The following is a 218,076-nucleotide window of genomic DNA, read 5'->3' as shown; positions in this document are numbered from 1 at the left end:
CCGACCCATCAACACCTCCATGATCGAGGTGTTGCGACGACCAGTTGAATCCGCCAACTACACGTCGTTCCGATTCTCGGCCCGCCTCGAGGACCACGGGATTCTTGCGTCGATGGGTTCGGTGGGCGATTCCTACGACAACGCGCTGATGGAGAACTTCTTCTCCACCCTCAAGACCGAGCTCGTCTACCGCCGAACCTGGAGGACCCGCGAGCAGGCCGAGAACGCCCTGTTCGCCTACATCGAGACATCTCACCAACCGAAGCTGTCAACCAGCCGTGGCTGTACTCGTGGTGGCGGTCCTGGGCACCGGCGCGACGGCGGCGCGGTCGGGGTCGTAGAGCTGGCCGGTGACCAGGCAGTGGTGGAGCTTGCCGAGCATGGTGTTGAACAGCTTGCGCAACGCGGTGACGTGCCGGCCGCGCGGCGGGCGCGGTAGCGCTGTTCCCAGTCCGGATCGTGGCGGACCGCGGCCAGCGCCCAGACGTATCCGGCGGCGGCGAGGCGATCGTTCTTGGCGCGGCGGGCGTGGATGAACGTCGAGCGTCCCGAGGCGCGGGTGACCGGCGCGGCGCCGGCGAAGGCCTTGAGCGCTCGACCGTCGTCGAAACGGGCCGGGTCGTCGCCGATCTCGGCGAGCATGCGCGCTCCGAGCACCGATCCGAGACCCGGGAAACTGGCCACGACCGAGGCCTGGCGATGGTCGTTGAAGGCCCGCTCGATGTGGTTCTCGAGCTCGGCGAGCGTCGCAGCGAGGGCATCGAGCTGGCCGATCAAGCCGCGCAGCTGCACACCCAGGGCCTGCTCGACCGCGCCGGGCTGGCGCATGTGCTCGCGGCCCAGCAACTCACGCAGCCGTTCGGCCTCGGCCTCGATGCCGCGTTGCCGGCCGGCTTTGCGCAGCAGCGCGGCCAGCCGCCGCGGACTCAGCGCCCGAGCGTCGGTGGGGGTCGGCGCGACCGCGAGGATCGTGCGAGCACTCGCGGAGTCCAGCCGGTGCTTGCCGCCGCGTTCGAAGGCGGCCAACGCGGCGGGGAAGAACTCCTTGAGCAGCGCCCGGACCCGGTTGGTCAGCGCGGTGCGGTCCTCAACGGCGTCCTGCTGGGCGCGGGTCAGCGCGCGCAGCATCTGGACCTCGAGGCTGTCGGCGGGCAGCGCGCGATGCGCCTCGCGGTCGGTGCGCAGGATGTTGGCCAGCACCATCGCGTCGAACGCGTCGGACTTGCCGCGTGAGGAGCGGTAGCGGTCGCGATACCGCGACACCGCCAATGGGTTGATCGCGAACACCACCCGCCCCGCGGCCCGCAGCCCGGCAACCAGCAGCCCCTTGCTGGTCTCGATGGCCACCTCGAGCCGACCGTCGACCGGGTCGTGCTCGGCGAGCAGTTCCAGAACCCGCGCCAGGCCCGCCGCGGAGTGGTCCACGCGTTCGGCGACAACGACAGTTCCCTGCTCGTCGACGAACGCCACGTCGTGATGGTCATCGGCCCAGTCGATCCCGCAGCTCACCGCCGCCACCCGGTCTCCTTGTGTTATCTGGTCGGCCCGGGGCGTCCGCGCCCTAATGGACGGTGCTCACGGCACAACAACTCACCGGCGATCCACCCCGCGATCGGCAGCGCCCCAGCTCGGATGAGACTCGGTCGGTCTCGCGATGACGATGTCCACCGACCCGATGGGCGTCGGTGTCTCGGCGCAGCCGCCGACAGCCAGCAGCACGATCAAGGACGAGGCCAGGCCCGCGAGCCGTCGCTCCGGACCCTGACCGAGGCTCCATGAACTCCACGTTGCCACCCGCACCCCTCCCGGACATTCAGATCCGACACCCGCGTCGCGCCGCGGCTCGGAGAGGCGGGTTGCCCGACGTCGCCGGTCCCCCGACGCTGTCCCACCTCGGAGGCGGGATGCGGGAGACCGCCGCTGGCGCCTCTCGTCGTGCACGCCTGCCTGGTGCCCGCCTCGGCCGGGCACTGCTGGCCAGGAGCGGCTTTGTCAGGTGATCGTCAGGTATCCGCATCGCGAAGCCAGCTCGGCCGGCGCGCTCGGCACCGGGACGTGCCGCAAGCGGGGAACGCGATCATCGAAGGCGACGGGCCGGCTCTTGGAGCGAGTCTGACGACTACCTGACGAAACGAAAGCTCGCCGGGTAGTGAGCCTCGATGGGGGCCATGCTTGCGGCAGGGAATCGGTGTCCCGTCACGGACGCGAACGGGCGTCCGCGCCGACCGGCCGCCTTCCTGACTTCGTGTGCAGCGGCCATCGCCGGTGTCAGAGAATCGTAAGGAGCCGACGCACGTCATGGTGTGACGATGGCCGGGGTAGCACCGACGAAACCCCGCGACCCCGCTGGAGACGTACGAGACGAATTACCTGCATCGGCGTGTTGCGCGCCGACGCTCGTTGTCGAGACCGACGTGCCGCAGTCGAGCTGAGCCTTCTCGCGAAGACTGCGTGACAGCCGGGGGCGGGCGATCGCCACCGCCGATTTCCTCGACGAAGGTCGTGTCCGACGATGCGGTGACCGACCCTTCGTCCAAGCCCGAGGTAGAAGGAGTCACGATGACCATTGGCAACCATTCCGTGGAGATGACGGGCGTTGATCGTCGCTCGGAGGCTCCGGTCGACCGGGGCACCCCGGGCTCGCCGGACAGGCTTGAGCCGGCCACCGGCTCACCCGAGGCCTCTCCGGACGCCACCTCCCCGGACGCCACCTCCCCCGACCAGCGGGTCGGCGGGAGCGAACCCGTTCGGAGTCGATCTGTCCACTGGGGTGCCGTGTGGGCCGGCGCGCTCGTCGCGCTGCCCGTGTTCTTCGTGCTGCAGATGCTGTTCCTCGCCCTCGGATGGCTCGATCTCGGGGTGAGCGGCCGGGGACAGGCAGCCACGGCCAGCGCCGTGAGCATGGTCCTGGGCGCGGCCGCCTTCTTCGTGGGTGGACTGCTGGCCGGCTCCACCACCCGGGGAGCAGGCTCTGGTGCCGGCCTGTTGCACGGTGTGCTGATGTGGGCGCTGGCGATCGTGGCCCTGTTCGGCCTGGGCCTGTTCGGCGGCGGCGTACTCGTGGGCAACGTCGGGGTCGCGGCGGCACTGGTGACCGCCCCTGAAGCAGCGCTCATCGTCGACGTCGCCCAGAGTGCGACCGGGTGGGCAGCCCTCTGGCTCGGTGTGTCCGTCGCCGCCGCCGCACTCGGCGGACTGCGCGGGGCGAGTGCACGCGGCGGCCCGGTCGTCGAATGATCGCCCGGCACCGCCGTCGAGCAGTGCCGGCTCCCTCGTCGATCCACTCCCGAGCCGCCACGTCCACCAGAACGCACGGCCGTCTGGTCTGCGACCGTCCCCTGGCTCATCGAGCGCCGCGTCGCGGCCGGAGCCTTCCACCCCGACCACACGGCGGGCGGCCAAGGGCTGATGCAGCCGCGGCCGGGCCTCTAGGGCGGCCACCTTCACTGTGGACGGACCGGGTTCCGATGCCCTTGACCACTGCTGCACTGACGCGAGAACGCGTCAAGGCGCGAAAGCTTTGCAAGAGGTGAAGATGCGACGCTTGATGCCGATGATGGTGGCCGTTGCCGTCGCCGTGTTGGTGGGGGGGTGCGCCGACCCCGGCCCCGAAATCCCTGAAGGCATGCAACGCATCTCGGGAACCGTGACGGTCACGGATCAATCATGTGCCGGGAACAGCTCGCAACCTCGGCCGGTGAACGGTGGTACCCCGGTGGTCGTGGAGGACGCCGAGGGTGAGATCGTCGCGCGCTCGACGCTGTCCGTCGGAGAGTCTCCATCCGACGCCGGCCTTCGACAGTGCATCTTCCCGTTCATCGTCGAGGGCGTCCCCGAGGGCTCGACCACTTACACCGTCCGCATCGGGGCGGACGCTCGCCTCGTCGAGCAATATTCGCCGGACGAACTCGCCGCGCCGATTCGGTTCATCGTCTGACGTCCTAGCCCACCAATCCATCAGCCATCTCCGTCATCCTTCGTCCGCCGCGCTGACCACCAGGGCGCCCCACAGGTGAGCGAGCGCATCAGACGAGCATGGCGAGATGAACTTCATGGGCCACCCTCGCCACGCCGTCGACCCAATCCGCGGCCTCGAGGGGCAGGAGGACCACGAGAGGCGGTACCAGCTTTGTCGCCGACAACCCAGTCGAGAACGGCTCACCCCACAGGCAGGGCGACGAGAGCCCGTCCCTGGGGCGGCACCGGCCCGCGCGCGGCTGCGCGACACGTGGGCACCTTGAGTGTGCTGGTCGGGATCGCAGTGCTGCTACTGACGGGGTGCAGCGACAGCAGCGCACCGACGTCAAACCCCGACCCACGGCCCATGGGCCCCGATCCCCGCCCCGGCCTCTCGCCCCCGAGCGCCGAGCAGTGGCTGGACAAGGTGTGCACCGCTCTGCTGCCCGCGACCCGCACCGACACCCCGGCCCCGCCGGTGGACCCGGCCGACCCCGTGGCCACGCGGGCGCAATGGGTGGACTTCCTCGACCAGCGTGCCCGCGCCCTGACCGCGGCCGCGGACGGCATCAACGCCGCCGGCCCGGCTCCGGTGGAGGGCGGGCAACAGGTCACCGAACCGGTGGTGAGCCTGCTGCGCGCTCGCGCCGCCGACGCGTCGGCCGCGGTCGAGACACTGCGTTCGGTGCCCTCCAACGCGGCCAACACGTTGCTGCGCACGGTCAACGAGGTCCGCAACCGGTTCCCGCTCACCGGCCCGGGCTCGAGCCTGCAGGACCTCGCACTGACCCCGGAACTCTCCTCAGTGGCGCCTCGGGTGCCCTCCTGCCGCACGTCCGGAGCGACGCCATGACTGGCTCGGCGCCCGGTCCCCGCAATCGAGCAGCGTGGCGATCTCGGCGCCCACCGTCGGCGAGCGGTCCACCGCGCCGTGCACGAGCCCTGCCCGGCAGGCCGCCGGTGCGCCCACGCGGGAGGTCACTGATGACACTGCGGGTCGCGCCGCTCATTGCGCTGCTGCTCGTGGCGTTGGCGGGCTGCGGCAACCCACCCGCAGCGACCCCCACCACTGCGGGGACCTCACCATCACCGGCACCTCCCGCGCCGAGTACAGAGAGCTCGGGGACGTTGGCCGCGGTCCCGGACCTCGTCGAGCGCGCCAGCCCCTCCGTGGTCACGATCTTCACCGATGGCGGGCTGGGCAGCGGTGTGGTCTACCGGGCCGACGGTGTGCTGGTCACCAATGAACACGTGGTGCGGGGCGCGACCCAGGTCGAGGTCGGCTTCGCCGACGGCACCCGCGTGCCCGGGACCGTGCGCGCCACCGACCGCACCACCGACCTCGCCGTGGTCCAGGTCGCCCGCAACGGGTTGCCGGTGCCCCGCTACGCCGACCAGCTCCCCCGACCCGGCGAGCTCGCGGTCGCCATCGGCAGCCCGCTGGGCCTGGAGAACACCGTCAGCGCCGGCGTGGTTTCCGGAGTCGGCCGCGAGGTGCCGGGCGCCTCAACGCGCGGCGCCCAACAGCTGGTCGATCTGATCCAGACCGACACGGCGATCTCCCCGGGCAACTCCGGAGGAGCGTTGCTCGACGCCACCGGCAGCGTCATCGGCATCAACGAGGCCTACCTGCCCCCGGCGAGTGGGGCAGTGAGCATCGGGTTCGCCATCCCCTCGACACGCGTGGTCGACGTGGTCGACCAGTTGCTGGTCGACGGCACCGCCGACCACCCGTACCTGGGCGTGGCCGTGCAGCCCCTGACCGGCGCACTACGCGATCTGCTGGGGGTCGCCGCGCAGCGCGGTGCGGTCGTGCTCGACGTCGCCCCTGCCGGGCCCGCCGCAGGCGCCGGAATACGCCCCGGAGACGTCATCACCCGCGTCGGCTCCAGCGAGATCGCCACGGTCGGCGAGCTGCTCGGCGCCCTGCGCGGCACCCGACCCGGACAACAGGTACCCGTGGTCGTTCAGCGCGGACCGCAGTCCACCACGCTCACCGTGACCATCGGACAAGCTCCGGGCTGAGCGCCGCTTCCGGGTCGAGGACGGGCTCGGCACTCGAGCTCGCACGGTCGGCGCGCGATGCGGAGTGAGCTGAGCCAGAGTTCCCGGTCATCGGGAGCTCCTCAGCCCGCGGGAGGGAGGGCTCCGTAGCGACGCAACAGGTCGAGCACGTCGGGTAGGTCGTCGAATGCCGCCGCCACGTCCGCTGGGCGGGTGACGGCGTGCGCGTGGCGCGCGATGTGGCCGCGCAGTGCAGCGTCGAAGCGGTCGGGGCCGGCTTGCGCCCGCGCGGCGAGCAGCGCGGCCGCGCCCTGCCGGTACACCCCCTGGTAGTAGGTGCCGAATCCGCGATCGCCCCACTCGGCCATCGGGTCCCCGAGATCGCCGCGCACCCGGTCGGGAATGGCCTCGAGGTCGTAATAGCTTCGATCGGTCGCGCCGCCGAGAGAGGCCTCGGCGTAGGACGCGAACGCTTCGTCGAGCCAAGGGTCGCGGGCTTGGTTGCCGCCGACCAGGCCGTAGAACCACTGGTGGGCGAGCTCGTGGGTCGCGAGCCCCGTGAGGTTCTCGGGCCGGGTGTCGCCGAACTGCAGGGCGCCGGGGAACTCGATGCCCGACGACTGCGCAGGTGCGATCGCTACCCACAGATCGGGGTACGGGAAGCGGCCGAACCGGCCGGTCAATCGCTGCAGGGCCCGGTCGAGCTCGCCCGCCCACTGCTCGGGCTCCACGCGCGTGCCGTCAACCGGGGTGAACAAGTGCAGACGGGTGCCGGTGATGTCACGCTCGAGCACCTCGTAACGCCCCACCGCCACCGCCACGTCACGGACGGCGTCTGCACTGAAGCGGTGGGTCCTCGTCCCGGCGCGAGGCCCAGGGCGCTCGCCCTGAGCCTGACCTGTGCCCGCGACCCGCATGCCATCAGGAACCGAGACCGTGAGGTCGCTGAGACGGAACACTTCGCTGGTGGCTGTCTCCCCCGCGATGTCCACGGCGTCCTCTCGGGCCCACCCCTGTCCGCGGACCCACGCGAGCAGCGGGAACCCCGACCCGAACCACGCGGTACCGGTCTCCGGCGACACGCCCAACCGTTCGTCGGCGTTCTCCCCGAGACGCAGCGCGAAGTCGAGCTCGGCGCGGATCCCCTCGCCGGCGGGCACGCACTGCGGGAGCGGGAGCTCCACGAGCGTCCCCGGCACACCATCGGGAGCGCCCGCTGGAAGCACCCGGGGCTGGACATGACGACCGTCCACGATCGCGCCGGTGACCTCGAGTTGGTTGCCCGCGCGCGCTGCCGACGGCTTGTTGGGCCACGCCCGAAACACCAGCTCACACACCCGCCGGCCGAGCGTGAGCGACACCGTCTCCCTCCCCGCGACCGAACGCAGGTCGGGAGCGACGTCGAAAGCCAGGCGCACCACCGGCCGCTGCGGCCACGCCGCTGCCGGTGCAGAAGGGGTGTCGGCACAGCCGGCCAGGACGAGCAACGAGCTCGCGACGACGACGCCGATCGCTCGAAGCCGGGCGGGAATCATGCCGAGGTCACCCGCCGAGGCCAGGTTGCAGCGAGCTTGCACAGGCCGACGTGGCGGGAACCCGGCAGCTCGCCGACCCTGCATCGCTTTGTCGGACCCGTCGGTGCCGCGGACGGGGGTGCGCCGAGACGCATCGCCTCGTGCTGGGACGACACCGCGCGGGCGGTCGTCAGTGTCGGGCACTCTGGCGTGGGTGGATGCTGCCGTGGATGTGATCGAGGCTCCGGCACGTTGTCGGGCGGGTGACCGGTGACGGCGTGCGTCGTGCTGGGGCACAAGTACCGGTTCACCGCTGAGAACGAGGTGCTGGTCTGGTCGTGCTCGCGTGGGTGCGGAGCGGGTGGCAACAAACGCTATTCCTCGGCCGCGGACGCGCGGCGCTATGCGGCGGCGTTCGATCGCCCCGACTCGGAGGACCTGGGGCGCAACGCTCCCGTGCTCGGGATGTGGCCGCTGCGGGTGTGGCGAGCGATGACACGGTCACGACGACGCCGCCCTTAGGTCTGTCGCCGGTCACGGTCGACGGCACCCGGAGCGCCGTCGGTCGGGCCGTACGTCCGGCGCGACAGCCTCCGGACGCGGCCTTCCTCGACAGCGGCGTCGAGCGCGGCTCCAAAGCGGCCGGGGCCCAGTACCGCGCTCCTACGAGGCGGGACAGGTCGTGCCAATCGATGGCGCCCTGCTCCGACACTGCCCGCGCCACGGTCTCGATCTCGTGGTCGAGGGCGTGCTCGCTGTCGCCCGGTGCGGCATTCAGTCCACCCAACGGAGGACTCAGGGACGGACCGGGACCCGGCTGGAAAGCGCCGCAGCCCGTGCCGTTCGCGCTCGGCCCGATGGGCTGTGCGCCGGCGGACCCGCTCCTCGAGTTGGTCCGCGCGCCGCTCGCGCTCGGCGCGCGCGGCCTGTCGCTTCTCGGCCTGCTCGGCGGCCTCGCGGTGAGCTCGGGTGATCCCAGCGGCGGCGCGGTGCTCGGCCGCCTGGAGGTGCTGCTCCGCGGCCAGGGCCCGTTGCTGCAACCCGCTGGTGCGGTCGCCCGCTGAGCTGCGTCCCTCCGCGAGATCAGTCTCTACGCGAGACCGCTCGTCGTGCACCTCCGCCCACGCGGTGTGCATCGCGCTGCGAGCGCGAGCGACCTCGTCTGGGCCCAGACAACTCAGTTCGTCTCCGCCGTCACGCGTACTCGCGACCTCGCCGGACTCGTCGGACTCCGGCTCCTGTTGGTCGACGAGTACCTGCTCGGCCAGCGCGCGTTGCGCCGCGGCTCGAGACCTCTCGGCGGCCGCGCGGGCCAGCGCACGGTGGCTAGCGGCCGTGCCGTCGTCCTCGGCGACCAGGGCCGCAGCCTCATCGGCGTGAGCCAGTGCCCGGTGCTCCGCGGCTCGGGCTCGATGAGTGGCCGCCCCTGCGGCGTGCCCGTCCGCCTCATCGGCGAAGGCGAGTTCCTCCTGGGCGATGGCCTGCTCGTCGAACTCCAGGGCGCGGAGATCGTCGATCTCGGCGAGGGTCTTCTCGACCCGCTGGCGGTCGACGCCGTCCGTCGACATCGCCGCCTCACTCGAACCAGTCGGGGCGTCACCCCAGGAGGCAATCGCCAGCTCGTGGACCGCGGCGCGATGCTCAGCCGCACGGGCCCGGGCGAGCGCGGCCTCCTCACGGGACCGACGGGCCTGGGCCGGTCGGTCCGAACGCCCCGCCCCCTGCCCTGAGCGCCCGGGCGGCCCCGTGGTGTCGGCGCTCTCGGCCTCGTGGGCCGTCAGAGGCGCGGCAATCGCCTCGAGGTCCGCGCGCTCCGAGCGCACCCCGAACGCGATCTCGGCCAGTCCGCCGAGGGCCATCACGCCCGCACCGACGAGGAATGCCACCGCGACCAGGTCCGGGTCGTTGCTGCCGATCAGTTGACCGAACAGCAGCGGGCCGGTGATCCCGCCGACGGCGGTGCCCACCGCGTAGAAGAACGCGATGGCCAGCGCCCGGGTCTCCATCGGGAAGATCTCGCTGACAGTGAGGTAGGCCGCGCTCGCGCCCGCCGACGCGAGGAAGAACACGGCGATCACCATCGCGATGAAGGTCCAGCGCGTCAGTGCCCCCGTCACGAACCACCAGGCCAGCGGCAGCGTCAACAGGGCTGATCCCAAGTAGGTGAGAGTGATCATCGGTTTGCGCCCGACCGAATCGAACAGGCGCCCGAGGGTGAGCGGCCCGAGGAAGTTGCCCAGCGCGAACAGCACGAAGAACACCGGGGTGATGGCAGCCGCCACCCCGAAGAAAGTGGACATCAGCGTGCCGAGGTTGAACGTGATGCCGTTGTAGAGGAACGCCTGCCCGACAAACAGCGCGATCCCGAGCACAGCCCGCTTCGGGTAGAGCTTGAACGCGGTCCCGGCGATCATCTTGATCGGGATGGTGCGACGCTGCCGAACCCGCAGGGTCTTGCCGGGCTCGTCGAGCTCCTCCCCGGTCTCGGCCTCGACGGTGCGCTCGATGCCGTCGACGACCCGCTCGGCCTCGTCCTCGCGTCCGTGGATGAACAGCCAGCGCGGGCTCTCAGGGACGTGCCGACGCACGAACAGGATGACCAGTCCGAGCACGGCGCCGACGCCGAACGCCAGCCGCCAGCCGACATCGGCCGGAAAGATCGACTCGTTGAGGAAGAGGATCGCGAGACCGGCGCCGCCGGCTGCCCCGAGCCAGTAGGTCCCGCTGATCAGGAGGTCGACCCGGCCTCGGACACGGGCGGGGATCAGCTCGTCGATCGCGGAATGGATGGCCGCGTACTCGCCGCCGATGCCGGCCCCGGTGATGAACCGGCACAGGAAGAAGCACCAGACGCTGAACGAAAACGCGGTGGCGACGGTGGCCGCGATGTAGATCAGCAGCGTGGCGAGGAAGAGCTTCTTGCGACCGAATCGGTCGGTGAGCTGCCCGAACACCAGGGCGCCGAGACACGCCCCGAGGATGTAGATCGCCGCGCTCACGCCGATCTGCCCCGGCGTGAGACCGAGTCCGCTGTCGGCCTCGGTGAGCCGCGAGGCCACCGAGCCCACCATGGTCACCTCGAGACCGTCGAGGGTCCAGACCGTGCCGAGGCCCAGGACGACGCGCCAGTGGAACCGTGACCAAGGGAGGCGGTCGAGGCGCGCCGGCACCTGGGTCTCGATGGTCCGGGTGTGCACCTCGGTCATGGCGTCCTCCCTCAACGAGGTTGTTCCCACCTCGGCGGTGCGCGGCGGCATGAGGTAGCTGTGTCGGCCGTGCGGTGAGGCGATTCTTGGACCGCTCAGCGGGCCGCTGGCTCGTCCTGCTCCAGCTCGGCGTAGGGGGCGGCGAACCCGTCGCGAACGGTGCGCGCCACGCGTCGCCGCAGCCGCAGCATCTGCGCGATCGCCAGCAGGATGTAGACCGCGGACAGGACGAGGATGGTGATCCGGTTGACGGCCGGTCCCGCGGTGACGCTGACCGTGAACTGCACGGCGAACAGGGTGAACAGCGCCGCCGCACCGCGGCGGCTCAACCGCAGGTCCATGAGCAGGGCCACGGCGAACAGGGACTGCGCCGCGGTGATGAGGAGCTCGAGGCGCTGGTTCATGTCGAGCGGCAGTCCGTCGATCGTGGTGGCCGAGACGGCGAACACGAGCGGGATCGTGCCCACCAGCAGCGTCCACTGGTTGACCTTGCTCGACAGCAGGGTGCCCAGCGAATCCGAGGCCTTGAGTCGCATCGCGTAGAGGCAGGCCACGATCAGCTCGGGCGACTCGCTGGCCAGCGGCGCCACCCACTGCACGAGCAGGAACTGGTCGATGCCGAGCTCGGTGCCGGCGTCTACGAGGCTCTGCGCGAAGTGCTCCGCGGTGGCGAGGATGACCAGGCCGGCGACCGCGAACATCCCCAGCACCCAGGCGCGGCGGGCCCGGCGCGGTTTCTCCCCCGCCCAGGCCGAGACGCCGACCAGGTCGGGCTCCTGAGCCGGCGCCTGGGCCAGGCGCCAGGCGTACGCGGCGAAGATGGCGACGAAGACCGCCAAGTCCAGCAGCGTCAGCGAGGTGCGCAGCGGCAGCGTCAGGGAGTACAGGGTGGCCAGCCCCAGGAACACGACCTCCGCTGACATCGCCGGTGCGAGGTCGACCTCGTCGTGGTGCGTGGTCGAGCTCTCCCCGCCGCCGTGGCGTCGTGAGCGCCACACCGCGATCGAAGCCACCAGAATGATCAGCGGCCAGCCGACGCCGACCAGCACCCTGTTCGCGCCGGTCATGTTGGCCAGGGCCAGCGAGCACGGGTTGGCCCCACCGGGCAGCGGCACGCACTGCCCGCCGTTGGCCTCGTAGATCTGGCCGGCCTGCCAGGTGAACACGAAGTCGACCGCGTACTCGGGCAGCACCGCGATGAGGGCCAGCAGCGCGATCGCGAGCCCCGCGCTGATGTCGACCTGGGCGGCCTCGGCTCCCCACGAGAGCGTAAACGCCGCCCCGATGATCGCGACGCCGTACACCACTGCGGCCAGCGGCGGCGGCATCTCCGGGTGCGGCAGACCGAGGTAGGTGGCCGCTCCGAACACGAGACCCGGCATCGCGGCGAGCAGCGCAGCAACGAGCTGGCCCGGCGGCCGCCGCCGCCCCTCGGTCGTCATGGTCACTGCTCCCCTTCCGGGTCGCCGTCATGCTCCCCGCGAACCCGGACCGGTCGCGGCGAGCCTTGGCGTCGAGCGGCGTCGCGCGACGACTCCGCGTGTTCTCAACAAGCTTTCACCAGGCCCCACGCCGAGAAACGGAAGCGCCCGAGGCGACAGGCAATCGTCAGGTAGCAGCCCTTTGGAATCGGCGGTGACAGCGGCACGCGATTGTTGACAGGGCACTCGTCAGCAGCGACATCGCCGTCGGCGCGATCCACGCAGCGCAGGGAGAGGAGATTGGTGACAGAGCCGGGGCGAGATCATTCCAGTACGTCCCGACGCTGATCTGAAGCAGGCCACGCAGCACCCGCCCGAGGCGCGCGGCACCCCTCGCACCTTCCCTCCCGTCGGCTCAGCGGTCGACCCTGTCGCCCTCGGCTGCCCCACCCACGGGGCCGTGGTCGAGCCGTCGAGCCGTTCGCGGAGAGGCCGCTCCGAGTCTCCGACTCAGAGGAGCAGCGCGATCGCGGTGACAGCCGTGATCACGGACAGCACGCCAGCCGCAACCGAGAACGACAGGTCCCGATCGCGTGACGCACGTCGATCGCTGGTCTTCCGCAGCCGCCACATCGACACGACCCACAACGCCATGAAGACATATGCCGCTCCGGCCAACGCGTAAGTCCACATAGTTCGAGGGTGACCGACCGATCGGCACCGCGACCTGACGATCGTCCGACAGCCGTTCCTTCTCGACAAAGAACGTTCCAGATCGTCAGAGATATGTCGCCGCCAACTCTGCTGGCCCTGGACCGACGCGCCTTCGTCCACGGCGAGGCTGACGGTCGGGACCCTCCTAATGAGCTCACGACTCCACAGACGAGGCGGGCCGCAATCTCCGCGAATCTAGGTGTGACCTTCCTCTTCAGGGTGCGGACGAGCCATCCAAAGGCCTTGGAGGCGCCAATGCCGTGCCGTGAAGGCACCTTCGGCCTGAGCGAAGACGTCGCGCGACGCCAGCCCGGGACGACCGGGTGGACCGCCCTGGCGTGTCCCAGAGCTATCGGCCGGGGTGCGCGGGTGGGGCCGGTGGTGACGGTACTGGGCGGCTTCCAGCTCGGCGGGTGAGATGTCGCCGCAGGCAGCTCGCTGAGCACGGTGCCAGTCGACGGAGTCGTCATCGGAGCACCAAAGCCGCCCACCCGAGGTGTGGCTCCTGTCCTCGAGCGGTCTACCAAGACCATGTCAGGAGTCGTGGGCGTCCCCGGACCCGCGCTCGGCCGCGGTCTCGACCTCGTCGACGAGCCGTGCGGCGACGGCCGGTAGTCGCGTGTTGCTCTCCTGCGAGAGCCGCACGAGATGATCGAACGCGGAAGTGGAGTCGATGCCCTGGCGGGTCATGAGCACGCCCTTGGCCTGTCCGATGACATCGCGGGAGGCCAGCGCGCGCTCCAGCGCGGCAGCGCGGTGGGCCGCCGGGAGGGCGACGGCGAGCGGGGCGGCGAACGCCTGCGCGGCTGCGGCACTCGAGGCGTCGAAGATGCCGGGCCGGGGTCCGTAGAGACTGAACAGCTGTGTCCGTCGACGCGCGCCGCACGGCAGGACCACTGTCAACACCGCGCCCACGCCAGCGGTGCGGGCGCGTCTCGCCCAATGCGGCCACCGCCGCGTCGAGGTCTCGTTCAGGTCCGTCACCATCGCCGCCCCCGGCCGCGCCTCCATCGCCTCCACCAGGGGGCCCTCGTCCGTCGCGACGGCGAGGTGAGCGAGCTCCTTGACCAGAGGCAGGGTTGCGGCCCACGACCGCGCGTCGGCGTCGGTGAGTTCAGCGACGCCGCCAGCGTCGGCGGCCGGCACCGCGTGCACGGCGCCCTCGACGAGCCGGTGCACGAGCCCCTCCGCGCTGTGACGGCCCAGACCCCTGAACCCGCACAGGCACGCCAACGCAGGCGTCACTCCTGCCGCCTTCCCGCAAGCTTCGAAGTCCCCGCCGATGTCGATTGGGACCTCGTGCGCCGCGTCTCCGTGACGTGCCATGGCCGCCCTCTCCGTAGTGCGCAGGTCGGGCCGCTGACCGCTCCCGGCCCCGTGTCCACCAGCGTCGCCGCTCGAGGCCGGTCAGACCCGGCCAGCACCTGTCGCTCGTCTGACGTTCGCCGAGTGGGTGCGACGGCGGGCGTCGTGGCTCGCGCCGTCGCTGACGATTTTCTGACGAACCCTCGACACGTCTTGGCGCCGTGACCGTCATCACCTGAGCTGATGTCCATGACCGTCGCAGCCGCCGTACCCGCCGAACTCGACGTCCTCGCTGCGGGCGGCGCCTCCAGTGGAGCACTCACCGCCGTCGAGGACGCCATCGACGCCGTGTTCACGCCGGTCGCCGAGGGGCTGTCGGCCGTCGTCTTCGCCGAGGTACCGCTGCTCGGGGTATCGGCTGATCCTGGCGGCCCTGATCTTCACGGTGTACTTCCGGGGCCCGCAGTTCCGCAACTTCGGCCTCGCCGTGCGCATCGCCCGCGGCCGCTACACCGGCGATGACGAGCCCGGCGAGATCCCGCACTTCCAGGCCTTGACTTCCGCGGTCTCGGGCACGGTCGGGCTCGGCAACATCGCCGGCGTCGCCGTCGCGGTCACGATCGGCGGGGCTGGTGCCACGTTCTGGATGATCGTGGCGGCTGCTGGGGATGTGCACCAAGTTCGTCGAGTGCACCCTCGGCGTGCGCTACCGCGAGCACCACCCCGACGGCACGGTCTCGGGCGGGCCGATGCACTACCTGCGCCGCGGGATCGCGGAACGTTTCCCCTCGGCGTTCGGCCGCAACCTCGGCAAGCTCCTCGCCGGTCTCGCCGCGGTGTTCATCCTGTTCTTCGGGGTGGCCGGCGGGAACATGTTCCAGGCCAACCAGACCTTCGCGCAGCTCAGCGAGGTGACCGGCGGCGAGGCCGGCGTTCTGGGCGGCGACGGCGCGGCGCTGGTCTTCGGCGTCGTCCTGGCCCTCGTGGTCGGCCTGGTGATCTTCGGCGGCATCCGGTCGGTCGGCAGGGTGACCAGCCGGCTGGTCCCGGCGATGGCCCTGGTCTACGTCTCCGCGTGCCTGATCGTGCTCACGGTCAATCTGCCGCTCGTCCCCGCCGCCGTCGGCGCGATCATCAGCGGGGCGTTCACCGGGGCTGGCGTCGCGGGCGGGGTCATCGGCGCCCTCATCGTCGGGTTCCAGCGCGCCGCGTTCTCCAACGAGGCCGGGCTGGGGTCGGCGCCGATCGCGCACTCCGCGGTCAGGACCCGCTACCCCGTCACCGAGGGCTACGTGGCGCTGCTCGAGCCGTTCGTGGACACGGTCGTGATCTGCACGATGACGGCCCTGACGATCGTCGTCGCCGACACGCCTTACTGGCGCGACGCGCAGGCCGCGGCCGTCGCCGGGCAGGACCCGGCTGGGGTCTCCGTGACCTCCTCGGCATTCGAGACCGTGCTCCCCTGGTTCCCTTACGTGCTGACCGTCGCCGTCGCCCTCTTCGCGATCTCGACCATGATCACGTGGGGCTACTACGGCCAGAAGGCCAGGACGTACCGTTTCGGCCGCAGCACGCTCTCGGAGCGGATCTATCAGGTGGTGTTCTGCCTGTTCGTCGTCATCGGCTCGGTGCTCACCCTGGGTGCCGTCCTGGACTTCGCCGATGCGGTCCTGTTCCTGCTCGCCCTGTTCAACATCATCGGGCTGTACCTCCTCGCGCCCGTGGTCAAGGAGGAGGTCGCGGCCTTCCGGGCGGCCCGCCACTCGGGTGACGTGGTCGAGATGGCACCCGCCGAGCGCCGCGCGATCACACGCACCTGACGATCACCTGACGAAGGTGCTCCCGCTGCTCCGCGGGCCCTCTTCGGCTGGCCGAAGGCGGGTAGCGTTTCCCCACCGACGCTGCGGGAGGGGCCACGAGATGGGGACGCGTGTCCTGCTCGTCGAGGACGACGAGCGCATCCGTCAGGCCCTCGGGCTGGCCCTGGCCGATGAGGGTTACGACGTCGTGGAGACCGCCACGGGCGAGGAGGCGCTCGAGGTCGTCGACCCCGACCTCGACGTCGTCCTGCTCGACCTGATGCTGCCCGGCATCGACGGCATCGAGGTGTGCTCGACGCTGCGCTCGCGGGGCGACCTGCCGATCATCATCGCCACCGCGCGCTCCGACACCGCCGATGTCATCGCCGGACTCGAGGCCGGCGCCGACGACTACGTCACCAAGCCGCTGATCGCCGGCGAGCTGGCCGCCCGGATCAAGGCGCTCCTGCGCCGGCGGCGTCCCGCGGGTGCGGAGGAGGCGCCGAGCTCGCCGGAGCTGCGGCTGGGCGACCTGGTCATCAGCCCGGGACGCGAGGCGGTCGAGCGGGCCGGGCAGCCGCTGCACCTGACCCACACCGAGTTCCGGCTGCTGGTCGAGCTGGCCACGGCCCGCGGCGACGTCGTCACCCGCGAGCAGCTCCTGCAGCGGGTCTGGGGCTACGACTACTTCGGCGACACCCGCCTGCTCGACGTCCACGTCCGCCGCCTGCGTCGCAAGATCGAACCCGACCCCGACGACCCCACCCTGGTGCTGACCGTGCGCGGCTCGGGGTACCGCACCGGACCATGACCGACCTGCGGCGGCGCTGGGAGTCGGTGTCCCTGCGCTGGCGGGTCGCGCTCGCGTTCGGCGTGGTCACCACGGCCGTCGCCGCACTGCTGTCGGTCACGACCTGGCAGCTCGCGTCGACCTTCATGCTCGACCAGCGGGAGCGGGGCGCGACCAACCAGGCCGTGGTCGACGCGCGTCTCGTCGCCGACAGCCTGGGACGCGGGTCCGCCGACCTGCCCACGCTGCTCGTCGGGCTCACCGGCGAGCCCCGGACCGCCGTGCTGCTGCGGTCCGACGGGCGCTGGACCACCGCGGGGCGGCAGGTCGACGCCGACGGCGTGTCCCCCGCCCTGCTCGCCGTCGCGGCCTCGGGGACACCGGCCCGTCAGCGGCTGGTCCTCGACGGGACCCCGGTCCTCGCGGTGGCGCTGCCCGTGACCGCCGACGGCGACCTGTTCGTCCGGCTCGTCCCCCTGACCGAGCTCGACCGCACGCTGCGGTTCCTCTCGATCGTCCTGGTCGCCGGCACCCTCCTGGCCGGGCTGCTGGGGGTGCTGCTCGGCTGGTGGACCGCCCGGCGGGCCCTCTCGCCGCTGACCGAGCTCACCGACGCGGCCGGACGCATGGCCGAGGGCGACCTGTCCGCCCGCCTCCCGGTGCGGCGCGAGGCCGACCTCGCGCCGCTCGCGTCGCGGTTCAACGCCACCGCCGAGGCCCTGGAGGAACGGGTGCAGCGCGACGCCCGCTTCGCCGGCGACGTCAGCCACGAGCTCCGCACCCCGCTCACCACGATGATCAACGCGGTCGAGGTGCTGCGCCGCCGTCGCGCCGACCTCCCCGAGACCGCCGGGCGCGCCGTGGACCTGCTCGGCGCCGACGTCCAGCGGTTCCACCGCATGGTGGAGGACCTGCTGGAGATCTCGCGCGGTATCCAGGTGCCCGACGGCCACGACCTCGCGCCGGTCGATCTCGCCGTGGTGGTGGAGAACGTGCCGACGTCGCTCGTCGCCGACGCCGTGCTCGAGGTCGTGGACCCGCCGCCGCTCGTACTGGCCGACCGCCGGCGCCTCGACCAGGTCCTCGCGAACCTGTGCGACAACGCGCGGCACCACGGCGGCGGTGCGGTCCGGCTCGGGGTGGTGCGCCGGGACGCGCAGGCGGCGATCGAGGTCGACGACGCCGGGCCGGGTGTGCCGGCAGACCTGCGCGAGCGCGTCTTCGAGCGCTTCACCCGTGGCGCACGGTCCGGGCTCAACGGGGCCTACAGCGGGGGCACCGGCCTCGGGCTCGCGCTGGTGGCCCAGCACGTCCACAGCCTGGGCGGGCGCGTGTGGGTCGAGGACCGCCCCGGCGGCGGGGCGCGCTTCGTCGTCGCGCTCGAGGAGGTGCCGTCGTGACCCGACGCGGTGCCCGGCTGCTGGCCGTCGCAGCGATCGCTCTCGGCGCGACCGCCGCGTGCGGAGTCCGCGCCGAGAGCGACCCCGAACCCCTTCCCCCGACGATCCCGGCGGTGCTCCCGCCCTCGGTCACCCAACAGCCGGCCCCGCCCACGCCGAGCCCGCCGCCGAGCCCGTCGACTCTCCCGCCGTCGGGTGGCCCAGGGTTCTGAGCGACGCCCTGCACGCCCGAGCGTGCCCGCGGGTCAGGCGCCGACATGGCCATCGCCGGCATCGTCAGGTGATCGGCAGCCGCTCGCGTCCGTGTCGGGCCGCGGACGTGCTCACGTGGAGACATGGGTAGCCGCGATGTCGAGGACTTCGACCATGGAGACCAACGGCACGAGCCCGACGCCGGTCGGGGCCTCCTGCTGCTGCGGGGCGCCGTGGCGACCGCACTCGCGGGCCTGCTGATGGCCGCGCTGCTGGCCCCGGTCGCGATCGGCGCGGGGACCGTGCTTGTGCGGGCCGCCTCGGGAGTCGGGGCCACCACCATCGGCGTCCTCGACCGCGCGCCAGATGCGGCCACGGTGGTGACCGACGCGACCGGGGCACCGATGGCCCTGCTCTACCGCCGCTTCCGCCTTCCCGTCGGGCCGGCGGGGATCGCGGACACGATGAAGGCCGCGATCGTCGCGATCGAGGACCGCCGGTTCTACGCCCACGACGGCGTCGACCCGCAGGGTCTCGTCCGTGCGTTGGTGAGCAACGCGGTGCACAGCACGCCGCTGGAGGGCCAGGGTGCCTCGACGATCACCATGCAGTACGTCAAGAATCAGCGGCTCTACACGCTCGCCGACACCGAGGAGGAGCGCCGGGCCGCGACCGCCGATACCGTCTCGCGCAAGCTCACCGAGGTTCGGCTCGCCCACCGCATCGAGGACCGCCTCGACAAGGACACGATCCTGGCCCGCTACCTGGACCTCGTGTACTTCGGCCGCGGCGCCTACGGAGTCGAGGCCGCGGCCCGCACCTGGTTCGGCACGAGCGCCTCCGACCTCACGGTGCCGCAGGCCGCCCTGCTGGCCGGCATCGTCCGGGCCCCGGCAACATACGATCCGATCGAGAATCCCGGTGCGGCACTGGCCCGGCGCGACCAGGTGCTCACCGCCATGACCGAGGTCGGCTCGCTGACCCCAGCACAGGCCGCAGCGGCCCGCGCCGCGCCGCTCGGTGTCGCGCCCGACCCGGCGCTGCCCGCCGAGGGCTGCCTCGGGGCGCGCGAGGGCACCGGCTTCTTCTGCCGCGAGGTCGTCGACCGCCTCACCGCCGCGGGCCTCGACCTCGCCACCGGCGGCTACACCGTGCGCACCACGCTCGATCCCCGGGTCGCGGCCGAGGCCCGCGCGGCGGCCCGGGACGCCATCGACCCAGACGGGGAGGTCGCCGAGGCGGTCGCGGTGGTCGCCCCGCGCCCCGACCGCCGACCGATCCTCGCGCTCGTCGCGAACCGGCCCTACGGCGATGATGCCGCAGCGGGCGAGACGATGCTGCCGATCACGACCGCTCCACTGCGCGGCGCCGGATCGATCTACAAGATCTTCACCGCGGCCGCCGCCCTCGAACGCGAGCTGGTGGCTCCGGACAGCGAGCTCGAGGTGCCCCAGCGCTACACCTCCACCGCCTTCGACGATGCCGGCGACGACTACACCGTCGAGAACCTCGGCGCGTTCGACGACGACCTGACCCTGACCGAAGCCCTCGCCCGCTCCCCCAACACCACGTTCCTCGCCCTGCTCGACCGGCTGGGCAGCGTCGACCCGGTCGTCGACGTCGCCCGCCGCCTCGGCCTGCGCACCACCCTCTCCGCGCCAGGACCGGACGGCCGCTCCCTGGCCGAGCGGGTGCGCGCCGCCGAACAGGCGTCGTTCACGCTCGGACCAGATCCGACGAGCCCGCTCGACCTCGCGAACGTCGCCGCGACGATCACCGCCGGCGGCACCTGGTGCCCACCGACGCTGGTGGCGCGGGTGACCGACCGAGCCGGCCGGGACGTCACCCCACCGGCGCCGCCCTGCGAGCGGGCCGTAGCGCCGGAGATCGCCGACCAGCTACGCACGGCGCTGTCCCAGGACCACGTCGACGGCACCGCCGCCGACGCCGCCGACGAGGCCGGCTGGCAGCGGCCGATGATCGGCAAGACCGGTACCACCCAGCGCTCGGCTTCGGCGGCGTTCCTCGGGGCCACCGACCGCTACGCCGCCGCCGTCATGGCCTTCGCCCTCGACGACTCCGAGCCGGTCTGCGTCGACCCGGTGCGCACCTGCTCCGACGGCGACCTCACCGGCGGCTCCGTCCCCGCTGACACGTGGTTCGACCTCATGACCCCGCTGCACCGAGGGTCCGACACGGTCACGCCCCCCGACCCGTACGGGGACGAGGACTGAGGCACCGGTCCGGCGGGCACGCGTGAGCGTGGCCCGGATGCGCCGGCGACCGCCCCGCACACGCGTGGGGCGAGTCGTGGTGTCGGCCTCGCGGCACCGGCTCCCCGCCTTGGCGGCGGAGGCGGCGTTCTCGCGGCGCTGGCCGTGTTCCCCGGCCTGCTGACCGTCGGCACCGTGGTCGCGCTGGTGCTGCTGGTTCGAGCCCTGCGCTCGGTGCTGCACGCCCTGGCCACGATCGCGGGACGCCGGCCCCGCACCTGGCGTGCCGCCACCGCGCTCGGGGTCCTGCTGCTCATCGGCGGCGCCACCGTCACCGCCGCAGCGGTGCAGGACCCGCTGCTGGTGCTCGACGTCCCGGGTGGACACCTGCTCTGGCGTCTCCTGCGCTGGCCCGTCGTCGTGCTCGCCCTCGTCGCCTGGGCGGTCCTGGTGCTGCGCCTGGGGATGCGGCTGCGCCGAGGGACCTGGCGGGTCTCGCTCACCGGCGCGGCGATCGCCGTCGCGGGGTGGCTCACGGCCAGCGTCGTCTTCCCGGTCTACGTCTCGATCGTGGCCCGTCTCGCGACCGGGCTCGGCGCTCTCGGGGGCGGGCTGATCCTGCTCGTCTGGCTCTACCTGCTGATGCTGTCGCTCTACCTCGCCGCGGAGACGCTGTGCGAGCTCGGCGACGACGGCGCCGAGGACACCTCGCGGAGCCCGCTGTGACCAGCAGCATCCCGCGACACGGAGGTCGCGGGACGCCGTCTTTCGTGGGTCGTGCTCCGGCCCTCGCAGCGGTCGGCGCCAGAGTCGTCGGGGCGTTCTTCGTCAGGGACCGCCCTGGTCCCGGTGCCGATCACGGCCGCGGCTTCGGCGGTTCGATCAGGCGGGTGACCGGGGCTCGCCCGCCTCCTCGTCGCCCGTCACGCCGTGGCTGCGCAGGGACTCGGTGACGCTGCGGGCGACGGCGACGAGAGGGACCGCGATGACGGCACCCGCCACGCCAAACAGCACCCATCCGGCGGTGACCGCCAACAGGATGACGACCGGGTGCAGCTTGACCGCCCGGCTCTGCACGAACGGCTGGAGGAGGTTGCCCTCCACGTTCTGCACCAGGAGCACGACGCCGAGCACGAGGAGGGCGACGACCGGGCCGCGGGTGACCAGCGCCACCAGGACCGCGACGGCCCCGCTGAGGGTGGCGCCCAGCAGGGGTACGAAGGCTCCGAGGAACACGAGCAGGCTCAGCGTGAGCGCGAGCGGCACACCGAGGACGACCAGACCGATCCCGATCAGAACGGCGTCGGCCACGGCGATGACGACCACGCCACGGATGTACCGGCTCAGCGTCTCCCAGCCACGCAGCCCGGCCTCCTCGAGGCGCTCTCGGTGTGCCGCTGGCCCGACGGCGACCACGGAGCGCCACATCCCCGTCCCGTCCTTGAGGAAGAAGAACAGGACGAACAAGGCGATGAGGAGCCCGGAGAGCACCGATATCACCGTGTTCGCGGCGGTGACACCGCTCGGCGCGGCGCCCCGGAGGGCGTCGACGAGCCGGGCGCGCACCTCGTCGACCTGCTCGGGTCGCAGCGCGAGCGGCCCCGTCACCAGCCAGTCGCGGATGCTGTTGATGCTCGCCGTCAGCGACGACGCCAGGTTCTCGAGCTGCCCGCGAATCCGCTGTTCGAGGAGGTACCCGGTGCTTGCGACGGCCCCGACGAGGAACAGCACGCTGAGGCCGGCGGCGAGCCAGGCCGGCAGCACGCGGTGCAGCAGGCGGGCGAGCGGGGAGAGCAGCGCGGCCAGGAGCAACGCCGTGGCCACCGACAACGTGACCAGGGCCAGCTGTAGGGCGATCCACCCGAGCACCCACACCGTCGCACCGATGACCAGCAGGCCGGCGCAGACGACGACGGCGCGGCGGAACCATCGCGGGACGAGCTCGCGCTCCGCGTCCTCGACGCCGGCGCCGGTCATGTCCGGCTCCCGCGCGCCCACAGGAGCAGCGGGACGGCGGCCAGTACAGCTGGCCCGATGACGAACCACATGGCGTTGTATCCCTGGGTGGCGGGGAAGAGCGGGGCGGCCAGCGATACCGCGGCGCCGACGGCGAGCGGCCCGAGCAGGCAGCCCGCGCCGCGGCTGAGCAGGAAGAGACCGGCGGCGCCGCCGTGGTGCTCGGCGGGCAGCACCTGCATCAGCGCGGAGTAGTTGAGGGTCATGACCACCCCGGCGCCCGCTGCGGGTAGGGGGACGAGCGCGATCATCCACGCGCTGTGGGAGAAGCCGGCGCCGATCAGACCGGCTCCGTACACGGCCGAGGCGACGGCGAGCACGCGCCGGTGCCCGACGGTGTCGGCGACTCGCCCCGCGAGGGGTATCGCAACGACGAGACCGAGCGCGACGAGGGGGAACACCACTCCGGACACGAAGCTGGCGCTGCGCCCGAGCCCGACCGTGAAGAACAGGACGACGAACGCTTTGAGGCCCTGGAGGGCGACGTTCCACAGCAGGGTCGCCCCGAGGACGACCGCGACCTCCCGATCACGTACGAGGCGGACGACCGCCCGTAGCCCGCCCGGCGAGGCTGCCGCATCCGCCAGCGGCTCCCGACGGGAGGACCAGAGGCCTGCGAGGAGCGCGACCGTGCCGATCGCCACGGCGCCGGCCGCCACGAGGAACACCGCCGGCGCCCACAGGTCGAGCAGGAAGCCGCCGCCGACCAGGGCCGCCCCCAGCCCGGCGAAGCGCCAGGAGGAGGCTGCGGTCCGGGAACGGCCGCTGACCTGCTTCGGGACGAGGTCGGGGTAGAGCGCCTCGTAGGGCGTCAGGTACGCGAAGTGCCCGACGAAGTACGCGGCGGCCCCGACGATGAGCACGGTACGGTTGAGGTCGGTCGCCACCAGCAGCAGTCCGGTCAGACACAGCGGCACCGCGACGAGTACGAACCAGAGCCGGTGGGCCACCGAGCGCGCCGCCCGGTCGTTGGCCAAACCCACCAGCAGCGGCAGGACCAGCCCCGCGGCCCCTTCCCCGCCGATGACCAGGCCCGTTACGAGCGGGCTCGACTCCGCTCCCAGCAGGCTCGGCAGGTAAGTGGTCAGCGCCGTGATGGCGAACGTAGTGCCGAACGCCGGGGCCCCGAGCACGATCAGGAACGGCCACCGGACGCGTCGGTCGACCTCGCCCTCGACCGCGCGATTAGGCTCCGCGCCGCGGATTGGCCTCGTCACCAGCACCTCGCTCGACCCGTCGTCGGCCGGACATTCTCCCTTCGGAGACCACCTGCTCCAGCGCGCGGGTTGCCGACCGCCCGGTGGCCGCAACCTTGCGCAGGCCTGACGATGCGGGTCCTTCACCGGTGGTCCTTGCCGCCCGCCGCCGATCGCCGACGCCTCCGCCACGCCCTCGACCTGGCTCACCCTCTGGCCGGGGGTGTTCTCGTCGCGGCCTGCTCTCGGTGGTCGACCTGTGATCGACATCTGTGGCGCCGGTGACGTCAACAGGCGGGATCACGGAGCCGGTCCGACGTTTCGAGGCGCTCAACGGGAGGCCACTGACCTCGCGGGCCGACCGCTGCTGGGGCACCTCCGCGGGAGCCGTTGGCGGTTGCGGAGGACGTTCACGAGTCGCCGCCGCCGTCGTCGCGGCGGGTGTCGGTGGCACTCGGGGTGCGCCACCGGGGTGCCGGCCGCACGCTAGATGACATGGCCGCGGGCACCGAGTCTTCCTCCTCAGCGCCACGATCGTCGGCCCCATGTCCCGAGAGGACGCCCCCCGTCAGTAGGTCATCGCTGATGCGGCGACGTGGAGGTCTGGTCCCCCTTCTCCCGAGCGTCACGGGCCTGCTTCGCGGCCGGCGCGCGCTCCTCGTCGTACTGGTCCTCGGGCGTCTTGGCGTTCTCCTGGGCGTGCTGGGCGGCGCGGGGCGCCTCGGGCTCGGTCATGATCCACCTCGCTGTAGGTCATCGGAGGGCGCAGTCACTCGTGGCGATACCTAGGCAGGCCGCGTCGCTGCGGGAAGGTCGGGCGCGGTAGGTAGGGCACCGCGGTGACGGTGGTCCGGCCGGTGACGGCGGCGTCTCTCGATCCGCCGTCGTCGGGATCGTGCGGCGCATCGGTCTTCGTGCTCCGCTGCTCCTCGTCGAGCGCTGGGTGCCGTCGGCCCGGAACCGCGCCGGTAATGGACGATCCCCGCTCGCCGCGCGGACGAGGGCACCCCCGAGAGCGCGTCGCACCGAACGGCGGTGCACGTGCGGTTCCTTTCTTCGGTGTCGTCCCCGAGTTCACCTGTGCCGCACCCCATCGCGCTAGCGACACCGTCGGACGTCAGGGAATCGCAAGTCGAGCCGTGCTCACCCGGCGCTACCCCGGGCATCCATCCCCGTGGGCAGTGTGCTGTCGCCGAGGGGGTGCCGCTCCGAACCTCCCCGACTAGGAGGAGATCGAGGATGAAGGGGCCGCTCTCGCCACTCGAGCACCAGCGCCGTGGCGTCGTCCTCGAGGTCACCGCCCGCCGCGGGAGCGCAGCTCGGCGACGAGCCAGGAGGGCAGGTCACGGGGTGCGCTGCTGCGCTCGAGCCGGTGGGCAAGCACGTCGACCCCGAAGACGCGGCCGACGGAGTCACGGGCCGCGGCGACGCCGTCGGAGAGCAGCATCAGCACGTCGCCGGGGCGGAGGTCGACGGGGCCGGCGTCGTAGCGCGTGCGGTCGAGCAGGCCGAGGGGCTCGTGGCCGTTGCCGAGGTCGAGCAGCTCCACCTCGTGGTCACGACGACGCAGGGCGATCGGCGAACCGGCGTGGACCGCCGTGGCTGTGCCGGCGACGAGGTCGATCTCGAGCAGGACGACGTCGACGGCTGCGTGTCCGTGGTGGCGGTCCCACAGCGCCTGGTCGGCCAGCGCCGCCTGCTCCGCGATCGACAGGCCGCTGCGCCGGGCGTTGCGGAGGGCGGCGAGGGCCAGGTCCCCGACTTGGGTCGCGACGAGTCCGCGCCCGGCGGCGTCGAGCAACACGACGGTCAACCGGTCGCCGTTGAGCGACCAGTCAAACAGGTCGCTGGTGACGCGCGGCGCAGGCTCGACGAGAGCGCGGAGGGCAAATCGGTCGGTGGCGGTGTCCGCGGGCGGCAGCAGGTCCCACTGCAGCTCCGCGGCGATGCTGTACTCGTAGGTGCGCCGGGCCAGCTCCAGCGCGTCGGTCGTGGTGGCCGCCTGCTGGAACAAGACTGCCAGCGTCCGACCCAGCCGCCGCCAGTCGACCGACCCGAACGCGCCGGCCGCCACGTCAGACGCCAGCGGGGTGGCCGGACGCACGATGGAGAGCACCCCGACCGTGTGCCCGTAGGCCTCGAGCGGGACGTGGTGGACGTCTCGCTCGTTCACCCTGTGACCGAGCACGACACCGGCGTGGAGCGCCTGGGCGGCCGGGCTCGTCCGGGCGTCGAGATGGGGCTCGGCGGGCGCCTGTGTCGCGTCCCGCACCGCGGCAGCTGCGAGGTGGAGGCGCTCCCGCCGCCGGTCGAGCATGTGCACCTCGACGCGGTCGGCGTCCAACACCGAGCACAGCCACGACATCGCGGTGGGCGCAGCACGGTGCCCCGGGACGTCGAGCACCCGGTCGACCAGCTCCGCCGCGACCTCCCGCGGGGTCGGTGTCACCGCCCCGCGTCCTCCGGGTCCTCGTCGGCGCGGGCAATCACCGACTCGTAGGCGCGAGCGAAGCCCTCCGCGCCGAGCAGGAGCGCGTCGCGCTCCGCCGGAGTCATCGCCTCGGTGACACGCTCCAGCGCCTGTGCGCGGGCGTCGGCGAGATCGGACAGGACCGCGCGCCCGGCCGACGTGAGATCGAGCCAGGTCGCCCGCCGGTTGTCGGGCGCGACCTCCCGCGTGATCAAGCCCGCGGCGGTGAGGCGGTCACTGATCCGGCTCGCCGTCGAGGGCGGCACCCCGAGCGCGTCGCCCAGGGCGGTCACCTTGGCGCCCCCCAGGTGATCGAGTGATTGCAACGCGCGCAGGTGGGACGGCGAGACGTTCTCCTCCATGGCGCTCAGGACGCCGACGCTCAGCTCGAGCAGCCCCCGCAGGGCGACCTCCAGGCGACCGGCGAACGTCGCAGCGATGCCCTCGTCGGCCCGCCCCGTCCCGTCCACCGTGGCGCTCCCCGCTGCCTCACCCATGGCTCCATGGTCCCACTGTGTGATCTCCCGCCCGGCGGCCACGCCCGCACTCGATGTCGTGCACCTTGCACGACCGACTGGTGCGGCGACAAGCAGCGCGCACGTCACCCGCCGCGTGCCGCCCACCACGCGGCGAGGGCGAACGCGGCGGCCACCACGGCACTCACGAGCGCACCCCGTCGATGGTCGCGGCCGAGCGCCGCCAGCCCGACCATGCTCGCCGCGTGGACGCCGTCCGCCATCGCGCCGACCCCCGGCGTGACCCACCGCGGCGCGCCGAGCCCGGCCAGTCCATGCAGGACGTGGCGGGCGCCGAGCACCCGGACGACGGTCTCCGTCCGGCCGTCGGCGGCGGCCACGTCGGCCCGGGCCGCGACGGCGGGGCGTAGCAGCAATGCCCCGCCGTGGACGACGTGCCCGGTGTGCAGGAGGTCCGCGCGCACGTCGCGTGTGGTCATGGCGCGGCCCGTCCGCGCCGGCCCAGCAGGGCGCCCACCAGGGCGGCGGCGCCGGAACCGGCGCCGAGGAGCGCGCGGCGGTGCCTCGAGGCCCACGTCTGCGGGTCGTGGCTCCACGCCTCGTCGTCGAACGGCCCGTGGGCGCCGGCGTCGGTCTCGGCGTCACGTGGTGCGTCGAGGTTCGAGCCGCGCCGGGGCAGGTCCTCGCTGGTTTGCTGGCCCGCCACCCCGTAGCGGGCGAGGTAGAGGTCGACGAGCTTGGGCGCGAGGCGCTCGCCCAGGATCGTGTAGAAAGTGGCGAGCCCGACCCACATGGAGCGGCGGGGGTGCTCGGCGAGGAAGCGGATCGCCCGAGCCGCGACCTCCGGCTGCCACACCGGCGCCACCGGCCGGGGGTGGCCCTCGACCCGGGCGAGGTTCCAAGTGAACTGCGGCGTGTTCAGCCCCGGCAGCTGCACCGTGCACACCCGCACGCGGCTCTTCTCGTGCGCCAGCTCGGTGATCACCGACTCGGTGAACCCCTTGATTGCGTGCTTCGCGCCGCAGTAGGCCGCCTGCAGCGGGATCGAGCGGTCGGCCATCGCCGAGCCGACGTTGATGACCACCCCCCGGTCGCGGGGCCGCATCCGGGCCAGGGCGGCCCGGGTGCCGTGGACCTGCCCGTAGTAGGTGACGTCGGTGACGCGGCGGAACTCCTCGGGGGTGGTGTCCCAGAAGAAGGCCAGGGAGCCGACGAAGGCGACGTTGATCCAGAGGTCGATCTCGCCGAGGTCCTCCTCCGCCTGCTGTGCGGCCCGTTCGACGGCGTCCGCGTCGGCGACGTCGCACACGACGGGCAGCGCCCGCTGGCGGGACGCCTTCACGTCGGCGACGGCGCCGTCGAGGCCGGCCTGCCCCCGGGCCAGAACGGCGACGTCGTAGCCCGCCGCGGCGAGCTCGCGAACGGTCGCCCTCCCCACCCCGGCGGTACCCCCGGTGACGACTGCGGTCCTGGTCATCGTTCCTCCATCCGATCGATCGTGGGTCCGGCCTCGAGCGGCGTCAGCACCGTCGCGGCCTCGAGCAACAGGGCGTGGACGAAGGCCTGCGGCAGGTTGCCGCGCAGCTGGCGCTGGGTGACGTCGAACTCCTCGGTCAGCAGGCCCGGTGGCCCGCAGGCCGAGCGGCCCCGTTCGAAGAAGTGCCGGGCGCACAGCGCGTCGCCCTGCTGCTGGCAGGCCAGCGCGGTGATGAAGTTGCAGAGCAGGAAGGCGCCCTCGGCGTCGCCGAGGGGACGGTCGTCGACGCGGAACCGGTAGGCGTAGCCCTCGCTGGTCAGCTCGCGCAGGTAGGCCGCGAGGGTCGCGCCGCTGCGCGGGTCGTTCGCCGGGGTCGCGCCGCGAACCGCGGCGAGCAGCAGGGCCCCGTCGGGGCGGGGATCGTCGGCGGCGCGCTGCCAGCGCCCGCTCGGGTGGGTGGAGGTGCGGGCGGTGCGGGCCAGGATCGCGTCGGCGAGCGCCGACCAGCGTCCGGCCTCGCCACCGCCCACCACGGCGGCGACGGCGCGCAGCCCGGCCACGCAGACCAGCCGGCTGTGGGTCCACTCCCGGTCCTCGAGCTCCCACACCCCCGCGTCGGGCTCGGTCCAGCGCTGCTCGATCGCCGCGACCGCGGTCTCCACGGCGCGCCACCCCTCGGCGTCCAGCCGGTCCCGCTCCGCGGCCGAGGCGAGCAGCAGCAAGAGCTCGCCGAAGGCGTCGAGCTGGAACTGGTGGCCGCCGCGGTTGCCGACCCGGTCGCCCCCGCCGGGGTAGCCGCGCACCCCGAGGTGGACCTCGTCGGGCACCGGGCCGCCGTCGACCGCGTACGCGGGCGCGAGCCGGGGTCCGTCGTCGAGCAGGCGGGCGCCGAGGAAGCACACGGCGTCGTCGAGGAGGTCGTCGAGCCCGGCGACGGCGGCTGCGCGCCCGGCGTAGCACTGGTCGCGCACCCACGTGTAGCGATAGTCGAAGTTGGCCTGGCCGCCGGGCCGCTCGGGCAGGCTCGTCGTCGCCGCGGCCACCATCGCCCCGGAGCCGGTGGTCATGCCGCGCAGCACGGCCGCGGCGTGGGCGGCGTCGCGCGGCGCGGCCCCGATCAGCCGCGATGACGCCGGAACGCTGGCGTGCCAGCGGGTCTCGGTCTCCCGCCAGGCCAGGTCGGAGTCGGGGGCCAGGTCGGGCAGCTGCGGACCGACCTCCAGCACGAGGTCGTGGTGGCGCCCGGGCGGGACGACGAGGTCGAGCTCCAGGCGGGTGCCGCCGCCGGCCGTGACCGGGACCGCGTCGCCGGCGCCCCGCCACCGCAGCCGCAGGTCGCCGACCCGGCCGGTCCAGCAGCCGTCGTCGTCGCGGCGGAGGTCGGTGAGCGGGTGGCGCCCGTACTCGCCGCGCGGGTCGAGCACGACGTGCACCGACGCCGGCACGTCGTCGGCGAGCACCCGGCGCAGCAGCACCAGCCGGGTCGTGTCGGCGGGCAGGGCCAGGGCCTCCCGGCTCTCGACAGGGCCGCCGTCCGTCATCCACCGGCTGCGCCAGATCAGCGATCCGTCCTCGTAGTGCCCACCCCACACGTAGCGCTCGGTCGGCGTCAGGTCGTAGTGCCCGGGCGCGCCGAGGAGCCGACCGAACACGGCCGGCGAGTCCCAGCGCGGGGCGCACATCCAGACGACGTCGCCGCGAGGGCCGAGCAGCGCGCCCCGCTCGCCGTCGGCGAGCAGCGCGTACTCGCGCAGCACCTGCGGCGAGTCGAGGGTGGCCGCGGCACCGTCGGGTGCGCACACGGGCGGGGCCTGTTCCTGGGTGGTCACGTCGATCTCCCGTGGTGTCGAGGTCGTAGCGGCGGAGGGCCGTCAGGCCACCCGGTAGGGCTCAAGGTCGGCGGCGCGCAACGCCAGTCCGTGGCCGAGCCGGGCGCGGTCCGGGCGCAGGGTGCCGTCGTGCTCCGGGCTCAGGACGCCGTCGAAAGCACGGGACTCGATGCGCACGTGGTCGTGGAAGTACTCGAGGTGGCGCAAGTGCCACACGGCGGTGCCGGCGTGCGCGCTGACCTGGGGGGCGCAGTGCAGCGAGAGATCCAGGCTGCGCGCGTCGCACAGGGCGGCCACGCGCGTGAGGGCGGTGTAGCCCCCGCAGCGGGTGACGTCGGCCTGCAGGCAGTCCACCGCGCCCGCGGCGAGCATCCGGTGGAAGTACGGCAGGTCGTAGCCGTACTCCCCCGCCGCGACGTCCAGCCCACCGGGTCCGTGGTCGCGGACGAGGGCCAGCCCCTCGAGGTCGTCGGAGCTGACCGGCTCCTCCAGCCACGTCACACCGCGGTCGGCGAACCGCCCGGCCCACCGGAGAGCCTGCTTGCGGGTGTAGGCGCCGTTGGCGTCGACCAGCAGCTCGACGTCGTCACCCACGGCGTCGCGGGCGACGTCGAGGCGGTGCTCGTCCTCCCCCGGGCGGCGACCCACCTTGATCTTCACCGACGTCATGCCCTCGTCGACCCAGCCCGTCAGCTGGGTGCGTAGCTGGTCGTCGTCGTAGGAGGTGAACCCGCCGCTGCCGTAGACCGGCGTGGCCTCGTGCACCGCGCCCAGCGCCACCGACAGCGGGACCTCCCGGACGCGGGCGTGCAGGTCCCACAGGGCGATGTCCACGGCGGAGATCGCCTCGGCGACCACGCCGGGGCGGCCGAGGTTGCGCACCGCGGCGTGCATCGCCGCCCATGCGGCCGGCACCGCGAGCACGTCGCGCCCCCGCACGACGTCGGCCAGGGCGCTCTCGACGACCGCGGCGACCGGCGAGCCGGCGTAGGTGTAGCCCAGGCCCGTGCACCCGGCCGCCCAGGCCCGGACCACGACGATCGTGGTCGCGTCCCAGGTCAACGTGCCGTCGGACTCCGGCGCGTCCGTGGGCAGCGTGTAGGCCGCCACGTCCAGCCCCTCGAGGGGCACCTCCGTCTCCACGTCCCAAGTCGTACCACGTGCACTTCCTTCTCTAAACACGTCGTGCGTTATGCACGAAACGGTGTCATGCTGGGGTATCGACCGGAGGGAGAGGGACCGATGCTCGTCGCGGACTTCGTTCTCGACCGCCTGCGCCGGTGGGGCGTCCACCGCATCTACGGCTATCCCGGGGACGGGATCAACGCGCTGCTGGGCGCCCTCGACCGCGCCGACGGCGACCCGGAGCTGATCCAGCCACGCCACGAGGAGATGGGCGCGTTCATGGCGAGCGCCCACGCCAAGTTCACCGGCGAGCTGGGGTGCGCGATGGCCACCTCGGGCGGTGGCGCCATCCACCTGCTCAACGGGCTCTACGACGCCAAGCTCGACCACCAGCCGGTGGTGGCGATCGTCGGCCAGCAGAAGCGGATCGGGCTGGGGTCGGCGTTCCAGCAGGAGATCGACCCGAACACGCTGTACAAGGACGTGTCGTCGGACTTCGTGCAGACCTGCATGCACCCCGCGCAGGCCCGGCACCTGGTGGACCGGGCGTGCAAGGTCGCGCTGACGAACCGCACCGTCGCGACGATCATCATCCCGGAGGACGTGGCCGAGGCCGACGCGATCCCGTCGCCCCCGCGCGAGCACGGCGCCGTGTTCTCCGGCGTGGGATGGAGTCGACCGCGGGTCCTGCCCGACCCCGGCGAGCTGCAGCGCGCCGCGGACATCCTCAACGCCGGCGGCAAGGTCGCGATGCTCGTCGGGCAGGGCGCCCAGGCGGCCGGCGACGAGGTGATGGAGGTGGCCGACGTGCTCTGTGCCGGGGTCGCGAAGACCTCGCTGGGCCGCGTCGAGCCGGCCGATCACCTGCCCTACGTCACCGGACCCATCGGCCTGCTCGGCTCCACCGCCAGCGACCACATGATGAAGAACTGCGACACGCTGCTGCTGGTCGGCACGGCCTTCCCCTACGCGGAGTGGCTGCCCGAGGAGGGCCAGGCCCGCGGCGTGGAGATCAACCTCGACGGTCGCATGATCGGCGTGCGCTACCCGATGGAGGCGAACGTCGTCGGGGACGCCCGGGAGACCCTGCGCGCGCTGCTGCCGCTGCTCGGGCGCAAGACCGACCGCTCCTGGCGCGAGGAGCTCGAGCGCGAGGTGGACGAGTGGCACCGGGTGCTCGACGACCGCGCCCACGACGACGCCGACCCGCTCAACCCGGAGCGCGTCGTCCAGGAGGCCTCGCAGCGCCTCCCCGACGGTGCGATCGTCACCACGGACGCCGGGTCGGTGGCCAACTGGTGGGCGCGCCACCTGAAGCTCCGCCGCGGGATGCAGGCCTCCCTGGCCGGCAACCTCGCGACGATGGGGCCGGGCACCCCGTACGCGATCGCGGCGCGGTTCGCCTTCCCCGACCGGCCGATCATCGCGTTCGTCGGCGACGGCGTGTTCCAGATGAACGGGATGCTCGAGCTGATCACCGTCAAGCGCTACCGGGAGCGCTTCGAGGGCGCGCCGCTGGTGTTCTGCGTGTTCAACAACCAGGACCTCAACCAGGTCACCTGGGAGCAGCGGGCCATGGCCGGCGACCCGAAGTACCCCGGGAGTCAGTGGATCCCCGACGTCCCCTACGCCGACTACGCGGAGATGCTGGGGCTGCGCGGCATCCGGTGCGACAGCCCGGACGACATCGGCAAGGCCTGGGACGAGGCGCTGTCGTCGCACGGCCCTTGCGTGCTCGAGGTCATCGTCGACCCCGAGATCCCGCCGGTCCCACCGCACCTCATGGCCGAACAGGCGAAGAAGGCCGTGAAGGCCGTCGCGAAGGGCGACCCGGAGACGCTGGGGATCGCCGAGAAGGGTGCGCAGCAGAAGGTGCACGAGTTCACCGAGTCGATCAAGTCGCACCTCCCGGGGGGTGGCCGGTGATCGTCGACCTGGACGTCCCCCGGGTCCGTCGGCCCGGGCCGGCCGACGACACGGCCCGGCTGGAGGCCGATCTCCGGCGCCGCGTCGACGGCGAGGTGCGCTTCGATGCCGGCAGCCGGGCGGCGTACTCGACCGACGCGTCCAACTACCGCGAGGTCCCGATCGCCGTTCTCGTGCCGCGGACGGTCGACGCCGCCGAGGTCGCGGTGGCGGTCTGCCGCGAGCACGGGGTGCCGATCCTGTCGCGCGGCGGCGGCACCAACCTCGCCGGCAGCACCACGAACACGGCCGTCGTCATCGACTGGACCAAGTACTGCCACCGGCTGGTGTCGCTCGACGTCGAGGAGCGCACCGCCGTGGTCGAGCCGGGCGCGGCGCTCGACCCGCTCAACGGCCAGCTCGCCGAGCACGGCCTCGGGGTCGGGCCCAAGCCGTCCACCCACGCGAGCTGCTCGATCGGCGGGATGATCGGCAACAACTCGTGCGGCTCCACGGCGCAGGCCTACGGCAAGATGGCCGACTCCGTCCGCCGCCTGGAGATCCTCACCTACGACGGGTTGCGGTGCTGGGTCGGCCCCACCTCCGACGAGGAGTACGAGCGGATCCTCGCGGCGGGCGGCCGGCGCGCCGAGCTGTACCGCGGGCTGCGCGACCTGCGGGACCGGTACGCCGAGGAGATCCGGGAGCGCTACCCGGACATCCCGCGGCGGGTCTCGGGCTACAACCTCGACGCGCTGCTGCCCGAGCAGGGGTTCGACGTCGCCAAGGCCCTCGTCGGCAGCGAGAGCACCCTGGTCACGGTGCTGCACGCCGAGATCGCGCTGTTCCCCACCCGGTCGGCCTCCGCCCTGGTGGTCCTCGGCTACCCGGACGTCGTCGCGGCCGCCTCCGACGTCCCCACGGTGGTCGCGCACGGGCCGTCCGCGCTGGAGGGCATCGACCACCGCCTGGTCGAGCTGGAGCGCAACGAGTCACTGGCCGACGAGGCCATCGCCGAGCTCCCGCGGGGCGAGTCCTGGCTCATGGCGCAGTTCTCCGGCGACGACCAGGACGCCGTCGACCGGGCCGCGCAGGGCCTGGTCGACGAGCTGCACCGCCGCGACGATCCCCCGAGCGCGAAGATGCTGGACCAGCCGCTGTCCGAGCAGCAGCTCTGGGAAGCCCGCGAGGCGGGCCTCGGCGCGACGGCCTATCCCCCGCTCGGTGCCCCCACCCACCCGGGTTGGGAGGACGCGGCGGTGGCCCCGGAGCAGCTCGGGGACTACCTGCGCGACTACCTCGACCTGCTCCGGCGCCACGGCCTCGGCGAGACCGCGGTCTACGGGCACTTCGGCCAGGGCTGCGTGCACTGCCGCATCCCCTTCGACCTCGGCACGGCGGGCGGCGTCACGGACTTCCGGGCGTTCCTCGTCGAGGCAGCGCAGCTCGCCGCGTCGTACGGCGGGTCGCTCTCCGGCGAGCACGGCGACGGGCAGGCCCGCGGCGAGCTGCTCCCGATCATGTTCGGCGAACGGATCGTGGAGGCGTTCGGCGAGCTCAAGGCGCTGTTCGACCCGGGCGAGAGGATGAACCCCGGGAAGGTCGTGCACCCGCGGCGGCTCGACGCCGACCTGCGCGAGGGCAGCGACTACCGGCCCTGGGAGCCGGAGACCTTCTTCGACTACCCCGACGACTCGCACCGGTTCTCGGCCGCGGTCTCGCGCTGCGTCGGCATCGGCCACTGCCGAGGGCACGAGAGCGGGGTCATGTGCCCGAGCTACCGGGCCACCCGGGAGGAGGAGCACTCCACCCGCGGCCGCTCCCGGGTGCTGTTCGAGATGATGCGCGGCGAGGTCATCACGGACGGCTGGCGGTCCACTGAGGTGCGTGACGCCCTCGACCTCTGCCTGGCCTGCAAGGGCTGCAGGAGCGACTGCCCGGTGAACGTCGACATGGCCACCTACAAGGCCGAGTTCCTCTCCCACCACTACGCGGGGCGGGCCTGGCGGCGGCCCCTCGGGCACTGGTCGATGGGCTGGCTCCCGCTCTGGGCTCGCCTCGCTACCCGGACGGCGCCCCTGGCTCGCCTGGTCAACCGTGTCACCGCGACGCCGGGCCTGTCACGGCTGGTCAAGAAGGCCGGCGGCGTCGCCCCGCAGCGGGAGATCCCGGCCTTCGCCGAGGAACGCTTCGTCACCTGGTTCGCCCGGCGCACCCCGCAGGTCCCCGCGGAACCGCACCCGCGGGGCCGGGTGCTGCTGTGGCCGGACACCTTCACCGACGCGTTCCACCCGGCGATCGCGCGCGCGGCCGTCACCGTCCTCGAGGCCGCGGGTTTCGAGGTCACCGTGCCCGACACCGAGGTGTGCTGCGGCCTGACCTGGATCTCCACCGGTCAGCTGCCGGTCGCCCGCCGGGTGCTGCGCCGCACGCTCGAGGTGCTGCGGCCCCAGCTACGGGACGGGACGCCGGTCCTGGTGCTCGAGCCCAGCTGCGCCGCGGTGTTCCGGTCCGACCTGCCCGAGCTGCTGCACGACGACGAGGACGCCCACCGCCTGGCCGCGCAGACGTACACGCTGGCCGAACTGCTCCAGGCCAGGGCCCCGGACTGGAGACCCGTGACCCGTCTCGACCGGCGGGCGGTCGCCCAGCCGCACTGCCACCAGCACGCCGTGCTCGGCACCGACGCCGACCAGGCCGTGGCGGCGCGTGCGGGTGTCGACCTCGAGGTGCTCGACGCCGGCTGCTGCGGCCTGGCGGGCAACTTCGGCTTCGAGGACGGCCACTACGACGTGTCGATGGCGTGCGCGGAGGACAAGCTGCTGCCGATCCTGCGCGACACCGCCCCCGACACGCTGGTGATCGCCGACGGCTACAGCTGCCGCACGCAGATCGAGCAGTCCGACGTGGACCGCACGCCGGTGCACCTCGCCGAGGTGCTCGCGGCCGCGGTTCGCGGGTGGCGCCCGCGCGAGGACCATCCCGAGCGGGACCTCACCCGGCGTACCTCGTGAGGCGGAGTCGTCCCTGCGGTGACCCGAGGACGGTCACGACGGTGCTCGTCACCGCGGTCCTGCCCGCGATGCTGGCGACCGCGTGCGCGACCGCCGGGGACGCCGGGCCGGCCCCGATCGTGGTCGTGCGGCATACGGAGGCTGCCCTGCACGAGCCGGTCTGGTCGCCGGGCACCCACGCCCTGCTCGCTCTCACCGACGACGGCCGCGTCGCCCGCGTCGGCCCCGGCGCCCCCGGAACGCTGCTGTCCCCACCGCTGGGCCGCGTGGGGGAGAACGTGGTCACCGACCCCGACGACCCGACGGTGGCCTTCGTGGCCCGGCCGGACGCCGGACAGGTCGTCGCCCTCGACACACGCGACCTGCATCCCGTCGGGACGCTCCCCCTCGGCGCCGCCCCGGACTACCTCGCCACCGACGAGGGCTCCCACGTCCTGCTCGCCCTCTCCGAGGACCGCACGACCGTGTCCGGGATCGACCTGGACGACCGGCGCGCGCTCCCGCCGCAGGAGGTGCACGCGAGCGCGGACGCGGAGCTCGACGGCCCCGCCCGCGGGCGGCCCGTGGCCTACCACGTGCTCGGCTCCGACGGGATCACCCATTACAAGGGCGCCCCCGGAGAGGTCGAGGAGAAGGGCCACATCGACGTGCGGGCGAGCCACGGCGCCGGCGACCGGGTGAAGGTCGACCGGATCTACGTCGCCGAGCGCGACAGCGACCGCCTGCTCGCGGTCGAGACCCCGCCGGACCACGAGGGTCTCTCCGTCGTCGCCACGGCCGACCTCGAATCCCCGGTGCGCGACGTCGGCACCGACGAGACCCGCGTGTACGCCGCCACCGACGACGCCCTGGTGGTCTTCGCGACCGACAGCTTCATCGGCTACCCGGACGGCCACCTGCACCGCATCGCCACCATCCCCTACCGCGACGCCCTGCCCGACGGACCGGCCCGGAGCGCCTCGGTGTCCGGGCTGGCGGTCGGCGCGGACCGCGTCTGGCTGACGTTCGACGGGCAGGACGCCCTCGTGGGCATCGCCCGACCACCGATCCCGGAACCATGAGGACACACCCGTGAGTGAGCAGGCCACCGCGCGCGACGCCGACCCGGTGGAGGGAGTAGCGGCCGACCTCGATCGGGCGTTCGCCGAGGTCGCGGCGCTGCGTGCCCTCGGCGACGCGGAGCAGCGCCGCCACGACGAGGCCCGCGTGTACGACGCCTCGATCAGCTGGGGCGCCCTGGTCGCGGGCCGGCTGCACCGGCTGGCCCTGCTGCAGCGCCGCGATGCGCTCGGTGTGACCGATCGCGCCCGCTACGAGGAGCTGGCCGCCGAGCTGCGCGGGCTCGTCCCGTTGCTCGACCGTCTCGGGCTCCCCTGGCCGCTGGACACCGCCTGACCGTCGCCCAGCAGCCCGCGCGGATCGTGCACCCGCACCGCCGCGCGCGGTGACGGGCAACCGGGCGTCGTGCAGGTCAGCGCCACCATCCACGAGTCCGCCCGCTCGCTGCGGAACAGGAAGCCCACGTAGAGCGCATCGCCGACGGCGAAGGCGGTGCCCCCGCAGGCGCCGCAGGTGACCTCCTCCCGCGCGAGCTGGGCCCGCACCCGGGCGCGCTGCCCGTCGTGGAGAGGGACGAGGTCGGCCGGGCGGGTGTCGGCGGCGTCCGAAGCGCTCATCAGATCGCGACGTCCTTGTCGTAGTAGACGTTGTCCTCGCGCCAGCCGCCGGCGCCGCGCCCGATGACGTCGTAGGCGGAGACGAGCTCGATCCGCTCGATCCACTTGACCATCTTGAAGCCGACCTGGTTCTCGATGCGCAGCCGCAGCGGCGCCCCGTGCTTGATCGGCAGCGCGCCTCCGTTCATCCCGTAAGCGAGCAGCGTGTGCGACTGGCGGGCGAGCTCGAGATCGATGACCTCGTAGAACCGACCGGCGCCGTCGGCGCTCGGCTCGTCACGGGCGTTGTCCTGCAGGGACAGCACGCAGAGGTAGCGCGCCTCGGGCATCGGCCGCACGTGGTCGACCAGCTCGCGCAGCGGCAGGCCCGTCCACTCCCCGATGCTCGACCAGCCCTGGACGCAGTTGTGCAGCACTCGTTGGGTCTGCACCGTGCCCAGGCCGCGCAGCTCATCGAGCGAGAGCCGCACGGGTCGTTCGACGAGCCCCCCGACGTCGAGGCGCCACTCGGCGAAGCCGTGCACGGCGAGGGTCTTGTAGGCGTCGCTGTCCGGTGGCTTCCCGTTGACCCGGTGCTCCGGCGAGAGCTCGGCGCGGGAGTAGTCCTGCCGGGACACGAGCGGGCGCAGCGCGAGCCGCCGCACGCGCTCGAGCACCGCACCCAGCACCCGCTGCACCGAGCGCGGGTGCCGCAGGCTCCACACCGTCGCCGCGACGTGCACGAGCACGATCGCCGCGATGATGCCGAGCGACGCGGCGACCGCCCACCGCGTGTCCCGCACCTCGCCGAAGATCATTAAGGAGTTCAGCTCGCCCCAGCCCCACAGAGCGATCATCGTGACGTGGACGACGATGAACGCCAGGAACGCCACCAGCCCGAGGAAGTGCAGGCTGCGCGCACTCTGCCGCCCGCCGAACAGCCGCACGTACCAGGGGAAGCGGGCCTCCACCGCCGGTGACTGGGCCGCGCCGGTGAGGATCTGGAACGGCGCGAGCAGGAAGATCACCGCGGCGTACGTGAGCTTCTGGATGCCGTCGAGGGGCTCACCGGGCAGCAGGGGCGGCAGGTCGAAGGACAGGTAGGTCAGGAGATCGTTCCAGGCCGTGGGAAAGATCTCCCAGGAGTACGGGATGTAGCGGTGCCACTGCCCGGTCCCGAACAGCAGCGCGATGTAGGCCACCCCGGTCGCGATCCATCCCAGCACGGCGACGAAGTGCCAGTGCCGGCCCATCCCGAGCATCTTCCGGCCGGGCAGGGAGATCACCGGCGAATAGCTCTCCTCCTCGTCGAGGGTGTCGTAGAGCTTGTCGGTCGGCATCGTCTTGCGCGTGAACCGCGCCCACTCGGTGCCGGGACGGCTGTCGTCCCGCCATCACAGCTTGGGGTGGGTGGCGAGGACCTCGTGGCCACTGCGGATGAGCAGGGTCAGGAAGAGCACGTTGAGCCAGTGCTCGACGCGCAGCCACGCCGGGAAGTCCAGGAACGTCACTTCGTCCCGCCCGTCAGTCGTGCCAGTACCGGTGTCCCGGCCGCGCGACGGTGACGCCGAGCAGCAGCGAGACGTGCAGCACGAGGTAGGCGGCCGCGAGGCCCAGCGCGGCCGTGGCGCCGGGGTGGTCCCAGCGACCGACCGTGCCGACCAGACCGGGCAGGCCCACTGTCCGGCTGAGGACCCAGAGCGTGATCGACACGGCGCAGACGGCGCTGCCCCCGAACCAGCCGAGGCCCGCCACCAGGCGGGAGCGCGCCCGCAGCATGGCCGTCACGGCGAGCAGCGCGACCCCGACGGCCAGCACGGCCCACACGCGCACCCAGCCCGGATACCTCCCGCCCAGCAGGGAGAGCTGCGGCACGGTGATCGTGCCGAGGAGGACCACACCCACACCCGTCGTGGTCCGCGGGCCCGCGAGGGCCACCCAGCGGTACGCGGTGAGCAACGCCTGCACCCGTCCGGCCTCGGCCGCCATCCGCATCCCTCCGTCCCTGTCGTCGGACCTCACGCTAGCCGCTTGTCGTGCGTTGTGCACGACGTACAATAGTAGCGATTGCGGGTGTCCCGACCACGGCGCGAGGAGGAACCGACCATGACCCTCGACCCCGACGCGGGTGTCCGCCCCTGGGACAGGCTCGTCATCGACGACGTCGACCTGCCTGCCGACCTCCCCGCTCGGCGTCGCGCCGCGGTCACCGAGGCGCGCGCCCACGTCGAGCCTGTCTCCCCTGATGGTCGGGGCGCGATGGGATTGCGCCGCTACGGCGCCGGGTGCGTCGCCCTCGTCCTGCGTGGGCGCTTCGAGCGGTGCTCCCGCGAGCTCCTGCGGGCCCTCGCCGACGAGCTGCCGAGCGCGGCGTGCCGTGAGCTGGTCGTCGACCTTTCGGGACTCGACGGGTGCGACCCGGTACTCGTGCGCGCGCTCGCCCGGTTGCGCATCCGCTGCCTCACCCGGGAGGCGCGTGTCGAGCTGTACGACCTGCCGCCGGCCCTCGCCGCCGAGCTCGGCCTGCGCCCCTGAGGTCGGGTCGGTCGCGGCGCGCCGTGCGCGGATCGATCCTCGTCATCCGGGCCGCGAGCCCACGGGACGCCACGGCAGAGACGGCGGGCGCCGCCAGCTCTGTCGCAGGAACCCCGTGGTCACGAGGCACCACGACACGAGCGCCACCCAGAAGGCGACGTGACCGGTGTCCCGCAGCACCGAGGGCAATACGCCGGTTGTCTCTCCGACGCTCGCCAGCCCCGAGCTGGCCGCGGAGTACATGCCCAGCGGGAACACCGTCGCCCAACGCGCGCGCTCGTAGTGCCACGCCGCCCGTCGCCGGCGCCGTATCTCCATCGCGACCAGGACCGGGATCCACATCGTGCCGAGCACCCAGAGGCCCACCGGTGCAGGGCCGAGCATCTCGGGCAACCCGGGGAGCGCCCCCGAGGCCCGGGTCGCGGCGACGACACCGCTCCCGGCCAGCGTGGCGATCGCGAGCCCGCCCATGAGCACCCAGAGGTCGGGACCGAGGACCTCGACGCCGCCCCGGGCCGCGACGACGCGCCGGACGACGGGCACGGCGATCACGAGGTAGACGGCCAGGCCCAGCACCCAGCAGGCGAGGGCGACACCGAGCAGGACCGGGACCAGCACCCCCGCCCCGGTGAGCTGCGCGGCGGTGAGCGCGAGCGACTCGGTCGCCACCGCCGCGAGCAACCATCCTCCGCGGGCACCGTCGGCTCGCGCCCCGCGTGGTCGCGACCGCAGTGCCGCCAGTGTCCGCGGGACGAGGACCAGCCACAGCACCACGGCCACCGCCCCGAGCACCACAGACACCACGTCGTCGGACCTGGAGCAGGCCGCCATGACGTCGCAGGCGGCTACGGCACTGAACAGCAGCAACGAGCGGGCCAGCGGGTCCGGGCCGGCGGCGATCGCCCTGCCCGTGGTCGCGACGCTGATCGCCGACCACAGCGCGAGCGCGCCCAGTGCGCCGCTCGCGGTCACCGCGAGGACGGTCGACACCACCGCGTGGTCGGTGTCCCGGGCGGCGATCGAGACGATGCCGGTCGCCATGACGACGGCGAAGGCGTCGGCGGGGAGGCCGGGGCCGCGCACCCGGCCGCGCCACGGCTCGATGATGACTCGCCGGACGACCCCCACTGCTGCGCGGAGCACAGGTCGTCACGCGTCCGCCGTCACCTGCCCGACCCCGCGCGTCGCCCAGACCTCGGCGACCCCGGACGGGAGGGCGGCGGTCGGACAGCTCGCCATGCGGATCACCGTCTGGGTGGTCGCGCCCAGGAGCGATGCCGCGAGCGCACCGTACCCCCGAGAGCAGAGGACGATGAGCCGCGCCTGCGCACGAGCTTCGTGCAGGATCGCCTCGGCGGCGTTGCCCCACACCACGGTCTCGTGCAGCGCGAGGTCGGGATGCTGATCGGGGGTTCCGGCGACGGCGTTCGCCAGCCGCTGTCGGGCGGCCTGCTCGTCGGTCCGGGAGCCGTGACGGACCCCCACGGCGACAGGCTGGAGGGGCGCGCCCCACCGGTCGGCCACGTCCGCGGCGAAGGCCACGGCGCCGATCGACTCGCGCGTGCCGTCGACGTGCACCAGCACGTTGCCGGAGTGTGCCGCGGCGGGATCCCAGATCTGCGGGACCAGCACGACAGGGCACCGGGCGTGGCCGATCGCGTGTCCGACGACGCGCCCGACCGTCAGGTCGAGGTCCCCGGCCGCGGTGCGGGAGCCCAGGACCAGGAGCTCGGCGCGTTCCGCGACGTGGACGAGCGCGGGCCCGCAGACGCCGGTCACCACGGAGAGGCGGACGGGGACGTCGGGGGCAACTGCGGCGGCGACCTGGCGGCCCTGCTCGAGCAGGGCCCGGGCGCGTCCCTGCGGCGCCCGCAGGACATGGTCGTGGTGCGACGGGGGCAGGACCTGCACAGGTCGAGGCCGACGCCACGGCGGCCGGCTTCACGGGCCGCCCACCGGACCGCCCGCAACGTTGCCGGGTTGCCGCCGACACCGGCGACGACACCGGTGGCCCTCTCTGTGCGATCGACCATGTTCCACCGCCTCCTCGTGCGGGACACGACGGTCCGGACACGGTGGCCGCGGCCGCGCCCGCCCCACACGACCTCGGACGTCGTCGACGGGGCATGAGGGACCCGCGCGCGTCGTGCCACCCACCGCTGCGCTCGTCCAGGCTAGCACGTTGTTGCGCTTGCATATCGTTCTTGCCGCACGACATTCATAATGGACGCGACGTGCGACGCTGGTGGGCCAGGGTCTGCGTCTCGGAAGGGAAGGCCCGGACATGGTTCTCGAGCGGCCGGCAGTCACAGGACTGCCACACCTGGACGTCGGCAAGCACACGGATCCCGAGCAGGGCGCGTGCCTGATGGAGTACGTGTCGGTGCTGGCCGGGCTGCGCTTCACCGACCGCCCAGCGTGCACGCCGGGCGCTGTCGCCGTCGTGGCCCGTCGCGTCAACGACGCGGTCAGCGATCGGGCCCGGCCCCGACTCGCCCCGTCGGCGCCGGACCTCATCGACATCCGTCCGCGGCAGGGCGGACTCGACGACGTCGTCGTGCTGTGCTGCACGACGACGGGGCTGGCCGTCGCCCCTGGCGATCGCCACCTGACGGCCTTGCGGCGACGCGCTCGGCGCCGGCTCGGCCACCCCTGGCTCCGGTGGCTGCGCCTGCCTGCCCATGCGGTCGTCCACGAGGCGGTCATCGCCGTCGTGGCCACGCTCGAGCACCTCCCCGCCGAAGACCGCGACGAGCGACTGATCGCGCTGCTCGCGGAGGTCGTGCGCGCCGCCCGCGGCGCGACGGCGGGTCCCCCGAGCGCAGGCCGGACGGACGACGTCCCACCGAGGGCGACCCCGGTCGCGGCGTCGGGCGCAGTCGCGAGTGCTCGAGGAACGGAACGACGATGAGCAGCACGAAGCGCGATGTCGGCGTGCCGCGCCTCCTCGCCGGGCTCGGCGGCGAATGCCTGGCCGAGTTCCTCGGCACCTTCGTCCTGATCGCCTTCGGGTGCGGCTCCGTCGCGGTGGCGGTGGTCGGACTGCCGGGCTCGGGCCGTCAGGCCGACGCCTTCGGCCCCGGCAACTGGCTGATCATCGCCTTCGGCTGGGGCTTCGCCGTCGCCTTCGGCGTCTACATCAGCGGCGGGGTCTCCGGCGCCCACCTCAACCCGGCGGTCACCCTGGCCTTCGCTCTGCGTCGAGGATTCGCCTGGGCCAAGGTCCCCGCGTACTGGCTGGCCCAACTCGTCGGAGCCTTCGTCGCTGCCGCGCTGGTCTACGCGGTGTACCGGCCCGCCATCAACGCCTACGACGTGGCGAACAACGTGCCCACGCGGACCGGCTCCCTCGACACGTTCGCCGTCTTCGCGACCTTCCCCGCCAAGTACTTCGGCGGCGGACTCGCCGGTCCGCTCCTGGACCAGATCGTCGGGACCGCTCTCCTGGTCGCGCTCATCGCCGCGTTGATCGACCGGCGCAACCAGGGCCCGGGCAGCAACCTGGCACCGCTGCTGATCGGTTTCCTCGTCGTGGCGATCGGCCTGACCTACGGCACCAACGCCGGCTACGCCATCAACCCGGCACGTGACCTGGGACCTCGCCTCTGGACCTGGATCGAGGGGTGGGGCCCGCTGGCGTTCCCCGGAGCCGGAACATACTTCGACAACTATTGGTGGGTGCCCATCGTCGGCCCCCTCATCGGCGGGGTGGCCGGCATCCTGATCTACGACGGGCTCATCGCCACGAGCCTGGCCGCACGGGCCCGGGCGGAGCAACGCGACGTCCCCGAACCCGAGGTCGGCCGGACCGGCGACTGATCCGACTCCCCGACATCCCGGCGGCGTTACGGCGGAGGCCGAAGAGACCTGGCCACGGTCAGTTTGAGGTACATCGTCGACGACGTCGTTGCGGCGATCACGTTCTACTGCGGACACCTGGACTTCTACGAGGACATGCGCCCCGCCCCACTCCGATGCTTTCGCGCGGCGACCTCAGCCTCGTGCTGTCCGTTCTCAACGGCCGGGCCGGCGGAAGCCAGGCGATGCCCGACGGGAGAACACCGCGCCCCGGAGGGTGGAACCGGTTCGTCCTCGAGGTGACGTCCCTCGGACGCGTCGTCGAGGAGCTACGCCGGGCGAGCGCCCGGTTCCGCAACGACATCATCGTCGGCGTGGGCGGCGAGCAGATCCTGCTGGACGGCCCATCGAGCGATCCCTTGGAGCTGTTCGAACAGACGCCTCTCGAGGCGAAGCCCTGAGGGACCGCGGAAGTGTCGGTCCGGAGCGTCGTGACAGTAGCGGCAGCGACGCCGCACGAGACTGCGACGCTCGACTCGCGCACGCCCCCGCAAGTCACTGCCCTCATCGGTGTCCCTGATCGACAGCGCGCCGGTGCCGGCTGGGTAGCCGGATCAGCCCAGAGCATTGAACGGACGGGCTGGTGACTCCTCCTCCCCTCCCCCGGGAGTCGCCCTCGCCCTACATGCCGTGGCCATCCGCGAGTAGCCGCCGGGGGCGCATGGCGCCGGACGAGGGACAGAGCATCTGTCGTGACTGGTCCGGCGCAGATCCAAGGGCTTCGCTCGTCCCACTTACTAGAGCCGGACCCCGCCGAACACCCGGATTCAATGTCTGCAACGCGTCGCGGTCGAGCTCGTGGAGCGACAAGGGCGCACTGAACCGGCGGGCCAGCGCGCCTGTGCACGACACTCACCGAATCGAACAAGACCACCTAACGCCACTGTATCGTGATACGATATTTTTGAGTTACAGGCCACCCTGGTCCGACGGCGACAAGTTCGAAGGAGGTACGTCGTGTTCGATCAGAGCAGTCCGGCACGCTCGTACAACGCAGACCCGCCACGACATCGGAGTGCCGGGGGAGAAACAGCCGACACCACCGGTAACACTCGTGTCCGAGTCGAGACACAGATGACACGGATGACGGGGGGCTTGACCCGAACGCGCGAAGAGTGCGAGACGGACGAAGCGGACGCGGCGCGTTCGGAGTCAGCGCTGCTGATCGCCCGACGTGGACCGAACGCCGGGTTCCGCCGTCCGCTCGATCAGGCCGTGATCACAGTGGGCCGGCACCCCGACAGCGACGTCCTCCTCGACGCCGTGACGGTTTCTCGTCGACACGCGGAGTTCCGCCGCCAGGGCGCGGACTTCGTCGTCGTCGACGTCGGCAGTTTCAACGGAACGTACGTCAACGGCGCGCTGAGTGACATGGCGGTACTGACCGACGGCGACGAGGTTCAGATCGCAAGTTCCGGCTCGTTTTCCGTGCCGCGCAGCCGAGGCACGGGACCGACGGCTCATTGACGTCCGGTCCTCCCTCGAGCCCGGAAACTCCTCCAGCAGCACAGCGAGGAAGGTGGAAAGCAATGAGCACTCGACTGCCCCGTGCGCCGGAGACGGGGGGCGATCCGGTGTGTTGGATGCACCTGTTGTGCCCGGAATGCGGGCGGATCGCCGACGAAGAGCCACCGACGCGCTGCGGGGCCTGCGGAGCTGTTATTCCTGGCGATTGACCCCGAGGAGCAGACTCGTCCGGCGGCGCCGCCGCGAGGAGTAGATGCTGCCACTCGACGTATCCCGCCGTTACGCGCGGGAGTACAGCGGCGTCGTGCACCCGACCCCGGACATTCCCGACACAGCGATGAGTTCCGTTCAGGTACTTATCGTAGGCACGCCGCCCGCTTAGCGCGACGCAGAAGTTCATGCTAGCGATCCGACTTGCCGTCGAGATGCGCACTGGCGCGCTCACAGTCAGCCCACTCACGCACCACAGTTTCCGACGGAGGAAACGACTGAGGCCGCAACTCACGAGAATCGTCTGAAGCAACCTCGATGCACCCATTGCATTCACGACACGAACCGCGGAAGTTCGTCGCTTCCCGCGGAGTCCAGACCGGAGTATCTGATGACCGTCACTGAGCCCTCCCCGTCCGCTACCGAGGTCGGTCGAGGCCGGCTGCGCAAGGAAGACCGACGACTGGTCACCGGACGGACACAGTGGACCGACAACATCGCTCTGACCGGGATGCTGCACTGCGCGATGGTGCGCAGCCCCTTCGCCCACGCCACGATCACCGGCATTGATCGCGCCGCCGCCGAACAGGTCCCGGGGGTGGTCGCGGTGTACACCGCCTCCGACCTGGCTGCCGACACGGTCGCGCTGCCGAACGCGTGGTCGGTGACCCCGGACCAGAAGGCCCCGGCGGCGCACCCGCTGGCCCCGACGACGGTCAACTTCGCCGGGGACGCAGTCGCGGTCGTCGTCGCCCGCAACGCTGCGGCCGCCAAGGACGCGGTCGAGAAGGTCGAGGTCGACTACGACCCGCTCGACCCGGTGCTCGACATGGAGGAGGCACTCGCCGCGGGGGCGACGTTGGTCCACCCCCACCTCGGCACCAACCGAAGCGCGGTCTGGAGGTTCGACTCCGGCGCGGCGGGTACCGGTGGCGACGTCGACGAAGCCTTCGAGGCTGCCGAGTCCGACCCGGACCAGATCGTGGTCCGCCGACGCTTCCGCCAGCAGCGCCTGATCCCGGCGTTCATGGAGCCTCGCTCGGTCGTGGTCGATCCGAACCCTGAACAGCTCACGATGTGGTCCGCCACCCAGGTTCCGCACATCCTTAGGACCATGACAGCGATGACCCTGGGCATCCCCGAGCACCGGCTGCGGGTCATTGCGCCGGACGTCGGTGGCGGATTTGGCGGAAAACTGCAGGTCACGCCCGAGGAAATCCTGCTCGTGCTGGTCGCTCAGAAGCTAGGAAAGCCGGTCAAGTGGACGGAGACCCGCTCCGAGTCCCTGCTGTCGGGCCACCACGGGCGCGACCAGATCCAGAAGCTCACGGTGTCCGCACGCACTGACGGCACCATCACCGGGCTCCAAGTCGACCTACTCGCCGACATGGGCGCCTACCTGCGCATCCTGACCTCGGGCGTGCCGATCCTCGGCGGGTTCATGTACCCGGGCATCTACAAGATCCCGGCCTACCGGTTCTCCTGCACCAACGTCTTCACCACCAAGACGCCCACCGACGCCGTCCGCGGCGCCGGTCGACCAGAAGCGACCTTCGGCATCGAACGGCTGATGGACGAGCTCGCTGTCGAGCTCGGCATGGAGCCGATGGAACTGCGCCGCAAGAACTGGATCACCCATGACGAGTTCCCCTACATGATGGCGTCGTCGCTGACGTACGACACCGGCAACTACGAGGCCGCCACCGAGAAGGCGCAGGAGCTCTTCGACTACGAGGGGCTGCGTCGCGAGCAGGCCCAGCGCCGCCGAAGCGGCGACACCATTCAACTGGGCATCGGCATCTCCACCTACACCGAGATGTGCGGGCTCGCGCCCTCGCGGGTGCTCGGCTCGCTGAACTACGGCGCCGGCGGGTGGGAGCACAGCAGCATCCGAATGCTGCCCACCGGAAAGGTCGAGGTCGTCACCGGAATCTCACCGCACGGGCAGGGCCACGTGACATCATGGTGCCAGGTCGCTGCCGATCAGCTCGGCGTGAGCTTCGACGACGTGGAGGTCCTCCACAGCGACACCGCGTCGGCACCTCGCGGGCTGGACACCTACGGGTCCCGGTCGCTCTCGGTCGGGGGCATTGCCGTGGTCAAGGCTGCCGAGAAGGTCATCGTCAAGGCTCTGCCAATCGCCGCGCACATGCTCGAGGCCGCCGTCGAGGACATCGAGTTTCACGGTGGCCGGTTCTCGGTGCGGGGCACCGACCTGGGCGTGACGATCCAGGACGTCGCGCTGGCCGTGTTCACCGCGCACGACCTGCCCGACGGGGTCGAACCGTCAATCGACGCCGAAGCGACCTTCGGCCCGGAGAACTTCTCCTTTCCACACGGGACACATCTGTGCGCGGTCGAAGTCGACACCGAAACGGGTTGGGTCCAGCTACGAGGTTACGTCTGCGTGGACGACGTCGGCACGGTGGTCAACCCGACCCTGGTCGAAGGCCAAGTCTATGGTGGCCTCGCGCACGGCATCGCCCAGGCGCTGTTCGAGGAAGCCGCCTACGACGACTCCGGCACCCTGCTTTCGGGCACTTTCGTCGACTACACGCTCCCGACCGCGGCTGACCTGCCCACCTTCACCACCGACCGCACCACCACCCCCGCCACGACCAATCCTCTCGGGGTCAAGGGCGTCGGCGAGGCCGGCACGATCGCCTCTCCCCCGGCGGTGGTCAACGCGGTACTCGACGCAGTACGTCAGTACGGCGTGACCGACATCGACATGCCCACCACGCCCTACCGCGTGTGGCGCGCGATCCGAGACGCCCGAGCCGGTGGACAGGGCACTGCCGGGCGCGGTGACGAGGTCGACATCGCCTCAGCCGGTGCCGGTCTCGGCTCCACGGCAAGGGACATGCCTGACGGAGGACACCTCTGACGGGCTCTTCCATGCGTCGAACCGCTCAGCCGCCGCCACCCGTGGCAGCGACAGACCGGGGTTGCGAGGCAGCCACCCGACTGAAGCGACGTCGCCCCCGCCAGCGGCGCTGCAGTCCCGCCTCGACTTCAACGGCGTGGACGCTCGTGGCGTACTCCCCACGGCCAGCCGGGAGAGCGGCCCGGTCGCCAGTTACCTCGTGACACGAGGTACCGTCCGGGCTCGCGGGTGTGGGAGGACTTGTAGCCCCGCTTCGGAAGGGGCCAGCGACGATGAGAGACGGCAGACACAGACGAGACACGGTTCCCGAAGGGGCCGGCCAGCCCCACCCTCCAGTGTGGGCCCCGGCCCTGACCCCCGTCCCTCGTACCGGCTCGTCCTCCAACGACGTTGCGTCCACGGTCTCCCTCATCCGTTCGAGTTTCGCCGCGATCACCCCGCGTTCTGACGAAGTGGGAAAGTTGTTCTACGGTCTGCTGTTCTACACGGCACCCGAGACTCGGGACCTGTTTCCCGTTGCCATGGGGGTCCAACGCAGCCGATTCCTCCAGGCGCTCATCCACGTGCTGCAGACAGTGGATCGACCGGACGACGTCGCCATCTTCCTTCGCCAGCTCGGACGCGACCACCGCAAATTCGGCGTGCTCGCCAAGCACTACGAGGTGGTGGGCGACGCGTTGCTCAGAGCCATGGCTGAGGTGTCCGGTCCAAGGTGGACTCCCCAGATTGAACACGCATGGCGGGACGCGTACGATTTCGTGGCCACGATCATGCGCGATGCAGCCGAATCCGAGCGCGGGCCCGCCGTCTGGATGGCTCGGATCACGCATCACCAGCGTCTGCTCGACGATCTCGCCGTCGTTCGGGCACAAACGAGCGTTCCGATTCCCTATGCTCCCGGACAATACCTCAGCATTGAGATACCCCAACGGCCCCGTATGTGGCGGTCGCTGTCGCCGGCGAACGCGCCCGCTAGCGACGGGATCGTCGAGTTCCATGTCCGCGCCGTTCCCGAAGGTTGGGTCAGCCGCGCGATCGTCGCCCACAGCAACGTTGGCGACGTGTGGCGCATCGGCCCTCCGATGGGCCAGCTGACCCTCGCCCCCCAATCGGAGCGCGACCTTCTGATGGTCGTCGGAGGTACAGGACTCTCCCCGGCACTCGCGATACTGGAGGAGCTAGTCAACATCCGCTCCACTCGCAGAGTCGGCCTCTTCTACGGTGGACGCGACGTCGCCGACCTCTATGCCATCGATCGCCTCCGCGCACTCTCCCACCAACACCCCTGGCTCACGGTGATCCCGGTCGTCGAACACGGGGACGAACCCGGAGACGCCGAGGTCGGAACTCTTGCCGACGTCGTCTCCCGCTACGGCGCATGGGCCGATCGCGAAACCATGATCAGCGGATCACCTGACATGGTGCGCGCAACCGTTTCAGCCATGCTCGAGGCTGGAACCCCACTCATCCGCATTCACTACGACCCCTTCACAGCAGGGTAGCTCGACCTCGCTTGCGACTGAGCGGCGCACGAGGTCGCACTGCAGTCGCTTCCTGGGCGGCGCAGGCGATAGGTCCAGCGTCTGCTTCTGGAGCGCCGACCGGTCTGACTCGTGAGTTTCGTGCCGCCCTTCGGGCTGGCCGTGCCGGGATTCTTCGAGCCGGTCGGCGCTCCGGTCGCGGCTCACTCAGCGGAAGTGTGTTTCGGAGCTTCGACGCTGGAGGTCGGCACCTCGTCCGCGGTCGCCCGCCAAGGTCGTCGAGCCAGAGGCCCGCGACGCGGTCGTCATCGGGGTCGACCTTCAGAAGCGCACCCACACCGCCAGCGCGCTCGAGCCAGACACCGACTGAGTCCTCGATAGCGTCCGAGATCGAGCCGACCCCGGTCGGCCAGCAGCAGCTCCTGCGCTGGACCGCGAGGTTCGACGCGCGGCATGGCAGGTGGGTGACGTTCCTGCGCTGCTCGGCAGGCCGTCGTCACCTCTCCGCTGTCCGCAGATCGGGCACCGACATCGCGGGCCTCCATTCGGACTCGTCACGGAGTGCGGCCGGCTCCGTCGAGGGGAACCGAGCGGGGTCTTCCTGACGTTGCGCACCGAAGGCACCGGCGTCCGGCAGCGTCGGAGGCGCAGGTGCCGGCGAGGGTGCGGCTCCCCGGGCAACGGTCGCGGCCGTAGTGGGCGCCGGCGTGCCTTGGTCGGACTCGGCGGGGGTGGCGCGCTCGAGGAAGCGGAGCAGCTCGACGGGGAAGGGCAGGACCAGGGTGGAGTTCTTCTCGGCGGCGACCTCGACGACGGTCTCGAGGAGTCGCAGCTGGAGCGCGGCGGGGTGGTCGGCCATGGTCTCGGCGGCCTCGGACAACGTGGTCGCGGCCTGCTTCTCGCCGTCAGCTGTGATGATGCGGGCACGGCGTTCGCGCTCTGCCTCCGCCTGGCGCGACATCGAGCGCTTCATCGTCTCGGGCAGGGATACGTCCTTGATCTCGACGCGGTCGATGTGCAGCCCCCAGTCCAGGACCGGGCTGTCGATCATGAGTTCCATGCCTTGGTTGAGCTTTTCCCGGTTGCTCAGCAGGTCGTCGAGATCGCTCTTGCCGATGATGGAGCGCAGCGAGGTCTGGGCGAGCTGACCGACGGCGGTGAGATAGTCCTGCACATCGACCGCGACGCGCACGGGGTCCACGACACGGAAGTAGATGACGGCGTCCACTCGGACGGTGACGTTGTCGCGCGTGATGCCGTCCTGGGCCGGGACGGGCAGCGTCACGATCTGCATGTTGATCTTCTGCATCCGGTCGACGAACGGCACCAGCAGCGCGATTCCCGGACCGCGGGTGGTTCCTTCCTCCACCCGGCCGAATCGGAAGACGACCCCGCGCTCGAACTGCTTGACCACCCGGACGCTCGACCCGAGGACCACCACGAGCAGGACCAGGGCCGCAATCAATACGACGATGGGCATCATCATCTCACTTCTCCTGCATCATCTCGTTCCCCACCGCGTGCGTCCGCACCGATGGGCCCCTGAAGATCGACGCGAACACGATCCGATCTCTCGAGAATTCTGTTCGCCACACGGGCCATGCTCCGAGCTCCATGAGGGGCCCGATGAGCGAATTCGGTGCGGATCACCGATGCTGCTCGTGTGCCGGCACTTCGCCCGACGCGTGCAGGGCGAGGGTGGAGTGCGCGTACGCGCCGCCGGCCCGCATCTCGGCCGCCACCCAGATCGCCTCCATGAGCTCTTCCGCGCTCGCCCCTTTCCGGCGGGCGAGCCGCGTGTGGCCGTCGATGCAGTACGGACATTGGGTGACGTGCGCGACGGCGACCGCGATGAGCTGCTTGGTCTTCTCAGCCAGGGCGCCTTCGGCGAACACCGCGCGACTGAACGCCTCGAATGCGGAGTGGATCTCCGGAGCGAGCGCCTTGCGCCGCTCTGAGAGCTCCGGTGTGGGCTGCGGGTAGAACGGTTGGGCCATGGCGGCTACCTCCTATGAAGGGAACGTCTCCGTGGATCAGAAACTCGGCGCACTTGCCTTTGCGGAGAGACATGTCAGCGTCCGCTGTGCGGCCGTCACGCTGCTCGGGCCGGCCCGGCAGTGGCCGCTCGCGGTCGGACCACGGCGATGGGGCAATGAGCCTCGTGCAGGAGCACCTGGCTGACCGACCCGAACAGGACCCCAGCCATGCAGCCGCGTCCTCGGGAACCGACGACGACCAGCGCGGCCCCGGCTGACTCCACGGCCAGCGCGTGCGCCGGGTCGTCGCACGCGAGCTTGGACTTGATGGCCACGGTGGGAAACTGCCCCCGCCGCCCTGCGAGCGCGCCGTCGAGGGCGCGGCACTCCGCGGCTCGGGAGGCGGCCCAGTCATCGGCAAGGCCACCACTGTCGACCGGAGGACGCGGAATCCACGCATGCAGGGCCGTGAGCCCGACCCCGCGCTGAGCGGCGGCCCGCAGTGCGAAGTCGATCGCCCGGCTCGAGAGATACGAGCCGTCGACACCGACCACGACCTGAGCTCGTGACGGGCCGGGAACCACCTCGCGCAACGGGGGGACCACCACCACCGGACACTGGGCCCGTGCGGAGACCGCGACACTGACCGAGCCCGCAAGGGCACGACGCACGCCGCTCCGACCACGACTGCCCACCACGATCAGACTGGCCCGCTGACCGAGGAGCGCTGGCACCGGACCGCCCGAGACCAGGCGAGCGGTCACCTCGACCTCAGGGGCAACCAGCCGGGCTCGTCGCGCCGCCTCTTGGAGTACGTCCGACGTGCCGGTGTACGGCGAGAGCGACGGCACCGGCCCGAGCGGACCTGGATCGATCGGAGGCGGACAGGCGTGCACGATCCACAACGGGCGGAGCCGCGTAGCGGCCTCAGCCACCGCCCAATCCAACGCGTCGCGCCCGGAGACCGAACCATCCACGCCCACGACCACCGGGGCGGGCTCACTCATCATTCCTCCCGACGTCCTTGTGGACGGCACACACCGCGCTCGCGTTGATCGACGATCCCGACTGATTCCATGCGCCTCGCGCATCTCTCACCGACTGCCCGGACGACGAGAAGGGCCGGAGGGACTCGGTCCGCCTCGACCCGGCCGGACCGGGCTCAAGCACCCGGGCTCGAGGATCCCGAGCCCGAGCCCGAACGCGAGCTGCGAGCCTCGCCAGTCCGGCGGAGCCGTCGGAGCCGTCGGATCAACCACAACAACGTCGCGGCCACCGCGGCGAAGAAGAGCGCGGGGCCCGGTGCGTGCACCGCGAGCATGAGCCCGGTCAGTGCGACGCAGACCGTCATCGCCACGACGTGGAAGGCCAGCTCGAACGCCTGCTGGCGTGACACCCGTCGGCTGGCGGCGTCGAACGCCATCGCCCAGGTCGGATCGTCGGCGAGCAGTCGAGCTTCGAGTTCGACCAGCGTCTCGCGTTCGTGGTCACTGAGCATGACGGACCTCCTGGACCGGTGGGGCGGAACGAGGGACTGATCTATTATATCGTACCACGATATTTGATGGCCGTGCGGTAGATTGCCGGGGTGACGGTGGGTCACGAGGTGATGAAGGTCGTGGTGTTGGACGTGGGTGATTCAGGCTCGATGACGAAGCGTGACTTCGAGGCGTTGGCCGACTTCCGCTTCGCGGTCCGCTCCTACCTGCGCTTCAGCGACGAGACCGTGCGCCAGCACGGCCTCACTCCGCAGCACTACCAGCTGCTGCTCGCGCTGAAAGGCTTTCCCGGCCGCGAGTGGGCCACCGTGGGCGAGCTCGCGGAGCGGCTGCAGCTGCGGCACCACAGCACGGTCGAGCTGGTCAACCGCGCTGCGGGCAACGGGCTGGTGCAGCGACACGAGGACCCGGACGACGGTCGCACGGTGCGGGTTCTCTTGACTCCGGAAGGTCAGCGGCTGCTCGCCCTGCTGAGCCCACTGCACCGCGACCAGATGCAACGGATGGCTGCGGCGTTGACCCCACCCGCGTGGGCCGACACACCCCACCCTCCGACATCGTTGGACAGCGCGACGCCGGCCTGAAGACCGCACAGCCAGAGTTCGACCCCTTCGAGAGGTCCGGCCGCCCTCGATGGCTTCCGCCGATCGGCTTCGCGATGGTCGCCGGCCCGGACGCTGCCCACGTTGGAGCTCATCCATTCCGTATGCCCCTTCGGTGCCGCCCACGCTCGACACCTCCCGCTCCGGAGACTCGCCGTCGATCGCTCAGGATGCGCTCCATCCCGCTGAAGTCCATCTACTGAATCCGACAAGGACGACCGCGCGCCTTGTTCGGAGAGGACAACAGCTTCGTCTCGGCCTCTCGGCCTCGCGGGCGGCGACGCGGCGACGCGTGCCTGCGTCGAGGCCCGGCGCAGTGATCAGGGAAAGCGGTGGAACGTGGTCTCGGCGGGGAGCTCGACGGCATCCCGCAGGCTCCGTCCCATGACCCGTCTCGCGACGAAAGGCAGCCCCATCAGTCTGATCGTCGCGTTCCGGGCCACCAGGTGCAGCGAACTCGAGGGCGCGAACGCCAGCCCCAGTCCCCGCGCCGCATCCTGCTTCGAGCGCAGCAACGCCGCCAACCGCGCGTGGTAGCGGGCGAAAGCCCCGACGTGGTCGCCGTCCGACCGGGACAACTCGGCCGCCAGCACGTACGCCTCCACCATCGCGAGCGCGGACCCCTGACCGGCGAGCAATGACGGAGACGCCGCTGCGTCACCGACGAGGCCGACCCGGCCGCGGCTCCACGCCGGCATCCGGATCTGACTCACCCTGTCGAAGTAGAACGTCCGCGCGGACGTCATTGCCTCGAGCACCGCGGAGGTCTCCCAGCCGCCGCGAGACAGTCGCTCCCGCAGCAGACTCTGCTGGGCGGCAGGGTCCTCCGGGGCGGCGCCCCCGTGCCGCGCGGTGACCAGGAACATCGTGACGTCGTCCGGCAACGACAGCCGGACCAGCTGGAACCCGACCTCGGCGTAGAGCACGGTGACCAGATCGTCGCGTGGGCGGTACCCGACAACGTCGAACGCGGAGGCGACGAGACCGAGGTTCACCTCGAAGCGCTCCGGAGTCCCGAACGCCAGCCGGCGCACCCGTGAGTGCAGGCCATCCGCCCCGATCACCAGTTCGAAGACGCGGACGGCCCCGCTCTCGAAGGTGACGTGCACCGCGTCGCCGTCGTCATCGAGCGTCCGCACCGAGTCGCCGAAGATGGTCTCGACACGTCCCTCAAGGGCGGCGTAGATGACGGAGGCGAGGTCGGACCGGGCGATGCTGACGTAGCGGTCGTCCGGACCCACGAAGGTGGACAGCTCGAAGGTCGCGATCCGTCGCCCGCTCGCGCTGACCGCCCGTGCCTCGGCCAGCCTGTGTCCCCGCCGCGTGAGCTCCGGAACGATGCCCATCCGCTCCGCGACGTCGAAGCCCGCACCCCAGAAGTCGACGAGATGGCCGCCACTGCGCGGTCCGTGCGCGTGCTCGACCAGCGTCGGTGTGTGCCCGGCACGCAGCAGCCAATAGGCCAGCGTCGGTCCCGCGATTCCTGCACCGACGACGAGCACCTCCATGACCGACCCAGCTCCGCATCGACGACGGTGACCACGGCCTTCGAGCAACAGTGTCGGCGCCATGTCCGCTCGTTCCCCAAGCACGACGTTGCGTTCGCATATCATTCGACGGGCACGACTTTGCTGTCAGTCGGCGCTGGCTTGCGCATCGAGCAGGTCCGCGAGCACCGCGGCCTGGCTGATCTCGGGCTGCCGAGTTGCTGTCAGCAGGGTCAGCGTTCGTTCGGCCGCGAGCCCGCGCAGATGCTCCAGTGCGGCCGCCCGGCCCGGTTCGTCGAGTTCTGCCCGATAGCGACCCGCGAATTCGTCGAATCGCGACGGGTCGTGGCCGTACCACCTACGCAGGGAGGTCGACGGCGCGACGTCCGCGCACCACGCGTCGAGGTTCGCGGCAGCCTTCGTCAGCCCGCGGGGCCACACCCGATCGACGAGCACGCGGGCGCCGTCCTGAGGCGTGCGCTGCTCGTAGACCCGAGCGACCCGGACGCCGGATCGTGTCGTCATCCCGGGCGCCTTTCACGCCGGCGCCCCCGTGTCCGTCCGTGAGCCGCGGCCCTGAGCAGGCGCCCGCCCTCGTTCTCCCATCTCGCCTCGGCTACCTCCTGTCGGTCCGGACCGACGCGGGTACCGCGCTCGACCTCGTCGGCTGTGGGCAAGGGGCACCCTTGAGGACGAATGACGCTGGGATCGAGCGTCCCGGCTGCCGGGTCAGGGCCACGGCGCGCCTGACCAGTCCGTTTGACGGCCATCACCACCACCTCCATGACGGCGAGGTCACCCGTCGCTCGGAGTGTGACTCTCACGACCGGGAGAGGGTCTGTATGGTCGGACATATTTGCCGCCGCGGCCTGTCCGACTCGACAAGAGGTCGGCGACGCCCAAAAGCCGGCTTCCGCGAGCTCGACCGCGGCCAGGTCCTGGATGGCGACGTCGAGACGTCCCGCGGTGGCGACCCCGGCGACTCACGGAGTCGAGGCGGTCGGGGGTTCGAGGACGAGAGACTGTCGTCGTTGGTGCACCGTGAGGTAGCTCAGCCCCTCCGGGCCGGCGGCGAACCCGCGCCGCGAGCCGCGCGGAAGCCACGCGAGGGTTCCTGATCGGAGCTCGAGCGGATCGGTCTCGGTGAGGACCCTGCCCGTGCCGGCGAGGCAGAGGATCAGGACGTCGAGGTCGGGACCCCGATGTTCGTCGATGCCGCCCCCCGGCCGTAGGCGGACGAAGTTGGCGTCGAGGTCGCGACGGCGCATCGACAGCGACCACACCGCTCCCGCGGCGTCCGGATCGTCCGCGGCGGCGGCCGTCGTGACGTCGCACAGGACGCGCGGTAGCGCAGCGGCGGTGAGCTTGCTGATCCGTATCCGCCACCTCGCGGGCCCGCGATCGAGGTAGTCCCAGCCGTAGCTGCCGGGGTGCTCGGTGTCGAACTCCTCGCGCAGGTGGCGCGGGTCGTGGTTGTTGACCAGGACGAATGACTCGCCGACGGCGAGGGCGTCGAAGGCCTGGAAGATCGCCGGGTGCTTGTCGGGCTTGCGCATGCTCCGGACGTCGAGTTCTGAGGTGGCCATGGGTTCCTCTCGTCGCTCCGCCCTATTGATACTAGAGCGTGTTGTGTAAATTCGAGCTCATGACGTACGTGATCGGCTTGCCGTGTGTCGACGTGCTCGACAGGGCGTGCGTGGACGAGTGCCCCGTCGACTGCATCTACGAGGGCGCGCGCAGCCTGTACATCCATCCCGACGAGTGCGTCGACTGCGGGGCATGCGAGCCGGTGTGCCCGGTGGAGGCCATCTACTACGAGGACGACCTCCCCGCTGAGTTCGCGGAGTACCTGGCCGACAACGCGCGGTTCTTCACCGAGCCCCTCGCCCGGCGGGATGCGCCGTTGGGGTCACCCGGCGGCGCGGCCAAGCTCGGTGCCGTCGGGGCCGACACCCCGATGGTGGCGGCGCTGCCGCACCAGGTCGCGTGATGTCTCGGACCGGCTCGCGGCGGCCCGCGTGAGTGAGGGCGGACAGCGGACGGGACGGGCATGGAGGTCTGCTGACGCCGGCGCTCGCGGCGCGCTCGTCGGACGGAAGCGGGAAGTCGTGATGCTGCTCCGGGATGCGGGATCCGAGCTGACCATCGCCGAGATCGCCGGTCGACTCGACGTACACCCGAACACGGCGCGCTTCCATCTCGAGTCCCTGGTCCGCAACGGCCACGTCGAACAGGTCGACGGCCCGGTGGACGGTCCGGGCCGCCCACCGCTGGCTTTCCGCGCCCGACGCGGCATGCACCCTGATGGCCCCCGCAGCTACCGGCTGCTGGCCGCCATCCTCGCCGGTGAGCTGGGCGCCCGGCCCGATGCCATGGTCCGGGCCGAGCAGGCCGGGCGGGCCTGGGGCGCGGACCTGATCGAGCAGCCGGCCCCGGACCAGGGGCTCACCGACGTGCAGGCGACCGCTCGTCTCGTGGGGTTGCTCGACGATCTGGGGTTCGCGCCCGAGCAGCGGGCCCCGGCCACTGACCGGCAGCTTGCGCTGCGCCATTGTCCGTTCCTGGACCTGGTGGAGACCGGCGACCGGCTCGTCTGCTCCCTGCACCTGGGACTGATGCAGGGCGCCATGTCCACCCTCGGGACACCGCTCACGGTCGAGCGGCTCGACCCGTTCGTCGAGCCCGACCTCTGCGTGGCGCATTTGCGCGCCACCGTTCCCGGGCGAGTCGACGGACCCGTCCACACCTCCGCCGACACGGAGAGGAGCGAGCCATGAATCCGGGGCTGGCGGTGGCCACGGCGGTCACATTCGTGTGGCTCGGGATAGTGCTGGCCATCTCGTTCCTCGAGACGCCGTTGAAGTTCCGCGCGCCCGAGGTGACCCTGCGCGTCGGGCTGGGGATCGGACGGGTGGTCTTCCGCGCCCTGAATGCCGCCGAGGTCGCGCTCGCCGTCGCGCTGGTCGTCGCCGGCGCACTCGGGGGCGCCAGCGGCCGCGTCGCGGCAGGCGGCGCCATCGCCGTGGTGATCTTGGCAGTGCAGGTGGGGGCCGTGCGCCCGGCCTTGGCCCGCCGGACGGACCGGGTCCTCGCCGGCGAGGACCCGCCCCGGTCGCGCGGGCATCACGCCTACATCGGCCTGGAGGTCACGAAGGTCCTCGCCCTCCTGGTCACGGGCGCCCTGCTCCTGGCCTCGTGACGCCGCGGCGACCCCGACGACCAACGGTCACGTCAGCGGTTGCGGGGGTCGCTACCGGGCAGGTGCTCCTGGCCCGTGGCACCGGCCGCGGCCTCGCCCACACTCGGTGCACCGGAGCCGATGTGGGCCTCCCTCCGCATCCGGTCGGCCATGTGCGGGTAGTGCAGCTCGAACGCCGGGCGTTCGGAGCGGATGCGGGGCAGCTCGGTGAAGTTGTGCCGCGGCGGCGGGCACGAGGTGGCCCACTCCAGCGAGTTGCCGTGGCCCCACGGGTCGTCGACCTCCACCGGACGGCCGTACCGGAAGCTGTGGAGCACGTTCCAGATGAACGGCAGCGTCGAGGCCCCGAGGATGAACGCCCCGATCGTCGAGATCGTGTTCAGCGTTGTGAATCCGTCGGTGGCCGCGTAGTCGGCGTAGCGGCGCGGCATGCCCTCGTTGCCCAGCCAGTGCTGCACCAGGAACGTCATGTGGAACCCGATGAACGTCAGCCAGAAGTGCAGCTTGCCGATGCGCTCGTTCATCATCCGGCCGGTCATCTTCGGGAACCAGAAGTAGATGCCGGCGTAGGTGGCGAACACGATCGTGCCGAACAGCACGTAGTGGAAGTGCGCCACCACGAAGTAGGAGTCGGTCACGTGGAAGTCGATCGGTGGACTGGCCAGCAAGACGCCGCTGAGGCCGCCGAACAGGAACGTCACGACGAACCCGATCGCGAACAGCATCGGCGTCTCGAAGGTCAGCTGGCCGCGCCACATGGTGCCGATCCAGTTGAAGAACTTGATGCCGGTCGGGACCGCGATGAGGTAGGAGGTGAAGGCGAAGAACGGCAGCAGCACCGCGCCGGTGGCGTACATATGGTGGGCCCACACCGCGATCGACAGCGCCCCGATGGCGACGGTCGCGTAGATCAGCGTCTTGTAGCCGAAGACCGGCTTGCGGCTGAAGACCGGGAAGATCTCGGTGACGATGCCGAAGAACGGCAGCGCGACGATGTAGACCTCGGGGTGCCCGAAGAACCAGAACAGGTGCTGCCACAGGATCGCCCCGCCGTGCTCGGGTGCGAACAGCTGGGCACCTAGGTGGCGGTCGGCCTCCAGCCCGAGCAGGGCCGAAGTGAGGATCGGGAACGCCATGAGGACGAGGAACATCGTCACCAGGATGTTCCAGGTGAAGATCGGCATCCGGAACATGGTCATGCCCGGGGCGCGCAGGCACACGATGGTCGTCGTGAAGTTGACGGCGCCGAGGATCGTACCGAGGCCGGATACCGCGAGGCCCAGACCCCAGAGGTCCTGACCCAAGCCGGGAGTGTGGGTCATGTCGGAGAGCGGCGTGTAGGCGAACCAGCCCGCCGACGCGGCCCCGCCCGGGGTGAAGAACCCGGAGACGACGATGATGCCGCCGAAGAGGAACAGCCAGTAGGAGAAGGCGTTGAGCCGCGGGAACGCGACGTCGGGCGCCCCGATCTGCAGCGGGACGATGTAGTTGGCGAAGCCGAACAGGATCGGCGTCGCGTAGAGCAGCAGCATGATCGTGCCGTGCATGGTGAACAGCTGGTTGTACTGCTCGACCGACAGGATCTGCAGACCCGGCTGGGCTAGCTCCGCGCGGATGAGCATCGCCATCAGTCCGCCGACCATGAAGAACGCGAACGACGTGACCAGGTAGAGAACGGCGATGTCTTTCGGGTCGGTGGTGTGCAGGTAGCGCACCACCGAACTACCCCGGTGCGAGCGGCGTGGTGGTGCTTGCCCAGTGGCCACCGGTCGTGGGCCGACTCGGGTCATTGGCTCCCTCCAGTCGGCTGCGGTCGTCGCACCACTGGCTGCCGCAGGATGGACATGCGACACCGCGTTCCACCTACTGGGCCGGAGCCCGCCTGCAGTTCACGAGTGCTCGCCGCGCGCGGCGCGGGCACGCTCGGTGGTACGGCCGGTCTGGAAAATCCAGGCAAGGTGGGCTTGGACGAGGTTGGCTCGACGCGGCCGGCGAGGTGGTCCTCGGCGTCAAGTAGGGCGAAGTAGGCGTCACGGTGCTGTCGGGCGTTCAGCGAGGTGAGCGCTCTCCGGATCCCGGCAGCCGCCGACAGCAGGCCGGGACCGACGCCGACTCCCGCGTGGGCGGCGTCGGTGAGTCGCCACCGCAGCGCTTGACGGGTGGCCGCGTCGAGAGTGTCGTAGGGCGGTTGGCCCCGCAGATCGCGCAAGCAGTGCCTAATGGTCCGGTCGAGGACTCGGCGCACCTGTCGATCGTCGCGTTCGAGACCGGGATCGCCGGTCCTTCGCACGCCACTGTCGATGTCGTCGAGCAATGCGAAAGTCCCAATAGCGCCGCTGGTGGAAAGGGTCGCTGTGGACGGTGTGCGCAACCCAGGACACGGCAGCACGAACAGGCAGACCACCCGCCCCGCGGCGCGAACCGCCGTGCCGGAGAGCATGCGCGTCACGAGCGTGGGCTCGAACACCCGCGCCTGGCTGAGGTCGCAGATGATTGCTGCACCCTTCACGCAGAGACACAGACGAGCCAGCAGGAGGCCGCGCAGCTCGTCGACCGCGGAGCGGTCGAGCTCCCCCGCCGCACACACCACCGACACCCCGCTGATGGTCATCGCGACCGCGAAGCACGGCGTTGCCGGATCGCACTCCACGTCTTCGCCGAACGGCTCACCGTCCGGCCTGCCCCGGTGCGTCGATCTCTCTGCCCATCCCGCCGCGGACCCCACCGTCCGTCGGTCAGCTCCTTGCGAAGTCATCGCCGTCACATCTCCTCACCGCGCCACGCCGACCTACGTACGCCGCGATGGGAGCGTCCGATTGGACGACGCGCGTCCCACGTCGACGTTTCCGGTCATGGGGCATGTCCGACCTCCCCGGACCGGCGGCAGGGCGGACGAAGTGCCGATACCTTATATCGTAACACGATATTATTGGAGCGTCTGCGGACCGGAGCCCTCCGTTGATGTAGCTCCCGGCGCCACAGACGCTCTTGTGGGGCGCGCCCGACATCTCCAGTTCCGAGGAGACCGGGACGCTCGGTCCGCTCAGGATGGCTCTTGTCGCGTGCGGTCGGTTAGTCGGATCCGCACGAATACGAGCCAACGGCTTGGTTCTTGAGGACAAGACGATTTCCCCCGAGCCGAGGTTTGTAGGCGACGGATCAAGGGGTCAACAGCAGCACGCGCAAGGTGCACCAGGTGAACTGGCGGCCCCCGGCCGCCGAGGACGGCGCGGCTCCGTGACGCATGTAGGCCAGCATCGTGCAGCGGAGGTCGTCGACCGTCGGCCGGTCGAGAGGACCGACCGAGCACACGACGGGCCTCCGGCTTCCGTCATCGCGACCGCGATCTTGAGCTGGGAGGCAGGGCAGGTCACCGATCTCGCCACCCCGACGCGAGAACCGTTGCGGCGGGTGCGACGGTGCCTCCGTCGGTCTCGTGCGCGGCTATGCGTGATCCCGGATCAGCGAAAGCGCCAGGTGGGACCACGACGACCGGGCAGGAGCAAGCCTGCAGCAGGTCCCAGCCGGTCGCCCCGAGCGGAGGACGCGCCGCACCGTGACGTCTCTGGGTACCCACCGCGACCAGCTGCGCGCGACGTGCCGCACGCAGGAGGGCCTGCCCGGCCCCGACCTCGACGACCCGGAGGCGGATGGTCACACGAGGATGGGCCGCGCGGCACGCGGCGAGCTGCGCGACCAGGGCATCCTCCACGATCTCGGGAACGGCCGCGCGGCCGCTGTTCTCGGCGGTGACCACGAACAGGTCCGCTCCGAGCCGGTCCGCGTGCTCCGCGGCGAAGCGCAGGGCACGTTCCCCGCCGAGCGAGCCGTCGGCGCCTACCACCACCGGGCCCGCAGAAGGCGCCGACCGCGGCAGCGGTACCGCCACCAGCGCAGCTTCCTCGCCCCGGTCACCCGGCGCGCCGACATCCGGGTGAGACCGGCTCCGGGTGCTGGCGTCCACATCTGTGTCGAGCATCTCCACCACCTCCGAGTCCAGCGAGGTACTGCTGACACGCCACCAGCGTGGACCGTCGACCGGGGGCGGGGATGGTGGAGAACCACAAGCTCTGAGAATCGATCTGTCCGCGCGTGACAACCCGACCGATGGATCGGGGATCCTGCGGGCCGGCTCCGAGATCCCTGCGAGAGGCAGGCGCGCATGATCACCCTTGACCGGCTGGTGAACGTGCTGGCGAGCAGCGGGGCGCGGTTGGTCTGCTGTCCGCGTTCGCGGGACGTCCTGCTGCGGAGCCTGATCGTGCACGATCCCACCGACACTCGAGTCGCCACCGGGGACGTGTTCCTGGCGGTGGGTCTGGACACCCCGGACGTAGCGGTGCGGCTCGCCGCGCGCGCTCGGGCGGCGGTCGCCCTGGTACGGGCTCCGGCCCCCCTGGAGCCGACAGTTCAAGCGTCCGCCGAGGAGGCCGGCGTAGCGGTCGTGCTCGCGGAGCCGGAGGTGTCCTGGAGCCACCTGACGGGTCTGGCGTACGGCTTGGTCCTCGAGGGTCGCGAGACCGAGGCGGGTCGCGGCCCCACCGACCTGTTCGCCCTCGCCGACACCCTGGCCGCGACGGTCGGCGGCCCGGTCGTCATCGAGGACCAGCTCTCCCGGGTCCTGGCGTACTCGAGCCTCGACGACGCCGTGGACGCGGTGCGCTCAAAGACCATCCTCGGCCGCCGCCTCCCCGAGACGATTCGCGGCGTCTTCGCCGAGCGCGGCGTGTTCCGCCACCTCGCCTCCTCCGACCTCCCGCTCTTCGTCGCGCCGTCGCCGCAGCACGGTCTCGACGGGCGCATGGTCGTGGCGGTCCGGGCGGGACGGGAGCTGCTCGGCTCACTCTGGGTGGAATCCGATGGCCCGTTCGACGAGCGTCGCTGCCGAATCCTCGAGGACGGCGCCCGTACGGCAGCACTGCACCTCCTGCGGTCGAGGGCGAGCGCCGACCTGGAACGTCAGGTCGAGTCCGACCTCGTCACGCGTCTGCTGGAGGGCACCGGCGACGGCCAGGCGATGATCAGCCAGCTCGGACTGACCAACGCGGCCCTGCGGGTCGTGGCGTTGCAGGCGCACGTCGACGAGGAGCAGCACGCCGGCGTCCTGCTGGTCTTCGAGCACGTCACCACCGGGTTCGGCTGGTCGCGGTGGGGACGGAGCGCGCTGTTCGCCAACACCGTGTACACGGTGCTGCCCATGCGTGACGAGACACCCGACGGCGCGCGCAGTTGGGTGGAGTCGGTGCGTGCTGCCATGCCGTCGCACATCTCGTTGCACGCGGGGATCGGTGGGCCCGCCGACGCCATGGCCTTGCCCGCCAGCCGGCGCGAGGCGGACGAGGGACTGGCGTTGCACGTGGCGCACCCCGGGTCGGCGCCCATCGCCTACGACGAGTCGTGGGACCGGATCCTCCTGCGCAGGTTGCGTGCTATCGCGGCCGACGGCCGCGTCCCCGAACGGGGACCCGTCGTCGAACTCCGACGACACGACGAGCAGCACGGCACCCGGTACATCGACACCCTGCGGGCCTGGCTCGCGGCGCACGGCGACATCGGCGTCACCGCCGCCCAGCTCGACGTCCACCCGAACACCGTGCGCTACCGGCTCCGGAAGATGAACACCGCAACGCACCTCGCAATCGATCGCCCCGAACAGCGAATCGCCATGTTCATCGCTCTGGCGGCGACCGACGACGAGCACGCCTGACCACTGCTTGGCGAGAGCGGCCACATTCGCACGCCAGGTTTGTCCGTGAACGACAACGGCCAGCACCAGTCGTCACCGCATCCTGGCCATCACGGAGGACGAGGTCCGTGATGGCCGGAGTGCGGAAGGGGCGGGGCGGTGGAGACGGAACCAGACACGTGGGCGCTTCCGAGCGACCACGGCGGCATCGCAACCCTCCCGCTACCCCCGCCGGCAACCTCCGCTCCCATCATGCGGTGGGGAGGCGTCCGCGACGCGGTCGTGGTCGGTGTCGACAACTCCCTGGGCGTGCTCACGGCGGTGAGCTGGGCCGCCGTCGAGGCGATGCACCGGGGAGTTGACCTTCACCTGCTGCACGTCGAGCGCGACGATCGGCCGGACTCCGTGGACCCCCGACGGTGGCTGCACCGGGCACTCGGCACGGCCACGGCGGTCGCGCCGGGCCTCGGGATCACGGTCATTCGCGAGCACGGTGCGATCGGACCGGTCCTGGCGAGATACACCCGACGAGCCAGCCTGCTCGTGGTGGGGGGTCGTCGACTGGCGGACGGCGGACCCTCCGCAGGGCGTACGGTCGCCGAGGCGCTCCGTCGGGCCGACTGCCCGGTCGTCGTCGTCCCGCCGCGCCGCACCGGGTCGTGGGCCTCCACACCGTCGAGCCGTCCTGTCGTGGTCGGCCTGATGGCGCACGACGACGGCGGCGTTCTCGACCTGGCCGCAGCCGTGGCCGCACGACGGGCGGCACCTCTCCTCGTGGTGGCCGAGGGTGGGGCAGCCCTTTCCCGAGCAGACGCGGCCGACCGCCGAGAGACCTGGCTCGCGCCGGCACAGGACCTCGTCGCCGCGCTGCGTGTCGCGGGGCGGCGTGCCCAGCTGGTCGTACTCGAGCAGCGGAGGGGCCCGACACGACGACATCCGGACATCGAGGACTTCCTGGCCCGGACTCCTTGCCCGGTGATGGTCGTAACCGAGGGAAGGTCCGCGCGCGAACTGCCCGGCCCCACGCCCCGCCTCGTCACCACCTTTCCCGCCTCACACGGAGGAACGCCGCATGACCACGAACAGGCCGGCCTGGCTGAGCCCGCAGGGATGTGAGCAGGTCCGCGACGAGCTCGAGCGGCTGCTCCTGGAACACCGCGCGGGCTTCCAGCCTGAGCACGACGCAGATGCCGACGCGGACGCGTGGGCCCGGCACCGCTGGCGTGAGCGCCGGATCCGGCACCTCCAGGAGCTCCTGCTGACCGCCGAGATCGGGAGCGCGCCACCGGACGACGGGTTGGTCGAAGCCGGGATGCTCCTCACCGTGCAGTTCGACGGGTCGTCCGAGGAGGAGACCGTCCTGCTCGGCGATGGTGACGTCCCGGCCGCCGCGGACGTCGAGGTGTACTCCACCGCGTCGCCGATCGGCCGCGCGCTGCTCGGGGCGATCGAGGGAGAGACCCGGACCTGCCAACTCCCCGCAGGGCGAACGGTGTCGGTCACGGTGCTCACCGCGAGGCCGTACCGCCATGACGTGCCTGTGCTCGAGTGACGTCGAGGGCTGAAGGAGGCCCGACCATGCTCAGTGATTCCGAACGCCGGACTCTGGCCGACATCGAGGGTCGGTTGTCGGCGGAGGACCCGAGTTGGTTCGAGGGGTTCGCCACATCGCAACGCCGTCTCGCCGCACAGGCCCGGCCGGCGTGGCAACGCGCCGTGCTCGTGGTCGGTGCGTCGGTGGCGGCCGTCCTCGCACTGCTCGCGGCCTTCGCCGGTATCCCGTCGCTGACCACGTTCTTCGTCCTCTGCACCGCGTGGTCGGTGTGGATGGTGGACCGCCCGCTTCGACCCGCGGGTCACCGGGATCGGCCCCGTCCGACGGAGGGCAAGACCTGAACGAAGGGCTCGTGGCGCCCCTGACCCGGTGGCCTTCCCGACGACCGGGTCAGGAGCGCGGCGGCAGGCCGAGCGAACCGTCCGCGAGCAGGGAGGCCACCTCACGCAGCTTGATGTTGGTGTCCTGCGACGACTCCACGAGGAGAGCGAACGCCGCACGGTCGTCCACGGAGAAGCGTTCCTTGAGGATGCCCTTGGCCTGTCCGATGACGTCCCGCGTCTCGAGCGCGCGGGTCAGACCAGTCACGCTGAGGGCGTTGTCCACCGCCAGGGCCGCGGCCCCGGCGACGAGTCGTGCGGCCAGCACGTCCTGCTGGGCGAAGGAATCGGCCCCGTAGAGCGTGACCGCGCCTCGGACGCGTCTGGTCCGGATCGGCAGCGACATGACGGTGAGGTGACCCGTCCCGACAGCCAACGCCGCCCACCGCAACCACCGGGTGCTGTGCGGCAGATCGTTCTCCGACGTGATCGTCGACCCGGTGGCCGCTTCGACGGCAGGTCCTTCCCCGAGCGTCACCTGCGCCTGGTCGAGCCCCGCGGTCGCGGGGTCGGAGGCGGACACCCCGACGGCATGACGTCGTCGATCCAGCAGGAGCGTCGAGGCGCTGCGCGCGCCCGGTACGGCACGCAACGCCGACGCGACCACGACATCGAGGATCGGCTGCGCCCCGATGGCGTCGGGGTGGTCCGCGACGACCCGGGCGATCGCCTCCACGGCCTCGACGATCGCCTCGTCCACCCCGGTCCCCGCGTCGATGCGCGAAGCCATCAGCGGAGGGGGTCGAAGGGGGTGAGCTCGGCCGGCTGCTTCCCAGTGGTGATCTGTTCCGCCAGCAGCCGACCCGTGATCGGGCCGAACGTGACTCCCCACATGCCATGTCCTCCGGCCACGAAGACACCGCGCTGCCGCGTCGCACCGATGATGGGGAGTGCATCGGCAGTGACCGGCCGGGCCCCGACCCACGGGGTGCTGCGCTCGTCCCAGTTGACACCGGCCAGGAAGGGCCGGACCGAGTCGATGATGGCGTCGACCCGCCGGGGGTCCGCCGGTTCGTCGACGTCTCGAAACTCCATCGTCCCCGCCACCCGGAGCTCGCCCCGATACGGGGTACACGCGACGCGGATGCCGGGGAGGTAGATGGGCCCGTCCACCGGGGTGTCGGTGGGCACGCTGAACGAATAACCGCGGCCGGCCCTGACGCGGGTGCGCACACCACGCGTGCGGACGAGGTCATCTAACCGCGCGCCCGTGGCGACCACGGCTACGTCCGCGGTCACCGGTGGCCCCTCGTCAGGGCAGACGAAGACGCGGTCGAGGTCGGCGACGATCCTCCGGGCCGCGAAGCGCGGTCGGATGGAGGCGCCCCGGCGGACCACGGATTGGGCCAGCCGGTCGACGAACCGGCCGGGGTCGAGGTAACGCTGTCCGTCGATCCGCAGCCCGGCCACGACACGTTCCGAGAGTTGCGGCCGTAGCGACGACACCTCGTGACGATCGAGATCGTCGAACTCGACGGGCACGCCGAGACTCCGCAGAACGGTCAGCTCGCGGCGCATCGCCGCAGCCGCGCGTGCCGACTCCATCCCGGCGACCACCGGTGCGTCATGGGTCTCGGCGTCGACCCCGTTGCTCGCGAGGGTGTCGAAGGCCCGGAGGCACTCCTCGAGCAGGGGCAGGTGGTGTCGAACTGCGCGACGCCAGTAAGCGGAGCGGCAGTGGGCGGCGAACCGGAGCAGGAAGCCCCACAGGCGCGGGTCGGCGCGGAGCGGAATGCTCAGGGGCGCTCCCGGGTCGGCCAGACCCCGTAGCCCTTCGCCCAGGACGTGGGGGGAGGTCAGCGGCACCGCGAGCGCCGGTGAGAGGTAGCCGGCGTTGCCCCAAGAGGCTCCGGCTCCGACCTCGTCTCGTTCGACGACCGTCACGTGGACGCCCCGGTCCTGCAGGAACCACGCGGTGCTCAGACCGACGATGCCGGCGCCGACGACCACCGCGCTGCGCGGGGTGATGTCGCCCCTCGACAAGGACATGCCACCTCCAGGGACTGCTGTTCGTCCCTTGACCATGGACGAGGTACGGCCACCTCGGGCTGTCGAGCAGCGACAAACGTCGGGAAGGTAGTTGTGGCCCTGTACAGGTGTCGCGCCCGCCGGGTCAGGACGGCGACACCGCTCCTATGCCGGGCGTGCGGCGCATGTCGGCTCCTGACCGATCCCGCTGCGCGCCTGCTGGAGATCGCCGGGCCGCCTCCCCACGCGGACTGCGACCGAGATGACGTCGGCACGCACCCGGACCGGGATCAACCTCCGTACGTCCCGCCGGGACCGATCGTCACCTCGTCCTCGACGACCTCGCCGTGCCCGCCGAGTAGGAACGACCGCAGCTCGGTCTCGGCGTCCGGGCCGTCGAGCGCGACGATGACGAAGTGCACGTCGGGCTGCAGGCCCATGAAGCGGACGTCCTTGGCCGACGGGTACGCCTCCGACTGCCTCCGGCCCTCGGGCAGCCGGCGGGGCATCCCGGTGTGGGAGTGCACGACAGCCACCACCTCCTCGCCCCGCGACTGCGCGTCCCGGTGGACCCGGAGCTGCTCGTCCGGATCGAAACGGAAGTTGTCGTACTGCTCGTCGGCCTCGTCGGCATTCGTCATCGGCACGTAGCGCATCGCTCGGCCGCCGTCCGCGGCCCCGAACAGCTGCCCGCACGCCTCCCGGGGGTGATCGCGGCGGGCGTGGGCGACGATCTCTTCGACCAGGTCGACCCGGATCACGAGCACGGGGCCTCCTCCTCGGTGTCCCGTGGACGCACCCCCGGGACGTCGATCGTCCTGGACCAGCCACGGCATGTTCTCAGGCTCCCGCCGCCCAGGCAGGTAGGCGTTCAGCACCGGTGGCACCCACGTCCGCCAGGACCGTCCGAGTTCGTCCGAGAGCCGGCGGAGCATCCGCGCTCCGGCGACACCGGGCCGGAGCCGAACCTGAACCGGCCCCGCCCCGAGGTACCGGAGCTCCGTGTGTTCGGAGGGCGGCGAAACGGGCCGGGCCAGGGCGTTTTCGATCAGCTCGGGCAGTCGGCGCCCGAAATGCTCGATGGCATCGAACGTCACCGAGGTCACCGTGCGCTCGGGTCGCTGCGCGCAGAAGGTGTTCAGCCGGGCCTGGAGGGCATCGGAGACGAAGATGATGTCGGAGTCGACGCCCTGGACCTCCGGATCGTCGACGCGATCCTGAATGCCTTCCCTCACCGACGCATCGTCGCCCGCTGTTGGGGCGAGCGCGCGCCGGCGAGAAGGTCGAGCCGGCCGAGACTCAGGTCGGACGGGCTACGACCGAACCGGGCGCGAGCCGCGTGTACGTGGCGACGCACCCATATCCGAGGGCGGCGACGGAGAGGAGAGGAGGTAGACGCCGTCGAAGCGACCGGCGCGAGAACCGCGGAGCCGACGGCGTAGGCGCTCACGACGAGACCGAGCGCGAGTCCCCGACCGGAGGCCACGGTGCCGGCGACCCGCACCGCGGTGGCGTAGTCGAGGCCGCTCGAGGCGCCGACCAGCACCCCGAAGGCCAGGACGACCGCGATCACCGAGCCCGCCACCGCACTCCCGAGGAGGCCCACGATCATCCCGGTCGCCGCCACGACCGCGAGGTGCCGGGGGCCGCGCGGTCGGCGAGGCGGCCGCCGAGCACGACCGCGGCCATGAAGGCGACGAGTCCGACGGAGAACACGCCGGCCAGCGCGGTGTCGGTGGCGCCGAGCTCCCACCTCAGCACGTCGGTGAAGACATCCCAGGCGAACAGGGGGCTGACGGCGAGATCGAGCAGCAGGGCGCCCGTCACCGCCCGCTTCGTGCTGACCGTCATTCCCGTCCCGTTGGACCGACGGGCTCGTGACGCGGGTGGTCCGCGAGGATTGCCACCTCTCCCCCTGACTGGTCGGAGCTTCACGTGGTCGAGGCGTGATGGCAGCCCCCCGGGTCGTCGGCATCGGCCCGCGGGGGAGGCGGACCGGCGGGCTCCGTCACAGCACACGCGTGCAGGGGGCTGCGAGCGTCTGCACGTGCGGCGACGGAGCCGCGCCGATCGGACCGGAGCCGGCGGCCGATCAGGTGGGCAGGATGTCCTTGTCGAAGATGTCGAGCGGCACCTTCAAGGTGACCGCCGCGTTCGGGATGTCGACGATGCCGCCGATGTGCATCTCGCATGGGGCGACCGAGATGATGGTGTACGCCTGCTCCGGGGAGTACCCGAACTTGCCCAGGTAGGCGATCGCCTGTTCGACGGCGTCGACGGCTGCCATCGTCGCGTCGATGTACTTCTGCTCGGTCCCCTTGGCCGACAGGCCGGTGAAGCTGAGGTAGCGAGCGCCCAGGTTCGGGTCCACGGGCGACGGGCGCAGCATCGGGGTCCGGACCCCGTATCGCGCCATGCCGTCCTTGACCACGTTGAAGCGGTACCAGCCGACGCCGTCCATCTCGATCGCGTTCCACGTGATCTCGCCGTCGCCCTCGGCGAAGTGGAAGTCACCGGTCGAGAACATCCCGCCCCCGACGAACACCGGGAAGTACACGCGTGACCCGCGCGAGAGGTTCTTGATGTCGAGGTTGCCGCCGTTCTCCCGCGGGGGCACGGTGCGGGCCGCCGTGGCCGCGACCCGCTCCCACTCCTCACCCTGCAGCGTCCGTAGCACCGCGGTCGACATCGCGTCGGCGCGCGGAGCCGCGTACCCGTCGGCGATGAGCGGGTCCTCCCGGGCGTTCCACGTCTCGAGCAGCTCCATCGAGGGTGCGACACCGATGACGCCGGGGTGGGAGATCGCCGGGATCTCGACACCGGGGATCTGGCGGCTGGTGGCGAACAGGCCGTGCAGGTCCCAGATCGTCTTGTAGCCCTCGGGGAACCAGGAGGCGAGCGGACCACCCATCCCGGGAAGGATGTTGGAGTAGCCGATCCCCGACAACGGCTGCACGTCGAGGACGTCGACCACGAGCAGGTCTCCGGGCTCGACCCCGTCCACCTTGACCGGGCCGGCCATCGGGTGGGTCCGAGTCAGGTCGAAGTCGCGGATGTCCTGGTCGTCGTCGACGTCCTTGAGCTGGTAGTCGTCGTACCCGCCCGCCTCAAGGATGATCTCGTCGCCGGGGCCGAGCTCGTGCAGCGGCGGGATGTCCGGGTGCCACCGGTTGTGCCCGAGCTCCTTCTGACCGGCCAGCGGAACGCCGACCTCGCACCGGTAGCGCGGTACGGCGAGATCACGGTCAGGGAACCGGGACACGCCGGACTTCGTGAAGTCTGTGGGGCCGGTCGACATCGTCGTCCTCCGTCCTGTGGGGTGACGAGGACGCTACTTCCATATGAAAATATGTCAATGAGTGGTTATTGCATCCGAAGCACAGCCTGGAGCGCGCCGACCTGCCACGGCACGAGCCCCTCGAACTGCGCCCCGAGCGCCACCTCGACCTCCTCGGCGAGCGAGGCGGCCAGGGCGCGCCCGCCCGGTGCGAGACGCACGAGCACCCGACGCCGATCCGGTCCGTCCAGACCGCGGTAGACGAGAGCGTTCTCGACCAACTTGTCGATGATCCGCGTCATCGTCGGCGCAGACGCGCGACACGCGCTCACCAGGCCCGACATCGACGCCGCTTCGACCTCCGTCAGGTGGTGCAGGACCCACCACTGTTCGACGGTGAGGCCAACCGGCGACACCACCGCGTGGATGGCCCGCTCGCACACGAATGCCCGGTCCGCGACCAACCGGGCGAGCTCGATCGCACTCGGTCCGTCTGATGCCACCCGTCCCCCTAGCCTTGCCTTCCCTGTCGGTCCTCGCGATACTTCCACATGAAGATATGTCGTTCCACTTCTGCGTGCCGGACGAGGAGGTCGCGTGGAGGAGCCGTTTCGCGTCGGCCTCGCGATACCCCTGCAGGGCCCGGGCGGCATCTTCGGCCCCTCGTGCGAGGCCGTCGCGGAGCTCGCCGCCGCAGAGGTGAACGCGGCAGGTGGAGTGCTGGGGCGCGAGCTGGAGCTCACCGTGATCGATGCGGGCACCTCGTTGCCCGAGATCCGACGCACCGTCCACCACCTGCTCGAACGTCGCGAGCTCGACGCCGTCACCGGTTGGCACATCTCCAGCGTTCGGGAAGCGCTCGCGCCGGTGCTGCGAGACCGGGCGGCCTACGTCTACACCTCGCTCTACGAAGGCGGCCCGATCCCGCGGGGTGTGTTCACCAGCGGAGAGGTGCCCGAACTACAGGTGGCACCCGCGCTGGAGTGGATGCGCGACAACGCCAGGGTTCGTCGATGGGCCCTGGTCGGCGCGGACTACGTCTGGCCGCGCCGCACGGCGGCGCGGGTGCGGGAGTACGCCCGCGCCGCCGGGATCGAGGTCGTGCACGAAGCGTTCGTCTCGTACGGGTGCCGAGACTTCTCGTCCACCCTCGTCGACATCGCGCGCAGCGAGGCGGACGGTGTTCTGATGCTGCTGGTCGGTCAGGACGCCGTGATGTTCAATCGGGAGTTCGCCGAGGTCGGCCTGGACTCGATCATGCCGCGGTTCGCTCCTCTCATGGAGGAGAACATGTTGCTCGCGACGGGTGCGGAGGCGACCGGCAACCTCTATGTCGCGGCCGCCTACTTCAGCTCGCTCGCAACGACGTCAGCGATGGATTTCATGTCGGCCTACGTGCATCGCTACGGCCCCGATGCGCCGGCGCTCAACAACGCTGCCGAGTCCTGCTACGAGGGTCTCCTGGCGTTGACCTCGCTCACGCGGGCAGCCGGGTCCGTCCGCGTCGACGACGTCGCGGCGGTCGCGGCCGGAACACGGGTGACCTACGAAGGCCCGCGAGGCACCGTGGCCCTCAGCGGAGGAGGGCGCGGGGAGAGCCACCAGGCCATCCATCTCGCCCGCGCCGACGGCTACGACTTCGACGTCCTGACGACGCTCTGACCGGTGGCGAGCAGAGGCACCGTACGACCAGTGCCCAACCTTCGGTAAGTATCAGGCAATGTGCCGGCCCGAGATGGTGCGGGCGATGACGAGCTGCTGGATCTGTTCGGCGCCCTCGACGATGGTTCTGCTCTTGCTGACGTCGTCGGCGACTGCGGGGTCGACGGCCTGATCGAGGGAGAATCAGGTGGTCGTGCAAGCTAGCAGCAAAGCGAGGTCGACCGCGGCGCCGCGGTGGACGATGTCGATGAAGGAACGGCTGGACGATCTCCGAGGCCTCCGGGGCTCGCGCGTCGGACTCGGTGCAGTGGCTGCTCAGCGGAGAGGAGTCGTGGTTGTGCGCCGAGGCCGGGCCGCCGCCCTCTCCCCCTCGGCGCCGGGCGAGCTGTCGCCAGGCGGACGGCGTTGACCGGCCCTCACAGAGTCCCGGTCAGCGCCTGCAGCCCGAGGCTGCTCACCGCGACGAGCACCCACAGGACCGCGCCGAGGGCCAAGGGCCAGGCGCCGGCACGCGTCTGACGGACCTGACGAACTACGAGTTTGTTCGGCCCGCGCCTTGCCCAGAGCGACATCTGCCGGAGGTCGAGCCGGCGAAGAAAGAGCTCGGCCTCGGCTCGCGCTCGCGGTCCGCGACACAGGTGGTGGCCACGAGCGACCACCTTGCGATCCCCCCCGGAGGGGTTCGCTCACTCGGCCGTGCGCAGCCGCCACCAGAGGTTGTCGAAACCGGCGATCTGCACCCGGAGTGGCGGCGCCAAGACGTTCGGGGCGGCGGCCTGCTCCCGGGTGGCGCCGAGTTCGGGATGGTCGATCACGCACACGACCAAGGCGTGGGTCGTCGACGACCGAGCCCCTCGCTGGCACTGGTCCTTCGGCGGCGCGGCGGCGACCCACACCTGACGGATCGTGCTTCACCCGATCCCCGGCGACCAGCGCCTTGATCGGCATCCCTTGGCCCGATGAAGGTGGATCTCCGCCCAGACCTCCACCTTCAGCGTCGCTCCCCATCGGCGGGTGGTCCGGTTCACCCGTCGCCCGGGGAGTCGACTTGCGGGTGTCCTCAGCAGGGACGCGCGCCATCGAGGACCTCGGTGTGGTCAGCAGCAGCGTCGGTTGGCTTCAGACCGACAAGAAGTGCGAGCTGCCTTTGGCAAGAAACTCCAACGGAGCCGGCTCGACGCCACCCCATGCTGGGTGCAGCGGAGAGGGAACGCTGCGCGCCACATTCGCGCGGCCGCCCCGGGCGGAGATCGAGCGAAAGGCGCGAGAGTGAGCCGGAGGAGCTGGAGGCCGACCCTAGAACACGAATCACGAGGCGGCCTGATGAACGTAGTGGCGACGCGCGACCGAGTTTTGGGCCGTCGAGGCGACGGTTCGGTGCTGCTCGGTTTCGACGGGTCTCATGCCGCCATGACCGCCGTCTCGATCGCTGCGGAGCTGATGCCGCTTCGTCACGCCCGGGTGGCCCACCTCTGGACCGCGCCCGGCGCCGATTCCACCATGCATCGCCGGCTCGCGCGGCGGGCCTGGAACGGCGATCATCTGTGGAGGCTGGTGCGGCGGGAGGCGGCCTCAACGGCGAACAGCGTGGCCGCGAGGGGAGTCACCCTCGCCGAGGCGGCGGGCTGGACGGCAGAACCATTCGTGCACGAGGTCCACGGGGGCGAAGGCCTGGCACTCGCGGAGCTCGCCGAGCGGTTCCGGCCCGCGGTTGTCGTGGTTGGCTCTCGCGGCGCCTGGGGGCTCCCAGGCTTGTTCAGTAGCGTCTCGCGCACCACGGTCAACTACAGCTCGACGCCAGTGCTGGTCGTACCGCCATTGCTGGCCGAGGAGCGCGCCGCCGCCGTGGGCGGCGCGGTGATGATCGCGCACGACGGGTCCCCCGCCGCCGATCGAGCGCGGGTCGTCGCCGCAGACCTGTTCCGCGACCGACTGCAGCTCGTCCGCTACGTCGGGACCCCAGCGATCTTCGGCGGGCCCAGCCCACGGGTCGCGATCGAGCCAGAGGTGGCGGGCCGAAACAGCGAGGAGGGGCTACCGCCGGAGACGGTCAAACTAGCCACCGAAGAGTTCGGGCCGCGCAGCGTGGCCGACACTCTCGCCGAGGAAGCCGCAGCGCAGGGCGTCGGCGTGATCGTGGTCGCCTCCCGCCGACGATCGACATTGCGAGAGCGTCTGCTCGGCAGCAACGCCAGGGCATTACTCCGCCACGGACACCGAGCGGTGCTGGTCGTGCCTCCGGACACCTGATCGTCTTCGACTCCGACCGAAGGGCACAGCGGTGAGCTGCGCGGCCCGTCACGGCGCGAATGCACCGATGGGGGCGCGCAGCGCGATGGGAGTAGGTGCCCATCCGTTGCAGGGGCTCTGGTCCTGCGGACAGGCAGCCACGGCGAGCAGCGTGTTCATCGTGGCCACCAGCGACAGCCGGTCGCCCGCCCGACTCGTCGGGGCGATCGTCTCGATCACTCCGTCTGCATCGACCGTCGAGTTCTGGAACAGGTTGATCGGGTCCGGAATTCGGTGGACGGGGATGCCGTACGGCAGGAGAACTCGAGAGAGCGCCTCGCGGCAGTTGGGATGTTCGGCTATACCGTAGCCGAGCAGGTAGCGCTGCCTGTCGCACGAGGCAAAGGTCATGTCGTGGACTCCGACGTCATTGTGGACGAGCTTCAGGATCATTCGCCGGAAATTGGTCAGGAGTGGGTCTAGACGACGTAACTTGAGCCGACCCAACGACGACCGGGTGTGGGTGGGTGACAGCCACTCACGGTCGACGTTCGTCAGCGAGAACGCGACCAGGTCGGCGACCTGTTGCCCCTTGACGTCGATGATGTCGACCGATTGCCCTGCGTCCAATTCGAGCGAGCACGCTGTTCCCGGCATGATAGTTCGCTCTTCTTCGGCCACGCCCACCCCTCGTCATCGGAAACCTCTGACTGCGAACTTCTCGTGTTCGACGCTCCTTCGGGTTGTGCCAACAGCACAATCTGGAGGGCTGGTCCCGTGCCGCCACGACAAGAACGCTCTTCCACCACCACCAGCACCTCGCTGCCCGCAGCGGTGGGTGGCGATCGATGACCGTTCGCATCGGAGCAACGACCTTCTCGTTGTGGTCGCCGACAGCTCCCGTGCGACGTCAGGCGCTGTCGGCGTCCTCGGCAGCGGGTTCCGTTTCACGGACGCAGCGGCCCCACCACACGGCGCATCTGGTCTTGGTGCAGCGGGCTCACCACAGCCGGCACCCGCTGCCCCGGTCGGTGTCAGCCCGACCCGCACGGTGGGACGGTCGCCGGGGTCCACCTGCCGTTCGGCGAGGCTGTTGGCCCTGCGCGCGGTCGACGAGCTCGACGGTGCTGCAGTTGAGGACTTCGAGGCGTTGGCCCGTTCCCGGTTCGGCGTGCGACCCTAGTTGCGCTCCAGCGAGGAGACCGGTGCGCGAGCACGGCCTGATTCCCCACAACGAAGTGCGCTCAGCGGACGGCTCGGCGTCGATCTGAGCCCGCGACGGTCCGTTGCCCTGCAACCGCTGATCTCTCACGGGAAGCTACTGTCTGCATCTATATCGTGTTACGATTCTTTATTCCTGGCGGAACCCGTTCGTCGGAGGTGTTCGCGTGGGCGAGCCGGTGGTCGTCGGCGTCGATGGGTCACGCTCGGCGTGGGACGCGCTGGACTGGGCGGCCGCCGAGGCCGCGGCGCGCGGCTGCCCGCTCCTCATCGTGAACGCGTGCTCGCCACCGGTGGCGCCAGGGCCGTTCGTTCCGGTCTCGGGCACAGACGGTGCGAGCGTGGTGCTGCTGCGCCGAGCCCAGGAGCGGGTCCGAGTGACCACTCCGGACATCGAGGTGACCAGTAGGACCATCGTCGGAGGCGCCGCACCGGCCCTCGCATCGCAGCCCGCGCAATTGCTCGTGGTGGGCACCCGCGGCCTGGGGCCGGTCCGTGCCGCACTGGCAGGCTCGGTGAGCATCGCGACGTGCTCCCGGGCGGCGTGTCCCGTCGTCGTGGTCCCCCCGGCCCGCGAGCGTGGACACGGTCCGTCACGCACGCGGGTGGTCGTCGGCATCGACGGCTCCGACCGGTCGAGAACCGCGATCGGCTTCGCGTTCGCCGCAGCGGCCCAGCGCGGCGTTGGGATCACCGCTCTGCACGCCTGGACCCCGAGACCGCCAGCTGACTTCGAGGGTCGCGGGGAGGACTGGACCGCGACCGAGGCCGTCGAACGACACCGGCTCGCGGCCGCCCTCGCGCCGTGGCGGAACCGGTTCCCGCGTGTCGACGTCCGGCCGACCCTCGTGCTCGAGGAACCCGCTCGTGCCCTCGCCCTCGAGTCGATCGGCGCTGCGCTCCTGGTGGTCGGATCTCGCGGACGCGGCTGCGTCACCGGAGCCCTCTTCGGTTCGGTCAGCCACGCCGTCCTGCACCACGCACCCTGTCCGACCGCGGTGGTCAGACCGATGCCGATCATCGAACGATCGTCGGCGGCGTGAACCGCATCTACCCACCCATCCCGCGCTCCTCGCGGGACGACAAAGGAGCGCGACCACGTTGGTCGTCCCTACAAAGCCCATCATCGACTCGCGGATGAAGCTGGGGGCCACGGCATCTGCGGCACGACAGGATGGAGGCGGGCGGACGTGGGGACCTCGGCACACCAGGATCTGCTGACGGGTGGCGGGAACTCGTGAGCGGCCTGCCGTCGCCCGCGGTCGTCGTCGGCACCGACGGGGGTGCTGCCGGACTAGCCGCCGTGGAATGGGCGGCCGCCGAGGCAGCAGCCCGTTCCTGCGACCTCAGCATCGTGCACGCGCAGCCGGCGCTCGTGCGCGCGCACCAACGACGGACAGGCGACGGGCCGCCCGCGCACACCAGCAGTGATCCGCTGCTCGAGGAGGCGGTCGGTCGCGCCCGCGCCATTGCATCCGACACCACGGTCCATGCCCGCTCGGTGGTCGGCGCAGCGGTCCCCGCACTTCTCGGCCAGCGCGCAGACCTACTCGTCGTCGGGAACACAGCCCGCCGGACGGGTTCACGGTCCGGGGGGCCGGTGTGCCTCGGGGTGGCGGCCTACGCGATGTGCCCGGTCGCCGTCGTCCGGCTGAAGTCTCCCGAGTCCGCCGCAGCACCGGGCATCGGTACGCGACGGCGCCGGGAGGCGGGGCGGGTCGTGGTGGGCATCGGCGGCTCGTCACCGTCGGTATCCATGCTCGAGTTCGGGTTCCGCGCCGCCGCGCAACGCCGCGTCGACCTGACGGCGCTCGTCGCGCGGCCACCCGACCTTGTCGACGACGTCCTTCACGAGGTCGCCCCAGCGGTCGGCGTCGAGAGTTTGTCGTGGCCCCGACTTGTGACCGCCATCGCCCGACTGCGCCTGGCCTTCCCCACCGTCAGCGCCACCACCGTCTGCCGACACGGCTCCGCGGCCGACGTCCTGGTCGAGGAGTCCGACGGCGCGGCGCTGCTGGTGGTCGGCCAACGGGACCGCAGCGTGCTCGGGCGGCGACTGTTCGGCTCGGTGACCCACTCGGTGCTCAACCGGGCCGATTGCCCAGTTGCGATCGTCCGCAGGTAGGCCATCTGGCACGGGGGTCGTGGGAGGTTAGCGCCCCGGGGCAGCGGACGAGCGCGCAAACGCCGCGCTGCGGTCATCGTCGTCCCGCAACCCTCGCTCGCCGGCCTCGCGAGACCACGATCAGGCCTTTCTCCGCGAGGAGAGCGACGGCCCGGTGACCCGTGCTGAAGGCGACTTGGTACTGAGCGGAAAGGTCCTTGATGGTCGGGAGCTCATCGCCCGGCTTCAGGACCCCGCAGCGCATTGCCGCCTTCAGGTCGGCTGCAATCTTCCTGTATGGATCGGTCGGCGCCTCCTCCGGCGGCGTCGGGAGCACTGGATTGCCGATCGGGGTGCTGCCGTCTCCCAACACCGGGTTGGGAAGGTCCGGCATGCGGGCCGCCAGCGAGGTGGAGGCTCGCTGGTCTGCCTCGGCGACCCACGCGCTGTAGACACGAAGGGTCGTGACTCCCCCTCCCCCGTGTCCCAGGCGGCCCGCCACCGTGCGGATGTCGACACCGCCACTGATGAGCTCGGTCGCCGAGTAGTGCCGGAGCTGGTGAAGGTGCATGCCGTATCCGAGTCGGGCGCACATGCGGGAGTAGCGCTGGGTCGCCGTGCCGGGCTTCGGCCAGCTCGACCCGTCCGGGCTTGGCGAGAAGACGAACCCGTCCTCTGGCAACGCAAGCTCGAGTGCGGCCGCTTGTTCTGCGGTGTGTACGAGAAAGGCGCGCAGGAGAGCGAGTGTCTGTGCATCAAGGACGATACGGCGCTGCTGGTGGGTTTTCGTGTCCTTCTCCCACGACCGACCCCCGACCTCGGCGATGCTCCCTCGGATCGAGAGCACGCCCGTTCCGAAGTCGATGCGCTTCCAGCGAAGCGCGCACAGCTCGCCACGCCTGGCTCCCGTGGTCATCGCAAGCCAGACGAACAGGCCCCACGCCGGGTCCTTCCACGCCTCGGAGGCGATGCGGGCCGCCTGTGAGGCCGTCGGCGGCTCAGGGTTCGGCGCCGGCATGGTCGGCGCCACGGCCGTCGCGACCGGATTCGTGCCGACCCACTCCCATCGCACGGCCAAGGAGAATGCTCCATTGAGCAGGTTGTGAGCGTGGCGGATCGTACCCTCGCCCAACGGTCGGCACCGATGCGGACGACAGCGCTGATCGCACTGGTGCTCGACCTGCGTGCGGTGATCCACGATTGCTCGACCACGTCGGCAGTGCACACGGCACCGCCGGAGCTCGGCGTAGAAGGAGTCCAAGACCTCTCCACGCACGCGGCCGACCTGCTGGTCGCCGAGCAGCGGAACGATGTGGTTCCGCACGAGACCCTCGTAGCCCTGGCGCGTGGAGGGTTCGACGCGCGCGATCTCCAGGTAGCGCTCCATCAGCTGAGCGACGGTCGCGGACGTCCGCGGCTGACGTCCCGCATCGACCTCAGCGGCCAAGCGGGTCCGGACCTTCTCGGCCTGCGCAGCTGCCTTCGGTCCAGCCGGAACGACCTCTGTGAGGTAGTGCCGTTGCTGCGTGACCGAGTCGTACCCGGCGTACACCCGCACCCTCAGCGACCCGCTGGGCAGCTTCTGAACCGTCCCGCGTCGACGCCGCGTCGAGGCCGAGGAGGACGTCATGGTGCGACCGTAGCGCCTGCTCGCACCACGTTTGATGACACGAGACCCCTAGGTGGGAGGCCGATAAGCCTCTGACCTGCGTGGGCGCGGCAGGATTCGAACCTGCGACCGACGGCTTGTAAGGCCGTTGCTCTTCCGCTGAGCTACGCGCCCGGTCCGGAGCGAACGGGAAGGTCGTCCGCCTAGAGGCAGCGAACAGCAGGTTCGCTCCGGAAGCCAGGGAGTTCGGTCAGGCCAGCTGCTTGAGCGCGTCGCGCCAGCCCTGCTGGTCGCGGGCCTCGCCGGGGCCATTGTGCTCCGCGAAGCGCACGACGCCGTCGGTGTCGATCAGGAACGTGCCGCGGAAGGCGAAGCCCAGGTCGGCGCTGAAGACCCCGTAGGACTCGGACACCGCGCCGTGGGGCCAGAAGTCCGAGAGCAGCGGGAACTCGTAGCCCTCCTGCTGCGCCCAGACCTTGAGCGCCCAGGTGGTGTCGCAGGAAACGCCGACGACCTGGACGTCGTCGTTCTGGAACGAGGGCAGGTCGTCACGCACCGAGCAGAGCTCGCCGGTGCAGATCCCGGAGAACGCGAAGGGGAAGAACACCAGGAGGACGGCCTTGTCGCCGCGGAAGTCGGCGAGCGAGACCTCCTGCCCGTCCTGGTTCTTGAGCGTGAAGTCGGGGGCCTTCGAGCCCACCTCGACGGTCATCTGACCAGTCTCCTGTTCCGTCCGGGTCGAGAACCCGGACAGCCTAGCGAGGAGCGCAGGTCACCGACGTCGCTGGGCCGACGCCTTCGGTGCCACGAGGCGCGTGGCCACCCACGCCTCGGAGAGACTGATGTTCGAGGTCTGCGAGAGCCCCGCGGTGGGGGCCGCCTCCGCGATGTCGGACGGCTCGACGTGCCCGTCGGTGCCGGTCTTGGGAGTGAGCACCCAGACGACGCCGGTGTCGGTCAGCGGGGTGCGTGCGTCGACGAGGGTGTCGACGAGATCCCCGTCCCCGTCGCGCCACCAGAGGAGCACGACGTCGACGACCTCCTGGGCGTCCTCGTCGAGCAGGTCCTCGCCGCAGCGGTCCTCGACTGCGGACCGGACCTCCTCGTCGACGTCCGAGTCCCAGCCCAGCTCCTGCACGATCATCCCCGGCTCGATGCCGAGCTTCCCGGCGAGATCGGACTTGTCCGCATCTCCCGTGGCCGCGACCACGCCTGGTGCCCCCTCCTCGTCCTCGGGTGCCGCTAGGTGCACGTCACCCGTCGAAGCGCTTAGAGAACACGGCCGCCGCACGCAGCGCAACCAGGCACGCGGGGACGGTCGATGTGGGCGCGCCCGTCCTACCGGTCGGTACCCGTGACGGCGGGGGCGCAGCAGGTGACCATGGGACCCACGGAGCACCCGGCGGCGCACCGGACGGGACGGCGCGGGCCCGGACGACCGGGCAGAATCGGTTCCGAAGCACCGGCCAGGCACCCCGTGATCCGGACCCGGCCCGGGCCGTCGACCCACCAGCGACAGGGAGATCGAGCCGTGACCACCCAGAAGGGCACCGCGAACGCGGACACCGGCCGGGTCCACATCATCCGCGACGGCCTCTCGTCGCACCTGCCCGACATCGATCCGGACGAGACCGCGGAGTGGATCGAGTCCTTCGACGCGATACTCGAGGGGCAGGGCGAGCAGCGCGCCCGCTACATCATGTTGCAGCTGCTCCAGCGCGCGCGGGAGCGTCGCGTGTCGGTGCCGTCGCTGTACTCCACGGACTACGTCAACACCATCCCGACCGACCAGGAGCCGTGGTTCCCGGGCGACGAGGAGACCGAGCGGCGCTACCGGGCGTGGATCCGGTGGAACGCGGCGGCGATGGTGCACCGCGCGCAGCGTCCGGGCGTCGGGGTCGGCGGGCACATCTCGACCTACGCGTCGGCGGCGTCGCTGTACGAGGTCGGCTTCAACTGGTTCTTCCGCGGCAAGGACCACCCCGGCGGCGGCGACCACGTCTACATCCAGGGCCACGCCTCCCCCGGCATCTACGCCCGCGCCTTCCTCGAGGGCCGCCTGGGCGCCCAGCACCTCGACGGCTTCCGCCAGGAGCTCTCGCACGCCGGGCAGGGCGGGGGTCTGCCGTCGTACCCGCACCCGCGGCTGATGCCGGGCTTCTGGGAGCACCCGACGGTGTCGATGGGCCTCGGCCCGATCAACGCGATCTTCCAGGCGCGCTTCGACCGCTACCTGCACAACCGCGGGATGAAGGACACCTCGCAGCAGCACACCTGGGCGTTCCTCGGCGACGGCGAGATGGACGAGCCGGAGTCGCGTGGCGCCATCCACGTCGCGGCGGCCGAGGGCCTCGACAACCTGACCTTCGTCATCAACTGCAACCTGCAACGCCTCGACGGGCCGGTGCACGGCAACGGCAAGGTCATCCAGGAGCTCGAGTCGTTCTTCCGCGGCGCCGGCTGGAACGTCGTCAAGGTCATCTGGGGCCGTGAGTGGGACCGGCTGCTGCACGCCGACCGCGACGGCGCGCTGATCAACCTCATGAACACCACGCCGGACGGCGACTTCCAGACCTACAAGGCCAACGACGGCGCCTACGTCCGCGAGCACTTCTTCGGCCGCGACCCGCGGACGAAGGAGCTGGTCAAGGATCTCTCCGACGCCGACGTCTGGAACCTCAAGCGCGGCGCGCACGACTACCGCAAGGTCTACGCCGCCTACCAGGCCGCGATGGAGCACCAGGGCCGCCCGACGGTCATCCTGGCGAAGTCGATCAAGGGCTACACGCTCGGACCGACGTTCGAGGGCCGCAACGCGACCCACCAGATGAAGAAGCTGACGCTCCAGGACCTCAAGACGTTCCGCGACGAGGTCCGCGTGCCGATCACCGACGCCGAGCTCGAGCGCGACCCGTACCTTCCGCCGTACTACCACCCCGGCCCGGACGCCCCCGAGATCGAGTACATGCTCGACCGGCGCCGCCAGCTCGGCGGCCCCCTCCCGGAGCGCCGCACCCACGCGAAGCCGCTGGTGCTGCCCGGCGACAAGGTCTACGACGTCGTGCGGCGCGGCTCGGGCAAGCAGGAGATCGCCACGACGATGGCGTTCGTCCGCCTGGTCAAGGAGCTCACCCGCGACGCCGAGATCGGCAAGCGCGTGGTCCCGATCATCCCGGACGAGGCGCGCACGTTCGGGATGGACTCGTTCTTCTCGAACCTCAAGATCTACAACCCGCAGGGCCAGCTCTACACGTCGGTCGACCACGACCAGCTGCTCGCCTACCGCGAGTCCGAGGCCGGCCAGCTGATGCACGAGGGCATCAACGAGGCCGGCTCGGTGGCCTCGTTCACGGCCGTCGGTACGTCGTACGCCACCCACGGCGAGCCGATGATCCCGATCTACATCTTCTACTCGATGTTCGGGTTCCAGCGCACCGGCGACGGCATCTGGGCGGCCACCGACCAGCTGGCGCGCGGCTTCCTGCTCGGCGCCACCGCGGGCCGCTCGACCCTGGTCGGCGAGGGCCTGCAGCACAACGACGGCCACTCGGTGCTGCTCGCGGCCACCAACCCCGGGATCGTGCACTACGACCCGGCGTACGGCTTCGAGATCGCGCACGTCGTGCGCGACGGCCTGGCCCGCATGTACGGCGAGCCCGACCCGCACCGCGACCCGAACGTCAGCTACTACCTCACGGTCTACAACGAGCCCTACCAGCAGCCGGCGGAGCCCGAGGGCCTCGACGTCGACGGGCTGCTGCGCGGGCTCTACCGCTACGCCCAGGCCCCCGGTGGCCCGGGCCCGCGCGCCCAGATCCTCGCCTCCGGCGTCGCGATGCCATGGGCGCTGAAGGCGCAGGAGATGCTGGCGCAGGAGTGGGGTGTGCAGGCCGACGTGTGGTCGGCGACGTCGTGGACCGAGCTGCGCCGCGACGGCGTCGAGACCGACGACCACAACCACGCGCACCCCGACGCCGACCCGCGCACGGCGTACGTGACGCAGGCGCTCTCGGACGCGGCCGGCCCGGTGCTCGCGGTGTCGGACTGGATGAAGGCCGTGCCGGACCTGATCCGCAAGTGGGTGCCGGGCGACTTCACCGTCCTCGGCACCGACGGGTACGGCCTGTCGGACACCCGCCCGGCGGTGCGGCGACACTTCGGCGTCGACGCCGAGAACATCACCGTCGGCATCCTGGCGGCGCTCGCCCGGCGCGGCGAGGTCGGGCACGACACCGTCGTCCGCGCCGCGGCGCAGTACCGGATCGACGACCCCCAGGCGGCGGGCCCGCAGACCTCCGACTCCGGCGTCGCCTGAGCCGCCCCCACCGGGCCGGCGGTGACACGCCGACCCGGTGGGAGGGGGCGCGTCGGCGCGCCCGGCGTAATCGCCCGATGACCGTTCGTCGCGGGAGTCGATGTCGGGGCTGGTCTCCCACCCCGTCCTTCCGGATAGGCTGTCGCCGTCACGCCGCCCGGACGCCCCCGGACGATCCTGGCGGCGCGGCTCCGACGTTCCGGAGCTCCCGGCTCCGGCGGCGGATCTGAAGGTCGGGGCTGATCGACGCCTCGTGACATCGGTATGAGGAGCAAGAATGGCAGAAGGCACCGTCAAGTGGTTCAACAGCGAGAAGGGCTTCGGCTTCCTCGCTCCCGACGGTGGTGGCGCTGACGTGTTCGTCCACTACTCGGCCATCCAGGCTCGCGGCTTCCGCACCCTGGACGAGGGTCAGCGCGTCTCGTTCGACGTCGAGCAGGGCCAGAAGGGCCTGCAGGCCGTTCAGGTCACGCCGCTGTAAGGACTCGGCGGAGTCACCTCACGAATCGGGGGCGGGGCGTCGGGAGACGCGCCGCCCCCGTCGTGTGTCCGGGGTCGGGCGCCGGCTACGTGGAGCGAGGGTCGCCCCGACTGCGTTCAGCGCCCCCAGGGACGCCCTCGCTGCGCGATCCCGCGCGCTTGCGGGTGGAGCGAGGGTCACCTTCACTGCGTCCCACGCACCCAGGGACCCCCTCGCTGCGCGACCCCGCGCACTCAGGCCGTGGTGACGACGGCCAGCTCGGCGCCGTCGGGGCCCGCGCGGAGCTCGACCACCCCGGTGCCGGTGATCTCGAGGCTGTCGTCGGCGGCGGCGCCGGTCGGGTCGGTGAGGGCGCCCCGGGCCACGTGCACGTGCCGGAACTCCCCGTCGGCCGGGGACCACGCGTCGCCGGCGGCGAGCCGCGCGACCGTCACCGTCACGCCGGGACGGCGCAGCCCGAGTACGAACGGTCCGGTGGCGAGGTCCGGCCGGTGGTGGGTCAGCGACGGCTCCCCCGCCGGCGGGTCGTCCATCCCCGGCGCGATCCAGATCTGGACGAGGTGCGCGGTCGCCTCCGGGGCGGCGCGCTCGTCGTGGTGCCAGCCGGTGCCGGCGACGAGGTGCTGCAGGGTGCCGGCGGGCGCGGGCGTGTCGACGCCGTCGGGGCCCGTGTGGATCATCGTCCCGTCGACGACCCAGGCCAGGATCTCGACGTCGCGGTGTTCGTGGGCCCCGTACGCGACGCCCGCGGCGAGCTCGTCGTCGTTGTGCGCGACGAGGGCGCCGAACGAGGTGCGCTCCGGGTCGTAGTGCGCCCCGAAGGACAGCCCGTGGCGCGAGCGCACCCCGTCGCCCCCGCTGACCGGGCGCTCGTCGCGCGGACGGATCCGGACGGTCGCCATCCGTGCCATGCTCCCCGTCCATGACCAGCGCCGCGGTCCCGGGGCTGCCCGGCCGCGCCGCGGGGGGTCGCAGCCCCGTCCGGGCCACGACGCTGCGCCGCCTCGAGCGCTCCTCCGGGGAGGTCGCGAACGCCGGTGTCGCCGCGATGGCGGCCCGCCTGCCCTGGTTCACGCGCCTGACCGCCGAGCAGCGTTCCGGGGTCCTGCTGGTCACGCAGACGGGCACCGCGAACTTCGTCGCCTGGCTGCGCGATCCCGACGCCACCCCTCGGCTCACCGCCGAGGCCTTCCGCAGCGCCCCGCTCGACCTCGCCCGCCGCGTGACGCTGCGCCAGACCGTGGAGCTGGTGCGCATCGCGATCGCGGTGTTCGAGGAGCGCATCCCCCGGCTGGGCGTCGACGAGGCCGAGCAGGCCGCGCTGGAGCACGCGGTGCTGCGCTTCGGGCGCGAGGTCGCGTTCTCCGCCGCGACGGTCTACGCGAGCGCCGCCGAGGCCCGCGGCGCGTGGGACGCCCGGCTCGAGGCGCTGGTGGTCGACGCCGTCGTGCGTGGCGAGGCGGCGGAGACGCTGCTCTCGCGCGCGTCGGCGCTGGGCTGGGACCCGGCCACCGAGACCACCGCGCTGGTGGGCGAGCCGCCCGCCGAGGAGCCGCCCGAGCCGCTGCACGCGGTGCGGCGCGCCGCCCACCGCGCCGGGGCGACGGTGCTGCTCGGGACGCACGGCGCGAAGCTCGTCATGATCGCCGGGCCGGGGGCGCCGCTGGACGAGCTGTCGGCGTCGTTCGGGCCGGGCGCGGTCGTCGCCGGGCCCACGGTCGCCGGGCTCACCGAGGCCCACCTCAGCGCGACGCGCGCGCTGGCCGGGCACCGCGCGGTCCGGGCATGGCCGGGTGCCCCGCGCCCCGTCGCGGCCGACGACCTGCTCCCCGAGCGGGTGCTCGACGGCGACGCCGGGGCCGTCGAGCAGCTGCGTCGCGAGGTCGCGGCGCCGCTGCGCGAGGCGGGCGGCGAGCTCGCGGCCACCGTCGAGTGCTACCTCGACGTCTCCGGCGTGCTCGAGGCCGCGGCCCGGGCGCTCTACGTGCACCCCAACACCGTCCGCTACCGGCTGCGGCGGGTGTCCGAGGTCACGGGCCGTCACCCCGGCGAGGCGCGCGGCGCGCTGGTGCTGCGGCTCGCACTCGTCCTCGATCGGTTGCACTCCGGAGCATCACCGGGATGAGGCCCTGACCTGCATCGTCGTGGTCCGCGTCGCCCCTGGCGGGGTGTGTGTGATCCGGGGCATTGTGGGAACTCCACAACCACGGCGGACGCGAGTTCGTCGCCCCGACGCCTTCGGCCCGACGTGGGGTCGTGATGAGGTGGCTACGTGATCGCGATCCTCGCCCCCGGTCAGGGCGCCCAGAAGCCCGGCATGCTCGCCCCGTGGCTCGACCGCCCCGAGGCCCGTGGGCGGCTCGAGGCGTTCTCCGACGCGGCCGGGCTCGACCTCGTGCACCTCGGTGTCGAGGCGGACGCCGCCGCCATCGAGGACACCGCGGTGACGCAGCCGCTGCTCGTGGCGTCCGCGCTGCTCGCCTGGGACCAGCTCCGGCTCGAGGTGACCGTCCCCGACGACGCGGTGGTGGCCGGGCACTCCGTGGGCGAGCTCGCCGCCGCCGCGATCGCCGAGGTCATCGATGCCGAGCAGGCCGTCGCCCTCGCGGCCGTGCGCGGGCGGGAGATGGCCGCCGCGTGCGCCGAGGAGCCGACGTCGATGGCCGCCGTGCTCGGCGGCGACGCCGACGCCGTGCTCGCGCGTCTCGCCGAGCTCGACCTCGAGCCGGCCAACCGCAACGGGTCCGGTCAGATCGTCGCCGCCGGCCGCAAGGACGCCATCGACGCGCTCGTCGAGGCCCCGCCCGAGGGCGCCCGGGTTCGCGCGCTGTCGGTCGCCGGCGCGTTCCACACCCGCTTCATGGAGCCGGCCGAGAAGGCGCTGGGCGCCTGGGTCGGCGAGCACCGCGACCAGCTCGCCCCGGCGGCCCCCTCGCACCCGCTGCTGCAGAACGCCGACGGCGCGGTGGTCACCGACGGCGGCGAGTTCCTCGACCGCCTCGTGGCCCAGGTGACGCGCTCGGTGCGCTGGGACTCCTGCATGGACACCCTCGCCGAGCGCGGCGTCGGCGCGGTCATCGAGCTGACGCCTGCGGGCACGCTCACCGGGATGGTCAAGCGCGCGATCAAGGGAACGGCCGTCGTCAACGTGAACGCACCGGACGACCTGGAGAAGGCCGCGCAGACGGTCGGGGAGCACGCGTGAAGATCCAGTTGACCCCGCCCGTCGCCGGCGCCCGCATCCTCGGGCTCGGCAGCATGCAGCCCGACACCGTCGTCACCAACCACGACCTCGAGAAGCGCGTCGAGACCAACGACGCGTGGATCCAGAGCCGTGTCGGGATCATCGAGCGGCGCTTCGGCACCGAGAAGGATTCGGTGGTGTCGATGGGCGTCGACGCCGGGTCGAAGGCCCTGGCCGACGCCGGCCTCTCCCCCACCGACCTCGACGCCGTCATCGTCGCGACCTGCACGATGGCCAAGCCGATCCCGAACGCCGCGGCGCAGACCGCCGACCGCATCGGGGTGAACGGCATCGGGGCGTTCGACGTCAACACCGCCTGCGCCGGCTTCTGCTACGGCGTCGGCATGGCCGGCGACATGATCCGCTCGGGCACCGCGCGCCACGTGCTGGTCATCGGCTCGGAGAAGCTCTCCGACTGGCTGGACATGGACGACCGCTCGACCTGCATCATCTTCGCCGACGGGGCGGGCGCCGCGGTGCTCGGACCGGCGACCACCGAGGACGAGGTCGGCGTCGGCCCGGTCGTCTGGGGGGCGGCGGGCGACCTCGTCTCCACGATCCACATCGACGAGACCGACGCCCTGCGCCAGGAGGGTCAGGCGGTCTTCCGCTGGGCCACCACGAAGATCGCGCCGGTCGCGCTGCGCGCCGTCGAGGCCGCAGGCCTGACCCCCGCCGACATCGACGTGCTCGTCCCCCACCAGGCCAACCTGCGCATCGTCGAGGCGATCGCGAAGCGCCTGCGCCAGGCCGGGGCCCGCGACGACCTGCGCGTCGCCGACGACATCCAGTACTCCGGCAACACGTCGTCGGCCTCGATCCCGATGGCCATCGACCACATGCGCGGCGCCGGGCGTGCCCGTTCCGGTGACGTGGCGCTGCTCGTCGGCTTCGGCGCCGGCCTGTCGTACGCGGGGCAGGTCGTCGTCCTGCCCTGAGACGTCCTACGGTGCGCACCGCACGGCGCGCACCGAACGAAGAGAAGCACGAGAAAGGGAGCCAGTGGCGACCAACGAAGAGATCCTGCCCGACCTCGCGAGCATCGTGGAGGAGGTCGCCGGCGTCGACGCCGCGGAGGTCACCTCCGAGAAGTCGTTCGTCGACGACCTCGACATCGACTCGCTCTCCATGGTGGAGATCGCTGTGCAGGCCGAGGACAAGTTCGGCGTCAAGATCCCGGACGACGAGCTGGCCAAGCTGACCACGGTTCAGGACGCCGTCGACTACATCTCCTCGCACTCGTGAGCGCCACCGGCCAGGGGGTCGTCGTCACCGGCATGGGAGCGACGACCCCGCTCGGCGGCGACGTGGCGACCACGTGGGACGGCCTCCTGGCCGGTCGCAGCGGCGTCTCCACCATCGACGAGGAGTGGGTCGACACGTTCGAGCTGCCGGTGAAGATCGCCGCGCAGCTCGCGACGGAGCCGACCGAGACCATCAAGCGTGTCGAGGCCCGGCGCCTCGACCGCAGCGAGCAGACCGCGATCGTCGCGGCCCGCGAGGCCTGGGCGCACGCGGACCTCGGCGACTACCCGTCCACCGAGGACGGCTCGCCGAAGGTCGAGGGTCTGCGGCTCGCCGTCATCATCGGCACCGGTATCGGCGGCGCGCTGACCCTGCTCGGACAGGACGACATCCTCGAGCAGCAGGGCCTGCGCAAGGTCTCGGTGCTCACCATCCCGATGCTCATGCCGAACGGCCCGGCCGCGCACGTCGGGCTGGAGTTCGGCGCCGCGGCGGGCGTGCACGCGCCCGTCTCGGCCTGCGCGTCGGGCGCCGAGGCCATCGCGTGGGCGTGGCGGATGCTCAAGGCCGACGAGGTCGACGTCGTCGTCGCCGGCGGAACCGAGGCGTGCATCGCCCCGATCACGATCGGCGGCTTCAGCCAGGCGCGCACCATGGCGCTGCGCAACGACGAGCCCGAGCGCGCCTCGCGGCCCTTCGACACCGGCCGCAACGGCTTCGTCCTCGGCGAGGGCGCCGGCATGGTCGTGCTCGAGCGCGAGGAGTTCGCGCAGGCCCGCGGGGCCACGGTGCACGGGCGCATCGCCGGCATCGGCACCAGCGCCGACGCGTACCACATCACCGCGCCCGACCCCGAGGGAACGGGCCAGTCCCGCGCCATCGCGGCCGCGCTGCGCACCGCGGGTATCGACCCGTCCGACGTGGGTCACGTGAACTGCCACGCCACCGCCACCTCGGTGGGCGACGTGGCCGAGACCGTGGCCGTCAAGAAGGCGATCGGCGAGCACCCCGTGCTCACCGCTCCCAAGGGCTCGCTGGGTCACCTGCTCGGTGCCGCCGGCGCCGTCGAGGCGATCACGACGATCCTGTCGGTGCGCGAGGGCCTCGTGCCGCCCACCGCGAACCTCGAGGAGCTCGACCCCGACGTCACCCTCGATGTCGTCGCGGGCGACGCGCGCAAGGTGTCGCTCGACGCCGCGATCAGCGACTCGTTCGGCTTCGGCGGGCACAACGTGTGCCTGGCGATCACGCCTGCCTGAGTCCTCTAGCAGGGCGTCCGCAGCTGGCTGCCGGGTCGGGGGTCGACGAGACGGGGCTCGCCCTGCTCGGTCTCGACGACCGCCCCGACCTGCCAGCACAGCCGCGGGACCCGGACGTCCGCGGGAGCGTCGGCCGGGTCCTGGGTGGTGACGTAGCCCAGCGGCACGACCAGCTCGCCGCCGGCCACGGGGTCGATGCGGCGGACCACGACCGACCCCACGCGCTGGGTGCGCGCGACCGCGGCGAAGGCGGCTGCGTCCACGCGCGCGTCCGCCACGAGCGTCGCCCGGTAGGCGGACAGGTCGCCGCTGTTGCGGGCGTCGGTCCAGCGCTGGAGGAGGTCGCGGACCGCGCCCGATTGCGGGTGCGCGGCCGCCGACGCGGAGAGCACGACGGTCGGCGGGCCGGCGGAGCCGTCGGCGGGCAGCTCCGCGCCCACGAGCACGGGCCCGGTGTCGCCCACCGCGGCCCGGGCGACGGTGGCGGCGCGGGCGCCAAGCACGGCCCCGGCCACGACGACCAGCATCAGGGCGAGGGCGAGCGCGACGGGCACCACGATGCCGGGACGCAGGCGGTCGGCGAGGGCGCCGTCCCGCAACCGACCGAGCATGGCTCCCAGCCTGCCAGTACCCCCCGACACGCTCCCGACGGTAGGTGGGGAGGCCAGGACTAGCCGACCTGGTGCAGGCGGGCGGACGCGGCGCCGTCGCCGGCGTAGCGGAACTCCTCGAGCGCGGCGTCCCACCGGGTGCCGAGCATGTCGTCGAGGCGGCGGGTGAGCGCCTCGCGGGTGCCGGCGCCTGCCAGGGCGGTCCGGACCTGGTCCTCCCCGAGGACGATGTCGCCGTTCGCGCTCGTACGGCCGTGCCAGAGGCCCAGGCCCGGGACGTGGCTGAAGCGCTCGCCGTCCGTGCCCGGGGAGGGGTCCTCGGTGATCTCGAAGCGCACCATCCCCCAGGCGCGCAGAGCGGTCGCCAAACGGGCCGCGGTGCCCGTGGGACCCACCCACGTGCACTCGGCACGCACCGTCCCTGGTGCCGCGTCCTGCGCGGACCAGTTCAGCACGACCCGAGCGTCGAGGACGCTCGAGAGCGCCCACTCGACGTGCGGTCCGACCGCAGACGGCGACGAGTGGACGTAGACAACGCCACGGGTGCTCACTGCTGACCTCCGGCTCGACGAGAAGCGCCTTCCCCAACGTCCTCGTCCGAACTTCGGCCCTCTGGATCACCCAGCGCTGCAGTGTGCACCGTGGGACGGGTGTGGCGCCAGTGCCCCCCGGATCTCGGGCGTGTCGACCCCGCGGCCCGTAGAGTCGTCGTACCGTGACCGACGATCACCGTCCGAACACGGGCGGTGCGCGGTTCGGGGACGTCTTCGCCGACGCCCAGTTCCGGGCCCTCTGGGCGGCCCAGCTGCTCTCGGTCCTCGGCGACCAGGTCGCCCGCGTCGCCCTCGCCGTCCTCGTGTTCACCGAGACGGGGTCGGCGGGGCTGACCGCGCTGACCTACGCCCTGACCTTCCTGCCCGACCTCGTCGCCGGTCCCCTGCTCTCCGGCATCGCCGACCGCGCTCCGCGCCGGCTGACGATGGTCGTGAGCGATCTCCTGCGCGCCGGGGTGCTCGTCCTCATGGCCGTGCCCGGGATGCCGTTCGCGGTGCTGTGCGCGCTGGTCGTGGCGGGCCAGTTGATCGCCGCGCCGTTCGCCGCGGCGCGGGCGGCGATCCTGCCCCACGTGCTCAGCGGGGAGCGCTACGTCGTGGCCTCGGCGGTGTCCGGCACGACGTACCAGAGCGGGCAGGTCCTCGGCTTCGCGCTCGGCGGGCCGCTGGTGGCCCTCGTCGGGGTGCCGGTCGCCCTGCTCGCCGACGCCGCGACGTTCGTCGTCTCGGCGCTGATCCTGCAGGTCGGGGTGGCGGAGCAACGGGCGACGGGCGGGGTCCCCGACGACGCCGGCGTCCGCCTGCGCGACGGCGCCCGGATCGTCGCGGGCGACCGGCGCCTGCGCTCGCTGGTCGCGCTCGCCTGCGTGTCGGCGTTCGTCGTGACCGTGGAGGGCCTGGCCGCGCCGTACGCGGCGTCGCTGGGCGGCGGGCCGGTGACCGTGGGCCTGCTGCTCGCCGCGAACCCGCTCGGAGCGGCGCTCGGCATCGTCCTGCTCGCCCGCCTCGTCCCGCCGGCGCGGCGCGACCGGCTGCTCGGGCCGCTCGCGGTGCTGTCCTGCGTCCCGCTCGTGGCGTCCGCGCTCGATCCGCCGCTGGGCGGGGTGATCGCGCTGTGGGTCGTCTCGGGGCTCGCGTGCGCCTACCAGGTGCCGGCGAACGCCGCCTTCGTCGCCGCGGTGCCCGACGCGCACCGCGGCCAGGCCTTCGGGCTCGCCGTGACCGCCCTGCGCGTCACGCAGGGCGTCGGGGTGCTCGTCGCGGGCCTGCTCGCCGAGCGGACCGGGCCGGCGACGGCCGTGGCCCTCGCCGGTGCCCTCGGCGTCGTCGTGGCGCTCCTCTGTGCCGTCGCCTGGAACCGCGCCCGCGGATCCTGATCGGGCCCGGGCGTCGTCACTGGCTGGTATCGCTCGCCTGGCGAGCGATACCAGCCAGTAGCACGACGGCCGGGGTCCGGGACTAGTGCCAGTTCGAGTCCCGGTGCCAGTTGGAGTCGGCGAAGTGCCAGTTGGAGTCCGCGAAGTGCCAGTTCGAGTCCCGGTGCCAGTTCGAGTCGGCGAAGTGCCAGTTGGAGTCGCGGTGCCAGTTCGAGTCGGCCACGGGGGTTCCCTTCGGATCTCTGGGGCGTCGGTCGGACGGGTCGGGCCCGCCGCCACGGACGTGGCCCAACGCACACGCTGTGTGGTGAGCCGGCCGCGACGTCGGTGCGATCACCGACCTCTCTCCGCGTTGACGGAGAGCGACCGGACTGTCACATCCAGCGGTGCATCGCGGCGCATCCGCCCCTCGATGCTCGCCAAGGGTGCTGTGCGTGACCAGACGGCGACTGGGCGTCAACCATCGGAGTGATTACTGCCCAACGGGTGATGCGGGATGACGAGATCCACAATCCGTCGGTACCGTGTTCCGCACGCGGAGACCGCCCCTGCGGCGCTCCGTCAGCTCGGAGGAGGTCACTCATCGTGACGGCGCGTGAACCTGTGAGGGGTCCTGGCGACCCCGGGTCCGCGCTCTCTCCCGCGTCCGGAGCAGCACAGCCCGAACATTCGGTACGTCCTGTGACGGAGGGGTCCATTCAGACCGGGGAGGGCGACGGGGTGCGGCCGGTACGTCCGGCCCGCCCGACCGCCGACGGCCCGGTGGACGGTCCGGACGTCGACGTGTCCGACGTCACGGCCTCCGCAGCCGCCACGGGGCCCGGACGCGCCGCCCTCCCCCGGGTCGACCTCCGTCGTCTCGACCCGCGCCGCTGGAGCCTGTGGCAGGCGCCGCGCCGGGTCGTCGTCGCCGTCCTGCTCGTCGACCTCGTCGCCGTGGGCCTGTCCCTCGGCGTCGCCGGGACGGAGGCGATCGGGCCGGCCGACTGGCGTGCGCTCGCGCTCCTCGTGCTCGGCCTCGTCATCCACGTCGAGACCGCCCGCGGGATCGAACGACGGCGAGAGGTCGTCGCCGACGGCCAGCCCTACATCGAGCTGAAGTCCGTCTGGAGCTTCGCGGGGCTGCTCCTGCTCCCCATCGGCCTGGCCCTGGCCCTCGTGGTCGTCACGTTCGCGTACTGGTGGCTCCGGGTCAGTCAACGCCCCGTGCCGCACCGGTGGACGTACTCCGCCGCGACCGTGCTCATCGCCTCCGTCGCGGCGTGGCAGGTCCTCGAGCTCGTGCCCGGCGGGGTCCTGGTCAAGGTCGCAGGCCCGCTCGGGCTCCTCGTCCTCGTGGCGGCGGGCGTCACCCGCTGGGTGGTCAACCACGGGCTCGTCGTCTTCATGATCTGCCTCAGCGCGCCCGGGACGCCCTGGTGGAAGCGGCTCGGGTCGCCCACCGACACGCTCATCGGCATCGGCGCGCTCGCGCTCGGTGCCGCGCTGGCCGTCGTCGCCGTGACGACGCCGTGGCTGCTGCCCGTGCTGCTCATTCCCGTGATGGGCATGCACCGCGGCTTCCTGATCCAGCAGTTCGCCCGCGCCGCGCGCACCGACCCCAAGACGGGTCTCGCGAACGCCACGGCGTGGCGCGACCAGGCCGACCGCGAGCTCGCCCGTCTCCGCCGCCGGGGCGGCGAGCTCGGCGTGATCATGGTCGACATCGACGCGTTCAAGGCGATCAACGACCGGCACGGCCACCTCGTCGGCGACGCGGTCCTGCGCGCCGTCGCCGACACCCTCCGGGCCGAGGTCCGCCCCTACGACGCCGTCGGGCGGTTCGGGGGCGAGGAGTTCATCGTGCTGCTCGCCGAGGCGAACCCCGAGCAGGTCGTGCGCACCGCCGAGCGCCTGCGGCGCAGCATCGCCGAGTGCGAGGTGGTCGTGGCCCCGACCCTCGGCGGCGGCACGGTGCGGGGCCTGACGGCCTCGATCGGCACCGCCTCGTTCCCGCAGGCCTCCCACGACCTCGACGGCCTCATGGTCAGCGCCGACGCCGCGCTCTACGCCGCCAAGCACGGGGGCCGCAACCGGGTGGAGTGCGCGCCCCCGCGCTAGGGGACGTCAGCGGAACGCGGCGATGCCGGTGACCGCCTGGCCGATCGAGAGGGCGTGCATCTCCTCGGTGCCCTCGTAGGTCAGGACGGTCTCGAGGTTGGTCATGTGGCGGAACACGGGGTACTCGAGCGTGATCCCGTTGCCGCCGAGCACGGTGCGCGCCGTGCGGGCGACGTCGAGCGCGGCCCGGACGTTCGCCATCTTCCCGAAGCTGACCTGCGCCGGGTGCAGCTGCTCGGCGTCCTTGAGCCGCCCGATGCGCGAGGCCGTCAGCCCGGCCTGGTTCACCGCGACCACCATGTCGGCGAGCTTGCGCTGCGTCAGCTGGAACCCGGCGATCGGCTGTCCGAACTGCTCGCGGTCGATCGAGTAGGCGCGCGCCGACTCGTAGCAGGCCCGCGCCGCGCCCACGGCACCCCAGAGGATCCCGTAGCGCGCCTCGTTGAGGCACGACAGCGGGCCCTTGAGCCCGCGCACCTCGGGGAAGGCGGCGTCGGCGGGCAGCCGCACGCCCTCGAGGACGAGCTCGGCGGTGAGCGACGCCCGCAGCGAGAGCTTGTGCTTGACCTCGTTGGCGGTGAAGCCGGGGGTGTCGGTGGGGACGACGAACCCGCGTATGCCCTTGCTGCCCTGCTCCGGGTCGGTCTGCGCCCAGACGACGGCGACGTCGGCGAGCGTCCCGTTGGTGATCCACATCTTGGAGCCGTCGAGCACCCAGTCATCACCGTCACGGCGGGCGCGCGTGCGCATCGAGCCCGGGTCGGAGCCGGCGTCGGCCTCGGTGAGCCCGAAGCAGCCCAGCGCCTCGCCGGTGGCCATCGACGGCAGCCACCGCTGCTTGTGCTCCTCGGAGCCCCACCGGTGGATCGCGAACATCGCGAGCGACCCCTGCACGCTGACGAAGCTGCGCAGCCCCGAGTCGACGGCCTCGAGCTCGCGGCAGGCCAGCCCGTAGGAGGTGGCGTTGGTGCCCGCGCAGCCGTAGCCCTCGAGGTGCATGCCGAGCAGGCCGAGCGAGCCCAGGCCCTTGGCGATGTCGCGGGGCAGGGTGTTCGACTCGTACCACTCGGCGATGCGGGGGCTGAGCTCCGCGGCGGCGTAGTCGCGCACCGCGTCGCGGATGTCGCGTTCCTCGGCGCTCAGGTCGGCGTCGACGCCGAGGAAGTCGCTGGGGTCGGGAGGAGCGGTCGCCATGGGTTCACGGTAGGGGTTCCAGCGCGTCCGGACCCGCCCAGAACTGCGCGAATCCCGGGTGCAGTGGCAGGTCCGACACCTGCTCGACGGGCGTCCAGCGCAGCTCGGTGGCCTCGCCGTCGGTGGGCTCGAGCGCCGGCGGGACGTCGGTCTCCAGCCGGGCGTGGACGGTGACGTAGGACCATCCGCCGTGGTCGTCGACGGTGTCGCCGGTCAGCCGCACGCGGGCGGGGTCGATGCCGGTCTCCTCGACGGCCTCCCGCAGCGCCGCGTCCCGCGCCGTCTCGCCGCTGTCGCGCGCGCCGCCGGGGATGCCCCACGTGCCGCCGTGATGGCTCCACCACACCCGGTGCGCGAGCAGCACGCAGTCGGCGTGTCCGCGGTGGCCCGCGTGCCGCAGCAGCAGCCCCGCGGCACCGAACCGGCCCCAGTGCCGGTGCCCGGCGTCGCAGACCACCCAGCCGTCACCGTCACCGCCCACGCAATCACGGTAGGCCGCCGACGGTTCCCGCGCCGGGCAGGTGGGAAGCTCGCAGCATGAGCGAGGTGCCCCCGTTCGGGGCGGAGGAGGAACTGCTCCTGGTCGACCCCGGGAGCGGCGCGCCACGGGGCTGGTCGGGCGCGGTACGTGATGCGGCCGACGGCTCGCTCGACGGCGAGATGCGCACCGAGCAGGTCGAGACCGCGACCGCACCCCACACCAAGACCGACGACCTCGCCGCGGACCTGCACCGACGGCGGATCGAGGCCCGCGAGGCCGCCGCGGCGCAGGGCGTCGACGTGGCCGGCCTCGCGACCTCGCCGTTGGCGGCCGAGGACGGGGGCGGGTCGGGACCGAACCAGGAGGGCCGCTACGGGCGCATCGCCCAGCGCTTCGGCGCGATCGCCACGTCGCAGCTCACGAGCGGGCAGCACGTGCACGTCGAGGTCGGCTCGCCGGAGGAGGGCGTCGGCGTCCTGGACCGGATCGGTCCGTGGCTGCCGGTGATGCGCGCGCTCGCGGCGAACTCGCCCTGCTGGCGGGGCCGGGACACCGACTACGCCAGCTACCGGTCGGTCGTCTGGTCGCGGTGGCCCTCGGCGGGCCCGACGCGGGTGTTCGGCTCGCTCGCGGCCTACGACGAGGCCGTCGCGGCGATGCTCGCGACCGACACGGTGCTCGACGACGCGATGGTCTACTTCGACGCCCGGCTCTCGCGCGAGCTCGGCACCGTCGAGGTGCGGGTGACCGACGTGGCGCTCGAGGTCGAGGACGCGGTGCTCGTGGCCGTCCTCGCCCGGGGGCTCGTCGCCACCGCCGCGCGGGACCACCGTCGCGGGACGCCGGTGCCGAGCACGCCCGTCGAGGCGCTGCGGCTGGCGCACTGGCGTGCCGCGCGGTGGGGCCTGACCGACGCCCTCGTCGACCCGCGCGACGGCCGGACCGCCGCCGCGGGCACGGTGCTCGACGCCCTGCGCGAGCACGTGGCGGACGCCCTGACCGACGCCGGCGACGCCGACCGGGCCGCCGACGGCTGCGCCCGCCTGCTCGCCGACGGCACGGGCTCCGAGCGCCAGCGCGCCGCGGCCCGGCGCGCCGACGGCGACCTCGCTGCCGTGGTCCGGGACGCCCGCGAGCGCTTCCTGCCCTGACTCTCGTGCGTGATCTTCTCACCTATCACCGGGAAGGTCACGCACGTGCGGCGATGCCCCGGGCCATGGCGCCGAAGATCGCGGGTGCGCCCGCCTGGATCGCGCGGCCGTAGAGCACGCCGGGCAGGCCCGAGGCGGCGAAGCGCACCGCCAGGCGCAGGTGCGAGCCGTGGCCGGAGACGTCGGGGTCGACGGCGAGCTCGAGCCACATGCGCCCGGGCTGGCGCAGCTCCGAGCGCAGGAGCAGCGAGGAGCCCGGCTCGACGGCCGCGACGCACCAGCCGTCGACGACGTCGCCGGCCCGCAACGGGCGTCCGTGCGGGCGTCCCCGGTAGGCCCCGACGCCCCCGAGCAGCTGGTCGGTCCAGCCGCGCACCGTCCACGCGCCCAGCGGGACGTACCAGCCGGCGTCTCCCCCGATCCCGTCGACCACCGCCCACAGGGCGTCCGCGTCCGCGGCGCACGGCTCGGTGGTGCTCCAGCGGTACACCGCTCCCCCGGAGCCCTCCGGGTCGGTCGGGCCCGCGAGCGCCGGGTCGTCGACGGGGACGGGCTCGGTGCGGTCGCCGTCGCGCGGGCGACCCAGCGCCGCCCGCACCGCGGCGTCGTAGGTCGTGCGCCCGCCGGGCGGAGCCCCGATCACCACGAGCACGTCGTCCTCGGCGCACACGAGCTCCTGGGCCAGCGACTCGATCAGCGGGGTGACGAGCTGCCGCGAGAGCGGGGTGAGCGCCTCCACCACCCAGCTGGCCAGCGCGGGCGCCCCGGGCGGCACCGGTACGGGGAGCGGGACCGCGGCGCTCTGGGGCAGCCCGGCGAGGCGCAGGTAGCGACGGATGAGCTCGAGGTAGCTCAGGACGTCGGGCCCGCCGACGTCGAAGCGGCGGTTCACCTCCGGCGGCAGGTCCAGGGCCCCGACGAGGTAGTGCAGGACGTCGGCGATCGCGATCGGCTGGGTGCGGTGCGCCAGCCACGGGACGGCCGGCAGGACGGGGACGCGCTCGGCGAGGTAGCGGATCATCTCGAAGCTCGCCGAGCCCGAGCCGACCACGATCGACGCCTCGAGCGCGACGGTCGGGACCGGGCCGGCGAGGAACACGTCGGCCACCTCGGCCCGCGACGTGAGGTGTCGCGACGACGGGCCCGACGGACGCAGCCCGCCCAGGTAGACGATGCGCCGCACGCCCGCGTCCGACGCCGCGGCGACCACCGCCCGGGCTGCGTCACGGTCCTTCTCGGGGAAGTCGGGCTGGTCGAGGGCGTGCGCGAGGTACACGACCGCGTCGGCACCCGCCACGAGGGCGGCGATCGCGGACGGGTCGGCGAGGTCGCCGGGGACGACGTCCACACGGGCGGCCCATCCCGTCGCCGCGAGCTTGTGCGGGCTCCGGACCAGGGCGGCGACCTCGTGGCCGCCGTCGAGCAGCCGGGCCACCAGCCGGACCCCGACGTAGCCCGTGCCCCCGATCACCGCGCAGCGCATGCAGCCCATGATCTCGGCGCGCGCACCCCGGGGGCACCCCCGGGTCGGGTCAGCTGACGGTGGGCTTGCCCGGGCGGTCGGCGCGGCGCTGGTCGACGAACAGGCCGCCGCCGCGGCGGGCCACGAGCACCAGCTGCCACAGCGCGAACGCGAGCAGGACCGCGCCGATGATCGACGCCCCGAGCACCAGGGCGACGATGCCCGCCGTGGCCGCGATCCAGATGACGGTGTCGCGCGCCGTGCGCCGTGCGCGCATGACGTCCTCCTCTGATCCGGGACCGGACCCCCACGATCGTGCGTCGCCCGATCGTGGCCGGCGACGCGGCCAGTGTGGCCCGTCCGGGCCCGGATCGCAGCCGAGCGTGCCCGGCGGGAGGCCCGGCCACCCGATCGTCCGAACACCATCGGCGCAGCGTGAGCAGCACCTGTGACGAGTAACACACGGTTGCGACCGGGTGGTGTGGATCCAATGCGTTTGCCCGACGCGCTGTACGGCTAGATCATGGTGTTCGGCTGACGCGGTGCCCCCGCACGCCCGGGGACCCGCTCCGCGACGACACGTCGTCGCGGGTCGAGGGAACCGGTACGGGGACCCCGACGTCATACCGAGTACATCGAGTGCTCCGGTCCCCGGAGACGTCGGCCCCCCGCGGGTCGCCGTCGAGGACCGTCACGCAGGACCTCCGGATACGTACCGACGCCCGGCGCACGACCGTGCCGCAGGGTCCGTCGCCGGGTGCGCATGCGCCCGGTGCCGGACCGCGGCGCCTGGCCGCCCGGCGCGGACAGCACCGACCGACAGCTTCGACCACCACGAGCGAGATTGGATGAGCAGGATCATGGACTGGGAGCTCGCGGCTTGCCGCGACCACGACCCCGAACTCTTCTTCCCCCTGACCGCCCACGGTCCCGGCTCGGCCCAGCTGGCCGAGGCGAAGGCCGTGTGCGGCGGTTGCCCGCTCCAGCGGGGCTGCCTCCAGTGGGCGATGGACACCGGCCAGGAGGCCGGCGTCTGGGGCGGCACCTCCGAGGACGAGCGCCGCGCGATGCGTCGCGGGGCCCGGATCGGCAGCTCCGCCCGCGCCGCCTGAGGCGGGCACACCACACACACGAAAGGGCCCGTCCCCCGAGGGGGACGGGCCCTTCGTCGTGCGTGGGGTCGCCCGTCAGCGCCCGGTGACCTTGCGGGCCGCGAACTGCAGCACCTGACCCCCGGTGGAGATCACGGCGCCGGCCACACTGAAGCCGGTCTTGACGGCGATCGCGGCGGCGTTGCCGACGATGCGCACCGGGTTGTAGCCCGGCGCGTTGTCGCGCACCTGGTCCGCGGCCTGGCGGACGTTGCGGTCCACCTGCTGGGCCGCGGCCTCGCTCGCGCGCCCGACGCGCTGCGCGGCGGCGTCGCCGGCCCCGTCGAGCTCCGAGGCGATGCCCGAGGAGACGGTGTCGGCGCGGTCGCCGGCCTTCGCCACCTTCTCGCCCGCCTCGTCGGCGCGGACCTTGGCCTCCGAGCCGGCGTGCTGCGCGACCCGGGTGGCGTCCTTCGCGACGCGCTCGCCGGCGCGCGAGGTCGTGGTGGCGACCTGGTCGCCGGTGACCTGCGCGACGGTGGCGGCGTCCTTGGCGGCCGCGGACACCGACTTGTCGCCGTCCGCGGCCTTCTTGGCCTCGTCCGCCAAGCCCGACGCGCCGGCCTCGGCCTGAGCCGCGGCCTTCTTGCCCGAGGCCTGGACGCGGTCGGCGTCCTTCTGCGCGGTCGCCTTCGCGTCCGCGCCGACCTTCTTGGCGCTGCTGGAAGCCTTGTCCGAGGCGGACTCGGCCTTGGCGCGCGCGCCCTCGGCGGTGGCCTTGGTGGTGGCCTTGGCGGCCTCGGCGGTGGTGTTGTCCTCGCCGGAGGCGACGTTGTGGGTGTCGCGCACCTTGCCGTCCGTGCCGTGCACGACGACCTTGCCGCCGCCGTCCTTCGACACGATCTCGGTGGCGCGGTCGACGGCCTCGGCCTGCGTGGCCGCCTTGGCGCTGGCTCGCTGGGCGCCCTTCTTCTGCACCTGCCAGCCGTCCTCGGTGGGAACGACGTACCGGTCGGCCATGACGGTCTCAACTCCTGTCTGACGGCTTCTTCAAGCGTCTTGTTTCCCAGGCCGCGACCTGCACAAACGCGCCGGAAGCCGAGCTTGTTATCACCCGTTCAGCGCAGCCGCCGCACGGTCCTGCAGCTCGACGTACCGCCGGGTGGCCTCGTCCCGGACCTCCTCGAGGCGGGCGATCCACGACTCCTGGGGCGATCCCTCGGGTACGAGCACCGGACCGTACCGGCGCACCAGCCCGGGTCCCACCACCGAGGCCGCGGTGGCGACCGTGGCCGATCCGGCGGCCTGCGCCCAGGCGACCGGGCCGAGCGGCGTGCACCCGAAGAACTGGCTGATGCCGGGGGTCTGGACGACCGCGAACAGGGCGCCCGCCGAGACGACGCCGGCGCCGATCACCAGCGGGCTGCGACCGCCGCCGGCGACGACGGTCTGGCCGAGCTGGGTGCCGACGAGCGCCGTGAGCGCCACGGTGCGCGAGCGGGCCGGGCTGCCGTACGGGGTGGTCTGGGCCGCCAGCCACCCGAGGCTCGCGCCGCCCGCGGTGGCCATGGCCCGCAGCCCGATCTCGCGGTTGAGGGCCTCGCCCAGCGACGCGTCCGGGCCCTCGGCCAGCAGCGCGGCCGCCGACCCGGGCTCGGGCGCGCGCACCGCGAGCGCCAGCGAGGGCACCAGGTCGGTGAGCAGGTTGACCAGCAGCAGCTGGCGGGCGTTGAGCGGCGACGTGCCCGTCGTGCTCGCCCCGAGCACCGTGAACGCGATCTCGCCGAGATTGCCGCCGACGAGCACGCCCAGCGCCTCGCGCACCGACGCCCACATGGCCCGGCCCTCGACCAGCGCCGCGAGGATCGTCTCCAGCCGGTCGTCGGTGATGACGAGGTCCGCCGCGGCGCGGGCGGCGGGCGTGCCGCGACGACCCAGCGCGATGCCCACGTCGGCCAGCCGGATCGCCGGCGCGTCGTTGGCGCCGTCGCCCGTCATCGCCACCGTGCGCCCGAGGCGCTGGAACGCCTGCACCGCGCGCACCTTGTGCGACGGCGTGCCGCGCGCGATGACACGGACACGCGGGATGAGCGCGTCGAGCGCGTCGTCGTCGAGGGCGTCGAGCTCGGTGCCGGTGACGACGATGCCGCCGTTGTCGTTCCCCGTCGCTCCGCTCGCCCGGCCGAGGACGTCGAGCTCCTCCGCGACGGCCTCGGCGGTGCTCGGGTGGTCCCCGGTGATCATGACGACCTGGACACCGGCGTCGCGCAGGTCGCGCACGGTGGCCTGCGAGCCGGCGCGCACCGGGTCGGTGAAGCCGACGAACCCGGTGAACTCGAGGTCGGCGACGTCGGCGTCGTCGAGGGTGTTGTCGTCGGCGCCGTCGGTGTCGCGGTCCGCCGCACGGGCCGCGTGCTGCTCGGCGGTGAGCACCCGCTCCGCCACCGCGAGCACACGCATGCCCTGCCCCGCGAGCAGCTCGGTGTGCTCGAGGAGGCGCTGGCGGGCCTCGTCGTCGAGCGGGGTGCCCGCCCAGCTGGTGGCGCGGGCGATGACCACCTCGGGCGCGCCCTTGACCGAGATCAGGCGGAACGGACCCCCGTCCTCCTGCGGGTCGTCGACCTCACCGAGCGTCGCGTGGTACCCGCGGGAGGGGTCGAAGTCGAGGGAGGCCACCGGCCACCAGCCCGGCCGCTTGTGGGCCGGGTCGACGTCGAACTGCTGGCCGCCGTAGACCACCGCGCGGTCGGTGAGGTGGGCGAGGCGCTCCCCCGGCGCCGGGCGCGGGGTGGCGCGTAGCGCGGCCGCGAGTACCCGGCGCTGGCGCTTGCGCAGGCGGTCGGTGGGTCGCAGCTTGACGCCGTCCGAGATCGCCGAGAGCGCGAGGCGTCCCTCGGTGAGGGTGCCGGTCTTGTCGAAGCACAGGACGTCGGTGCGCCCGACGGCCTCGATCGTCTTGGGGTTGCGCACCAGGGCGCCCTCGGCCGAGAGGCGCCGGGCCGACGCGAGCTGGGCCGCCGAGACGACGAACGGGAGGCCCTCGGGGACGCTGGCGACGGCCAGACCGACCCCGGAGTGCAGGTTCTGCTGGAACGGCAGGCCGCGCACCGCGCCCGCGAGGACCACGGCGCCGGCCGATGCGATCGCCAGCGGCGTGGTGACGCTCGTGAGGCCGGCGAGACGCTCGTCGACGCCGGCGACCGGGGCGGCCGCCCTCGCCGCGGCGGTGGACCGGCCGACCTCGGTGCTCGACCCGGTGGCGACGACGACCGCGCGCCCGCGGCCGGTGGCCACGGTCGAGCCTTCGTAGAGCATCGAGCGGCGGTCGGCGACGGTGCGGGCGATGACCGGCAGGGGCGACTTCGGCACCGGCAGGGACTCGCCGGTCAACGACGACTCGTCGATCTCGAGCCCGTCGGAGTCGAGCACGCGGCAGTCGGCGGGCACGACGTCGTCGGGCCCGAGGTCGATGATGTCGCCGACGACGACCTCGTCGGCGCCGACGCCGCGCGAGGTCCCGTCGCGGACGACCCGGGCGCGGATCGACGACCGCTCGAGCAGCCCGGCCACGGCGCGGTCGGTGGCGACGCGCTGCACGCCGCCGATCAGCGCGGAGAACGCGGTGACGCCGACGACGATGGCGGCGTCGACCACGGCGCCGATGGCCGCCGAGAGCACCGCGCCGCCGGCGAGCACCGGGGTGAGCGGGTTGTTGAGCTCGTCGAGGAACGCGCGGCCCAGCGAGGTCTCGGTCTCGGCCGCGGCGGGGTCGTCGCGCTGGCGGCGGTGCGCCTCGGCGGAGGTCAGGCCGCTCCCGGTGACGTCGAGGCGGGCGAGCACGGTGCTCGTCGGCATGACGTGCCAGGGCGTGCGGCTCACGCCCGGCACGACGACGCGGCGCCCCAGCTCCGTCGCCGACCAGGCGCCGTTGCCGAGCGACACCGCGGCGGCGCCGTTGACGGCGAGCCCCGCCAGCCCCGGGCCGCGCGGGGCGGTGCCGGCCGTCGCCATGATCGTGCCGAGCACCGTGCCGGCGCGGGCGAGGTTGACCGAGCGCGAGGACACGCCGCGCGCGACCTTGACGCCCTCGATGAGCAGCGCGGCGGTGCCGAGGTCGTCGCCGACGAGCACGTGGGCGCCCCAGGGGGCGACGCCGTCGGCACGCGAGACGCCGATACCGAGGTCGGCCGCGGCGAGGGCCTGGCGGTCGCGGGAGACGACGAGGACGCCCGACCCGGCGGCCTGCAGCGCGCGCACGGAGCTCCGGAGGGCCTCGCCCCCGGGCACCGCGCGGTCGGCGACGCCGGGGCCGGTGCCCTCGCTGTCGCCGAGCACGAGGGTCAGCCCGGCGCGGCGCGCGGAGGCGGCGAGCGCCTCGGCGGCGGACGCCGGCTCGGGCAGCACGCCGACGACGGCGGTCAGCCGGTCGTTGCGGCGCAGGCCCAGGACGTGGGTGGCGCCGTCGGCACGCAGGGCCTCGCCCGCCTCGACCGCCCGCGGGTCGTCGCCGCCGGGGATGTCGTCGAGGCCGGTGAGCAGCCAGTGCTCGCCGTCCGCGCTCAGACGGCGCGGCGCGGCGGCGTCCTCGGGGTCGAACAGCTCGTGCACGCGCGGCACGAGCTCGTCGAGGGCGTCAGCCGTGCCGTCGGCTCCCGGCAGGGCGAGCAGGTCGCCGAGCATGAGCACACCGGTGGTCAGTGCCTCGGCGTCGAGCACGACGGTGTCGAGGCGGTCCATGCGGCGCAGCGCGCTCGGCTCCACCACGACGGCGCCGCGGCGGGCGAGCACCCGGCCGAACGTGGTGGCGAAGCCCTCGCGGCCGAGACGCCCGGCCTTCGGCAGCGTCGAGAGCGCGACGCCGGCGCCCTTGCGCAGGGTGGCGGTGACCGCGGAGGCCCCCGCGAACCCGGCGAGGGCGGCGGCGCCGACCACGTCGCCGTGGCGCTCGATCGGACCGAGGGGCAGCGGGACGGGGCGGGGCTCGGCGAGGGCGTCGTCGGCGGGGGCCGCCGCGCACTCGGCGCTGGAGAGCAGCCGCGGCTCGGCGTCGGTCCAGGTCTGCTGACGTGCGCGGGCCTCGGCCACCTGCATCGCCCGGTAGGCGGCGTCGACCAGCAGGCCGGCGTGGCCCTGGCCGAGGGCCTGCGCGGCGGCGTTGGACAGCGCGAGCAGGACGTCGGCGCGCTCCTGACCCAGCGCGCGCTCCACGGCCTCGCGCAGGCGGGGCTGGTGGTCGACGAAGGTGGCCGCGGAGGCGAGCTCGGTGGGCAGCGGGGTGCGCCGCAGGATGCTGCCGAGGGCGGCGACGCCCAGGCCGGCGATGTCGGCGGCCAGGATCGTGAACGCCTGCTGCGCGGCGTTCATCAGCGGCGCGGTCGCGACGTCGACCGCGTCCCCGCCCTCGCGCTCCTCGAGGATCTCGACGAGGTCGATCAGGTCGTCGACGGTCTCGTCGTCGGGCAGACCGACGGGGCCCTCACCCTCGTCGGCGAGGCCGACCACGACCGCACCGAGCGCGGCGTTCACGGCCGCCCAGGCCACCTGCGGGTGCGCCGCGAGCGCCTTCTCGACCGCGCGCGCCAGCTCCTCCCCCGACTCGCGCACGACGGCGGGCACACCGATCTGCACGCGACCGGCTCCGCGCCACACACGGCGTCCGCGGTGGCGGAACGGGTCGACGCGGTCGAGCACGCCGCCGGCGACCCCGAACGGGTCGACCACGCGGGCCAGCAGGCCGCGGGACGGACGGGGCGCGGGGAGGGAAGCCATGAGGGTGGCTGACGTCCTCTCGTCGAGGGGGCGAGCGGGTCGGCGCCCGTGGTGTCGAGGGCCTCGCGACGTCTCCGCCGGGGCACACGCTCGGCCCAGCGCCGACACCGGCGGCGACCAGCTTACGGGCGACCCAGAGCAGGAGGCCCCATCGCACGCGTCCCGGACGTGGCGGTCGGGTGAACGTCGCCCCGATCGGGTGCCCGTCCCCTGCCGACGGGGGCGCCGATCCCGGTGTCGTCGCCTGCGCCACCCGGTCGACCGGGGCCGCCCGGTCCCGTCGCCCGGGACGCCAGGGCGTGCAGCACCCGGCCGGCCGGCGGCCACGACGCGACGCGCAGCGCGCCGCGGCGCACGCCGGCCACGAGGCGGTTGCCGGGCAGGAAGAAGTGGCGTGACCGGCGGGCCGCGCTGCCCGCCGCGAGCGCCGCGGGCCGGTGGGCCTGCTCCCACTCGGCGAGCCCGGCCTCCGGGTCGTCGGGGTGCGCGGCGAGGTGCGTGCCCAGCGTCTCGCCGCCCACGAGCGCGAGCGCCGAGCCCTGGCCGGAGTAGAGCGTCGGGCACCACGCGGCGTCGCCGACGAGCACGACGCGGCCGCGCCGCCACGACCCGATGCGGATCTGGGCGACGGTGTCGACGTGGGTGGTGCCGGCCTCCTCGACGCCGTCGAGGATCTCCGGCATGAGGCCCGCGAAGTCGCCGTAGACCCGGCGCAGCGCGCCCACCGGGTCGTGGGCCGCGCGGGACGCGGCGTCGGCGCCGTCGACCCCGAGCAGGTCCGCCCGGAAGGTGAAGAAGACGACGGGGTCGTGCTCCGCGACGGCCATGAGGTGCGCGGTGCGACCGACCTCGGCGGGGACGACGTAGTCGCCCTCGCGCAGCTCGCCGGGCAGCCGCGGCAGGATCGCGGAGATCACGACCTGGTCGAACTCGTGGCGGAAGTGCTCGTCGGGGCCGAAGACCATCCCGCGGACCGCCGAACGCACGCCGTCGGCCCCGACGACGAGGTCGAAGCGCTCGCGCGTCGAGCCCTCGGATCCGTCGAGCACGACGTCGACGGTGTCCCGGCGCGGGTCGAGCCGGCGGGGCGCGGTGGCGAAGCGCACCGTCACGTCGTCGGGACGCGCCGCCCAGAGCGCGGCCTCGAGGTCGCCGCGCACCAGCGCCAGCGCGCGCGGGTCGTCCGCCAGCGACGCCTCGACCCGGGAGACGGTGCGCCCGCGGCCGTCGACCCCGGTGATGATCCCGTCGGCGGGCAGCCGGGTGCGCAGCCCGCCGGAGACACCGAGGCGGTCCGCGGCGGCGAGACCCTCGGGCGCGAGCCGCACGAAGTACCCGCCGGTGCGCCGGGCGGGAGCGCGCTCGCAGACGTCGACGGTCCAGCCGGCGCGGTCCAGCGAGGCGGCGGCGGCGAGCCCCGCGACGCCGGCGCCGACCACGAGCGCCCGTGGCGGTCCGTCACGCCCGGTGCGCTCCACGATCTCCACAGTAGGCGTCGCCGGACGGCCGGACCCGTCGGCGGTCGCGTGGCCCCGCTCTCACCACGGCCGGACAGCACGCGGCCCCGCCACCCGCGGGGGGTGACGGGGCCGGGAGGAGCTCAGCTGCGTGCCGGCTCGCTGCGCCGGAAGTGCGCGCACTCGCACTGGGCGCAGTGGTCGCCGAGGTAGTAGTGCTCGTGCGACTCGCGCGGGTGCCGACAGCTGCAGAGGTCCACGAGCGGGACCCGGGCCAGGGACGGCGGGATGGGGGCGCGGAGGAAGGGACGGTGTGACCGACGGTGGTCGATGAGCTTCATGTGGAGGAGGTCCGTTGAGGTGGAGGGGTCGGCAGGGGCGGTCGAAGAGCGGTCGTGGGCACTTCGGGCCCGCGCGCACGGTGGGTACGCGCGGACGGCACGGGGCGGGCCGTGATCCCGCCCCGGGCCGCGACGAGCTCAGCCCGGACCCGTGACAGTTCGCGTCGGGCCCGATCGAGCTCGTCGTGGGCCTGATCCCGCTCGCGCGTGACCAGGGCCACCTCGTCCTGCAGCGACACGACCATCGCAGCCGCGGTGAGGGTCAGCCCCTCGTCGAAGAGCTCGCGGATCCGGGCGGCGAGGGCCAGCTGCCGACGCGACCAGCGCCGGTGTCCGCCGGCGGAACGATCCGGGCGGACCATGCGACCCGCGTCCAGACTCCGGAGGAACGCCTGCCTCACACCCAGGAGCTCCGCTGCCTGACCGGTGGTCAGAGCGGGGGTCTCCTCGTCGTCGAGGCTCTCGGCGCCCACGGCTTCCGTCGCGTCCTCAAGGTCGTGCACTACGTCCGTCCGCACCGCAGTACGCAGGGCGGACGTCCCGAAGTTCTACTCGGCACTGCAATTTCTGTCAACGCTCCGGGACGCGCGAGCAGGGCATGTCACCCGGAGGGAGTGGTCCGCCGGCGACGGTCGGACGACGGGGTGCCCACGATCACCCGAATTCGTGGAGTCGGTATGTCGATGTGGCCCGATCCGGGTATGCGTGGTGGAAGGATGGGACTCGGTGTCGAGTAGGGGGGGTGGAGGATGGACCAGTCGGATCCGTCCATGCCTCCGCCCGTGCCGACGTCGGCTCCGGGCCCGCTGCCCGAGCGTCTCGGGCAACGCTTCACCCTCGGTGAGCTGATCGGCCGGGGCACCTGCTCCGAGGTCTACCGAGCCCACGATCTCCTCCTCGACCGAGACGCCGCCGTCAAGATCTTTCCGGTGGCCGACGACCCGCGCATCGAGCGCGAGGTCTCGCTCACCGCGTCGATGGACCACCCGAACCTCGTGCCCGTCTACGACGTCGGCGGCGTCAACGGCCGGGCGTTCGTGGTGATGGCGCTGCTCGAGGGCGGCAACCTGGCCGACCGGCTCGCCGACGGCCCGCTCCCGGTCGCCGAGACGCTGCTGGCGGTGGCAGCGGTGGCCGACGCGCTCGGTCACGTGCACCGGGCGGGCGTCCTGCATCGCGACGTGACCCCCCGCAACGTCCTCTTCGACAGCGACGGGCGGGCGCACCTGTCCGACTTCGGTGTCGCCTTCGTCGCCGACGCCCCGCGCATCACCGACACCGGCATCGTCGTCGGCTCGGCGCCCTACCTCGCCCCCGAGCAGGTCCGCGGGGAGACCGTCGGCCCGCCCGCCGACGTCTACGCCCTGGGCCTCGTGATGATCGAGGCGCTCACGGGACGCCCGGCGTACGAGGGCGCTCCCCTGGCCGCCGCCCGCGAGCGCCTGGAGCGCCGTCCCGAGGTCCCCGAGGGCCTCGACTTCGAGATCGTGACGCTCCTCGAGGCGATGACCGCGGACGATCCGGCCCACCGCCCGCCCGCCGAGAACGTGTGCATCGGCCTGCGCCGGGCCGCGCTCGCCGCGGAGACGCTCCCCGCCAACGGCGCGCCCCTGCCGTTCGCCGGGCTCGGTCTGTCCGGCCTCGTCCCCGCCACGACCGACACGTCCGCCACCACGGACACCTTCGCGACGGCGGGCGCCGCGGCCCCGCACGAAACCCCGGGCCGCGAGCCCCGCCCCGTGCTCGCCCGGTCCGGTGGTCTTGTCGTCGCCGCCTCGGTGGCCGCGGCCGTCCTGCTCGCCGGCGGCGTCGTCGTGGCCTCGGCCTGGACCGTCGACGGCGTCGCCGCGTCCGGCGCGCCGGCGGCCACCCTGGCCCCGCCGACCGCGGAGATCGTGGCCGACCCCGGCCCTGGGTCGCTGGTCGGCCGCGGGTCGGGTGGGTCCGAGGTGCGTGACGAGAGCCGGGGCTCCCGCGGCGAGGACGAGCCGGTGACGGTGCGCCGCGGCTCGAGCGCGTCGCAGCGCGCCGCCGCGACCACCTCGACCGACGGAGGCGCGGAGTCCTCCGCGCCCCGCCGGTCCACGTCGGCCGCGCCCACCACGGAGACCTCCCCCGAGCCGACCCGGGAGACGACCCCGGAGACGCCGTCGTCGGAGCCGAGCGAGAGCACCGAGCCGTCGCCGCCGTCGCTCGCTCCCGGTCTGCCGCTGCCGTCGGTGTCGCTCGCCCTCCCCACAGGGACGTCGTCGACCACCGGCCCGGCGCCCTCGTCGAGCAGCACGTCGAGCAGCACCTCGTCGAACAGCACCACGTCGAACAGCACCACGTCGAATGCAGCGCCGTCGTCGACCACCGGCGTCGACGCGACGAGCAGCAACCTGGCGTCCGGCAACCTGGCGTCCGGCAACCTGGGGTCTGGCAACCGGGCGCCCGGCAACCCGACGTCCCGAACCGGGGCGAGCAGCGACGGGCCGTCGAGCACCACCACGAGCCCGACGGCGCCCAAGCGCGCGGCCGCCCGCACCGACCCGGCGGTCGAGGCACTCGGCGGGGTGCTCGGCAGCCGCTGACTGACCCCCTCCGACCGACCTTCAACGCAGCGAGGCCAGCGACCGGAACTCGAGGCGTCGCAGCACCCGGTCGGCCACCTCGGGGTTGACGCCCGGCTCGCGGCGGGCGGCGAGCACCTGGCGGCGAGCGCAGCAGGTCATGCGGCCGGACCCTGCCAGAGCGCCGGCGGACCGACGCGGCATGCTGATCCCCATGGCGGGATTCCGGGACCTCGTGGGGCGGGCGCTGCAGGCCGGGCTGGACCTGCTGAACAAGCAGACGGACGGCCAGAACCGGCAGCAGGGCCGGGAGCAGGGCCGGGAGCAGGGCCGGCCGGGACCGTCGCCCGCGAGCGGTGTGCGGACCGCACCGGCGAACGAGCAGGCCGGTGCGATCGCGTACCAGCCCGACCTCGACGGTGCCGCCGATCCGGGCGAGGTCGTGTGGACCTGGGTGCCCTACGAGGAGGACGCCTCGCAGGGCAAGGACCGTCCCGTGCTCGTCGTCGCCCGCGCTCAGGGCGGCGACCTGCTCGGCCTGATGCTCTCGAGCCAGGACCACCGCCGCGACGACGCGCACTGGCTGAGCGTCGGGTCGGGACCGTGGGACCGCGAGGGCCGCGAGTCCTTCGTCCGCCTCGACCGCGTCCTGGAGATCCCGGAGGACGGCATCCGGCGCGAGGGCGCGATCATGCCCGCCCGGGCGTTCGAGCACGTGGCGGACGAGCTGCGCAGCGGCTACGGCTGGCGCTGACTCCGCGACGAACAGCTACCCTCCAGCCACCGACCCGGCGACCTCTCCGGGTTTCGTTCGTCCTCCGTCACCGCGTCGCGGCTGCTCGGCCGGGCCCGAGGGTGTAAGGAGTGCCCGTGCCGATCGAGCCCGCGTCCGTCTCGCCCTCCGTGTCCTGCGGAGCCTGCGGCGAGCCCACCACCGGAGAGGACGCGCGCTGCGAGGCCTGCGGGCGCCGTCCCGCCGGCGTCGAGCACGCCGAGGACGTCCTCGAGAGCCCCGAGGCGGGGACCGCCGCCCTGATCGTGCTGGGGGCCGGCGTCACCGACCGCGGACACCGCCGCCGGCGCAACGAGGACGCGTTCGACCTGGTCCGCGTGGCCACCGACGCCGGCGACGTGGTCGTCGCCGTGGTGTGCGACGGGGTCGCCTCCGTGCCCGGCGGGGCCACGGCCTCGCGCGCGGCCTGCGACGTGGCCGTGGCTGCCGGCCGGGAGGCGCTGGCCGGCGGGCAGGACCTCGACGAGGCCGCCGCGACCACGGCCGACGCCGCGCGCCGGGCCGTCGCGGCGCTCGCGCCGGGCGCCGGGCAGGCCCCGGCGTGCACCTACGTCGCGGCCGTGCTCGACACCGAACGCGCGGTGGTGAGCTGGGTCGGCGACAGCCGTGCCTACTGGCTCTGCCCCGCGACGCCCGAGGACTCGGCGGTGCTCACCGAGGACGACTCGTGGGCCGCCGAGATGGTGGCCGCCGGCGTCGTCGGCGCCCAGGACGCCCTGTCGGACCCGCGCGCGCACGTCATCACCCGCTGGCTCGCCGCCGACGCCCCGGACGTTGTCGCCCGCCACCGCAGCTGGGTGCTCGACGACACCGGTGTCCTGCTGCTGTGCAGCGACGGGGTGTGGAACCACCTGCCCGACCCCGCCGTCCTCGCCGCGGCCCTGCCGTCGGCGTCGACGCCCACCGACGCGGACGGCGTGCACGCGGGCGCGCTGGCCCTCGTCGACGCGGCCCTCGACGACGGTGGGCACGACAACGCCACCGCCGTCCTGCTCACGGTCGGCCCGGCCCCCGGCACCTGAGCGGTTACAGCGGGGTGCGCGACGCCAGGTGGGTCGGCGTCATCGACAGGGCGATCATGACCTCGCCGGCGTCGACGTAGGGCCGGTCGGGGATCTGCTCGAGCTTCGTGCGCGTCCGCGGGTCGACGCCGTAGTCGTCGGCGACGGCGAGCACCTGCCACCGCCGCAGCGGGAAGCGCTCGGCGTCGAGGACGGCGCGGAATCCGGGCACCCCTCCACGGGTACCGGGGCCCGCCGCGATCGACAACGTGAGCGTTCCGACAGCTCGCGTTCACGCCACGGGTAACGCCCGTGTCCCGTGCAGCAACGCCCCCGTCAGCCGGGCCCGGGGGTCGGCGGCCACGTCCAGGGGGTCGGGCTCGACGTCGGCGCGCACCAGCAGGTCACCGAGGGCGGCGATCATCGCGCCGTTGTCCGTGCACAGCCGGATCGGCGGGACCCGCAGGGTGAGGCCGGCGGCGGCGCACCGCTGTTCCATCAGCGCGCGCACGCGGGAGTTCGCCGCGACCCCGCCGACCATGAGCAGGATGTCGGCGCCCTGGTCGGCGCAGGCGGCGACGGCCTTGCGGGCGAGGGTGTCCGCCACCGCCTCCTGGAACGACGCCGCGACGTCGGGCACGGGCACGGTCCCGTCGTGCGCCTCGACCCACCGGGCGACGGCGGTCTTGAGCCCCGAGAACGAGAACGTCCACGGCGGGTCGGACGGGCCGGTGAGCGGGCGCGGGAACGCGATCGCGTGCGGGTCGCCGTCGCGGGCGGCGCGGTCGATCGCCGGACCGCCCGGGTAGGGCAGGCCGATCAGGCGCGCGACCTTGTCGAACGCCTCGCCCGCGGCGTCGTCGACGGTGTCGCCGAGGTGCACGATCTCGTCGCGCGCCAGGTCGCCGACGCTGAGCAGCGACGTGTGCCCGCCGGACACGATGAGCGCGACGCAGCGCTCGGGCAGCGGGCCGTGGTCGAGCACGTCGACCGCCGCGTGCCCCGCGAGGTGGTGCACGGCGTAGAGCGGCACCCCGGCGGCCAGCGCGTACGCCTTCCCCGCCGCCAGCCCGACCTGCAGCGCCGGGCTCAGACCGGGCCCCGCGGTGACGGCGACCGCGGTGACGTCGGCGAGGTCGACCTGGGCGCGCTGCAGGGCCGTGCGCACCATCGGCGCCATCGCCTCGAGGTGCGCCCGCGCCGCGACCTCCGGCACGACGCCGCCGAAGCGCGCGTGCTCCTCCATGCTCGACGCCAGCGCGTCGCCGAGGAGCACCCCGCCCGAGACCAGGCCCACCCCGGTCTCGTCGCAGGACGTCTCGATGCCGAGGACCAGGGGCGTGCTCACCGGAGACATTCTCCCCCCTCCCCGGCTGGTGACTCAGCCCGGGGAACTCAGGCCGGCACCAGCCGCCGGCGGGTGCGGTCGGGGTCGGCGCGGTACCAGGCGAGGGTCGCGGCGATGCCGTCGTCCCAGTCGGTCGCGCGAGTGGTGAACGAGGCGCGGAACGCGGAGTCGTCGACGAGGAACGGCTGCTCGAACTGGTAGAGCAGCTCCGCGCCCTCGCGCGCGAGCGGGGAGACGAGGCGCATCACCGCGACCATCGCCGGGGTGATCCGGCCGACCCGGGGCTCGTGGCCCGCGGCCACGAAGACGCGCTCGACGAACTGGCGGCCGGTGATCGCCGGCGGGACCGGCGTGTGCCAGACGCGTCCGGTGGCGCTCGCCGGGGCGAGAGACAGCTCGACGAGCGCGGCCCCGACGTCGGGGGTGTAGCCGGCGGTCATCGGGAGGTCGGGATCGCCCGGCCAGCGGACCGTCCGGCCCTGCGCGGCCTCGCCGAAGACCCCGCCGGCCAGGAGCGAGCGCACGCCCGGCCCCCAGAGTTCCGGCGCACGCCCGATCACGGTCTCGACCTCGCCGCGGGCGTGCGCGGCCAGCACCATCTCGGCGAGCCAGGCCCGCAGGACCCCCTTCGACGACACCGGCGCGACGGTCGTGTCCTCCCGCATCGGGGCGTCGACCCGGCCGTACATCCAGGTGTCGTCGGCGAACACCAGCCGCGCCCCCGCCGCGCCCGCGGCCGCGAGCAGCGCCCGGGTGGCCGCCGGGAACGCGGCCCGCCAGGTGGCGAACGGCGGGTTCACGCAGTGGTGGACGACGGCCGCGTCGCGGCAGACGTCCCGCATCGCGGCGGCGTCTCCGGCGTCGGCGGCGACCGCCTCGGCGCCCTCGACCGGGGTGCCGGACCGCGTCACGGCCCGGACGGGCAGCCCGCGGCGGACGAGGTCGGCGCACACCGCCCGCCCGATCCCGCCGGTGGCGCCGACGACGACGTGCGTGCTCATGAGCTCATCTCCTCCTGGTGCGGGGTGGGGGTGCCGAGCATGCGGTCGAGGCCGGCGGCCGCGACCTCCGCCGGGAGGGCCGCGACGAGCGCGTTCCGCGCGGCGACCGCGAGCGGCGAGCGCCAGAGGGCCACCACGCCCGCGCGGCGGGAGCGTCGCGCCACCGCTTCCGCGCCGGGGCGCCGGCGGGCCTCGTAGGCCGCGAGGGACGCCGGGTGGTCGGTGGCCTCCTCGGCGAGGGCCACCGCGTCGAGGAACGCCTGGGCCGCGCCCTGGCCGAGGTTCGGGGTCATGGCGTGGGCGGCGTCGCCCAGCAGGGCGATGCGCCCGTGGTGCCAGGAGCGCGGCGGGCGCAGGTCCTCGAGCGCGTGCACGAGCACCGGCCCCTCGACGGCGTCGAGCACGGACGGGATCGGGGAGTGCCAGCCTGCGAGGCGCGCGCGCAGCCAGGGCAGGTGGTCGTCGCCGGCCGGGACCTCGGCGGTGGGCACGACGGCGTAGAGGTAGGTGCGGGCGCCGGGCAGCGGGCCGAGACCGACGAGGGCACCGTCCCCCCAGCTCTCGCCGCCTTCGGCCAGGTCGTGCGCGGCGACGAGCCGGAACGCGGTCTGCCCCGTGGGTCGCGGCACGGCCTCGGGCCACACGGCGGCCCGGATCGTGCTGCGCAGGCCGTCCGCGGCGACGACGAGCTCGGCGGGGTGCTCCCGCCCGGCGTCGTCGTGGACCACCGCGGGCCGGGTGGCGTCGCCGGGGTCGACCCGGCGCACCCCCACGCCCGTCGCGACCTCGGGGGCCGCGGCGCGCAGCATCGCGTGCAGGTCGGGGCGCCGCAGCACGACGACGCCGTCGCCGTGGCGCCGGCGCAGGTCGGCCGTGTCGGTACGGGCGAGCCACCGGCCCGACATCGTGCGGATGCCGCCCCCGACCTCGACCGTGCCCGCGGCCCGGGCCTGCGCACCGATCCCCGTCGGACCGGGCCCGAGCACGTCCAGTGCCCGCAGCGCGTTCGGCCACACCGCGATCCCCGCGCCGACCTCGTCAGGCGCGAACCTGCGCTCCAGGACCGTGACGTCCCATCCGTGCCGGGTCAGCGCGATCGCGCCCGCCAGCCCGCCCAGCCCCGCGCCCACGACCACCGCTCGCGCCACGACCCTCGCTCCTCTACGTCTGTAGTAGCGGGTACTCTACGGCTGTAGAGGAAGCCGGGGAAGGGGGACGACGGGTGGAACGCCGGGACGTCCTCGCCGACGCCGCGATCGCGGTGCTCGCCCGGGCCGGCAGCCGCGGTCTGACGCACCGCGCGGTCGACGGCGCCGCCGGCCTGCCCGAGGGCACGAGCTCGTACTACTTCCGCACCCGCTCCGCGCTCCTGCAGGCCTGCGTCGACCGGATGGCGGCGCGGACGTTGTCCGAGATGGCGAGCGGGGCATCCGCGGGACCGACCACGGTCGACGGTCTCGTCGCGGCCGCCGTGGCGACGGTCGGCCGATGGCTGGCCGACGACCGGGAACGCCTGCTGGCCCGCTGGGAGCTCGCGCTCGAGTCGACGCGGCGCCCCGAGCTGGGCGCGGCCCTGCGGGCGGCAGGCGCCCGGGTGCGCGAGCGCGTGGCCGCGACGCTCGCCGCCCTGGACATCGCCGAGCCCGAGCGCCGGGCCCACGACCTCGTCGCCTGCCTCGACGGCCTCGCGTTCGACCAGCTCGCCGGCGCCGGACGGGCCCCGCGCGACACCGCGGCGCTCCGGGCCGCGATCACCGACGTCGTGCGGGGGTTCACGGGGTCGTCGTGAGGGCTCGCCGATCCCGGGCGAGGAGCACCAGGACCGCGACGGCCAGGACGATCTCGACGAGGAACGCCGACTGCTGGAGCACCGCGTCGACCAGCGGGAAGTGCTCGAGGTGCAGAGAGTGGTACACCGTGTGCGGCACGACGAACGTCAGGAGGGCCGCGATCGCCGTGATCACCACCCGGCGGTCGAGCCACCACGCCGCCAGGGCCAGGGCGACGCCGAGGGCCAGGGTGCCGGCCCCGTGGTCGCGCACGAGGTGCTCGTTGTACGGCGGGAGCAGCGCGACCCACGGAGTGCCGCCGTACGGGAACACGTCGTAGAACGACTGCGGCAGGAACAACGACCAACCGCCGATCACGAACTGGAGCGCCGCGAGGGCGCCGAGCAGGAGCCTCATCGTGCGACCCCCGCCCGGGCGGCGAGGAACTGCTCGAAGGTGACGACGCCGTCGGCGTGTTCCGGCGTGAGGTGGGCACCGTCCCGGTAGCCGCGGGCGATCGCCCCGGGCAGCCGCAGGGGGACGACGACGCGGCGCCGTCCGGAGGCGGCGAGCCAGGCACGGGCGAGGTCGGCCATCGGGCGGACCTCGGGGCCGCCCAGGTCGGTCGCGCGGCCCTGCGCGGGGCCGTCGACGAGGTCGGCGAGGCGGGCGGCGACGTCGTCGACCGCTACCGGCTGGAACGAGGTCCCGGCGAGCACGGGCAGGAGTCCGGTGCGGGCGGCCGAGGCGAACATCTGGGCCACGAGGTCGTGGAACTGCGTCGCGCGCAGGATCGTCCATGGCAGCCCCGAGTCCTCGACGACCCGCTCCACGCGGACCTTCTCCCGGTAGTAGCCGAGCGGGATGCGGTCGACGCCGACGATCGAGACGGCGACGAGGTGCGGAGTGCCGGCGCGGCGCGCGGCCGCGACGAGGTGCTCCGTCGCGGCGGCGTCGCCCCTCGGGGACGTCGCGCAGTGCACGATCGTCGACACGCCCGCGACGGCCTCGTCGAGGCCCTCGCCGGTGGCGAGGTCGCCGGCGACGCGGCCGGGTCCCGGCCGGCGGCTGAGCACCCGCGGCTGATCGAGCCGGGCGACGAGCGCGCCGCCGAGCCTCCCCGTCCCCCCGGTCACGAGCACGGTCACGATGGCCTCCCCAGGTCCGTGGGCGTCCGGTGCGGCGCCCGTCAGGGAGTTCGACCGGACAGCTCCGCGGAACGTGACAGCTGGTCGGCGAGGAAGGCGAGCTTGTCGGGGTTGCGCAGGATGCGGACGGCGCGCACCTCGTCGCCAACGGCCTCGACGGTCATCACCCCCGCCAGCTGGTCGTCGAGGAACGCCAGGACGGCCGGTGCCCCGTTGATCTCGGCGGCCGCGCCGCGCCCGTGCCACCGCGAGGGCCCGAGGATGCCGACGAGGAACCGCGCGACGGCGTCCCGGCCGTGCACGGGGCGCCGGGCCGCGCTGACCTTCCCGCCGCCGTCGGACCAGACGGTGACGTCGGCGGCGAGCAGCGACTCCAGCCCCGCGACGTCGCCGTGGCGGGCCGCCGCGACGAAGCGCGCGAGCAGGGGCCCGACGTCGGTGCGGGCCGGGGCGGCGGGAGCGGTGGCGAGATGGCGCCGGGCGCGGGTGTGCAGCTGGCGGGACCCGGCCTCGGTGACGTCGAGGACCGAAGCGACCTCGGCGTGGCTGTGCCCGAACGCCTCTCGCAGCACGTAGACCGCGCGCTCCGGGGGCGTGAGCCGCTCCAGCGTCGTCAGCAGCGCCAGGGACACCGACTCGCGCTCCTCGACCGTCGCGGCCGGCCCGGTCGCCGGGTCCGTGGTGAGGATCGGCTCGGGCAGCCACGGTCCGACGTAGGTCTCGCGGCGCACCCGGGCCGAGTCGAGGCGAGTGAGGCACAGGCGGGTGACGACGGTGGTGAGCCAGGCGGCGGGGTTATCGACCGCGTCGCCGTGGCCCGACCACCGCAACCAGGCGTCCTGCACGACGTCCTCGGCGTCGTGCGCGGACCCGAGCATGCGGTAGGCGAGCCCGAACAGCCGCGGGCGCTGCGCCGTGAACGTCTCGGTGGCGTCCCTCACGACGACCATCCTGCCCGGGAAGGCTTGCCTTCGACCGCACTCGAAGTCCTACGGTCGAGAGCGTGAGCGTGACGACCGAACGTCTGCGGGACCTCATCGAGACGACGCCGGGCGAGCTGCCGCCGCTCACCGTCGAGCTGGTGCGCGATCTCGACATCGCCGAGCACCTGGCGATCGCGGACGTCGCGGCGCTGACCGGCCTGTCGGCGCACACCCTGCGCTACTACGAGCGGATCGGGCTGGTCGACGTCGCACGGGACGCGAGTGGGCGTCGTGTCTACGACCGGGATGCGGTCGGCCGCGTCGTGTTCATCACGCGGCTGCGCGACTCGGACATGCCGATCGCGTCGATCGCGCGCTACGTCGAACTGGTCAAACAGGGCCCGGACACCGAGGCGGAACGCCTCGCGCTGCTCGAGGCGCACCGCGCCGACATGCTCGTCCGCCTCCGTGACCTGCAGGCGGCCCTGGCCGTCGTCGACTACAAGATCACCACCTACGGCGGGGCCTGCGGCGGCTAGAAACGGACACGACGCTCTCCCAAGAATTGTTCAAGAGCTGCCGTGAATCGTGGAAAGAATGGGCGTCGTGGTGGCGCGACGGGAATCGTCGGCTAATCTCCTGACATCACGGCCCGGTCACGCTCCCCCGCTCCCCGACCGGCCGTCGACGGAGGTGTCCCCGCGCCATGACTGCTGCCGTCCCGCTCCCCGCCCTCCCCCGCCCCTCGCCGATGACGTCCGTCCTCGGGATCGCGGTCGGGGCCGTCGGCGCCGCCGTGCTCGGTGCCCACGGCGGCCACGTCGCCCTGCCCGACACCGGGTCGACGACGGCGGAGCTCCGCCTGGCCGCCGGCCACACGACGACGCCCGTCGCGGCGTCGGTGCATCCCGAGGCGACGTCCGCGTCGGCGACCGTCCCGGAACTGACGAAGGCCGCGCACCGCCACCAGCACGACCAGAAGATCGAGAGCGCGATTCAGCGGTTCGAGTCGCGGATCGGCACCACGCGCTACGAGGGCTACTGCGAGCGCGCCGTCGAGAATGCCTTCGGGACGCAGGGCCACTACGGCAGCGCGATCCAGGACTGGCGCTCGCAGGACCAGCACAGCGACTGGCGGCACGCCCCGCGCGGCGCGATGGTCTTCTACGACACGTCCTCGAACGGCCACGTCGCGCTGAGCCTGGGCGACGGGCGGGTCGTGTCGTCGAGCGCGCACGGCCACGTCGGGGTCGTTCCGGTCGACCACTTCCACCGGCCCCTGGGCTGGGCGTACGCGCCCTACTGATCCTTGCCGTCGCGGCGGTCGCCTGTTCTGATCACGGATCATGGGCGTCGGAGCCGACCGTCGTCCGACGCGCACCGCGTCCGGCCTCGCGATCGCGCTGCTCTCCGCGTTCTCCTTCGGGCTCGCCGGGCCGTTCGCCGCCTCCTTGCTCGCGGTCGGCTGGTCGCCGCTCGCGGTGGCGCTGGGCCGGCTGGCCGGCACCGCGGTCCTGCTCGGGGTGCCGCTGGCGCTCGTCCTGGCCCGCGGATGGCGTCCGCGCGCCGGCCATCTGCGCGCCGTCGTCGTCTACGGGATCGTTCCCCTGGCCGGCGCGCAGGTCTGCTACTTCAACGCCGTCGACCACCTCTCGGTCGGCGTCGCGCTGCTCATCGAGTACACCGCGCCGGTGCTGTTGCTCGGCTGGATGTGGGCGCAGGGCGGCGCGCGCCCGACGCCGGCGACCCTGGTGGGCGCGGCGCTCGCCGTGGCGGGTCTCGTGCTCGTCCTCGACGTCGGCCGCGGCGCGGAGTTCGACGTCGTCGGCGTGCTGTGGGGCCTGGCCGCCGCGGTGTGCCTCGCGGCCTACTTCCGCCTGTCCGCCGACGCCGCCGACGAGAACGGGCCGCCCGCGCTCGTGCTCACCGCGGGGGGCGCGATCGTCGGCAGCGCCGTCGTCGTGCTCGTCGGGGCCGTCGGTCTGCTGCCGCTCACGGCGACGACGACCCCGATCGCCCTGGCCGGGTGGACCGCGCCGTGGTGGGTGGGCGTCGTGCTCGTGGCCGCCCTGTCGACGACGCTCGCCTACCTCACGGGGATCGCCGCCGTCGGGCGTCTGGGGTCGCGCCTGGCGTCCTTCGTCGGGCTCAGCGAGGTGCTCTTCGCCGTGCTGGGCGCGTGGTGGCTGGTGTCCCAGCGCCCCACGCTCACCCAGGTCGCGGGCGGCGTCCTCGTCGTCGCCGCCATCGCCCTCATCCGCTGGGCCGAGCCGCCTGCCGTACGTGAGTGATCTTCGGGCGTATACGCCCGAAGATCGCTCACATGGGGTCAGGCGCCCTCCGCGTCGCCCTCGGCCTCGAGGAAGGCCTCGCGGAGCTGCTCGACCATGGCGGGATCGGGCTCGGTCCAGAGCCCGCGGTCGACGGCCTCCAGCAGGCGCTCGGCCATCCCGTGCAGCGCCCAGGGGTTGGCGTCGCGCAGGAACGCGCGGTTCTCCGGGTCGAGCACGTAGTTCTCGGTCAGCGAGCCGTACATCCAGTCGCTCACCGTCCCCGCCGTCGCGTCCCAGCCGAAGAGGTAGTCGACGGTCGCGGCCATCTCGAACGCGCCCTTGTAGCCGTGGCGTCGCATCGCGGCCATCCACCGCGGGTTGACGACGCGGCTCCGGAAGACCCGCGCCGTCTCCTCGATCAGCGACCGGGTCTTCACGTTCTCCGGCCGCGTCGAGTCCCCGACGTACGCGGCGGGCGCGGCCCCGGTCAGCGCGCGGACCGTGGCGATCATGCCGCCGTGGTACTGGTAGTAGTCGTCGGAGTCGGCGATGTCGTGCTCGCGGGTGTCGATGTTCTTGGCCGCCACCGCGATCCGCCGGTACGCCGCGCGCATCTCGTCGACCGCCGACTCGCCCTGGCGCCCACGGCCGTACGCGTGCCCGCCCCAGGTCGTGTAGATCTCGGCGAGGTCCGCGTCGCCGCGCCACTCGCGGGAGTCCATCGCCTGCAGCAGACCCGCGCCGTAGGCGCCGGGGGGCGAGCCGAAGATGCGCGTCGTCGCGGCCTGCCAGTCCGACCCGCCCGCGACGTCGGCCCGCGCGTGCGCCGCGACGAAGTTGTCCTCGTCGGCCTCGTCGGAAAGACCCGCCACGAGCTGCACCGCGTCGTCCATCGTCGCCACCACGTGCGGGAACGCGTCGCGGAAGAACCCGGAGATGCGCAGCACCACGTCGACGCGGGGCCGGCCGAGCTCCTCGGCCGGCGTCACCTCGAGGCCCGTGACCCGGCGCGACGCCTCGTCCCACACCGGCCGGACGCCCATGAGCGCGAGCGCCTCGGCGATGTCGTCGCCGCTGGTGCGCATCGCCGCGGTGCCCCACAGCGACAGGCCGACGCTCGTGGGCCACTCGCCCTCGTGGTCCTCGCGGTAGCGCTCCAGCAGGGAGTCGGCGAGCATCTGCCCGGTCTCCCAGGCCAGCCGCGACGGGATCGCGCGCGGGTCGATCGAGTAGAAGTTCCGCCCGGTCGGCAGGACGTTGACCAGCCCGCGCAGCGGCGACCCGCTCGGCCCGGCCTTCACGTGCCCGCCGTCGAGGGCGTGCAGGACGCCGGTGATCTCCTCGGTGGTCCGGTCCAGGCGCGGGACGACCTCGGTGGCGGCGAAGGTCAGGATGTCGGTGACGACGGGGTTCTCGGCCCCCAGCACCTCGAGCGTGACGTCGGCGGCGTCGGGGATCGCCCAGGCCCGCTTCTCCATGCCGAGCACCAGCGAGTGCGCGGTCTCCTCGAAGCGGTCGGTGTCGGTGCGCGACGTGGTCCCGTCCTCGGCCATGCCCAGGGCCTCGCGCAGCCCGGGCAGGGAGTTCGTGCCCGACCACAGCTGCCGGGCGCGCAGGATCGCGAGCACCATGTCCACGCGCTCCTGCCCGCCCGGTGCCTGGCCGAGCACGTGCAGGCCGTCGCGGATCTGCGCGTCCTTGATCTCGCAGAGCCAGCCGTCGAGGTGCATGACGAAGTCGTCGAAGCGCTCGTCCTCGGGCTGGTCGGAGACGCCGAGGTCGCTGTCGAGCTTCGCCGCCTGGATGAGCTGCCAAATCTGGCCGCGGATCGCGGTGATCTTGCCGGGGTCCATCGCCTGGATCGACGCGTACTCGTCGAGCAGCTGCTCGAGGCGGGCGAGGTCGCCGTACGACTCGGCGCGCGCCATCGGCGGGACGAGGTGGTCGACGAGCGTCGCGTGCGCGCGGCGCTTGGCCTGCGTGCCCTCGCCCGGGTCGTTGACCAGGAACGGGTAGACGAGCGGCAGGTTCCCGAGGATGGGGTCGGGCGCGCAGGACGCCGAGAGCGCCGCGGTCTTGCCGGGCAGCCACTCGAGGTTGCCGTGCTTGCCGACGTGCACCACGGCATCGGCGCCGAACCCGTGATGATCTTCTTTGGCTTGCAGCCAGCGGTAGGCCGCGAGGTAGTGGTGCGAGGGCGGCAGGTCCGGGTCGTGGTAGATCGCGATCGGGTTCTCCCCGAACCCGCGCGGCGGCTGCATCATCACGACGACGTTGTCGCGCTGGAGGGCGGCGACGGTGATGGCGTCGTCGTGCACGAACATGCTTCCCGGCGCGGCGCCCCAGTGCTCCTCGACGCCGGCGCGGAAGTCCTCCGGCAGCGTCGCGAACCACGCCGTGTACTCGTCGACGGGCACGCGCGCGGGGTTCGCGGCGAGCTGCTCCTCGGTGAGCCAGTCCTGGTCGTAGCCGCCGGCGTCGATGAGGGCGCGGATCAGGAGGTCGCCGTCCTGGACGTCGAGGCCCGGGACGTCGCCGATCGTGTAGCCGGACTCCCGCATCGCGGCGAGCAGCCGCACCACCGAGGCCGGGGTGTCGAGGCCGACCGCGTTCCCGATGCGTGCGTGCTTCGTCGGGTAGGCGCTGAGCACCAGCGCGATGCGCTTCTCGGCGTTCGGGACGTGCCGCAGGCGGGCGTGGCCCACCGCCAACCCCGCGACGCGCGCCGCCCGCTCGGGGTCGGCGACGTAGACGGGCAGGCCGTCGGCGTCGGTCTCCTTGAAGGAGAACGGGACGGTGATGACGCGCCCGTCGAACTCCGGCACGGCGACCTGGTTCGCGGCGTCGAGCGGGCTCACGCCGTCGTCGTCGCCGAGCCAGTCCTCGCGGGAGCGCGTCAGGCACAGGGCCTGCAGGATCGGGACGTCGAGCGCCGCGAGCGCGCCGGTGTCCCAGCTCTCGTCGTCCTCGCCCGCACCGGCCGTTGCGGGCTTCGACCCGCCCGCGGCGAGCACGGTGGTGACCAGGACGTCGGCCTGCCGCAGCACCGCGACGAGCTCGTCCTCCGGCGCGCGCAGCGACGAGCAGAAGACCGGCTCGGGCACCCCACCGGCGTCGACCACCGCGCGGCACAGGGCGTCGACGAACGCGGTGTTCCCGGCCATGTGGTGCGCGCGGTAGTAGACGATCGCGACGCGGGGGCCGGCGGGTGTCGCGCGAAGGGCACCATCAGCCGGCTCCGGCGCGCGACGGTGCCCTTCGCTCGGCTCCCAGCCCTCGAGCCGGCCCCAGTTCGGCATCTCGGCCGGCGGGTCGAAGCCGTGGCCGGTGAGCAGGACGGTGTCGGAGAGGAAGTGGTGCAGCTGGGTGAGGTTCTCCGAGCCCCCCTGGGCGAGGTAGAGGTGCGCCTGGGTGGCGACGCCGACGGGGACGGTCGACGACTCCATGAGCTGCGCGTCCGGGCTCTGCTCGCCGCCGAGGACGACGACCGGCCGCGGCTGCGACGGCGCGAGCAGGGCGTCGAGGCCCGCCTCCCACGCCTGGCGCCCGCCGAGCAGGCGCACGACGACGAGGTCGACACCCTCGAGCAGGGCGTCGAGGTCCTCCACCGCGACCCGGGCGGGGTTCGCCCAGCGCCAGGTCCCCTCCTGCCCCGGGGTGCTGGCCCGCGCCGAGCGCAGGTCGGTGTCGGACGTCGACAGCAGCAGCAGCACCGGCGCTCCCGGGGGTCGGTGGCGGGCGCCCGGGAGTCCGGACACCTCATCATCTGATCAGACATCGTGACACGGGCACCGGGGTGCAGGTCCGTGTCGCCGGGCACTCTCATCTGAGCATCTGACTAGATACTGTGTCGACGATGCCCGACTCCCGACGACGTGACGGCGCCGAGACTACGGACCCGCGCACGACCCCGCGGACCGTGCCGGACGCCTGTCCGGGCGCCTGGCGACGCCACGACGCCGCCGACGGCGCCCTGGCGCGCTTCCGCCCCGTCGGCGGAGCCGTCACCGGTGCGGAGCTCCGGGTGCTCGCCGACGCCGCCGCGACCGGCGGCTCGCCGCTGGAGCTGACCTCGCGGGGATCGCTGCAGGTCCGGGGCCTGACCGCCGAGGGCGCCGACCGGCTCGCGGCGACGCTGCGCGCGCTCGGCGGGGACGGCGCGCTGCTCGACGCGCAGGGTCGCGACGTGCCCTGCAGCGTCGTGGCCTCGCCCTCGGGGGTGCTCGACGACGCGGCCCGCGCCGTCGCCGGCGCCCTGCGCGGACGTACCGACGTGCCCGGCCGGCTGCTCGTCGCCCTCGACGACGGCGCCCGCGACGTGGCCGCCCTCGACGGGGACGTCACGGTCGCCGACGGGACGCTCCTGCTCGCCGGCACCCCGACCGACCTCACCGGCGACCCCGCCGCCCTCGCCCTCGCCGCGGTCGAGGCGTTCCTCGAGGTCCGGGGCAGCGCCTGGCGCGTCGCCGAGGTGGGGGCCGAGCGGGTCGCGGGTGCGCTGCGCGCATGTGAGCACTTCGGAATGCCGGAGCACTCCGAAGTGCTCACATGGCCGGAGGCCACATCGCTCGACGTCACCCCTCGCCTCGGGGAGATCGACGCACCGACCGCCGCGGTGCTGGTCGACCTCGCCGACGAGGGCGCGACACTGCGCGTCACGCCCTGGCGCACCGTGGTGCTCCGCGACCTCGCCGACCCCGACGACGCCCTGCACCGGCTCGCCGGCCTCGTCGAGACCGGGCCGTCGCCGTGGTCGAGCCTGTCGGCCTGCGTCGGCGCGCCGCGCTGCGCCCGCTCGCACACCGACGTCCGCGGGGACCTCGCCCGCGCCGTGGCCGCCGGCCGCGCCGGCGGCCTCCTGCACGCGCACTGGGTCGGGTGCGCGCGGGCGTGCGGCACGCCGGCCGGTCCGGTCGCCGTGGTCGAGGGCACGCCCGGCGGCACCTACCGCACGATCGTCCGAGCAGGGAGGGTGACCCCGTGAGCGCCGGCCACACCACATCGGCACCGACCGAGAGGTCCGCAGTCCCCTCCTACATCGCCGACGGACCCGAGATCTATCGCCGGTCGTTCGCGATCATCCGCGCGGAGGCGGATCTCGCGCACCTCCCCGAGGACGCCCACGACGTCGTCATCCGCATGATCCACTCGTGCGGGATGGTCGACCTCGCCGCCGACACCGAGGTCTCCGCCGGCGCGATCGCCGCCGGTCAGGCCGCCCTCAAGGCCGGCGCGCCGGTGCTCTGCGACGCGATGATGGTGGCCAGCGGCATCACCCGGCGCTTCCTGCCCGCCGGCAACGAGGTCGTCTGCACGCTCCACGCCCCCGAGGTCCCGGCCCGCGCCGCGGCGATGGGCACCACCCGCAGCGCGGCCGCCCTCGAGATGTGGCGCCCCCTGCTCGACGGTGCCGTCGTCGCGATCGGCAACGCGCCGACCGCGCTGTTCCGGCTGCTCGAGATGATCGAAGAGGGCGCCCCGCGCCCCGCGGTCGTCCTCGGCCTGCCCGTCGGGTTCGTCGGGGCGATGGAGTCGAAGGCGGCGCTGGTGGGGCACCCGGCATCGTTGGAGCACGTCGTCGTCCACGGCCGCCGCGGCGGTTCGGCGATGACCGTGGGCGCCGTCAACGCGCTCGCGCTGGGATGCACCCCGTGACCGGACGGCTCTACGGCGTCGGCGTGGGCCCCGGCGACCCGTCGCTGATGACGGTGCGCGCGGTGGACCTCGTGCGCGGCGCCGACGTCGTCGCCTACCACTGCGCGCGGCACGGGCGCTCGCATGCGCGCTCGATCGTCGCGCAGTACCTCGGCACGCAGACCGAGGAGCAGCTGACCTACCCGGTCACCACGGAGCAGACCGACGACTACCAGGGCCGCCTCGACGCCTTCTACGCCGAGGCCGCCGCCCGGCTGGCCGCCCACCTCGACGCCGGCCGCGACGTCGTGGTGATCGCCGAGGGCGACCCGTTCTTCTACGGCTCGTACATGCACCTCCACAAGCGCCTCGCCGACCGCTTCCCCACCGAGGTCGTGCCCGGCGTGACCTCGGTGTCCGCGGCCGCCGCGTCACTGGGACGCCCGCTCGTCGAGCGCAACGAGGTCCTCACCGTCGTGCCCGGCACGCTGCCGCCCGACGAGCTCGCGGCCCGCCTCGCCGACACCGACGCCGCCGCGGTGATGAAGCTCGGCCGCACGTTCACCGGGGTCCGCGCGGCCCTCGCGACCTCGGGACGCCTCGACGAGGCGTTCTACGTCGAGCGCGCCTCCACCGAGACCGAGCGCACCGCGGCCCTCGCCGACGTCGACCCGGGAACGGTGCCCTACTTCTCCGTCGGCATCGTGCCCTCGCGGGTGCACGCCGACAGCACGCCGGCCGCGCGGGCGGAGACCGCCGAGGTGATCGCCGGCCGGACGCCCGGCGAGGTCGTCGTCGTGGGGCTGGGGCCGGGGGCACGCGATCGTCTGACCCCCGAGGCGGCGGCCGCCCTGGCGTGGGCGGACGACGTCGTCGGCTACGCGACCTACACCGCGCGCGTCCCCCCGAACCCCCGCCAGCGCGTGCACGCCTCGGACAACAAGGTCGAGTCCGAGCGCGCCGCGTTCGCCCTCGACCTGGCCCGCTCCGGACACCGCGTGGCCGTCGTGTCGTCCGGCGACCCCGGGGTGTTCGCCATGGCGTCGGCGGTGGTCGAGGTCGCCGCCGACGACTACCCCGACGTCCCGGTGCGCGTCGTGCCCGGCGTGTCCGCGGCCCAGGCGGTGGCTGCCCGGGTCGGTGCCCCGCTGGGCCACGACTACGCGATGATCTCGCTGTCCGACCGGCTCAAGCCCTGGGAGGTCGTCGAACGCCGGCTGGCCGCCGTCGCGGACGCCGACATGGCGATGGCCCTCTACAACCCGGGCTCGCGGTCACGGACCTGGCAGGTCGAGGCGGCCCGCGACCTCCTGCTGAAGTACCGCGACCCGTCCACGCCGGTGATCGTCGGCCGTGACGTCGACGGGCCGGAGGAGTCGGTGCGCGTCGTGCGCCTCGCCGACCTGGTGCCGAGCGAGGTCGACATGCGGACCCTGCTCATCGTCGGGTCGTCGAGCACGCGGTGGCCCGCCGTGGGCACCGTCTACACGCCGCGACGGCACGGGTAGTCCTCAGTCGCCCTCGAGCGGGACCCACATCCAGTCCTGGTCGGTCCGGTCGCGCCCGACCAGACGCCCGCACGTCGGGCAGAACAGCTCGTCGGCACCCATGGCCTCGTCGGCGACGGCCCACCCGGTCACCACCCAGGAGTGCTGGAGGCCGCCCAGGCACAGCCACCGCTCGTCGCCGTTGCTCACGGTCCCGATCGTGTCAGGCGACCTGGGTCAGCGTCGCGGATTCGAAGGGGCGGGTCTCCCACCGGTCGAGCGGGAGCTCGCCGACGGTGGCGAACAGCTCGCCCATGCCGGCCTGCATCGCCTCGGGCGACGCCCAGATCGAGACGGCGACGATGCGCGAGCCGTCGGGCTCCTCGAAGGCCCCGATCTCCTCGAGGCCCTCGATGCCGCGGGACGTCGAGCGGATGACGTCCATCGCGGCGAGCATGTCGTCGCGGTGCTCGGGCTTCGGAAAGTGGACGACCTGGAACAGGACACGGCTCACGGCGAGCTCCTCTCGGGCTGTGCGGCGGCGGCCAGGGCGGCGAGGATCGCGGCCCAGCCTGCGGGGTAACCGCCGCCTGCGGTGGTGGCGGCGGCGAACTGCTCGGCGGAGAGCTGCTCCCAGCCGCGGTGCTCGACGTCGACCTTGGTCAACGCGGGTCCCAGGGCGCGGAAGGTCAGCTCGACCTCGGTGGTGACCGGGGTGGCCTCCCAGGTCATGACGAAGCGCTCGGGCGGCTGCCAGGCCAGCAGATGACCCCACGTGACCTCGGTGCCGTCGGCCCAGGTCTCGTGGACCCGGCCGCCCTCGCGGCGGTCGAACGCGACCGCGCGGACACGCTCGCCGCCCAGCGAGTAGGGCTGCAGCGGCCACCAGTCGCCGATGGTGTCGACGAAGACGCCGAACGTGTGCTCGCGGCTCGAGCGCACGAGCGTCGACTGCCGGATCGGCGGCCGGCGCAGGGGGGTGACGGTGCTGTCGCTGCGTTCCGGCGAGCTCATCCGGTGTCCTCCTCGTGGTGGTCGTCGGCGACGCCCCGGTCGGCCTCGACGGTCCGGCGCGCGCGGTCGAGCGCCGAGGCCCACAGGTCGTCGAGCATCTCCCGCAGCTCGGCGAGACCCTCCGGACGCGCACCGTAGAGCCGGCGCGTGCCCTCGCGGCGCTCGGTGAGCAGTCCGGCCTCCTTGAGCACGGTGAGGTGCTGGCTCACGGCCGGGCGGGTCACGTCGAACGCGGCCGCGATCTCCCCCGCGGCCAGCTCGTCGTGGGCCACGAGCTGCAGGATCGCCCGTCGACGCGGCTCGGCGAGCGCCCGCAGCGCGCGGTCGCGAGGATCCTCGCCAGGGCTCACGCCCACAGCCCGACGGGGTTGCCGTCGGGGTCGGACACGACGGCGATGCGCCCGTAGCCACCGGGGAGATCCATCGGCGGGGCGAGGGTGTCGGCGCCGAGCTCGGAGGCGCGGGCGAGGCCGGCCTCGAGGTCGTCGACCCGGACGTAGAGCTTGACCCCCGTGTCGCCCGGCGCCTGGGACGGCCCGATGCCCCCGCCGATGGCCTCCGGCCCGGCGCCGGTGTCGACCATCGCGTAGCCGTCCATCTCGGGGTCGGGCTCGGCCGACCACCCGAACAGCTCGGTGTAGAACCCGCGGACCTTCTCGGGTGCGGTGCTGGTGATCTCGAAGAACGCGACCGGCCGACCCATGGTGACCTCCTGCTCGTGCTGCGTTGGACGTCGCTAACGTTAGTCTTTGCTTTCGTTAGCGTCAACGCACAGATGAGGTTTCGGGACGGGCATACTCGACGCGTGCGGCGCTTCCGCCGGTCCCCTCCCCGCCGGCCCCTCGACGCGGTCGAGCTCGCGGAGGCGGCCGCCCTCGGTGATCTCGTCGCCGTGGTCTGCGTGCTCACCCGACTGTTCCCGGTCGGCCCGATCGGCGTGGTCGTCGCGGCCTTCCCGCTGGCCGTGCTGTCGTCACGGCGGCCGGGGCGGGCGGGGCCGGTCGGGGCGCTCGTCGCCGTGGTCGTCGCGTTCCTCGTGGCCGGCGTCGGGCCGGCGGGCACGGCGGCGTCCGCGGCGTCGCTGGGCTGGCTCGTCGGCGTCGGGGCGCGTCGCAGTTGGCCGACGGTGCGCACCGCGCTCACCGGCGTCGTCGTCCTCGCCGTACCCACCTCGATGGTCGGCATCGCGCTGCTCGCCGCGTTCCCCGCCTACCGGGAGCTGGTGCTCGACCAGCTGCGCACCTCGTGGAGCGGCCTGGCCCGCCTGCTGCGCGGCGCGCTGCCCGAGTTCGTCGCGGCCGGGGACCGCGCGGTGCGGGCGATCACCGAGTACTGGTGGGTGACGCTGCCCGCGATCGCGGTGGTCAGCACCCTGCTCGGTGTGGCGGTCGCGGCCTGGATCCTCGCGCGGCCGCTGCGCTCGGTGCAGCGCCTGCTGCCGACCGACCTCGCCGGCCGCCTGCCCACCGCCCGCCCCGGCGCGCCGGTGGCGCCGCTGCCGCTCCGGCTGCGCGGGGTCGCGCTGCCGTCGGGGCCGCCGGTGGACCTCGACCTCGACGCCGGCCGGTTCGTCGTGGTCACCGGGCCGAACGGGGCCGGCAAGTCGACGCTCGGGCGCGTCGTCGCGGGGCGTCCGCCCGCCGAGGGCACGGTGATGCGTCCCGGCGAGGCCGGGCTCGGCGTGGTCGGCGGCACCGGGATGGTGTTCCAGCGTCCCGACAGCCAGGTGCTGGGCGTGCGCGTCGCCGACGACCTGCGCTGGGGCCTCCCGCCCGGTCACCCCGTGCCGGTCGACGAGCTGCTGGCCCGGGTCGGCCTCGAGGGCACCGGCGACCGCGAGACGGCGACGCTGTCGGGCGGCGAGCTGCAGCGTCTCGCGGTCGCGGCCCTGCTGGCTCGCGCGCCTTCCGTCGTCGTCAGCGACGAGAGCACGGCGATGCTCGACCCCGAGGGCCGCACCGAGGTCACCGACCTGCTGCGCAGCCTGACGCGGACCGAGGGGGTCGGGGTCCTGCACATCACCCATCACGACCCCGGCGAGGCCGACGCCGTGCTCGCCCTCCCGGGCGCACCCACGCCGCCGGGGGCGGGCGGGGGGCCGTGGGGACCTCCGCGCCCACCCGCGGGCGGGTCGCTGCGCCTGCGGGGCGTCGACGTCGTCCACGACGCCGGCACGCCGTGGCGTCGACCCGTGCTCTCCGGGGTGGACCTCGACGTCCCGGCCGGGCGCATGGTGCTGCTCACCGGCCCGAACGGGGCGGGCAAGACGAGCCTCGCGTGGGTGCTCGCCGGCCTCGCCACCCCGGCGCGCGGCACCGCGACGCTCGACGGCGCGCCGCTGCGCAACGGGCGTGACGGCGCGCTGCTGGCCGTGCAGCACGCCCGCCCGGCACTGCTGCGCCCCACCGTGGGCGAGGAGGTCGAGGACGCCGCCGGCGTCGGCCCGCGCACCGCCGACACGACCCTCGCCGCCCTGGGCCTCGACCCGGCGACCTACCGCGACCGTCCCGTCGACGAGCTCTCGGGCGGCGAGCAACGCCGGGTCCTGCTCGCGGGGCTGCTCGGTGCCGGGCCGCGGGTGCTCGTGCTCGACGAGCCGCTGGCGGGTCTCGACACGGACGCCGCGACGGCGGTGCGCGAGGCCCTGCGGGCGGCGCGGGCGGCGGGCACCACGCTGGTGGTGGTCACCCACGACATCGCGCCGCTGGCCGACCTCGGCGACGCGGTCCTGCGCGTCGAGGACGGGGCGGTGCACGGGCCGCCGGAGCTCGTGCGGCCGTCGAGCACCCCGTCCTCGATCGAGCGGGAGCGCCGACCCCGCGCCGTCGGCGCGGTGCGCACGCTGCCGGGGCCCTCGGTGCTGCACCGGACCTGGGTGGGCACGAAGATCGCGGCGCTGGCCGCGACGGCGCTGGCGCTGTTCCTCGACCCGACCTGGCCGACCCTCGGCGCCGCCACCCTGCTCCTGGTCGTCGGGGCGATGGCGGCGCGGCTGCCGCGCGGGGCCGTGCCGCGCCCGCCCCGCTGGCTGCTCCTCTGGCTGCCGGCGATCGTGCTGTCGACGATCGGCACGCGCCCGCCGTTGGTCGACGTCCTGGGTACCGAGCTGAGCCTCGGCGGGCTCGAGCGCGTGGTGCTCTTCCTCGGCACGACGCTCGTCTCGCTGCTCGGCGCGGCCCTGCTGATCGCGACGACCCCGCTCGGCGCGTTCCCGCCGCTGCTCGAGCGCCTGGCGCGGCTCGGACGGCGGGTGCGCATCCCGCTGCGGACGCCGACGACGGCGATCGCGCTCGGGCTGCGCCTGGTCCCGCTGCTGCTCGCCGAGGGCCGCACGGCGTGGCTGCTGATCGCCCAGCGCCAGCCGGTCGGGCGCGCGGTCACGCCGCTGCGCGAGCAGGTGCGCACGGCCGTGCGGGCGGCGATGCAGGCGTGCGCGATGGCCACCCGGCGGGCGGCCGAGACGGGCGAGGCGATCACCGCCCGCGGGGGCCTGGGCGCCGTCGCCGGGCCCGACCAGCGCCCGGGGCGGCGGGACCTCGCCGTCCTCCTCGTCGTCGCCGCCGTCCTCGTGGTGGGGTTGTGGATCTAGGGCCGGGATGTCAGCGAAGTGCCGTCGCAGACGTTGAGTGTCCGTATTCTTCCGTCGATCACAGGCGCTCGAGCACCTCGTCGACGGAGCTCACCGCCGTCACGCCCTCCGGCAGGGGCGGGCGGTCGACGAGCACCACGGGCAACGACCGCTCGCGGGCCGCGACCAGCTTGGCCTCCGTGGCACCGCCGGAGTCCTTGGCCACGACGACCGTGATCGCGTGCCGGTCGAGCAGGGCGCGCTCGTCGTCGAGGGCGAAGGGGCCGCGGGCCAGCAGGAGCTCGGCGTGTGGCGGCAGCACCGTCGGCGCCTCGATCGCGCGGACGAGGAACCACGCGTCGACGTCGACGAACTCCGCAACGCCCTGGCGCCCGGTCGCGAGCAGCACCCGGGCGCCGGCAGGGATGGCCGCAGCCGCCGACGACAAGGACGGCACCCGTGTCCAGCGGTCCCCCGGGCCCTCGGTCCAGCCCGGCCGGCGCAGCACGATCAGCGGCGTCCCGGCGAGCGACGCGGCCGCCGCGGCGTGCTCGGTCATCGTCGCCGCGAAGGGATGGGTCGCGTCGACGAGCACGTCGACGTCGGCCAACGCCTCGGCCAGCCCGGCGACCCCGCCGAAGCCCCCGGTGCGCACCTCGCCGGCGGGCAGTCGTGGGTGACGCGTCCGGCCGGCGAGGGACGTGGTGACGTCGAGCCCTCGCGCGCCCAGCTCCGCCGCCAGCGACCGCGCCTCCGCCGTCCCCCCGAGCACGAGGACCCGGCGCGTCATCGGCAGCCCGCGACGTTCCGGCGAAGGGCGCCCCTCGCCGCTCTATCCGGCTCACGGTGCCCTTCGCGCGGAAACCGGCGGCCCGCGACGTTCCGGCGAAGGGCGCCCCTCGCCGCTCTATCCGGCCCATGGTGCCCTTCGCGCGGTTCCGGAGCCGGAGCCCGCCGCCTCACGGCCGGGCGCGGGTCGCCGAGTAGAGGTGCGACTCGTCGCCGTCGGAGGTCCCGACCACCGCCCCCACGACGATCACCGCGGTCCGGCGGACGTCCGCGGCCTCGACCTGCTCGGCGATGTCGGCCAGCGTGCCGCGCAGGACCACCTCGTCGTCACGGGACGCCCGCGCCACGACCGCGACCGGCTCGGACGCCGACCGATGCCTCAGGAGCGTCTCCACCACCGACGCGCAGCGCTGCACGGCCAGGTGCAGCACGAGCGTCCCGCCGGCGGCGGCCCACACGTCGAGCGACTCCCCCGGCGGCATCGGAGTGGCGTTGGCGGCGTCGCGGGTGAGCACCACGGACTGCCCGACGCCGGGCACGGTCAGCTCGGTGCGCAGCGCGGCCGCCGCCGCCGCGAAGGCCGGGACACCGGGCACGATCTCCCACGGCACGCCGGCGGCGTCGAGACGACGGGTCTGCTCGGCGACCGCGGAGAACACCGACGGGTCCCCGGAGCACAGGCGCGCGACGTCGTGCCCGGCCTCGTGGGCCTCCACCAGCGACGCGGTGATCTCGTCGAGCGTCATGCGGGCGGTGTCCACCCGGCGCGCCCCCGGCGGGCACTGCCCGAGCAGCTCCTCGGGCACCAGCGAGCCGGCGTAGAGGCAGACCGGGCTGGTGGCCAGGGCGCGCAGGCCGCGCACGGTGATGAGGTCGGGCGCGCCCGGCCCGGCGCCGACGAAGCGGACGGTCACGCGGAGGGGTCCTTCCGGTGGATCAGTTGGGTCACGCCGGCCAGGGCCCGCCACGCCGAGAAGCGGCCGACGGGCTCGGCGCGCTGGATCCCGATCCGCCGCAGCGCCCCGCCGTGCACGGCGCGGAACGCGGCGAGCCCGGCCTCGCCCTCGACGGTGACGGCGTTGGCCACCAGCCGCCCGCCGGGACGCAGCGACCCGTGGGCGGTCTCCAGCATCCCGGGCACCGACACCCCACCGCCGACGAACACCGCGTCCGGCGTGTCCAGCCCCGCCAGCACCTCCGGCGCCCGCCCCACCACCACCCGCAGCCCCGGCACCCCGAGTGCGACGGCGTTGGCGCTGATGCGGGCCGCGCGGTCCTCCCGCACCTCGAGCGTCAGCGCCCGGCACGCCGGGTGGTGGCGCATCCACTCGATGCCGACGCTGCCCGCCCCGCCGCCGACGTCCCAGAGCAGCGCGCCGGGCACCGGACGCAGCGCGGCGACGGACAGGGCCCGGACCTCGGCCTTGGTGAGCTGACCGTCGTGGGAGTAGGCGTCGTCGGGCAGGCCCGGCGCGCGCCCGAGCAGCGGGTCCTCGGGGAGGTCCGGACAGGTCACGGCCACGACGGCGAGCGGGTCACCGGGCGGGTGCACCCAGCCCGCGGCGTGGCCGTCGACACGGCTCTCCCCCGGCCCGCCGAGGGACCCGAGCACCGTCATCGTCGCGGCGCCGTAGCCCCACGACGTGAGCGACTCGGCCAGCGTCTTCGGGGCGTCGCCGTCCGGTACGAGCACGAGCAGACGCCGGCGGGGGGCCAGCGCGGCGCGCACGGCCTCCGGCGGCCGGCCGACCGTCGAGAGCACCTCGACGTCCTGCGCGGCCCAACCCAGGCGTGCGCACGCCATTGCGAGCGACGACGGCGCCGGGTGGACGGTCGCCGTCGGGTCGTGGGCGAGCACCGCGGACCCGATCCCGTAGAACGTCGGGTCGCCGCTGGCGAGCACGACGAGCGCCCGGCCGGCGTGCTCGGCGAGCAGCCCGGGCAGCGCGCGCATCAGCGGCGAGGGCCAGGTGGCGTGCGACGCCGACAGCGGGGGCAGCAGGGCGAGCTGGCGGGGCGCGCCGAGCACCACCTCCGCGGCCTCGAGCGCGGCCCGGGCGGGCTCTCCCAGCCCCGGCCACCCCTCGGCTCCGATGCCGACCACGGTCACGGTCACCGCGACACCTCATCACGGACCGGGGCCCTCCCGTGCTGGGAGCCTCGTCACCCCACCTCGTCACCCCACCTCGTCACCCCCGGCGGCTCAGCCCGGGGTATAGCGCAGGCCCGTCATCGTCAGGACGGTGCGGTCGCGGTCGTCGCGCAGCAGCGCGCGCCCGCTGCGCAGGCGCCGCCCGTCGTGCTCGACCTCGACCTCGGTGCGCACGGTGCGTCCGTCGGCGGGGACGGCGCGCAGGAACGTCGCCGTCGCCTCGTCGGGCGGCCCGCCGAGCACGTCGGCGAGGGCGCGGGCGGGCAGCGACGCCAGCGCGCCGCCCTGCACCACGGCGGCGTGGTTCACGGCCTCCGGGTCGGGGGCGGCGCCGTCGCCCACCAGCGTGTGGGGCGCCCGCGCGGTGCGCGACCACTCCGGGGTGGCCGTCCGGTACTCGGCGGCCTGCTCGTCGCGGAGCATCGCGTTGCGGCCGTGGGCACGCGCCAGCGTCCGGCCGTCGTCGTCGGTGATCACCGCGGTGCTCAGCGCCACCTCGGGACTGCGCTCGTCGAGGCACCCGACGGCGTGCAGGGTCCCGTGCACGTCGTCCCGCGCGACGACGTGCAGCGTCAGCCGCAGCGTGGTGATCCGCTCGCCGGCGGCGAGCGTGCTGGTGACCGCCAGGCCGGAGACGAAGTCGCCGAGCAGCCAGAGGGCCCCGTCGACGTCCCCGTCCGGGGCCGGCATGTCGGCCTCGGCCCGTCCCGGCTCGATCGCGCGGAGCCGCGCCCCGACGGCGGCGTGGACGGGCGCGAGCGGGATGTCGTCCGCCACGCAGCGCCGCAGGACCGACAGCGGCGTCTCGTCGGCGGTGGGCGTGCTCAGGAGCGTGCCCCGGTCCGGATGTGGGGCGTGACGCCCGTCAGCTCCGCCGCGAGGTCCCACAGACGCGCCTGGACCTCGCGGTCGTGCGACGCCACCGTCGAGCCCACCGGCACCGGCGGGCCGGCGATCTCCTGGAACCCGCTCGGGCCGATGAAGGTGCCGCCGGGCAGATCGGGCATCGTCGCGGCGTAGAGGGTGGGCTGGGCGCCCGACTCCGGGCCCTGCGCGATCACCTTGTTCATCAGGCCCATCGCGGCGTCCTGCACCGACTCGGTGCGGCTCTGCAGGTTGGTCGCGCTGTAGCCGGGGTGCGCGGCCATCGACCGCAGCGGCGAGCCGGCCGCGACGAACCGGTGCTCGAGCTCGTAGGCGAACATCAGGTCGGCGAGCTTCGACTGCCCGTAGGCGAACCAGCGCTGGTATCGGCGGCGGCGCCAGTTCAGGTCGGACAGGTCGATGCTGCCGAGCCGGTGCGCGACGCTCGAGAGCGTCACCACGCGGTCGGTGATCACGTCGAGCAGCAGGCCCGTCAGCGCGAAGTGCCCGAGGAAGTTCGTCCCCACCTGCATCTCGAACCCGTCGGCGGTGCGCCGCTCGGGGATCGCCATGAGGCCGGCGTTGTTGACGAGCACGTCGACGGGGCCGTCCAGCTCGGCGACGAAGGCGCGCACCGAGGACAGGTCGGCGAGGTCGAGCCTGCGCACCTCGGTGGTGCCGGGGGCGTCCGCGCCGATCTCCGTGGCGGCCTGGGCACCCTTGTCGGTGTCCCGGACCGCGAGCACCACGTGGGCGCCGGCCCGGACGAGCGCGCGGGACGCCTCGAGACCGATGCCCGAATTGGCACCGGTGACGACGAATGTCCGTCCGGTCTGGTTTCCGATGTCAGCAGGAGTCCACGCGGCCATGTGGCTCCCGTGCCCGGCGTACGGGTGGCCGAAACGGTGGTCACGGTCGCACGAGGACCTCGGCGAGGTGCCGGTAGACCTCGACGTTGACGCCCAGCCCGACGTGGCTGCCGCGGACCTCGAGCGCCTCGGCGTCCTCCGGGCGGCACGCCGAGGGACGCACGATCCCGTCCTGCCCGCTCCAGATGGCGACGACGGGCGGGGCGGCGGGCGCGACGAGGTCGGCTCCGAACGGGCACGGGCAGCGCACGGTGAGGCAGAGCGGGCGGTGCGGGCGCACCACGTTCTGCGCAACCCGGGCCCCGCTCACCGCGGCCAGGGTCAGCACCGAGGCGTCGAGCTGCGAGGCCAGCGGGCTGCCGAGCGCGACCACCCGGCGGACCAGCGACGGGCTCCGGGACGCGAGCGCGCGGGCGAGCAGGCCGCCCCGGCTGTGCCCGATGATCGTCACGGGCGCCCCGGCGCGGTCGGCGACCTCGGCGAGGCGCCGGTCGAGGCGGCGCACCGCGGCCTCCGAGCAGTCGACGTTCCAGGCGATGCCCGAGCGGTAGGAGCGGTGGCCGATGCGCCGCAGCCAGTCGTGCAGGACGGTGAGCGTGACGTCCCCGGCGAGGAACCCCGGCACGAGCAGCACCGGCGCGCCGTCGCCGTGCGGCACGTCGTGACCGCGCCAGGTGTCGCTGACCAGCAGCCGCGCCATCTCGAGGTGCACCCGCGCCTCACCGAACGGACGGCCCCACCAGCGCATCGGGGGCGGGAGCTCGGCCACGCCCCCGACCCTACGGGCGTGATCTTCCGAGCTATAGCTCGGAAGATCACGCACGAGTGGAGCCGGGTCAGCCGCGGGCGTAGGTCTCGGCGGTCTTGGTGTCGAACTCGAGACCGATCACCGGCTCGTCGCCGACGACCCAGGCGTCGTGGCCGGGCTGGAGACGATAGGTCTCACCGGCCACCAGGTCGGCCTCCGTGCCGTCGTCCGCGACGACGTGCATCCGTCCGGAGACGAGGTAGCCGAGGTGCGCGGCCTGGCAGCTCTCGCCGCCGACGACCGGCTTGATGCACTCCGACCAGCGCCACCCCGGCTGCAGGGTCAGACGGGCCACGGAGGCGCTGCCCAGCTGGACGACCTCGAGGGTGGTCCTGTCCGGGGTGCGCGTCTCGTCGGGGGTGCTCATGCTCCGGTGCTCGATCGCGGTCATCGTGGTCTCCTCTGCGGTCTCCTCTTCTCCGCGCGGCCCGGCACACCGCGACGGGGCCGCTCAGTGTGAGCGCGCCGCGGGGAGACCGCGCCGATCTCCACTCGTCCGGCCCAGCGCCGTCGACCCTGTGTCGGACACCTATGACGGTGCGTGCCCGTAGGTGGCCCGGCGGACGAGCAGCTCGGCCGGTCCACGGTGCCCGGCGCGGGCGAGGAGGCCGGCGACGAGGACGCCGACGAGCCAGACCAGCAGCCCGGTCACCGTGGCCGTCGTGAGCGACGCGGACGACCCCAGCCCGCCCGCCACGGTCGCGAACACCGCCACGAACACCACCGACTGCGACAGGTAGAGCGTCATCGACCACGTGCCCGCAGCCGCGATCAGGTCGCGCCCCGGCCAGGACACGCTCGCGAGCAGGCCCATGACACCGAGCAGGCCGAGCGCGCCGGCGTAGCCGCCCGCGGTGTGCGCGGCGCCGGCGAGACCTGCGGCGACCCCCGCGGGCACCCACGTCCCGACGACCGCCAGGGCCAGCGGCAGCCCGAGCATCACCGAGGCCGCGAGCCCCCCGACCGCCCAGAGGGCGAGCCGCCGCCGGTGGGCCACCGGGTCGTCGAGCGTGCCGGAGCGGGCGATGACGACGCCCACGAGCACCGCCGGCGCGGTGAGCAGCGCCGAGAACAGGGTGGTCGCGAACCACTCCCCGGGGTGCGCGGCCAGGAAGGCGCCGACGGTGGGCGCCCCGATCGACGGCACGGTCGGGACACCCTGCGGCGTGCCCTGGCCGGTGCTCAGCAGGACCCCGAACGCGGCGATCGCCCCCGCCGCCGCGAGGAGCCCGCGGGACGACCCCGCTGACGGTCCCGCGGCGGGCCCCGTCGCCACGACCGGCGCGATCAGCAGGACGACCAGCCCGTACGCGCCGATGATGTCGCCCGGGAAGAGCAGCACGCCGTGCAGCGCGCCGACGCCGATCAGCACCACGCCACGCCGTCGCAGCACCCCCTCGGGCGCGCGGTCGGCCAGCCGCGCCAGCCCGTAGCCGACGAGGGCGGCGAACAGCGGGTAGACGCGGCCGTCGACGAGCACCATCTGCACGACGGCCACGACGCGGTCGCCGCCGACGAGCCCCGCCGGGTAGCCGCGGTAGCCGATCGGGCGGTCGACGAGGTAGAGGTGCGCGTTGGCCACCGCGATGAGGACGAGCATCAGACCCCGGGCCAGATCGGGGGCGGTGCGCCGCGCGGAGAGTCCCGTCGGTCCCGTCACCGCGCGCGTCCCCCCGTCCCGTCATGGCCGTCTCCGGGCACGGCCGTCTCCGGGCACGGCCGTCTCCCGGCGCCGCCACCCGGCGGCCGGGCGAGGATGACACGATGTGTCGGTGCACCTCACCGAGCCCCCGGACGGCACCGACGAGGACGCCGCACGGGCCGAGCAGCGCCAGCGCGCGCTCGACGAGGACCACCGGATCTGCGACGCCGTCGAGGCGCTGCCCGACGCCGACACGATGCACGCCTGGGTCACCCGGTTCGCCCTCCTCGCCGACCCGACGCGCCTGACGCTGCTGCTGTGCATCCACGCGGCCGGCGAGATCTGCGTGTCCGACCTCGCGCTGGCCGCCGGGCTGAAGGACACCACCACCTCGCAGGCGCTGCGCCTGCTGCGCGCGCAGGGTCTCGTCGCCACCCAGCGCAGCGGCCGCGTGGTGCGCTACCGCCTCGACGACGAGACCGTGCACGCGCTGCTCCACGAGGTGGCGGGGCAGCCCGCACGGCTCTGAGGAGCTCTAGACCCGGAAGAGCTCGCCCAGGATCTGCTCGAGCCTGCGCGCCTCGATGAGGAACGCGTCGTGCCCGTACGGCGACTCGATCCGGTGCACCTCGTCCGCGCCGGGAATGAGCTCGGCCAGCTCCTCCTGCTGGTGCAGCGGGTAGAGCCGGTCCGATACGGAGCCCGCGACGACGGTGTGCGCCGTGATCCGGCCCAGCGCCTCGCGCAGCGAGCCCCGACCGCGGGCCACGTCGTGACCGTTCATCGCCAGCGTCAGCGCGACGTAGCTGCCGGCGTCGAAGCGGTGCACGAGCTTCTCGGCGTGGTGGTCGAGGTAGCTCTCGATCGCGAAGCGCCCGCCGTCCTCCGGATCCTCACCCGGCTGGGGCCGACGTCCGAAGCGCGTGTCGTACTCCTCGCCCGTCCGGTAGGTGTTGTGCGCGATCCGCCGGGCGACGCCGAGCCCGACGTGCGGGCCCTGCCCGCGCGGGCGGTCGTGGTAGTCGCCGCCGTGCCAGCCCGGGTCCTGGCGGATCGCCGCGATCTGGGGAGCCGCCCAGGCGATCTGGTCGGCCGACGCCGCCGCCGGCGAGCACAGCAGCAGCAGCCGCTCCACCCGCTCGGGCGCCATCACGGCCCACTCGACCGCCCGCATCCCGCCCATCGAGCCGCCGAGCACGGCGGCCCAGCGGTCGATCCCCACGGCGTCCGCGAAGCGTTCCTCGACCGCGACCTGGTCGCGCACCGTCGTCCGCGGGAACCGGGAGCCCCACGGGCGCCCGTCGGGACCCGGGCTCGCCGGTCCCGTCGTCCCCTGGCAACCGCCGAGGACGTTCGGCGCGACGACGAACCAGCGGTCGGTGTCGATCGCCCGCCCCGGCCCGATGATCGCCGACCACCAGCCGGGCGTGGGGTGCCCGAGGCCGGGATCCCCGGTGACGTGGCTGTCGCCGGTGAGCGCGTGCAGCACGAGGACGGCGTTGGTCCCGTCGAAGCGTCCCCACGTCTCGTAGGCGACGCGCACGTCGGGCAGGGTCGCGCCGCTCTCGAGCGTCACGGCGCCGAGGTCGACGAAGCGACGGCCGCCGACCGGGTCCCCCTCCCGCCACGCACCGGTGGCGGGAGGGAGGACCTGGACGGACGCGTCGCCGTCGACGCGCTGGAGCGAATCCGTCACGCAGCCAGATCTCTCACTGGGCTGCCTTGGCCGCCGTGAAGCCCGCCTCGAGGTCGGCCTTCAGGTCCTCGACGTTCTCGATGCCGACGGCCAGGCGCACGAGGCCCGGTGTCACGCCCGCGGACTCCTGCTCGTTCTCGGAGAGCTGGCTGTGGGTCGTCGACGCCGGGTGGGCGATGAGGCTGCGGACGTCGCCGATGTTCACCAGCTGCGAGTGCAGGCTGGTGCCGTCGACGAACGCGCGCCCGGCGTCCACCCCGCCGCGCAGGTCGAACGACACGATCGCGCCGACGCCGCGGGGCAGGTACTTCTTGCCGGCCTCGTACCAGGGGCTCGAGGGCAGGCCCGCGTAGTAGACGCATCCGACCTCGTCGCGCTGCTCGAGCCACTCGGCCAGGGCCTGCGCGTTCTGCACGTGGCGCTCGAGGCGCAGCGACAGCGTCTCGATGCCCTGGATGATGAGGAAGGCGTTGAACGGGGCGATCGCCGCGCCGGTGTCGCGCAGCAGCTGGACGCGCAGCTTGGCCGCATACGCGCCCGGGCCGAGGGCCTCCCAGTACTTGAGGCCGTTGTAGCTCGGGTCGGGCTCGGTGAAGCCGGGGAAGCGGTCGCCGTGGGCGCCGAAGTCGAACGTGCCGCCGTCGACGACCACGCCCGCGATCGTCGTGCCGTGTCCGCCGAGGTACTTGGTCGCCGAGTGGATGACGATGTCGGCGCCGTGCTCGATCGGGCGCAGCAGGAAGGGCGTCGGCACGGTGTTGTCGACGACCAGCGGGACGCCGGCCTCGTGCGCCACGCCCGCGACGCCCGCGACGTCGAGGACGTTCGAGCCGGGGTTCGCGATCGTCTCGGCGAAGAACAGCTTGGTGTTCGGCCGCACGGCGTTGCGCCACTGCTCGAGGTCGTCCTGGTCCTCGACGAACGAGACCTCGATGCCCATCTTGGGCAGCGTGTAGTGGAACAGGTTGTACGTGCCGCCGTAGAGGCTCGGGCTCGACACGAAGTGGTCGCCCGCGTGGGCGATGTTGAGGATCGCGGCCGTCGTGGCCGCGCTGCCGCTCGCGAACGCCAGGGCCGCGACCCCGCCCTCGAGGGCGGCCACGCGCTGCTCGAGCACGTCCTGGGTCGGGTTCATGATCCGCGTGTAGATGTTGCCCGGCTCGGCGAGGCTGAAGAGGTCCGCGCCGTGCTGCGTGTCGCGGAAGACGTAGGACGTCGTCTGGTAGATCGGCGTGGCCCGGGCGTTCGTCGCCGGGTCCGGGCTCGCGCCCGCGTGGACCTGCTGGGTCTCGAAGGACCAGCCGGTGCTCGCGTCCGTCATGGGGTACTCACTCCATCGTGGGGATCGGGGATTCTCGGTCGTACACGTCGCCGGCGGGGTGCTGCCCCTCAGCGACACCACTCGTCGAACGCGTCGCCGCGCCTGCTCGGCCAGAAGCCTTCGAGATCAACCCGCACCACGTCGGCGATCCTCCCGCCGCCGGGCACGGGGCACAACCGAGACCCCCGGTCGCGGGTGTCACGTCGCGCGCACGGCGGGCGGCGGACAGTGTTGGCATCCTGCCAATCATGTCGCTCCCGACCGTCGACCTCGGTGACCGCGAGTTCTGGGCCGCGCCCTGGGCGCGCCGGTTCGAGGCGTTCGACGCCCTGCGCGCCGACCCCGGGCTGCCGTGGTTCGCCGAGCCCGAGTTCCCCGGGTTCGAGCGGGGCCCCGGCTTCCGCGCCGTCACCCGGCACGCGGACGTCGAGTACGTCAGCAAGAACCCCGACCTGTTCTGCTCGGGCCGGGGGGCGGTCTCGATCCTCGACCTGCCGTCGGAGGCCCACGAGTTCTTCGGCTCGCTGATCAGCATGGACGCCCCGCGCCACACCAAGATCCGGCGCATCGCCGCCCAGGCGTTCACGCCGCGGCGCACGGAGGCCCTGCTGGCCGACGTGACGCGGGTGGCCCGGTCGGTGATCGCGGCGGCGCGCGAGAAGGCGCTGGCCGGTGACGGCTCGTTCGACCTGGTCACCGAGGTCTCCGCCCGGATGCCCCTGCTGATCATCTGCGACATGATGGGCGTGCCGGAGTCCCGGCGCGACGAGGTGTTCGCCCACTCCAACGTCATCCTCGCCGGCGACGACCCGGAGTACGTCACCTCGGACAACCCGCTCGGCGACTATCTGACCGCCGGCGCCGGGCTCTCGGGCCTGATGACCGAGCTCGCCGCCGCCCGCGAGGCCGCCCCGACCGACGACATCACCTCGGCGCTCGTGCACGGAACGGTCGACGGCGAGCGGCTGACCCACCAGGAGATCGCGTCGTTCTTCATCCTGCTCTGCGTCGCGGGCAACGAGACCACCCGCAACGCGATCACCCACGGCGTCTGGGGCATGCATCTCGACCCCTCCCAGTGGGAGGCGTGGTCCTCGGAGGTCGACGGGGTCACGCCCACCGCGGTCGACGAGATCGTCCGCTGGGCCTCGCCGATCAACTGGATGCGGCGCACGGCGGTGGCGGACACGACGGTCGGCGACGTCGCCGTCTCGGCGGGCGAGAAGCTGCTGCTCGTGTACGGCGCGGCGAACCGGGACCCCGCCGTCTTCGCCGACCCGGATCGCCTCGACCTGCGCCGCTCCCCCAACCCGCACCAGGGCTTCGGCGCCCACGGCCCGCACTTCTGCCTCGGCGCGCACCTCGCCCGTCGCGAGGTCGCGGTGCTCTTCCGCGAGCTCTTCGCCGGCATGCCCGACCTGCGCGTCGTCGGCGAGCCCGACCGCCTGCGCAGCATCTTCGTGAACGGGATCAAGCACCTCCCCGTCGCGCTCGCGGGGACCGACGCGGCGCGGTGATCGCCGTGGTGCGCGCGGGCGGCGTCCGCGCGAAGGGCACCTTCGGCCGACTTGAGCGGTGAGGGGCACCCTTCGCCGGAACGGTCGGGGGCGAGATCTCGGTTCGTGGAGCCGCGCGTTCCGCTCAGCGGGGCATTCGCTCCACGAACCCGGGATCTTGCGACCTGGCGCCGCGCTGATCGCTGTTCGGGTGACGGAAACACGCATGTCTGCCGTTGTCCGTCACCGCTGGCGCGATCCTCGGTGACGAAAGCCGCGCTGAGCGCGGGATTCGCCACCGAGGTCTCAGGTCGCCGGCTCGGACTTCGGTGCGGCGGCGAGCCGGACCCGACGCAGCACCCGGTGGCGCAGGGCGAAGCCCGCGAGCGTGGAGAGGATCAGCACGCCCAGCACCGCAGGCGTCCCCAGCCCGCTCGGGAGGCCGTCGAGCGCCATCGCCTGGACGTCGCTCGACGTCGTGACCGGCGAGCCGGGGGTGACGCCGGTGAGGGTCCGCAGGGGGCTGCCCGCGGGCACCCGCAGCAGGCTCGGGTCGAACGAGCCGAAGCGCAGCGCGGGCACACCCGCCATCAGCCCGCCCGGCGCGAACCCGGTCAGGGCGACGGCACCGCGCACATCCGGGGCGGGCAGGGCCGCCGGCGGGAGGAGCGCCGGCGGCTCCGCGGGCCCGGCCGCCTGCGGCCCGACTGCCGGAACGGTCCTTGTCTCTGAGTCAGGTGCCGTGTTCGAGGGGGCCGTGGTCGTCGCCGGAGTCGGGACCGGCGACTCCGGAGCCTCGGGGGCCTGGCTCGGCATGATCGAACCTCCGTCGGTCGACCCAACGGAGCCGGCGCCCTCGGCTGGGTTGTTCCCCGGTGCGCCCGAATCCGCAAGCTGGACGGCCACATAGGCAGTGAGCTCGGTGACCGAAGGCGTCGTGCTGTTCAGCAGGCACTCGTCAGCCGTGCCCTTGGTCATAGCTCCGACGATCGTGAAGGTCTGTCCCTCGAGGAGGCAGGTCTCTGCCGCCCCCGCCACCCCCGCCCCCAGGGCCAGGGCGCCGGTGACGAGGGCACCGACGATCACGCTCGGCAGCAGACGACCGGATCGAACGACCATGTGCGGACCCCTTCGGCCGGACGGTGGACCACCAGGTGCGTCCGGGTGATCTGCGCGGACATCGGCGTCCGGGGACCGTCGTTACTCGCGAGTCGCACATCCTGAGGAAGTGACGCGCTTCGGCCCAGTGACACTCGGCGACCGGCCGCTGACGTTGCGCCGTCCGCGACGCTTGGTCGGCCCAACCCGAGCACCTCCCGCAGGCCAACGGGCACGACCGACCGGGCGCGAGAGGACTGCTCCGCGCACCGCGCCGGTTGCGGTGAGTGACACTGACGGGATGAGCGGCGAGTCGTTGCGCCTGGAGTTCCGGCGACAGGTGCGCGAACGGGTCCTCGAGACGGCCCACCAGCACACCGTCGAGCGGGGCTGGGAGCGGGTGCGCGTCGGCGAGGTCGCGGTCGACTCCGGGGTCTCGCGCCCGACGCTCTACCGGGAGTTCGGCAACAAGGACGGCCTGGGCGAGGCGCTCATGACCCGCGAGGCCGAGCGGTTCTTCGCCGCGATCGCCGACGCCCTCGATCAGCACGACGACGTCGCCCTCGCCGTCGCTGCCGCCACGCGCCTGACCCTGCAGGAGGCGGCGGACAACCCCCTCCTCCGCGCGGTCCTCACGGGCAGCCGGTCCGGCGACGCCGGGCTGCTGCCGTTCCTCACCTCGCGGTCGGAGTCGATCCGCGAGTCCGCCCGCGCCCTCCTCGCGGCGTGGCTCGCACGGCGGCAGCCCGAGCTCCTGCCGTCCCGGGTCGAGGAGACCGTCGACGCGGTCGTCCGTCTCGTCATCTCTCATGTGGTCGCGCCGGCCCTCGACCCGGTCGACGTCGGCGAGCGCATGGCCCATCTGGTCGCCGCGCTGTTAGCCCATCCGCGAGACTGAGACAAAAATTAGGTATTGTCTCGGAGCGCATCACCGCGCACACTTCGTCACGAGCCGTCGTGTCGAGGGAGACAGGCCCATGAGCACCGAGTACGTGTCGGACACCGCGCCCGACGAAGACACCCCGCAGCGCCCCTGGCGAGACCGCAAGCGTTACCTGTGGCCCCTGGCCACCGTGATGCCGGCGATGCCGTTCGCCGGCGCGGGGCTGTCCACCGCCACCGGCTGGGCCGGCTGGTGGTGGATCGGCCCGATGATCCTCTTCGTGATCCTGCCGGCGCTGGACATGATCTTCGGCGCCACCGACGACAACCCGCCGGAGTCCGAGCGCGAGCGCCTCGAGGCCGACCGCTACTACCGCTGGGTGACCTACCTGTTCATCCCCATCCAGTACGCGAGCCTGGTGTTCTCGTGCTGGGTGTGGGCGAGCTGGGACCTGCCCTGGCACGCCGACCTCGGTCTCGCGCTGACCATGGGCGTCGTCAGCGGCGTCGCCATCAACACCGCCCACGAGCTGGGCCACAAGCGCGAGGACGTCGAGCGCTGGCTGTCGAAGATCGCGCTCGCGAGCTCGGCCTACGGGCACTTCTACGTCGAGCACAACCGCGGGCACCACGTCCGCGTCGCGACCCCGGAGGACCCGGCGAGCTCACGGCTCGGCGAGGGCTTCTGGATGTTCCTGCCGCGCACGGTCTGGGGCAGCCTGCGCTCGTCGTGGCACCTGGAGTCGAAGCGCCGGTCCAAGGGCAGCCACACGCCGTTCGACCACGAGATCGGCGTCGCCTGGGCGATGACCCTGGTGCTGTTCGTCGCCCTCGTCGTCGCGTTCGGGCCGGTGGTCCTGCCCTGGCTGATCCTGCAGGCGTTCGTGGGCTTCTCGCTGCTGGAGGTCGTCAACTACCTCGAGCACTACGGGCTCAAGCGCCAGCGACGCGAGGACGGCCGCTACGAGCGCACCGACCCCCGGCACAGTTGGAACGCCGACCACACGGTGTCGAACCTGCTGCTCTACCAGCTGCAGCGGCACTCCGACCATCACGCGAACCCGCTGCGCCGCTACCAGACGCTGCGGCACTTCGAGGAGTCGCCGCAGCTGCCCAGCGGCTACGGCTCGATGATCGTCGTCGCGCTCTTCCCGCCGGTGTGGCGGGCGATGATGGACCGCAAGGTGCTCGCGCACTACGGCGGCGACGTCACCCTGGCCAACATCCACCCGCGCAAGCGTGAGCAGTACCTCTCCCGCTACGCCCGGACATAGAACCGACGACGCGGGTGTTGCGCCGTGGGTGACGGCACCCGCTGACAGCCTCGACCCCGTCCGCCGCGGCCGGCTCTTCGCCGCGGTGGCCGGGGTCGTCGTGCTCTTCCTGGCCGCTTCGAGCGTCCCGAGCCCGCTCTACGTCGTCTACCAGGCGCAGTGGGGCTTCTCGGCGGCGACGCTGACGGCGATCTTCGCGGTCTACGTGGTCTTCCTGCTCGCCTCACTCCTGGTGGTCGGTGGCCTGTCCGACCACGTCGGGCGACGGCCGGTGCTGGCGGTCGCGCTGGGCGTCCAGACCGTCGCCGTGGTGCTGTTCCTGCTCGCGGCGAACGTGACGATGCTGCTCGTCGCGCGCGCCGTGCAGGGGGCGGCCACCGGCGCGGCGATCACCGCGATGGCCGCGACGCTGGTGGATCTCAGCCCTCGTCGCGCCGGGCTCGCGAATGCGACGACGCCGCTGATCGGCCTGGCGCTCGGTGCGCTGGGCTGTGGGCTGCTCGTCGAGTACGCCCCGGCGCCCACCCGCCTCGTCTACGGCGTCCTGCTCCTGGGCTTCGCGGTCGTCGGCGTCGTCCTGGCGCTGCTGCCCGAGACGGCGCCGCGACGCACCGGTGCGCTCGCCTCGCTGCGCCCCCGGGTCCGGATCCCGACGGGCCTGCGCGCCGAGGTGCTCGCGATCGTGCCGACGCTGGCGGCGAGCTGGGCGCTCGGCGGGCTCTACCTCTCGCTCGGCCCGTCGGTGGCCGCCGAGATCCTCGGGCTGCGCAGCCACCTCGTCGGCGGCGTCGTCGTCACCCTGCTGTGCGGGGTGGGTGCGGTCACCGCCGTCGCGGTCCTGCGCCGCTCCCCCGCGACGCTGCTCGCCCCGGCCGGCGGGCTGCTCGCCGTCGGCACCCTCGTCACGCTGGGTGGGCTCGTGCTCGGTGTCCCGCTCGGCGCCGCCGCGGGCACCGTCGTCGCCGGCGTCGGGTTCGGGATGGCCTCGCTGGGCTGCTTCGGCACCCTCGCCCGGATCGCCGCCCCGGAGACCCGCGGCGAGCTCATGGCCGTCGCCTACGTCGTCGCCTACCTCGCCTTCAGCCTCCCGGCGGTGGCCGCCGGCATCGCGACCGTGCACCTCGGGCTACGGCCCGTCGCCGAGGTCTACGGCCTCGTCGTCGTGGCCCTCGGCCTGACGGCGGTCGTCGCGCGCGCCCTGGTGGTGCGGGGCCGACGTTCCGCGGAGGCCGGGCGCGTGTGAGATCGGGGCTCACAGAGCACTCCTGCCCGAGACCGCGCACCACCCCCGACGAGAGGACGACATGCCCAAGCCCCCGCTGCCCGACGAGGTCCAGGAACTCCTGCGCAAGCCGAACCCCAGTGTGATCGTCTCGGTGCGCCCCGACGGCCAGCCGGTCTCGGTGCCGACCTGGTACCTCTGGGAGGACGGCCGGGTCCTGGTCAACATGGACAGGGCGCGCAAGCGCGTCGAGTACCTGCGCAAGGACCCGCGGGTGTCGATCTCGATCCTGTCCGAGGACGACTGGTACACCCACGTCAGCATCCAGGGCCACATCGTCGAGTGGGCCGACGACGACGATCTGACGATCATCGACCGGTGCTCGCAGCACTACACCGGCAAGCCCTACCCGATCCGTGACCGCGGCCGTGTGGCCGCGTGGATCGAGGTGGACCGCTGGCACGGCTGGGGCGCGGTCAAGGCCTCGGACGTCCCGGACAACGCGGGCTGACCGACCCTCATCCGGATCATCGCCGATCACCCGATCGGCACGCCCTCCGCCGTGGTTAGGGTTGCCTGGGTTCGGGGCGGGAGCCGTCCACGAGGATCTCCCGCCCCGGCCCGGACACGTCGCGACGGAGGTGTGAGTGACCCTCGCCCGTGGGCCCCGACCGGGCCCCGCCGGTGATCTGGCCTGGTTCGATCGGGGTCCCCTCGATCCGGGTCCCGAGGCCGTCCACGCCTCGGTGCTCGACACGATCGGGGCGACACCCCTGGTGGAGCTCGGACGGCTGTTCGACCGGCCGGGGGTGCAGGTCCTCGCCAAGCTCGAGCTGATGAACCCGGGCGGCAGCATGAAGGACCGCTCCGCCCGCTACATCGTGGCGAGCGGGATGGCCGACGGGTCGATCCCGCCCGGGAGCCGGCTGGTCGAGTCGAGCTCGGGCAACTTCGGGGTCGCCGTCGCGATGGCGGCGCAGCTGCACGGCCTGTCGTTCACCTGCGTCGTCGACCGCAACGCCAGCGCCGCCAACGTGACGATCATGCGAGGGCTCGGAGCGGACGTCGAGGTCGTCGACGAGCCCGACGAGGCCGGCGGGTACCTGCACACGCGCCTGGCACGGGTGCACGAGATCCTCGCGACCACCGCCGACACGGTCTGGATCAACCAGTACGCCAACGAGCGGAACTGGCTCGCGCACTACCACGGCACCGGCGCCGAGCTGGTCGACCAGCTCCTCGTCCCGCCGACCCACCTCGTCGGGGCGGTGTCGACGACGGGCAGCCTGCTGGGCTGCGCGCGCCGGCTGCGGGAGGTGTGCGACCCGCTGCAGGTCGTCGCCGCCGACGCCGTCGGCTCGGTGATCTTCGGGGGCCGGGGCGGGTGCCGGGAGCTGCCGGGCCTCGGGTCCAGCCGCGTGCCCGAGCTGCACTCCCCCGACGAGATCGACCGCGTCGAGCACGTCGACGACGCGACGGCGGCCGAGGCGTGCCGCGAGCTGCTGGCCACCGAGGCGATCTTCGCCGGAGGCTCCACCGGGGCCGTCGTCACCGCGGTGGCGCGCCTGCTGGACGACGTCGTGCCGCCCGCGCGCGTCGTCGCGATCTTCCCCGACCGCGGCGACCGGTACCTGGACCGCGTCTACGACGACGCCTGGCTCGACCGGGCGCGGGCGAGGCGGGTCGCCCTGTCACGGTGAGCGCGCGCCTCGTGATGCGCGACCTGCTCGACGCCGCGGTCGCCGAGGGCCTCGTGTCCGCCCCCCTGGTCTCGGGCCGGGTGCGTGTGCCGCTCTCGGACGGCCGGGAGCTCAGCTGGCCGGCCCGGCCGGGCGGGGTCCTGCAGGCCTCGCGGTCCGTCGACGGCCCGGTGCTGCTCGACGGCGTCCCGGTCGCGACGCCGTCCGCGGTCCTCCGGCTCCTGGCCCCCGACGCCCCGTACGTCGAGGCGGTGGCGCGGGACCTCGACACGGCCGTCGACCACGCCCTCGACCCGCCGTCCGGGGACCTCACCGAGAACGTGGGCGAGGTGCTCGCCGCCGTGCGCGGACGGCCCTTCCACCCCACGGCGCGGGCGGTGTCCGGGTGGGGTGCGGACGACCTCGCGCGCTGGGGACCGGGGCACACCGTCGCCGTCGACGCGGTCGCGGTCCGGTCGGACCACCTGCGACTCGGTTCCGGCGGCTTCCCGGACCTGCTCGACGCCCCGGACGGCTACCGGGCCCTCCCCGTGCACCCCTTCGACCGCGAGCACGTGCTGCCGGTCGCGTTCGCCGCCGAGATCGCCGACGGCATCGTCGTTCCGTTGGACCGCGGGGCCGGTGAGGGACGGGTGACATCGTCGCTGCGGACGCTCGACCTCGGCGGCGGCCGGCACCTCAAGCTGCCCCTCGGGGTGACGACGCTCGGGTCGGCCCGGCTGCTCGGGGCCCGCTCGCTGGACTTCGCGCAGCGTGGCGAGCGGGTGCTGCGCGACGTGCTGGCCGCGGACCCGGACCTCGCCGCCCGCGTCGCCGTCGCCGACGAGACCGCCTGGGCCGGCTTCGCCCGTCCCGACGGCTCCGACGAGCTCGACGACCGTCCCGGGCACCTCGCCGCGGCGCTGCGCGTGCTGCCGCCCGCGACCGGCTCCCGCCGGATGCCGCTCGCCGCGCTGGCCGCGTCCGCGTGGGACGGGCCGCTGGCGGCGCTCGGGGATCCGGAGGCGGTGTTCGGGGCGGTCGTGGACGCCGTCGTCGAGGTCGGGATCGGGTTCCTGCGTCACGGCGTGCTGCCCGAGATGCACGGGCAGAACGTGCTGCTGGACCTGAACGGCCGCTCGACGAGCCTCGTCCTGCGCGACCACGACGCCGTGCGCGTCCACCCCGGCCGGCTCACGGTGGCCGCGCCGGGCTACCGGTTCACGCCCGGCGGCACCCAGTCGCTGGTGCTCGACACCCCGGAGGAGCTGATCGGCTTCTTCGCGACCCTCGCCGTCGAGGTCGGGCTGGGCGGGGTGGTCGACGCGCTCGTCCGGCACACGGGCACGCCCGAGCCGCGCTGGTGGGCGACGATCCGACGCGCCATCGAGGGCGCCGTCGCCCGGACCGCCGACGCGGGAGTCCGGGGCACCCTGCAGGCGGTCCTGCTCGACGCCGACACCTGGCCCTACCGCACGGTGCTGCGCCCGCTGCTCGAGCGCGGGCCCTCGCCCGGCACGAGCATGCCCGCCGGCGTCACGCACGTCCCGAACCCGCTGCGCACGTGAGCGAAGTTCGGGGCTATAGCCCCGAACTTCGCTCACGGGTGGGTCAGCGCAGGCCGATCGTACGGAACATGGCGCTCGGGTCGTACTGCTCGCGAACCGCGGTGAGGCGCGCCAGGGTCTCCTCGTCCCACAGCGCCCCGAGCCGCCCTCCGGACGCGGGGCCCTGGAAGTTCGGCAGCCCGCCGATCGCCCAGGGCCGCAGGGCATCGACCACACCGCGGGCCGCGGCCGGGGCGATCCCCGCGATCGGCGGGAACATCGGCGCGAGCGCGTAGAGGGTGAACGCCGCATCGCGGCCGGCGACGGCGTCGAACGCCCGCTCGGGACCGCGCGCGATCGCCCCGCCGAGCTGCCGCAGCTCGGCCATGACCAGCGGCGTCCCGACCCCCGGCCCCGCGACGGCCAGCAGCGCGTCGACGGCCTCGGCGGGCAGCGCCGACAGCGTCGCCGACTCGTCCCAGATCGGCATCGGGTCGGTGGGGTCGGCGTGGATCGCGTCGATCGCCGCGAACGGCATCTCGTCGACCATGTCGGCGATCGGCTCCGCGACCGCCCGCATGGGTGCCAACAGCGCGGCCCCCTCCTCGGCCGACCCCAGGTGCGCGAACCGCAGGTGCACCACGAACCGGCCCTGCAGCGGCGGCGGCAGCGACGGGTCCGGAGGCAGGCGCAGAAGCGCGACCGAGCTCGAGGTGTCGGTGGGCAGCGTCGTGACCCACTCCCGCCACGCGTGCAGGAGCTCCGGGGACGCGGCGCCGGGGAAGAAGATCCCACCGCCGTAGAGCCGTGCCACGGGGTGCAGCGCGATCTCGATCTCGGTGACGACCCCGAAGCCGGTCTTGCCGCCGCACAGCGCGGCGAACAGCTCGGGCTCGCGCTCGGTGTCGACGTCGCGCTCCACGCCGTCGGCGGTGACGAGGCGGACACGGCGCACCTGGTCGGCGCCCGTCCCGAACGCCCGCGACAGCGGGCCGTGCCCGCCACCGAGGCTGAAGCCGACGACGCCGACCTTCGACGACGAGCCACAGATCGGGGCGAGGCCGTGCGGGGCGGCGGCCGCGATCACCTGGTGCCACTGCGCGCCGCCGCCGACGACGGCCGTGCGCGCCTCCGGGTCGACGCGGACGGTGTCGAGGTGGCGCGTCGAGACCAGCATCGAGCCGGCGAGGTCGGAGAGCAGCTGGTGACCGGTGGCCTGGACGGTGACCGGACGACCCGCGGCGCCCGCCCACCGGACGGCCTCGACGACGTCACTCGGACTGCGGGCCGCCACGACCAGATCGGGGCGTGGGGTCAGGGTCGTGACGAACGGGGCGACGGCCGCGGCGAAGGCGGGGTCATCGGGGAGCAGGGCCGACGTGGAGGAGGTGGGGGTGGAGGTGGAGGCGGTCACGGGATGTCCTTCCGGGGTGGGGTGTGGGGAGAGGGAGTCAGCGGCCGGCGGTGGCGTCGATCTCGACCGCCATGCCGGGCAGGGCGAGGCGCGCGACCTCGACGAGGGTCGCGGGCGGGGTGGCGTCGAGGGCCTCGAGCCGCTCGGTGATCGCGCCGTAGGCCGCGAGGGCGGCGTCCATGTCGGTCACGTGGACGACGAGGCGGCTGACGTCGCGCAGGTCCATGCCGCCGGCGGCGAGGAGGTCCTCCACGTTGGCCATGGCGAGCGCCATCTGCGACGTCATGTCCCCGACGTGCAGGAGCGTTCCGTCCACGTCGAGCGAGCCCTGACCAGCAACGGTGAGTAACTGCTGCGGTGCCGGGCGGAGTTGGGCCTGGTCGTAGCGGAAGGGTGCGTTCCAGGTCGTCGGGTTGATCCGCTGCGGGGCGAGGAGCTGGGGGTTCGGCATGACCAGGAGCGTGCGCCGGCGGGACACGCCCACCCATCCCAGCCTCCTGGTGTCCTGCCCTCCCAGGAATCTGGGATACCTCGTCCGGCCCAGCCGCTACTACGCTGGGTGATGTGGCTGTCATGAGGGCCGAGCGGGTGCGTGATCAGATCGACGGGCTGGCCGCGGCGGGCCTGGACTGGACGACCTTCGGCGCGGCCGCGATCGAGACGCTGCGGCGGGCGCTCCCGTTCTCGGCGGCGTGCCTCGCGACGCTCGACCCTGCCAACGAGCTCGTCACCGCGACGGTCAAGTGGGGCGACGTCGACGACGACCACGATCTGCAGTGGTCGTACTACGAGTACGAGGTCGACGACGTCTACGACTTCCGGGCGGTGACGCGGCGGCCCGGCGCCGTGACGGCGCTCGGCACCGAGACCGGCGGCGACCTCGCGCGCTCGCGTCGGTGGGCGGAGATGTTCTCCCCGCTCTGGGACTACTCCGACGAGCTGCGCGCCGGCCTGGCGGCCGACGGGGCGACGTGGGGCGGGATCGCGCTCTTCCACCAGGGCGGGCGCACCTTCACCCCCGCCGAGCAGGAGTTCGTCAGCTCCGTGGCGGGCGGGTTCGCCCGGGGCCTGCGGGCCGGGCTCGTCGCCGGCGCGGTCGACCTCGCGGCCGCCGGGGACGGCGACGGTCCGGCGGTGCTCGTGGTCGGTGCCGACGACGAGGTCGTGTCGGCGAACGCCGGCGCCGAGGCCCGGATCTCCGAGCTCGGCGGCGGGACGCTCGGGGAGGCGCCGCTGCCGCAGATCGTGTGCGCCATCGTCGGCGCCGCCCGGAGGCGCGCGCTCGACCCGACGGCGCCGCCGCCGCGGGCGCGCCTGCGGTCGCGGTCCGGGCGCTGGCTGGTCGCGCACGCCTCCCCGTTGGTCGGACGGGGTGACCGCGGCACCGACGTCGTCGTCACCCTCGAGGACGCGCGTCCGCCCGAGGTGATCCCCCTGATCGTCGCGTCCTACGGCCTCACCGACCGCGAGCGCGACGTCGTCGGCCTCGTCCTCGCGGGCGTCGACACCGCCGACGTCGCGCAGCGGCTGCACCTGTCGGCCTACACCGTCCAGGACCACCTCAAGAAGATCTTCGCGAAGGTCGGCGTCCGCAGCAGGCGGGAGCTCGTCGCGCGCATCTACACCGATCACTACGTCCCGCGGCTGGTCGGGGGCGGCGGGCTCGCCCCCTCGGGATGGTTCGCGGGCTGATCCCGGCGTTCGGTGTCCCGGAGGGCGCCCGCGCGGTAGATTCGAGCTGACCACCCGGTGCGCAGCGCCGGAAGTCGCATCCGGGAACGACGATCGGCGCGTGTACCCCCTCGGATTCGATCCACCGTGATCCGAACCGCCGGGAGCTCCCGATGTCCGACAAGTCCCCTCGCCAGTCCTCCTCGAAGAAGTCCGACAAGAGCCTCAAGGAGAAGCGGGCGATCAAGAAGGCGAAGAAGTCCGACGACGAGGGCTCGGCCTTCCCGACGCGTTAGTTCGCCTGCCGCTGCCCGTCGATCTTCCAGATGCCGTCGGCGAAGGCCAGCCGGAACACCGTGCGCTCGTCGACCTCCCGGCCGTCGGCGTAGCGGTAGGTCACGGTGGCGTCGACCTCGTCGCCGCCCGCGGGCGACACCCCGCGGACCGTGACCTGTTGGATGGTCGCCCAGAAGCTGCGGTAGTTCTCGAACCCACCCGCGGTCGAGGACTGGAACGAGGGCGTCAGGCGCTGCCAGCCCTCGTCCAGCCGGTTGGGCAGCAGGCCGTAGTAGTCGATGATCGCCTGCTGGCGCGCCTGGTCCTCCGGCCCGCCGGCGAGCGCACCGTCGCTCCCCGCTCCTGCCTCCGAGGTCGTCGCGTTGCCGTCGCCGGCCTCCGGCGACGCCGTGCTCCCCGGGACCGAGGCCCCCGGTCGGCTGCCCGGCGTCCCGAGCAGGGCGGCGAGCACGACGGCGACGAGCACCACGAGGACCGCCGCCACCGCGACGACCCACGGCCAGCGCCGGCGCCGTCCGCCGTCCTCCGGGGGGCCGTCCTCGCGGTCCTGCGTCGCGACCGGTGCCGTGGTCGCGGGCCGCGTCGAGGGCCGCGTCGAGGGCGGGATGTCGGCGGGCTCCGTCGCCACGACCCCGTCCGGCACCACCCCCGCGGTCGCACGCCCACCGGGGCCGGACGGCTGGGGGACCCCCGTCGACGGGGCAGGCGGGACGGGCGGGGGCGCGGGCGGCCCGGACCCCGGCCCCGGACCCGGCCCCGGGGGCGGCGGAGCCTCGGGACGGACGAAGAACGGCGTGACCGGCCCCTCCTCGGTGCCGGCCTCGGCGGCGACGAGCCGGGCGAGGTCGCCGCGCACGCGGTGCATTCCCGGGCGGCTCGCGGGGTCGGGCTGCAGCAGGTGCTCGAGCAGCGGGGTGATCGGGCCCCGCGGGGACGGCGGGGCGTACTCGCCGGAGGCGACGCGGTGCAGGACGGCGAGGGGATTGTCCCCCGTGCCGAAGGGCGGCACGCCCTCGAGCGCGGTGTAGAGCGTCGAGCCCAGCGAGTAGACGTCCGAGCGGAAGTCGGCCGTCCCGCCCCGCGCGACCTCCGGGGCGAGGTAGGCCGGGGTGCCCGCCATCATCCCGGTCGAGGTGATGGTGACGTCGTCGACGGCGCGGGCGATGCCGAAGTCGGTGACCTTGGCCAGGCCGTCGTCGCCGAGCAGGACGTTGCCGGGCTTGATGTCGCGGTGCACCATCCCGGCCTCGTGGGCCGCGGCGAGGGCGTCGGCCACCTGGCGCCCGATGTGCGCGACGTGCTCGGGGTCCAGCGGCCCGTCGGCGACCAGGACCTCGGCGAGGCTGCGCGAGGCCAGGTACTCCATGACCAGCCACGGCTGCCCGTCGTGCTCGACGACGTCGTAGACCGCGATCGCGTGCGGATGGTGCAGGCGGGCGATCATCCGGGCCTCGCGGAACACCCGGCGGTGAGCCTGGTCGCGGGCCTGCTCGTCGGCCCCCGCGGGCAGCGACACCTGTTTGAGGGCCACCTCCCGCTGCAGGCGCTCGTCCTCGGCCCGCCACACGACGCCCATGGCGCCCTGCCCGACGCGCGTCCGGACGCGGTAGCGCTCGGCGATCAGCTCGCCCTCGTCCGCCACCCGCCACCCCTCGCGTCGGTCCACCGTCGGTGCGAGGAGTCTGCCCGAGACCGGCCGGGATCATGTGGGGGACGTCGGTTCAGAGCACGGGGAGCCGGAAACCACCGGTCATGAGCTCGTAGCTCATCTCGTGGACGTCCTGGGTGGTGACGAGCTCGATGCCCCGGCGCGCGGCCTCCGCGCGCGCGGCACCGAAGGTCTTCTCGGAGTCCTCGTGGGAGCGGCCCCGCGTCCAGTAACGGATGGCGTGGCAGTGGCTGCGTCCCAGTCCCCGGCCGAGGCGCAGGGTCTCGCGGATGGCCTTGACGACGTGCCCCTCCCCCGCGACCCACGCGGCGGCGCCGTCCGGGACGGGCCGGGCGCGCACGACATCGACGAGCGTCTCGCCCCGCGCGCGGTGCACCCAGCGCACCGGGCGGGCGAGCTCCTGCTCGTCGAGGGCGTCCTCCACCTCGATCGCCGTGTGCACGAGCGCGTGCTTCGGCAGCCACTCGAGCAGGGCGGCGATCGCGGGCAGGGCCGCCTCGTCGCCCGCCAGCAGGACCTCCGTGGCGTCGGCGGGCGGGGTCCACCCGCCTCCGGGCCCGACGATGCCGGCGGGGTCGCCGGGACGGGCGGCGGTGGCCCAGCGGCCGGCGGCGGAGTCGCCGTGCAGCGCGATGTCGATCGTCATCTCACCCCGGACCCCGTCGAGCGAGCGCACGGTCATGCTGCGGGCGTAGGGACGGTCGTGGTCGTCGGGCCAGCTCAGGCCGTGCGGTCCGGGGGTCGGCAGGACCACCGGCGCGCCGGGCTCGGCGAACAGCAGGCGGACGTGCGCGGCGGGCGGGACGGCGTCGAGCGCGCGGAGGCCAGGGCTGCCGGAACCACCGAGCGTCACGCGCTGCATGCGCGGAGTGAGTCGTTCGGAGGCCACGACCTCCAGGAGCGGCAGCACCGCCATCCGCGCCACGCGACTCCCCTCCCTCACCCGAATGCGAGGAAGGCTAGCCTCACTTCATCCCTGCGTGCCACCCCGCCCCGCGATCGGGGCGCCGAGCGGGAAAACCCCCGCGCCGGGCGGGACCGGTCGCATGATCGAGGTGGATTTCCTGACGTTGAACGTCAGCGTGGCCCCTGGGCTGACAACCCCCGCCGACGTCAGAGCCCGAACACCTTCCGGGCCGTCTCGCCGAGGATGTTGCGCTTGGCGTGGTCGTCGAGGAACGGCAGGGACGCGATGCGCCCGGGCACGTCGAAGTCCCAGTGCGGCCAGTCCGAGGAGTACATCAGCGAGTTCGGCGCGTCGATCGCCCGCAGCGTGGACTCGAGCAGGGCGTCGTCGGTCCACTCCATGGGCTGCGAGGTGTAGAACATCTCGCGCATGTAGTGCGACGGCGGCTTCGTCAGCAGCGGGGCGTCGGACTGGCGCATGTAGTACTCGTGGTCGAGCCGCTGCATCATGAACGGCACCCACGCGAGGCCGCTCTCGATCCAGATCGTCTTGAGCCCCGGGAACCGCTCGGGGATCCCGTTGATGACCCAGTTGGTCATGTGGGTCATGTTGCAGGTCACGAAGCTCATGGCGTGCGCCGAGAGGAACTTGTTCATCGTCGACGTCATCGAGTCGGCCTGGTTCGGCCCGGCGTGGAACCCGATCGGCAGGCCGCGCTCCTCGAGCATCCGGTAGAGCGGCATGTAGGCGTTGCGGTGCACGCCCGCGTGGCGCTGGCTCGTGACGAGGAAGCCGATGACGCCCGGATGATCGGCGAACTCCTCGACCGTGGCCAGGCACGCGTCGGGGTCCTCGAACGGGAGGCCCAGCATGGTCTTGATGCGAGGCTCGCGCGGGAGGACCTCCGCGGTGAACCAGCGGTTGTAGGCCTGCAGCAGCGCGGTGGCGATCTGCGGCTGCGGGTGCAGGCCGGTCTCGAGCATCGGCTGCGGGAACACGATCTGGACGTCGATCGACATCGCGTCCATCGCCCGGCGCACGAGGGTCACGTCGCGGTGTGCGCCGTTGTCGGTGCCGGGGGTCTCCTCGCCCAGCGCGGCCTGGTGCGGGATGCGCCCGGAGACGTCCTGCATCGTCAGGCCCGGCGAGTGGTTGTGGAGGGCCAGCCGCGCCGCGTTCGGCCAGTTCTTCATCATCTGCTCGGCCGTGTCCCGCAGGACGGGGCTGTCGAGGTACTTCAGGATCTCCGGCCACGAGTCCAGCTCCACGTGGTGGGAGTCGACGTCGACGATGAAGTACTCGTCGAGCGCGTAGCGCTCGGTGTCCCGGGCGGCGTTCGCGAGGATCTCGCGGCTGTCGGTGTGGGTGGTGATCTCCTGCGTGGGCAGGCGACGCACCTCGTCGTCGATGGTCATGACGTGCTCCTCGAGAACCACAGGGCGAGGTCGAAGGGGTTGAGGTCGTGCGCCCGCAGGGCCGCGGTGGCGAGCACGACGGACTCGGTGGGCGTCAGGTCCGTCCCGGTCGGCGGGAGCGCGCCCTCCTCGGCCGCGACGGCGTAGAGGCGTCCCGCGACCGCGACCAGGCGGCGGGCGACGTCGGGGTCCAGCGCGGCGATCGCCCCGTCACCGAGCCCGGCGTCGACCTCCGTGCCGAGCTCGTCGACGAGGCCGGCGATGCGGGCGGCCCGCTCAGACGGTGACACGGATCCGCCCGCCCTCCTCGTCGACCGACACCCCGCGCAGCGCGTAGTCCGGCCGGCCGGGATGGCGCCCGGTGGTGACGTCGTACTCGAAGCCGTGCCAGGGGCAGACGATGTGCATCGTCGTCTCGTCGAACACCGTGCCGAGGCTGCGCTGCTGGTCGTCGAGCCGCTCGCGCACCCGGGAGACGATGCGGCCCTGGCAGGCGGGACCGCCCTGGTGGGCACACCGGTTCTCGTAGGCGTAGAGCGTGCCGCCGAAGCGGAAGACGCCGATGGTCACCGCGTCGGGTCCCCCGCCGAGCGTGACGACGAGGCGGCCGCGCTCGGCGACCTCGTCGGACGCCCCGACGTCGTAGGTGCGGGCCGGCGGGGCCGGATCGCCTCCGGGGCCGGCCGCCGAGCCGTCGAGCGTGGTGGTCATGGGACCACGGTGCGCCGCGCCACATCCCTTGTAAAGTTCAGGTATGTGGGCTGATACATGAGTAATCCTGCGTATTCGCTCCGGCAGCTCGCGTACTTCGTCGCGGTCGCCGAGGCGGGCACGCTGGCCGGGGCGTCGGCGACGCTGCACGTCTCCGCCTCGGCCCTCTCGCTCGCCCTCGACGAGCTCGAGCGGGCCCTCGACGCCCAGCTCACCGTGCGCCGCCGCGCCCACGGCATCCGCCTCACCCCGGCCGGCCAGGAGACGCTGCGTCGGGCGCGGCGCCTGCTGCGCGAGGCCGACGAGCTCGCCGACGCCGCCGGCGGCGATCCGGGCGAGGTGGCCGGCACCGTGCGCGTCGGCTGCTACACCACGCTCGCCCCGGGAATCCTCCCGGCGACGATCGGTCGGTTCACCGCGCGGCATCCGCGGGCGCGCGTCGAGTTCGTCGAGGGGTCGCAGGACGTCCTGCAGCGGGGCCTGCTCGACGGCGAGCTCGACGTCGCCGTGCTCTACGACCACCGTCTCGACCCCGTCCTCGAGCTCACCCCCCTGTCGTCCAACACGCCCCACCTCGTGCTCCCGCGGGACCACCGGCTGGTGCACGGGTCGGCGCCCGTCGCCCTCGCCGACCTCGTCGACGAGCCGATGGTGCTGCTGGACCTGCCGCCGAGCTCCGAGCACGCGCTCGGCGTGTGTCTGGCCGCCGGGCTGTCGCCGCGCATCCGCTACCGCACCTCGAACGCCGAGACCGCCCGGGCGCTCGTCGGGCAGGGGCTGGGGTTCACGGTGCTGGCCCAGGCCGAGCCGGGCGGTCGCGACGAGGTGGCCGCGGTCCCGATCGCCGAGGACCCTTCGCCGCTGCCGATCGTGATGGGGTGGTCGGGGCACGTGGCACCGACAGCGACCGCCCGGGCGTTCGCGGACGCGGCGCGATCGGCGTGAGGGTTGCCCGAGGGTTTCGGAGGCCCCCTCGCGGCGGAACAGACAGCGTGGGACGGGCAGCGTGGAACAGCAGGGCGAAGAGCACGGCGTGCGACGAGACTGGAGGGCCACCGGTGGCGGAGCTGTGGGACGACGACTACATCCCGGCACACCTGCGTGACGACCTGACCGACGAGCCGCCGCCCTGGCCGCCGCACGAGATCGTGCCGGGCATCTGGCAGTCGGGCAGCCCGGAGCCGGGCGAGCGCTGGGACGCCGTCTTCGACCTGCACGGCAGCGCCCCGCCGCTCGAGGACGTCGAGTTCTACGTGCACTGGCTGATCGAGGACGGGCCGGCGCCGGACTTCACGACGCTGCGGAGCCTCGCCGACCTCGTCGACGACCTGCGCCAGGACGGCAAGCGTGTCCTCGTCCACTGCGCGGCCGGCATCAACCGGTCCGGGCTGCTCTCGGCCGCCGCGCTCATCCGGGGCGGCTACGACGCCGAGGAGGCCATCGCCCTGGTCCGCGAGGCCCGCACCGGCGCGCTGAACAACGTCAATTTCGTGGATCTGCTCCACGACTCGCGATGGGAGCCGCGCTCGTCGGGCTGAGGGCGGTGAGCTCGTCGAACAGCGCCAGGAGCTCGCCGACGTCGGTGGGGCCGAGGCGCTGCTGGTGGCCGATGAGCACGGCGAGGGTGAGGTCGGCGAGCCGCTCCGCGCGCTCGGCTTCGACCTCCGCCCCGACCAGCGCCTCCGCGACGACGCGCCGGCGCTGCTCGTCGACGCGCGCCTGCACGACGGCCACCCGCTCGTCGCCGTGCGCCCAGGCGCGGATCGCGGTCTCGGCCTCGTGCGGGAACGTCAGCGCGAGGTGCTTGAGGACGTCCAGGCGTCCCTCGGGGTCGGGCTCGCGCGCGGCCAGCTCGGCGAGTCGTCGGGTGTCGACGGTCTCCCAGTGCTCGAGCAGGGCGTCGACGAAGCCGTCCCAGCCGCCGAAGTGGTGGTAGAAGGACCCGCTGGTCACCCCCACGTCGCGGCACAGCGTCGCGAGCCGCAGACCCGAGCGACCGTCCCGTGCCAGCAGCGTCATCGCCGCGGCGAAGAAGCCGTCGCGGTTGGTCACCGTCACGTCCCCACCCCCTTGCCGCCGGAACGTAGCAGCTTCTATGTTCTCCGGCAGTCGAAGATAATCGCCCTTACGTTCCTGGGGGACGCGCCGTGGACCGCTTCGCCTGGCTGCGCCACATCGCCGCGCTCGACCCCGCGCACCCCGTCGAGGCCGAGGAGATCCACAAGATCACCGCGGCGATCGAGTTCCCGTGGGACGTGCGGCAGGCGCTCGGGCTCGCGCTGTTCCGCACCTACGCGGTGCCGTCGGTGGGCGAGCTCCTGGCGCGCACCGGCGAGTTCACCGCGCACACGCAGAAGCGCTACGACGACACGGTCCTGTTGCTCGGCGCCACCGTCGACCGCGGCTTCGACGACCCCGACTCCCGTACCGCGATCCGGCGGATGAACCAGATGCACCGCCGCTACGGGATCAGCAACGACGACATGCTCTACGTGCTGTCGACCTTCGTCGTCACCCCGTTGCGCTGGCTCGACGAGTTCGGTTGGCGGCGCCTGCACCCGCACGAGCGCCAGGCCGCCGTGACCCACTACCGCGCGCTCGGCCGGCGCATGGGCATCCGCGACATGCCGCAGGACGAGGCGGGCTTCGCGGCGCTCATGGACGACGTCGAGGCCGCGCGGTTCGCCCACACCGCCGGCGGGCGGGAGGTGGCCGACGCGACGCTCGCGCTGCTCGCGACGTTTCCCCCCTTCTCGGCGCTCCCGGCCGCGCTCGTCCGTCGGTCCACCACCTGCCTCATGGACCCGCACCTGCTGCGCGCGCTGCACTACCCGGTGCCGACGCGGGCGGAGCGGGCCGCGACCCGGGCCGGCATGCGGGTGCGGGCCGCGGTCGAGCGCCGCATGGCTCCGCGCACGACCCCGATCACCGTCGACGACCTGCCGGAGGTGCGCTCCTATCCGGACGGCTTCGACCTCGCCCGCCTCGGCACCTTCGCGTCGACGGTCAGACCGTCGTCCGCCGCGGCAGATCCATCCCGTCGGTGAAGTGCTCGGCCGCCGCGCGCAGCCACATCTCGCGGCGCTCGTCGCCGTCGGGCACCGGGAAGCGCTCGCACGTGCGTGCCCGGCCGGCCGCCGGCGTCTCGGCCGGCCCCCAGACCTCGGCGAACTCGTAGGCGTGCGCCGTCGTCACGGCCTGCGCGACGACGACGGCGTCGTCGTGCGTCGCGCTCCACGCCAGGCTGTGCCAGCCCTCGACGTCGCGCCGGCGCCCCGGCGGCTCGGCCCACCCCCGGACCTCCCAGGCCAGGGCATCGTGCTCGTGGGGACGACGATCGGACAGGGGACGCTCGCTCACGGCGATCACGCTCCTCGCACGGACTCGGGCGGCAAGGGCGGCCCGGTCGGGTCCGACGGACCGGGTCGTCGTGGTCCGGAATACACCTCCCGGCCACCGCCGTCGAGTACGACGAACCGCACCCGCGGGGACACCCCGGGACGCCCGGGCACAACGTGATCAGGTCGCGCCACCCAGGTGGGTCCGGGCGTCGGCCAGGTCGACGACGTCGGCGTACTTCGCGTCGAGATCGGCGAGGTTCTGCTCGTGGAGCGCCGCGCTCCGGTCGGCGCAGGCGCCGGCGACGACGATCGGACGGAAGCCCGCGGCCGACGCGTCGGTGGCCGTGGCGCGCACGCAGCCCGACGTCGACACCCCGGCCACGACGACGGTGTCGACACCACGGGCCCGCAGGCTGGCGGCCAGCGACGTGCCCGCGAACGACGAGGCGTGCTGCTTGGCGACGACCGTCTCCCCCGGCCCGGGCGCGAGGGCGAGCTCGCCCCACCCGCCGGGCGCGCCGTCGGCGAAGCACGCGAGTGCGGGCACCTTCGCGGCGAAGAAGCCCGCGTCGCCCATGTCGGCGGCGAACCGCACGATCGTCCACAGCACCGGGTGGCCGCCGGCCCGGGCGGCGCCGACCAGCTCCGCGCAGCCGTCGACGACCGAGGGCGCGTCGAGCCAGAACGGGCCGTCGGGCTCGGTGTAGGCGCGGACGAGGTCCACGACGACCACCGCGGGCCGGGCGCCCCAGCCGACGCGGCCGGCGAAGCTCGATCCGTGCGGGTTGCTCACCGCTTGTTCCCTCCCCACCCCACCACCATCACCGCGCGGGCGTTGCCGATGTGGCTCGCCATCACCGCGGCCGCCCAGTCGCCGTCGCGGGCGCGCAGGGCCGCGACGATCTCGGCGTGGTGCGCGAGGCTCCGCGCGAGCGAGGCGGGGTCGTAGGTGTGGAAGGTCCGCGTCACCACCGGCGTGTGGACGACGCCGGCGAGCGCGGCGGCCAGCGCGGGCGCCTGCGCGAGGTCGAGCAGCCGCGCGTGGAACGCCCGGTTCAGCCCGACGAGCGCGTCGAGGTCCTGGTCCGGGCCCGGGGCGCCGATCCCGAGCATGCGCTCGGCCAGCGCGGCGAGATCGTCGAGGTCCTCGGGGGTGGCGTGGTCCGCGGCCCGAGCGGTGGCGCGCGGCTCGAGGGCGCGACGGACGTCGAAGATGGCGTCGAGGTCGTCGTGGGAGAACGACGTCACCCGGGCCCCGCGGTGCGCCGTCGTCTCGACGAGCCCCTCGGCGGCGAGCCGGGTCAGCGCCTCCCGGACGGGGGTGCGCGAGAGACCCAGACGCTCGGCGAGCTCGACCTCGCCGAGGTGGGCGCCGGCCGCGAGGTCGCCGGTCAGGATCGCCTCGCGCAGGTCGGCGAGCGCGCGCTCGGACGCGCGTCCCGCCCCTCGTTCCACCACCCTCGCCATGACCCTCCCCCTCGAAGTTGTACGCAACGTAGGGTGCGCAGCCGTCCGCGACAAGGCACGATCGCCACGCCCCGTCCCGTCGTTGTGCACAAGGAGCCGTGCCGTGGGAGATCTGCTCAGCCACCCCGGGAACCGCCGCGCCCTCCTGCGGGAGCTGCTCGGTTCCGGTCGCCCCGTCCTCGCCCCCGGCGCCTTCGACGCCCACTCGGCGCGCCTGGTCGAGCAGGCCGGCTTCGACGTCGTCTACATGACGGGCTTCGGCACCACCGCCTCGTTGCTCGGCCGGCCCGACGTCGGGCTGCTCGGCCAGGCCGAGATGGTCGACAACGCCCGCCGTCTCGCCGGGGCCGTCGACGTGCCGCTGGTGGCCGACGCCGACACCGGCTACGGCAACCCGATCAACGTCGTCCGCACCGTCCGCGAGTACGAGCAGGCGGGCGTCGCGGGCCTGCACCTCGAGGACCAGGTGATGCCCAAGCGCTGCGGGCACCTGGCGGGCAAGGTCGTCGTGCCCAGCGAGGACATGGAGGCGAAGATCCGGGCGGCCGTCGCGGCGCGCACCGACCCGGACCTCGTGATCATCGCGCGCACCGACGTCGCCGCCGTCGAGGGCCTCGACGCCGCGATCGACCGCGCCCGTCGCTTCGCCGACGCCGGCGCCGACGTGCTCTTCGTCGAGGCCCCGACGTCGGAGCAGGACATCGAGAAGGTCGCTACGGCGCTCGCCGGCCACCAGCTCGTCTTCAACTGGGCCGAGGGCGGGCGCACCCCGCCGCTGTCGTTGGAGCGGCTGACCGAGATGGGCTTCGCGCTCGTCCTGTTCCCCGTCTCGACGCTGCTGGCGGCGGACACGGCGATGCGCTCGGTGCTCGCGCGGCTGCGCGCCGACGGCACCCCCGCGGGCGTGCTCGACGAGATCGGCGGCCTCGACGGCTTCGCCGACCGCGAGGGCCTCGCCGAGATCCGGGAGATGGAGACGCGCTTCTCGAGCTGAGCGCGCGGCGACGGTGGGGAGCGAGGGACGCCCCGGCTGCGTCCTGCGCACCCGGGGTGACCCTCGCCCGGTCAGTCGGGCGCCGCTCCGCGGGTCGTCACGCCCCCGTCGCGACGCCAGACGTCGCCCTCGACGTGGTCGAGATCGAGGTCCGCGGCGGCCTGCAGGGCCGCGGGCGAGCGCGCCACCAGCAGCGCCATCCAGATCGGGTAGTGCTCCTGCTGGCGCAGCGCGACCTCGTGCTGGCCCGCGATGAGCATCCCGGGCTTCGGCGGGCGGCACCAGCAGCGCGCCTGGTCCGGCATGGTCGCGTCGGGGTGGTGGGTGCAGAGCACGACGTGGTCGAGGAGGTTGGCGACGCGTTCGCGCACCGTCCAGAGAGTGCGCACCGCGGTCTGCTCGTCGGTCTCGCCGAGCGCGACCCCACCCTGGTGGCTGAACCCGACGATCCGGCCGCCCGCGCCCTTCCACAGCCGCAGGCGCTCGACGGCGTCCGGGAAGACCTCGATGTCGAAGGGCCCCCGCCACGGCCGTCCGAGGTCCTCGGGCGTCTTGCGCAGCACGCCCTCGACCTCGACGAAGAGCATCGGCACCGCAGGCCGCGACGGCGGAGGGCTCATGGCCCGGCGATGCTAGTCCTCATCGCGCGCATTGCCTCGATCTCGCCGGACTGGGCGACGACGAGCGTCCGGGCGTACCGGCGCAGCGTGTCGTCGGTGCCGGTGGCGAGGTAGTCGCGGGCCATCATCAGGGCGCCGTCGTGGTGGCTGATCATGGTGTCGAGCCAGAGGCGCTCGAAGGCCGGGCCCCGCGACGACCGCAACGTCGCGAGCGTCGCCGGGTCGGCCATCCCGTGCATCATTCCGGGCATCATCCCGGCCGCCACCGGCGCGAGCCCCCGGGCGCGCATCAGCCCCTGCATCTGGCCGATCTCCTCGACCTGCTCGCGATCGATGCGCAGCGCGATCGCGTCGAGCCCCGGCGAGCCGTCCCGTCCCCCGACCATCGCCGTGAGCTCGAGGGCCTGCTCGTGGTGCGGGATCATCCCCGACAGGAACGCCGCGTCGGGATTCGGCGCGGGCGTGGCCACCGGCGCGTCGGCACACCCCGCCAGGACGAGGGCGAGCAGCACGGCGGCGAGCACACGGAGCATCGCGAGCGATCGTCGCGGACTCCGTGTGACGCCGCCGTGCGGGGTCAGGACCGCAGGGCGCGCCTCAGCAGCTTGCCGGTGACGGTCTTGGGGATCTCGTCCATGAGCTCGACCTGGCGCGGGTACTTGTAGGCCGACATCCGCTCCTTGCAGAACGCGATGAGCTCGTCCGGGTCGACCTCCTGCCCCGGGCGCACCGAGACGAACGCCTTCACGGTCTCGCCGCGGTACTCGTCGGGCACGCCGACGACCGCCGCCTCGCGGACCGCCGGGTGCTCGTAGAGCACGTCCTCGACCTCGCGGGGCCAGACCTTGTAGCCGCCCGCGTTGATCTGGTCCTTCTTGCGGTCGACGACGTAGAACCAGCCCTGGTCGTCCATGTAGCCCACGTCGCCGGTCTTGAGCTCGACCGAGCCGTCGGGAGCGCGCAGGGCGTTCTGCGTCTCCTCGGGCTTGTTCCAGTAGCCCGGCACCACCTGCGGGCCGCGGGTGACGATCTCGCCCACCTCGCCGACGTCGGCGTCGGTGCCGTCGTCGCGCACGATGCGCACGACGGTCGAGAACACCGGCACGCCGACCGAGAGCGCGCCCGACGCGGTGTCGACGGGTGCGTCGGCCTCGCGCGGCACGCCGTGCGAGGGCGAGCTCGTCTCGGTGAGCCCGTAGAAGTTGTGGATGTAGAGCCCGAACTGGTCGGAGAACGCCTTGATCGTCGACGGTGGGATCGGCGCGCCGCCGGAGTACAGCCGGGTCATCGACGCGAGGTCGTCGCGCTGGGCGCCAGGGGCGTTCATCAGCGCGATGAACACCGTGATCGAGCCGATCGAGAAGGTCGGCTTGTGCTCACGGATCGCGTCGAGCACCACCTGCGGCTCGAAACGGTAGGCGAGCACGAGCGGGATCGGGACGAGCAGGGCGATCGCGAGGTGGCCGATGACGCCCGTGATGTGGAACAGCGGGGCGACGCCGAGCACGGAGTCCTCCGGGCCGAGCTGGATCCAGTCCCGGTAGGTACGCGCGTTGAACACCACGTTGCGGTGGGTGTTCATCGCGCCCTTCGGAGGGCCGGTCGTCCCCGACGTGTAGCCCAGGAACGCGACGTCGTCGAGGCCGAGCTCCACCGGCTCGGGCCTGCGGTCCCCGACGGCGGCGAGCACCTCGGTGAGGTCCTCGGTGCCCTCGTGGCGCACGCGTTCGACCGACGCGAACAGCCGGGGGTCGTGGCGCGTCTGGTACTCCAGCGGCGAGGTCGTCCACGCGATGCGCAGCGACGGGATCGTCGGGACGACCTCGGCGGCGACCTGGCCGAAGAGGTCCTCCTCGGCGAGCAGCGCGGTGGCCTCGCAGTCGCCGAGCAGCGTCGTCAGCTCGCGGGTCCGGCTCATCGGGTTGATGGAGACGACGATGCCGCCGGCCTTCCACGTCCCGATCACGGCGATCAGCACCTGCGGGATGTTCTGCAGGTAGGTCGCGAGACGGTGGCCCTTCTCGAAGCCGCGGTCGGCGAGCGCGACCGCGAACTGGTCGGAGAGCCGGTCGAGCTCGCGCAGGGTCAGCGTGCCGTCGAAGTACCGGACGATCTCGGTGTCCGGCGAGCGCTCGAGCGCCGCCGAGAACATCGCCAGCGCGTTCGGGTACTCCGGCTCCACGTCGTGCGGGTAGTCGTCCCGGTAGCGCGGCAGCCAGGGTCGTTCATCGTAGATCCCCATCAGCGGATCACCACCGGATTGACCGGGGAGCCCGTCGCCTCGTGGATCTTCAGCGGGGCCGCGGTGTAGAGGAAGTCCCAGCGTCCGTCGGCGGCGCAGGCGTCGGCGAGGTCGTCCAGCCAGATGATCTCGGCGAGGCTGACGCCGAGGTTGCGCAGCAGCGACGCGTGCAGCGGCAGCAGCACCCCGGTCTCGGGGTTCGCCGTCACCTCGTTGGCGATGGTGTCGGTGACGAGGTTCGGGATCTCCTTGTTCTGGAACCACTCCACGAGCTCGCGCGAGTAGGTCAGCCCCGGCTCGATGAAGCCCTCGTAGAACTCCTCGGCGGGCGTCGCGTAGAAGTACTTCAGGAAGCCGGTGCGCACGAGCAGGATGTCGCGGTCCTCGATCGTCGTGCCCTGCTTCGCGGCGGCGTCCTCGAGGTCGGTATGGGTGAACGTCTCGCCCTTGTCCAGCCAGTCCTTGCCGCGGTGGCGCGCCATGTCGATCAGCACGCCGCGTCCGGCGACGCCCCGCTCCGCGATCGGGAGGATCGACGCCCAGCTCATGCCGCCGCCGTTGGTGGTGTCGGCCGAGCGCCCGTTCCAGAGCGTGTCGTCGTACCAGGCGTGGCCGAGCGCGTCGTACTGCGACGACCCCTGGAGGAAGATCTCCGCCTTGTCGTCGGTCGCGCGGATGCCGCCCGGGAAGCTCGGGCCGTTGCCCGACTCGAAGAGCTCCTGGTCCCACACCATCTCGCGCTTGATGCCCTCGCGGCCCGGGAAGACGGGGTCGCCGTGCGGGTGGCCCATGGGGCACTGGAGCGTGAAGACCTGACCGTCGCGCACGCTCGCCACGCCCCGGAGCACCTGGGCGGGGTCGAGGTAGTTCAGCGAGCCGACCTCGTCGTCCGAACCCCATTTCCCCCAGTTCTGAGGGGGGTTGTCGCCCAGCAGTTCCCGCATCGACGGGACGTCGGCCATATGTCTTCTCCTCTTCGAGAACGTGGTCACCACGCAGGTGATCCGGACCACCGTGCCCCCTCGGGCGAGGCCGGGACAAGGGGCCGGCACATCGGCCGTCGAGATCGACGAGGGGGCCGGGCGGGTCCCCCGTCCGTGATCGGCTCGTACGGTCCCCGGCGCTTCGACGAGGTTGCTGTGACGCACCACCTGGGGGACCGATGACGAACTCGCTGCTGCTGCCGGAGGAGACCGCCACCGCCGCCGGACGCGGCGTCTGCCCGCTGCGCTGCCCGGACTGCCGGGCCACGCCGACGTTCACCCCCACCCCCACCCAGCCCCTGCCCGGCGGGTGGTTCGGGGTCCTGCGCTGCGACTGCCACGTCGATCCCGTGCTCGACTCGATCCCGATCCTGCGGCGCGGTCACGTCGACGTGCAGGACCACGTCACCGGACGCACCGAGATCGAGGGCCCCGACCACGACACGCTCGTGGCGATGCTGGAGGCCGACCGCGGGCTCGACGCGCTGGTCGAGATGCTGACGTTCCCGCCGGCCGTGCCGTTCGGCCTCGCGCGGCACCGGGGTCTGCGCGTGCCGTTCACGCGCGGGCCGTGGCCGCGCCTGGCCCGCGAGGCCCGCCGCGGCGAGGTCGCGGAGATGCTGGCCGACGTCGGGGCGCTCACCGCCCAGGACTGGATGGAGCTGTGCTACGCGCGCTCGTCCGAGCAGATCGCCGGCGACATCTTCCCGTACTTCTTCGCCCGCTTCGGCCAGCCGCGCTACGTCGCCTCGATCGCGATGGCCCGCCACCTGCCGGTCGGCCGCGGCCCCGTGCTCGATCTGGCCTGCGGCTTCGGGCACCTCATGTACCACCTGGGCGCCCGCGACGAGGCCGTCGAGACGGTCGGGGTCGACCGCAACTTCTTCCAGCTCTGGGTGGGCCGCCGTTACATCGCCCCCGACCAGCGGTTCGTGTGCGCCGACCGCGTCGACGCCCTGCCCTTCGCCGACGACGCGTTCGCGGCGTCCCTGTGCTCCGACGCCTTCCATCTCTTCGACGCCCAGCAGGGCGCCGCGGACGAGATGCGCCGGGTCGCGGCCGACGACACGATCATCCTCGACCGGCTCGGCAACCGGCTCCTCGAGCCGTACGACAGCACCTTCGAGCGCTCCCCCGAGGGCTACGCCGACCTCGTCGGCGACGCCCCGGTGCGCCTCACCTCCGAGGACGAGCTGATCAGGGCCTACCGCGCCGGCCGGGGGCTGGACCTGACCGCGGAGTGCGACACCGCCGGGCTCGCCGAGCAGAAGTGGCTCTACCTCGTCAGCTCGCGCGACGACCGGGTCTTCGCCGACACCGACGAGATCGCCGGCACGCCGCACGGCGCCGGGTCGCTGCGGGTCAACCCGATCTTCCGCGTCGACCGCGAGGAGGGCGACGACGGGGCCGTGCACCTCGTCTTCGACTACCCCTCGGCCTGGTACGCCTTCGAGAACGCGGTCATGCGCACCTACACCTCGGCGGGCGAGCGCCTCGATCCCGACGCCTTCGAGGAGGTCGCGGCCGGGCGCCCCGTCCCGGAGACCCCGCGCCTGCTGCGCCGGTGGGTGGTGCTCGGCATGCCGCCGCGCTACGCCCGTCCGCCGGGCGAGGCACCGGCGATCGGGTCGGTCGTCCATGGCCTGTGGCGGGGTGCCATGGGCCGTCTGCGTCGGCGCCGGAGTTCCGATCGGGTGCGCTGATCGTCAGGAACGCTAAGGTTCGACGATGCGGCCGACGGTCGAGGAGATCGGACAGATCGAGTGGTTCCGTCGCCTGGAACCCGGTCACCTCGCCGCGGTCGCCCGCCTCTGCACGGTGGAGACGCTGAGCCGGGAGGCGGTGCTCTACACGTCCGGCCACGCCCCGGACGCGTTCTTCGTGCTCCTGCACGGGCGGGTCGGGGCGTGGCGGGGTCAGCCGACGGATCCCGAGTCGATGCTCTACTTCGTCAGCGACCGCCGGTGCGAGAGCCTGTGCCTGGAGAACGTCGTCGCGGACATCCCGTACTACGCGACGATGCGCGCCCTGGTCGACGGCACGCGGGTGCTGCGCGTCCCGGCGTCCGTGCTGCCCGGGCTCCTCGAGGCCGACCGCGAGCTGGGGATCGCGATCGCCCGCCACATCGCCGAGCGTCTGCAGGCCTTCACCGAGCAGATGGCCGACCTCGGCTCGTTGCCCGTGACCCGCCGGGTGGCCAAGTTCCTGCTCGCCTCGCAGCAGGCCGGCTCCGACCTCGTCGTCATCCCGCTGCGGCAGGCGGAGCTGGCCAGCCGGCTCGGGGCCGCGCGACAGTCGGTGAACCAGGCGCTGGCGGCGATCGCGGCGCGCGACATCGTCGAGCCGGTGGGGCGCGGCGTCTACCACCTGCGTGACCGCCCCGCGCTCGTCGCGCTGGCCCGCGGCGAGCCCGCGCCCGGGCCTGGCTCCCGGGCGCGCGGCGTGGTCGGATCATCCCGTGCCCGCGACGCATGAGATCTCGAACCAGGTGCCCGATCTCGTCGGCCACGACGTCGCGGCCGACCCGCCGCTGCTCGAGGGCCTCGAGCGCGAGGGCGCCGGGTGGGCCCGCGAGGACCTGCACGTCGTCGGCCGGCTCGCGGGCTCGGCCCTCGCGGCGGAGTGGGCCGACGCCGCGCACCGGAACGAGCCCCGGCTGCGCACCCACGACCGCGTCGGGCACCGCGTCGACGAGGTCGACTACGACCCGGCGTACGAGGAGCTGACGCGCGTCGCCGTCGAGCACGGCTTCGCCGGCGCGCCCTGGGCCGACGAGCGCCCGGGGGCCCACGTCGCGCGGGCGGCGGGCTTCCTGACCTGGTCGCAGCTCGAGGCCGGTCACGGCTGCCCGATCTCGATGACCTACGCCGTGCTGCCCGCCCTGCGCGCTGCTCCCGAGCTGCTCGCGACCTACGGACCGGGGCTGACGAGCCGGACCCACGACCCCGGCCTGCGGGTGCCGTCCACCAAGCGGGGCCTGCTCGCCGGCATGGGCATGACCGAGAAGCAGGGCGGCTCGGACGTCCGGGCGAACACGACGAGCGCCGCGCCCTCCGCCGACGGGACCTACCTCCTCACCGGGCACAAGTGGTTCACCAGCGCCCCGATGTGCGATCTCTTCCTGGTGCTGGCGCAGGCGCCCCACGGGCTGACCTGCTTCCTCGTGCCCCGCGTGCTGCCCGACGGCACGCGCAACACGTTCCGCATCCAGCGCCTGAAGGACAAGCTCGGCAACCGGTCGAACGCGTCGAGCGAGCCCGAGTTCGAGGACACCGTCGCCTGGCGGGTCGGCGACGAGGGCCGGGGCGTGCGCACGATCATCGAGATGGTCGCCTGCACGCGGCTGGACAACGCGCTCGGCTCCGCCGCCGGCATGAGGGCGGCGGTGTCGCGCGCGGCGCACCACGCCCGGTACCGGTCGGCGTTCGGACGGACCCTGCTCGAGCAACCGCTGATGCGCGAGGTGCTCGCCGACCTGACCCTCGAGTCCGAGGCCGCGGTGTCGCTGGCGCTGCGGCTGGCCGGGGCGCAGGACCGGGCACCGCGCGACGAGCACGAGGCCGCGTTCCGGCGGATCGGCGTGACGCTCGGGAAGTACTGGATCTGCAAGCGCCAGACCGCCGTGGTCGGCGAGGCCCTCGAGTGCCTCGGCGGCAACGGCTACGTCGAGGACTCGGGGATGCCGCGGCTGTTCCGCGAGTCGCCGCTGAACTCGATCTGGGAGGGCTCGGGGAACGTGAACGCCCTCGACCTGCTGCGTATCCTCGCCCGCGAGCCGGCCTCGCTGGAGGCGTGGCGCGCCGAGGTGTCCGGCGTCGACGACCGGATCGACGCCGGCCGCAAGGAGGTCGAGGCCGACCTCGCCCACGCCGACGAGCGCGACGCCCGGCGCCTCACCGAGCGGATGGCGGTGCTGCTCTCGGGTGCGCTGCTCGTGCGCCACGCGCCGACGGCCGTCGCCGACGCCTACGTGTCCTCCCGCGTCGCCGGCGACCACGGCCAGGCGTTCGGCACGCTCCCCCGCGGTGTCGACGTCGACGCCCTGCTCGCCCGGCTGCCCGACACCTCCAGGAGCGCCTGATGGATCTCATGCCCGGCGTGCGCGCCGCCGAGGTCGACGGACGCATCCGCACCCACTACCTCGAGTCGGGCCCCTCCGACGGCGAGCCCGTGGTGCTCGTGCACGGCAACCTCTCGACCGGTCGGTTCTTCGAGCACCTCATGCCCGGCGCGCCCGAGCGCTACCGGCTGCTGGCCCCGGACATGCGGTGCTTCGGGCGCAGCGAGCCCGCGCCGATCGACGCCACCCGCGGGCTCGGCGACTGGGCCGACGACCTCGAGGGCTTCCTCGACGCGCTCGGCATCGACCGCCCCGTGCACCTCGTCGGGTGGTCCACCGCGGGCGCCGCGATCGCCCTGGTCGCCCGGGCCCGGCGGGTCGCGTCGCTGACGTTCCTCGACCCCGTCTCGCCGTTCGGGTTCGGGGGCGTGTTCCGCGACGGCCGTCCCTGCTGGCCCGACGTCGCGGGCTCCGGCGCGGGCGTGGCCAACCCGGAGTTCGTGCAGCGCCTGCGCGACGCCGACCGCTCCGAGGACAGCCCCCTCTCGCCGCGCAACGTCATGAACGCGACGTACTGGCGCGCCGGGCACCGCGAGCCGCCCGCACGCGAGGACGTGCTCCTCGACGAGATCCTGCTGACCACCATCTCCGACGACGGCTACCCGGGCGACGCCGTGCCCTCGGAGAACTGGCCGGGCGCCGCGCCGGGGACCCGGGGCCTGCTCAACGCCCTGTCGCCGAAGTACTGCGACTGGTCGTGGCTGCCCACGCTCGCCGAGAAGCCGCCGGTGCTCTGGACCCACGGCGGCGCCGACATCGTCGTCGCCGACCACTCGGCGCTGGAGCTCGGCACCCTCGGAGCGGGCGGCGTCGTGCCCGGCTGGCCCGGCGCCGACGTCTTCCCGCCGCAGCCGATGGTCACCCAGATCCGCGATGTCCTCGAGGCCTACCGCGCCGCCGGCGGCCGCGCCGAGATCGAGATCTTCGAGGAATCGGGCCACGGCCCGCACGTCGACGACGCGCAGCGGTGGTCGGCGACGTTCTTCAGCTTCCTGGACTCGGTGCGCTGACGCGCATGTGAGCACTTCGGGGTGCTGGAGCACTCCGAAGTGCTCACATGCGCGAAGCGCACCCGAGGAAGACCTCGACGGCGTGGTCGGCGGTGGCGCCGATCTCGGCGTCCGACGGGGCGGTCGCCGGGACGTGGAACATGCCGTGGTCCAGCGGGCGCCCGAGCACCAGGAAGGCGAAGTCGTCGGCGGCCCGCCGGGGGTCGTCGACGGTGATCAGCCCGACGTCGGCGAGCCGGCCGAACCCGTCGGCGAGGGCCGCCAGGACCCTCGCCGGCGAGCGGTCGTAGTACGCGGCCGCGACCTCGGGGAAGCGGGCGGCCTCGCCGATCACCAGCCGGCGCAGGGCCAGGACCTGCGGGTCCATCACCGCGGCGAGGTAGCGCCGCGCCAAGGCACGCAGCACCGGCGCCACCTCCTGCTTCTCGGAGACGTCGGCGAGGGACGACGTGAGGTCGGCGGCGAAGGCCTCCGCGGTGGCGGCGACGCCGAGCACGATCTCGCGGAACAGGCTCTCCTTGTCCCCGAACCGGCTGTAGACGGTCTGCTTCGACACCGCGGCCGCCGCGGCGATCTGCTCGGTGCTCGTTGCCTGGTAGCCCTGACGGAGGAAGAGCTCCGTCGCGGCGCGGACGATCACCTCTCGCTTCCCCGCAGTCATGTCACCCTCCCGACGAAACTGGACGGTACGGTACCAGGACCACTATCGTGCGCCGGCATGACCGGACCCTCGGGAAGCCCACTGGTCGGGCGCGGTGACGCGGATCGTCACGCCGCGGTGACTCGCTCGCTGCTCGGCTACGGGGTGCTGGCCGGACCGTTCTACCTGGTCGTGGGCCTCGCCCAGGCCCTCACCCGCGACGGCTACGACCTCGCCCGCCACGACCTCAGCCTGCTGGCGAACGGACCGTGGGGCTGGATCCAGATCGTCGACCTCGTCGTCACCGGTCTGATGACGATCGGTGCGGCGGTCGGGATGGGCCGGGCGCTCCGCACCCTGGGCGGCGGTCCCGGCACGGTGTGGGGCCCACGCCTCGTCGCCGGCTACGGGCTGGGGCTCGTCGGCGCCGGCGTGTTCGTCGCCGACCCGATGAACGGCTTCCCGCCCGGCACCCCCGACGGGCCGCCGGCCGTGGTCACCGTCGGCGGGATCGGCCATCTCGTCGTCGGCGGCCTCGGCTTCCTCTGCCTCGTCGCCGGCACGCTGCTCCTCGGACGCCACTTCGGCGGGCAGGGCCGGCCGGGGATGGCGTGGTTCTCCCGCGCCACCGGCGTCCTGTTCCTCGTCGCCTTCGCCGGCATCGCGAGCGGTTCGTCGTCGCCCGTCGTCGTGCTCGGGTTCTGGGCCGGCGTCGTCCTCGTGTGGGTCTGGCTCGCCGTGACCTCGGTCGACCTCTACCGGCGCACGCCGCTGCTGACCCCGGCGCCCTAGCCGAAGACCTGGTCCAGGCCCGTGAGCTTCAGCGCGCGGGCGGGCTGGCCCTGCGCGCCCTGCAGGACGAAGGTGGCGCCGACGTCGCGGGCGCGGGCCTGGGCGCCGAGCAGCACCCGCAGTCCGCAGGAGTCGCAGTAGGTGACGTCGGCGAGGTCGACGACCAGCCCGGACGGCGGTCCCCCGTCGAGCGCGGCGTCGAGCGCCTGCTCGAGGCGGCCGTGGGAGTCGTAGTCGAGGTCGCCGCCGACGGACACGATGGCGTCACTGTCGGTCCGCTCGGTGCGGATGGTCAGGTCGGCCATCACGCCACCGGCGTCGGCAGTCCGCCGTGGGCACCACGCAGCAGCGCCGCGGTGCGGGGCGAGTCGGCCAGCGCGGCGGCGAGCGCGTCGAGCACCGGGCCGACCTCGCCGAGCCGCAGGCCCGTCGGGATCGCCACCGACCCGACCCAGCGCACGAACCCGTCGAACAGGGCCGGGTCGTCGACGAACACGGCGGCGGCCAGGAAGTCGACGAGGTGCCCGAGGTCGTCGGCGAGCTCGTCGGGCACAGCGTCGGCATCGGGACGGACCGCCGCGGCGGCGAGCCGGACGAGCTCGGCGCGACGGGCGTGCAGCACGGCCTGCTCCTCGCGGGCGGTGCGGTCGACGGGGGTCCCCTCGGTCGACTCCTCGCCGAACCAGGGCCCCTCCGGGTCGGCCGCGAGCATCGCGGCGGCGGCGCGGGCGTCGGGCGCCCACCCGTCGGCGCCGACGGCGCGGGCCCAGCGGCCGTCCTCGCCGAACGCCGGCCCGCCGGCGAGCACGGGCGTGCCGGTGGCCCGGCACGCCTCGACCATCCGGCGCGCCGCGGGCAGCCGTGAGGCCAGCGAGCTGGAGATGGCCACGACGTCCGGGCCCGCGCGGTGGACGTGGGTGGCGAGCTGCGCGGCGGGCACCGAGGCGCCGAGGAACTCCACCCGCCAGCCGTGGCGGGTGAGCACCTCGGCGAGCAGCCGCGCCGGCAGGCCGTGCCACTCGCCGTCGAGGCAGGCGACGGCGACGGTGTCCGCCCCGGCGGGCGGGGCCGGGGCGTGCCGCGCGACGGCGGCGACCACGCGTTCGCTGATATGGGTCGCCACGTGCTCCTGGACGACCGTCCACTCCCCCGCGGCCCAGCGCTCGCCGACCTCGCGCTGCGCCGCGGCGACGACGTCGAGCAGCACGACCTCGGGATCGACGCCGGCGTCGAGCGCACCGACGGCCACCGCGACCGCGCCGGCCTCGTCGGAGACGGCGACGCGCTCGAGGTAGGCGATGCGCAGGTCGTCGGCGGTGGTCACGCGGGCGCCTGGATCGCCAGGAGGGCGACGTCGTCGTGGTCGTGGCCGTCGAGCCACTCCACGACGGTCTGCTCGAGGTACTCGCACACCACCGCGGCCGGCGCGCCGGCGCAGGCGGGCAGGGCCGCGGCCAGGCGCTCCTCGCCGAAGAAGTCGCCGGGGCCGCGTGCCTCGACCACGCCGTCGCTGTAGAGCAGGCAGGTGTCGCCGGGGCCGAGCAGCACCTCGGCCTCGCCGAACCGGGCCTCGCGCAGGCCACCCACGAGCATCCCGGCCACCGGCACCGTCTCGACACCCCCGTCGGCGCGCAGCACCAGCGGCGGCGGGTGCCCGCCCGTGGCGAGCCGCAGCGCGACCGAGCCGTCATCCTGCGGCCGGGCGTCGCCGAGCACCATCGTCGCGAAGCGCGGCCCCTCGTCGCGGGTGGCGACGGCGTCGAGCAGCGCGGTGTTGAGCAGCGGCAGCAGGCGGGCCGGGCGGTCCTCGAGCAGGCGCAGCGCGTGCCACGACTGGCGTACCCGGCCGGAGAGCACCGCAGCCTCGATCCCCTTGCCGCACACGTCGCCGAGCAGGAAGGCCGACCGACCCTCCTCGCCCCGCGGCCCCACGACCTCGTAGAAGTCGCCGCCGACCCGCATCGTCTCGCGGGCCGGCCGGTAGGCGGCGCCCCACACGACGCCGTCGGTCTCGGGCAGGCGCGGGGCGGCCAGGCTCTCCTGGAGGACCGCGCCGAGGTGGGCCTGCTCCTCGTGCAGCGCCGCGGCCGCGAGGGCGGCACCGGCGCGAGCGACGTAGGAGGAGAGCAGGTCCTCCTCGGGGTCGGTCACGTCGCCGCCGGCCGCACGCGGGCCGGCGAGGACCACGAGCGCGTCGACGACCCCGGTGACCGGCACCGGGCAGGCGCGCAGAGGGGCCCCCGAGCCCGGGGCGTCGAGGCCGGTCAGCGTCGCGAGCTCCTCGGCGAGCCACGGGTCGACGTCGACGCCGCCGCCCTCGTCGGCCAGCGCCGCGGCGACGCGCGGGACCCGGGTCAGCGCGGACGCGGCGGCGTGCCCCAGGCGCGGGCGGCCACCGCCGAGCTCCGTGGCCGCCCAGATGACCTGGTCGTCGTGGCGCATCACGAGCACGGCCCCCGCGGCCAGGCGCGGCACGGCCAGGGCGACGACGCGGCGGGCCGTCCGGTCGAGGTGCAGGACGCCGTGCAGCGCGCGCCCGGCCTCGGCGAGGAACGCGGCGCGCTCCTGGGCGGCGAGCAGGGTGTCGGTGCGGGCGTGCTCGCCGGTGACGTCGCGCAGGAACCAGGTGGAGTCGCCCTCGCCGGGCTCCGGCGGCGGGGGCGGCGTGGGCCCGAGCACCGGGCCACGGCGGCCGCGCACGTGGCGCTCGCCCTCGGGGTGCTCGACGACGGCCTCGAAGCTGCCCGTCCCCGGGCCCTCGCCGTGAACGGCGCGGGCGAGGACCTCGCAGCGGGCGACGTCGACGACCTCGCCGACGCGCAGGTCGGGCAGCAGGTCACGGGCGGCGGCGTTGGCCGCGCGCACGACGCCGGCGCGGTCGCAGACGACGACGCCCTCGTCGAGCCCGTCGATCAGACCCGGGCCGACGGCGGTCGGCGGAACGGGGGCCGGGGCCGTTGAGGGGGTGTCGTCCGCGGTGGTGCCCACGTCGGCGACGCAGGTGGGGACGCCGTGACGTCCGTCCATCGCCGTCGCCTCCCTCCGTGACGGTCCCGAAGACCCTAATGGACGCCGATCACCCCCGGCCTGACTCACGCGCGACGGCACGACGAACCGTCGGCGAGGAGAGGACGAGCGGCGGGCAGACGGAGATCGTCGGGGACCGCCACCCGATCGCGCAGGGCGACCGACCGGTGACGCGACGTCGCCGCGCGGCGTCCGGTGTGACACGCGGGCTCGGCGTGGGTACCGGCCCGCCATGAGCATCCACCTCGAGCAGGCCCAGAGCATCGTGTCCGCCGCGCTCGCCCACGCCCGGGCGCAGGGCTTCAAGCCGCTCACCGTCGTCGTGCTCGACCCCGGGGGCGCGCCGGTGGCACTCGGTCGCGAGGACGGGTCGGGCTTCCTGCGCCCCGACGTGGCGACCGCCAAGGCCTACGGGGTGCTCGGCCTGGGCATGGACAGCCGGGCCATCGCGGCGCGGGCGGCGGACTCGGCGGAGTTCTTCACCTCGGTCGCCTCGCTGACCGGCGGCAAGGTGTTCTCGGTGCCCGGCGGGGTGTTCATCCACGACGAGGCGGGCGAGCTGCTCGGCGCGGCCGGGGCCAGCGGCGACGCGTCCCTGGCCGACGAGGAGGCCGTGGTCGCGGGCATCCGCGCCGCGGGCCTGGTCCCGCGCACGGGCGCGGAGTAGCCCCCAGGTGCGTGATCTTCTGAGCTCTCGGAAGATCACGCACGTCAGGGCTCGAGCACCGTGCCGAGGTCGCGGGCCAGGGCGGCGTCGTGCACGTCGGCGGCGAGGGCGACGTCGAGGACGCCCATGCCGAAGGGGTTGCTCAGGACGACGTCGGTCGCCTCCGCGCGCCCCGGGTGCCGGCCCGCGACCACGTCGGCGAGCGTCGCGTCCACGGCGCGCGCCCCCGGCCGCGACTCCCCCGGCCCGCACAGCGTGCCCTCGCGCAGCATCCGGCCGAACAGCCGGCGGTCGTCGGCGGCGATGAGGGGCCAGTCGTCGACGACGACCAGGTCGGCGCCGGTCACGACCTCGGGCAGCACGTCGTCGAGGGACACGTGCGCCACGAGCGCACCGGGCGCGAGCCAGTCGAGCGCGATGTAGCCGGTGGTGGTCGTGGTCGTGCAGACGACGAGCCCCGCCCCCTCGACGGCGGTGCGCGGGTCGTCGCTCACCTCCGCCCGCCGCAGCGCGGCCAGCGAGCGCGCCCGGGCGGGGTCCTGGTCGTACACCACCACCGAGGCGTCCGGGTACTCGCCGCGCAGCAGGTCGAGGTGGGACTCGGCGAGCGCGCCGCAGCCGAGCACCGCGATCCGGTCGAGCCCGGGCGCGGCGAGCCGGCGGGCCGAGAGCACCGTGTAGGCCGCGGTCCGGGTCGCCGAGATCCACGCGGCCGACAGCATGGCCACCGGGCGGGCGGTGTCCGGGTCGAACAGGAACGTCCAGCCCTGCGCGCGGGGCAGCCCCCGCGACGGGTTGTCGAGGCTCGAGTTGATCACCTTGAGGCCCACGGCCGGTCGGTCGCCCCACACCGCGCCGGGCAGCGCGAGGCTGCGGGCGAAGGCACCGGACGCCGTGTGCCACGGGAGGTAGGCCTCGTCGGGGAGGGTCGTCGCGCCGCGGGCGTGCAGGAGCAGCGTCGCCTCCACGCTCGCGACGGGGTCGACGTCCACCGCCGCGGCCAGCACGTCGTCGCGGCGCAGGACGCGCAGGGCCGGTTCGGAGCTCGGGGTCGCCACGACCGTCGATCCTCCCCGCCCGCGCCGGCCCCGTCACGCACCAGCCCGTCACGCACCAGCCCCGTCACGCACCAGCCCCGTCACGCATCAGCCCCGTGAGCGAAGTTCGGGGCTATAGCCCCGAACTTCGCTCACGTGCGCCGTTCGGCCCAACCGCAGGAGCGCCGTCCGGCCTCTTTCCGTCCGGACCCGGGCGAGTCGGGCATCGGACCGGGCACAGTGCGTCACGACCTGTGGAGGAGGTGGCGAGGTCCGGTGACGGGCGGAGGCGGCGGGCTGCATCGTGGACGCGTCACGGGCGGGCCCGGCACGGGCGCGCACTGGTGGGGCGGCCGGGGCCCGGCAGGCGGCGGCACCCACGCGGCGCGGGTCGGCGGCCGGCGGGGCGTGCTGCTGATCGCCCTGCTCGCGGTGCTGCTCCTGGGCGGGGTGGCCGTCGCCGTGGCACTGACGCGGACGTCGAGCACGCCCTCCCCGGCCGCGGCGACGCCCGGCGCGCCGCCCCCCGGGACGTCCACCACCTCCCGCGCCGCGGGCGCCCCCGACGTCGCCGTGCTCCAGGCGACGATCGACGAGGTCCTCGTCGCGACGCCCCTGCGCTTCCCCGCCGACAGCGCCACGCCGAACGCCGCGGCGACGGAGGCGGTCGACCGGATCGCCGCCGTGCTGAAGGCGAGTCCCGGGCCGGCGGTGACCGTCGAGGGCCACACCGCGCCCACCGGCGACGACACCGGGGACGCGCAGACGCTCTCGCAGCAACGCGCGGAGGACATCGTGCGCCGGTTGGAGGCCGCCGGGGTGCCCGCCGGGAGCCTCACGGCCGTCGGCGTCGGCCCGCGGGACCCGCTCGGGTCGCTCGAGGCCAGCCGGCGGGTGGAGCTGCGCGTGGGATAGGTGGCCGGTCACGTCGGTGATCCCGGCCGCTGCGAGACCCGGAGTGACCATCAAGCCCCGCCGGACAGAGCCCGCAAACCCACCGACGGGGTTTGTCGATCCCTCGGATCACCCACCTCTGAGGCCGACACGTGGGGGACACCCCGCCGGACACAGCGGAGGCAGGCCGATGAGCCAGGACACGAGCGACCAGGCCGAGGACCAGCAGGACCAGCAGGACCCGGACGCCGGCCACGAGGGTCAGCCCATCACCCTGACGCTCGGGAACCAGGAGCTCGTGCTGAGGCAGCGCTTCGAGCTGCTCAGCATCATCAACGACATCGGGATCTTCATCTTCTTCACCGTCGGCAGCGTCGCCTTCTACTGGCACGAGCTCTTCAACGTCGGCGTCACGCTGTTCGTCATCGGCAGCGTCCAGCTCGGCATCCGGCCGCTGATCCGGCTCACCCGGCGTGTCCAGCTCCGCAGCCTCACCAGGGGCACGCCGAACGAGGTGGCACGGGACTTCTGACGGGCGCGACCGGAGTGCCCGTGAACGGGGACGTCGGAGCCCCGGGTCGAGCGAGCAGCCCGGAGCACCACTGCCACCGGTTCCTCGTCCAGCTCACCTCGGAGGGCTCGAGCTGACCGACGACGTGCGTGGTCGTCCCGGGCACGACCGGGACGACCACGCACGTGGTCAGCGGCGCAGGATCTCGTCGTCGATCTCGTGGTGGTAGACGGCGGCGCTGCGGTCGAGCGTGGTCACCAGGCGCTGCCACCAGGGCTGCTCGGGAAGCATGTGACCCGGCTCGGGCGGCGCATCCCCCGGCGTCGGCAGCAGGCGGTCGAGCAGGGCGAGCGCTTCCCCGACGTGGCTACCGACACCGCGACGGCGGTTTGCGCCGCTGCTCACCGGATAGCCCTCACGCAACGGGTTGAGCAGCTCAGCCCCGTCCAGCGGTCCGTCCGCCACCCCCGTCACGACATCGGCGGTGATCCCGCGGCGCTCTGACGTGTCCTGACTCGAGGGAGCCCCCATGAGCACACGCAACACCGTCCTGCACGCCATGCACGACGTCGGCCTCGCCGCCTGGTTCGGTGGCTCGTTGTTCGGCCTCGCCGGCCTCAACGCCGCGGCCGAGGAGTCGGGCGACCGCCGCACGGCCGACCGCGTCTCGAGCATCGGCTGGGCCAAGTGGAGCCCGGTGAACGCCCTCGCCATCGGCGCGCACGTCATCGGCGGCGCCGGCCTGCTCGCGGCGAACCGCAAGCGGGCGGTGGCCCAGAAGGGTCACGCGGGCACCGTCAACGCCAAGCTGGCGCTGACCGTGGCCGCCCTCGCCGCGTCGGGCTACACGCGCCTCGTCGGCAAGAAGGTCGAGGACGCCGTGGTCCACCAGGCGAACGACGTCTCGTCGTCGACCACCTCGCCGGTGCCGTCGGGCACCGCCAAGCAGGGCGGGGCGAGCGACGCGACCGAAGCCGTCCGCGAGGCCGACAAGCGCATCGGGCAGTCCGTCAGCGCCGCGGCCGAGTCGCTGCCCGTCGACGTCGCCCGCGCCAACCGGCAGCTGCACGCCCTGCAGTACGCGATCCCGGCGCTCACCGGTGCGATCGTCGTGCTCTCCGCGCAGGCCAGCGAGCAGCAGCGTCCCGGCGACCAGCTCCGCGGCATCGCCCGCCGGGCCTCCGAGGCCGTCAGCGGCATCGGCGCGGCCGTCGCCGCCTGACCCACTCCAGCACTCAGCAACCCAGCAACCCACCTCCGGCCGGGACCGCCTCGCGCGGTCCGGCCGGTGGTGTGTCTCAGCCCGGCCGCACGACCGCCTTGATGGCCTCGGGGTCGTGGCGGGCCGCGAGCAGCGCGTCGACCGCGCCGTCGAGGTCGTGGTGCGAGGTCACCATGTCGTCGAGCCGCACGGCTCCGGACGCGGCGAGGGCGATCGCGGCCGGGTAGACGTGGGCGTACCGGAACACGCCCTTGAGCACGAGCTCGCGGGACTGGACGACATCGAGGGGCAGCGTGACCTGCGCGCCCGTGCCGACCAGCACGACGGTCGCGGCCGGGGCGGTCGCGGCGACCGCGAGGTCCACGGCCGGCTGCACCCCGCTGCACTCGAGCACGACGTCGACCGGCGGCACGTCCTCCGCGGCCTGCACGGACGGGTCGAGCACGGCGTCGGCCCCGAAGTCGGGCGCGACCGCCCGCCGGCGCTCCACCGGGTCGGACACCGTCACGTGCCCCGCGCCGCGGGCCCGCGCCACCTGCAGGCACAGCAGGCCCACCGGTCCGCCGCCGGTGACGAGCACCCGCGTCCCCGGCCCGATGTCGGCCTTGCCCGCCGCGTGCACGGCGACGGCGAGCGGCTCGATCATCGCGGCGGCGTCGTCGGAGAGCGCGTCGGGCACCGGGTGTGCCCTGGTGGCGGGCACCACGACGTACTGCGCGAACGACCCGTCGACCGGGGGCGTCGCGAAGAACGCGATGTGCGGGCAGAGGTGGTAGCGCCCGCGGACGCACTGCTCGCAGCGACCGCAGTTGCGCTGCGGCTCGACGGCCACCCGCGTCCCGACGACCGGCTCCTCGACGCCATCGCCGACGGCGCTCACGACGCCCGACGTCTCGTGACCCAGCACCAGCGGGGCGTGCATGACGAACCCGCCGATGCGCCCGTGGTCGTAGTAGTGCACGTCCGAGCCGCACACGCTCACGGCGCGGACGGCGACCTGCACCTCGCCCGGGCCCGGCGTCGGCACCGGCCGGGTCTCGACGGTCATGTGCTCGGGCTCCTGGAGCACGGCCACGCGCTGCTGGTCGCTCATGGGCCCCGTCCTACACGGCCGTCGGGGCTCAGTCGACGGCCGCGCGGACCTTCCGGGCCGGCGTGAAGATCCGGAGGTCGAGCAGACCCGGCGGGTCGGCCACCCCGGGCCCGCCGGCCTCCACCCACGCGACGACCTCCGCCTCGGTCTCGTCGTCGAGCACGCCGAAGAGCCACACCGGGCGCGCGCCGGCGGCGCGACCGGCCGCCGAGGGCGACACCACGACGACGTTGGAGTAGGCGCAGGCGTCGAGGCAGTCGCTGACCCGGACGCGGCCGGGGGCGCCGCGGAAGCGCTCGAGCTGGGCGCGGTGATCGACTCCGGGGTGCTTGCGCGAGGTGCCGCAACAGCAGTCGCGGCAGACGGTCAGGGTCGGTCCGGCGCTCATCGAGCGGGAACGCTAGCCGCTGGGGCGGTCAGCGCCAGGTCGATGTGAGGCACGCCAGGCGCCCGCCTGCGGTGCCGGCCTGGCCCGGGGCGGTCGCCGTCATCTCCTTCTCGTGCACGACGACCGAGGCCGGGGCGCGGTCGGGGAACGCGAACGGCACGGTGGCCGTCGCCGTCCCGGCACCCTCGGCGTCGGTGCTCAGGTCCAACCAGACCTCGTTCTGCGGGTTGGCGTAGGCGGGGTCGGACGACGGGGCCTGCGGGGTCGCGGCCGGGTCGACGCGGTTCTGGAAGTGCGGGCCTGCGTCGTTGCCGGTCGGCCCGCACGGGCGGACGTGCGCGTGCACGGCGTAGCCGCGGTCCGGGAGCATTCCCGTGACGCGGAAGGTCGCCGTCGTCGACCCGTCGCCGGGGACCACCTCGAGGGCAACCTGCGCCCCTTCGGGCGCGGTGGCCGGCGCGTAGGTCATCGCGGGGCCGCCCTGGGCCGGCGTGGCGAGGACGCCCTCGGTGACGAGCGGGCCCGCCGCGTCCGCGGATCCGGAACAGGCGGCGACGAGGGAGGCTCCGCCGACGAGCAGGGCGAGACGGGCGAGACGGGCGATCGGGCGCGACACGGGACGATCCTGGCACGCTGTGTGTCCGCGCTCTCACTCGGTGTGTCCGGTCGCGTCCCGTCGACCTCTCCGACGGACGCCCGACGGCGGTTACCGTGGGCCGACCGACCCGACGAAGGGGCGCGCCATGAGCACCACCGCCGTACCTCCGGCCGCGACACCGGCTCCCGTCGTGGGGGCGCTCCTGGCGGCGCTGCCCGCCGGTCGCGTGCTCGACGACCCCGACGTGCTGGCGAGCTACGCCCACGACGACGCGGAGTGGGCGCCGCACGCGGTGCCCGCGGCGGTCGCGCGCCCGCGCACCGCCGAGGAGGCCCAGGCCGTCGTGCGCGCCTGTCTGGAGCACCGCGCACCGCTGGTGCCGCGCGGCGCCGGCACCGGCCTGTCGGGCGGGGCGAACGCGAGCGAGGGCGCCGTGGTGCTCTCCACCGAGCACATGACCGACATCGTGGAGATCGACGGCTCCGAGCGCCTCGCGGTCGTGCAGCCCGGTGTCGTCAACGACGACCTCCGCGCCGCCTGCGCCGAGAGCGGGCTCTGGTACCCGCCGGACCCCGCGAGCTCGCCCTGGTCGACGATCGGCGGCAACGTCGCCACGAACGCCGGCGGGGTGTGCTGCGTCAAGTACGGCGTCACCCGCGACTACGTGCTCGGCATGCAGATCGTCAACGGGCTCGGCGAGCTGGTGCGCCTGGGCCGGCGTACCGCCAAGGGCGTCGCGGGGCTCGACCTCGCCGGGCTGATGGTCGGGTCCGAGGGCACGCTCGGGGTGATCACCGAGGTCACCGTCAAGCTGCGCCCGGCCCGCGCCCCCGAGCACACGGTCGCGGGCTACTTCGACTCCGTCGTCGACGCCGGCCGCGCCGTCGCCGCGATCACCGCGGCCGGGCTCACGCCGTCGGCGCTCGAGCTGGTCGACCGCACCTGCCTCGAGGCCGTCGACGCCTGGAAGAACATGGGTCTGGCCGCCGAGGCCGACGTCGTGCTGCTCGGGCGTTCCGACGCCCCCGGGGCGGCGGGCGACGCCGAGGCGGCCGAGATGCTGGCGCACTTCGAGGCGGCGGGCGCGACGTTCGCCGCGCAGGCCGCCGACCCCGAGGAGGCCGACGCGCTCTTCGCCGCCCGCCGGCTGGCGTACCCGGCCCTCGAGCGCCTCGGCCCGGTGCTCACCGAGGACGTCTGCGTGCCCCGGGCCGCGGTGCCCGAGATGCTCGGTCGCATCCAGGACATCGGGCGGCGCTACGAGACCACGATCGCCAACATCGCCCACGCCGGCGACGGGAACCTGCACCCGCTGCTGATCACCCCGGTCGGCGACGAGCCGGCGCGGCGGCGCGCCCAGGCCGCGTTCGAGGAGATCCTCGCGGACGCGTTGTCGCTCGGGGGCACGGTCACCGGCGAGCACGGCGTCGGGCTGCTCAAGCGCGAGGGGCTCCAGCGCGAGCAGAGCCCCGAGGTGCTGGCGATGCAGGGCGCGGTCAAGGCCGCCCTCGACCCGCACGGCATCCTCAACCCGGGCAAGGTCCTGTGAGCGTGGGTGCACGGGTCCGATGCGGCAGGGGCGACGGCACCGGGCGCTGAGTACCCACGGCGTGTCGCGCTCGCGACCATGTGGCGATCCTGACGTTGAGTGCCAGCGTGGACGCAGGGCTGGCACCGGGGGTGTCAGGAACCGGGCGCGCTGCTCGTGGTCGTGCTCGTCGCGGTGGCCGACGACCCCGCGGGCGAGGGCGTCTCGGCACCACGGCACGGCTCGCCCCAGACGCCGCGCTCGGCCAGCCTCGCGCGGTCCTGGGCCGCGCGGACGGCGGTCATGGCCTCCGGCCGGGCGTCGGCGGCGTAGGCGCGCGCGATGCCGGCCTCGGACGCGAGCACCGCGTAGTCGGAGCCACCGACGAGGGACACGGCCGCGAGCCGGCGGTCGAAGCGGTCCGTCGCGGGGCCCGCCCCGGCGCCCAGGATCACTGCGCGGCCGTCGAGCACCTGCGCCGCGAACGCCCGGGCCTGCGCGCCGTAGCAGGCGCCGGGCGGCTGCACGCCCAGGGCGCGCACCCGCACGACGGGCCCGCCGTCGGGCAGGCGCGCGTCGAAGGTGACCGCGTCGACCACGGTCTGCACGACCACCCGCTCGCCCACCGGCGCGTCCGCCGCGCCGGTCAGCACGGCGGCCGGATCGGGTGCCGGCACGGTGGCCATCACCGGCCCGCGCAGGGTCACCAGGGTGAACACGGCGGCCGAGGCGCACACAGCGACGGCGACCCCGAGGACGAAGCGCGCGAGCGCGGCACGGGACACGCCGTCATAGTGACTGATCGTGATCAGTAATCGACGTTCGGTCACCGGGGCCGGCGGTCACCCGATCAGGTCGCGACCACCGGCAGTCGCCGCGTCCCGAGCACACGACCCGTGTACGGGCGTTGCTCCCCCTCGCCCACGGACACCCCAGCCCACCGGGAGGTCATCTCCTCGAGCGCGACGCGCGCCTCGAGACGGGCCAGCGGGGCGCCGAGGCAGAAGTGGATGCCGTGCCCGAACGCGAGCTGCGAGCCGCCGCCGATGCCGGCGCGCGTCGGGTCGAAGCGCTCCGGGTCGGGGTGGGCGTCGGGGTCGTGGTTCGCCGAGAGCAGCCACGGCATGACGATCGAGCGCGCCGGCACCGTCGTCCCCGCGATCTCGACGTCGCGGGTCGTCGCGCGGGCGGTCATCGGGAAGGGCGGGCGCAGCCGCAGCACCTCCTCGATCACCGACGGGATCGCCGAGGGCTCGGCGCGCAGGCCTGCCCAGGTGCCCGGGTTCTCGTCGATCACCCGGACCGCGTTGCCCAGCAGCAGCGTCGTGGTGATGTGCCCGGCGAGCAGCAGGAGCATCGAGAAGTTGGCGGCCTCCTCGTCGTCCAGACGCCGCCCGTCGACCTCGGCGGTGACCAGCGCGGAGATCAGGTCGTCGGTGGGGTCGGCGCGTCGTGCCCGGCACCAGTCGCCGAGGTAGGAGGTGATCTCGCCCATCGCGTCGCGGACCGCCGGGTCGGCGACCGCCTCCTTCGGGTCGTCGACCTGCATCGAGAACAGGCCCTCGGCCCACCCGCGGAAGCGTGGACGGTCCGAGGCGGGCAGCCCGAGCATCTCGGCGATCACCGTGACCGGCAGCGGGAAGGCGAGCGTGTCGACCAGGTCGAACGACGCGCCCGCCCCGTCGAGCATCGACCGCGTCAGCTCCCGGATCCGCGGCTCCAGGGCCGCGACGCGACGGGGCGTGAACGCGGCGCTGACCAGGTGCCGCAGGGCCTTGTGCTCCGGCGGGTCGAGCCGCGTCAGCATCCCCTTGCTCATCGCCTCGGAGCCCGGCATGACCGCCGAGAAGTCGGAGCTGAAGGTGGCGACGTCGCGCAGGACGACCTCGACGTCCGCGTGCCGGAAGACGTGGTGCAGGCCGTAGCGGTCACGCCAGACGGGGGCGTCGGCGCGGCGTGCCGCGAGCCAGTCCAGCAGGACGGGCAGGTCGGCGGTGTCGGGAGGCAGGTCGGGTGGCAGGTCGACAACGGCGTTCGTGCTCATGGCTCCTCCGGGAGGGCCGCGGTGAGGTGGTGGATGGTGCGCTCGTAGAGCGCGGCGAGCTCGGGCGCAGCCGCGGCGAGCGCGGCCGCGTCGGGCTCGCCCGGCGGGGCGAAACCCGCACGGACGAGGGTGGCCAGGGCGTCGGCCCGGGCCGCGAGACCCATGCCGTCGGTGGGCACGAGGTCGTCGAGGAAGAAGCCGATCACCGCGGCGCGCAGCCGGTAGGTCAGGTCCGGCGTCGTCGCGGGGTCGTCGGCGAGCAGGCCGTGGCGGTGGAGCATCGCGAAGTGCTCGGCGGCGAACTCCGTCTTGTCGGTGACGACCTCCAGGCCCGCCTTGGTGTCCGTCACGACCGCGCCGAGGATCTCGACATCACCCGTGTGCAGCGCCCGGCTCAGGGGCCGGCGATGCACGGCGAGGAACGTCGAGCGCAGGGTCGTGTCGAGAGCGGCCTCGCGCGGGTCGGCGTGCAGCGCGGCCAGCAGGTCGCGCGTCGTGCCGATCGAGTCGCGGACGAGGACCCCCGCGAAGAGGTCGAGCTTGCTCGCGAAGTGCAGGTACACGGTGCCCTTGCCGACGCCGGCCCGGCGGGCGACGTCCTCGATCGTCACCCGGCGGTAGCCGTGGGCGAGCAGCAGCTCCCCCGCCGCGTCCAGCATCCGTGCCACCCGGCTCACCCGGGACCTCCTCGTGACTCGTGACTGGAATTCATTTCCGGTCACGGGTCACGTTAGACCTCCGGCGAGCGCGGCGACAGACCGTGCGTCGTGATCGTCGAGGCGGCAAGCTCTGCGGTCATGACGAGGACGGTGCGGTTCTCCGAGCTCGGCGACCCCGACGTGCTGCGGATCGAGGAGGAACCCGACCCGACCCCGGGGCCGGGCGAGGTGGCCGTCGACGTCGCCGCGATCGGCCTCAACCGGGCCGAGTCGATGTTCCGGCGCGGCGAGTACATCGAAGCCACGCAGCTGCCGGCCCGCCTCGGCTACGAGTGCTCGGGCACGGTCGCGGCGCTGGGCGAGGGCGTCACGCGCTGGTCGGTCGGCGACCGGGTCAGCGTCGTCCCGGCGTTCTCGATGAACGACTACGGCGTCTACGCCGACCGCGCCGTCGTCCCCGCCCGCGCGCTCGTGCCGCTGCCGGACGCGACGAGCTGGGTCGACGGCGCCGCGGTGTGGATGCCGTTCCTCGTCGGGTACGGCGGGCTGGTCGAGACGGGCGGGCTCCGGGCCGGCGACCACGTCCTGATCACCGCCGCCACGTCGAGCGTGGGGCTCGCGGCGATCGCGGTCGCGAACCGCGTCGGCGCGGTCCCGATCGCCACCAGCCGATCGAGCTCGAAGGCGCCGCAGCTGCGCGACGCCGGCGCCGCGCACGTCGTCGCCACCGGCGAGGAGGACCTCGTCGACCGCGTCCTGGAGATCACCGACGGACGGGGCTGCGAGCACGTCTTCGACGCCGTCGCCGGTCCCGCCGTCGCCGATCTGGCCCGGGCGACCGCGGCGGGCGGCATCCTCACGATCCACGGCCTGCTCTCGGGGCAGCCGACACCGTTCCCGGCCGAGACGCTGCCCGATCTGTGGATGCGGACCTATACGTTGTTCGCGATGACCCACGATCCCGAGCGGCTCCGCCGCGCCGGCGCCTTCGTCGGCGCCGGCCTGCGTGACGGCTCCTTCTCCCCGCAGGTGGACCGCGTGTTCGACGGCCTCGACCAGGTGGTCGACGCGCACCGGCACCTCGAGTCCAACACCCAGGTCGGCAAGATCGTGCTGCGCCCGGGCGGTGCGTCATGAGCGCCGAGGAGGTCCCCGACGTCGTCGTGCGCTGGTTCCGCGACCACATCGACGAGATCGAGGGCGCGCTCGAGTTCACCCGGATCACCGGCGGGCGCTCCAACCTGACCTACCGCGTCACCGACGAGGCCGGGCACGCGTGGGCGCTGCGGCGCCCGCCACTGGGCGGGGTGCTCGAGACGGCCCACGACATGAGCCGGGAGTGGCGGTTCCTCTCCGCGCTCAACCCGACCGACGTCCCCGTCCCGACGCCGCGCGCGTTCTGCGACGACCACGACGTCTGGGGCGCCGACCTCTACGTCATGGACTTCGCGCCCGGGAAGGTCCTCAACGACACCGAGTCCGGCGAGAAGGTGCCGCAGGAGGCGCGCGCGGTCGTCGGCACCTCGACGATCGACGTCCTCGCCGCCCTGCACGCGGTGGAGCCCGGCGAGGTGGGGCTCGACGACCTCGCCCGGCCCGGCAACTTCGTCGCGCGCCAGCTCAAGCGCTGGCACCGGCAGGCCCACTCGTCGGCGATGGAGGACCTCTCCGCCCTCGACGCGGCCCACGACGCCCTCGCCGCGCGCGTCCCCGAGGGCGCGGTCGGGATCGTCCACGGCGACTACCGGCCCGGCAACATCGCCTACTCCCCCGACGGGCAGGCGGTCGCCGTCTTCGACTGGGAGCTGGCGACGATCGGCGACCCGCTCTGCGACCTCGGGCACCTGCTCGTGTCGTGGAGCGAGCCGGGCGACACGGTGCCCGAGGCCCTCCCGAGCCCGACCCCGGCCGGCGGATACCCCACCCGCGGCGAGCTCATCGAGCGCTACACCGCGGCGACGGGCACCGCGGACGTCGACATCGCCTACTACCTGGCCTTCGCACGCTGGCGGGCCGCGTGCATCCACGCCGGCGTCTGGACCCGCTACCGCGCGGGCGACATGGGTGCCGACGCCGACCCGGACGAGGTCACGGGCCCCGAGGCGATCATCGTGCAGGCCGAGACCGCGCTGGCGGAGCTGGACGGCTGACCCCTCGTGCGTGATCTTCCGAGTGATAGCTCAGAAGATCACGCACGTAGGGGTGGGCGCGCGTCACACCGTGGGCGCGGTCACGGAACGGGGTCGCAGGAGCACGGCCGGGAACCACACTGGCAGCGTCCCCGCGCTCGGCGTCGACGCGCGGGGCCGTTCCCTCTGAGGTCGCCGACGTGCCCGGAGTTCCCCGATGATCACTGGCGAGTGCCACTACTGCGAGTCCGTGCGGGTCTGGAAGCTCTACCCGCTCCGCCACGAGGACGGTTGCCCCACCGGCGGGCGCCGACCGCAGCGGCTGAGCCCCGACGAGTCCCTGCTCTTCCGGCACCCCGACCTGGCCGAGCTCGACCTCACGGTCAGTGCCTGGTACCCGGAGCTGGCGTCGGCGCTCTGAGCGCCTCGTCGGGCAGCGCCGCGGGCGTCGATCGTGACCCGCCGGCCCGCCGGCAGCGTCGTCCTCCGCAGGAGGTCATGGGCGCCGAGCAGGAGCTCGTCGGCCGCGACGGGGTCGTCGGCCTCGTCGCCGCGCTCTGACCCCGTCGCGCACGCCGCGAGCAACTCTCCGTACTGCTACTACCGTGGCATTCGAGTGGGGACCGAACGTTCGAGGGTTTTCCCTGATGCAGAGAGCGACCGACCCTCTCTACCGTCCGGCGACGACGACCCCGGTGTGGGCCGTTCGGGCGAGGGGGGATCGATGGGGGACGACGAGCACGCGGTCCAGCACCGGGAGGCGGCGCCGCACCCGCGGCCCCCCGCCGACGACGCGGCGGCCGGCACCTCTGCGCCACCCGGTACGCGTTGCGAGTGGGTCCGGGCGCTCGGGCAGGTCTCGGGCCTGATGCTCGCCCTGCGCGAGGCGGAGGCCGACGGCGCGACCCCACCCGACCCCCTTGCAGGCGGCCTGGCGCTGCGGGCCTGGAGCGGGCTCACCCGGCCGGTGCTCCGCGACCCCGACCGCATCACGCTCCCCGACGCGCGACCCGAGGAGCTCGCCCTCGTGGCGCGCTCGGCCCGTGTGCTCGCGACGTCGCTGTGCCGCTGGCGGGTGAGTGGCGTCGTCGACCTCGTCACGGCGGTCCTGCGCGAGGAGGCGTCCGTGCACGAGTGCGAACCGGAGCGGCTCGTCGCGCAGGTCGCCCGCCTGCACGGCGTCCTGTCGGCGCCGGACGCCGTCTCGGCCGGGGTCGTGTGGCACGCCCTCGACGACGAACCCGAGGAGACCCCGTGGACTACGTGACGATGCGTGGCCTGTTCTTCGCCCCGCCGGACCGTCCCCGCCCCGCCGACCCGCCCGCCGGCCGCGAGCCGTCGCCGGCCCGGGCGCTGCGCGACGCGATGGAGCCGCTGGCGTGCCTGTCGATCTGGTCGCCCGAGGCCGCCGAGGGCTACGCCCGGCTGGGACTGGACGACTACTTCGCCGCCTATGTCCGCGAGCGCACCGCGCCGCTCGGCACACCGCCGACCGCCGTCGCGGTGGCGGCGCTCGGTGTCTTCGCGCCGGACCTCGTCGGGCCCGAGTACGAGGCGGGCGTCGCCGCGGTCCCGCTCGCCGACCTCGTCCGGGTGCGCATCGACGCCCCGGGCGCCACGTTGCGTCGCCTGCTCGGGGACGTCGACGCCGAGGCGGCGTCCGTGGTGGAGGGGCTGCGCCGAGGCATCGACGCCGCCGACTCCACCGCCCGCCTTCTGTTCACCGGCCTGACCACCGAGCCGTGGCCGACCGACCCGCTCGCGGGCGTCGTCCACGCGTGTCACGTGCTGCGCGAGCACCGTGGCGACTCGCACCTCGCGGTCTGTGCGGTGGACGGGCTCGACGCGGTGCAGATGAACGTGCTCACCGAGCTCTGGTGCGGCTATCCGCTCGGCGCCTACACCGCGTCGCGGGGCTGGGGCCCCGAGCAGATCGACGCCGCCGTCGCCCGCCTGCGGGACCGCGGCCTGGTCGAGGAGGACCGGCTCAGCGCGGCCGGCCTGCGGCACCGCGCGGACCTCGAGGGGCGCACCGACGCGATGCAGCAGTCCGTGGTCGAGGCGATCGGCCCCGACCTGCCGGGGATCACCAAGCAGCTCGACGACTGGTCGGACGCCCTCATCGCCCTCGACGCGGCGCCGTCCGACCCCGCGAAGCGGCTGGCCGGCTGATCAGCTCTCCGGCTCGGGCTCCGGGCCGTCGATCGGTTCCTCGTGGTCGGAGCCCTGCACCGCGCCCGGGACGTCGCCGCCCGGCTCGATCGTCGGGCGGTAGGCGGGCTCGCCCTCGGTCGGCGGCTGGTCGGCCGTCGCGAGCGGGTCGGTCCGGTCGCTGCGGTCGCCGGCCATCTAGAGCGCCGCCTGCAGGGCGCGGCCCTCGCCGACACGTGCGGAGGCGAGCTCGCGCAGCCGGAAGCGCTGGACCTTGCCGGTCGCGGTGCGCGGGACCTCGTCGATGGCGATGACGTGGCGCGGGCGCTTGAACGACGCCAGACCCTCGCGGCACCAGGCCACGAGCGCCTCGGGGTCGACGGTGTGGCCCTCACGCGGGACGACGCACGCCACCGGGACGTCGAGGCCGTCGTCGTCCGACACCGCGACCACCACGACCTCGGCCACGCTCGGGTGCGCGACCAGGCGCTCCTCGACCTCGGCCGGCGTCACCCAGATGCCGCCGACCTTGAGCACGTCGTCGGTGCGCCCGAGGCAGGTGTAGGTGCCGTCGGCGTTGCGGATGTAGGTGTCGCCGGTGCGCAGCCACTCCCCCTCGAACACGAGGCGGTTGGTGGCGGTGCGGCACCAGTAGCCCGTGCAGATCGAGTCGCCTCGGACGTAGAGCGTCCCGGTCTCGCCGTCGGGGACGGGCCGGCCGTCCGTGCCGCGGATCTCGACGTCGTAGCCGGGGACGGGCACGCCCGACGTCCCGGGCACGACCTCGCCGGGCCGGTTCGACAGGTAGATGTGCAGCGCCTCGGTGGACCCGATGCCGTCGAGCACCTCGACGCCGAACACCGAGCGCATCCCGTTCACCATCCGGGCGGGCAGCGCCTCGCCCGCGGACGCGCCCTGGCGCACGGTGGCGAAGGCCGCGGCGTCGATCTGCCCGGACTCGGCGGCGGCCAGCAGCGGGCCGTAGGAGCTCGGGGTGCCGAAGAACATCGTCACCCGGTGGCGGGCGGCGAGCTCGGCGAGCAGCGCCGGGGTCGGCCGGGACGGCTCCAGGACGACCGCCGCGCCCACCGACAGCGGGAAGAACATCGAGTTCCCGATGCCGTAGGCGAAGAACAGCTTGGCCACCGAGAGGCACAGGTCTCCCGCGCGGATGCCGAGGACCTGCTGGCCGTAGGTCTCGCACACCGTGCGGATGTCGGCGTGCCGGTGCATCGCGGCCTTGGGCTTGCCGGTGGTGCCCGAGGTGTAGAGCCACAGCGCCTGGGACTCGTCCCACGTGTCGTACGCCGGCGGGATGCCGCCCAGCGCCTCGCCGGCGGCGAGCATCTCGGCCCACGTGCGCGCGCCCACCTCGGGGCCGAAGCCGGAGGGGTCGTCGCCGGTGACGACGACCTCGCCGACGTCGCCGCCCCGCTGGCGTGTCGCGAGCACCGCGGCGCGGGTGACGTCGGCGAAGGTCGCGGAGCACAGCACGAGCCGGCTGCGCGAGTCGGCCACGAGCACCGAGAGCTCGGGGCCGCGCAGCATCGTCGACACCGGCACGGCCACCGCGCCGAGCCGCATCGTCGCGAGGATGCCGGTGAACAGCTCGACCTCGTCGACCATGCACATGACGACCCGCTGCTCGGGCTGGACGCCCAGCGCCGCGAGCCCCGCGGCCACGCGGCCGACCTCGGCGTCCAGCTCGGCGTAGGTCAGCGTGCGCGAGGGCGCCCGCACCGCCACCCGGTCGCCCTCACCGGCCGCCAGCCGACGACCGACGAGGTAGTCCGTGGCGTTGAACGACTCCGACATGGGCGCCAGCTCCGTGGTGGTCGGCGTGACGGGTGGTGACGGCGAGGATGTGGCTTTCCTGGCACTGAGTGCAAGCGTGGACGCAGGGCTTGCACTCAACGTCAGAAAAGCCCCCGGCTCGCCCCGGGCGGGGTGACGCTCAGTTGAAGTGCACGTACTCGAAGTCCATGGGCTTGTCGTTGATCCCGTTGGACGGCGGGGCGATCCAGCCGGCGATCTTGCCCGGCTCGAGGACGGGGTGCATGAGCCCGCGCACGTGGGTCTTGTCGACCTCGGTGGGCAGCCACTTCGACTCCTGGGCCTTCCAGTCCTCCGCCGAGATCATCTTGCCCTCGGGGGTGATGTGGCTGCCGGCGAACGCGCCCACCTGCCGGTTGAAGCCGACGTGCGGCAGGGACAGGCGCGCGTCGATCCCGTGCTTCTCGAGGATGCGGTTCCAGCGCTTGAGCCCGCCGCGGCAGTCGCTCATGTACTCGCTGCGCAGGTCCTGGTTCAGGGCCAGCAGCGCCGGCACCTCGGTGGTCGTGATCTGCCCGTCGCGCACGGCGTCCACGGCGCCGGCGTCGTCGGTGAGCAGGTGGTCGTCCTTGCGGCGCTCCTCCTGCCAGCGACCCTTGATGCCGGCGGTGAAGTAGTTCGCGGCGTTGGTGGACGACTCGTTGCCGAAGAGGTCCAGCGAGACCGTGTAGTGGAAGTTGATGTACTTCTGGATCATCTCCAGCGGGATGCCGCCGGCCCCGGCGACCTCGTCGGAGTCGTGCTCGTTCATCAGCTGCGCGGTGCGGGTCACGACGCGGTCGATGCCGGTGGTGCCCACGAACATGTGGTGGGCCTCCTCCTTGAGCATGAACTCGCAGGTGCGCGAGAGCGGGTCGAAGCCCGACTCCTTCAGCGTGCCGAGCTGGTACTTGCCGTCCCGGTCGGTGAAGTACGTGAACATGTAGAACGACAGCCAGTCCGGGGTCTCCTCGTTGAAGGCCCCGAGGATGCGTGGCGAGTCGTCCGAGCCGGAGTTGCGCGCCAGCAGCTGGTCGGCCTCCTCGCGCCCGGCGCGGCCGAAGTAGGCGTGCAGCAGGTAGACCATCGCCCACAGGTGACGGCCCTCCTCGACGTTGACCTGGAACAGGTTGCGCATGTCGTAGAGCGACGGGGCGGTGGCGCCGAGGAAGCGCTGCTGCTCGACCGACGCGGGCTCGGTGTCGCCCTGGATGACGATCAGGCGCTGCAGGTCGGCGCGGTACTCGCCGGGCACCTCCTGCCAGACCGGCTCGCCCTTGTGCTCGCCGAAGGCGATCTTGCGGTCCGGGTCGTGCTCGGAGAGGAAGACGCCCCAGCGGTACTCGTTCATCGGGACGTGGTCGAAGTGCGCCCAGCCCTCGCGGCCGACGTCGACCGCCGTGCGCAGGTAGACGTCCTTGGTGTCGACGGCCGGGCCCATGTCGCCCCACCAGTCGAGGAAGTTCGGCTGCCAGCGCTCCAGGGCGCGCTGGAGCTTGCGGTCGGACGCGAGGTCGACGTTGTTCGGGATCTTCGCGTCGAAGTCGATCTTCGGGCGTGCGGAGGTCATGGTGGGGTCACACTCGCTTCTGGTCGAAGTCGGCCTTGCGTCCCGTGCCGTAGCGGCGCAGCGCGCCCTCCGGTCCCGAGGCGTTCGGGCGGATGAAGATCCAGTTCTGCCAGGCGGTCAGGCGGCCGAAGATCCGCGTCTCCATGGTCTCCGGGCCGACGAAACGGTGGTTCGCCTCCATGCCCGTGAGGGCGTCCGGGCTCAGCGAGGCGCGCTCCTCGAGAAGGATGCGGATCTCGTCCTCGTAGTCGATGTCGTCGGGGGCGTCGGTGACCAGGCCGGCCTCCTCGGCCTGCGCGCCGGTGAAGCGCGAGCCGGCCTCGAGCGCCGCGAGCGTCTCGTCGTCGCCGTAGAAGCGGGACTGCAGGCGGGTGAGCCCGTTGCCCATCGGGAACGTGCCGAAGTTCGACGCGGTGAGCACGATCTGCGCCGGGTCCTGCTCCTCGTCGTGGTCCTCGAAGGTGCCCTCGAGCATGTACTGGCGGTCGCACGCGAGGGCCAGCTCGAGCAGGGCGCCGGCGAAGCAGCTGCCGGGCTCGATCAGTGCGATCAGCGTGCGGCTGGTGACGTCGAGGCGCTTGAGGGTCCGCTTGAAGTAGTGGCGGATCTCGTTGACGAGCCAGTCGGACGACGAGTGCTCGGCGATGACCCGCTCGAAGGCCAGCGCGCCCTCGATCGAGCCCTGCGTCTTGATCAGCCAGGTGCCGATCTCGAGCTCGTTGGTGCGCAGCCGCAGGATGAGGTCGTCGAGCTCGCGGGTCATCGCCAGCGGCCAGAAGTCGGCGCCGAGGGCGTGGATGCGCTCGAGCGACTCGGGCACGGCGTGCGGCTCGGGGCCGAGCACCGTGATCGTCGCGGTGCGCGCGCCGCGGTCGATGTCGCAGCGCACGTTGGGGTAGCGGATCGAAGCCAGAGAATCAGACTCAGCGGTGACCTCGCGGGCCAACGGCGGCAGGCTGATTCCGTGACCGTCGACGGGCCGGTGCGACCCGGCCGCGGCCTCCGCCGCGCGCTCGCGCACCGTGGCGTCCCACTGCTTGCGCGAGACCGTCTCGTCGACGAGCTTCCAGTCGACGGCCTTGGGCCCCTGGAAGCCCTCGGACTTGGTGGCGAAGATGTCGGCGCGGTCCTTGCGGACATGGCGCTTGTCGGTGACGCGGGTGAGCCCGCCGGTGCCGGGCAGCACGCCGAGCAGTGGTACCTCGGGCAGCGCGACGGCGCTGGACCGATCGTTGACCAGCAGGATCGTCTCGCACGCGAGGGCCATCTCGTAGCCGCCGCCCGCCGCGGTGCCGTTGAGCGCGGCCAGCCAGGTCTGACCCGAGTTCGCGGTCATGTCCTCGATGCCGTTGCGGGTCTCGTTGGTGAACTTGCAGAAGTTCACCTTCCACGAGTGGCTCGACTGGGCGAGCATCCGGATGTTCGCCCCGGCGCAGAAGTTGGACTCCTTGCCGCTGGTGAGCACCACGCTGCGCACCTCGGGGTGGGAGAAGCGCAGGCGCTGGGTGAGGTCGTAGAGCTCGATGTCGACGCCCAGGTCGTAGGAGTTGAGCTTGAGCTCGTAGCCGGGAACCAGCCCGCCGTCCTCGGCGACGTCGAGGTAGACCCAGGCGGTCTCACCCTCGACCTCGTACCGCCAGTGGCGGTAGCGCGTGGGGTCGGTGTCGAAGTCGACCTGCGGCGGGGCGTCGGCACCGGCAGCCTGCGGGGCGGCCGGAGCGTCCTCGAGAACGGTCACGGTGGTGGTCCTCCCTTGTCGTGCGGGCCACAGTCTACGAGAATTCGACGCCGATGCATAGAGCTGTAGAACGTTGGAGGACCGGATGACGTGGCAGTGGATCGCCGAGCAGGAACCCCGCTGGGACCAGGGCAAGGCCGCCGCACTGGGCGACCTGCCGCCGACGCTCTTCGGGCTGGGCTACCCCGAGGTGGGCCAGCACCTCGGTGACACGTGGTGGCGCGTCGAGGACGACGCCGGTGCGGCGGTCGGCTACGGGCGCCTCGACGACACCTGGGGCGACGCCGAGATCCTGATCGTGGCCGCGCCCGAGGCCCGCGGCACCGGTGTCGGGGCGTTCGTCCTGGAGAACCTCGAGCGCGAGGCCGCGTCGCGGCAGCTCAACTACGTCTACAACGTCGTCCCCACCCGTCACCCCGACGGCGAGACCGTGCGGGAGTGGCTCGGCGCGCACGGCTTCACGGCCACCGAGGTCGGCGAGCTGCGCAAGAAGGTCGCGTCCGGAGCGGCGCCGGGCCGGGCGTGACCCGGAGGCCGCGCGCGGGAGATCAGGTGGACCTTGTCTGCTCGGCACGGACCTCCCTACGTTGTGATCTGCGTCGCACGAGCGGCGCACGACGAGGGGACAGCGGATGAGTGACCAGCTCGCCGGCCGGAGAGTGCTGATCACGGGCGGCGCCCGGGGGCTCGGCGCCGGGATGGCATCGGCGATGGCCGCCGCCGGCGCCTCGGTGATGCTCGCCGACGTGCTCAAGGACGTCGGCGAGCAGGCCGCGGCCGAGATCCCGGGCGCACGCTTCGTCGAGCTCGACGTCACCGACGACGCGCAGTGGGAGGCGGCCGTCGCGCACACCGTCACCGCGCTCGGCGGGCTCGACGTCCTGGTCAACAACGCCGGCATCGAGGTCACCTCGCTGCTCGTCGACACCGAGCCCGACGACGTCCGTCGCATGCTCGAGATCAACGTCCTGGGCACGATGCTCGGGCTCAAGCACGCCTTCCGCGCCATGCGCCCCGGTGGCGCGGCCGGACACGGCGGGTCGGTCATCAACATCTCGTCGGTGGCCGCGACCATCGCCTTCCCGGCGATCGCGGGCTACTCGGCCACCAAGTCCGGCGTCGACCGGCTCACCCGCGTCGCCGCGATGGAGTCGGGCAAGCTCGGCTACGGCGTCCGGGTCAACTGCCTCTACCCCGGCCTGGTGCCCACCGACATGGGCGTGAAGCTCGCGGTCGAGACCTCCGCCCTCGGCCTCTTCGAGAGCCCCGACGCCGCCGTCGGCGCGGTCGTCGAGCTCACCCCGTCCGGGCGCCTCGCCGAGGTGTCCGACATCGCCGACGCCGCGGTGTTCCTCGCCTCGGACGCGTCCCGCTTCGTCAACGGCGTCGGCCTGCCGGTCGACGGCGGGATGGGCATGTAGACGTGGCCCTGACGTCCTGGTTGGACAAGGGGGCGTCGCTCGGGTCGGACGCCCCCTGCCTGACCCTCGACGGCACGTCACTGTCCTACGGCGACGTCGTCGACCTGAGCCACCGGGTCGCCCGGGCGCTGCGACGCTCGGGCGTCCGGCCCGGGGACAAGGTCGGCATCCTCTCGGCCAACGATCCCGTCGCGTTCGCCTGCGTCTTCGGCATCGCCCGTGCCGGCGCCGTCTGGTGCCCGATCAACCCGCGCAACGCGGGCGACGAGAACCGCGAGCTGCTGGACCTGTTCGACTGCGCCGCGCTGATCTTCCAGAGCGGGTTCGGCGAGCTCGTCGCCTCCATCGCCCCGGCGCTCCCCCAGCTGCACACCGTGGTGTGCCTGGACGGGCCGCGCGGCGACGCCCCGGGGTTCGCCGACTGGCTGGCGGCCGCCGACGGCGACCCGCCCGCCGAGGCGGAGCCGCCCGACGACGTCGTCGCCCTCGTCGGCACCGGGGGCACCACCGGGCGACCGAAGGGCGTGATGCTGACCGACCGCAACCTCGAGGCGATGTCGGCGATCACGCTGATGAGCTATCCGTTCGAGGGGCGGCCGGTCTACCTCGCGCTCGCCCCGCTCACCCACGCCGCGGGTGTGCTCTGCTTCCCGGTGATGGCCCTCGGCGGCGAGATCGTCGTGATGGCGACGCCCGACGTGGGACGGTTCCTCGCCCTCGTCGAGCACCACCACGTCACGCACACCTTCCTGCCGCCGACGCTGATCTACATGGTGCTGGGGCACCCCGACCTGGACCGGACGGACCTGAGCTCGCTGCAGTGCTTCTGGTACGGCGCCGCACCGATGTCGGTGGCGCGCCTGGAGGAGGCGCTCGAGCGGATCGGGCCGATGGCGCAGCTCTTCGGGCAGTCCGAGGCGCCGATGATGGTCTCGACGATGTCGCCCGCCCAGCACCGCCTGCGGGACGGGTCGGTGGCCCGGTCCCGCCTCGCGTCCGCGGGCCGGCCGTCGCCGCTGGTGACGGTGGCGATCATGTCGGACGCCGGTGCTCTGCTGCCGGCCGGTGAGCGTGGCGAGATCGTCGTGCGCGGGTCGCTGGTGATGGCCGGCTACTACAAGAACCCCGAGGCCACCGCGGAGGTGTCCGCGCACGGCTGGCACCACACCGGCGACATCGGCTACCTCGACGACGACGGCTACCTGTTCATCGTCGACCGGGCCAAGGACATGGTCATCACCGGCGGCTTCAACGTGTACTCCGCCGAGGTCGAGCAGGCCCTCATGGCGCACGAGGCCGTCCGCGACTGCGCGGTGGTCGGGCTCCCGGACGAGAAGTGGGGCGAGCGGGTGACGGCGGTGGTCGAGCTCGTGCCGGAGCGCGCGGTGTCCGGCGACGACCTCGTCGCGTTCGTCAAGGCGCGGATCGGCAGCGTGAAGGCGCCCAAGCAGATCGAGTTCTGGGACGCCCTGCCGCGGTCCACCGTCGGGAAGATCCTGAAGACCGACGTGCGGGCGACCCTGACCGGGAGCCGATCGCCGGCCCGGTGACCTAGCGGTGCCCGGCGACCCCGCGGGGCTCGTAGCGCTCCTCGAGCGCACGGATCTCGTCGTCGTCGAGACGCAGGTCGACGGCGGCGACGGCGTCGGCCAGGTGGTGCTCCTTCGTCGCGCCGATGATCGGGGCGTCGACGACGGGGTTGTTCAGCACCCAGGCGAGCGCCACCTGGGCCCGGGAGACGCCGCGCTTCTCGGCGATCTCGGCGACGGCCTCGACGATGTGCCGGTCGGTGTCGCGGTAGAGCGACTTGCCGACCTCGTCGGTCTCCTGCCGGCCGGTCGAGTCGTCCCAGTCGCGGGTGAGCCGGCCGCGCGCGAGGGGGCTCCACGGGATGGCGCCGACGCCCTCGTCGCCGCACAGCGGCAGCATCTCCCGCTCCTCCTCGCGGTAGAGCAGGTTGTAGTGGTCCTGCATCGTGACGAAGCGGGTCCAGCCGTTGACGTCCTGCAGGTGCAGCGCCTTCGCGAACTGCCAGGCCCACATCGAGGACGCCCCGATGTAGCGGACCTTGCCCGCCTTGACGACGTCGTGCAGCGCCTCGAGCGTCTCCTCGACCGGCGTGCCGTAGTCCCAGCGGTGGATCTGGTAGAGGTCGACGTAATCCATGCCGAGGCGCCGCAGCGAGGCGTCGATCCCGGTCATGATCGCCTTGCGCGAGAGGCCGCCGCCGTTCGGGCCCTGGCGCATCGGCATGAAGACCTTGGTGGCGACGACGACCTCGTCGCGATCGGCCATCTCGCGCAGCGCGCGGCCGGTGATCTCCTCGCTCGTGCCGTCGGAGTAGGCGTCCGCGGTGTCGAAGAAGTTGATGCCGGCGTCGAGGGCCTGGCGGAAGAAGGGTTTCGAGGCGTCCTCGTCGAGGGACCACGGGTGGGTGCCCCGGTCGGGGACGCCGTAGCTCATGCACCCCAGGCAGATCCTCGACACGTCGACACCGGTCATGCCGAGCTTCGTGAACTCCATGCCGTCAGCCTGCCCCACGAACCGCCGATCGATTCACACGTCCACGCGGGAATCGACGGGACCCCGTCCGCGCTCGACTCCACAGCGTCGGCAGCCAGGGACATCGCCGTTCCCGACTCGGTCGAACCCCCCAAGAATCGCCCCAGAACGGTCGTACGCCACGTGAGCACCCCCGAAGCACCACCCGTCCGGCGACGCTGGCTGATCCTCGCCGTGATCGGGATCGCCCAGCTGATGGTCATCCTCGACAACTCGATCGTGAACATCGCGCTGCCGTCGGCGCAGGCCGACCTCGGCTTCGACGACGCGCAGCGCCAGTGGATCATCACCGCCTACGCGCTGGCGTTCGGCAGCCTGCTCCTGCTGGGCGGCCGCCTCTCCGACCTCTTCGGACGCAAGCGCGCCTTCCTCGTCGGCCTGGTCGGCTTCGCCGTAGCGTCGATCCTCGGCGGTCTCGCCCCCGGCTTCGAGCTGCTGGTGGCGGCGCGCGCCCTGCAGGGCGTGTTCGGCGCGCTGCTCGCCCCGGCCGCCCTGTCGCTGCTGACGACGACGTTCACCGAGGGACGGGAACGGGCGCGCGCCTTCGGGGTGTTCGCCGCCCTCGCCGGCTCCGGCGCCGCGATCGGGCTCCTGCTCGGCGGAGCGCTCACCCAGTACGTCGACTGGCGCTGGTGCATGTACGTCAACGCGGTCTTCGCGGCGGTCGCCTTCGTCGGCGCCTCGCTGCTGCTCCCGGCGCAGCCGGTCGAGCACCGGCCGCACCTCGACGTCGTGGGCACGGTGCTGGCGTCGGCCGGGTTGTTCAGCGTGGTCTACGGCTTCGCGAGCGCGGAGACCGACAGCTGGACCTCGCCGCTGGTCTACGCCTTCCTCGCCGCCGGCCTCGTGCTGCTCGTCGCGTTCGTGCTCGTCCAGCGCCGGGTCAAGGCCCCGCTGCTGCCGCTGCGGGTCGTGCTCGACCGCTTCCGCGGCGGGTCGTTCCTGACGATCCTCGTGCTCACCACGGGCATGTTCGGCGTGACGCTGTTCCTCGCCTACGTCATGCAGCAGGTCTTCGGCTTCTCGCCGCTGATGACCGGGGTCGCGTTCCTGCCCATGGTCGCCTGCATCGTGCTGGCGGCGAACACCGTGCCGGCGATCCTGCTCCCGCGGACCGGGCCCAAGCCTCTCGTGGTCGTCGGAATGCTGCTCGGCGCGGGCGGGCTGTTCTGGTTCTCGTTCCTCACCCCGGAGTCGGGCTACGCGGCCCACGTCCTCGGCCCGCTGCTGATGATCGGTCTCGGCATGGGCACGGCGATGTCGACGTCGATCAACACGGCCACCTACGGCGTCGAGCCCGGCGACGCGGGCGTCGCGTCGGCGTCGGTGAACACGATGCAGCAGGTCGGCGGGTCGGTCGGCACCGCGCTGCTCTCGAGCATCGCGGGCACCGCGGCCGCCGGCTTCGCGGTGCCGCCGCTCGCCGCCGCGCTGCACGGCTACACGACCGCGTTCACGGTCGCCGCGGGCATCTTCGTCGTCGGCGCCGTCGTCGTCGGGTTCCTCATCCCCGCCGGCCGGACCACCGCGCGGTCCGCCGTCACCACCCGGACGGCCTCCACCGAGGCCGGTGAGCCCGCGGAGCCTGCGGAGCCCGTCGGCACGGGGCTGGTGGGAGCGGTGCGCGACGGTGGCGGGCGCGCGGTGGCCGGGGCGACGCTGACCCTCGTCGACACGGCGGGCCACGAGGCGGGCCGTGCGGTCACCGACGACGCCGGCGACTACACGCTGCGCGCGAGGCCCGGCGACCACCTGCTCGTCGCCGGGGCCGCGGGACGGGCCCCGACCGCGCAGCAGATCGTGCTCACCGACGGGCTGACCACCCGCGGCGACGTGGTCCTCGACCCGACCCCGGAGCCCGCCCGCACCTGACCGGGCGAACCTGGCCCTCCGTCTGCGCGCGCCCTGAACGAACGGCGCTTTCGCTGCTTCGGAAGCAGCGAAAGCGCCGTTCGTTCGTCGGGCGAGGCTCGCTCACGAGGTGTGGTGCGACTCCTGGAGCTTGTGCACCGGGGTCGGGATGCCGACCGAACGGGCCTTGAGCTGCAGCGCGAGGTAGAGCGAGTAGAAGCGCGACTGGTGCAGGTTGCCGCCGTGGAACCAGAGGTTCTCCTGCTGGGTCGGCTTCCACATGTTGCGCTGCTCGCCCTCCCAGGGACCGGGGTCCTTGGTGGTGTCCGAGCCCAGGCCCCACACCTTGCCGACCTTGTCGGCCACCTCCTGGCCGACGATGTCGGCGGCCAGCCCGTTCATCGACCGGTAGCCGGTGGCCCAGACGAGGAGGTCGGCCTCGAGACGGGTGCCGTCGTCGAGCACGACCTCCTTCTCGGTCAGCTCGGTGATCTGGCCCTTGGCGAGCTTGACCTTGCCGTCGGCCACGAGCTCGGCGGCGCCCACGTCGATGTAGTAGCCCGAGCCGCGGCGCAGGTACTTCATGAACAGGCCGGAGTCGTCGTCGCCGAAGTCGAGGTCGAAACCCGCCTCCTCGAGGCGCCGGTAGAAGTCGGCGTCGACCTCGCGGGCCTTGTCGTACGCCGGCTTCTGGAAGTTGTGCATGATCCGGTACGGCAGCGACGCGAAGATCATGTCCGCCGTGTAGGTGTCGACGCCGTTGCGCACGGCCTCCTCGGAGTACAGGTCCCCGAGGGCGTAGGTCATCAGCGTCTCGGACCGGATGATGTGCGTCGAGCTGCGCTGCACCATCGTGACGTCCGCGCCGACCTCCCAGAGCGAGCCGCAGATGTCGAAGGCCGAGTTGTTCGACCCGATGACCACGACCTTCTTGCCCTTGTAGGCGTCCGGGCCGGGGTGCTGCGACGAGTGCTGGATCTCGCCCTGGAAGACGTCCTCGCCGGGGACGGACGGGATGTTCGGCTTGCCCGAGACGCCGAGGGCGAAGACGAGCTGGCGCGGCTTGAGCGTCACCTGCTCGCCGGCACGGTCGACGACGACGCTCCACTGCCCGGACGCCTCGTCGTACGTGGCGCTCTGCGCCGTCGTGGAGCCCCAGTAGTTGAGCTCCATGACCTTGGCGTACATCTCGAGCCAGTCGCCGATCTTGTCCTTCGGCGAGAAGACCGGCCAGTTGTCCGGGAACTTCAGGTAGGGCAGGTGGTCGTACCAGACCGGGTCGTGCAGGGCGAGGCTCTTGTAGCGCTTGCGCCAGGAGTCGCCGGGCTTCTCGTTGCGCTCGACGATGATCGTCTCGACGCCGAGCTGGCGCAGCCGCGCACCGAGGGCGATGCCGCCCTGGCCGCCGCCGATGACGACGACCTCGGGCTGGCGGGTGTAGCCCAGCTCGGCGGCCTCGGCCTCGCGCTGCTCGGCCCAGGTGACGCGGTCGGGGTTGGCGCCGTGCTCGGTGCCGAAGGGCCGGTCGGCGTTCGGGCTCGCCGGCTCCTCGTGGCCCTTGATCTCGTCGAGGGTGGTGAGGAACGTCCAGGCCTTGTCGTCGGCGTTCAGCCGCAGGTGCCCGGTGCCGCGGCCGATCGCGGTCTCGAACTTCAGCCAGGCCTCGGTGACGCCGTCCGCCTCGGTCGGCTCGCCGCTGACCTCGAAGGACACCGGGGTGGCCTGCCGGGCGGCGTCCGAGGACACCAGCTCGGACACCCCGCCGGGGCCCTCGACCGTGATCAGGTTCCAGGTGAACGACACGAGGTCGCGCCAGTAGGACTCGTCGGCGAACAGCGACGCGGCGCGGTCGGCGTCCCCGGCGTTGAGAGCCTCGGTGAACTGCGTCAGCCAGGCATCGACGCGGGTGCCGGCCTGGGTGCGGCCACTCTCGACCGTCTGGGTCACTGCTACCTCCACGCGGGCGACGTACGGCCGACCGCGGGCACTCGCCCACACCCGCCCGCGGTCGTGTGGCGTGAGGGACAGTGAAGCCGCTCACGCGCGCTCGCGGCAGGGGTTGCAGCCAGGTTGCAGCGGCGTTCAGGCGCGCCGGCTCCCCCGGACCACCAGCGCGACCCCGCCCAGCAGCACCACGAGGCCGACGAGGGTGCCCGGCGCGAGCCGCTCCCCCAGCCAGAGCGCCGCGACCAGCGCCGCGCCGGGCACCTCGAGCAGCGAGACGACGGCGACCACCGGCGCGCCCACGGTCCGTAGGGCGCGGTTGAGCAGCGAGTGCCCGAGGAACTGCCCGCAGAGCGTGATCGCGACGAGGGACAGCCAGCCCGCCGCGGGCCACCCCGCGAGCGGCACCCCCGCGACGACGACGACGGCGAGCAGGACCAGCGCCGCAGTGGCGTAGCAGAGCAGCGTGTAGGTCGAGGTCGCCAGACGTTCCCGCGCCGCCGCGCCGACCAGGAGGTAGCCCGCCATCGCGAGCCCGCCGACCAGGGCGAGCGCATCGCCGAGCAGGGCACGGGGCGAGCCGGCGAGGTCGACCCCGGCAACCAGCAGCACGCCCGCCAGCGCCACCGCCACGCCCGCCCACTCGGCACCCGCGACCGGCCCGCCGCGCACCCGGGTCAGCACCGCGGTCCACAGCGGGGCGGTGCAGACCAGGGCCGTGGAGGTGGCCACCGAGGTGAGCACGAGGCTCGGCACCCACGTCCCGAAGTGCACCGCGAGCAGCACCCCCGCAAGGGCGCAGGTGCGCGTGTCCCGGGCGCCGACCCGGCGACGGTCCGGACGCGCCCCGACCACCGGCGCGAGCACCACCGACGCCATCGCCGTGCGCCAGAACGCGATGGCCAGCGAGGGGACGGCGGCCGCGGCCGCGAGCGGCGCGGAGAACGAGATGCCGACGACCGCGAGGAGCAGCAGCCCCGCCTCGGCGAGCACCTCTAGAAGATCGAGTACGCGCCGTCGACGACGATCTCGTCGCCGGTGTGGAACCCGCCGACGCCGCCGGCGAGGTACACGGCGAGACGCGCGAAGTCGTCGGGCTCGCCCCAGCGCCGCTGCGGCATCCGCGCCATCACCGCCCGCTCGAAGCGCTCGTCGTGCAGCCGCGGCGAGGCCAGCGGGGTCTCGGTCCAGCCCGCGACGATCGAGTGCGCGTGGATGCCGTGCCGCGCCAGCTCGACCGCGCAGCCCTTGATCAGCGCGGTCAGCCCCGCCTTGCTCGCCGCGTAGGCCTCCGCGCGCGGGGCCCCGTGGACGGTCGAGACGCTCGAGGTGCCGACGAGCACGCCGCCTCCCCCGCGCTCGACCATGTGCCGGGCGGCGGCCCGCAGCGTCAGGAACGCGCCGTCGAGGTTCACGCGGGTCACCGCGCGGAAGTCCTCGAGGGTGGTGTCGACGAAGCGCGCGCCGGAGCCGGTCACCCCGGCGTTGGCGAAGCAGGAGTCGATGCGGCCGAAGTGCTCCAGTGTCGCGGCGAAGGCCTCCGCGACGGCTGCCTCGTCGCCGACGTCGCAGCGCAGGGCCCGGACGCGCGTGCCGTACCCGGCGAGCTCGTGGGCGGCCGCCGCGTTGCGCTCGGCATTGGTGCCCCAGACGCAGACGTCGGCGCCGCAGCGCGCGAGCCCGCGCGCCATCCCGAGCCCGATGCCGGAGTTGCCGCCGGTGACGAGGGCGACGTGGCCGGTGAGGTCGAAGAGCCCCGTCACCGGATCGACCACTCCCCGGTGAAGTCCGGCTCGCGCTTCTCGGTGAAGGCCGCGAACGCCTCGGGCGCGTCCGCGGTGGCGAAGTTGACGGCCTGGGTACGCGCCTCGCTCGCGAGGGCCTCGCGCAGCGTGCGGTCGGCGTTCTCGTGCAGCAGGGCCTTCGACTGCGCCGCCGCCACGGGCGCGACGGACGCGAGCCGGGCGGTGAGGTCGGCGACGAATGCGTCGATCTCCTCGGGCGGCGTCACCCAGGTCACCAGCCCGAGCCGTTCGGCCTCGGTCGCGTCGATCATCTCGGCGAGCAGCGCGAGCCGCTTGGCCTGCTGCATCCCCACGAGGCGGGGCAACAGCCACGACCCGCCGAAGTCCAGCGAGAGCCCGCGCCTGGCGAAGATCTGCGAGAAGCGCGACGTCGGGGTGGCGACGACGAGGTCGCAGCCGAGGGCGAGATTCCAGCCGGCCCCGACGGCGACGCCGTCGACGCGCGCGACGGTGGGCTTCGGGAGCTCGTGCAGCAGGAGCGCGATCTCGTTGATCGAGCGCATCCGGTCGAGCGGGTGGCCCTCCCGTTTCACGGAGAGATCGGCGCCCGCGCAGAACGCCCCGCCCGCGCCCGTGATCACCACGACCCGCGTCTCGGGGTCGTCACGCGCGCGCTCGAACCCCGCGCGCAGCGCGTCCCACGTCGGGCCGTCGATCGCGTTGCGGCGCTCCGGCCGGTTCAGCGTGAGGGTCAGGACACCGCTCTCGCGGTGGGCGAGCAGGACCTCGTCGGCCATGGTGCGGAACCTATCGATCGATCGTTCAGGATGCCAGGCGATCGCCTTATGCTGACCCGATGAGCAGCGCCGCGCCCGTCCCGCGCGGGGGCGGCCGGGACGCGATCACGCGCGCGGCGCGCGAGAGCTTCGCCGAGCAGGGGTACCACGGCACCTCGATCCGCGACATCGCCCGCCGGGCCGGGCTGTCCCTCTCGGCGCTCTACCACTGGCACTCCGGCAAGCAGGACCTGCTGGTGCTGCTCATCGAGGAGAGCACCGCCGAGTACTTCCGCCGCTGCGAGGGCGCGCTGGACGAGGTCGGCAGCCACACCGCCGACCCCGCCGAGCGCCTGCTCGCGCTCGTGCGCGCCACCGTCGAGTACCGCGTGAGCCGCCGGGTGGAGAGCACCATCGCGGCCGCCGAGTGGGGCAACCTCGCCCCGGAGCACCGGGCGCGGCTCGACGGGCTGCGGGAGTCGGCGGGCCGGCTCTGGACCGAGATCGTCGACGACGGCGTCGCGCGCGGGCACTTCCGCTGCGCCCACCCCGAGGACGCCCGCCGCGCGATCGTCGCCGCCTGCAACGCCATCGCGCAGTGGTACGACCCGGCGGGCGACCTCGCCGTGCCCGACCTCGTCGAGCGCTACGGCGAGATCGCCCTGCGGATCGTCGACCACCGGCCTTAGCCGCTGACGGCCGCCGCGTCCAGCAGGTGCGCGAACTTCCGCCGCGCCGCCTCGCGACGGGTCGGCACGTGCTCCGTGGGCACCTCGCGGGGCTCGTAGTCGCGCAGCACCCGGCGCGCGACGGTGACCTTGTGGACCTCGTCGGGGCCGTCGTAGATCCGCGCCGCCCGGGCGTGGCGGTACATCGACTCCAGCGGCAGGTCGGTGGTGTAGCCGAGCGAGCCGTGCACCTGGATCGCGCGGTCGATGACGTTGTAGAGCACCGAGGCGCCGTAGAACTTGATCATCGCGATGTCGGTGAGCGCCGCCTCCGTGCCGCCCTGGTCCATCTTCCAGGCGGCCTGGAGCGTCATCAGGCGCGCCGCGGTCATCTCCGCGGTCGACGTCGCGATCCAGTCCTGCACCATCTGCTTCTCCGAGAGCAGCGACCCGTGGGTGTGCCGCGAGACCGCGCGCTCGCAGAGCATGTCGAAGGCGCGGCGCGACTGTCCGAGCCAGCGCATGCAGTGGTGGATGCGGCCGGGACCCAGCCGCTTCTGGGCGAGGAGGAAGCCGTCGCCCTCGGCCCCGATGAGGTTCTCCCCCGGCACGCGGACGTCGCGGTAGAGCACCTCGGAGTGCCCGCCGGCGTAGCCCGTGCCCTCCTCGGGGTGCTCCATGGTCGGGATGTCGCGCACGACCTCCACCCCGGGCGTGCCGACCGGCACGACGAACATCGACGCGCGCCGCCGCGGCGCCGCGTCCGGGTCGGTGACGGCCATGACGATGAGGAAGTCGGCCACCGAGCCGTTCGACGTGAACCACTTGTGCCCGTTGATCACGTACTCGTCGCCGACGCGCTCGGCCCGGGTGGTGAGCAGGGTCGGGTCGGCGCCGGCGTTGGGCTCGGTCATGGAGAACGCGCTGCGCAGGCGGCCGTCGAGCAGCGGCTCCATCCACTGCTTCTTCTGTGCCTCGTTCGCCCCGAGCGCCAGCAGCTCGGCGTTCCCCGAGTCGGGGGCGTTGTTGCCGAACACCGACGGCGCGTACACGCACTGCCCGAGGATCTCGTGCATCAGACCCAGCTTGACCTGCCCGAACCCGCCCCCGCCCAGCTCCGGGGGCAGGTGCGCGGCCCAGAGCCCGCGGGCCTTCACCTCCTCCTGCATCGGCGCCGTCGCCGCCCGGAGGGCGGGTCCGTCGAGGTCGAGGGTCTCGAGCGGGAGGATCTCCTCGCGGACGAACGTCCGCATCCACGCGAGCTGCTGCTCGAACTCCGGCTCGGTCGAGAAGTCCCAGGCCATGTGTCGCTCCTTCAGGCCCTGAAGGCCAGGTCGAGCCCCGGGGTGTCCCACTCCAGGGCGTAGAGGACGCCGCGTCCCGACGAGGTGACCCAGGCTGAGTGCGAGTCCGCGCCGGCGAAGCAGATGTTGGTGACGTAGGGGTCCGGGTCGGGCACGGGCACCTGCCGCAGCAGCGTGCCGTCGGGCGAGACGACGCTGATCGCGCCGGTCATCAGCGTCGCGACGCAGACGTTGCCCTCGCCGTCGACGGCCAGCGAGTCGAGCGGCTGGTGACCCTCGAACCCGTGCAGGAGCCGCCGGGCCCGTCGAGGCGTCCGGGGCCGACGACGTCCCAGGCCCACAGCCGGCCCGGCCCCGTCTCGGCGACGTAGAGCCGCGACATCGGTCACCGCGCCGGCGTCCGGTCCGTCGAGGACGACGCGTTGGATGCGCCCGCCGAGGTAGTCGGGCGGCTGGTGGCCGGGCGCGGTGATCCCGCCGTCGCGGTCGTGCCACACGAAGCCGCCGTTGTTGCAGACGTAGACCGCGCCGTCCGGGCCGATCGCGGCGCCGTTGGGACCGCCGCCGAGGTCGGCGACCACCGTGGTCGTCCCGTCGGGCGCGACGCGCGTCAGCGTGCCGCGGCGGATCTCGACGACCAGGACGTCGCCGTTCGCCAGCGCGATCGGTCCCTCCGGGAACCGCAGGCCGGTCGTCACCGCGCGCATGTCCGGAGCCTCCTTCGCGACGGCCTCGCCGCGCAACGTCGCGTCATCCGGGCCGGTCATCCGGGCTGGGCCAGGTAGCGCGGATTGGTGACGGCGAGCCGGTCGGTCGTCGCCGCGCGCACGGCCGCGAGCAGCGCGGGGTCGGTGTCGTCGATCTCCCCGGCGCGGATGGCCGCGGCCAGGGCGGCCTGGTCGGCGTACCCCAGCGCGGCGAGCCGCTCGCGGTGGCGACGCTCGTGCTCGGGGCCCAGCCGCAGTTCCCGCCCGACGCCGCCGAGGACGTTCGCGGCGACGCGGGCGAGGAACGCCACCCGCTCGTCGTCGCCGGTCACGACGTCCTCGCGCAGGAAGGACGTCACGGCGTCGACGAGGTCGACCGCGCTCGGGCGTCCGTAGAGGTCGGAGGGCCCCGCCTCGACCGCCTCCCCGACGGCCTCCTCCTGCGCCGGGAGGCCCAGCAGGAGCAGGAGGTCGTGCTCGTTCTCGGCGACGCGCCGGCCGATCGCGGCGAGCTCGACCGACGGCGTCGTCCCGTCGAGGTGCCGCTGCGCCATCTCCCGGCACCCCAGCGCCCACCACGTCGTGCGGTGGAGCTGCCACCAGCGCACGGCCTCCGGGTCGGGCCGGTACCCGGCGACCTCGGCGTAGCCGTCGAGCAGCTGGTCGACGGTGCCGAGACCCGCGACGGGCAGCGGCGAGCCGAAGCGCCAGCACTTCACGCACAGCCAGCCGAGGTCCTCGCGCGGGTCGCCGCGGTGCACCAGCTCCCAGTCGAGCACCGCGCGCAGCCCGGTCTCGTCGACGATGAGGTTGCCGAGGCGGAAGTCGCCGTGCACGAGGGTGTCGGGCACCGGTGCGGGCCGGTGGCGGTCGAGCCGGCGCAGCGCGATCTCGACGACGGGCAGCGGCTCGTCGAGGGCGTCGTAGGTCGCCCGGAGGTCCTCGACCGGGTCCCCCGCCGCCAGCCCCGGGAGCGCGTTCGGCCGGATCGTGTGGATGCGGGCGAGCGTGCGGCCCAGCTCCGCGGCCAGCCCCTCCCGGGCGTGCGCGTAGCGCTGCTCGCGCAGCAGCCGCGGCCCGAGCGTCTCGCCGGCGACATGCTCGGTGATCAGGTACGGCGAGCCGACCGTCGCGGTGTCGGCGCCGCTGTCGACGAGCCGCGGGACCCGGACGCCCGCGTCCGCGGCGGCGGCGATCGCGGTGGCCTCGAGCGCCATGCCCTCGGGCCGGTCGTTGCCCGGCGGGTCGCGGCGCAGCACGAGGTCGCGCCCCCCGTGGGCGGATGTGGCGGTGAACGCCCACGTCTCGCGGCTGGCCCCAGCGGTGAGCCGGCGCAGGTCCGTCACCGTGACGGCGGTGCCGGTGATCTCCGCGAGGCGCCGTGCCAGTTGATCGCGGAGGGCGCTCATCGGACCTTGTTCGGCCCCGCGAAGCCGAACAGGTACGCCGCCACCTTGCGCATCTGGACCTCCTCGGCGCCCTCGGTGATCCGGTAGCGGCGATGGTGGCGGTAGATGTGCTCGAACGGCGTGTGCCGCGAGTAGCCGAGACCGCCGTGCACCTGCATCGCGCGGTCGGCGGCGTCGCACACGAAGCGGTTGGCCCGGTAGTTGCACATCGAGACGCGGTCGCTGATCTCCGTGTGCGGCACCCGGTCGAGCTCCCAGGCCGTCTTGCGCACCAGCCCGCGCAGCATCTCGGCCTCGGTCTGCAGCTCGACGAGCGGCCACTGGATCGCCTGCCGGGTGGCCAGCGGTTCGCCGAACGTCCGGCGCCCGCGGGCGTAGGCGACGCTGCGGTCGACGCAGTACTGGCCGGCGCCGACGCCGGACGCGGCCTGCCGGATGCGGTTCTCGTGCACGAACGTCTGCGCGACCGCCAGGCCGCCGCCCTCCTCGCCGAAGATCGCGGAGTCCGGGACGCGGACGTCGCGCAGGGTCACCTCGGCGTGGTCGGTGGGCATGTTCAACGTCCACCAGTGGAAGTCGACCGAGAACCCCGGGGCCTGCACGGGGACGAAGAACGCGGTGATGCCCCGCGCGCTGCCGTCCGTCCCGGATGTCCGGGCGAACACGACGTCGTGCGTGGCCGAGTGCATTCCGGAGTTCCAGCGCTTCGTCCCGTTGATCACCCAGTCGCCGCCGTCGCGAACCGCCGTCGTCTCCATCCACGTGGCGTCGCTGCCGTGGTCGGGCTCGGAGAGGCCGAAGCCGACTCGGGCGGTGCGGGTCAGCATCGGCTCGAGGAACTCCTCGCGCTGCTCGGCCGTCCCGTACTCGAGCACCATGTGCACGAAGGGGAAGTTGCCGACCACCGACGACTCGTTCTGCAGGTCGTTGTGCAGGCCCAGCCCGCGGTGGGCGAGGTGCTCGCGGATGACGGCCATGTCGAGGTTCGTGCCGTCCGACCCGCCGACCTCCGCCGGCAGCCCGTAGCGCAACCAGCCCGCGGCGTCGGCCCGGCGGAACATCTCGCCGAGCAGCTCCTCCCAGTCGTGCCGCGGGACCCCGCCGCCCTCGAAGTCGGTGCGCGCCCACTCCCGCCGGTGGTCGAAGAAGCGCGCGTTGTCGTCCTGCTCCTCGAGCGGGCGGATCTCGGTCTCGATGAAGTCGTCGAGCGCGGCGAGCCGCTGGGTCAGCTCCGCCGGGAGTGCGAAGTCCACACCGACCTCCTCCTGAACGATCGTTCAGCGAGCATGCCAGCGCCGGCTGCGCGGACGGAAGGGCGCGCCCGCGTTCGGAGATCACGGGCGCGTCCTCCACGTCGCCGCCCACCGCGAGGTGCACCAGGTGCCCATGATCTCCGCGTTGCGGGCGAAACTGGGGCCATGAGCGAGCAGCGGGTCCGGGTCGAGATCACCGACGGGGTCGCCGACGTGCGGCTCGCGCGCCCGGAGAAGCGCAACGCGCTGGACCCGGCCATGTTCGAGGGGCTCGTCCACACCGGCGAACGACTGAAGGCCGACCCCGCGGTGCGCGTCGTCGTCCTCTCCGGGGAGGGCCCGGACTTCTGCGCGGGCCTCGACTTCGGCTCGTTCCGCGCGATGGCGAACGGGGAGCGCCTGTCGGCGTCCGCACAGCTCCCGCCGTCGGACGGGCCGGCGCGGGCCACCGGGCAGCGCGCGGCATGGGTGTGGGCCGAGCTCGAGGTCCCGGTGATCGCCGCGATCCAGGGCAACGCGCTGGGTGGTGGTCTCCAGATCGCCCTGGGCGCCGACCTGCGCATCGTCGCCCCCGACGCCCGGCTCTCGGTGATGGAGGTGAAGTGGGGCCTGATCCCGGACATGACCGGGACGCAGGTGCTCCCCGAGCTCGTCGGCCGTGACGTCGCCAAGGAGCTGACGCTGACCGCGCGGGTCGTCAGCGGCACCGAGGCCGCGGCCCTCGGGCTCTGCACGCGCACCGACCCCGAGCCGCGCGAGGCCGCGCTCGCACTCGCCCGCGAGATCGCCGGGCGCAGCCCGCACGCCGTGCGCGCGGCGAAGCGCCTGCTCGACGTCGCCGGCCGGGTGGACCTCGCCACCGGCTTCGCGGCCGAGCAGACCGAGATCGGCGCGCTGATCGGGAGCCCGAACCAGGTCGAGGCGGTCACCGCGGGCTTCGAGAAGCGGGCGCCGGTCTTCAGCGAGGTGGAGTGACGTGAGCGAAGTTCGGGGTTATAGCCCCGAAGTTCGCTCACGTCAGCCGTCGAGCACCGGCAGGAGCACGGCGGCGACGTCGTCGCCCAGCTCGCGCGGCGAGCGCGGACCGGCGGGGTCGAACCACTTGTAGGTCCAGTTCGCGGCGCCGAGGCACGCGTTGACGTAGGTGCGCGGCGTCATCGGCAGCGTCCGCCCCGTGGCGCGCAGGTGGGCCTGCACCGCCTCGAGCACGAGGTCCTCGAAGGCGCGCCGGCGCGCGAGGATCGGCGCGGCGAGCTCGTCGGGCAGCTCGGACTCCTCCTCGAAGCAGATCGTGAGCAGGTCACGGTGCTCGCAGGTGTAGGCGACGCGCTCGACGATGAGCCTCCGCACGGCCTCGCGCGTCGACGGCGCGCCGGCGACGATCGTGCGGGCGCTGGTCAGGCTCTCGTCGAGCACCTCCTCGTAGACCGCGACGAGCAGGTCCTGCTTGGTCCGCACGTAGTGGTAGAGCGTCGGTTTCCGCAGGCCGACCTTCTCCGCCACGTCGTTCATCGACGCCGCGCGGTACCCGCGGCGACTGAACACCTCCACGGCAGCGGCGAGGATCCGCGCGCGGACCTCGTCGGCACGACTCACCGCGGCCTCCCCCCGGTCCGTGCGGTTGACCCGGACTCCTGTGATGTGGGGTACTTTCGTCCGACCGGTCGGTCGAACGCAAGCGAAGGAGTCCGCGTGAGCCACGAACTCGACGAAGTCCACGAGGACTTCCGTCGCAGCGTCCGCGCGTTCACCGACCAGCGGGTCCGCCCCGTCGTCGACGAGGCCGAGCGCGAGGGACGTCCGCCCGAGCGGCTGTGGAAGGAGCTCGGCGACGCCGGGCTCCTGGGCCTGCTGACCCCGGCCGAGTTCGGCGGGTCCGCCGGCGAGGGCGGCGAGGCGACCGCCGTGACGGTGCTCGCCGAGGAACTCACCCGCGCCTGCGGCGGCATCGCCGTGAGCGCGCTGGTCAGCGCCTACATGGCCGCGCCCCATCTCGTGCGCCACGGCACCACCGACCAGCAGGAGCGCTGGGTCGCCGCGCTCGCCGCCGGCGAGGCCATCGCCGCGATCGCCGTCACCGAGCCCGGCGCGGGCTCCGACGTCGCGGGCATCTCCGCCCGCGCGCGGCGCACCGACGAGGGCTGGGTGCTCGACGGCCGCAAGATGTACATCACCAACGCGGGCCTGGCCGACGTCCTCGTCGTCGGCGCGAAGACCGACCCCGAGGGCGGGCACCGCGGGATCACGACGTTCGTGGTGCCGGCCGGCACGCCCGGGCTCTCGTTCGGCGCCCCGCTGCAGAAGATGGGCTGGCACTCCTCGGACACCCGCGAGGTCGTGCTGGACGGCGTCACGCTCGGGGAGGACGCGGTGCTCGGCGTCGAGGGCCGCGGCTTCCACCAGATCATGGACGCGTTCCAGCTGGAGCGCGTCGTGCTGGCCGCGATGGGCGTCGGCCACGCCGCCGAGGCGCTCGAGACGGTCACCGAGTACCTGCGCGGCCGCGAGGTCGCCGGCGAGCCGC

206 protein-coding genes, 1 tRNA gene and 4 pseudogenes (1 of these 211 running past the window's edge) are annotated in these 218,076 nt (G+C 73.3%); 91 read left to right on the top strand and 120 right to left on the bottom strand.

What is annotated here, in order from left to right:
• Nucleotides 1–19: 19 nt before the first annotated feature.
• Nucleotides 20–235: pseudogene (locus PH189_RS06815) on the top strand (IS3 family transposase); the annotation flags it as partial.
• 33 nt (nucleotides 236–268) lie between these two features.
• Here the strand turns inward: PH189_RS06815 and PH189_RS06810 are convergent.
• A pseudogene (locus PH189_RS06810) lies at nucleotides 269–1,518 on the bottom strand (IS110 family RNA-guided transposase).
• 984 nt (nucleotides 1,519–2,502) lie between these two features.
• Here PH189_RS06810 and PH189_RS06805 point away from each other — a divergent pair.
• The 4 genes from PH189_RS06805 to PH189_RS06790 all read left to right on the top strand — a co-directional run bounded on the left by PH189_RS06805 (nucleotide 2,503) and on the right by PH189_RS06790 (nucleotide 5,982).
• A complete protein-coding gene (locus PH189_RS06805) occupies nucleotides 2,503–3,237 on the top strand; it encodes a hypothetical protein (protein ID WP_274187996.1) in 735 nt (244 codons plus the stop codon).
• A 298-nt stretch (nucleotides 3,238–3,535) separates the two neighbouring features.
• On the top strand, nucleotides 3,536–3,937 hold the full coding sequence (locus tag PH189_RS06800; RefSeq protein WP_274187995.1) for a hypothetical protein: 402 nt from the start codon (nucleotides 3,536–3,538) through the stop codon (nucleotides 3,935–3,937).
• A gap of 387 nt (nucleotides 3,938–4,324) precedes the next feature.
• On the top strand, nucleotides 4,325–4,810 hold the full coding sequence (locus PH189_RS06795) for a hypothetical protein (RefSeq protein WP_274187994.1): 486 nt from the start codon (nucleotides 4,325–4,327) through the stop codon (nucleotides 4,808–4,810).
• A 131-nt stretch (nucleotides 4,811–4,941) separates the two neighbouring features.
• Entirely contained in the window at nucleotides 4,942–5,982 is a 1,041-nt protein-coding gene (locus tag PH189_RS06790) for a S1C family serine protease (protein ID WP_274187993.1), read from the top strand.
• Nucleotides 5,983–6,083: 101 nt separating this feature from the next.
• Here PH189_RS06790 and PH189_RS06785 read toward each other — a convergent pair whose 3' ends face one another.
• The 5 genes from PH189_RS06785 to PH189_RS06765 form a co-directional block, all read right to left on the bottom strand.
• A complete protein-coding gene (locus tag PH189_RS06785) occupies nucleotides 6,084–7,448 on the bottom strand; it encodes a M1 family aminopeptidase (RefSeq protein WP_274187992.1) in 1,365 nt (454 codons plus the stop codon).
• Between the two features lie 545 nt (nucleotides 7,449–7,993).
• Nucleotides 7,994–10,546 carry an MFS transporter gene (locus PH189_RS06780; RefSeq protein ID WP_274187991.1) on the bottom strand — a complete coding sequence of 851 codons (2,553 nt, stop codon included), beginning with the start codon at nucleotides 10,544–10,546 and terminating at the stop codon, nucleotides 7,994–7,996.
• A 230-nt stretch (nucleotides 10,547–10,776) separates the two neighbouring features.
• On the bottom strand, nucleotides 10,777–12,123 hold the full coding sequence (locus PH189_RS06775; protein WP_274187990.1) for a sodium:proton exchanger: 1,347 nt from the start codon (nucleotides 12,121–12,123) through the stop codon (nucleotides 10,777–10,779).
• Nucleotides 12,124–12,612: 489 nt separating this feature from the next.
• The gene (locus PH189_RS06770; RefSeq protein WP_274187989.1) at nucleotides 12,613–12,795 is read right to left on the bottom strand and encodes a hypothetical protein; all 183 of its coding nucleotides are present in this window, start codon (nucleotides 12,793–12,795) and stop codon (nucleotides 12,613–12,615) included.
• Nucleotides 12,796–13,350: 555 nt separating this feature from the next.
• Nucleotides 13,351–13,995 carry an ANTAR domain-containing protein gene (locus PH189_RS06765; protein ID WP_274187988.1) on the bottom strand — a complete coding sequence of 215 codons (645 nt, stop codon included), beginning with the start codon at nucleotides 13,993–13,995 and terminating at the stop codon, nucleotides 13,351–13,353.
• 369 nt (nucleotides 13,996–14,364) lie between these two features.
• Between PH189_RS06765 and PH189_RS06760 the strand changes: the two are divergent.
• The 5 genes and pseudogenes from PH189_RS06760 (at nucleotide 14,365) to PH189_RS06740 (ending at nucleotide 21,241) form a co-directional block, all read left to right on the top strand.
• A pseudogene (locus tag PH189_RS06760) lies at nucleotides 14,365–15,941 on the top strand (alanine/glycine:cation symporter family protein).
• Nucleotides 15,942–16,041: 100 nt separating this feature from the next.
• The gene (locus PH189_RS06755) at nucleotides 16,042–16,731 is read left to right on the top strand and encodes a response regulator transcription factor (RefSeq protein ID WP_274187987.1); all 690 of its coding nucleotides are present in this window, start codon (nucleotides 16,042–16,044) and stop codon (nucleotides 16,729–16,731) included.
• Nucleotides 16,728–18,110, top strand: a complete 1,383-nt coding sequence (locus tag PH189_RS06750) for a sensor histidine kinase (RefSeq protein WP_274187986.1) — start codon at nucleotides 16,728–16,730, stop codon at nucleotides 18,108–18,110. Before PH189_RS06755 ends, PH189_RS06750 begins: the two co-directional genes overlap by 4 nt.
• A 335-nt stretch (nucleotides 18,111–18,445) precedes the next feature.
• Complete coding sequence (locus PH189_RS06745) at nucleotides 18,446–20,536, top strand: transglycosylase domain-containing protein (protein WP_274187985.1); 2,091 nt, start codon at nucleotides 18,446–18,448, stop codon at nucleotides 20,534–20,536.
• A gap of 144 nt (nucleotides 20,537–20,680) precedes the next feature.
• A complete protein-coding gene (locus PH189_RS06740) occupies nucleotides 20,681–21,241 on the top strand; it encodes a YhjD/YihY/BrkB family envelope integrity protein (protein ID WP_274187984.1) in 561 nt (186 codons plus the stop codon).
• A gap of 156 nt (nucleotides 21,242–21,397) precedes the next feature.
• On the opposite strand, the gene PH189_RS06735 is transcribed toward PH189_RS06740, so the two are convergent.
• From PH189_RS06735 to PH189_RS06695, 9 genes are all read right to left on the bottom strand, one after another.
• The gene (locus PH189_RS06735; protein ID WP_274187983.1) at nucleotides 21,398–22,492 is read right to left on the bottom strand and encodes an AI-2E family transporter; all 1,095 of its coding nucleotides are present in this window, start codon (nucleotides 22,490–22,492) and stop codon (nucleotides 21,398–21,400) included.
• Nucleotides 22,489–23,748 (bottom strand): MFS transporter, encoded by a 1,260-nt coding sequence (locus PH189_RS06730; protein ID WP_274187982.1) that lies wholly within the window; start codon nucleotides 23,746–23,748, stop codon nucleotides 22,489–22,491. Before PH189_RS06730 ends, PH189_RS06735 begins: the two co-directional genes overlap by 4 nt.
• A gap of 555 nt (nucleotides 23,749–24,303) precedes the next feature.
• Nucleotides 24,304–24,462 carry a hypothetical protein gene (locus PH189_RS06725; protein ID WP_274187981.1) on the bottom strand — a complete coding sequence of 53 codons (159 nt, stop codon included), beginning with the start codon at nucleotides 24,460–24,462 and terminating at the stop codon, nucleotides 24,304–24,306.
• Nucleotides 24,463–25,021: 559 nt separating this feature from the next.
• Complete coding sequence (locus PH189_RS06720) at nucleotides 25,022–26,176, bottom strand: PP2C family protein-serine/threonine phosphatase (RefSeq protein WP_274187980.1); 1,155 nt, start codon at nucleotides 26,174–26,176, stop codon at nucleotides 25,022–25,024.
• A complete protein-coding gene (locus tag PH189_RS06715) occupies nucleotides 26,173–26,694 on the bottom strand; it encodes a MarR family transcriptional regulator (RefSeq protein WP_274187979.1) in 522 nt (173 codons plus the stop codon). Before PH189_RS06715 ends, PH189_RS06720 begins: the two co-directional genes overlap by 4 nt.
• Before the next feature lie 104 nt (nucleotides 26,695–26,798).
• The gene (locus PH189_RS06710) at nucleotides 26,799–27,152 is read right to left on the bottom strand and encodes a hypothetical protein (protein ID WP_274187978.1); all 354 of its coding nucleotides are present in this window, start codon (nucleotides 27,150–27,152) and stop codon (nucleotides 26,799–26,801) included.
• Nucleotides 27,149–28,150: an SDR family oxidoreductase gene (locus PH189_RS06705; RefSeq protein WP_274187977.1), complete on the bottom strand. Its 1,002-nt coding sequence runs from the start codon at nucleotides 28,148–28,150 to the stop codon at nucleotides 27,149–27,151. The genes PH189_RS06710 and PH189_RS06705 overlap by 4 nt, the downstream gene beginning before the upstream one ends.
• Entirely contained in the window at nucleotides 28,147–29,979 is a 1,833-nt protein-coding gene (locus PH189_RS06700; RefSeq protein ID WP_274187976.1) for a glycoside hydrolase family 15 protein, read from the bottom strand. The genes PH189_RS06705 and PH189_RS06700 overlap by 4 nt, the downstream gene beginning before the upstream one ends.
• Nucleotides 29,980–30,021: 42 nt before the next feature.
• Nucleotides 30,022–31,122 (bottom strand): enolase C-terminal domain-like protein, encoded by a 1,101-nt coding sequence (locus tag PH189_RS06695; RefSeq protein WP_274187975.1) that lies wholly within the window; start codon nucleotides 31,120–31,122, stop codon nucleotides 30,022–30,024.
• Nucleotides 31,123–31,221: 99 nt separating this feature from the next.
• On the opposite strand from PH189_RS06695, the gene PH189_RS06690 reads away from it, so the two are divergent.
• The 4 genes from PH189_RS06690 to PH189_RS06675 are packed head-to-tail and all read left to right on the top strand — an operon-like array spanning nucleotide 31,222 to nucleotide 37,418.
• Entirely contained in the window at nucleotides 31,222–33,030 is a 1,809-nt protein-coding gene (locus tag PH189_RS06690) for a thiamine pyrophosphate-requiring protein (protein ID WP_274187974.1), read from the top strand.
• Complete coding sequence (locus PH189_RS06685; protein ID WP_274188017.1) at nucleotides 33,030–36,023, top strand: FAD-binding and (Fe-S)-binding domain-containing protein; 2,994 nt, start codon at nucleotides 33,030–33,032, stop codon at nucleotides 36,021–36,023. Before PH189_RS06690 ends, PH189_RS06685 begins: the two co-directional genes overlap by 1 nt.
• A 41-nt stretch (nucleotides 36,024–36,064) precedes the next feature.
• Nucleotides 36,065–37,084 carry a lactonase family protein gene (locus PH189_RS06680; RefSeq protein ID WP_274187973.1) on the top strand — a complete coding sequence of 340 codons (1,020 nt, stop codon included), beginning with the start codon at nucleotides 36,065–36,067 and terminating at the stop codon, nucleotides 37,082–37,084.
• 10 nt (nucleotides 37,085–37,094) lie between these two features.
• Complete coding sequence (locus tag PH189_RS06675) at nucleotides 37,095–37,418, top strand: hypothetical protein (protein WP_274187972.1); 324 nt, start codon at nucleotides 37,095–37,097, stop codon at nucleotides 37,416–37,418.
• Here the strand turns inward: PH189_RS06675 and PH189_RS06670 are convergent.
• From PH189_RS06670 to PH189_RS06660, 3 genes are all read right to left on the bottom strand, one after another.
• Complete coding sequence (locus tag PH189_RS06670) at nucleotides 37,334–37,699, bottom strand: hypothetical protein (RefSeq protein ID WP_274187971.1); 366 nt, start codon at nucleotides 37,697–37,699, stop codon at nucleotides 37,334–37,336. The two genes, PH189_RS06675 and PH189_RS06670, sit on opposite strands and share 85 nt — an antisense overlap.
• Complete coding sequence (locus PH189_RS06665) at nucleotides 37,699–39,018, bottom strand: molybdopterin-dependent oxidoreductase (protein ID WP_274187970.1); 1,320 nt, start codon at nucleotides 39,016–39,018, stop codon at nucleotides 37,699–37,701. Before PH189_RS06665 ends, PH189_RS06670 begins: the two co-directional genes overlap by 1 nt.
• A 184-nt stretch (nucleotides 39,019–39,202) precedes the next feature.
• Nucleotides 39,203–39,667: a hypothetical protein gene (locus tag PH189_RS06660; protein WP_274187969.1), complete on the bottom strand. Its 465-nt coding sequence runs from the start codon at nucleotides 39,665–39,667 to the stop codon at nucleotides 39,203–39,205.
• Nucleotides 39,668–39,784: 117 nt separating this feature from the next.
• On the opposite strand from PH189_RS06660, the gene PH189_RS06655 reads away from it, so the two are divergent.
• Nucleotides 39,785–40,213 carry an STAS domain-containing protein gene (locus tag PH189_RS06655; RefSeq protein WP_274187968.1) on the top strand — a complete coding sequence of 143 codons (429 nt, stop codon included), beginning with the start codon at nucleotides 39,785–39,787 and terminating at the stop codon, nucleotides 40,211–40,213.
• 42 nt (nucleotides 40,214–40,255) lie between these two features.
• On the opposite strand, the gene PH189_RS06650 is transcribed toward PH189_RS06655, so the two are convergent.
• The gene (locus PH189_RS06650) at nucleotides 40,256–41,296 is read right to left on the bottom strand and encodes a tellurite resistance/C4-dicarboxylate transporter family protein (protein WP_274187967.1); all 1,041 of its coding nucleotides are present in this window, start codon (nucleotides 41,294–41,296) and stop codon (nucleotides 40,256–40,258) included.
• 66 nt (nucleotides 41,297–41,362) lie between these two features.
• Nucleotides 41,363–42,124, bottom strand: a complete 762-nt coding sequence (locus PH189_RS06645) for a universal stress protein (RefSeq protein ID WP_274187966.1) — start codon at nucleotides 42,122–42,124, stop codon at nucleotides 41,363–41,365.
• 373 nt (nucleotides 42,125–42,497) lie between these two features.
• Here PH189_RS06645 and PH189_RS06640 point away from each other — a divergent pair, with 373 nt between their 5' ends.
• The 6 genes and pseudogenes from PH189_RS06640 to PH189_RS06615 all read left to right on the top strand — a co-directional run bounded on the left by PH189_RS06640 (nucleotide 42,498) and on the right by PH189_RS06615 (nucleotide 50,137).
• A complete protein-coding gene (locus tag PH189_RS06640; protein WP_274187965.1) occupies nucleotides 42,498–43,124 on the top strand; it encodes a hypothetical protein in 627 nt (208 codons plus the stop codon).
• A complete protein-coding gene (locus PH189_RS06635) occupies nucleotides 43,121–44,032 on the top strand; it encodes an MIP/aquaporin family protein (RefSeq protein WP_274187964.1) in 912 nt (303 codons plus the stop codon). Before PH189_RS06640 ends, PH189_RS06635 begins: the two co-directional genes overlap by 4 nt.
• Before the next feature lie 278 nt (nucleotides 44,033–44,310).
• Entirely contained in the window at nucleotides 44,311–44,472 is a 162-nt protein-coding gene (locus tag PH189_RS06630; RefSeq protein ID WP_274187963.1) for a hypothetical protein, read from the top strand.
• A gap of 712 nt (nucleotides 44,473–45,184) precedes the next feature.
• Nucleotides 45,185–45,534: pseudogene (locus PH189_RS06625) on the top strand (FHA domain-containing protein); the annotation flags it as partial.
• Nucleotides 45,535–46,139: 605 nt separating this feature from the next.
• On the top strand, nucleotides 46,140–48,635 hold the full coding sequence (locus PH189_RS06620; protein WP_274187962.1) for a xanthine dehydrogenase family protein molybdopterin-binding subunit: 2,496 nt from the start codon (nucleotides 46,140–46,142) through the stop codon (nucleotides 48,633–48,635).
• Nucleotides 48,636–49,096: 461 nt separating this feature from the next.
• On the top strand, nucleotides 49,097–50,137 hold the full coding sequence (locus PH189_RS06615; RefSeq protein ID WP_337994134.1) for a globin domain-containing protein: 1,041 nt from the start codon (nucleotides 49,097–49,099) through the stop codon (nucleotides 50,135–50,137).
• Between the two features lie 475 nt (nucleotides 50,138–50,612).
• On the opposite strand, the gene PH189_RS06610 is transcribed toward PH189_RS06615, so the two are convergent.
• The 4 genes from PH189_RS06610 to PH189_RS06595 form a co-directional block, all read right to left on the bottom strand.
• Nucleotides 50,613–51,596, bottom strand: coding sequence for a slipin family protein (locus tag PH189_RS06610; protein WP_274188016.1), 984 nt, complete (start codon nucleotides 51,594–51,596; stop codon nucleotides 50,613–50,615).
• Between the two features lie 166 nt (nucleotides 51,597–51,762).
• Nucleotides 51,763–52,113 carry a carboxymuconolactone decarboxylase family protein gene (locus tag PH189_RS06605; protein ID WP_274187960.1) on the bottom strand — a complete coding sequence of 117 codons (351 nt, stop codon included), beginning with the start codon at nucleotides 52,111–52,113 and terminating at the stop codon, nucleotides 51,763–51,765.
• Between the two features lie 95 nt (nucleotides 52,114–52,208).
• Complete coding sequence (locus tag PH189_RS06600; protein ID WP_274187959.1) at nucleotides 52,209–53,099, bottom strand: universal stress protein; 891 nt, start codon at nucleotides 53,097–53,099, stop codon at nucleotides 52,209–52,211.
• Between the two features lie 155 nt (nucleotides 53,100–53,254).
• Nucleotides 53,255–53,590, bottom strand: coding sequence for a DUF3040 domain-containing protein (locus tag PH189_RS06595; RefSeq protein ID WP_274187958.1), 336 nt, complete (start codon nucleotides 53,588–53,590; stop codon nucleotides 53,255–53,257).
• A 90-nt stretch (nucleotides 53,591–53,680) separates the two neighbouring features.
• Here PH189_RS06595 and PH189_RS06590 point away from each other — a divergent pair, with 90 nt between their 5' ends.
• Entirely contained in the window at nucleotides 53,681–54,175 is a 495-nt protein-coding gene (locus tag PH189_RS06590) for a MarR family winged helix-turn-helix transcriptional regulator (protein ID WP_274187957.1), read from the top strand.
• 338 nt (nucleotides 54,176–54,513) lie between these two features.
• On the opposite strand, the gene PH189_RS06585 is transcribed toward PH189_RS06590, so the two are convergent.
• The 3 genes from PH189_RS06585 to PH189_RS06575 all read right to left on the bottom strand — a co-directional run bounded on the left by PH189_RS06585 (nucleotide 54,514) and on the right by PH189_RS06575 (nucleotide 57,266).
• Nucleotides 54,514–55,701, bottom strand: coding sequence for an FAD-binding domain (locus tag PH189_RS06585; RefSeq protein WP_274187956.1), 1,188 nt, complete (start codon nucleotides 55,699–55,701; stop codon nucleotides 54,514–54,516).
• Nucleotides 55,702–55,827: 126 nt separating this feature from the next.
• Nucleotides 55,828–56,205: a DUF488 domain-containing protein gene (locus PH189_RS06580; protein ID WP_274187955.1), complete on the bottom strand. Its 378-nt coding sequence runs from the start codon at nucleotides 56,203–56,205 to the stop codon at nucleotides 55,828–55,830.
• A gap of 458 nt (nucleotides 56,206–56,663) precedes the next feature.
• Complete coding sequence (locus tag PH189_RS06575; protein WP_274187954.1) at nucleotides 56,664–57,266, bottom strand: DUF2249 domain-containing protein; 603 nt, start codon at nucleotides 57,264–57,266, stop codon at nucleotides 56,664–56,666.
• A gap of 59 nt (nucleotides 57,267–57,325) precedes the next feature.
• On the opposite strand from PH189_RS06575, the gene fdxA reads away from it, so the two are divergent.
• The 3 genes from fdxA (at nucleotide 57,326) to PH189_RS06560 (ending at nucleotide 58,879) form a co-directional block, all read left to right on the top strand.
• A complete protein-coding gene (gene fdxA, locus PH189_RS06570; RefSeq protein ID WP_274187953.1) occupies nucleotides 57,326–57,670 on the top strand; it encodes a ferredoxin in 345 nt (114 codons plus the stop codon).
• A 121-nt stretch (nucleotides 57,671–57,791) separates the two neighbouring features.
• Nucleotides 57,792–58,457 (top strand): helix-turn-helix transcriptional regulator, encoded by a 666-nt coding sequence (locus tag PH189_RS06565; RefSeq protein ID WP_274187952.1) that lies wholly within the window; start codon nucleotides 57,792–57,794, stop codon nucleotides 58,455–58,457.
• Complete coding sequence (locus tag PH189_RS06560) at nucleotides 58,454–58,879, top strand: hypothetical protein (RefSeq protein ID WP_274187951.1); 426 nt, start codon at nucleotides 58,454–58,456, stop codon at nucleotides 58,877–58,879. The genes PH189_RS06565 and PH189_RS06560 overlap by 4 nt, the downstream gene beginning before the upstream one ends.
• A 32-nt stretch (nucleotides 58,880–58,911) precedes the next feature.
• Here the strand turns inward: PH189_RS06560 and ctaD are convergent, their stop codons facing one another.
• From ctaD to PH189_RS06545, 3 genes are all read right to left on the bottom strand, one after another.
• On the bottom strand, nucleotides 58,912–60,669 hold the full coding sequence (gene ctaD / locus PH189_RS06555; RefSeq protein WP_274187950.1) for an aa3-type cytochrome oxidase subunit I: 1,758 nt from the start codon (nucleotides 60,667–60,669) through the stop codon (nucleotides 58,912–58,914).
• The gene (locus PH189_RS06550; RefSeq protein ID WP_274187949.1) at nucleotides 60,666–61,490 is read right to left on the bottom strand and encodes a hypothetical protein; all 825 of its coding nucleotides are present in this window, start codon (nucleotides 61,488–61,490) and stop codon (nucleotides 60,666–60,668) included. The genes ctaD and PH189_RS06550 overlap by 4 nt, the downstream gene beginning before the upstream one ends.
• 759 nt (nucleotides 61,491–62,249) lie before the next feature.
• Entirely contained in the window at nucleotides 62,250–62,858 is a 609-nt protein-coding gene (locus PH189_RS06545) for a universal stress protein (protein ID WP_274188015.1), read from the bottom strand.
• Nucleotides 62,859–63,041: 183 nt separating this feature from the next.
• Here PH189_RS06545 and PH189_RS06540 point away from each other — a divergent pair, with 183 nt between their 5' ends.
• The 4 genes from PH189_RS06540 to PH189_RS06525 all read left to right on the top strand — a co-directional run bounded on the left by PH189_RS06540 (nucleotide 63,042) and on the right by PH189_RS06525 (nucleotide 66,461).
• The gene (locus PH189_RS06540; protein ID WP_274187948.1) at nucleotides 63,042–64,586 is read left to right on the top strand and encodes a PucR family transcriptional regulator; all 1,545 of its coding nucleotides are present in this window, start codon (nucleotides 63,042–63,044) and stop codon (nucleotides 64,584–64,586) included.
• 231 nt (nucleotides 64,587–64,817) lie between these two features.
• Nucleotides 64,818–65,681, top strand: a complete 864-nt coding sequence (locus PH189_RS06535) for a universal stress protein (protein ID WP_274187947.1) — start codon at nucleotides 64,818–64,820, stop codon at nucleotides 65,679–65,681.
• On the top strand, nucleotides 65,638–66,117 hold the full coding sequence (locus tag PH189_RS06530) for a GreA/GreB family elongation factor (RefSeq protein WP_274187946.1): 480 nt from the start codon (nucleotides 65,638–65,640) through the stop codon (nucleotides 66,115–66,117). The genes PH189_RS06535 and PH189_RS06530 overlap by 44 nt, the downstream gene beginning before the upstream one ends.
• A 26-nt stretch (nucleotides 66,118–66,143) precedes the next feature.
• A complete protein-coding gene (locus tag PH189_RS06525; protein ID WP_274187945.1) occupies nucleotides 66,144–66,461 on the top strand; it encodes a DUF3040 domain-containing protein in 318 nt (105 codons plus the stop codon).
• A gap of 49 nt (nucleotides 66,462–66,510) precedes the next feature.
• Here PH189_RS06525 and PH189_RS06520 read toward each other — a convergent pair whose 3' ends face one another.
• The 6 genes from PH189_RS06520 to PH189_RS06495 all read right to left on the bottom strand — a co-directional run bounded on the left by PH189_RS06520 (nucleotide 66,511) and on the right by PH189_RS06495 (nucleotide 72,209).
• Nucleotides 66,511–67,230, bottom strand: a complete 720-nt coding sequence (locus PH189_RS06520) for an ANTAR domain-containing protein (protein WP_274187944.1) — start codon at nucleotides 67,228–67,230, stop codon at nucleotides 66,511–66,513.
• A complete protein-coding gene (locus PH189_RS06515) occupies nucleotides 67,230–68,489 on the bottom strand; it encodes an NAD(P)/FAD-dependent oxidoreductase (protein ID WP_274187943.1) in 1,260 nt (419 codons plus the stop codon). Before PH189_RS06515 ends, PH189_RS06520 begins: the two co-directional genes overlap by 1 nt.
• Nucleotides 68,490–68,758: 269 nt before the next feature.
• Nucleotides 68,759–69,235 carry a M67 family metallopeptidase gene (locus PH189_RS06510; protein ID WP_274187942.1) on the bottom strand — a complete coding sequence of 159 codons (477 nt, stop codon included), beginning with the start codon at nucleotides 69,233–69,235 and terminating at the stop codon, nucleotides 68,759–68,761.
• A gap of 841 nt (nucleotides 69,236–70,076) precedes the next feature.
• Nucleotides 70,077–70,319 carry a hypothetical protein gene (locus PH189_RS06505; protein ID WP_274187941.1) on the bottom strand — a complete coding sequence of 81 codons (243 nt, stop codon included), beginning with the start codon at nucleotides 70,317–70,319 and terminating at the stop codon, nucleotides 70,077–70,079.
• A 241-nt stretch (nucleotides 70,320–70,560) separates the two neighbouring features.
• Complete coding sequence (locus tag PH189_RS06500; RefSeq protein WP_274187940.1) at nucleotides 70,561–71,730, bottom strand: acetamidase/formamidase family protein; 1,170 nt, start codon at nucleotides 71,728–71,730, stop codon at nucleotides 70,561–70,563.
• A gap of 101 nt (nucleotides 71,731–71,831) precedes the next feature.
• Entirely contained in the window at nucleotides 71,832–72,209 is a 378-nt protein-coding gene (locus PH189_RS06495) for a MarR family winged helix-turn-helix transcriptional regulator (RefSeq protein ID WP_274187939.1), read from the bottom strand.
• 133 nt (nucleotides 72,210–72,342) lie between these two features.
• On the opposite strand from PH189_RS06495, the gene PH189_RS06490 reads away from it, so the two are divergent.
• A complete protein-coding gene (locus tag PH189_RS06490; RefSeq protein WP_274187938.1) occupies nucleotides 72,343–73,407 on the top strand; it encodes a substrate-binding domain-containing protein in 1,065 nt (354 codons plus the stop codon).
• 686 nt (nucleotides 73,408–74,093) lie between these two features.
• On the opposite strand, the gene PH189_RS06485 is transcribed toward PH189_RS06490, so the two are convergent.
• Nucleotides 74,094–74,303: a hypothetical protein gene (locus PH189_RS06485; protein ID WP_274187937.1), complete on the bottom strand. Its 210-nt coding sequence runs from the start codon at nucleotides 74,301–74,303 to the stop codon at nucleotides 74,094–74,096.
• Nucleotides 74,304–74,784: 481 nt separating this feature from the next.
• Between PH189_RS06485 and PH189_RS06480 the strand changes: the two genes are divergently transcribed.
• Nucleotides 74,785–75,657 (top strand): universal stress protein, encoded by an 873-nt coding sequence (locus PH189_RS06480; protein WP_274187936.1) that lies wholly within the window; start codon nucleotides 74,785–74,787, stop codon nucleotides 75,655–75,657.
• A 48-nt stretch (nucleotides 75,658–75,705) separates the two neighbouring features.
• Here PH189_RS06480 and PH189_RS06475 read toward each other — a convergent pair whose 3' ends face one another.
• A complete protein-coding gene (locus PH189_RS06475; protein WP_274187935.1) occupies nucleotides 75,706–76,317 on the bottom strand; it encodes an urea carboxylase-associated family protein in 612 nt (203 codons plus the stop codon).
• Between the two features lie 707 nt (nucleotides 76,318–77,024).
• Between PH189_RS06475 and PH189_RS06470 the strand changes: the two genes are divergently transcribed.
• Together PH189_RS06470 and PH189_RS06465 are read left to right on the top strand one after the other, a co-directional pair.
• Entirely contained in the window at nucleotides 77,025–77,900 is an 876-nt protein-coding gene (locus tag PH189_RS06470; RefSeq protein ID WP_274187934.1) for a universal stress protein, read from the top strand.
• Between the two features lie 194 nt (nucleotides 77,901–78,094).
• Complete coding sequence (locus PH189_RS06465; RefSeq protein WP_274187933.1) at nucleotides 78,095–78,982, top strand: universal stress protein; 888 nt, start codon at nucleotides 78,095–78,097, stop codon at nucleotides 78,980–78,982.
• A gap of 73 nt (nucleotides 78,983–79,055) precedes the next feature.
• On the opposite strand, the gene PH189_RS06460 is transcribed toward PH189_RS06465, so the two are convergent.
• The 4 genes from PH189_RS06460 to PH189_RS06445 form a co-directional block, all read right to left on the bottom strand.
• Nucleotides 79,056–80,591, bottom strand: coding sequence for a tyrosine-type recombinase/integrase (locus tag PH189_RS06460; RefSeq protein WP_274187932.1), 1,536 nt, complete (start codon nucleotides 80,589–80,591; stop codon nucleotides 79,056–79,058).
• A gap of 81 nt (nucleotides 80,592–80,672) precedes the next feature.
• A tRNA-Val gene (locus PH189_RS06455) sits at nucleotides 80,673–80,744 on the bottom strand.
• A gap of 76 nt (nucleotides 80,745–80,820) precedes the next feature.
• Nucleotides 80,821–81,282 (bottom strand): peroxiredoxin, encoded by a 462-nt coding sequence (locus PH189_RS06450; protein ID WP_274187931.1) that lies wholly within the window; start codon nucleotides 81,280–81,282, stop codon nucleotides 80,821–80,823.
• A 60-nt stretch (nucleotides 81,283–81,342) separates the two neighbouring features.
• Entirely contained in the window at nucleotides 81,343–81,780 is a 438-nt protein-coding gene (locus PH189_RS06445; protein WP_274187930.1) for a DUF3052 domain-containing protein, read from the bottom strand.
• A 321-nt stretch (nucleotides 81,781–82,101) separates the two neighbouring features.
• Here PH189_RS06445 and aceE point away from each other — a divergent pair, with 321 nt between their 5' ends.
• The gene (gene aceE / locus PH189_RS06440) at nucleotides 82,102–84,885 is read left to right on the top strand and encodes a pyruvate dehydrogenase (acetyl-transferring), homodimeric type (protein WP_274187929.1); all 2,784 of its coding nucleotides are present in this window, start codon (nucleotides 82,102–82,104) and stop codon (nucleotides 84,883–84,885) included.
• 277 nt (nucleotides 84,886–85,162) lie between these two features.
• Entirely contained in the window at nucleotides 85,163–85,366 is a 204-nt protein-coding gene (locus PH189_RS06435) for a cold-shock protein (protein ID WP_116710338.1), read from the top strand.
• Nucleotides 85,367–85,599: 233 nt separating this feature from the next.
• On the opposite strand, the gene PH189_RS06430 is transcribed toward PH189_RS06435, so the two are convergent.
• Nucleotides 85,600–86,268, bottom strand: coding sequence for a pirin family protein (locus PH189_RS06430; protein WP_274187928.1), 669 nt, complete (start codon nucleotides 86,266–86,268; stop codon nucleotides 85,600–85,602).
• Between the two features lie 20 nt (nucleotides 86,269–86,288).
• On the opposite strand from PH189_RS06430, the gene PH189_RS06425 reads away from it, so the two are divergent.
• The 5 genes from PH189_RS06425 to PH189_RS06405 all read left to right on the top strand — a co-directional run bounded on the left by PH189_RS06425 (nucleotide 86,289) and on the right by PH189_RS06405 (nucleotide 91,114).
• A complete protein-coding gene (locus tag PH189_RS06425; protein WP_274187927.1) occupies nucleotides 86,289–87,491 on the top strand; it encodes a PucR family transcriptional regulator in 1,203 nt (400 codons plus the stop codon).
• 147 nt (nucleotides 87,492–87,638) lie between these two features.
• On the top strand, nucleotides 87,639–88,571 hold the full coding sequence (locus PH189_RS06420) for an ACP S-malonyltransferase (RefSeq protein ID WP_274187926.1): 933 nt from the start codon (nucleotides 87,639–87,641) through the stop codon (nucleotides 88,569–88,571).
• Between the two features lie 2 nt (nucleotides 88,572–88,573).
• Nucleotides 88,574–89,548 carry a beta-ketoacyl-ACP synthase III gene (locus PH189_RS06415; RefSeq protein WP_378015034.1) on the top strand — a complete coding sequence of 325 codons (975 nt, stop codon included), beginning with the start codon at nucleotides 88,574–88,576 and terminating at the stop codon, nucleotides 89,546–89,548.
• Nucleotides 89,549–89,612: 64 nt separating this feature from the next.
• Entirely contained in the window at nucleotides 89,613–89,855 is a 243-nt protein-coding gene (locus PH189_RS06410) for an acyl carrier protein (RefSeq protein ID WP_274187924.1), read from the top strand.
• Complete coding sequence (locus PH189_RS06405) at nucleotides 89,852–91,114, top strand: beta-ketoacyl-[acyl-carrier-protein] synthase family protein (RefSeq protein WP_274187923.1); 1,263 nt, start codon at nucleotides 89,852–89,854, stop codon at nucleotides 91,112–91,114. The genes PH189_RS06410 and PH189_RS06405 overlap by 4 nt, the downstream gene beginning before the upstream one ends.
• 5 nt (nucleotides 91,115–91,119) lie before the next feature.
• Here the strand turns inward: PH189_RS06405 and PH189_RS06400 are convergent, their stop codons facing one another.
• Together PH189_RS06400 and PH189_RS06395 are read right to left on the bottom strand one after the other, a co-directional pair.
• The gene (locus tag PH189_RS06400) at nucleotides 91,120–91,725 is read right to left on the bottom strand and encodes a hypothetical protein (protein WP_274187922.1); all 606 of its coding nucleotides are present in this window, start codon (nucleotides 91,723–91,725) and stop codon (nucleotides 91,120–91,122) included.
• A 59-nt stretch (nucleotides 91,726–91,784) separates the two neighbouring features.
• Nucleotides 91,785–92,276 (bottom strand): DUF3145 domain-containing protein, encoded by a 492-nt coding sequence (locus PH189_RS06395; RefSeq protein WP_274187921.1) that lies wholly within the window; start codon nucleotides 92,274–92,276, stop codon nucleotides 91,785–91,787.
• 164 nt (nucleotides 92,277–92,440) lie between these two features.
• Between PH189_RS06395 and PH189_RS06390 the strand changes: the two genes are divergently transcribed.
• On the top strand, nucleotides 92,441–93,655 hold the full coding sequence (locus PH189_RS06390; protein WP_274187920.1) for an MFS transporter: 1,215 nt from the start codon (nucleotides 92,441–92,443) through the stop codon (nucleotides 93,653–93,655).
• A gap of 82 nt (nucleotides 93,656–93,737) precedes the next feature.
• On the opposite strand, the gene PH189_RS06385 is transcribed toward PH189_RS06390, so the two are convergent.
• Nucleotides 93,738–93,878, bottom strand: a complete 141-nt coding sequence (locus PH189_RS06385; RefSeq protein WP_274187919.1) for a hypothetical protein — start codon at nucleotides 93,876–93,878, stop codon at nucleotides 93,738–93,740.
• A gap of 458 nt (nucleotides 93,879–94,336) precedes the next feature.
• On the opposite strand from PH189_RS06385, the gene PH189_RS06380 reads away from it, so the two are divergent.
• Nucleotides 94,337–95,755, top strand: a complete 1,419-nt coding sequence (locus PH189_RS06380) for a sensor domain-containing diguanylate cyclase (protein ID WP_274187918.1) — start codon at nucleotides 94,337–94,339, stop codon at nucleotides 95,753–95,755.
• A 6-nt stretch (nucleotides 95,756–95,761) separates the two neighbouring features.
• Here the strand turns inward: PH189_RS06380 and PH189_RS06375 are convergent, their stop codons facing one another.
• Together PH189_RS06375 and PH189_RS06370 are read right to left on the bottom strand one after the other, a co-directional pair.
• Nucleotides 95,762–96,949: an acyl-CoA dehydrogenase family protein gene (locus PH189_RS06375; protein ID WP_274187917.1), complete on the bottom strand. Its 1,188-nt coding sequence runs from the start codon at nucleotides 96,947–96,949 to the stop codon at nucleotides 95,762–95,764.
• A gap of 4 nt (nucleotides 96,950–96,953) precedes the next feature.
• Complete coding sequence (locus PH189_RS06370) at nucleotides 96,954–97,430, bottom strand: NUDIX hydrolase (protein WP_274187916.1); 477 nt, start codon at nucleotides 97,428–97,430, stop codon at nucleotides 96,954–96,956.
• Between the two features lie 56 nt (nucleotides 97,431–97,486).
• Between PH189_RS06370 and PH189_RS06365 the strand changes: the two genes are divergently transcribed.
• Nucleotides 97,487–98,581, top strand: a complete 1,095-nt coding sequence (locus PH189_RS06365; RefSeq protein WP_274187915.1) for a carboxylate-amine ligase — start codon at nucleotides 97,487–97,489, stop codon at nucleotides 98,579–98,581.
• Nucleotides 98,582–98,618: 37 nt separating this feature from the next.
• Here PH189_RS06365 and PH189_RS06360 read toward each other — a convergent pair whose 3' ends face one another.
• Nucleotides 98,619–100,064: a DUF2867 domain-containing protein gene (locus PH189_RS06360; RefSeq protein ID WP_274187914.1), complete on the bottom strand. Its 1,446-nt coding sequence runs from the start codon at nucleotides 100,062–100,064 to the stop codon at nucleotides 98,619–98,621.
• Nucleotides 100,065–100,113: 49 nt separating this feature from the next.
• Nucleotides 100,114–100,320, bottom strand: coding sequence for a hypothetical protein (locus PH189_RS06355; protein ID WP_274187913.1), 207 nt, complete (start codon nucleotides 100,318–100,320; stop codon nucleotides 100,114–100,116).
• A 583-nt stretch (nucleotides 100,321–100,903) separates the two neighbouring features.
• Here PH189_RS06355 and PH189_RS06350 point away from each other — a divergent pair.
• Entirely contained in the window at nucleotides 100,904–101,155 is a 252-nt protein-coding gene (locus PH189_RS06350; protein WP_274188014.1) for a WhiB family transcriptional regulator, read from the top strand.
• A 75-nt stretch (nucleotides 101,156–101,230) separates the two neighbouring features.
• Here PH189_RS06350 and PH189_RS06345 read toward each other — a convergent pair whose 3' ends face one another.
• The 5 genes from PH189_RS06345 to PH189_RS06325 form a co-directional block, all read right to left on the bottom strand.
• Nucleotides 101,231–102,154, bottom strand: coding sequence for a DUF2188 domain-containing protein (locus tag PH189_RS06345; RefSeq protein ID WP_274187912.1), 924 nt, complete (start codon nucleotides 102,152–102,154; stop codon nucleotides 101,231–101,233).
• Nucleotides 102,155–102,244: 90 nt separating this feature from the next.
• Nucleotides 102,245–106,903 (bottom strand): cation-translocating P-type ATPase, encoded by a 4,659-nt coding sequence (locus PH189_RS06340; protein ID WP_274187911.1) that lies wholly within the window; start codon nucleotides 106,901–106,903, stop codon nucleotides 102,245–102,247.
• A gap of 122 nt (nucleotides 106,904–107,025) precedes the next feature.
• Nucleotides 107,026–108,381, bottom strand: coding sequence for an FAD-dependent monooxygenase (locus PH189_RS06335; protein WP_274187910.1), 1,356 nt, complete (start codon nucleotides 108,379–108,381; stop codon nucleotides 107,026–107,028).
• A gap of 122 nt (nucleotides 108,382–108,503) precedes the next feature.
• Entirely contained in the window at nucleotides 108,504–108,701 is a 198-nt protein-coding gene (locus PH189_RS06330; protein WP_274187909.1) for a hypothetical protein, read from the bottom strand.
• On the bottom strand, nucleotides 108,698–109,102 hold the full coding sequence (locus tag PH189_RS06325) for a MerR family transcriptional regulator (protein WP_378015033.1): 405 nt from the start codon (nucleotides 109,100–109,102) through the stop codon (nucleotides 108,698–108,700). Before PH189_RS06325 ends, PH189_RS06330 begins: the two co-directional genes overlap by 4 nt.
• 369 nt (nucleotides 109,103–109,471) lie before the next feature.
• On the opposite strand from PH189_RS06325, the gene PH189_RS06320 reads away from it, so the two are divergent.
• The 3 genes from PH189_RS06320 to PH189_RS06310 all read left to right on the top strand — a co-directional run bounded on the left by PH189_RS06320 (nucleotide 109,472) and on the right by PH189_RS06310 (nucleotide 113,068).
• A complete protein-coding gene (locus tag PH189_RS06320) occupies nucleotides 109,472–111,274 on the top strand; it encodes a protein kinase domain-containing protein (protein ID WP_274187907.1) in 1,803 nt (600 codons plus the stop codon).
• Nucleotides 111,275–111,467: 193 nt separating this feature from the next.
• The gene (locus PH189_RS06315) at nucleotides 111,468–112,007 is read left to right on the top strand and encodes a type II toxin-antitoxin system PemK/MazF family toxin (RefSeq protein WP_274187906.1); all 540 of its coding nucleotides are present in this window, start codon (nucleotides 111,468–111,470) and stop codon (nucleotides 112,005–112,007) included.
• A 116-nt stretch (nucleotides 112,008–112,123) separates the two neighbouring features.
• Nucleotides 112,124–113,068, top strand: coding sequence for a PP2C family protein-serine/threonine phosphatase (locus PH189_RS06310; RefSeq protein WP_274187905.1), 945 nt, complete (start codon nucleotides 112,124–112,126; stop codon nucleotides 113,066–113,068).
• Between the two features lie 4 nt (nucleotides 113,069–113,072).
• Here PH189_RS06310 and PH189_RS06305 read toward each other — a convergent pair whose 3' ends face one another.
• The 4 genes from PH189_RS06305 to PH189_RS06290 are packed head-to-tail and all read right to left on the bottom strand — an operon-like array spanning nucleotide 113,073 to nucleotide 116,544.
• The gene (locus PH189_RS06305) at nucleotides 113,073–113,279 is read right to left on the bottom strand and encodes a hypothetical protein (RefSeq protein ID WP_274187904.1); all 207 of its coding nucleotides are present in this window, start codon (nucleotides 113,277–113,279) and stop codon (nucleotides 113,073–113,075) included.
• A gap of 60 nt (nucleotides 113,280–113,339) precedes the next feature.
• Complete coding sequence (gene tsaD, locus PH189_RS06300) at nucleotides 113,340–114,395, bottom strand: tRNA (adenosine(37)-N6)-threonylcarbamoyltransferase complex transferase subunit TsaD (RefSeq protein WP_274187903.1); 1,056 nt, start codon at nucleotides 114,393–114,395, stop codon at nucleotides 113,340–113,342.
• 47 nt (nucleotides 114,396–114,442) lie between these two features.
• Nucleotides 114,443–115,396, bottom strand: a complete 954-nt coding sequence (locus PH189_RS06295; RefSeq protein WP_274187902.1) for an NAD-dependent epimerase/dehydratase family protein — start codon at nucleotides 115,394–115,396, stop codon at nucleotides 114,443–114,445.
• Nucleotides 115,393–116,544 (bottom strand): FAD-dependent monooxygenase, encoded by a 1,152-nt coding sequence (locus PH189_RS06290; RefSeq protein ID WP_274187901.1) that lies wholly within the window; start codon nucleotides 116,542–116,544, stop codon nucleotides 115,393–115,395. The genes PH189_RS06295 and PH189_RS06290 overlap by 4 nt, the downstream gene beginning before the upstream one ends.
• Nucleotides 116,545–116,618: 74 nt before the next feature.
• On the opposite strand from PH189_RS06290, the gene PH189_RS06285 reads away from it, so the two are divergent.
• Nucleotides 116,619–117,185 (top strand): TetR/AcrR family transcriptional regulator, encoded by a 567-nt coding sequence (locus tag PH189_RS06285; RefSeq protein WP_274187900.1) that lies wholly within the window; start codon nucleotides 116,619–116,621, stop codon nucleotides 117,183–117,185.
• Here PH189_RS06285 and PH189_RS06280 read toward each other — a convergent pair.
• From PH189_RS06280 to PH189_RS06270, 3 genes are read right to left on the bottom strand one after another with little or no spacing between them, the layout of a single operon-like run.
• On the bottom strand, nucleotides 117,169–117,582 hold the full coding sequence (locus PH189_RS06280; protein WP_274187899.1) for a hypothetical protein: 414 nt from the start codon (nucleotides 117,580–117,582) through the stop codon (nucleotides 117,169–117,171). The genes PH189_RS06285 and PH189_RS06280 overlap by 17 nt on opposite strands.
• Nucleotides 117,579–118,313, bottom strand: a complete 735-nt coding sequence (locus PH189_RS06275; protein WP_274187898.1) for an SDR family oxidoreductase — start codon at nucleotides 118,311–118,313, stop codon at nucleotides 117,579–117,581. The genes PH189_RS06280 and PH189_RS06275 overlap by 4 nt, the downstream gene beginning before the upstream one ends.
• Before the next feature lie 41 nt (nucleotides 118,314–118,354).
• Nucleotides 118,355–119,263 (bottom strand): RNA polymerase sigma-70 factor, encoded by a 909-nt coding sequence (locus PH189_RS06270; RefSeq protein WP_274187897.1) that lies wholly within the window; start codon nucleotides 119,261–119,263, stop codon nucleotides 118,355–118,357.
• A 53-nt stretch (nucleotides 119,264–119,316) separates the two neighbouring features.
• Between PH189_RS06270 and PH189_RS06265 the strand changes: the two genes are divergently transcribed.
• The 3 genes from PH189_RS06265 (at nucleotide 119,317) to PH189_RS06255 (ending at nucleotide 121,527) form a co-directional block, all read left to right on the top strand.
• The gene (locus tag PH189_RS06265) at nucleotides 119,317–119,775 is read left to right on the top strand and encodes a MerR family transcriptional regulator (RefSeq protein WP_274187896.1); all 459 of its coding nucleotides are present in this window, start codon (nucleotides 119,317–119,319) and stop codon (nucleotides 119,773–119,775) included.
• 167 nt (nucleotides 119,776–119,942) lie between these two features.
• Nucleotides 119,943–120,542, top strand: a complete 600-nt coding sequence (locus tag PH189_RS06260; RefSeq protein ID WP_274187895.1) for a C40 family peptidase — start codon at nucleotides 119,943–119,945, stop codon at nucleotides 120,540–120,542.
• A gap of 40 nt (nucleotides 120,543–120,582) precedes the next feature.
• Nucleotides 120,583–121,527 (top strand): EamA family transporter, encoded by a 945-nt coding sequence (locus PH189_RS06255; protein ID WP_274187894.1) that lies wholly within the window; start codon nucleotides 120,583–120,585, stop codon nucleotides 121,525–121,527.
• 38 nt (nucleotides 121,528–121,565) lie between these two features.
• On the opposite strand, the gene cobN is transcribed toward PH189_RS06255, so the two are convergent.
• Nucleotides 121,566–125,222 carry a cobaltochelatase subunit CobN gene (gene cobN / locus PH189_RS06250; protein ID WP_274187893.1) on the bottom strand — a complete coding sequence of 1,219 codons (3,657 nt, stop codon included), beginning with the start codon at nucleotides 125,220–125,222 and terminating at the stop codon, nucleotides 121,566–121,568.
• Nucleotides 125,223–125,365: 143 nt separating this feature from the next.
• Here cobN and PH189_RS06245 point away from each other — a divergent pair, with 143 nt between their 5' ends.
• From PH189_RS06245 to PH189_RS06235, 3 genes are read left to right on the top strand one after another with little or no spacing between them, the layout of a single operon-like run.
• Nucleotides 125,366–126,493, top strand: coding sequence for a hypothetical protein (locus PH189_RS06245; protein ID WP_274187892.1), 1,128 nt, complete (start codon nucleotides 125,366–125,368; stop codon nucleotides 126,491–126,493).
• Complete coding sequence (locus tag PH189_RS06240) at nucleotides 126,490–127,164, top strand: precorrin-8X methylmutase (RefSeq protein WP_274187891.1); 675 nt, start codon at nucleotides 126,490–126,492, stop codon at nucleotides 127,162–127,164. The genes PH189_RS06245 and PH189_RS06240 overlap by 4 nt, the downstream gene beginning before the upstream one ends.
• On the top strand, nucleotides 127,152–128,651 hold the full coding sequence (locus PH189_RS06235) for a precorrin-2 C(20)-methyltransferase (protein WP_274187890.1): 1,500 nt from the start codon (nucleotides 127,152–127,154) through the stop codon (nucleotides 128,649–128,651). Before PH189_RS06240 ends, PH189_RS06235 begins: the two co-directional genes overlap by 13 nt.
• A 3-nt stretch (nucleotides 128,652–128,654) precedes the next feature.
• Here PH189_RS06235 and PH189_RS06230 read toward each other — a convergent pair whose 3' ends face one another.
• Genes PH189_RS06230 through PH189_RS06210 form a run of 5 tightly spaced genes read right to left on the bottom strand, consistent with a single transcriptional unit; the run spans nucleotide 128,655 to nucleotide 130,347 of the window.
• The gene (locus PH189_RS06230; RefSeq protein WP_274187889.1) at nucleotides 128,655–128,840 is read right to left on the bottom strand and encodes a hypothetical protein; all 186 of its coding nucleotides are present in this window, start codon (nucleotides 128,838–128,840) and stop codon (nucleotides 128,655–128,657) included.
• Nucleotides 128,841–128,853: 13 nt separating this feature from the next.
• Nucleotides 128,854–129,144, bottom strand: coding sequence for an antibiotic biosynthesis monooxygenase family protein (locus PH189_RS06225; RefSeq protein ID WP_274187888.1), 291 nt, complete (start codon nucleotides 129,142–129,144; stop codon nucleotides 128,854–128,856).
• The gene (locus PH189_RS06220) at nucleotides 129,141–129,644 is read right to left on the bottom strand and encodes an SRPBCC domain-containing protein (protein ID WP_274187887.1); all 504 of its coding nucleotides are present in this window, start codon (nucleotides 129,642–129,644) and stop codon (nucleotides 129,141–129,143) included. Before PH189_RS06220 ends, PH189_RS06225 begins: the two co-directional genes overlap by 4 nt.
• On the bottom strand, nucleotides 129,641–129,994 hold the full coding sequence (locus PH189_RS06215) for an ArsR/SmtB family transcription factor (protein WP_274187886.1): 354 nt from the start codon (nucleotides 129,992–129,994) through the stop codon (nucleotides 129,641–129,643). Before PH189_RS06215 ends, PH189_RS06220 begins: the two co-directional genes overlap by 4 nt.
• Entirely contained in the window at nucleotides 129,991–130,347 is a 357-nt protein-coding gene (locus tag PH189_RS06210; protein WP_274187885.1) for a VOC family protein, read from the bottom strand. Before PH189_RS06210 ends, PH189_RS06215 begins: the two co-directional genes overlap by 4 nt.
• Before the next feature lie 102 nt (nucleotides 130,348–130,449).
• Between PH189_RS06210 and PH189_RS06205 the strand changes: the two genes are divergently transcribed.
• Complete coding sequence (locus tag PH189_RS06205; protein WP_274187884.1) at nucleotides 130,450–133,233, top strand: ATP-binding cassette domain-containing protein; 2,784 nt, start codon at nucleotides 130,450–130,452, stop codon at nucleotides 133,231–133,233.
• A 58-nt stretch (nucleotides 133,234–133,291) separates the two neighbouring features.
• On the opposite strand, the gene PH189_RS06200 is transcribed toward PH189_RS06205, so the two are convergent.
• The 8 genes from PH189_RS06200 to PH189_RS06165 form a co-directional block, all read right to left on the bottom strand.
• On the bottom strand, nucleotides 133,292–134,002 hold the full coding sequence (locus tag PH189_RS06200; protein WP_274187883.1) for a cobalt-precorrin-6A reductase: 711 nt from the start codon (nucleotides 134,000–134,002) through the stop codon (nucleotides 133,292–133,294).
• A 169-nt stretch (nucleotides 134,003–134,171) separates the two neighbouring features.
• Nucleotides 134,172–134,915, bottom strand: coding sequence for a precorrin-4 C(11)-methyltransferase (gene cobM / locus PH189_RS06195; RefSeq protein ID WP_274187882.1), 744 nt, complete (start codon nucleotides 134,913–134,915; stop codon nucleotides 134,172–134,174).
• Nucleotides 134,912–136,117 carry a precorrin-6y C5,15-methyltransferase (decarboxylating) subunit CbiE gene (cbiE, locus tag PH189_RS06190; RefSeq protein WP_274187881.1) on the bottom strand — a complete coding sequence of 402 codons (1,206 nt, stop codon included), beginning with the start codon at nucleotides 136,115–136,117 and terminating at the stop codon, nucleotides 134,912–134,914. The genes cobM and cbiE overlap by 4 nt, the downstream gene beginning before the upstream one ends.
• Before the next feature lie 87 nt (nucleotides 136,118–136,204).
• On the bottom strand, nucleotides 136,205–136,930 hold the full coding sequence (locus tag PH189_RS06185; protein WP_274187880.1) for a PaaI family thioesterase: 726 nt from the start codon (nucleotides 136,928–136,930) through the stop codon (nucleotides 136,205–136,207).
• Between the two features lie 47 nt (nucleotides 136,931–136,977).
• On the bottom strand, nucleotides 136,978–137,886 hold the full coding sequence (locus PH189_RS06180; RefSeq protein ID WP_274187879.1) for an oxidoreductase: 909 nt from the start codon (nucleotides 137,884–137,886) through the stop codon (nucleotides 136,978–136,980).
• 40 nt (nucleotides 137,887–137,926) lie between these two features.
• The gene (locus PH189_RS06175) at nucleotides 137,927–138,655 is read right to left on the bottom strand and encodes an esterase/lipase family protein (RefSeq protein WP_274187878.1); all 729 of its coding nucleotides are present in this window, start codon (nucleotides 138,653–138,655) and stop codon (nucleotides 137,927–137,929) included.
• Between the two features lie 67 nt (nucleotides 138,656–138,722).
• Entirely contained in the window at nucleotides 138,723–139,085 is a 363-nt protein-coding gene (locus PH189_RS06170) for a cupin domain-containing protein (RefSeq protein WP_274187877.1), read from the bottom strand.
• A gap of 138 nt (nucleotides 139,086–139,223) precedes the next feature.
• A complete protein-coding gene (locus tag PH189_RS06165) occupies nucleotides 139,224–140,354 on the bottom strand; it encodes a DUF418 domain-containing protein (RefSeq protein ID WP_274187876.1) in 1,131 nt (376 codons plus the stop codon).
• A 112-nt stretch (nucleotides 140,355–140,466) separates the two neighbouring features.
• Between PH189_RS06165 and PH189_RS06160 the strand changes: the two genes are divergently transcribed.
• Nucleotides 140,467–140,865 carry an ArsR/SmtB family transcription factor gene (locus PH189_RS06160; RefSeq protein WP_378015030.1) on the top strand — a complete coding sequence of 133 codons (399 nt, stop codon included), beginning with the start codon at nucleotides 140,467–140,469 and terminating at the stop codon, nucleotides 140,863–140,865.
• Nucleotides 140,866–140,871: 6 nt separating this feature from the next.
• On the opposite strand, the gene metX is transcribed toward PH189_RS06160, so the two are convergent.
• Nucleotides 140,872–142,032 (bottom strand): homoserine O-acetyltransferase MetX, encoded by a 1,161-nt coding sequence (gene metX, locus PH189_RS06155; protein ID WP_274187875.1) that lies wholly within the window; start codon nucleotides 142,030–142,032, stop codon nucleotides 140,872–140,874.
• A 13-nt stretch (nucleotides 142,033–142,045) separates the two neighbouring features.
• On the bottom strand, nucleotides 142,046–143,353 hold the full coding sequence (locus PH189_RS06150; protein ID WP_274187874.1) for a bifunctional o-acetylhomoserine/o-acetylserine sulfhydrylase: 1,308 nt from the start codon (nucleotides 143,351–143,353) through the stop codon (nucleotides 142,046–142,048).
• Between the two features lie 248 nt (nucleotides 143,354–143,601).
• Here PH189_RS06150 and PH189_RS06145 point away from each other — a divergent pair, with 248 nt between their 5' ends.
• Complete coding sequence (locus PH189_RS06145; protein WP_274187873.1) at nucleotides 143,602–144,870, top strand: cytochrome P450; 1,269 nt, start codon at nucleotides 143,602–143,604, stop codon at nucleotides 144,868–144,870.
• 285 nt (nucleotides 144,871–145,155) lie between these two features.
• Here the strand turns inward: PH189_RS06145 and PH189_RS06140 are convergent, their stop codons facing one another.
• Nucleotides 145,156–145,485: a hypothetical protein gene (locus tag PH189_RS06140; RefSeq protein ID WP_274187872.1), complete on the bottom strand. Its 330-nt coding sequence runs from the start codon at nucleotides 145,483–145,485 to the stop codon at nucleotides 145,156–145,158.
• Between the two features lie 763 nt (nucleotides 145,486–146,248).
• Between PH189_RS06140 and PH189_RS06135 the strand changes: the two genes are divergently transcribed.
• From PH189_RS06135 to PH189_RS06110, 6 genes are all read left to right on the top strand, one after another.
• Nucleotides 146,249–146,845: a TetR/AcrR family transcriptional regulator gene (locus PH189_RS06135; RefSeq protein WP_274187871.1), complete on the top strand. Its 597-nt coding sequence runs from the start codon at nucleotides 146,249–146,251 to the stop codon at nucleotides 146,843–146,845.
• A 79-nt stretch (nucleotides 146,846–146,924) separates the two neighbouring features.
• Nucleotides 146,925–148,103 carry an alkane 1-monooxygenase gene (locus tag PH189_RS06130; protein WP_274187870.1) on the top strand — a complete coding sequence of 393 codons (1,179 nt, stop codon included), beginning with the start codon at nucleotides 146,925–146,927 and terminating at the stop codon, nucleotides 148,101–148,103.
• A gap of 28 nt (nucleotides 148,104–148,131) precedes the next feature.
• Entirely contained in the window at nucleotides 148,132–149,346 is a 1,215-nt protein-coding gene (locus PH189_RS06125) for an MFS transporter (protein WP_274187869.1), read from the top strand.
• Between the two features lie 61 nt (nucleotides 149,347–149,407).
• A complete protein-coding gene (locus PH189_RS06120) occupies nucleotides 149,408–149,836 on the top strand; it encodes a PPOX class F420-dependent oxidoreductase (RefSeq protein ID WP_274187868.1) in 429 nt (142 codons plus the stop codon).
• Nucleotides 149,837–149,972: 136 nt separating this feature from the next.
• Nucleotides 149,973–151,025, top strand: a complete 1,053-nt coding sequence (gene sbnA / locus PH189_RS06115) for a 2,3-diaminopropionate biosynthesis protein SbnA (RefSeq protein WP_274187867.1) — start codon at nucleotides 149,973–149,975, stop codon at nucleotides 151,023–151,025.
• Entirely contained in the window at nucleotides 151,022–152,572 is a 1,551-nt protein-coding gene (locus PH189_RS06110; RefSeq protein WP_274187866.1) for an IucA/IucC family protein, read from the top strand. The genes sbnA and PH189_RS06110 overlap by 4 nt, the downstream gene beginning before the upstream one ends.
• Nucleotides 152,573–152,615: 43 nt before the next feature.
• Here PH189_RS06110 and PH189_RS06105 read toward each other — a convergent pair whose 3' ends face one another.
• Nucleotides 152,616–153,965, bottom strand: coding sequence for an FAD-binding oxidoreductase (locus PH189_RS06105; RefSeq protein ID WP_274187865.1), 1,350 nt, complete (start codon nucleotides 153,963–153,965; stop codon nucleotides 152,616–152,618).
• A 37-nt stretch (nucleotides 153,966–154,002) separates the two neighbouring features.
• Nucleotides 154,003–154,416 carry a RidA family protein gene (locus PH189_RS06100; protein ID WP_274187864.1) on the bottom strand — a complete coding sequence of 138 codons (414 nt, stop codon included), beginning with the start codon at nucleotides 154,414–154,416 and terminating at the stop codon, nucleotides 154,003–154,005.
• A gap of 122 nt (nucleotides 154,417–154,538) precedes the next feature.
• Between PH189_RS06100 and PH189_RS06095 the strand changes: the two genes are divergently transcribed.
• Together PH189_RS06095 and PH189_RS06090 are read left to right on the top strand one after the other, a co-directional pair.
• Nucleotides 154,539–155,657: a response regulator transcription factor gene (locus PH189_RS06095; protein ID WP_274188012.1), complete on the top strand. Its 1,119-nt coding sequence runs from the start codon at nucleotides 154,539–154,541 to the stop codon at nucleotides 155,655–155,657.
• Between the two features lie 152 nt (nucleotides 155,658–155,809).
• Nucleotides 155,810–155,932: a hypothetical protein gene (locus PH189_RS06090; protein ID WP_274187863.1), complete on the top strand. Its 123-nt coding sequence runs from the start codon at nucleotides 155,810–155,812 to the stop codon at nucleotides 155,930–155,932.
• Here the strand turns inward: PH189_RS06090 and PH189_RS06085 are convergent.
• From PH189_RS06085 to PH189_RS06065, 5 genes are all read right to left on the bottom strand, one after another.
• Nucleotides 155,929–157,599 (bottom strand): serine/threonine-protein kinase, encoded by a 1,671-nt coding sequence (locus PH189_RS06085; protein ID WP_274187862.1) that lies wholly within the window; start codon nucleotides 157,597–157,599, stop codon nucleotides 155,929–155,931. The two genes, PH189_RS06090 and PH189_RS06085, sit on opposite strands and share 4 nt — an antisense overlap.
• 55 nt (nucleotides 157,600–157,654) lie before the next feature.
• A complete protein-coding gene (locus PH189_RS06080; protein ID WP_274188011.1) occupies nucleotides 157,655–158,518 on the bottom strand; it encodes a siderophore-interacting protein in 864 nt (287 codons plus the stop codon).
• Between the two features lie 197 nt (nucleotides 158,519–158,715).
• On the bottom strand, nucleotides 158,716–159,924 hold the full coding sequence (locus PH189_RS06075) for an amidohydrolase family protein (RefSeq protein ID WP_274187861.1): 1,209 nt from the start codon (nucleotides 159,922–159,924) through the stop codon (nucleotides 158,716–158,718).
• On the bottom strand, nucleotides 159,921–160,214 hold the full coding sequence (locus PH189_RS06070) for a hypothetical protein (protein ID WP_274187860.1): 294 nt from the start codon (nucleotides 160,212–160,214) through the stop codon (nucleotides 159,921–159,923). The genes PH189_RS06075 and PH189_RS06070 overlap by 4 nt, the downstream gene beginning before the upstream one ends.
• The gene (locus tag PH189_RS06065) at nucleotides 160,201–160,635 is read right to left on the bottom strand and encodes a Rieske (2Fe-2S) protein (RefSeq protein ID WP_274187859.1); all 435 of its coding nucleotides are present in this window, start codon (nucleotides 160,633–160,635) and stop codon (nucleotides 160,201–160,203) included. Before PH189_RS06065 ends, PH189_RS06070 begins: the two co-directional genes overlap by 14 nt.
• A gap of 57 nt (nucleotides 160,636–160,692) precedes the next feature.
• On the opposite strand from PH189_RS06065, the gene PH189_RS06060 reads away from it, so the two are divergent.
• Nucleotides 160,693–161,580 (top strand): LysR family transcriptional regulator, encoded by an 888-nt coding sequence (locus PH189_RS06060; protein WP_274187858.1) that lies wholly within the window; start codon nucleotides 160,693–160,695, stop codon nucleotides 161,578–161,580.
• A gap of 113 nt (nucleotides 161,581–161,693) precedes the next feature.
• Complete coding sequence (locus tag PH189_RS06055) at nucleotides 161,694–162,173, top strand: protein-tyrosine phosphatase family protein (RefSeq protein ID WP_274187857.1); 480 nt, start codon at nucleotides 161,694–161,696, stop codon at nucleotides 162,171–162,173.
• On the opposite strand, the gene PH189_RS06050 is transcribed toward PH189_RS06055, so the two are convergent.
• Nucleotides 162,118–162,693, bottom strand: coding sequence for a TetR/AcrR family transcriptional regulator (locus PH189_RS06050; protein WP_274187856.1), 576 nt, complete (start codon nucleotides 162,691–162,693; stop codon nucleotides 162,118–162,120). The genes PH189_RS06055 and PH189_RS06050 overlap by 56 nt on opposite strands.
• A gap of 89 nt (nucleotides 162,694–162,782) precedes the next feature.
• Between PH189_RS06050 and PH189_RS06045 the strand changes: the two genes are divergently transcribed.
• Nucleotides 162,783–163,682: an oxygenase MpaB family protein gene (locus tag PH189_RS06045; protein ID WP_274187855.1), complete on the top strand. Its 900-nt coding sequence runs from the start codon at nucleotides 162,783–162,785 to the stop codon at nucleotides 163,680–163,682.
• Here the strand turns inward: PH189_RS06045 and PH189_RS06040 are convergent.
• The 3 genes from PH189_RS06040 to PH189_RS06030 form a co-directional block, all read right to left on the bottom strand.
• Nucleotides 163,642–163,995 carry a hypothetical protein gene (locus tag PH189_RS06040; protein ID WP_274187854.1) on the bottom strand — a complete coding sequence of 118 codons (354 nt, stop codon included), beginning with the start codon at nucleotides 163,993–163,995 and terminating at the stop codon, nucleotides 163,642–163,644. The two genes, PH189_RS06045 and PH189_RS06040, sit on opposite strands and share 41 nt — an antisense overlap.
• 159 nt (nucleotides 163,996–164,154) lie before the next feature.
• Nucleotides 164,155–164,769 carry an isochorismatase family protein gene (locus PH189_RS06035; protein WP_274187853.1) on the bottom strand — a complete coding sequence of 205 codons (615 nt, stop codon included), beginning with the start codon at nucleotides 164,767–164,769 and terminating at the stop codon, nucleotides 164,155–164,157.
• Nucleotides 164,766–165,443, bottom strand: a complete 678-nt coding sequence (locus PH189_RS06030) for a GntR family transcriptional regulator (RefSeq protein WP_274187852.1) — start codon at nucleotides 165,441–165,443, stop codon at nucleotides 164,766–164,768. Before PH189_RS06030 ends, PH189_RS06035 begins: the two co-directional genes overlap by 4 nt.
• 103 nt (nucleotides 165,444–165,546) lie before the next feature.
• On the opposite strand from PH189_RS06030, the gene PH189_RS06025 reads away from it, so the two are divergent.
• Entirely contained in the window at nucleotides 165,547–166,437 is an 891-nt protein-coding gene (locus tag PH189_RS06025) for an isocitrate lyase/PEP mutase family protein (RefSeq protein WP_274187851.1), read from the top strand.
• Nucleotides 166,438–166,508: 71 nt separating this feature from the next.
• Here PH189_RS06025 and PH189_RS06020 read toward each other — a convergent pair whose 3' ends face one another.
• Genes PH189_RS06020 through PH189_RS06005 form a run of 4 tightly spaced genes read right to left on the bottom strand, consistent with a single transcriptional unit; the run spans nucleotide 166,509 to nucleotide 170,312 of the window.
• Nucleotides 166,509–167,057 carry an HAD family hydrolase gene (locus PH189_RS06020; RefSeq protein WP_274187850.1) on the bottom strand — a complete coding sequence of 183 codons (549 nt, stop codon included), beginning with the start codon at nucleotides 167,055–167,057 and terminating at the stop codon, nucleotides 166,509–166,511.
• Entirely contained in the window at nucleotides 167,054–167,590 is a 537-nt protein-coding gene (locus PH189_RS06015) for a DUF305 domain-containing protein (protein ID WP_274187849.1), read from the bottom strand. The genes PH189_RS06020 and PH189_RS06015 overlap by 4 nt, the downstream gene beginning before the upstream one ends.
• Before the next feature lie 44 nt (nucleotides 167,591–167,634).
• Nucleotides 167,635–169,299, bottom strand: a complete 1,665-nt coding sequence (locus PH189_RS06010) for a class I adenylate-forming enzyme family protein (protein ID WP_274187848.1) — start codon at nucleotides 169,297–169,299, stop codon at nucleotides 167,635–167,637.
• On the bottom strand, nucleotides 169,299–170,312 hold the full coding sequence (locus PH189_RS06005; RefSeq protein WP_274187847.1) for a cyclase family protein: 1,014 nt from the start codon (nucleotides 170,310–170,312) through the stop codon (nucleotides 169,299–169,301). The genes PH189_RS06010 and PH189_RS06005 overlap by 1 nt, the downstream gene beginning before the upstream one ends.
• Before the next feature lie 149 nt (nucleotides 170,313–170,461).
• On the opposite strand from PH189_RS06005, the gene PH189_RS06000 reads away from it, so the two are divergent.
• Genes PH189_RS06000 through PH189_RS05985 form a run of 4 tightly spaced genes read left to right on the top strand, consistent with a single transcriptional unit; the run spans nucleotide 170,462 to nucleotide 175,412 of the window.
• Nucleotides 170,462–171,985 carry a class I SAM-dependent methyltransferase gene (locus PH189_RS06000; protein WP_274187846.1) on the top strand — a complete coding sequence of 508 codons (1,524 nt, stop codon included), beginning with the start codon at nucleotides 170,462–170,464 and terminating at the stop codon, nucleotides 171,983–171,985.
• A gap of 25 nt (nucleotides 171,986–172,010) precedes the next feature.
• Nucleotides 172,011–172,757, top strand: coding sequence for a Crp/Fnr family transcriptional regulator (locus PH189_RS05995; protein ID WP_274187845.1), 747 nt, complete (start codon nucleotides 172,011–172,013; stop codon nucleotides 172,755–172,757).
• The gene (locus PH189_RS05990; protein ID WP_274187844.1) at nucleotides 172,741–174,363 is read left to right on the top strand and encodes an acyl-CoA dehydrogenase family protein; all 1,623 of its coding nucleotides are present in this window, start codon (nucleotides 172,741–172,743) and stop codon (nucleotides 174,361–174,363) included. Before PH189_RS05995 ends, PH189_RS05990 begins: the two co-directional genes overlap by 17 nt.
• Nucleotides 174,363–175,412, top strand: a complete 1,050-nt coding sequence (locus PH189_RS05985; RefSeq protein WP_274187843.1) for an alpha/beta hydrolase — start codon at nucleotides 174,363–174,365, stop codon at nucleotides 175,410–175,412. Before PH189_RS05990 ends, PH189_RS05985 begins: the two co-directional genes overlap by 1 nt.
• A 43-nt stretch (nucleotides 175,413–175,455) precedes the next feature.
• On the opposite strand, the gene PH189_RS05980 is transcribed toward PH189_RS05985, so the two are convergent.
• A complete protein-coding gene (locus PH189_RS05980) occupies nucleotides 175,456–176,073 on the bottom strand; it encodes a TetR/AcrR family transcriptional regulator (protein WP_274187842.1) in 618 nt (205 codons plus the stop codon).
• A gap of 57 nt (nucleotides 176,074–176,130) precedes the next feature.
• Between PH189_RS05980 and PH189_RS05975 the strand changes: the two genes are divergently transcribed.
• The gene (locus PH189_RS05975; RefSeq protein WP_274187841.1) at nucleotides 176,131–176,844 is read left to right on the top strand and encodes a DUF998 domain-containing protein; all 714 of its coding nucleotides are present in this window, start codon (nucleotides 176,131–176,133) and stop codon (nucleotides 176,842–176,844) included.
• On the opposite strand, the gene PH189_RS05970 is transcribed toward PH189_RS05975, so the two are convergent.
• From PH189_RS05970 to PH189_RS05960, 3 genes are read right to left on the bottom strand one after another with little or no spacing between them, the layout of a single operon-like run.
• Nucleotides 176,841–177,149, bottom strand: coding sequence for an STAS domain-containing protein (locus PH189_RS05970; RefSeq protein ID WP_274187840.1), 309 nt, complete (start codon nucleotides 177,147–177,149; stop codon nucleotides 176,841–176,843). The genes PH189_RS05975 and PH189_RS05970 overlap by 4 nt on opposite strands.
• Nucleotides 177,149–178,168 carry a cobalamin B12-binding domain-containing protein gene (locus PH189_RS05965; protein WP_274187839.1) on the bottom strand — a complete coding sequence of 340 codons (1,020 nt, stop codon included), beginning with the start codon at nucleotides 178,166–178,168 and terminating at the stop codon, nucleotides 177,149–177,151. The genes PH189_RS05970 and PH189_RS05965 overlap by 1 nt, the downstream gene beginning before the upstream one ends.
• The gene (locus PH189_RS05960) at nucleotides 178,165–179,871 is read right to left on the bottom strand and encodes a PP2C family protein-serine/threonine phosphatase (RefSeq protein WP_274187838.1); all 1,707 of its coding nucleotides are present in this window, start codon (nucleotides 179,869–179,871) and stop codon (nucleotides 178,165–178,167) included. Before PH189_RS05960 ends, PH189_RS05965 begins: the two co-directional genes overlap by 4 nt.
• A 232-nt stretch (nucleotides 179,872–180,103) precedes the next feature.
• On the opposite strand from PH189_RS05960, the gene PH189_RS05955 reads away from it, so the two are divergent.
• On the top strand, nucleotides 180,104–180,538 hold the full coding sequence (locus tag PH189_RS05955) for a GlcG/HbpS family heme-binding protein (RefSeq protein WP_274187837.1): 435 nt from the start codon (nucleotides 180,104–180,106) through the stop codon (nucleotides 180,536–180,538).
• 44 nt (nucleotides 180,539–180,582) lie between these two features.
• Here PH189_RS05955 and PH189_RS05950 read toward each other — a convergent pair whose 3' ends face one another.
• On the bottom strand, nucleotides 180,583–181,596 hold the full coding sequence (locus PH189_RS05950; protein WP_274187836.1) for an ornithine cyclodeaminase: 1,014 nt from the start codon (nucleotides 181,594–181,596) through the stop codon (nucleotides 180,583–180,585).
• A gap of 255 nt (nucleotides 181,597–181,851) precedes the next feature.
• Here PH189_RS05950 and PH189_RS05945 point away from each other — a divergent pair, with 255 nt between their 5' ends.
• A complete protein-coding gene (locus PH189_RS05945; protein WP_274187835.1) occupies nucleotides 181,852–182,490 on the top strand; it encodes an OmpA family protein in 639 nt (212 codons plus the stop codon).
• Nucleotides 182,491–182,659: 169 nt separating this feature from the next.
• Nucleotides 182,660–183,001, top strand: a complete 342-nt coding sequence (locus tag PH189_RS05940; RefSeq protein WP_274187834.1) for a YrhK family protein — start codon at nucleotides 182,660–182,662, stop codon at nucleotides 182,999–183,001.
• Between the two features lie 168 nt (nucleotides 183,002–183,169).
• Here the strand turns inward: PH189_RS05940 and PH189_RS05935 are convergent, their stop codons facing one another.
• On the bottom strand, nucleotides 183,170–183,454 hold the full coding sequence (locus tag PH189_RS05935; protein WP_274187833.1) for a hypothetical protein: 285 nt from the start codon (nucleotides 183,452–183,454) through the stop codon (nucleotides 183,170–183,172).
• A gap of 55 nt (nucleotides 183,455–183,509) precedes the next feature.
• Here PH189_RS05935 and PH189_RS05930 point away from each other — a divergent pair, with 55 nt between their 5' ends.
• On the top strand, nucleotides 183,510–184,202 hold the full coding sequence (locus tag PH189_RS05930) for a hypothetical protein (protein ID WP_274187832.1): 693 nt from the start codon (nucleotides 183,510–183,512) through the stop codon (nucleotides 184,200–184,202).
• 76 nt (nucleotides 184,203–184,278) lie between these two features.
• Here the strand turns inward: PH189_RS05930 and PH189_RS05925 are convergent, their stop codons facing one another.
• From PH189_RS05925 to PH189_RS05915, 3 genes are read right to left on the bottom strand one after another with little or no spacing between them, the layout of a single operon-like run.
• Nucleotides 184,279–185,295, bottom strand: coding sequence for an NAD(P)-dependent alcohol dehydrogenase (locus tag PH189_RS05925; protein ID WP_274187831.1), 1,017 nt, complete (start codon nucleotides 185,293–185,295; stop codon nucleotides 184,279–184,281).
• 28 nt (nucleotides 185,296–185,323) lie between these two features.
• A complete protein-coding gene (locus PH189_RS05920) occupies nucleotides 185,324–185,683 on the bottom strand; it encodes a hypothetical protein (protein WP_274187830.1) in 360 nt (119 codons plus the stop codon).
• A gap of 28 nt (nucleotides 185,684–185,711) precedes the next feature.
• Nucleotides 185,712–186,299, bottom strand: coding sequence for a superoxide dismutase (locus tag PH189_RS05915; protein ID WP_274187829.1), 588 nt, complete (start codon nucleotides 186,297–186,299; stop codon nucleotides 185,712–185,714).
• Between the two features lie 127 nt (nucleotides 186,300–186,426).
• Here PH189_RS05915 and PH189_RS05910 point away from each other — a divergent pair, with 127 nt between their 5' ends.
• Nucleotides 186,427–187,830, top strand: coding sequence for an FAD-binding oxidoreductase (locus tag PH189_RS05910; RefSeq protein WP_274187828.1), 1,404 nt, complete (start codon nucleotides 186,427–186,429; stop codon nucleotides 187,828–187,830).
• A gap of 134 nt (nucleotides 187,831–187,964) precedes the next feature.
• Here the strand turns inward: PH189_RS05910 and PH189_RS05905 are convergent, their stop codons facing one another.
• The 3 genes from PH189_RS05905 to PH189_RS05895 form a co-directional block, all read right to left on the bottom strand.
• Nucleotides 187,965–188,594: a thermonuclease family protein gene (locus tag PH189_RS05905; protein WP_274187827.1), complete on the bottom strand. Its 630-nt coding sequence runs from the start codon at nucleotides 188,592–188,594 to the stop codon at nucleotides 187,965–187,967.
• Nucleotides 188,595–188,659: 65 nt separating this feature from the next.
• A complete protein-coding gene (locus PH189_RS05900) occupies nucleotides 188,660–189,853 on the bottom strand; it encodes a cytochrome P450 (protein ID WP_274187826.1) in 1,194 nt (397 codons plus the stop codon).
• On the bottom strand, nucleotides 189,850–190,530 hold the full coding sequence (locus PH189_RS05895) for a TetR/AcrR family transcriptional regulator (RefSeq protein ID WP_274187825.1): 681 nt from the start codon (nucleotides 190,528–190,530) through the stop codon (nucleotides 189,850–189,852). Before PH189_RS05895 ends, PH189_RS05900 begins: the two co-directional genes overlap by 4 nt.
• A gap of 120 nt (nucleotides 190,531–190,650) precedes the next feature.
• On the opposite strand from PH189_RS05895, the gene PH189_RS05890 reads away from it, so the two are divergent.
• From PH189_RS05890 to PH189_RS05870, 5 genes are all read left to right on the top strand, one after another.
• Nucleotides 190,651–191,649: a zinc-dependent alcohol dehydrogenase family protein gene (locus PH189_RS05890; protein ID WP_274187824.1), complete on the top strand. Its 999-nt coding sequence runs from the start codon at nucleotides 190,651–190,653 to the stop codon at nucleotides 191,647–191,649.
• Entirely contained in the window at nucleotides 191,646–192,662 is a 1,017-nt protein-coding gene (locus PH189_RS05885) for a phosphotransferase family protein (RefSeq protein ID WP_274187823.1), read from the top strand. Before PH189_RS05890 ends, PH189_RS05885 begins: the two co-directional genes overlap by 4 nt.
• 196 nt (nucleotides 192,663–192,858) lie before the next feature.
• Nucleotides 192,859–193,062 carry a hypothetical protein gene (locus PH189_RS05880; protein WP_274187822.1) on the top strand — a complete coding sequence of 68 codons (204 nt, stop codon included), beginning with the start codon at nucleotides 192,859–192,861 and terminating at the stop codon, nucleotides 193,060–193,062.
• Nucleotides 193,063–193,365: 303 nt separating this feature from the next.
• Nucleotides 193,366–193,908 carry a hypothetical protein gene (locus PH189_RS05875; protein ID WP_274187821.1) on the top strand — a complete coding sequence of 181 codons (543 nt, stop codon included), beginning with the start codon at nucleotides 193,366–193,368 and terminating at the stop codon, nucleotides 193,906–193,908.
• On the top strand, nucleotides 193,896–194,813 hold the full coding sequence (locus PH189_RS05870; RefSeq protein WP_274187820.1) for an SCO6745 family protein: 918 nt from the start codon (nucleotides 193,896–193,898) through the stop codon (nucleotides 194,811–194,813). The genes PH189_RS05875 and PH189_RS05870 overlap by 13 nt, the downstream gene beginning before the upstream one ends.
• Here the strand turns inward: PH189_RS05870 and PH189_RS05865 are convergent, their stop codons facing one another.
• The 4 genes from PH189_RS05865 to boxC form a co-directional block, all read right to left on the bottom strand.
• The gene (locus PH189_RS05865; protein WP_274187819.1) at nucleotides 194,814–194,990 is read right to left on the bottom strand and encodes a hypothetical protein; all 177 of its coding nucleotides are present in this window, start codon (nucleotides 194,988–194,990) and stop codon (nucleotides 194,814–194,816) included.
• Complete coding sequence (locus tag PH189_RS05860) at nucleotides 194,991–196,607, bottom strand: benzoate-CoA ligase family protein (protein ID WP_274187818.1); 1,617 nt, start codon at nucleotides 196,605–196,607, stop codon at nucleotides 194,991–194,993. It lies immediately after the preceding gene.
• Between the two features lie 139 nt (nucleotides 196,608–196,746).
• Nucleotides 196,747–198,174: a benzoyl-CoA 2,3-epoxidase subunit BoxB gene (gene boxB / locus PH189_RS05855; protein WP_274187817.1), complete on the bottom strand. Its 1,428-nt coding sequence runs from the start codon at nucleotides 198,172–198,174 to the stop codon at nucleotides 196,747–196,749.
• Nucleotides 198,175–198,181: 7 nt separating this feature from the next.
• Nucleotides 198,182–199,912 (bottom strand): 2,3-epoxybenzoyl-CoA dihydrolase, encoded by a 1,731-nt coding sequence (gene boxC, locus PH189_RS05850; protein WP_274187816.1) that lies wholly within the window; start codon nucleotides 199,910–199,912, stop codon nucleotides 198,182–198,184.
• An 85-nt stretch (nucleotides 199,913–199,997) separates the two neighbouring features.
• On the opposite strand from boxC, the gene PH189_RS05845 reads away from it, so the two are divergent.
• The 3 genes from PH189_RS05845 to PH189_RS05835 all read left to right on the top strand — a co-directional run bounded on the left by PH189_RS05845 (nucleotide 199,998) and on the right by PH189_RS05835 (nucleotide 202,883).
• Nucleotides 199,998–200,438, top strand: coding sequence for a GNAT family N-acetyltransferase (locus PH189_RS05845; protein WP_274187815.1), 441 nt, complete (start codon nucleotides 199,998–200,000; stop codon nucleotides 200,436–200,438).
• 106 nt (nucleotides 200,439–200,544) lie between these two features.
• Entirely contained in the window at nucleotides 200,545–201,333 is a 789-nt protein-coding gene (locus PH189_RS05840) for an SDR family NAD(P)-dependent oxidoreductase (RefSeq protein ID WP_274187814.1), read from the top strand.
• Between the two features lie 2 nt (nucleotides 201,334–201,335).
• On the top strand, nucleotides 201,336–202,883 hold the full coding sequence (locus PH189_RS05835) for an acyl-CoA synthetase (protein ID WP_274187813.1): 1,548 nt from the start codon (nucleotides 201,336–201,338) through the stop codon (nucleotides 202,881–202,883).
• Between the two features lies 1 nt (nucleotide 202,884).
• On the opposite strand, the gene PH189_RS05830 is transcribed toward PH189_RS05835, so the two are convergent.
• Nucleotides 202,885–203,856, bottom strand: coding sequence for an aldo/keto reductase (locus PH189_RS05830; RefSeq protein ID WP_274187812.1), 972 nt, complete (start codon nucleotides 203,854–203,856; stop codon nucleotides 202,885–202,887).
• Nucleotides 203,857–204,018: 162 nt separating this feature from the next.
• On the opposite strand from PH189_RS05830, the gene PH189_RS05825 reads away from it, so the two are divergent.
• The gene (locus PH189_RS05825) at nucleotides 204,019–205,767 is read left to right on the top strand and encodes an MFS transporter (RefSeq protein ID WP_337994132.1); all 1,749 of its coding nucleotides are present in this window, start codon (nucleotides 204,019–204,021) and stop codon (nucleotides 205,765–205,767) included.
• A 102-nt stretch (nucleotides 205,768–205,869) separates the two neighbouring features.
• Here the strand turns inward: PH189_RS05825 and PH189_RS05815 are convergent, their stop codons facing one another.
• The 4 genes from PH189_RS05815 to PH189_RS05800 form a co-directional block, all read right to left on the bottom strand.
• On the bottom strand, nucleotides 205,870–207,693 hold the full coding sequence (locus PH189_RS05815; RefSeq protein ID WP_274187811.1) for a flavin-containing monooxygenase: 1,824 nt from the start codon (nucleotides 207,691–207,693) through the stop codon (nucleotides 205,870–205,872).
• Between the two features lie 135 nt (nucleotides 207,694–207,828).
• A complete protein-coding gene (locus PH189_RS05810; protein WP_274187810.1) occupies nucleotides 207,829–208,683 on the bottom strand; it encodes a DMT family transporter in 855 nt (284 codons plus the stop codon).
• A 2-nt stretch (nucleotides 208,684–208,685) separates the two neighbouring features.
• On the bottom strand, nucleotides 208,686–209,453 hold the full coding sequence (locus PH189_RS05805) for an SDR family NAD(P)-dependent oxidoreductase (protein WP_274187809.1): 768 nt from the start codon (nucleotides 209,451–209,453) through the stop codon (nucleotides 208,686–208,688).
• Nucleotides 209,450–210,232, bottom strand: coding sequence for an enoyl-CoA hydratase/isomerase family protein (locus tag PH189_RS05800; protein ID WP_274187808.1), 783 nt, complete (start codon nucleotides 210,230–210,232; stop codon nucleotides 209,450–209,452). The genes PH189_RS05805 and PH189_RS05800 overlap by 4 nt, the downstream gene beginning before the upstream one ends.
• A 59-nt stretch (nucleotides 210,233–210,291) precedes the next feature.
• On the opposite strand from PH189_RS05800, the gene PH189_RS05795 reads away from it, so the two are divergent.
• Nucleotides 210,292–210,900, top strand: a complete 609-nt coding sequence (locus PH189_RS05795) for a TetR-type transcription factor C-terminal domain-containing protein (RefSeq protein WP_274187807.1) — start codon at nucleotides 210,292–210,294, stop codon at nucleotides 210,898–210,900.
• Here the strand turns inward: PH189_RS05795 and PH189_RS05790 are convergent.
• Genes PH189_RS05790 through PH189_RS05775 form a run of 4 tightly spaced genes read right to left on the bottom strand, consistent with a single transcriptional unit; the run spans nucleotide 210,897 to nucleotide 215,552 of the window.
• Complete coding sequence (locus PH189_RS05790) at nucleotides 210,897–212,183, bottom strand: acyl-CoA dehydrogenase family protein (protein ID WP_274187806.1); 1,287 nt, start codon at nucleotides 212,181–212,183, stop codon at nucleotides 210,897–210,899. The two genes, PH189_RS05795 and PH189_RS05790, sit on opposite strands and share 4 nt — an antisense overlap.
• 11 nt (nucleotides 212,184–212,194) lie before the next feature.
• The gene (locus tag PH189_RS05785) at nucleotides 212,195–212,950 is read right to left on the bottom strand and encodes an SMP-30/gluconolactonase/LRE family protein (protein ID WP_274187805.1); all 756 of its coding nucleotides are present in this window, start codon (nucleotides 212,948–212,950) and stop codon (nucleotides 212,195–212,197) included.
• Complete coding sequence (locus PH189_RS05780; protein ID WP_274187804.1) at nucleotides 212,947–214,299, bottom strand: phosphotransferase family protein; 1,353 nt, start codon at nucleotides 214,297–214,299, stop codon at nucleotides 212,947–212,949. Before PH189_RS05780 ends, PH189_RS05785 begins: the two co-directional genes overlap by 4 nt.
• Nucleotides 214,296–215,552 carry an acyl-CoA dehydrogenase family protein gene (locus PH189_RS05775; protein WP_274187803.1) on the bottom strand — a complete coding sequence of 419 codons (1,257 nt, stop codon included), beginning with the start codon at nucleotides 215,550–215,552 and terminating at the stop codon, nucleotides 214,296–214,298. The genes PH189_RS05780 and PH189_RS05775 overlap by 4 nt, the downstream gene beginning before the upstream one ends.
• Nucleotides 215,553–215,717: 165 nt before the next feature.
• On the opposite strand from PH189_RS05775, the gene PH189_RS05770 reads away from it, so the two are divergent.
• Nucleotides 215,718–216,527: a crotonase/enoyl-CoA hydratase family protein gene (locus tag PH189_RS05770; protein WP_274187802.1), complete on the top strand. Its 810-nt coding sequence runs from the start codon at nucleotides 215,718–215,720 to the stop codon at nucleotides 216,525–216,527.
• 42 nt (nucleotides 216,528–216,569) lie between these two features.
• On the opposite strand, the gene PH189_RS05765 is transcribed toward PH189_RS05770, so the two are convergent.
• Nucleotides 216,570–217,148, bottom strand: a complete 579-nt coding sequence (locus PH189_RS05765; RefSeq protein ID WP_274187801.1) for a TetR/AcrR family transcriptional regulator — start codon at nucleotides 217,146–217,148, stop codon at nucleotides 216,570–216,572.
• 96 nt (nucleotides 217,149–217,244) lie between these two features.
• On the opposite strand from PH189_RS05765, the gene PH189_RS05760 reads away from it, so the two are divergent.
• Nucleotides 217,245–218,076 carry the 5' portion of an acyl-CoA dehydrogenase family protein gene (locus tag PH189_RS05760; protein WP_274187800.1) on the top strand. 320 nt of this gene lie beyond the right edge of the window, so 832 of the gene's 1,152 nt are visible here — the first part of the coding sequence; it begins with the start codon at nucleotides 217,245–217,247; its stop codon lies off the right edge, out of view.

Origin of the sequence: Actinomycetospora chibensis, from assembly GCF_028737215.1 — a bacterium.
Lineage (GTDB): Bacteria > Actinomycetota > Actinomycetes > Mycobacteriales > Pseudonocardiaceae > Actinomycetospora > Actinomycetospora chibensis.
Note: the sequence above shows the minus strand (reverse complement) of the source record. Positions and strands in the feature narration are given on the sequence as shown.

Coding starts and splice junctions, on each gene's coding strand:
- PH189_RS06345 (WP_274187912.1), bottom strand. CDS start 102,154: ATGGCCGACCGGTACGTCGTTCCCACCGAGGACGGCTGGCAGGTGCAG.
- PH189_RS05865 (WP_274187819.1), bottom strand. CDS start 194,990: ATGGCCGGCGACCGCAGCGACCGGACCGACCCGCTCGCGACGGCCGAC.
- PH189_RS06710 (WP_274187978.1), bottom strand. CDS start 27,152: ATGACCACACGCGACGTGCGCGCGGACCTCCTGCACACCGGGCACGTC.
- PH189_RS06000 (WP_274187846.1), top strand. CDS start 170,462: ATGACGAACTCGCTGCTGCTGCCGGAGGAGACCGCCACCGCCGCCGGA.
- PH189_RS06010 (WP_274187848.1), bottom strand. CDS start 169,299: ATGGGGATCTACGATGAACGACCCTGGCTGCCGCGCTACCGGGACGAC.
- PH189_RS06545 (WP_274188015.1), bottom strand. CDS start 62,858: ATGCTCGACACAGATGTGGACGCCAGCACCCGGAGCCGGTCTCACCCG.
- PH189_RS06320 (WP_274187907.1), top strand. CDS start 109,472: ATGCCTCCGCCCGTGCCGACGTCGGCTCCGGGCCCGCTGCCCGAGCGT.
- PH189_RS06080 (WP_274188011.1), bottom strand. CDS start 158,518: ATGGCGGTGCTGCCGCTCCTGGAGGTCGTGGCCTCCGAACGACTCACT.
- PH189_RS06660 (WP_274187969.1), bottom strand. CDS start 39,667: ATGGCGGCCGAGGCCGGACGGGTGCAGGCGTTGCTCACCGCGTACCGC.
- PH189_RS06100 (WP_274187864.1), bottom strand. CDS start 154,416: ATGCCGAACCCCCAGCTCCTCGCCCCGCAGCGGATCAACCCGACGACC.
- PH189_RS06550 (WP_274187949.1), bottom strand. CDS start 61,490: ATGACCATCAGCGGGGTGTCGGTGGTGTGTGCGGCGGGGGAGCTCGAC.
- PH189_RS06585 (WP_274187956.1), bottom strand. CDS start 55,701: ATGGAGGTGCTCGTCGTCGGTGCAGGAATCGCGGGACCGACGCTGGCC.
- PH189_RS06450 (WP_274187931.1), bottom strand. CDS start 81,282: ATGACCGTCGAGGTGGGCTCGAAGGCCCCCGACTTCACGCTCAAGAAC.
- PH189_RS05790 (WP_274187806.1), bottom strand. CDS start 212,183: ATGGCCTGGGACTTCTCGACCGAGCCGGAGTTCGAGCAGCAGCTCGCG.
- PH189_RS05995 (WP_274187845.1), top strand. CDS start 172,011: ATGCGGCCGACGGTCGAGGAGATCGGACAGATCGAGTGGTTCCGTCGC.
- PH189_RS05845 (WP_274187815.1), top strand. CDS start 199,998: ATGACGTGGCAGTGGATCGCCGAGCAGGAACCCCGCTGGGACCAGGGC.
- PH189_RS06235 (WP_274187890.1), top strand. CDS start 127,152: ATGCACCCCGTGACCGGACGGCTCTACGGCGTCGGCGTGGGCCCCGGC.
- PH189_RS06575 (WP_274187954.1), bottom strand. CDS start 57,266: ATGGCCACCTCAGAACTCGACGTCCGGAGCATGCGCAAGCCCGACAAG.
- PH189_RS06580 (WP_274187955.1), bottom strand. CDS start 56,205: ATGACGACACGATCCGGCGTCCGGGTCGCTCGGGTCTACGAGCAGCGC.
- PH189_RS06790 (WP_274187993.1), top strand. CDS start 4,942: ATGACACTGCGGGTCGCGCCGCTCATTGCGCTGCTGCTCGTGGCGTTG.
- boxB (WP_274187817.1), bottom strand. CDS start 198,174: ATGACCTCCGCACGCCCGAAGATCGACTTCGACGCGAAGATCCCGAAC.
- PH189_RS06260 (WP_274187895.1), top strand. CDS start 119,943: ATGACTGCTGCCGTCCCGCTCCCCGCCCTCCCCCGCCCCTCGCCGATG.
- PH189_RS06540 (WP_274187948.1), top strand. CDS start 63,042: ATGATCACCCTTGACCGGCTGGTGAACGTGCTGGCGAGCAGCGGGGCG.
- PH189_RS05885 (WP_274187823.1), top strand. CDS start 191,646: ATGAGCGCCGAGGAGGTCCCCGACGTCGTCGTGCGCTGGTTCCGCGAC.
- PH189_RS06715 (WP_274187979.1), bottom strand. CDS start 26,694: ATGGGTGAGGCAGCGGGGAGCGCCACGGTGGACGGGACGGGGCGGGCC.
- PH189_RS06220 (WP_274187887.1), bottom strand. CDS start 129,644: ATGAGCTCGCCGGAACGCAGCGACAGCACCGTCACCCCCCTGCGCCGG.
- PH189_RS05785 (WP_274187805.1), bottom strand. CDS start 212,950: ATGACCGGCCCGGATGACGCGACGTTGCGCGGCGAGGCCGTCGCGAAG.
- PH189_RS06605 (WP_274187960.1), bottom strand. CDS start 52,113: ATGGCCCAACCGTTCTACCCGCAGCCCACACCGGAGCTCTCAGAGCGG.
- PH189_RS06640 (WP_274187965.1), top strand. CDS start 42,498: ATGGTTCTCGAGCGGCCGGCAGTCACAGGACTGCCACACCTGGACGTC.
- PH189_RS06130 (WP_274187870.1), top strand. CDS start 146,925: ATGAGCACCGAGTACGTGTCGGACACCGCGCCCGACGAAGACACCCCG.
- PH189_RS06770 (WP_274187989.1), bottom strand. CDS start 12,795: ATGTGGACTTACGCGTTGGCCGGAGCGGCATATGTCTTCATGGCGTTG.
- PH189_RS06095 (WP_274188012.1), top strand. CDS start 154,539: ATGAGGGCCGAGCGGGTGCGTGATCAGATCGACGGGCTGGCCGCGGCG.
- PH189_RS06090 (WP_274187863.1), top strand. CDS start 155,810: ATGTCCGACAAGTCCCCTCGCCAGTCCTCCTCGAAGAAGTCCGACAAG.
- PH189_RS06610 (WP_274188016.1), bottom strand. CDS start 51,596: ATGCCCATCGTCGTATTGATTGCGGCCCTGGTCCTGCTCGTGGTGGTC.
- PH189_RS06565 (WP_274187952.1), top strand. CDS start 57,792: ATGCTGCTCCGGGATGCGGGATCCGAGCTGACCATCGCCGAGATCGCC.
- PH189_RS06350 (WP_274188014.1), top strand. CDS start 100,904: ATGGACTGGGAGCTCGCGGCTTGCCGCGACCACGACCCCGAACTCTTC.
- PH189_RS05770 (WP_274187802.1), top strand. CDS start 215,718: ATGAGCGAGCAGCGGGTCCGGGTCGAGATCACCGACGGGGTCGCCGAC.
- PH189_RS05800 (WP_274187808.1), bottom strand. CDS start 210,232: ATGGCCGACGAGGTCCTGCTCGCCCACCGCGAGAGCGGTGTCCTGACC.
- PH189_RS06665 (WP_274187970.1), bottom strand. CDS start 39,018: ATGCCGACCGACAAGCTCTACGACACCCTCGACGAGGAGGAGAGCTAT.
- PH189_RS06800 (WP_274187995.1), top strand. CDS start 3,536: ATGCGACGCTTGATGCCGATGATGGTGGCCGTTGCCGTCGCCGTGTTG.
- PH189_RS05975 (WP_274187841.1), top strand. CDS start 176,131: ATGACCGGACCCTCGGGAAGCCCACTGGTCGGGCGCGGTGACGCGGAT.
- PH189_RS06755 (WP_274187987.1), top strand. CDS start 16,042: ATGGGGACGCGTGTCCTGCTCGTCGAGGACGACGAGCGCATCCGTCAG.
- PH189_RS06620 (WP_274187962.1), top strand. CDS start 46,140: ATGACCGTCACTGAGCCCTCCCCGTCCGCTACCGAGGTCGGTCGAGGC.
- PH189_RS06280 (WP_274187899.1), bottom strand. CDS start 117,582: ATGAGGCTCCTGCTCGGCGCCCTCGCGGCGCTCCAGTTCGTGATCGGC.
- PH189_RS05925 (WP_274187831.1), bottom strand. CDS start 185,295: ATGAGCGACCAGCAGCGCGTGGCCGTGCTCCAGGAGCCCGAGCACATG.
- PH189_RS06530 (WP_274187946.1), top strand. CDS start 65,638: ATGACCACGAACAGGCCGGCCTGGCTGAGCCCGCAGGGATGTGAGCAG.
- PH189_RS06690 (WP_274187974.1), top strand. CDS start 31,222: ATGCTCGTCGCGGACTTCGTTCTCGACCGCCTGCGCCGGTGGGGCGTC.
- PH189_RS06060 (WP_274187858.1), top strand. CDS start 160,693: ATGAGTAATCCTGCGTATTCGCTCCGGCAGCTCGCGTACTTCGTCGCG.
- PH189_RS06725 (WP_274187981.1), bottom strand. CDS start 24,462: ATGACCGAGCCCGAGGCGCCCCGCGCCGCCCAGCACGCCCAGGAGAAC.
- PH189_RS06780 (WP_274187991.1), bottom strand. CDS start 10,546: ATGGTGGGCTCGGTGGCCTCGCGGCTCACCGAGGCCGACAGCGGACTC.
- PH189_RS06560 (WP_274187951.1), top strand. CDS start 58,454: ATGAATCCGGGGCTGGCGGTGGCCACGGCGGTCACATTCGTGTGGCTC.
- PH189_RS06170 (WP_274187877.1), bottom strand. CDS start 139,085: ATGACCGCGATCGAGCACCGGAGCATGAGCACCCCCGACGAGACGCGC.
- PH189_RS05795 (WP_274187807.1), top strand. CDS start 210,292: ATGAGCAGCGCCGCGCCCGTCCCGCGCGGGGGCGGCCGGGACGCGATC.
- PH189_RS05985 (WP_274187843.1), top strand. CDS start 174,363: ATGGATCTCATGCCCGGCGTGCGCGCCGCCGAGGTCGACGGACGCATC.
- PH189_RS06020 (WP_274187850.1), bottom strand. CDS start 167,057: ATGAGCCCTCCGCCGTCGCGGCCTGCGGTGCCGATGCTCTTCGTCGAG.
- PH189_RS06065 (WP_274187859.1), bottom strand. CDS start 160,635: ATGACCACCACGCTCGACGGCTCGGCGGCCGGCCCCGGAGGCGATCCG.
- PH189_RS05960 (WP_274187838.1), bottom strand. CDS start 179,871: ATGGACGGACGTCACGGCGTCCCCACCTGCGTCGCCGACGTGGGCACC.
- PH189_RS06435 (WP_116710338.1), top strand. CDS start 85,163: ATGGCAGAAGGCACCGTCAAGTGGTTCAACAGCGAGAAGGGCTTCGGC.
- PH189_RS05880 (WP_274187822.1), top strand. CDS start 192,859: ATGATCACTGGCGAGTGCCACTACTGCGAGTCCGTGCGGGTCTGGAAG.
- PH189_RS05930 (WP_274187832.1), top strand. CDS start 183,510: ATGAGCACACGCAACACCGTCCTGCACGCCATGCACGACGTCGGCCTC.
- PH189_RS05970 (WP_274187840.1), bottom strand. CDS start 177,149: ATGGCCGACCTGACCATCCGCACCGAGCGGACCGACAGTGACGCCATC.
- PH189_RS06135 (WP_274187871.1), top strand. CDS start 146,249: ATGAGCGGCGAGTCGTTGCGCCTGGAGTTCCGGCGACAGGTGCGCGAA.
- PH189_RS06145 (WP_274187873.1), top strand. CDS start 143,602: ATGTCGCTCCCGACCGTCGACCTCGGTGACCGCGAGTTCTGGGCCGCG.
- PH189_RS06270 (WP_274187897.1), bottom strand. CDS start 119,263: ATGGTCGTCGTGAGGGACGCCACCGAGACGTTCACGGCGCAGCGCCCG.
- PH189_RS06360 (WP_274187914.1), bottom strand. CDS start 100,064: ATGCGCTGCGCGGTGATCGGGGGCACGGGCTACGTCGGGGTCCGGCTG.
- PH189_RS06750 (WP_274187986.1), top strand. CDS start 16,728: ATGACCGACCTGCGGCGGCGCTGGGAGTCGGTGTCCCTGCGCTGGCGG.
- PH189_RS06255 (WP_274187894.1), top strand. CDS start 120,583: ATGGGCGTCGGAGCCGACCGTCGTCCGACGCGCACCGCGTCCGGCCTC.
- PH189_RS05920 (WP_274187830.1), bottom strand. CDS start 185,683: ATGAGCGCCGGACCGACCCTGACCGTCTGCCGCGACTGCTGTTGCGGC.
- PH189_RS06430 (WP_274187928.1), bottom strand. CDS start 86,268: ATGGCGACCGTCCGGATCCGTCCGCGCGACGAGCGCCCGGTCAGCGGG.
- PH189_RS06365 (WP_274187915.1), top strand. CDS start 97,487: ATGAGCGAGGTGCCCCCGTTCGGGGCGGAGGAGGAACTGCTCCTGGTC.
- PH189_RS06670 (WP_274187971.1), bottom strand. CDS start 37,699: ATGAGCGCTTCGGACGCCGCCGACACCCGCCCGGCCGACCTCGTCCCT.
- PH189_RS06315 (WP_274187906.1), top strand. CDS start 111,468: ATGGCGGGATTCCGGGACCTCGTGGGGCGGGCGCTGCAGGCCGGGCTG.
- PH189_RS06535 (WP_274187947.1), top strand. CDS start 64,818: ATGCGGTGGGGAGGCGTCCGCGACGCGGTCGTGGTCGGTGTCGACAAC.
- PH189_RS06075 (WP_274187861.1), bottom strand. CDS start 159,924: ATGACCATCGACGACGAGGTGCGTCGCCTGCCCACGCAGGAGATCACC.
- PH189_RS05890 (WP_274187824.1), top strand. CDS start 190,651: ATGACGAGGACGGTGCGGTTCTCCGAGCTCGGCGACCCCGACGTGCTG.
- PH189_RS06375 (WP_274187917.1), bottom strand. CDS start 96,949: ATGGCGACCGCTCCTCCCGACCCCAGCGACTTCCTCGGCGTCGACGCC.
- PH189_RS06355 (WP_274187913.1), bottom strand. CDS start 100,320: ATGCGCGCACGGCGCACGGCGCGCGACACCGTCATCTGGATCGCGGCC.
- PH189_RS06180 (WP_274187879.1), bottom strand. CDS start 137,886: ATGGCCGCGTGGACTCCTGCTGACATCGGAAACCAGACCGGACGGACA.
- PH189_RS06120 (WP_274187868.1), top strand. CDS start 149,408: ATGCCCAAGCCCCCGCTGCCCGACGAGGTCCAGGAACTCCTGCGCAAG.
- PH189_RS06330 (WP_274187909.1), bottom strand. CDS start 108,701: ATGAAGCTCATCGACCACCGTCGGTCACACCGTCCCTTCCTCCGCGCC.
- PH189_RS06735 (WP_274187983.1), bottom strand. CDS start 22,492: ATGACCGGCGCCGGCGTCGAGGACGCGGAGCGCGAGCTCGTCCCGCGA.
- PH189_RS06400 (WP_274187922.1), bottom strand. CDS start 91,725: ATGCTCGGTCGGTTGCGGGACGGCGCCCTCGCCGACCGCCTGCGTCCC.
- PH189_RS05955 (WP_274187837.1), top strand. CDS start 180,104: ATGAGCATCCACCTCGAGCAGGCCCAGAGCATCGTGTCCGCCGCGCTC.
- PH189_RS06460 (WP_274187932.1), bottom strand. CDS start 80,591: ATGACGTCCTCCTCGGCCTCGACGCGGCGTCGACGCGGGACGGTTCAG.
- PH189_RS06150 (WP_274187874.1), bottom strand. CDS start 143,353: ATGACGGACGCGAGCACCGGCTGGTCCTTCGAGACCCAGCAGGTCCAC.
- PH189_RS06295 (WP_274187902.1), bottom strand. CDS start 115,396: ATGAGCACGCACGTCGTCGTCGGCGCCACCGGCGGGATCGGGCGGGCG.
- PH189_RS05910 (WP_274187828.1), top strand. CDS start 186,427: ATGAGCACCACCGCCGTACCTCCGGCCGCGACACCGGCTCCCGTCGTG.
- PH189_RS05780 (WP_274187804.1), bottom strand. CDS start 214,299: ATGAGCGCCCTCCGCGATCAACTGGCACGGCGCCTCGCGGAGATCACC.
- PH189_RS06635 (WP_274187964.1), top strand. CDS start 43,121: ATGAGCAGCACGAAGCGCGATGTCGGCGTGCCGCGCCTCCTCGCCGGG.
- PH189_RS06210 (WP_274187885.1), bottom strand. CDS start 130,347: ATGGGTCGGCCGGTCGCGTTCTTCGAGATCACCAGCACCGCACCCGAG.
- PH189_RS06775 (WP_274187990.1), bottom strand. CDS start 12,123: ATGACGACCGAGGGGCGGCGGCGGCCGCCGGGCCAGCTCGTTGCTGCG.
- PH189_RS06655 (WP_274187968.1), top strand. CDS start 39,785: ATGACCCTCGACCCCGACGCGGGTGTCCGCCCCTGGGACAGGCTCGTC.
- PH189_RS05860 (WP_274187818.1), bottom strand. CDS start 196,607: ATGTCGGAGTCGTTCAACGCCACGGACTACCTCGTCGGTCGTCGGCTG.
- ctaD (WP_274187950.1), bottom strand. CDS start 60,669: ATGACCCGAGTCGGCCCACGACCGGTGGCCACTGGGCAAGCACCACCA.
- PH189_RS06705 (WP_274187977.1), bottom strand. CDS start 28,150: ATGACCAGGACCGCAGTCGTCACCGGGGGTACCGCCGGGGTGGGGAGG.
- PH189_RS06030 (WP_274187852.1), bottom strand. CDS start 165,443: ATGGCGAGGGTGGTGGAACGAGGGGCGGGACGCGCGTCCGAGCGCGCG.
- PH189_RS06525 (WP_274187945.1), top strand. CDS start 66,144: ATGCTCAGTGATTCCGAACGCCGGACTCTGGCCGACATCGAGGGTCGG.
- PH189_RS06745 (WP_274187985.1), top strand. CDS start 18,446: ATGGGTAGCCGCGATGTCGAGGACTTCGACCATGGAGACCAACGGCAC.
- PH189_RS06015 (WP_274187849.1), bottom strand. CDS start 167,590: ATGCTCCGTGTGCTCGCCGCCGTGCTGCTCGCCCTCGTCCTGGCGGGG.
- PH189_RS06340 (WP_274187911.1), bottom strand. CDS start 106,903: ATGGCTTCCCTCCCCGCGCCCCGTCCGTCCCGCGGCCTGCTGGCCCGC.
- PH189_RS06200 (WP_274187883.1), bottom strand. CDS start 134,002: ATGACGCGCCGGGTCCTCGTGCTCGGGGGGACGGCGGAGGCGCGGTCG.
- PH189_RS06520 (WP_274187944.1), bottom strand. CDS start 67,230: ATGGCTTCGCGCATCGACGCGGGGACCGGGGTGGACGAGGCGATCGTC.
- PH189_RS06425 (WP_274187927.1), top strand. CDS start 86,289: ATGACCAGCGCCGCGGTCCCGGGGCTGCCCGGCCGCGCCGCGGGGGGT.
- PH189_RS06505 (WP_274187941.1), bottom strand. CDS start 70,319: ATGACGGTCAGCACGAAGCGGGCGGTGACGGGCGCCCTGCTGCTCGAT.
- fdxA (WP_274187953.1), top strand. CDS start 57,326: ATGACGTACGTGATCGGCTTGCCGTGTGTCGACGTGCTCGACAGGGCG.
- PH189_RS06595 (WP_274187958.1), bottom strand. CDS start 53,590: ATGCTCAGTGACCACGAACGCGAGACGCTGGTCGAACTCGAAGCTCGA.
- PH189_RS05900 (WP_274187826.1), bottom strand. CDS start 189,853: ATGAGCACGAACGCCGTTGTCGACCTGCCACCCGACCTGCCTCCCGAC.
- PH189_RS05940 (WP_274187834.1), top strand. CDS start 182,660: ATGAGCCAGGACACGAGCGACCAGGCCGAGGACCAGCAGGACCAGCAG.
- PH189_RS05830 (WP_274187812.1), bottom strand. CDS start 203,856: ATGGAGTTCACGAAGCTCGGCATGACCGGTGTCGACGTGTCGAGGATC.
- PH189_RS06245 (WP_274187892.1), top strand. CDS start 125,366: ATGCCCGACTCCCGACGACGTGACGGCGCCGAGACTACGGACCCGCGC.
- PH189_RS05840 (WP_274187814.1), top strand. CDS start 200,545: ATGAGTGACCAGCTCGCCGGCCGGAGAGTGCTGATCACGGGCGGCGCC.
- PH189_RS05980 (WP_274187842.1), bottom strand. CDS start 176,073: ATGACTGCGGGGAAGCGAGAGGTGATCGTCCGCGCCGCGACGGAGCTC.
- PH189_RS06515 (WP_274187943.1), bottom strand. CDS start 68,489: ATGTCCTTGTCGAGGGGCGACATCACCCCGCGCAGCGCGGTGGTCGTC.
- PH189_RS05875 (WP_274187821.1), top strand. CDS start 193,366: ATGGGGGACGACGAGCACGCGGTCCAGCACCGGGAGGCGGCGCCGCAC.
- PH189_RS06600 (WP_274187959.1), bottom strand. CDS start 53,099: ATGAGTGAGCCCGCCCCGGTGGTCGTGGGCGTGGATGGTTCGGTCTCC.
- PH189_RS06795 (WP_274187994.1), top strand. CDS start 4,325: ATGGGCCCCGATCCCCGCCCCGGCCTCTCGCCCCCGAGCGCCGAGCAG.